230 protein-coding genes, 4 tRNA genes and 2 pseudogenes (2 of these 236 cut by a window edge) are annotated in these 222353 nt (G+C 67.9%); 161 read left to right on the forward strand and 75 right to left on the reverse strand.

Going from position 1 to position 222353, the window contains the following annotated elements:
- On the forward strand, positions 1 to 1293 hold the 3' portion of the coding sequence (locus ACFWUU_RS19140; protein WP_380177117.1) for an MFS transporter. Its footprint begins 270 nt before the window's first position; the window shows 1293 of its 1563 coding nt (coding positions 271–1563); its start codon lies off the left edge, out of view; the stop codon is at positions 1291 to 1293.
- A gap of 62 nt (positions 1294 to 1355) precedes the next feature.
- Here ACFWUU_RS19140 and ACFWUU_RS19145 read toward each other — a convergent pair whose 3' ends face one another.
- The 3 genes from ACFWUU_RS19145 to ACFWUU_RS19155 are packed head-to-tail and all read right to left on the reverse strand — an operon-like array spanning position 1356 to position 3238.
- The gene (locus ACFWUU_RS19145; RefSeq protein ID WP_380177118.1) at positions 1356 to 1832 is read right to left on the reverse strand and encodes a GNAT family N-acetyltransferase; all 477 of its coding nucleotides are present in this window, start codon (positions 1830 to 1832) and stop codon (positions 1356 to 1358) included.
- 37 nt (positions 1833 to 1869) lie between these two features.
- On the reverse strand, positions 1870 to 2889 hold the full coding sequence (locus ACFWUU_RS19150) for a M48 family metallopeptidase (protein ID WP_137256586.1): 1020 nt from the start codon (positions 2887 to 2889) through the stop codon (positions 1870 to 1872).
- 37 nt (positions 2890 to 2926) lie between these two features.
- A complete protein-coding gene (locus ACFWUU_RS19155) occupies positions 2927 to 3238 on the reverse strand; it encodes a hypothetical protein (RefSeq protein ID WP_137256587.1) in 312 nt (103 codons plus the stop codon).
- A gap of 82 nt (positions 3239 to 3320) precedes the next feature.
- Here ACFWUU_RS19155 and ACFWUU_RS19160 point away from each other — a divergent pair, with 82 nt between their 5' ends.
- Positions 3321 to 4439: a PLP-dependent cysteine synthase family protein gene (locus ACFWUU_RS19160; RefSeq protein ID WP_137256588.1), complete on the forward strand. Its 1119-nt coding sequence runs from the start codon at positions 3321 to 3323 to the stop codon at positions 4437 to 4439.
- Positions 4440 to 4601: 162 nt separating this feature from the next.
- Here the strand turns inward: ACFWUU_RS19160 and ACFWUU_RS19165 are convergent, their stop codons facing one another.
- The gene (locus ACFWUU_RS19165; protein WP_380177119.1) at positions 4602 to 5474 is read right to left on the reverse strand and encodes a 1,4-dihydroxy-2-naphthoate polyprenyltransferase; all 873 of its coding nucleotides are present in this window, start codon (positions 5472 to 5474) and stop codon (positions 4602 to 4604) included.
- Between the two features lie 108 nt (positions 5475 to 5582).
- Here ACFWUU_RS19165 and ACFWUU_RS19170 point away from each other — a divergent pair, with 108 nt between their 5' ends.
- Genes ACFWUU_RS19170 through menD form a run of 3 tightly spaced genes read left to right on the forward strand, consistent with a single transcriptional unit; the run spans position 5583 to position 9240 of the window.
- The gene (locus ACFWUU_RS19170) at positions 5583 to 6680 is read left to right on the forward strand and encodes an AMP-binding protein (protein WP_380177120.1); all 1098 of its coding nucleotides are present in this window, start codon (positions 5583 to 5585) and stop codon (positions 6678 to 6680) included.
- On the forward strand, positions 6677 to 7603 hold the full coding sequence (locus ACFWUU_RS19175) for an o-succinylbenzoate synthase (RefSeq protein WP_380177121.1): 927 nt from the start codon (positions 6677 to 6679) through the stop codon (positions 7601 to 7603). The genes ACFWUU_RS19170 and ACFWUU_RS19175 overlap by 4 nt, the downstream gene beginning before the upstream one ends.
- Complete coding sequence (gene menD, locus ACFWUU_RS19180) at positions 7600 to 9240, forward strand: 2-succinyl-5-enolpyruvyl-6-hydroxy-3-cyclohexene-1-carboxylic-acid synthase (RefSeq protein WP_380177122.1); 1641 nt, start codon at positions 7600 to 7602, stop codon at positions 9238 to 9240. The genes ACFWUU_RS19175 and menD overlap by 4 nt, the downstream gene beginning before the upstream one ends.
- Here the strand turns inward: menD and mptB are convergent.
- The 4 genes from mptB to ACFWUU_RS19200 all read right to left on the reverse strand — a co-directional run bounded on the left by mptB (position 9227) and on the right by ACFWUU_RS19200 (position 13150).
- A complete protein-coding gene (gene mptB / locus ACFWUU_RS19185; RefSeq protein ID WP_380177123.1) occupies positions 9227 to 10651 on the reverse strand; it encodes a polyprenol phosphomannose-dependent alpha 1,6 mannosyltransferase MptB in 1425 nt (474 codons plus the stop codon). The two genes, menD and mptB, sit on opposite strands and share 14 nt — an antisense overlap.
- A gap of 51 nt (positions 10652 to 10702) precedes the next feature.
- Entirely contained in the window at positions 10703 to 11467 is a 765-nt protein-coding gene (locus tag ACFWUU_RS19190; RefSeq protein ID WP_380177124.1) for an ABC transporter permease, read from the reverse strand.
- Positions 11464 to 12456 (reverse strand): ATP-binding cassette domain-containing protein, encoded by a 993-nt coding sequence (locus ACFWUU_RS19195; protein WP_380177125.1) that lies wholly within the window; start codon positions 12454 to 12456, stop codon positions 11464 to 11466. Before ACFWUU_RS19195 ends, ACFWUU_RS19190 begins: the two co-directional genes overlap by 4 nt.
- A gap of 64 nt (positions 12457 to 12520) precedes the next feature.
- Positions 12521 to 13150, reverse strand: a complete 630-nt coding sequence (locus ACFWUU_RS19200; RefSeq protein ID WP_137256595.1) for a PadR family transcriptional regulator — start codon at positions 13148 to 13150, stop codon at positions 12521 to 12523.
- Positions 13151 to 13206: 56 nt separating this feature from the next.
- Here ACFWUU_RS19200 and ACFWUU_RS19205 point away from each other — a divergent pair, with 56 nt between their 5' ends.
- From ACFWUU_RS19205 to ACFWUU_RS19220, 4 genes are read left to right on the forward strand one after another with little or no spacing between them, the layout of a single operon-like run.
- Positions 13207 to 14034, forward strand: coding sequence for a GNAT family N-acetyltransferase (locus ACFWUU_RS19205; protein ID WP_380177126.1), 828 nt, complete (start codon positions 13207 to 13209; stop codon positions 14032 to 14034).
- Positions 14031 to 14855, forward strand: a complete 825-nt coding sequence (locus tag ACFWUU_RS19210; RefSeq protein WP_380177127.1) for a GNAT family N-acetyltransferase — start codon at positions 14031 to 14033, stop codon at positions 14853 to 14855. Before ACFWUU_RS19205 ends, ACFWUU_RS19210 begins: the two co-directional genes overlap by 4 nt.
- The gene (locus ACFWUU_RS19215) at positions 14852 to 15688 is read left to right on the forward strand and encodes a GNAT family N-acetyltransferase (protein WP_380177128.1); all 837 of its coding nucleotides are present in this window, start codon (positions 14852 to 14854) and stop codon (positions 15686 to 15688) included. Before ACFWUU_RS19210 ends, ACFWUU_RS19215 begins: the two co-directional genes overlap by 4 nt.
- The gene (locus ACFWUU_RS19220; RefSeq protein ID WP_380177129.1) at positions 15675 to 16493 is read left to right on the forward strand and encodes a GNAT family N-acetyltransferase; all 819 of its coding nucleotides are present in this window, start codon (positions 15675 to 15677) and stop codon (positions 16491 to 16493) included. The genes ACFWUU_RS19215 and ACFWUU_RS19220 overlap by 14 nt, the downstream gene beginning before the upstream one ends.
- Here the strand turns inward: ACFWUU_RS19220 and ACFWUU_RS19225 are convergent.
- Both ACFWUU_RS19225 and ACFWUU_RS19230 read right to left on the reverse strand, forming a co-directional pair.
- Entirely contained in the window at positions 16451 to 17068 is a 618-nt protein-coding gene (locus ACFWUU_RS19225) for an MBL fold metallo-hydrolase (protein ID WP_380177130.1), read from the reverse strand. The two genes, ACFWUU_RS19220 and ACFWUU_RS19225, sit on opposite strands and share 43 nt — an antisense overlap.
- An 825-nt stretch (positions 17069 to 17893) precedes the next feature.
- Positions 17894 to 19156, reverse strand: a complete 1263-nt coding sequence (locus ACFWUU_RS19230; protein ID WP_380177131.1) for an isochorismate synthase MenF — start codon at positions 19154 to 19156, stop codon at positions 17894 to 17896.
- Between the two features lie 129 nt (positions 19157 to 19285).
- Between ACFWUU_RS19230 and ACFWUU_RS19235 the strand changes: the two genes are divergently transcribed.
- The 17 genes from ACFWUU_RS19235 (at position 19286) to ACFWUU_RS19315 (ending at position 37943) form a co-directional block, all read left to right on the forward strand.
- A complete protein-coding gene (locus ACFWUU_RS19235) occupies positions 19286 to 19984 on the forward strand; it encodes a demethylmenaquinone methyltransferase (RefSeq protein WP_380177132.1) in 699 nt (232 codons plus the stop codon).
- 153 nt (positions 19985 to 20137) lie between these two features.
- A complete protein-coding gene (locus ACFWUU_RS19240) occupies positions 20138 to 21451 on the forward strand; it encodes a geranylgeranyl reductase family protein (protein WP_380177133.1) in 1314 nt (437 codons plus the stop codon).
- 109 nt (positions 21452 to 21560) lie between these two features.
- A complete protein-coding gene (locus ACFWUU_RS19245) occupies positions 21561 to 21920 on the forward strand; it encodes an NADH-quinone oxidoreductase subunit A (protein WP_137256603.1) in 360 nt (119 codons plus the stop codon).
- A 1-nt stretch (position 21921) separates the two neighbouring features.
- Complete coding sequence (locus tag ACFWUU_RS19250) at positions 21922 to 22476, forward strand: NADH-quinone oxidoreductase subunit B family protein (RefSeq protein ID WP_137256604.1); 555 nt, start codon at positions 21922 to 21924, stop codon at positions 22474 to 22476.
- Positions 22473 to 23180, forward strand: coding sequence for an NADH-quinone oxidoreductase subunit C (locus ACFWUU_RS19255; RefSeq protein WP_380177134.1), 708 nt, complete (start codon positions 22473 to 22475; stop codon positions 23178 to 23180). The genes ACFWUU_RS19250 and ACFWUU_RS19255 overlap by 4 nt, the downstream gene beginning before the upstream one ends.
- Complete coding sequence (locus ACFWUU_RS19260) at positions 23180 to 24517, forward strand: NADH-quinone oxidoreductase subunit D (RefSeq protein ID WP_371405336.1); 1338 nt, start codon at positions 23180 to 23182, stop codon at positions 24515 to 24517. Before ACFWUU_RS19255 ends, ACFWUU_RS19260 begins: the two co-directional genes overlap by 1 nt.
- Positions 24518 to 25246 carry an NADH-quinone oxidoreductase subunit NuoE gene (gene nuoE, locus ACFWUU_RS19265; protein ID WP_137256607.1) on the forward strand — a complete coding sequence of 243 codons (729 nt, stop codon included), beginning with the start codon at positions 24518 to 24520 and terminating at the stop codon, positions 25244 to 25246.
- A 2-nt stretch (positions 25247 to 25248) separates the two neighbouring features.
- The gene (gene nuoF / locus ACFWUU_RS19270) at positions 25249 to 26559 is read left to right on the forward strand and encodes an NADH-quinone oxidoreductase subunit NuoF (protein ID WP_137256608.1); all 1311 of its coding nucleotides are present in this window, start codon (positions 25249 to 25251) and stop codon (positions 26557 to 26559) included.
- Entirely contained in the window at positions 26556 to 28994 is a 2439-nt protein-coding gene (locus ACFWUU_RS19275; protein WP_380177135.1) for an NADH-quinone oxidoreductase subunit G, read from the forward strand. Before nuoF ends, ACFWUU_RS19275 begins: the two co-directional genes overlap by 4 nt.
- Positions 28991 to 30304: an NADH-quinone oxidoreductase subunit NuoH gene (gene nuoH / locus ACFWUU_RS19280; protein ID WP_380177136.1), complete on the forward strand. Its 1314-nt coding sequence runs from the start codon at positions 28991 to 28993 to the stop codon at positions 30302 to 30304. Before ACFWUU_RS19275 ends, nuoH begins: the two co-directional genes overlap by 4 nt.
- A complete protein-coding gene (gene nuoI / locus ACFWUU_RS19285; protein WP_137256611.1) occupies positions 30297 to 30845 on the forward strand; it encodes an NADH-quinone oxidoreductase subunit NuoI in 549 nt (182 codons plus the stop codon). The genes nuoH and nuoI overlap by 8 nt, the downstream gene beginning before the upstream one ends.
- The gene (locus ACFWUU_RS19290) at positions 30842 to 31642 is read left to right on the forward strand and encodes an NADH-quinone oxidoreductase subunit J (RefSeq protein WP_137256612.1); all 801 of its coding nucleotides are present in this window, start codon (positions 30842 to 30844) and stop codon (positions 31640 to 31642) included. The genes nuoI and ACFWUU_RS19290 overlap by 4 nt, the downstream gene beginning before the upstream one ends.
- Complete coding sequence (gene nuoK, locus ACFWUU_RS19295; protein ID WP_130441814.1) at positions 31639 to 31938, forward strand: NADH-quinone oxidoreductase subunit NuoK; 300 nt, start codon at positions 31639 to 31641, stop codon at positions 31936 to 31938. Before ACFWUU_RS19290 ends, nuoK (ACFWUU_RS19295) begins: the two co-directional genes overlap by 4 nt.
- 11 nt (positions 31939 to 31949) lie before the next feature.
- Entirely contained in the window at positions 31950 to 33818 is a 1869-nt protein-coding gene (nuoL, locus tag ACFWUU_RS19300) for an NADH-quinone oxidoreductase subunit L (protein ID WP_380177137.1), read from the forward strand.
- Positions 33815 to 35338 (forward strand): NADH-quinone oxidoreductase subunit M, encoded by a 1524-nt coding sequence (locus tag ACFWUU_RS19305; protein WP_137256614.1) that lies wholly within the window; start codon positions 33815 to 33817, stop codon positions 35336 to 35338. The genes nuoL and ACFWUU_RS19305 overlap by 4 nt, the downstream gene beginning before the upstream one ends.
- A gap of 5 nt (positions 35339 to 35343) precedes the next feature.
- Positions 35344 to 36924 (forward strand): NADH-quinone oxidoreductase subunit NuoN, encoded by a 1581-nt coding sequence (nuoN, locus tag ACFWUU_RS19310; protein ID WP_380179033.1) that lies wholly within the window; start codon positions 35344 to 35346, stop codon positions 36922 to 36924.
- Complete coding sequence (locus ACFWUU_RS19315) at positions 36921 to 37943, forward strand: polyprenyl synthetase family protein (RefSeq protein ID WP_380177138.1); 1023 nt, start codon at positions 36921 to 36923, stop codon at positions 37941 to 37943. Before nuoN ends, ACFWUU_RS19315 begins: the two co-directional genes overlap by 4 nt.
- A gap of 6 nt (positions 37944 to 37949) precedes the next feature.
- Here the strand turns inward: ACFWUU_RS19315 and ACFWUU_RS19320 are convergent, their stop codons facing one another.
- The 5 genes from ACFWUU_RS19320 to rarD form a co-directional block, all read right to left on the reverse strand.
- Positions 37950 to 39311, reverse strand: a complete 1362-nt coding sequence (locus ACFWUU_RS19320) for a cytochrome bc complex cytochrome b subunit (RefSeq protein WP_380177139.1) — start codon at positions 39309 to 39311, stop codon at positions 37950 to 37952.
- Positions 39312 to 39385: 74 nt separating this feature from the next.
- The gene (locus ACFWUU_RS19325; protein WP_380177140.1) at positions 39386 to 40900 is read right to left on the reverse strand and encodes a phosphatidylserine/phosphatidylglycerophosphate/cardiolipin synthase family protein; all 1515 of its coding nucleotides are present in this window, start codon (positions 40898 to 40900) and stop codon (positions 39386 to 39388) included.
- A gap of 24 nt (positions 40901 to 40924) precedes the next feature.
- Positions 40925 to 41389 (reverse strand): cupin domain-containing protein, encoded by a 465-nt coding sequence (locus ACFWUU_RS19330; RefSeq protein WP_380177141.1) that lies wholly within the window; start codon positions 41387 to 41389, stop codon positions 40925 to 40927.
- A gap of 54 nt (positions 41390 to 41443) precedes the next feature.
- Positions 41444 to 41926 carry an RrF2 family transcriptional regulator gene (locus ACFWUU_RS19335; RefSeq protein WP_380177142.1) on the reverse strand — a complete coding sequence of 161 codons (483 nt, stop codon included), beginning with the start codon at positions 41924 to 41926 and terminating at the stop codon, positions 41444 to 41446.
- Positions 41927 to 41981: 55 nt separating this feature from the next.
- Positions 41982 to 42899 (reverse strand): EamA family transporter RarD, encoded by a 918-nt coding sequence (gene rarD / locus ACFWUU_RS19340; protein WP_380177143.1) that lies wholly within the window; start codon positions 42897 to 42899, stop codon positions 41982 to 41984.
- A gap of 111 nt (positions 42900 to 43010) precedes the next feature.
- On the opposite strand from rarD, the gene ACFWUU_RS19345 reads away from it, so the two are divergent.
- A complete protein-coding gene (locus ACFWUU_RS19345; protein ID WP_380177144.1) occupies positions 43011 to 43565 on the forward strand; it encodes a hypothetical protein in 555 nt (184 codons plus the stop codon).
- 63 nt (positions 43566 to 43628) lie between these two features.
- Positions 43629 to 44381: a sugar phosphate isomerase/epimerase gene (locus ACFWUU_RS19350; RefSeq protein WP_137256622.1), complete on the forward strand. Its 753-nt coding sequence runs from the start codon at positions 43629 to 43631 to the stop codon at positions 44379 to 44381.
- Here ACFWUU_RS19350 and ACFWUU_RS19355 read toward each other — a convergent pair.
- Complete coding sequence (locus ACFWUU_RS19355) at positions 44378 to 46180, reverse strand: HAD family hydrolase (RefSeq protein ID WP_380177145.1); 1803 nt, start codon at positions 46178 to 46180, stop codon at positions 44378 to 44380. The genes ACFWUU_RS19350 and ACFWUU_RS19355 overlap by 4 nt on opposite strands.
- 5 nt (positions 46181 to 46185) lie before the next feature.
- A complete protein-coding gene (locus tag ACFWUU_RS19360; RefSeq protein ID WP_380177146.1) occupies positions 46186 to 46830 on the reverse strand; it encodes a hypothetical protein in 645 nt (214 codons plus the stop codon).
- Positions 46831 to 47003: 173 nt separating this feature from the next.
- Here ACFWUU_RS19360 and ACFWUU_RS19365 point away from each other — a divergent pair, with 173 nt between their 5' ends.
- Positions 47004 to 47744 carry a D-Ala-D-Ala carboxypeptidase family metallohydrolase gene (locus ACFWUU_RS19365; RefSeq protein ID WP_137256625.1) on the forward strand — a complete coding sequence of 247 codons (741 nt, stop codon included), beginning with the start codon at positions 47004 to 47006 and terminating at the stop codon, positions 47742 to 47744.
- 3 nt (positions 47745 to 47747) lie between these two features.
- On the opposite strand, the gene ACFWUU_RS19370 is transcribed toward ACFWUU_RS19365, so the two are convergent.
- Genes ACFWUU_RS19370 through ACFWUU_RS19380 form a run of 3 tightly spaced genes read right to left on the reverse strand, consistent with a single transcriptional unit; the run spans position 47748 to position 51203 of the window.
- On the reverse strand, positions 47748 to 48995 hold the full coding sequence (locus ACFWUU_RS19370) for a DUF445 domain-containing protein (protein WP_137256626.1): 1248 nt from the start codon (positions 48993 to 48995) through the stop codon (positions 47748 to 47750).
- Between the two features lie 35 nt (positions 48996 to 49030).
- The gene (locus ACFWUU_RS19375) at positions 49031 to 50227 is read right to left on the reverse strand and encodes an MFS transporter (protein ID WP_380177147.1); all 1197 of its coding nucleotides are present in this window, start codon (positions 50225 to 50227) and stop codon (positions 49031 to 49033) included.
- Positions 50217 to 51203: a hypothetical protein gene (locus tag ACFWUU_RS19380; RefSeq protein ID WP_380177148.1), complete on the reverse strand. Its 987-nt coding sequence runs from the start codon at positions 51201 to 51203 to the stop codon at positions 50217 to 50219. Before ACFWUU_RS19380 ends, ACFWUU_RS19375 begins: the two co-directional genes overlap by 11 nt.
- A 140-nt stretch (positions 51204 to 51343) precedes the next feature.
- Between ACFWUU_RS19380 and ACFWUU_RS19385 the strand changes: the two genes are divergently transcribed.
- Genes ACFWUU_RS19385 through ACFWUU_RS19410 form a run of 6 tightly spaced genes read left to right on the forward strand, consistent with a single transcriptional unit; the run spans position 51344 to position 57090 of the window.
- Entirely contained in the window at positions 51344 to 51928 is a 585-nt protein-coding gene (locus tag ACFWUU_RS19385; protein ID WP_380177149.1) for a TetR/AcrR family transcriptional regulator, read from the forward strand.
- Positions 51912 to 53543 (forward strand): nitrilase-related carbon-nitrogen hydrolase, encoded by a 1632-nt coding sequence (locus tag ACFWUU_RS19390; RefSeq protein WP_380177150.1) that lies wholly within the window; start codon positions 51912 to 51914, stop codon positions 53541 to 53543. Before ACFWUU_RS19385 ends, ACFWUU_RS19390 begins: the two co-directional genes overlap by 17 nt.
- The gene (locus tag ACFWUU_RS19395; RefSeq protein WP_380177151.1) at positions 53431 to 54453 is read left to right on the forward strand and encodes an alpha-hydroxy-acid oxidizing protein; all 1023 of its coding nucleotides are present in this window, start codon (positions 53431 to 53433) and stop codon (positions 54451 to 54453) included. Before ACFWUU_RS19390 ends, ACFWUU_RS19395 begins: the two co-directional genes overlap by 113 nt.
- Positions 54450 to 55103, forward strand: coding sequence for an HAD family hydrolase (locus tag ACFWUU_RS19400; protein ID WP_380177152.1), 654 nt, complete (start codon positions 54450 to 54452; stop codon positions 55101 to 55103). Before ACFWUU_RS19395 ends, ACFWUU_RS19400 begins: the two co-directional genes overlap by 4 nt.
- A 51-nt stretch (positions 55104 to 55154) precedes the next feature.
- Positions 55155 to 56303, forward strand: coding sequence for a serine hydrolase domain-containing protein (locus ACFWUU_RS19405; protein ID WP_380177153.1), 1149 nt, complete (start codon positions 55155 to 55157; stop codon positions 56301 to 56303).
- Between the two features lie 4 nt (positions 56304 to 56307).
- A complete protein-coding gene (locus tag ACFWUU_RS19410; RefSeq protein WP_380177154.1) occupies positions 56308 to 57090 on the forward strand; it encodes an alpha/beta fold hydrolase in 783 nt (260 codons plus the stop codon).
- Here the strand turns inward: ACFWUU_RS19410 and ACFWUU_RS19415 are convergent.
- Both ACFWUU_RS19415 and ACFWUU_RS19420 read right to left on the reverse strand, forming a co-directional pair.
- Complete coding sequence (locus tag ACFWUU_RS19415) at positions 57083 to 58162, reverse strand: 2-oxoacid:ferredoxin oxidoreductase subunit beta (RefSeq protein ID WP_137256635.1); 1080 nt, start codon at positions 58160 to 58162, stop codon at positions 57083 to 57085. The two genes, ACFWUU_RS19410 and ACFWUU_RS19415, sit on opposite strands and share 8 nt — an antisense overlap.
- The gene (locus ACFWUU_RS19420; RefSeq protein WP_380177155.1) at positions 58159 to 60183 is read right to left on the reverse strand and encodes a 2-oxoacid:acceptor oxidoreductase subunit alpha; all 2025 of its coding nucleotides are present in this window, start codon (positions 60181 to 60183) and stop codon (positions 58159 to 58161) included. The genes ACFWUU_RS19415 and ACFWUU_RS19420 overlap by 4 nt, the downstream gene beginning before the upstream one ends.
- A gap of 268 nt (positions 60184 to 60451) precedes the next feature.
- Between ACFWUU_RS19420 and ACFWUU_RS19425 the strand changes: the two genes are divergently transcribed.
- Both ACFWUU_RS19425 and ACFWUU_RS19430 read left to right on the forward strand, forming a co-directional pair.
- Positions 60452 to 61246: a hypothetical protein gene (locus ACFWUU_RS19425; RefSeq protein ID WP_380177156.1), complete on the forward strand. Its 795-nt coding sequence runs from the start codon at positions 60452 to 60454 to the stop codon at positions 61244 to 61246.
- Between the two features lie 10 nt (positions 61247 to 61256).
- Positions 61257 to 61613, forward strand: a complete 357-nt coding sequence (locus tag ACFWUU_RS19430; RefSeq protein WP_380177157.1) for an NADH-quinone oxidoreductase subunit A — start codon at positions 61257 to 61259, stop codon at positions 61611 to 61613.
- Between the two features lie 5 nt (positions 61614 to 61618).
- Here the strand turns inward: ACFWUU_RS19430 and ACFWUU_RS19435 are convergent, their stop codons facing one another.
- Positions 61619 to 62518, reverse strand: coding sequence for an ornithine cyclodeaminase family protein (locus tag ACFWUU_RS19435; RefSeq protein ID WP_380177158.1), 900 nt, complete (start codon positions 62516 to 62518; stop codon positions 61619 to 61621).
- Positions 62519 to 62540: 22 nt separating this feature from the next.
- Between ACFWUU_RS19435 and ACFWUU_RS19440 the strand changes: the two genes are divergently transcribed.
- Together ACFWUU_RS19440 and ACFWUU_RS19445 are read left to right on the forward strand one after the other, a co-directional pair.
- Positions 62541 to 63563, forward strand: coding sequence for a dipeptidase (locus tag ACFWUU_RS19440; RefSeq protein ID WP_380177159.1), 1023 nt, complete (start codon positions 62541 to 62543; stop codon positions 63561 to 63563).
- Positions 63564 to 63731: 168 nt separating this feature from the next.
- On the forward strand, positions 63732 to 63947 hold the full coding sequence (locus ACFWUU_RS19445; protein WP_137256640.1) for a hypothetical protein: 216 nt from the start codon (positions 63732 to 63734) through the stop codon (positions 63945 to 63947).
- Here the strand turns inward: ACFWUU_RS19445 and ACFWUU_RS19450 are convergent.
- The 7 genes from ACFWUU_RS19450 to ACFWUU_RS19480 form a co-directional block, all read right to left on the reverse strand.
- Positions 63944 to 66883, reverse strand: coding sequence for an AAA family ATPase (locus tag ACFWUU_RS19450; RefSeq protein ID WP_380177160.1), 2940 nt, complete (start codon positions 66881 to 66883; stop codon positions 63944 to 63946). The genes ACFWUU_RS19445 and ACFWUU_RS19450 overlap by 4 nt on opposite strands.
- A 110-nt stretch (positions 66884 to 66993) precedes the next feature.
- Positions 66994 to 67164 (reverse strand): hypothetical protein, encoded by a 171-nt coding sequence (locus ACFWUU_RS19455; protein WP_380177161.1) that lies wholly within the window; start codon positions 67162 to 67164, stop codon positions 66994 to 66996.
- 13 nt (positions 67165 to 67177) lie between these two features.
- Positions 67178 to 67306, reverse strand: coding sequence for a hypothetical protein (locus tag ACFWUU_RS19460; RefSeq protein ID WP_267901761.1), 129 nt, complete (start codon positions 67304 to 67306; stop codon positions 67178 to 67180).
- A gap of 274 nt (positions 67307 to 67580) precedes the next feature.
- The gene (locus tag ACFWUU_RS19465; RefSeq protein ID WP_380177162.1) at positions 67581 to 67733 is read right to left on the reverse strand and encodes a hypothetical protein; all 153 of its coding nucleotides are present in this window, start codon (positions 67731 to 67733) and stop codon (positions 67581 to 67583) included.
- Between the two features lie 912 nt (positions 67734 to 68645).
- The gene (locus ACFWUU_RS19470; RefSeq protein ID WP_380177163.1) at positions 68646 to 69353 is read right to left on the reverse strand and encodes a GntR family transcriptional regulator; all 708 of its coding nucleotides are present in this window, start codon (positions 69351 to 69353) and stop codon (positions 68646 to 68648) included.
- On the reverse strand, positions 69353 to 69868 hold the full coding sequence (locus ACFWUU_RS19475; protein ID WP_380177164.1) for a cysteine hydrolase family protein: 516 nt from the start codon (positions 69866 to 69868) through the stop codon (positions 69353 to 69355). Before ACFWUU_RS19475 ends, ACFWUU_RS19470 begins: the two co-directional genes overlap by 1 nt.
- On the reverse strand, positions 69868 to 71325 hold the full coding sequence (locus tag ACFWUU_RS19480) for a purine-cytosine permease family protein (protein ID WP_380177165.1): 1458 nt from the start codon (positions 71323 to 71325) through the stop codon (positions 69868 to 69870). The genes ACFWUU_RS19475 and ACFWUU_RS19480 overlap by 1 nt, the downstream gene beginning before the upstream one ends.
- 82 nt (positions 71326 to 71407) lie before the next feature.
- Between ACFWUU_RS19480 and ACFWUU_RS19485 the strand changes: the two genes are divergently transcribed.
- The 4 genes from ACFWUU_RS19485 to ACFWUU_RS19500 are packed head-to-tail and all read left to right on the forward strand — an operon-like array spanning position 71408 to position 74544.
- On the forward strand, positions 71408 to 72256 hold the full coding sequence (locus tag ACFWUU_RS19485) for an alpha/beta fold hydrolase (protein ID WP_380177166.1): 849 nt from the start codon (positions 71408 to 71410) through the stop codon (positions 72254 to 72256).
- A gap of 4 nt (positions 72257 to 72260) precedes the next feature.
- Positions 72261 to 72812, forward strand: coding sequence for an NADH-quinone oxidoreductase subunit B (locus ACFWUU_RS19490; RefSeq protein ID WP_137256644.1), 552 nt, complete (start codon positions 72261 to 72263; stop codon positions 72810 to 72812).
- On the forward strand, positions 72809 to 73615 hold the full coding sequence (locus ACFWUU_RS19495) for an NADH-quinone oxidoreductase subunit C (RefSeq protein WP_380177167.1): 807 nt from the start codon (positions 72809 to 72811) through the stop codon (positions 73613 to 73615). Before ACFWUU_RS19490 ends, ACFWUU_RS19495 begins: the two co-directional genes overlap by 4 nt.
- Positions 73612 to 74544, forward strand: a complete 933-nt coding sequence (locus ACFWUU_RS19500) for a GNAT family N-acetyltransferase (RefSeq protein WP_380177168.1) — start codon at positions 73612 to 73614, stop codon at positions 74542 to 74544. Before ACFWUU_RS19495 ends, ACFWUU_RS19500 begins: the two co-directional genes overlap by 4 nt.
- Here the strand turns inward: ACFWUU_RS19500 and ACFWUU_RS19505 are convergent.
- The 3 genes from ACFWUU_RS19505 to ACFWUU_RS19515 are packed head-to-tail and all read right to left on the reverse strand — an operon-like array spanning position 74535 to position 76388.
- Positions 74535 to 74960, reverse strand: coding sequence for a PIN domain nuclease (locus tag ACFWUU_RS19505; RefSeq protein WP_380177169.1), 426 nt, complete (start codon positions 74958 to 74960; stop codon positions 74535 to 74537). The genes ACFWUU_RS19500 and ACFWUU_RS19505 overlap by 10 nt on opposite strands.
- Positions 74957 to 75178: a ribbon-helix-helix protein, CopG family gene (locus tag ACFWUU_RS19510; RefSeq protein WP_380177170.1), complete on the reverse strand. Its 222-nt coding sequence runs from the start codon at positions 75176 to 75178 to the stop codon at positions 74957 to 74959. The genes ACFWUU_RS19505 and ACFWUU_RS19510 overlap by 4 nt, the downstream gene beginning before the upstream one ends.
- A 31-nt stretch (positions 75179 to 75209) precedes the next feature.
- Positions 75210 to 76388 carry an NAD(P)H-binding protein gene (locus ACFWUU_RS19515; protein ID WP_380177171.1) on the reverse strand — a complete coding sequence of 393 codons (1179 nt, stop codon included), beginning with the start codon at positions 76386 to 76388 and terminating at the stop codon, positions 75210 to 75212.
- A gap of 62 nt (positions 76389 to 76450) precedes the next feature.
- Here ACFWUU_RS19515 and ACFWUU_RS19520 point away from each other — a divergent pair, with 62 nt between their 5' ends.
- Entirely contained in the window at positions 76451 to 77398 is a 948-nt protein-coding gene (locus ACFWUU_RS19520; protein WP_380177172.1) for an NADH-quinone oxidoreductase subunit H, read from the forward strand.
- On the opposite strand, the gene ACFWUU_RS19525 is transcribed toward ACFWUU_RS19520, so the two are convergent.
- From ACFWUU_RS19525 to ACFWUU_RS19540, 4 genes are read right to left on the reverse strand one after another with little or no spacing between them, the layout of a single operon-like run.
- On the reverse strand, positions 77385 to 78584 hold the full coding sequence (locus ACFWUU_RS19525) for an ABC transporter permease (RefSeq protein ID WP_380177173.1): 1200 nt from the start codon (positions 78582 to 78584) through the stop codon (positions 77385 to 77387). The genes ACFWUU_RS19520 and ACFWUU_RS19525 overlap by 14 nt on opposite strands.
- On the reverse strand, positions 78581 to 79246 hold the full coding sequence (locus ACFWUU_RS19530) for an ABC transporter ATP-binding protein (protein ID WP_380177174.1): 666 nt from the start codon (positions 79244 to 79246) through the stop codon (positions 78581 to 78583). The genes ACFWUU_RS19525 and ACFWUU_RS19530 overlap by 4 nt, the downstream gene beginning before the upstream one ends.
- Positions 79243 to 80295 (reverse strand): peptidoglycan-binding protein, encoded by a 1053-nt coding sequence (locus ACFWUU_RS19535; protein ID WP_380177175.1) that lies wholly within the window; start codon positions 80293 to 80295, stop codon positions 79243 to 79245. The genes ACFWUU_RS19530 and ACFWUU_RS19535 overlap by 4 nt, the downstream gene beginning before the upstream one ends.
- Positions 80295 to 80804 carry a hypothetical protein gene (locus ACFWUU_RS19540; RefSeq protein WP_380177176.1) on the reverse strand — a complete coding sequence of 170 codons (510 nt, stop codon included), beginning with the start codon at positions 80802 to 80804 and terminating at the stop codon, positions 80295 to 80297. Before ACFWUU_RS19540 ends, ACFWUU_RS19535 begins: the two co-directional genes overlap by 1 nt.
- Positions 80805 to 80909: 105 nt before the next feature.
- Between ACFWUU_RS19540 and ACFWUU_RS19545 the strand changes: the two genes are divergently transcribed.
- From ACFWUU_RS19545 to ACFWUU_RS19600, 12 genes and pseudogenes are all read left to right on the forward strand, one after another.
- Positions 80910 to 81566 (forward strand): response regulator transcription factor, encoded by a 657-nt coding sequence (locus ACFWUU_RS19545; RefSeq protein WP_137256654.1) that lies wholly within the window; start codon positions 80910 to 80912, stop codon positions 81564 to 81566.
- Positions 81563 to 82765 (forward strand): sensor histidine kinase, encoded by a 1203-nt coding sequence (locus tag ACFWUU_RS19550; protein WP_380177177.1) that lies wholly within the window; start codon positions 81563 to 81565, stop codon positions 82763 to 82765. Before ACFWUU_RS19545 ends, ACFWUU_RS19550 begins: the two co-directional genes overlap by 4 nt.
- 41 nt (positions 82766 to 82806) lie before the next feature.
- Positions 82807 to 83151 (forward strand): YciI family protein, encoded by a 345-nt coding sequence (locus tag ACFWUU_RS19555; protein WP_380177178.1) that lies wholly within the window; start codon positions 82807 to 82809, stop codon positions 83149 to 83151.
- Entirely contained in the window at positions 83148 to 84344 is a 1197-nt protein-coding gene (locus ACFWUU_RS19560; protein ID WP_380177179.1) for an RNA polymerase sigma factor, read from the forward strand. Before ACFWUU_RS19555 ends, ACFWUU_RS19560 begins: the two co-directional genes overlap by 4 nt.
- 116 nt (positions 84345 to 84460) lie before the next feature.
- A complete protein-coding gene (locus tag ACFWUU_RS19565; RefSeq protein ID WP_380177180.1) occupies positions 84461 to 85138 on the forward strand; it encodes a methylenetetrahydrofolate reductase in 678 nt (225 codons plus the stop codon).
- A gap of 182 nt (positions 85139 to 85320) precedes the next feature.
- Positions 85321 to 85536: pseudogene (locus ACFWUU_RS19570) on the forward strand (4Fe-4S binding protein); the annotation flags it as partial.
- A gap of 128 nt (positions 85537 to 85664) precedes the next feature.
- Positions 85665 to 86159 (forward strand): NADH-quinone oxidoreductase subunit J, encoded by a 495-nt coding sequence (locus ACFWUU_RS19575; RefSeq protein ID WP_380177181.1) that lies wholly within the window; start codon positions 85665 to 85667, stop codon positions 86157 to 86159.
- Position 86160: 1 nt separating this feature from the next.
- Positions 86161 to 86490, forward strand: a complete 330-nt coding sequence (gene nuoK / locus ACFWUU_RS19580) for an NADH-quinone oxidoreductase subunit NuoK (protein WP_137256661.1) — start codon at positions 86161 to 86163, stop codon at positions 86488 to 86490.
- Entirely contained in the window at positions 86487 to 88253 is a 1767-nt protein-coding gene (locus ACFWUU_RS19585) for an NADH-quinone oxidoreductase subunit L (protein WP_380177182.1), read from the forward strand. The genes nuoK (ACFWUU_RS19580) and ACFWUU_RS19585 overlap by 4 nt, the downstream gene beginning before the upstream one ends.
- Positions 88250 to 89803, forward strand: coding sequence for a NuoM family protein (locus ACFWUU_RS19590; protein WP_380177183.1), 1554 nt, complete (start codon positions 88250 to 88252; stop codon positions 89801 to 89803). Before ACFWUU_RS19585 ends, ACFWUU_RS19590 begins: the two co-directional genes overlap by 4 nt.
- On the forward strand, positions 89800 to 91251 hold the full coding sequence (locus ACFWUU_RS19595) for an NADH-quinone oxidoreductase subunit N (RefSeq protein ID WP_137256664.1): 1452 nt from the start codon (positions 89800 to 89802) through the stop codon (positions 91249 to 91251). The genes ACFWUU_RS19590 and ACFWUU_RS19595 overlap by 4 nt, the downstream gene beginning before the upstream one ends.
- 90 nt (positions 91252 to 91341) lie before the next feature.
- Positions 91342 to 92076 (forward strand): hypothetical protein, encoded by a 735-nt coding sequence (locus ACFWUU_RS19600; protein ID WP_380177184.1) that lies wholly within the window; start codon positions 91342 to 91344, stop codon positions 92074 to 92076.
- Here ACFWUU_RS19600 and ACFWUU_RS19605 read toward each other — a convergent pair.
- Positions 92063 to 92914, reverse strand: coding sequence for an arylamine N-acetyltransferase (locus ACFWUU_RS19605; RefSeq protein ID WP_380177185.1), 852 nt, complete (start codon positions 92912 to 92914; stop codon positions 92063 to 92065). The genes ACFWUU_RS19600 and ACFWUU_RS19605 overlap by 14 nt on opposite strands.
- A 19-nt stretch (positions 92915 to 92933) precedes the next feature.
- On the opposite strand from ACFWUU_RS19605, the gene ACFWUU_RS19610 reads away from it, so the two are divergent.
- Positions 92934 to 93452, forward strand: coding sequence for a GNAT family N-acetyltransferase (locus ACFWUU_RS19610; RefSeq protein ID WP_380177186.1), 519 nt, complete (start codon positions 92934 to 92936; stop codon positions 93450 to 93452).
- Positions 93453 to 93481: 29 nt separating this feature from the next.
- Positions 93482 to 94495, forward strand: coding sequence for a lactonase family protein (locus ACFWUU_RS19615; protein ID WP_380177187.1), 1014 nt, complete (start codon positions 93482 to 93484; stop codon positions 94493 to 94495).
- Positions 94496 to 94503: 8 nt separating this feature from the next.
- Here the strand turns inward: ACFWUU_RS19615 and ACFWUU_RS19620 are convergent, their stop codons facing one another.
- Complete coding sequence (locus ACFWUU_RS19620; RefSeq protein ID WP_202877811.1) at positions 94504 to 94800, reverse strand: hypothetical protein; 297 nt, start codon at positions 94798 to 94800, stop codon at positions 94504 to 94506.
- Entirely contained in the window at positions 94797 to 95663 is an 867-nt protein-coding gene (locus ACFWUU_RS19625; RefSeq protein WP_380177188.1) for a phytanoyl-CoA dioxygenase family protein, read from the reverse strand. Before ACFWUU_RS19625 ends, ACFWUU_RS19620 begins: the two co-directional genes overlap by 4 nt.
- Before the next feature lie 100 nt (positions 95664 to 95763).
- Here ACFWUU_RS19625 and ACFWUU_RS19630 point away from each other — a divergent pair, with 100 nt between their 5' ends.
- The gene (locus ACFWUU_RS19630; RefSeq protein ID WP_380177189.1) at positions 95764 to 96543 is read left to right on the forward strand and encodes a helix-turn-helix domain-containing protein; all 780 of its coding nucleotides are present in this window, start codon (positions 95764 to 95766) and stop codon (positions 96541 to 96543) included.
- A gap of 10 nt (positions 96544 to 96553) precedes the next feature.
- Positions 96554 to 97285 (forward strand): hypothetical protein, encoded by a 732-nt coding sequence (locus ACFWUU_RS19635; protein ID WP_380177190.1) that lies wholly within the window; start codon positions 96554 to 96556, stop codon positions 97283 to 97285.
- On the opposite strand, the gene ACFWUU_RS19640 is transcribed toward ACFWUU_RS19635, so the two are convergent.
- Positions 97282 to 98031, reverse strand: coding sequence for a response regulator transcription factor (locus tag ACFWUU_RS19640; RefSeq protein ID WP_380177191.1), 750 nt, complete (start codon positions 98029 to 98031; stop codon positions 97282 to 97284). The two genes, ACFWUU_RS19635 and ACFWUU_RS19640, sit on opposite strands and share 4 nt — an antisense overlap.
- A 141-nt stretch (positions 98032 to 98172) precedes the next feature.
- Between ACFWUU_RS19640 and ACFWUU_RS19645 the strand changes: the two genes are divergently transcribed.
- Positions 98173 to 99408 (forward strand): vanadium-dependent haloperoxidase, encoded by a 1236-nt coding sequence (locus ACFWUU_RS19645; protein ID WP_380177192.1) that lies wholly within the window; start codon positions 98173 to 98175, stop codon positions 99406 to 99408.
- Here ACFWUU_RS19645 and ACFWUU_RS19650 read toward each other — a convergent pair.
- Together ACFWUU_RS19650 and ACFWUU_RS19655 are read right to left on the reverse strand one after the other, a co-directional pair.
- The gene (locus ACFWUU_RS19650; RefSeq protein WP_380177193.1) at positions 99392 to 100330 is read right to left on the reverse strand and encodes a phosphotransferase enzyme family protein; all 939 of its coding nucleotides are present in this window, start codon (positions 100328 to 100330) and stop codon (positions 99392 to 99394) included. The genes ACFWUU_RS19645 and ACFWUU_RS19650 overlap by 17 nt on opposite strands.
- Positions 100331 to 100387: 57 nt before the next feature.
- Positions 100388 to 100879 carry a YajQ family cyclic di-GMP-binding protein gene (locus ACFWUU_RS19655; RefSeq protein WP_137256674.1) on the reverse strand — a complete coding sequence of 164 codons (492 nt, stop codon included), beginning with the start codon at positions 100877 to 100879 and terminating at the stop codon, positions 100388 to 100390.
- 82 nt (positions 100880 to 100961) lie between these two features.
- Here ACFWUU_RS19655 and ACFWUU_RS19660 point away from each other — a divergent pair.
- The 4 genes from ACFWUU_RS19660 to ACFWUU_RS19675 all read left to right on the forward strand — a co-directional run bounded on the left by ACFWUU_RS19660 (position 100962) and on the right by ACFWUU_RS19675 (position 102904).
- A tRNA-Tyr gene (locus ACFWUU_RS19660) sits at positions 100962 to 101044 on the forward strand.
- Positions 101045 to 101158: 114 nt separating this feature from the next.
- Positions 101159 to 102100, forward strand: a complete 942-nt coding sequence (locus ACFWUU_RS19665) for an aminoglycoside phosphotransferase family protein (protein WP_380177194.1) — start codon at positions 101159 to 101161, stop codon at positions 102098 to 102100.
- An 82-nt stretch (positions 102101 to 102182) separates the two neighbouring features.
- Positions 102183 to 102458: a YggT family protein gene (locus tag ACFWUU_RS19670; protein ID WP_380177195.1), complete on the forward strand. Its 276-nt coding sequence runs from the start codon at positions 102183 to 102185 to the stop codon at positions 102456 to 102458.
- A 104-nt stretch (positions 102459 to 102562) separates the two neighbouring features.
- Entirely contained in the window at positions 102563 to 102904 is a 342-nt protein-coding gene (locus ACFWUU_RS19675; protein WP_137258559.1) for a YciI family protein, read from the forward strand.
- Positions 102905 to 102911: 7 nt separating this feature from the next.
- On the opposite strand, the gene ACFWUU_RS19680 is transcribed toward ACFWUU_RS19675, so the two are convergent.
- The gene (locus ACFWUU_RS19680; protein ID WP_380177196.1) at positions 102912 to 103400 is read right to left on the reverse strand and encodes an SRPBCC family protein; all 489 of its coding nucleotides are present in this window, start codon (positions 103398 to 103400) and stop codon (positions 102912 to 102914) included.
- Positions 103401 to 103606: 206 nt separating this feature from the next.
- Here ACFWUU_RS19680 and ACFWUU_RS19685 point away from each other — a divergent pair, with 206 nt between their 5' ends.
- The 4 genes from ACFWUU_RS19685 (at position 103607) to ACFWUU_RS19700 (ending at position 110389) form a co-directional block, all read left to right on the forward strand.
- Positions 103607 to 107017, forward strand: coding sequence for a phosphodiester glycosidase family protein (locus ACFWUU_RS19685; protein WP_380177197.1), 3411 nt, complete (start codon positions 103607 to 103609; stop codon positions 107015 to 107017).
- A gap of 133 nt (positions 107018 to 107150) precedes the next feature.
- Positions 107151 to 108239: a hypothetical protein gene (locus ACFWUU_RS19690; protein WP_137258562.1), complete on the forward strand. Its 1089-nt coding sequence runs from the start codon at positions 107151 to 107153 to the stop codon at positions 108237 to 108239.
- Positions 108236 to 108754 carry a YciI family protein gene (locus tag ACFWUU_RS19695; RefSeq protein ID WP_380177198.1) on the forward strand — a complete coding sequence of 173 codons (519 nt, stop codon included), beginning with the start codon at positions 108236 to 108238 and terminating at the stop codon, positions 108752 to 108754. The genes ACFWUU_RS19690 and ACFWUU_RS19695 overlap by 4 nt, the downstream gene beginning before the upstream one ends.
- A gap of 42 nt (positions 108755 to 108796) precedes the next feature.
- Positions 108797 to 110389, forward strand: coding sequence for a purple acid phosphatase family protein (locus tag ACFWUU_RS19700; protein WP_380177199.1), 1593 nt, complete (start codon positions 108797 to 108799; stop codon positions 110387 to 110389).
- On the opposite strand, the gene ACFWUU_RS19705 is transcribed toward ACFWUU_RS19700, so the two are convergent.
- Positions 110361 to 111056 carry an alpha/beta fold hydrolase gene (locus tag ACFWUU_RS19705; protein ID WP_137258565.1) on the reverse strand — a complete coding sequence of 232 codons (696 nt, stop codon included), beginning with the start codon at positions 111054 to 111056 and terminating at the stop codon, positions 110361 to 110363. The genes ACFWUU_RS19700 and ACFWUU_RS19705 overlap by 29 nt on opposite strands.
- A complete protein-coding gene (locus ACFWUU_RS19710; protein WP_380177200.1) occupies positions 111053 to 111475 on the reverse strand; it encodes a MarR family winged helix-turn-helix transcriptional regulator in 423 nt (140 codons plus the stop codon). The genes ACFWUU_RS19705 and ACFWUU_RS19710 overlap by 4 nt, the downstream gene beginning before the upstream one ends.
- 95 nt (positions 111476 to 111570) lie before the next feature.
- Between ACFWUU_RS19710 and ACFWUU_RS19715 the strand changes: the two genes are divergently transcribed.
- Complete coding sequence (locus ACFWUU_RS19715) at positions 111571 to 112458, forward strand: LLM class flavin-dependent oxidoreductase (protein WP_380177201.1); 888 nt, start codon at positions 111571 to 111573, stop codon at positions 112456 to 112458.
- On the opposite strand, the gene ACFWUU_RS19720 is transcribed toward ACFWUU_RS19715, so the two are convergent.
- From ACFWUU_RS19720 to ACFWUU_RS19730, 3 genes are read right to left on the reverse strand one after another with little or no spacing between them, the layout of a single operon-like run.
- Positions 112459 to 113331 (reverse strand): aldo/keto reductase, encoded by an 873-nt coding sequence (locus ACFWUU_RS19720; protein ID WP_380177202.1) that lies wholly within the window; start codon positions 113329 to 113331, stop codon positions 112459 to 112461.
- Positions 113328 to 114011 carry an RraA family protein gene (locus ACFWUU_RS19725; protein WP_380177203.1) on the reverse strand — a complete coding sequence of 228 codons (684 nt, stop codon included), beginning with the start codon at positions 114009 to 114011 and terminating at the stop codon, positions 113328 to 113330. The genes ACFWUU_RS19720 and ACFWUU_RS19725 overlap by 4 nt, the downstream gene beginning before the upstream one ends.
- Before the next feature lie 33 nt (positions 114012 to 114044).
- Entirely contained in the window at positions 114045 to 114554 is a 510-nt protein-coding gene (locus ACFWUU_RS19730; protein WP_380177204.1) for an AAA family ATPase, read from the reverse strand.
- Between the two features lie 111 nt (positions 114555 to 114665).
- On the opposite strand from ACFWUU_RS19730, the gene ACFWUU_RS19735 reads away from it, so the two are divergent.
- Positions 114666 to 115922, forward strand: coding sequence for an AlkA N-terminal domain-containing protein (locus ACFWUU_RS19735; protein WP_380177205.1), 1257 nt, complete (start codon positions 114666 to 114668; stop codon positions 115920 to 115922).
- On the opposite strand, the gene ACFWUU_RS19740 is transcribed toward ACFWUU_RS19735, so the two are convergent.
- Both ACFWUU_RS19740 and ACFWUU_RS19745 read right to left on the reverse strand, forming a co-directional pair.
- A complete protein-coding gene (locus tag ACFWUU_RS19740; RefSeq protein ID WP_380177206.1) occupies positions 115901 to 116650 on the reverse strand; it encodes an isocitrate lyase/phosphoenolpyruvate mutase family protein in 750 nt (249 codons plus the stop codon). The two genes, ACFWUU_RS19735 and ACFWUU_RS19740, sit on opposite strands and share 22 nt — an antisense overlap.
- The gene (locus ACFWUU_RS19745; RefSeq protein WP_170989984.1) at positions 116647 to 116949 is read right to left on the reverse strand and encodes a putative quinol monooxygenase; all 303 of its coding nucleotides are present in this window, start codon (positions 116947 to 116949) and stop codon (positions 116647 to 116649) included. The genes ACFWUU_RS19740 and ACFWUU_RS19745 overlap by 4 nt, the downstream gene beginning before the upstream one ends.
- 159 nt (positions 116950 to 117108) lie before the next feature.
- Here ACFWUU_RS19745 and ACFWUU_RS19750 point away from each other — a divergent pair, with 159 nt between their 5' ends.
- Positions 117109 to 117903: a class I SAM-dependent methyltransferase gene (locus ACFWUU_RS19750; protein ID WP_380177207.1), complete on the forward strand. Its 795-nt coding sequence runs from the start codon at positions 117109 to 117111 to the stop codon at positions 117901 to 117903.
- Here the strand turns inward: ACFWUU_RS19750 and ACFWUU_RS19755 are convergent.
- From ACFWUU_RS19755 to ACFWUU_RS19765, 3 genes are all read right to left on the reverse strand, one after another.
- Entirely contained in the window at positions 117886 to 118692 is an 807-nt protein-coding gene (locus ACFWUU_RS19755; RefSeq protein ID WP_380177208.1) for a TrmH family RNA methyltransferase, read from the reverse strand. The genes ACFWUU_RS19750 and ACFWUU_RS19755 overlap by 18 nt on opposite strands.
- Before the next feature lie 9 nt (positions 118693 to 118701).
- Positions 118702 to 119880, reverse strand: a complete 1179-nt coding sequence (locus ACFWUU_RS19760) for a hypothetical protein (RefSeq protein ID WP_380177209.1) — start codon at positions 119878 to 119880, stop codon at positions 118702 to 118704.
- 66 nt (positions 119881 to 119946) lie between these two features.
- Positions 119947 to 120945, reverse strand: a complete 999-nt coding sequence (locus ACFWUU_RS19765; RefSeq protein WP_137258576.1) for a LacI family DNA-binding transcriptional regulator — start codon at positions 120943 to 120945, stop codon at positions 119947 to 119949.
- A 124-nt stretch (positions 120946 to 121069) separates the two neighbouring features.
- Between ACFWUU_RS19765 and ACFWUU_RS19770 the strand changes: the two genes are divergently transcribed.
- The 4 genes from ACFWUU_RS19770 to ACFWUU_RS19785 are packed head-to-tail and all read left to right on the forward strand — an operon-like array spanning position 121070 to position 125917.
- Positions 121070 to 122896 carry a glycoside hydrolase family 127 protein gene (locus ACFWUU_RS19770; protein ID WP_380177210.1) on the forward strand — a complete coding sequence of 609 codons (1827 nt, stop codon included), beginning with the start codon at positions 121070 to 121072 and terminating at the stop codon, positions 122894 to 122896.
- Between the two features lie 2 nt (positions 122897 to 122898).
- Positions 122899 to 124209, forward strand: a complete 1311-nt coding sequence (locus ACFWUU_RS19775) for an extracellular solute-binding protein (RefSeq protein ID WP_380177211.1) — start codon at positions 122899 to 122901, stop codon at positions 124207 to 124209.
- Positions 124206 to 125087 (forward strand): carbohydrate ABC transporter permease, encoded by an 882-nt coding sequence (locus ACFWUU_RS19780; RefSeq protein WP_380177212.1) that lies wholly within the window; start codon positions 124206 to 124208, stop codon positions 125085 to 125087. Before ACFWUU_RS19775 ends, ACFWUU_RS19780 begins: the two co-directional genes overlap by 4 nt.
- Complete coding sequence (locus tag ACFWUU_RS19785; protein WP_137258579.1) at positions 125087 to 125917, forward strand: carbohydrate ABC transporter permease; 831 nt, start codon at positions 125087 to 125089, stop codon at positions 125915 to 125917. The genes ACFWUU_RS19780 and ACFWUU_RS19785 overlap by 1 nt, the downstream gene beginning before the upstream one ends.
- Here the strand turns inward: ACFWUU_RS19785 and ACFWUU_RS19790 are convergent.
- Entirely contained in the window at positions 125907 to 127115 is a 1209-nt protein-coding gene (locus ACFWUU_RS19790; protein WP_380177213.1) for a TerC family protein, read from the reverse strand. The two genes, ACFWUU_RS19785 and ACFWUU_RS19790, sit on opposite strands and share 11 nt — an antisense overlap.
- A 101-nt stretch (positions 127116 to 127216) precedes the next feature.
- Here ACFWUU_RS19790 and ACFWUU_RS19795 point away from each other — a divergent pair, with 101 nt between their 5' ends.
- Together ACFWUU_RS19795 and ACFWUU_RS19800 are read left to right on the forward strand one after the other, a co-directional pair.
- Positions 127217 to 127825: a TetR family transcriptional regulator gene (locus tag ACFWUU_RS19795; RefSeq protein WP_380177214.1), complete on the forward strand. Its 609-nt coding sequence runs from the start codon at positions 127217 to 127219 to the stop codon at positions 127823 to 127825.
- A 65-nt stretch (positions 127826 to 127890) separates the two neighbouring features.
- A complete protein-coding gene (locus ACFWUU_RS19800) occupies positions 127891 to 129549 on the forward strand; it encodes an FAD-dependent monooxygenase (protein WP_380177215.1) in 1659 nt (552 codons plus the stop codon).
- On the opposite strand, the gene ACFWUU_RS19805 is transcribed toward ACFWUU_RS19800, so the two are convergent.
- Complete coding sequence (locus ACFWUU_RS19805; RefSeq protein ID WP_380177216.1) at positions 129516 to 130079, reverse strand: helix-turn-helix domain-containing protein; 564 nt, start codon at positions 130077 to 130079, stop codon at positions 129516 to 129518. The two genes, ACFWUU_RS19800 and ACFWUU_RS19805, sit on opposite strands and share 34 nt — an antisense overlap.
- 38 nt (positions 130080 to 130117) lie before the next feature.
- Between ACFWUU_RS19805 and ACFWUU_RS19810 the strand changes: the two genes are divergently transcribed.
- The gene (locus ACFWUU_RS19810; protein WP_380177217.1) at positions 130118 to 130639 is read left to right on the forward strand and encodes a GNAT family N-acetyltransferase; all 522 of its coding nucleotides are present in this window, start codon (positions 130118 to 130120) and stop codon (positions 130637 to 130639) included.
- Positions 130640 to 130929: 290 nt separating this feature from the next.
- Here the strand turns inward: ACFWUU_RS19810 and ACFWUU_RS19815 are convergent, their stop codons facing one another.
- Positions 130930 to 131166: a hypothetical protein gene (locus tag ACFWUU_RS19815; RefSeq protein WP_380177218.1), complete on the reverse strand. Its 237-nt coding sequence runs from the start codon at positions 131164 to 131166 to the stop codon at positions 130930 to 130932.
- Positions 131167 to 131426: 260 nt separating this feature from the next.
- Between ACFWUU_RS19815 and ACFWUU_RS19820 the strand changes: the two genes are divergently transcribed.
- The gene (locus tag ACFWUU_RS19820; RefSeq protein ID WP_380177219.1) at positions 131427 to 132782 is read left to right on the forward strand and encodes a hypothetical protein; all 1356 of its coding nucleotides are present in this window, start codon (positions 131427 to 131429) and stop codon (positions 132780 to 132782) included.
- Position 132783: 1 nt separating this feature from the next.
- Here ACFWUU_RS19820 and ACFWUU_RS19825 read toward each other — a convergent pair whose 3' ends face one another.
- Both ACFWUU_RS19825 and ACFWUU_RS19830 read right to left on the reverse strand, forming a co-directional pair.
- Positions 132784 to 133677, reverse strand: coding sequence for a phosphotransferase family protein (locus ACFWUU_RS19825; protein ID WP_380177220.1), 894 nt, complete (start codon positions 133675 to 133677; stop codon positions 132784 to 132786).
- Positions 133678 to 133702: 25 nt separating this feature from the next.
- Positions 133703 to 134251: a M15 family metallopeptidase gene (locus ACFWUU_RS19830; protein ID WP_380177221.1), complete on the reverse strand. Its 549-nt coding sequence runs from the start codon at positions 134249 to 134251 to the stop codon at positions 133703 to 133705.
- An 87-nt stretch (positions 134252 to 134338) separates the two neighbouring features.
- Here ACFWUU_RS19830 and ACFWUU_RS19835 point away from each other — a divergent pair, with 87 nt between their 5' ends.
- Genes ACFWUU_RS19835 through ACFWUU_RS19845 form a run of 3 tightly spaced genes read left to right on the forward strand, consistent with a single transcriptional unit; the run spans position 134339 to position 136626 of the window.
- A complete protein-coding gene (locus tag ACFWUU_RS19835) occupies positions 134339 to 135001 on the forward strand; it encodes a response regulator transcription factor (RefSeq protein WP_380177222.1) in 663 nt (220 codons plus the stop codon).
- Positions 134998 to 136074, forward strand: a complete 1077-nt coding sequence (locus ACFWUU_RS19840; protein ID WP_380177223.1) for a sensor histidine kinase — start codon at positions 134998 to 135000, stop codon at positions 136072 to 136074. The genes ACFWUU_RS19835 and ACFWUU_RS19840 overlap by 4 nt, the downstream gene beginning before the upstream one ends.
- A 42-nt stretch (positions 136075 to 136116) precedes the next feature.
- Positions 136117 to 136626: a GNAT family N-acetyltransferase gene (locus ACFWUU_RS19845; protein WP_380177224.1), complete on the forward strand. Its 510-nt coding sequence runs from the start codon at positions 136117 to 136119 to the stop codon at positions 136624 to 136626.
- Here ACFWUU_RS19845 and ACFWUU_RS19850 read toward each other — a convergent pair.
- Together ACFWUU_RS19850 and ACFWUU_RS19855 are read right to left on the reverse strand one after the other, a co-directional pair.
- Positions 136623 to 137315: a hypothetical protein gene (locus ACFWUU_RS19850; RefSeq protein ID WP_380177225.1), complete on the reverse strand. Its 693-nt coding sequence runs from the start codon at positions 137313 to 137315 to the stop codon at positions 136623 to 136625. The two genes, ACFWUU_RS19845 and ACFWUU_RS19850, sit on opposite strands and share 4 nt — an antisense overlap.
- A 42-nt stretch (positions 137316 to 137357) precedes the next feature.
- Positions 137358 to 138275: a M23 family metallopeptidase gene (locus ACFWUU_RS19855; protein WP_380177226.1), complete on the reverse strand. Its 918-nt coding sequence runs from the start codon at positions 138273 to 138275 to the stop codon at positions 137358 to 137360.
- A gap of 341 nt (positions 138276 to 138616) precedes the next feature.
- On the opposite strand from ACFWUU_RS19855, the gene ACFWUU_RS19860 reads away from it, so the two are divergent.
- From ACFWUU_RS19860 to ACFWUU_RS19915, 12 genes are all read left to right on the forward strand, one after another.
- Positions 138617 to 138691, forward strand: a complete 75-nt coding sequence (locus ACFWUU_RS19860; protein ID WP_355483003.1) for a putative leader peptide — start codon at positions 138617 to 138619, stop codon at positions 138689 to 138691.
- A gap of 78 nt (positions 138692 to 138769) precedes the next feature.
- Positions 138770 to 139663 carry an amino acid ABC transporter permease gene (locus tag ACFWUU_RS19865; RefSeq protein ID WP_380177227.1) on the forward strand — a complete coding sequence of 298 codons (894 nt, stop codon included), beginning with the start codon at positions 138770 to 138772 and terminating at the stop codon, positions 139661 to 139663.
- A complete protein-coding gene (locus ACFWUU_RS19870; RefSeq protein ID WP_380177228.1) occupies positions 139660 to 140412 on the forward strand; it encodes an amino acid ABC transporter ATP-binding protein in 753 nt (250 codons plus the stop codon). The genes ACFWUU_RS19865 and ACFWUU_RS19870 overlap by 4 nt, the downstream gene beginning before the upstream one ends.
- Positions 140412 to 141365, forward strand: a complete 954-nt coding sequence (locus ACFWUU_RS19875) for an ABC transporter substrate-binding protein (RefSeq protein WP_380177229.1) — start codon at positions 140412 to 140414, stop codon at positions 141363 to 141365. The genes ACFWUU_RS19870 and ACFWUU_RS19875 overlap by 1 nt, the downstream gene beginning before the upstream one ends.
- A gap of 9 nt (positions 141366 to 141374) precedes the next feature.
- A complete protein-coding gene (locus ACFWUU_RS19880) occupies positions 141375 to 142409 on the forward strand; it encodes an ABC transporter substrate-binding protein (RefSeq protein ID WP_380177230.1) in 1035 nt (344 codons plus the stop codon).
- A 9-nt stretch (positions 142410 to 142418) separates the two neighbouring features.
- Complete coding sequence (gene ssuE, locus ACFWUU_RS19885; protein ID WP_380177231.1) at positions 142419 to 143474, forward strand: NADPH-dependent FMN reductase; 1056 nt, start codon at positions 142419 to 142421, stop codon at positions 143472 to 143474.
- Positions 143471 to 144445 (forward strand): LLM class flavin-dependent oxidoreductase, encoded by a 975-nt coding sequence (locus tag ACFWUU_RS19890; RefSeq protein WP_380177232.1) that lies wholly within the window; start codon positions 143471 to 143473, stop codon positions 144443 to 144445. The genes ssuE and ACFWUU_RS19890 overlap by 4 nt, the downstream gene beginning before the upstream one ends.
- Complete coding sequence (locus ACFWUU_RS19895) at positions 144442 to 145758, forward strand: NtaA/DmoA family FMN-dependent monooxygenase (protein WP_380177233.1); 1317 nt, start codon at positions 144442 to 144444, stop codon at positions 145756 to 145758. The genes ACFWUU_RS19890 and ACFWUU_RS19895 overlap by 4 nt, the downstream gene beginning before the upstream one ends.
- Complete coding sequence (locus ACFWUU_RS19900; RefSeq protein WP_380177234.1) at positions 145755 to 147632, forward strand: FAD/NAD(P)-binding protein; 1878 nt, start codon at positions 145755 to 145757, stop codon at positions 147630 to 147632. The genes ACFWUU_RS19895 and ACFWUU_RS19900 overlap by 4 nt, the downstream gene beginning before the upstream one ends.
- Entirely contained in the window at positions 147622 to 148707 is a 1086-nt protein-coding gene (locus ACFWUU_RS19905) for an LLM class flavin-dependent oxidoreductase (RefSeq protein ID WP_380177235.1), read from the forward strand. Before ACFWUU_RS19900 ends, ACFWUU_RS19905 begins: the two co-directional genes overlap by 11 nt.
- Entirely contained in the window at positions 148704 to 149483 is a 780-nt protein-coding gene (locus tag ACFWUU_RS19910; RefSeq protein ID WP_380177236.1) for a DUF1684 domain-containing protein, read from the forward strand. The genes ACFWUU_RS19905 and ACFWUU_RS19910 overlap by 4 nt, the downstream gene beginning before the upstream one ends.
- On the forward strand, positions 149480 to 150523 hold the full coding sequence (locus tag ACFWUU_RS19915; RefSeq protein WP_380177237.1) for an LLM class flavin-dependent oxidoreductase: 1044 nt from the start codon (positions 149480 to 149482) through the stop codon (positions 150521 to 150523). The genes ACFWUU_RS19910 and ACFWUU_RS19915 overlap by 4 nt, the downstream gene beginning before the upstream one ends.
- Here ACFWUU_RS19915 and ACFWUU_RS19920 read toward each other — a convergent pair.
- Positions 150520 to 151143, reverse strand: coding sequence for a DUF899 family protein (locus ACFWUU_RS19920; protein ID WP_380177238.1), 624 nt, complete (start codon positions 151141 to 151143; stop codon positions 150520 to 150522). The two genes, ACFWUU_RS19915 and ACFWUU_RS19920, sit on opposite strands and share 4 nt — an antisense overlap.
- A gap of 199 nt (positions 151144 to 151342) precedes the next feature.
- Here ACFWUU_RS19920 and ACFWUU_RS19925 point away from each other — a divergent pair.
- The 3 genes from ACFWUU_RS19925 to rpmG all read left to right on the forward strand — a co-directional run bounded on the left by ACFWUU_RS19925 (position 151343) and on the right by rpmG (position 151766).
- Positions 151343 to 151415, forward strand: a tRNA-Thr gene (locus tag ACFWUU_RS19925).
- Between the two features lie 45 nt (positions 151416 to 151460).
- Positions 151461 to 151534: transfer RNA gene (locus tag ACFWUU_RS19930), tRNA-Met, on the forward strand.
- A gap of 64 nt (positions 151535 to 151598) precedes the next feature.
- Positions 151599 to 151766 (forward strand): 50S ribosomal protein L33, encoded by a 168-nt coding sequence (rpmG, locus tag ACFWUU_RS19935; protein WP_130384703.1) that lies wholly within the window; start codon positions 151599 to 151601, stop codon positions 151764 to 151766.
- Between the two features lie 57 nt (positions 151767 to 151823).
- Here the strand turns inward: rpmG and ACFWUU_RS19940 are convergent, their stop codons facing one another.
- Positions 151824 to 152570, reverse strand: coding sequence for a hypothetical protein (locus tag ACFWUU_RS19940; protein ID WP_380177239.1), 747 nt, complete (start codon positions 152568 to 152570; stop codon positions 151824 to 151826).
- A 70-nt stretch (positions 152571 to 152640) separates the two neighbouring features.
- Here ACFWUU_RS19940 and ACFWUU_RS19945 point away from each other — a divergent pair, with 70 nt between their 5' ends.
- The 9 genes from ACFWUU_RS19945 to ACFWUU_RS19985 all read left to right on the forward strand — a co-directional run bounded on the left by ACFWUU_RS19945 (position 152641) and on the right by ACFWUU_RS19985 (position 162468).
- The gene (locus ACFWUU_RS19945) at positions 152641 to 153063 is read left to right on the forward strand and encodes a MaoC family dehydratase N-terminal domain-containing protein (protein WP_137258601.1); all 423 of its coding nucleotides are present in this window, start codon (positions 152641 to 152643) and stop codon (positions 153061 to 153063) included.
- Entirely contained in the window at positions 153057 to 153461 is a 405-nt protein-coding gene (locus ACFWUU_RS19950; protein ID WP_380179035.1) for a MaoC/PaaZ C-terminal domain-containing protein, read from the forward strand. The genes ACFWUU_RS19945 and ACFWUU_RS19950 overlap by 7 nt, the downstream gene beginning before the upstream one ends.
- A complete protein-coding gene (locus ACFWUU_RS19955; RefSeq protein ID WP_380177240.1) occupies positions 153458 to 154483 on the forward strand; it encodes a UDP-N-acetylmuramate dehydrogenase in 1026 nt (341 codons plus the stop codon). The genes ACFWUU_RS19950 and ACFWUU_RS19955 overlap by 4 nt, the downstream gene beginning before the upstream one ends.
- Before the next feature lie 480 nt (positions 154484 to 154963).
- The gene (locus ACFWUU_RS19960) at positions 154964 to 156229 is read left to right on the forward strand and encodes an ABC transporter substrate-binding protein (RefSeq protein ID WP_380177241.1); all 1266 of its coding nucleotides are present in this window, start codon (positions 154964 to 154966) and stop codon (positions 156227 to 156229) included.
- On the forward strand, positions 156229 to 157158 hold the full coding sequence (locus ACFWUU_RS19965; RefSeq protein WP_380177242.1) for a carbohydrate ABC transporter permease: 930 nt from the start codon (positions 156229 to 156231) through the stop codon (positions 157156 to 157158). Before ACFWUU_RS19960 ends, ACFWUU_RS19965 begins: the two co-directional genes overlap by 1 nt.
- The gene (locus ACFWUU_RS19970) at positions 157151 to 157969 is read left to right on the forward strand and encodes a carbohydrate ABC transporter permease (protein ID WP_137258604.1); all 819 of its coding nucleotides are present in this window, start codon (positions 157151 to 157153) and stop codon (positions 157967 to 157969) included. Before ACFWUU_RS19965 ends, ACFWUU_RS19970 begins: the two co-directional genes overlap by 8 nt.
- On the forward strand, positions 157966 to 159342 hold the full coding sequence (locus tag ACFWUU_RS19975; protein WP_380177243.1) for a hypothetical protein: 1377 nt from the start codon (positions 157966 to 157968) through the stop codon (positions 159340 to 159342). The genes ACFWUU_RS19970 and ACFWUU_RS19975 overlap by 4 nt, the downstream gene beginning before the upstream one ends.
- 19 nt (positions 159343 to 159361) lie before the next feature.
- Positions 159362 to 160237, forward strand: coding sequence for a MurR/RpiR family transcriptional regulator (locus ACFWUU_RS19980; RefSeq protein ID WP_380177244.1), 876 nt, complete (start codon positions 159362 to 159364; stop codon positions 160235 to 160237).
- Positions 160238 to 160248: 11 nt separating this feature from the next.
- Positions 160249 to 162468: an FAD-dependent oxidoreductase gene (locus tag ACFWUU_RS19985; RefSeq protein ID WP_380177245.1), complete on the forward strand. Its 2220-nt coding sequence runs from the start codon at positions 160249 to 160251 to the stop codon at positions 162466 to 162468.
- Here ACFWUU_RS19985 and ACFWUU_RS19990 read toward each other — a convergent pair.
- The 3 genes from ACFWUU_RS19990 to ACFWUU_RS20000 are packed head-to-tail and all read right to left on the reverse strand — an operon-like array spanning position 162462 to position 165048.
- A complete protein-coding gene (locus ACFWUU_RS19990) occupies positions 162462 to 163100 on the reverse strand; it encodes a MarR family transcriptional regulator (RefSeq protein WP_380177246.1) in 639 nt (212 codons plus the stop codon). The two genes, ACFWUU_RS19985 and ACFWUU_RS19990, sit on opposite strands and share 7 nt — an antisense overlap.
- Positions 163097 to 163741 (reverse strand): 2'-5' RNA ligase family protein, encoded by a 645-nt coding sequence (locus ACFWUU_RS19995; RefSeq protein ID WP_380177247.1) that lies wholly within the window; start codon positions 163739 to 163741, stop codon positions 163097 to 163099. The genes ACFWUU_RS19990 and ACFWUU_RS19995 overlap by 4 nt, the downstream gene beginning before the upstream one ends.
- On the reverse strand, positions 163738 to 165048 hold the full coding sequence (locus ACFWUU_RS20000) for a hypothetical protein (RefSeq protein ID WP_233715127.1): 1311 nt from the start codon (positions 165046 to 165048) through the stop codon (positions 163738 to 163740). Before ACFWUU_RS20000 ends, ACFWUU_RS19995 begins: the two co-directional genes overlap by 4 nt.
- A 278-nt stretch (positions 165049 to 165326) precedes the next feature.
- Between ACFWUU_RS20000 and ACFWUU_RS20005 the strand changes: the two genes are divergently transcribed.
- On the forward strand, positions 165327 to 165830 hold the full coding sequence (locus tag ACFWUU_RS20005; RefSeq protein ID WP_380177248.1) for a hypothetical protein: 504 nt from the start codon (positions 165327 to 165329) through the stop codon (positions 165828 to 165830).
- On the opposite strand, the gene ACFWUU_RS20010 is transcribed toward ACFWUU_RS20005, so the two are convergent.
- The 3 genes from ACFWUU_RS20010 to ACFWUU_RS20020 all read right to left on the reverse strand — a co-directional run bounded on the left by ACFWUU_RS20010 (position 165827) and on the right by ACFWUU_RS20020 (position 169542).
- Positions 165827 to 167197: a TrpB-like pyridoxal phosphate-dependent enzyme gene (locus ACFWUU_RS20010; RefSeq protein WP_380177249.1), complete on the reverse strand. Its 1371-nt coding sequence runs from the start codon at positions 167195 to 167197 to the stop codon at positions 165827 to 165829. The two genes, ACFWUU_RS20005 and ACFWUU_RS20010, sit on opposite strands and share 4 nt — an antisense overlap.
- 74 nt (positions 167198 to 167271) lie before the next feature.
- Entirely contained in the window at positions 167272 to 168306 is a 1035-nt protein-coding gene (locus ACFWUU_RS20015) for an adenosine deaminase (protein WP_137258612.1), read from the reverse strand.
- A 42-nt stretch (positions 168307 to 168348) separates the two neighbouring features.
- Positions 168349 to 169542, reverse strand: coding sequence for a pyridoxal phosphate-dependent aminotransferase (locus tag ACFWUU_RS20020; protein WP_170989985.1), 1194 nt, complete (start codon positions 169540 to 169542; stop codon positions 168349 to 168351).
- A 268-nt stretch (positions 169543 to 169810) separates the two neighbouring features.
- Between ACFWUU_RS20020 and ACFWUU_RS20025 the strand changes: the two genes are divergently transcribed.
- The 5 genes from ACFWUU_RS20025 (at position 169811) to rplA (ending at position 172659) form a co-directional block, all read left to right on the forward strand.
- Positions 169811 to 169883, forward strand: a tRNA-Trp gene (locus ACFWUU_RS20025).
- Between the two features lie 55 nt (positions 169884 to 169938).
- Positions 169939 to 170181 carry a preprotein translocase subunit SecE gene (gene secE / locus ACFWUU_RS20030; protein ID WP_134107100.1) on the forward strand — a complete coding sequence of 81 codons (243 nt, stop codon included), beginning with the start codon at positions 169939 to 169941 and terminating at the stop codon, positions 170179 to 170181.
- Positions 170182 to 170533: 352 nt separating this feature from the next.
- The gene (nusG, locus tag ACFWUU_RS20035) at positions 170534 to 171415 is read left to right on the forward strand and encodes a transcription termination/antitermination protein NusG (protein ID WP_380179037.1); all 882 of its coding nucleotides are present in this window, start codon (positions 170534 to 170536) and stop codon (positions 171413 to 171415) included.
- A 12-nt stretch (positions 171416 to 171427) separates the two neighbouring features.
- Complete coding sequence (gene rplK, locus ACFWUU_RS20040; RefSeq protein ID WP_137258615.1) at positions 171428 to 171859, forward strand: 50S ribosomal protein L11; 432 nt, start codon at positions 171428 to 171430, stop codon at positions 171857 to 171859.
- Between the two features lie 77 nt (positions 171860 to 171936).
- Positions 171937 to 172659, forward strand: a complete 723-nt coding sequence (rplA, locus tag ACFWUU_RS20045; RefSeq protein ID WP_137258616.1) for a 50S ribosomal protein L1 — start codon at positions 171937 to 171939, stop codon at positions 172657 to 172659.
- A gap of 54 nt (positions 172660 to 172713) precedes the next feature.
- On the opposite strand, the gene ACFWUU_RS20050 is transcribed toward rplA, so the two are convergent.
- On the reverse strand, positions 172714 to 173553 hold the full coding sequence (locus tag ACFWUU_RS20050) for a methionyl-tRNA formyltransferase (protein WP_380177250.1): 840 nt from the start codon (positions 173551 to 173553) through the stop codon (positions 172714 to 172716).
- On the reverse strand, positions 173550 to 174587 hold the full coding sequence (locus ACFWUU_RS20055; protein ID WP_380177251.1) for an alpha-hydroxy acid oxidase: 1038 nt from the start codon (positions 174585 to 174587) through the stop codon (positions 173550 to 173552). The genes ACFWUU_RS20050 and ACFWUU_RS20055 overlap by 4 nt, the downstream gene beginning before the upstream one ends.
- A 226-nt stretch (positions 174588 to 174813) precedes the next feature.
- Between ACFWUU_RS20055 and ACFWUU_RS20060 the strand changes: the two genes are divergently transcribed.
- The gene (locus tag ACFWUU_RS20060; protein ID WP_380177252.1) at positions 174814 to 175935 is read left to right on the forward strand and encodes a hypothetical protein; all 1122 of its coding nucleotides are present in this window, start codon (positions 174814 to 174816) and stop codon (positions 175933 to 175935) included.
- Here ACFWUU_RS20060 and ACFWUU_RS20065 read toward each other — a convergent pair.
- Complete coding sequence (locus ACFWUU_RS20065) at positions 175922 to 176431, reverse strand: hypothetical protein (RefSeq protein ID WP_137258620.1); 510 nt, start codon at positions 176429 to 176431, stop codon at positions 175922 to 175924. The genes ACFWUU_RS20060 and ACFWUU_RS20065 overlap by 14 nt on opposite strands.
- 165 nt (positions 176432 to 176596) lie before the next feature.
- Between ACFWUU_RS20065 and ACFWUU_RS20070 the strand changes: the two genes are divergently transcribed.
- The 3 genes from ACFWUU_RS20070 to ACFWUU_RS20080 are packed head-to-tail and all read left to right on the forward strand — an operon-like array spanning position 176597 to position 179212.
- Positions 176597 to 177874 (forward strand): sensor histidine kinase, encoded by a 1278-nt coding sequence (locus ACFWUU_RS20070; RefSeq protein WP_380177253.1) that lies wholly within the window; start codon positions 176597 to 176599, stop codon positions 177872 to 177874.
- Positions 177867 to 178520: a response regulator gene (locus ACFWUU_RS20075; protein ID WP_380177254.1), complete on the forward strand. Its 654-nt coding sequence runs from the start codon at positions 177867 to 177869 to the stop codon at positions 178518 to 178520. The genes ACFWUU_RS20070 and ACFWUU_RS20075 overlap by 8 nt, the downstream gene beginning before the upstream one ends.
- Positions 178520 to 179212 (forward strand): DUF4097 family beta strand repeat-containing protein, encoded by a 693-nt coding sequence (locus ACFWUU_RS20080; RefSeq protein WP_380177255.1) that lies wholly within the window; start codon positions 178520 to 178522, stop codon positions 179210 to 179212. Before ACFWUU_RS20075 ends, ACFWUU_RS20080 begins: the two co-directional genes overlap by 1 nt.
- On the opposite strand, the gene ACFWUU_RS20085 is transcribed toward ACFWUU_RS20080, so the two are convergent.
- Genes ACFWUU_RS20085 through ACFWUU_RS20095 form a run of 3 tightly spaced genes read right to left on the reverse strand, consistent with a single transcriptional unit; the run spans position 179213 to position 182753 of the window.
- The gene (locus ACFWUU_RS20085; protein WP_380177256.1) at positions 179213 to 179845 is read right to left on the reverse strand and encodes a bifunctional 4-hydroxy-2-oxoglutarate aldolase/2-dehydro-3-deoxy-phosphogluconate aldolase; all 633 of its coding nucleotides are present in this window, start codon (positions 179843 to 179845) and stop codon (positions 179213 to 179215) included.
- Positions 179846 to 179857: 12 nt separating this feature from the next.
- Positions 179858 to 181447, reverse strand: coding sequence for an amidohydrolase family protein (locus tag ACFWUU_RS20090; RefSeq protein ID WP_380177257.1), 1590 nt, complete (start codon positions 181445 to 181447; stop codon positions 179858 to 179860).
- Between the two features lies 1 nt (position 181448).
- Positions 181449 to 182753, reverse strand: a complete 1305-nt coding sequence (locus ACFWUU_RS20095) for an amino acid deaminase (protein WP_380177258.1) — start codon at positions 182751 to 182753, stop codon at positions 181449 to 181451.
- Positions 182754 to 182882: 129 nt separating this feature from the next.
- On the opposite strand from ACFWUU_RS20095, the gene ACFWUU_RS20100 reads away from it, so the two are divergent.
- The 44 genes and pseudogenes from ACFWUU_RS20100 to rpsE form a co-directional block, all read left to right on the forward strand.
- Positions 182883 to 183857 carry a sugar kinase gene (locus ACFWUU_RS20100; RefSeq protein WP_380177259.1) on the forward strand — a complete coding sequence of 325 codons (975 nt, stop codon included), beginning with the start codon at positions 182883 to 182885 and terminating at the stop codon, positions 183855 to 183857.
- A complete protein-coding gene (locus ACFWUU_RS20105; protein ID WP_380177260.1) occupies positions 183854 to 184588 on the forward strand; it encodes an IclR family transcriptional regulator in 735 nt (244 codons plus the stop codon). The genes ACFWUU_RS20100 and ACFWUU_RS20105 overlap by 4 nt, the downstream gene beginning before the upstream one ends.
- A 13-nt stretch (positions 184589 to 184601) precedes the next feature.
- On the forward strand, positions 184602 to 185006 hold the full coding sequence (locus tag ACFWUU_RS20110; protein WP_380177261.1) for a RidA family protein: 405 nt from the start codon (positions 184602 to 184604) through the stop codon (positions 185004 to 185006).
- Between the two features lie 81 nt (positions 185007 to 185087).
- Entirely contained in the window at positions 185088 to 185897 is an 810-nt protein-coding gene (locus ACFWUU_RS20115) for an IclR family transcriptional regulator (RefSeq protein WP_202878004.1), read from the forward strand.
- A complete protein-coding gene (locus tag ACFWUU_RS20120; RefSeq protein ID WP_137258630.1) occupies positions 185897 to 187075 on the forward strand; it encodes an MFS transporter in 1179 nt (392 codons plus the stop codon). Before ACFWUU_RS20115 ends, ACFWUU_RS20120 begins: the two co-directional genes overlap by 1 nt.
- Before the next feature lie 208 nt (positions 187076 to 187283).
- Positions 187284 to 187904, forward strand: coding sequence for a 50S ribosomal protein L10 (gene rplJ / locus ACFWUU_RS20125; RefSeq protein ID WP_137258631.1), 621 nt, complete (start codon positions 187284 to 187286; stop codon positions 187902 to 187904).
- A 67-nt stretch (positions 187905 to 187971) separates the two neighbouring features.
- On the forward strand, positions 187972 to 188361 hold the full coding sequence (gene rplL / locus ACFWUU_RS20130) for a 50S ribosomal protein L7/L12 (protein ID WP_137258632.1): 390 nt from the start codon (positions 187972 to 187974) through the stop codon (positions 188359 to 188361).
- 222 nt (positions 188362 to 188583) lie between these two features.
- Positions 188584 to 189531 carry an ABC transporter ATP-binding protein gene (locus tag ACFWUU_RS20135; protein ID WP_137258633.1) on the forward strand — a complete coding sequence of 316 codons (948 nt, stop codon included), beginning with the start codon at positions 188584 to 188586 and terminating at the stop codon, positions 189529 to 189531.
- Positions 189528 to 190301, forward strand: coding sequence for an ABC transporter permease (locus ACFWUU_RS20140; RefSeq protein WP_137258634.1), 774 nt, complete (start codon positions 189528 to 189530; stop codon positions 190299 to 190301). The genes ACFWUU_RS20135 and ACFWUU_RS20140 overlap by 4 nt, the downstream gene beginning before the upstream one ends.
- 13 nt (positions 190302 to 190314) lie before the next feature.
- Positions 190315 to 191133 (forward strand): MlaE family ABC transporter permease, encoded by an 819-nt coding sequence (locus tag ACFWUU_RS20145; protein WP_380179039.1) that lies wholly within the window; start codon positions 190315 to 190317, stop codon positions 191131 to 191133.
- Positions 191130 to 192458 carry an MCE family protein gene (locus ACFWUU_RS20150; RefSeq protein WP_380177262.1) on the forward strand — a complete coding sequence of 443 codons (1329 nt, stop codon included), beginning with the start codon at positions 191130 to 191132 and terminating at the stop codon, positions 192456 to 192458. The genes ACFWUU_RS20145 and ACFWUU_RS20150 overlap by 4 nt, the downstream gene beginning before the upstream one ends.
- Before the next feature lie 160 nt (positions 192459 to 192618).
- Positions 192619 to 193650 (forward strand): MCE family protein, encoded by a 1032-nt coding sequence (locus ACFWUU_RS20155; RefSeq protein WP_380177263.1) that lies wholly within the window; start codon positions 192619 to 192621, stop codon positions 193648 to 193650.
- The gene (locus ACFWUU_RS20160; RefSeq protein WP_380177264.1) at positions 193647 to 194660 is read left to right on the forward strand and encodes an MCE family protein; all 1014 of its coding nucleotides are present in this window, start codon (positions 193647 to 193649) and stop codon (positions 194658 to 194660) included. Before ACFWUU_RS20155 ends, ACFWUU_RS20160 begins: the two co-directional genes overlap by 4 nt.
- Entirely contained in the window at positions 194660 to 195850 is a 1191-nt protein-coding gene (locus ACFWUU_RS20165) for an MCE family protein (protein ID WP_380177265.1), read from the forward strand. Before ACFWUU_RS20160 ends, ACFWUU_RS20165 begins: the two co-directional genes overlap by 1 nt.
- Positions 195847 to 197076: an MCE family protein gene (locus ACFWUU_RS20170; protein WP_380177266.1), complete on the forward strand. Its 1230-nt coding sequence runs from the start codon at positions 195847 to 195849 to the stop codon at positions 197074 to 197076. Before ACFWUU_RS20165 ends, ACFWUU_RS20170 begins: the two co-directional genes overlap by 4 nt.
- Positions 197073 to 198362: an MCE family protein gene (locus tag ACFWUU_RS20175; RefSeq protein WP_380177267.1), complete on the forward strand. Its 1290-nt coding sequence runs from the start codon at positions 197073 to 197075 to the stop codon at positions 198360 to 198362. The genes ACFWUU_RS20170 and ACFWUU_RS20175 overlap by 4 nt, the downstream gene beginning before the upstream one ends.
- Entirely contained in the window at positions 198362 to 198850 is a 489-nt protein-coding gene (locus ACFWUU_RS20180; RefSeq protein ID WP_137258640.1) for a hypothetical protein, read from the forward strand. Before ACFWUU_RS20175 ends, ACFWUU_RS20180 begins: the two co-directional genes overlap by 1 nt.
- Positions 198850 to 199533: a hypothetical protein gene (locus ACFWUU_RS20185; RefSeq protein ID WP_380177268.1), complete on the forward strand. Its 684-nt coding sequence runs from the start codon at positions 198850 to 198852 to the stop codon at positions 199531 to 199533. The genes ACFWUU_RS20180 and ACFWUU_RS20185 overlap by 1 nt, the downstream gene beginning before the upstream one ends.
- Positions 199534 to 199795: 262 nt before the next feature.
- Complete coding sequence (rpoB, locus tag ACFWUU_RS20190; protein ID WP_130441516.1) at positions 199796 to 203278, forward strand: DNA-directed RNA polymerase subunit beta; 3483 nt, start codon at positions 199796 to 199798, stop codon at positions 203276 to 203278.
- Positions 203279 to 203346: 68 nt separating this feature from the next.
- Complete coding sequence (locus ACFWUU_RS20195; protein ID WP_137258641.1) at positions 203347 to 207207, forward strand: DNA-directed RNA polymerase subunit beta'; 3861 nt, start codon at positions 203347 to 203349, stop codon at positions 207205 to 207207.
- Between the two features lie 312 nt (positions 207208 to 207519).
- Entirely contained in the window at positions 207520 to 208626 is a 1107-nt protein-coding gene (locus ACFWUU_RS20200) for a nuclear transport factor 2 family protein (RefSeq protein WP_380177269.1), read from the forward strand.
- Between the two features lie 328 nt (positions 208627 to 208954).
- Positions 208955 to 209329, forward strand: coding sequence for a 30S ribosomal protein S12 (gene rpsL, locus ACFWUU_RS20205; RefSeq protein WP_130384649.1), 375 nt, complete (start codon positions 208955 to 208957; stop codon positions 209327 to 209329).
- Positions 209329 to 209799 carry a 30S ribosomal protein S7 gene (rpsG, locus tag ACFWUU_RS20210; RefSeq protein ID WP_130384648.1) on the forward strand — a complete coding sequence of 157 codons (471 nt, stop codon included), beginning with the start codon at positions 209329 to 209331 and terminating at the stop codon, positions 209797 to 209799. The genes rpsL and rpsG overlap by 1 nt, the downstream gene beginning before the upstream one ends.
- 122 nt (positions 209800 to 209921) lie before the next feature.
- The gene (gene fusA / locus ACFWUU_RS20215) at positions 209922 to 211982 is read left to right on the forward strand and encodes an elongation factor G (protein WP_233715182.1); all 2061 of its coding nucleotides are present in this window, start codon (positions 209922 to 209924) and stop codon (positions 211980 to 211982) included.
- Positions 211983 to 212056: 74 nt separating this feature from the next.
- Complete coding sequence (tuf, locus tag ACFWUU_RS20220) at positions 212057 to 213250, forward strand: elongation factor Tu (RefSeq protein ID WP_137258644.1); 1194 nt, start codon at positions 212057 to 212059, stop codon at positions 213248 to 213250.
- A gap of 373 nt (positions 213251 to 213623) precedes the next feature.
- The gene (rpsJ, locus tag ACFWUU_RS20225) at positions 213624 to 213932 is read left to right on the forward strand and encodes a 30S ribosomal protein S10 (RefSeq protein WP_012923688.1); all 309 of its coding nucleotides are present in this window, start codon (positions 213624 to 213626) and stop codon (positions 213930 to 213932) included.
- A 16-nt stretch (positions 213933 to 213948) separates the two neighbouring features.
- Positions 213949 to 214605: a 50S ribosomal protein L3 gene (gene rplC / locus ACFWUU_RS20230; protein ID WP_137258645.1), complete on the forward strand. Its 657-nt coding sequence runs from the start codon at positions 213949 to 213951 to the stop codon at positions 214603 to 214605.
- Positions 214602 to 215294, forward strand: coding sequence for a 50S ribosomal protein L4 (gene rplD, locus ACFWUU_RS20235; protein WP_137258646.1), 693 nt, complete (start codon positions 214602 to 214604; stop codon positions 215292 to 215294). The genes rplC and rplD overlap by 4 nt, the downstream gene beginning before the upstream one ends.
- On the forward strand, positions 215291 to 215596 hold the full coding sequence (gene rplW / locus ACFWUU_RS20240) for a 50S ribosomal protein L23 (protein WP_137258647.1): 306 nt from the start codon (positions 215291 to 215293) through the stop codon (positions 215594 to 215596). The genes rplD and rplW overlap by 4 nt, the downstream gene beginning before the upstream one ends.
- Positions 215596 to 216429 carry a 50S ribosomal protein L2 gene (rplB, locus tag ACFWUU_RS20245; RefSeq protein WP_137258648.1) on the forward strand — a complete coding sequence of 278 codons (834 nt, stop codon included), beginning with the start codon at positions 215596 to 215598 and terminating at the stop codon, positions 216427 to 216429. The genes rplW and rplB overlap by 1 nt, the downstream gene beginning before the upstream one ends.
- Positions 216430 to 216444: 15 nt before the next feature.
- The gene (rpsS, locus tag ACFWUU_RS20250) at positions 216445 to 216726 is read left to right on the forward strand and encodes a 30S ribosomal protein S19 (protein ID WP_130441496.1); all 282 of its coding nucleotides are present in this window, start codon (positions 216445 to 216447) and stop codon (positions 216724 to 216726) included.
- A gap of 52 nt (positions 216727 to 216778) precedes the next feature.
- Positions 216779 to 217219: pseudogene (rplV, locus tag ACFWUU_RS20255) on the forward strand (50S ribosomal protein L22); the annotation flags it as partial.
- Between the two features lie 160 nt (positions 217220 to 217379).
- Positions 217380 to 218243, forward strand: a complete 864-nt coding sequence (gene rpsC, locus ACFWUU_RS20260) for a 30S ribosomal protein S3 (RefSeq protein ID WP_134107176.1) — start codon at positions 217380 to 217382, stop codon at positions 218241 to 218243.
- 3 nt (positions 218244 to 218246) lie between these two features.
- Complete coding sequence (gene rplP, locus ACFWUU_RS20265) at positions 218247 to 218666, forward strand: 50S ribosomal protein L16 (protein ID WP_137258650.1); 420 nt, start codon at positions 218247 to 218249, stop codon at positions 218664 to 218666.
- A complete protein-coding gene (gene rpmC, locus ACFWUU_RS20270) occupies positions 218666 to 218950 on the forward strand; it encodes a 50S ribosomal protein L29 (protein ID WP_380177270.1) in 285 nt (94 codons plus the stop codon). The genes rplP and rpmC overlap by 1 nt, the downstream gene beginning before the upstream one ends.
- Positions 218947 to 219243, forward strand: coding sequence for a 30S ribosomal protein S17 (gene rpsQ / locus ACFWUU_RS20275; RefSeq protein ID WP_133789407.1), 297 nt, complete (start codon positions 218947 to 218949; stop codon positions 219241 to 219243). The genes rpmC and rpsQ overlap by 4 nt, the downstream gene beginning before the upstream one ends.
- 92 nt (positions 219244 to 219335) lie before the next feature.
- Positions 219336 to 219704 carry a 50S ribosomal protein L14 gene (rplN, locus tag ACFWUU_RS20280; protein WP_012923677.1) on the forward strand — a complete coding sequence of 123 codons (369 nt, stop codon included), beginning with the start codon at positions 219336 to 219338 and terminating at the stop codon, positions 219702 to 219704.
- 1 nt (position 219705) lies between these two features.
- Positions 219706 to 220095 (forward strand): 50S ribosomal protein L24, encoded by a 390-nt coding sequence (gene rplX, locus ACFWUU_RS20285; RefSeq protein ID WP_137258652.1) that lies wholly within the window; start codon positions 219706 to 219708, stop codon positions 220093 to 220095.
- The gene (rplE, locus tag ACFWUU_RS20290) at positions 220095 to 220667 is read left to right on the forward strand and encodes a 50S ribosomal protein L5 (protein ID WP_137258653.1); all 573 of its coding nucleotides are present in this window, start codon (positions 220095 to 220097) and stop codon (positions 220665 to 220667) included. Before rplX ends, rplE begins: the two co-directional genes overlap by 1 nt.
- Before the next feature lies 1 nt (position 220668).
- Positions 220669 to 220854, forward strand: a complete 186-nt coding sequence (locus ACFWUU_RS20295) for a type Z 30S ribosomal protein S14 (RefSeq protein WP_012923674.1) — start codon at positions 220669 to 220671, stop codon at positions 220852 to 220854.
- A 91-nt stretch (positions 220855 to 220945) separates the two neighbouring features.
- Positions 220946 to 221353, forward strand: a complete 408-nt coding sequence (gene rpsH / locus ACFWUU_RS20300) for a 30S ribosomal protein S8 (RefSeq protein ID WP_134107189.1) — start codon at positions 220946 to 220948, stop codon at positions 221351 to 221353.
- Positions 221354 to 221380: 27 nt separating this feature from the next.
- On the forward strand, positions 221381 to 221923 hold the full coding sequence (gene rplF / locus ACFWUU_RS20305) for a 50S ribosomal protein L6 (RefSeq protein ID WP_137258654.1): 543 nt from the start codon (positions 221381 to 221383) through the stop codon (positions 221921 to 221923).
- Between the two features lie 3 nt (positions 221924 to 221926).
- A complete protein-coding gene (gene rplR, locus ACFWUU_RS20310) occupies positions 221927 to 222310 on the forward strand; it encodes a 50S ribosomal protein L18 (protein WP_130441476.1) in 384 nt (127 codons plus the stop codon).
- 33 nt (positions 222311 to 222343) lie between these two features.
- Positions 222344 to 222353: the beginning of a 30S ribosomal protein S5 gene (gene rpsE, locus ACFWUU_RS20315; protein WP_137258655.1), read on the forward strand. Its footprint extends 590 nt past the window's final position; 10 of the gene's 600 nt are visible here — the first part of the coding sequence; the start codon lies at positions 222344 to 222346; its stop codon lies beyond the right edge, outside the window.

The raw sequence follows: 222353 nt of genomic DNA on the forward strand, positions 1-222353 counted from the left end.
GGTGACATCCTCGGTCGCCGCAAGGTCTTCGTGTTCGGTGTCGTCCTGTTCGGTCTGGCGTCGTTCGTCGGCGGTATCGCGCAGAGCGAGACCGTGCTGCTGGTCAGCCGGATCCTGCAGGGTCTCGCGGCCGCGGCGGCCTCGCCGAACGCGCTCGCGCTGATCACCACGACGTTCCCGGCCGGCAAGGAGCGCAACCGGGCGATGGGCGTGTACGCCGCGATGTCCGGGGCCGGCGCCGCCGTCGGTCTGATCCTGGGTGGCGCGCTGACCGAGGCGTCCTGGCGCTGGACGTTCTTCATCAACACGCCGATCGGCCTGCTGGTCGCCGTACTGGCCTTCCGGTTCCTCGGTGAGTCCGAGCGGCAGACCGGCAAGTTCGACCTGCCCGGTGCGATCACCGGCACGCTGGGTCTGACCTCGCTGGTCTACGGCCTGACGCACGCGGCGACCAACGGCTGGGGCGACGCGCTCACGCTGACGTACATCTTCGGCGGCCTGGCGCTGATCGGGATCTTCCTCGTGATCGAGTCCCGGTCGAAGCACGCGCTGATGCCGTTCCGGATCCTCGCGAACCGGACCCGTGGAGTCAGCTTCTTCGTGATGCTGATCGTCGGTGCGGCGATGTTCTCGATGTTCTACTTCCTGGGCATCTTCGTGCAGAGCATCATGGGCTACAGCGCGCTGAAGACCGGTATCTCGTTCCTGCCGTTCAGTGTCGGCATCGTGCTCGCGGCCCAGGTCGCGTCGACGCTGGTGGCACGGATCGACCCGCGGTGGATCGCGGGTACCGGTGGCGTGTTCGTCGCGGCCGGCATGTTCGGGTTCAGCCGGCTCCAGGTCGACTCGACGTACTGGACGCACCTGCTGCCGTACATCCTGGTGCTCTCGTTCGGTATGGGCCTGATCTTCGTACCGCTCACGCTGACCGCGGTCAGCGGGGTCGCCGCGGAGGACTCGGGGGTCGGATCGGCGGTGCTGAACACGGTCCAGCAGATCGGTGGTGCGGTCGGCCTGGCGCTGCTGGGCACGATCTCCACCAGCGCGATCAAGGACAAGTTCGCCGAGCTGGCCCCGGGCCTGCAGAAGGCGGCCGAGTCCGGGCAGTCGCCGGCCCAGATCAAGCAGTTGCAGGGTCAGTTCACTGCACTGGCTACGACGCACGGGTTCACCCGCGCGTTCGTGTGGTCCGCGTTCCTGGCGCTGGGCGCCGCGCTGATCACGCTGGTCGGCCTGTCGATCAAGCACAAGGACCTGGCCAACGACGGCCAGAGCCCGGTCCACATGGGCTGAGTGCTGTTGATGCTCGAAGGGCCTGCTTCCCGGGAGGGGGGAAGCAGGCCCTTCGTCTTGTTCTACAGGTGTTTCTGCATCACGAGTTCGCGGGTCACGCCGTCCGCCATCAGATCGCCGGGCTCGTCGGTGTCGACGTACCCGTGGCGGAGGTAGAGGTTGTGCGCGGGATCGTTGCCGGGGACAACTGACAGCTTGAGGACGGTGGCGCCGATGCCGCGGGCCCAGTCCTCGACCGCGGTCATCAGCGCGTTCCCGACGCCTTTGCCGCGACCGGCCGGGGCGACCCACATCGATACCAGCTCGGCATGGTCATCGTCGGGGAATCCGCCGGCCATGCCCGCTGGCGTACCGTCGATCGTCGCGATCACCTGGTAGGCGCCGGGCGCGCTGAGGCGCTCGCGCCAGCGTTCCTCGGGGGCGTCCACCCAGTCCGCGAGCTGCGAACCGAAGGCGAACGGCGCCTCCTCGAGCGCGGCGAGCCGGAGCTCGCTCCAGGACTTCCAGTCGTCCGGGCCGATGGCCTGTATGTCGATCACGCGGACAGGATCGCAGTCGGCCCGGAGCGGAGACCAGTCAGTTTCGGGGTGGGAACCTCGAGGAGACCCAGTCGCGGACGCCGCCGAGGCCGTCGCCGAGGTCGCGGAGCAGCTTGGCCAGCGGGTCCTGCGAGCGGTTGAACGCGTCGGTGTACGACTTCGCGGCGTTCTTCGCCTCCTGCGAGATCGACGCGTTCGCATCGTCCTGGCGCTTCGGGTAGTCGCCGGACACGATCGTCGTGTACTCGCCCTCGTCGACCCAGCGGCGCAGCTCGTGCGCGCGGATCACAGCCATCGGGTGCGACTGCGCCTCGAGCAGCAGCAGCTTCAGCACGCTGTCGCGCAGGTCGCCGGCACTCTCGTACTCCGTACCCTGCGCAAGGAACGTCGTCGTGTCGAGTTCACCGAGCTGACCGCCGCTGGCGAGCTTCATCTGGACGCGCAGCGCGACCGCCGGGTCCTGGGCCGCGAGCAGACCGGCGCGGTCACCCGACAGCTCGGCCTTGCGGGACCACTCGTGCAGGGCGGCGACGATCGCGCGAAGACCGAGAGCGCCGATCGGCATCCAGTTCAACGCGCCGGTGAGACGCATCAGCCAGAGCAGGAGCGACTGGTAGAGAGCGTGGCCGCTCTGCGCGTGACCGAGCTCGTGACCGAGGACGAACCGCAGTTCCTCCTCGTCCATGCCTTGGATCAGCGCGCTGTTCACGACGATGAACGGCTTGTCCATGCCGATCGTCATCGCGTTCCAGATCGGGCTGTTGGTGACGTACAGCTCGGGGAGCTGGCGGACGTCCAGGGTGGCGGCGGCCTCGGTGTAGAGCCGGTGCACGGTCGGGAACTGCCGCTCGTCCACCCGGATCGCGCCGCCGAGGAACTGCAGCCGGAACGCGCGCTCGTTGATCATCCCCGACATCTTGCGGAGCAAGTAGTCGAAGCCCTTCAGCTGCCGCAGGGCCACCAGCGCACCGCGGTCCGCCGGGTGCTCCCACGCCCGCGAACTGATATCGGTCAACGTCACCCGCTGCCGCGTCGGCCGATCGCCGTTCTCGCTCATCGCTCCCCCTGCTTCCCGGTCGTCATGGACCCCCAACTTAGCTCGCCCGTGGGTCTGATCGAGGTTTGAGCGCCAGCGCCAGCAGCAGGGTCGGGAGCCAGCCGAGGGGTACCGACCACCAGCCGAGGCCCTGGCCCGCTGCGAGTGCGGTCGTGGCGAGGCAGATCGCCGTACCTGTCAGCCAATATGTGAAGGCTGCCCAGCCGGGGTGATCCTTGGCCCGGCGGTGGCCGACCCAGGCGAAGGTGAGGGTTGCGGGGAGGGCGAGGGCGGTGGCGCCGAGCGTGAGTACCGCGAGGATCAGGGCGACGTCGCCGGGGGAGAACTCGACCGCTCCGAGGGGGATCATGTGCTTGATCCTGTCGCGTTCAGGCGCCGGTCACCGAGCGTAGGAATACTCAAATCGCTCCGTAGGTCCTAGCCTGGCCCGCATGAGTGAGGCTGACAGGGTGTGCCGCGAGGTCGACCGGCGGGACGACAAGGCACGCGCCTGGGTGTCCGAGGCGATCCGGATCGTGGACGCCGACGCGAACCGCAGCGCGGACACCCATCTGCACGTGTTCCCGATGCCGGAAGGTACCGGCGTAGACCTGTACCTCAAGGACGAGTCCGTACATCCCACCGGCTCGCTCAAGCACCGGCTCGCCCGGTCCCTGTTCCTGTATGCCCTCTGCAACGGCTGGATCCACGAAGGCACCACGGTCATCGAGGCGTCCAGCGGCTCCACGGCGGTCAGCGAGGCGTACTTCGCGCGGCTGCTCGGGCTGCCGTTCGTCGCGGTGATGCCGCGCTCGACCAGCCCCGAGAAGGTCGAGCTGATCGAGTTCTACGGCGGCCGCTGCCACTTCGTCGAACGCTCCGGCCAGATCTACGGCGAGGCCAAGCGCCTGGCCGAGGAGACCGGCGGGCACTACATGGACCAGTTCACGTACGCCGAGCGTGCGACCGACTGGCGCGGCAACAACAACATCGCCGAGTCGATCTTCGGGCAGCTGTCCCTCGAACAACACCCGATCCCGACCTGGGTCGTGGTCGGCGCCGGGACCGGCGGTACTTCGGCGACCATCGGCCGGTACGTGCGCTACCAGCGGTACGACACGTCGGTAGCGGTGGTCGACCCGGAGAACTCCGCGTTCTTCCCCGCCTTCGAAGCCGGCGACCACGAGTTCTCCACCGGCCGCCCGTCCCGCATCGAGGGCATCGGCCGACCGCGGGTCGAACCGTCGTTCGTACTGGGCGTCGTCGACCGGATGATTTCGGTGCCGGACGCGGCGTCGATTGCTGCGATGCGGTTCTGTTCCCGGGTCACTGGTCGACTCGTTGGCGGGTCTACTGGGACGAACCTGTGGGGATCGTTGCGGTTGGCCGCCGAGATGCGTCGTACGGGGGCGCGCGGCAGCATCGTCACGCTCCTGTGCGACAGCGGCGAACGCTACGGCAACACGTACTACGACGACGCCTGGCTACGCACCAGCGGAATCGACATCACGCCATACACCACCACCCTGGAAACCTTCGCCCGAACCGGCAACTGGACCGAACCGGAGTAACTGGGGTTCTTGGGGGAGTGTGGTGATGGGGGAGTGTGGTGATGGGGGAGTGTGGTGATGGGGGAGCGTGGTGATGGGGGAGTGTGGTCAGCCCCCGGCTGCGTAGCACGCGTGGGCTGGTCGCAGTCAGCCGTCAGCACAGTTCGTGCGTGGGATGGAGTCTTATCCGCCGAGCGCGAGGCCGACGGCTAGGCCTACGGCGTACAGGAGTTCGGTTTGGCCGGTGCCCTTGAGGACTGGGATGAGGGCGGGGCCGACCGCGTCGCTCAGGACGACCCGGATCGACTTGAATGCGAGGGGTGCGGCGATGAAGGCGAGGAGGGTCCAGGGGGTGGCGATGACGGAGACGGCGGCTAGGACGAAGGCCAGGATTACGAGGGCGGCGTACAGCTGGCGGGAGCGCGGTGCGCCCAGGACGACCGCAAGCGTGCGTTTGCCGGTGACGGAGTCGGTGGGGATGTCGCGGAGGTTGTTGGCTACCAGGAGGGCGCACGCGATCGAGCCGACCGAGACGGCGCCTGCGACGGCGGGCCAGGTGATGGTTTCGGCTTGGGCGTACGTCGTACCGAGGACGGCGACCAGGCCGAAGAAGAGGAACACGCTGACCTCGCCGAGCGCGCGGTAGCCGTACGGGCGTTTGCCGCCGGTGTAGAACCACGCGCCGAGGAGAGAGGCGGCGCCGGCGACCAGGAGCCACCACGTGGTGGTCGCGGCGAGGACGATGCCGAGTGCGGCGCCGATGCCGAAGCAGGTGAAGGCGGCGGTCTTGACCTGGCCGGGGGAGGCGACCTTCGAGCCGACCAGCCGCAGCGGGCCGACGCGGTTCTCGTCGGTGCCGCGAATGCCGTCGCTGTAGTCGTTGGCGTAGTTGACACCGATCTGCAGTGCCAGCGCGACGCCGAGGGCCAGCAGCGCCTTCCACCAGACGAAGCCGTCCAGGTACGCGGCCGCGCCGGTTCCGACGAGGACAGGGGAGATCGCGGCGGGCAGGGTGCGGGGGCGGGCGCCTTCGATCCACTGGGCAGGGGTGGCCATGACCATCGATTCTGTCAGCCGCGAGTCCGAACGCGGGAAGCGGGCCGGTCGGCGGATGGCCGAGCCGTGAGCGGACGTCCGGGCGGCGGGCCGTACGCTCGGGTTGTTATGGCTAGGTTGCGGCTGGTTCCGGGGACGCCGGATGAGGTGTTGGCGGCGCTTGCCGGTGTGCTGGACGGCAGCGGTACGCCGTTCGCGCCGCTGCCGAACGATGCGGCCGGGGCGGCCCGGGTCGAGCAGGCTGCGGCGCCGGAGCGGCCGCTGGAGGACGGATGCGCTGTGGTGCTGACCACATCGGGTTCCTCCGGTGAGCCGAAGGGAGTGCTGCTGTCCCGGGAAGCGCTGATCGCGTCCGCGCACGCGACCCACGATCGGCTCGGCGGCCCGGGACAGTGGCTGCTGCCGATGAAGCCGTACTTCGTGGGCGGGTTGCAGATCCTCACACGATCGCTGGTCGCGGGTACGACGCCGGTGATGCTCGGCGAGAGCTTCACCGACAGCGCTGCGGCGATGACGGGCACGCGCCGGTACACGGCGATGGTGCCGACGCAGTTGGCGCGGTACCTGGAGACGGACGCGGATGCGCTGCGGTCGTTCGACGCGATCATCATCGGCGGGGCGTCGACCCCGGAGCCGTTGAAGCTGAAGGCGGCGGAGGCGGGGGTCACGGCGATTCCGGCGTACGGGATGACCGAGACCGGGAGCGGTTGTGTGTACGCCGGGGTGCCGCTGGACGGGACGTCGATCTCGCTCGATGGCGATCAGCGGATCCTGATCAAGGGGAGCACGCTGTTCTCCGGGTATCGCCTGCGGCCGGAGTTGACGGCTGAGGTGCTGAAGGACGGCTGGTTCCGGACGCAGGACCGGGGCGAGCTGATGGACGGCCGGTTAAGGGTCGTCGGCCGGGTCGACGACGTGGTGATCTCCGGTGGGGTGAACGTCACGCTGACCACGGTGCAAGCACGCCTGCTCGAACATCCGTCGGTGAAGGACGCCGTGGTCCTCGGAGTTCCGGACGCGGAGTGGGGGACGCGCGTGGTCGCCTTCGTAGTCGGTTCAGACGTCGGGCGCGACGAGTTGCGGAACTGGGTGAGCGGGACGTTGCCTCGGGCATGGGCTCCGCAGGACGTGATCAGGCTGGACGCGTTGCCGATGCTTGCCTCGGGCAAGGTTGATCGGCAGGGGTTGCTGGAGGGCGTGCGGTGATCACGTACTCGATCGGGCTGAAGAACAAGTTCCGCGGCATCACGGTCCGCGAGGGCATGGTGTTCGAAGGGCCGGCCGGCTGGGCGGAGTGGAGTCCGTTCCTCGACTACGACGACGCGACCTGCGTGTCCTGGTTACGCGCGGCCCATGAGGCCGCCGAGCTGGGCTGGCCGGCGCCGGTGCGCGACCGCGTCCCCGTCAACTGCACCGTGCCCGCGATCGGCCCCGAGAAGGCCGCGGAGATCGTGCGAGCAAGCGGCTGCAGTACGGCGAAGGTGAAGGTCGCCGAGCCCGGCGAGACACTGGCCGACGACATCGCTCGCGTAGAAGCAGTACGGGACGCGATCGGCACAGGACGCGTGCGGATCGACGCGAACGGCGCATGGTCCGTCGACGAGGCGGTGCGGAGCCTCAAGGAGTTGCGGCGGTTCGACTTGGAGTACGTCGAGCAGCCGTCCGCGACCGTGGAGGAGCTGGCCGAGGTACGGCGGCGTACCGACGTACCCGTGGCGGCAGACGAGTCGATCCGGCGCGCTGAGGATCCCCTGCTGGTGAAGAAGCTCGACGCCGCGGACATCGCCGTACTGAAGGTGCAGCCGATCGGTGGCGTCCGGGCGTGCCTGGAGATCGCCGAGCAGATCGGACTGCCGGTAGTGGTGTCGTCGGCGTTGGAGACCTCGGTCGGGATCGCCGCGGGTGTGGCGTTGGCGGCGGCGTTGCCTGAGCTTCCTTACGCGTGTGGTCTGGCGACGGTCTCGATGTTCACATCCGAACTAGTTACCGAGCCACTAGTTGCGGTGGACGGATTCCTTCCGGTGAAGCGAGTTGTGCCGGATGCACACCTGCTGGATGCGGCCCGCGCCGACGCGGAGCGGACGAAAGTGTGGGAAGAACGCCTGATGCGAGTGAGGAGTGCGGGATGAACCCGTCCACGGCTTTTGCGACTGTGGTGGTCGATGAGCTGATCCGCAACGGCGTACGGGAAGCGGTGGTCTCACCAGGGTCCCGGAGCGCGCCACTGGCGTTGGCGTTCGCGGAGGCGGATCGCAGCGGGCGGCTCAGGCTGCACGTGCGGATCGACGAGCGTACGGCGGGCTTCCTCGCCATCGGCCTCATGCGCGGCAGCGGTCTGCCTGTGCCGGTGGTCACCACGTCCGGTACGGCGGTGGCGAACCTGCATCCCGCAGTACTGGAGGCATCGCACAGCGGGCTCCCGCTGATCGTCCTGAGCGCGGACCGCCCACCTGCGCTCCGAGGTAGCGGTGCGAACCAGACGACCGACCAGATCAAGGTGTTCGGCTCTGCGGTCCGGCTGTTCCACGAGATGGGTACGCCGGTCCGTGAGATCGGGCAGGTGGCGTACTGGCGGTCCCAGGTCGCACGTGCAGTAGCCAACGCGACAGGCGCCCGCTCCGCTGACCCAGGGCCAGTGCAGCTCAACTGCCCGCTCTCAGAGCCCCTCGTGCCCACCGACGGACCTGAGTGGCCGGAGGCGTTGAGCGGGCGCAGCACTGGACCGTGGACTGCTGTGCATGCGGCGAGTGGTCGTCCGGCTGCCGTGTCTCCGGGGCCTCGGACGGTAGTGGTTGCAGGTGATGGGGCTTCACAGGCGGCCCGGCTGGCTGCTGAGGCTGGGCGATGGCCCTTGTTCGCAGAGCCTTCGAGCCGGGCACGGACCGGGTCGGCGGTGATCTCCGCGTACCGGTTGTTGCTACAGGCAAGCTCTCTGGGCGCGGAGATCGAGCGCGTGCTGGTCTTCGGCCACCCGACGTTGTCGCGGCCGATCTCGAAGCTGCTGGCCAGGCCGGAGGTCGAGATGATCGTGGTCTCGCCGACCGGCCTCTGGCCGGACCCGGCCCGGCGCGCAAGGTCCGTGGTCACGGGACTCGAGGTCACCGGCGCCGACACGACCGACTGGCTCGAGCGGTGGCAGCACGCTGACGAGTTGGCGCGCCCGGAGATCGACAAGGTACTGGCGGACGGCCTGAGCGGGCCACGCGTCGCAGCGCTCGTCGGCGAGGCCGTTGGTGCCGACGGAATGCTCGTCGTCGCGTCCTCGAACCCGATCCGCGACCTCGATCTCGCCCCGGTCGTTCCGATCCGCACGATCGCCAACCGCGGTCTCGCCGGTATCGACGGCACGATCTCGACTGCCGTCGGCGCCGCGCTGGCGAACGCGGGCCCGACGTACGCGCTGATCGGCGACCTCGCGTTCCTGCACGACAGCAACGGGCTTGTCATCGGCCCGGACGAGGCCCGCCCCGACCTGCGGATCGTGGTCGTCAACGACAACGGCGGCGGGATCTTCTCGACGCTGGAGCAGGGCGATCCGACGCACGCCACGCACTTCGAGCGCGTCTTCGGCACTCCGCACAACGTGGACCTGGGCGCATTGTGCGCCGCGACGGGTACGCCGTACGTGAGCGTCGAGACGGTCGACCAACTGCGTACTGCGCTCGCGCCGACCGTCGCCGGCATGGACGTCGTCGAGGTGAAGGTCTCGCGCGACGACCACCGTCCGCTGGGTGAGGCGATGGTGGCCGCGATCAAGCGGCTGTAACAGGCACCTTCGCCGGCGTCCGCTCCGGATGCAGCGTGCGGAGGTGATTGAGCAGCGTCAACGCTACGGCGACCACCAGCGCCGTCGTGGTCAGGATCGGGATCGTCGCGCCGCGCAGTGACGAGTTCAGCGGCGCTGCGATCGTGAAGATCAGGCTGATCGCCGTGATGATCGTCGTCAGCTTCCGGCCGGGCCGCGCCACGGCCAGGAACGGCAGGCACCACAGGAAGTACCAGTCGTGCGCACTAGGCCCCAGCACGACCACTGCGAGCAGTGCGATGCCAACAGCCCGCGCCGCGTAGTGGATCGACGACCGAAGACTCAGTACTGCGATCAGCCCGAGCGCAGCGACCATTCCGACGAGTCGGACGATCTGCAGCGCCTGTGCGGCCGCAGTGTCCTCACCCAGCCAGCCGAGTACGCCGGACGCCGCCATACCGATCAGATTGGCGATGGAGAACGGCGACCGGACCAGTCCGGGCACATCCAGCGCACCGAACCACCCAGAGCCCACACCGGTCAGCGCACCGATCGTGAACAGCGTCAGCACCGACACAGCCCCGGCAATCACCAGACTGGCGAACCGGAGCAGCCGTCCGGCCAGCGGGCTCATCACTGCGGCGATGGCGATCACAACGAGACCACCTGGCAGTTTCACCGCTGCCGCTGCACCCGCTATGACAGCCGCCGTACCCCACCTGCCAGTCAGCGCCACTGCGAACGCGCTGCAGGCCAGTCCGATCATCAGTACGTCGTTGTGGGCCGCACCGATGCCGTGGGTGATCAGCATCGGGTTCAGCACGACCAGCCAGGTCGCGAAAGCCGGGTCGACACGGCAGGCGCTCGCCAGACGCGGTACGGCCCAGGCGATGAGCACTATGCCCAGTACGGCGAGGAGGCGGTGGGCCAGCATCAGCGTGTACGGGTTCATGGTGACGTGGGCGACCAGTCCGCCGTACGCGAGCGGCAGCGGACCGTACGGCGCAGGTGTCTGCATCCACATCGGGTCGACCGCTTCGATGATGTGGCCGGACAGTACGCCGGGACCCACGTCGTACGGGTTGTAGCCCTTGGCGACCAGCGCGCCCTGGGCCGCGTAGCTCCAGGCGTCGCGGCTGAACAGCGGCGGGGTCAGCAGGAGCGGTGCGCTCCAGTACGCCGTCATGCGGAGCAGCTGGAACCGTTCGCCGGCCATGACCCGGCGGCCCACGGTCAGCCAGGCCCAGGCCATCAGCCCGAGCCCGGCGACCATGAACGTGAGGCCGATCATCCGGCCGATCAGCGAGTGACGAAGATCGCCGGTGATCGGCAGACTGGCGACCCACGAGGACTGGGGCACCACCGAGGTCACCAGACTGGCCAGAGCAACGACGACAGAGCCGACCAGCCCACGGACCATCGGCGAACGCATACGCGAAACGCTAGTAGGTCTGAGCGACCTCTACATGAACAGCGCCTAGCGTCAGGCGGACTCCTTACGGAAAGTGCGCGCTCCGACGGTCAGGCCGATCACTGTGAGCAGTACGACCCAGAACAGGCCCCACAGCGACGCCGAGCTGCTGATGTCGCCACGGAACAGGGCGCGGACGCCGTTGACGACGTGCTTGAGCGGACTGACGTCGGACAGTCGCTGCAGCCAGGTCGGACCGATCTGCATCGGCAGCAGGATGCCGGACAGCAGCAGCAACGGCATGGCGATGCCGTTGAGCAGCGGGGCCAGCGCGTCCTCGCTCTTGGTGATGAGTGCGACGGAGTACGACAGAGAGGCAAACGTCGCGCCGAGGAGGGCGACGATCACGAGGGAGAGCAGTACGCCGCCCCAGGGCGCGCGCAGGCCGAGTGGGAGCGCGGCGAGGAGCAGGAGGACGGACTGGACGACGAGTACGACGACATCGCGCAGTACGCGGCCTGCCATCAGGGCCATCCGGGATGCCGGGGTGACGCGGTCGGCCTCGATCACGCCGGCGCGGTACTCCGCGATCAGGCCGAAGCCGACGAACATCGCGCCGAACATGCCGAGCTGGACGATCAGACCGGGGATGAACACCTGGTAGGCGTTCGTGGCCTGGCCCTGACTGATCTGCGCGGTGAGCGGCTTGAGCAGGGGGCCGAACAGGAACAGGTACATCAGCGGCTGGCTGAGCATCAGGATCGACCACATCGGGTTGCGCAGCGACAGCCGCATCTGCCGGTGGAACACGATCCAGGTCTCACGCAGGACAGTCATGCGACGGCTTCTTCCTTCTCGTCGGTGGGGGCGGGGGTGTGCTCGTCGCGGAGCGAGCGGCCGGTCATGGTCAGGAACACGTCGTCGAGGGTCGGGCGGTGTACCTCGACCCCGTGCAACTCGATGCCCTGGGCATCGATCGAGCGGAGCAGGCCGGGGAGCACCGAACCGCCGCGCTGGATGCGGAAACCGACCACGTCGGCGTCGGTCTCGACCTCGACCGCGCCGTCGAGCTCGCGGACGATCTTCATCACGGTCGGCGCCTGGGTCGTGTCGGCGAGACTCAGCCGGACCGCGTCGCCGGAGACCTGCTGCTTGAGGTTCTCCGGAGTGCCGGAGGCAACGATCTTGCCGTGGTCGATGACGAGGATCCGGTCGCAGAGGGCGTCGGCCTCGTCGAGGTAGTGCGTGGTGAGGAAGATCGTCGCGCCGCGGTCGCGGAGGCCTCGGATGTGTTCCCAGAGGTTGGCGCGTGCCTGCGGGTCGAGGCCGGTCGTCGGCTCGTCGAGGAAGATCAGCTTAGGGTCGTGGATCAGGCCCATCACGATGTCCAGCCGCCTGCGCTGGCCGCCGGAGAGCGTCTTGCACTGCCGGCGCCAGAGGCCGGGCAGATCGAACTCCTCGAACAGCCGCTGGCCGTCGGCGGACGCCTTCGCCTTCGGTACGCCGTACAGCCGCGCGTGATCGACGACCTCGTCACCGGCGATCGCCTCGGGGAGGGTGGACCCGCTCTGCGGGACGTAGCCGATACCGCGCCGTACGCCGACCGGGTCCTTCGCGAGATCGCAGCCGGCCACGGTCGCGCTCCCGCTGGTCGGCTTGATCAGGGTCGCCAGCATCCGCATCGTGGTCGTCTTCCCGGCCCCGTTCGGGCCGAGAAACCCGACGATCTCCCCGTCGGCCACATCCAGGTCAACACCTTGCACGGCTTGCACAGGACCCCGCTTGGTCTTGAAGGTCCGCACCAGCCCACGAGCTTCGATCATCATGCGGACAGTGTGACTAATCAACTTTGACTAGTCAATGTTGATTAGCTGAGGACAGTCGGGCGATTCACGTGGTGGGTGGGTCGGGGATTTCGCCCCAGTGGGTGATCATGCCGGGGGTGGGGGCCCAGTCGGCGGGTTCGCCGGCGAAGGCGTAGGCGCCGGATTTTATTCGGGTGTGGAACTGGCGGGTCCAGTCGAGTTCGCCGTTGTCGCGGGCGGTGGTGATGCGGAACATCTCGACGACGTGGTTGGGGGTGCCGGGGTCCTCGAGGATCTGGCGTTCGGAGAAGGGTTGGGACTTGAGCCAGGCTTCGAGCTGGGTGATTCGCGCCTCGAGGGCGACCAGGACCTCGTCGCGACGCAGGGACCACAGGAAGGCCAGCGCGGCCTGCATCTTGTCGGGGTGGAAGCCGTCGACGGTCCACAGCATGCCGCGGAGGAGCGAGAAGTACTCCGTTTCGCCGTCCGACGTCAGCTTGTACGACGTACGGCCGGGCCGATGCGCCCCGTCCTGCTCCAGCTCGAGCAGGTAGCCGTGCTTGGCGAGCGTCCGCAGGCCGGTGTAGATCGAGCCGGGATTGATGTTCGCCCACGCCTGCACATTCCATGTCATCAGCTCGCGCCGCAGCTGGTACCCGTACGCCGGCTGGAAGATCCGCACGACCCCGAGCAGCAACAACCGCGTGGTGGACATGTTCGCAGTGTAAATCCGGACGACCCGCAAGTGTCTCCAGGCGTACGATCCGGCCCATGGATGTCCGGGTGACGAGTGATCCGCAGGCGTTCGAGCAGACCGTGTTTCCTTTCCTGCAACAGGATCCGGTGCTGCACACGATCATCATGAGCAACGTCCACGAGCGCGCGAACGGTACGGCGCGCGCCGAGTCGGAGCCGTCGTACTTCGTCTCCGTGCACGACCCGGACGTGATCGGCGTGGCGATGCGTACGCCGGGCCGCGGTGTGTACCTCGGCGCCCTCCAGCAGGACCTCGCCGAGCCGATCGCCGATGCGTACGCCGACGTCCTCGCCGAACTCCCCGGCGTCGCGGGCGACAAGCCGGCCGCGCGCCGGTTCGCGGAGCGCTGGGTCGAGCGGCGCGGCGGAAGCCTGACGGAGACGCGCGGCACCCGGCTGCACAAGCTCATCGACTTCACGCCGCTCTCGGCCGACGGAGGTACGCCGCGCCCGATGCGCCCCGACGACATCGACCTGGTCGCCGCCTGGGGCAAGGACGGTTTCGCGGAAGAGCTGTCGACCGGCCACCACGAGTGGGCCGTCGCTCGCCTGGCGGAGGGGACGATGTGGATGTGGGAGGTCGACGGCGAGGCGGTGAGCATGGTCGGCTACCACCTCCCGCTCTTCGGCGTCTGCCGCGTCGGTCCGGTCTACACGCCGCCGGGGCGCCGACGCCACGGGTACGCCGGTGGGCTCACCAGCCATGTCTCCGCGCTAATCCTTGCCGACGGCAACCAGGCCTGCCTGTACACGGACCTGGCCAACCCGACCTCCAACAAGATCTACCACGAGGCCGGCTACCGACCCGTGGCCGACTTCATCGATGTCGAGTTCAGTACGTGAGAGCGCAGCTCACGTCGGACGCTTCGGCGTACAGGGATCTCGCATTCCCTTTCCTGCAAGGTGATCCGGTCCGGCACCTGATCATCCTGACCAGCGTGCAGGAACACGCCGACAGTCCACGATCCGAGCCGGCGTACTTCGTGTCGGTGCACGACGGACCGGAAGACGCAGTGGTAGGCGCTGCGATGCGAGCGCCGGGCCGTCTGGTGTACCTCGGTGCGCTGCGGCCGGAGTACGCCGAGATCGTCGCGGACGCCTTGCTCGAAGTGCTGCCGGATGTGCCAGGGGTGGCGGGCGATCGTGTTGTCGCCGCCCGCTTCGCCGATCGGTGGTGTGCGCGGCTCGGCTGCAGGGCGACCGAGGTCAGGGGTGCGCGTCTGCACAAGCTCGACAGGTTGACGCCGCTGCCGGCGGACGGTCTGCCACGCCTGATGACTGCGGATGACGTCGAGTTGGTGGCCGCGTGGGGAGCGGACGGGTTCGCGCAGGAGATCGGGGGGAACTACCTGGACTGGTCCAGGCTGCACCTGCGTGAACGGCGGCTGTGGCTCTGGACGGCCGACGAGGAACCGGTGAGCATGGTCGCTCATCACCTGCCGGTCTTCGGCGTCTGCCGCGTCGGGCCGGTGTACACGCCGCCCGAGCACCGGCGGCACGGGTACGCCGGCGCTCTGACGAGCCACGTGTCCGCCGAGATCCTTTCCGCCGGCAATCAGGCCTGCCTGTACACGAACCTCGCCGATCCGACGTCCAACTCGATCTATCACCACGCGGGATACCGCCCGGTCGCCGACTTCGTCGAAATGGAGTTCTCAGCATGATCGTCCGCACCACCAGCGATCCGGTCGCGTTCAAGGAGCTTGTTTTCCCTTTTCTGCAAGGTGATCCGGTCCGCAACTCGACGATCCTGACCAATATCGTGGACCGCGTTCACGGCATCATGGACGACCCCGAGCCGCCCGTGTTCGTCTCGGTGCACGACGGCGACGAGGTGGTCGGCGTGGTGCTGAGTACGACGTTGCGCGGTATCAACCTTGCTGATCTCCCGGTGGAGCTCGTACCGGTCGTAGTCGACGTACTGGCTGAGGCCTCGCCGCGGGCGATCGGGGTGGTCGGGCCGGAGGACTCGGCGCGGTTGTTCGCGGAGGAGTACGCCGTACGCACCGGGCGAACGTTCCGTGAGACGGAGCGGGCTCGGCTGCATCAGCTCGGTGAGTTCGTCGAGCAGAAGGCGGATGGTGCGCCGCGTCTCGCGACGGTGGACGATCTGGATGTGGTCGGGCTGATGTTCTCGGGTTTCCGCGCCGAGTCCGGGCATGCGAGTGAGGGCGAGGCGGCGGATCGGCGCTGGATCGGGCAGCGGATCGAGCGGGATCGCGTGTGGGTGTGGGAGGACGGCGGGCGGGTCGTCAGTGTCGTTGGTCATCAGGAGCCGGTGTTCGGTGCGGCGCGAATCGGTCCGGTGTACACGCCACCGGAGTACCGCGGTCGGGGGTATGCGAGTGCGCTGACGGCGGAGGTGAGTCGGCGGTTGCGCGGTGCCGGTGATGAGGTGTGTTTGTTCACGGACCTCGCGAATCCGACGTCGAACCGGATCTATGCGGCCATTGGGTTCCGGGGTGTGCGGGACCTGGTTGGTTATGCATTCGATTGAGCCGGTCCGGCACGTCGTACTGCTGGAGGAGCTGGACGCCGGGGGTGTGCTGGTCGAGGCGGCGGATGGCGGGTTCGCGGTGGCGCGGGAGCCGCGGGGGATTCGGCTCGGTGCGGTCGTCGGGGTGGGGGAGTTGGTTGCGCGGTTGCTTGAGGTGGCGCCGGAGTCGTCGGCGGTCGAGGGGGAAGGTGAAGTTGCCGGGGGCTTTGCCGATGCATGGGCTGTTGCTGTGGGCAAGCAGGTTGTGGAGCGGGGCGGCGTACGGCTGTATCGGCTGGGCGAATTGAAGGTGCCGGTGAGCTCGGGGCGGGCGCGGCTCGCCGGGTCCAACGAGGTCGAGCTGTGCGCGGAGTGGTTGGACGCGATGATCGCTGAAGAGGACCAGCTCCGCGGTTGGACGATGCCGCGTCCGTTGGTAGGTCCCACGATCGACGGGGTGAGTGCGGCCGCAGCCCGTCGATTCGCGGTCAGGGCTCAGGTGCGGCGGTTGATCGACGGCGCGCGATTGTGGGTGCTCGAGGACGGCGGGGTTGTGGTGGCGATGGCGGGGCATCGGCCGGTGCGGGGTGGGGTTGTGCGGTTGGGGCCGATCTACACGCCGCCGGAGTACAGGCGGCGGGGGTACGGGAGTGCGTTGACCGGGCAGCTTGCGGACAACCTGCGGGCGGCCGAGGTCTGTTTGCGGACAGACCTCGGCAATCCGCATTCACATCGCGTGTACCAGCAGCTCGGGTTCGAGACTGTGGTGGACCTGCGGAGGTTTCAGCTGAGCTCGGTGGATTCGCCCGGGGCGAGGCCGAGGTAGGGGCGGTCGTCGGCGTTCAGGAAGCGCGAGAACATGCTCTGGCCGATCGGGCTGAGCAGCGCGTCGTGGATGCCGATGGTCTGCTGGGCCTTGATCGACCGCGCGTACTCGACGGCCGGCGGCAGCGCGAACCACGGGCCGGAGATCGGCACGAGGTTGGTGTGTACGGCGCGGTCGGGCTGCGTGAACGAGTCACCCGGGTGGTACACGGCGTCGTCCACGAGGAAGCCGATGTTCTCGCAGGGCACGCCCCACTCGGGCAGGATCACCGCGTGGTCCTTGCCGTAGGCACTCACCGAGAAACCGGCGGCCTCGAACGACTGTCCGCCCTCGACCACGTGCACGCGCTCGCCTAATGCGGTGAGCTGCGCGGCGACGCCGGCGTTGGTGTAGACGGGCACGTCGAGCGCGGCGACCCGGTCGACGTCGAGGTGGTCCTGATGCTCATGCGTGACGAGGATTGCGTCAGCCTTCTCGAACGCCGCATCCTCACTGAACGATCCGGGATCGATCAGCAGAACCTTCCCGTCCTTCTCCAACCGAACACAAGCATGCGCGAACTTCGTCAACTTCACTTGTCAGTCTCCCAATGCGTCGTTCACCGGAACCACTAAGGCGCTCGCCCCAGCCAGCTTAGTTCGCCCCCGAATACGTTCTCAGCCGACCGTGCAACTACTCCCACGGCCCGCTGGTGCGGTCGGTTCAAGCCACCTCGATCGCAGGTTGGCTGAAGCCGGCGCAGCCTCTTGTACTCCGTCAGCCGTCAGCCGCAAGCCGTCAGCCGCAAGTCGTCCGCGTACGCCGGGCGACGCTCCGCGAGCACGCTGTTCGCCCCGGCTTGCGCTTCTGCGTCCACGAGCACCTCTCAACCCGCTCGCCGCATCCCACAACGCCGACCAAGTAGTCACCCGCAGGCGGCAGCCGCAACATCCGGCGACAGTCGGAAGCCTCGGCGGTAGCCGGCAAGTGCGGCGGTAGCCACACGACCGGCGGCAGCCGGAAGATCCCGGCGATAGCCGGCACACGCGGCGGCAGCCGGAAGCCTCGGCGATAGCCGGCAAGCGCGGCGAGAGCGGCAAACCCAGGCGGCAGCCGGAAGATCCCGGCGGTAGCCAGCGCAGGCGACGGCAGTCGCGAACCCCGGCGGTAGCCGGCACGCGCGACGGCAGCCGCAAACCCCGGCGGTAGCCGAATGATCCCGGCGGTAGCCGGCACACGCGGCGGTAGCCGCAAACCCCGGCGATAGCCGGAAAGGATGCTCCGGGCGATAAGCCCGGGGGTGGGTGGGGTGCGGGCGTAGTGGTCGCGCCGAGGAGCGGAGCGAGGAGAGGCGGCCGCGGAGCGCGCGGGGCTGATCAGTCGCGCGCCGGGGCGGGGCGGTTGTCCGCCGGGGGCGTGCTTCAGTCGCCTAGGGCGTCTCGCATGGGGACTAGTTTGGCGTTGGTTTCGGCTAGTTCGGCGTTGGGGTTGGAGCCGGCGACTATGCCGGCGCCGGCGAACAGGCGCATGCGGCGGGGGTTTTCGGGGTCTGCCTGGCCGCAGCGGAGGGCTATGCACCATTCGCCGTCGCCGGATGCGTCCATCCAGCCGACCGGGCCGCTGAAGCGGCCGCGTTGCATGCCCTCGATCTCGCCGATCAGGTCGCGCGCGACGGGCGTCGGCGTACCGCAGATCGCGGCCGACGGGTGGAGTGCAGCCGCCAGGCCGAGAGCGGACGCGCCGTTGTTCGCGACGCCGGCGACGTCGGTCGCGAGGTGCATCACGTTCGGCAGGTGGAGGACGAACGGCGTCTCCGGCACGTTCATCGACTTGCAATGCGGTTCGAGTGCCTCGGCGACGGAGCGTACGGCGTACTCGTGCTCCTCGAGGTCCTTCGACGACCGCGCCAGCGACGCGGCCAACGCCAGGTCGTGCGCGTCGTCACCAGTACGGCGAATCGTCCCCGCCAGCACGCGCGACGTGATCAGCCCCTTCTCCCGCCGCACCAGCAGCTCCGGAGTCGCGCCGATCAGACCATCTACGGAGAACGTCCAGCAGTTCGGGTACGACGTCGCGAGCCGGTGCAGCGGCCAGCGCAGATCGATCGGCTGCTCCGCGATCGCGATCAGGTCGCGCGCGAGCACCACCTTGTCCAGCTCGCCGGCGGTGATCCGGCGTACCGCCTCGGCAACGATGCTCGACCACGCGGTCCCGGTACGGGCGCCGTCCGCGAACGTCACGTCGTACACCGGCGACGGCTCGTGCTTGACCAGCTCAGGTGGCGCGGGCAACGAGCTGGCCGGCGACACCGTCGTCACCCAGGTCGTCCCGGCGCGACGGCCGACGATGACCTCGGGGACGACCAGAACACTCGGGTCCTGGTCGGTGAAGCCGAACGATCCGAAGCAGACCAGTCCCGACCCTGGTACGCCGACATCGTCGCGCACCACTGCCGCCGCCGTGACCTCCTGCCACCAGCGCATCGCGTCCTGGAAGCGGTTGCCACCGGCAACGTCGAGCCGGGCGGCGACGCCCCAGCCGACCTGGCCGTCGCCCCGCCGGACCCAGGCGAGTCCCCCTTCGGCGGGCAGATGGTCCAGCAGCTGCGCGGACACGTCGTCGACCACCTGGCTGCGGATCACCAGGCGCGGAGCCTGGTCGCGAACCGGCTCAGACAAACTCACGGGACCACTCCTCGCGCGTGCTGCGGCCCCGGGTTGCGGCGGCCGGACGGCTCCCAAGAGATGTACTCACGAGATGCAAGCGTATGCCTGCCGGACAGCGCACCGCCTCACCCGTGATGAACTAGACAGGTGACGCGCGCAGACCTGAGCAAAGAACCGCATGCCGTGGCGGCCATGTTCGACAACGTGGCCGAGGGGTACGACCGGACCAACGCGGTCGCGACGATGGGTCTGGAGAAGCACTACTGGCGACCGGAGACGTTCAAGGAGATCGCGCCGCGGAAGGGGATGAAGATCCTCGACCTGGCGGCCGGGACCGGTGCGTCCAGCATCAAACTGCGCGAGGCCGGCGCCGAGGTGGTCTCGTGCGACTTCTCGGTCGGCATGCTCCGGGTCGGCAAGCGCCGCCACCCTGAGCTCGACCTGATCGCCGGGGACGCGCTCCGGCTCCCGTTCGCCGACGACACCTTCGACGTGGTGACGATCTCCTGGGCGCTACGGAACGTGAACGACGTTTCGGTCGCGCTGAAGGAGATGCTCCGGGTGACTCGCCCCGGCGGGCGCCTCGTCGTACTCGAGCAGTCGCATCCGACCTGGAAGCCGTTCCGGGTCGTGTACCTGGAGTACATGATGCGCGCCGTACCGGCGGTCGCGAAGGTGGTCTCGAGCAACCCCGAGGCCTATGAGTACCTGGCCGAGTCGACCCGCGCGTGGCTCCCGCAGGAGCCGCTGGCCAAGACCATCCAGGAGGCGGGCTGGACCCACGTCCAGTGGCGCAACCTGACCGGCGGCCTGGTCGCCATCCACCGAGGAGTGAAGCCTGTTTAATTACGCAACGGAAATTATGCGTAATTTGCTTGCCAGCAAGGGGGTTGGGGCGAGTTTCGTGTCCGCGTCAGGCAGTCCTAGACTGTCAAGTGACGAGTGCTCGTGAAGCGATTCACGAGCGCACCAGCCCCCTCAGCCAGGCCAGGAATCGAGATGAGCCAGAGCGTGCCGAGCGCGCAGCAGGTGGAGACCGCCGATGTGATCGTCGTCGGTGCCGGGCCCGCCGGATCAGCGGCGGCGTACCACCTGGCGAACGCCGGACTCGACGTGCTGCTGCTGGAGAAGACCGCGTTCCCGCGCGAGAAGGTGTGCGGTGACGGGCTGACCCCGCGCGGCACCAAGCAGCTGATCAACATGGGCATTGACATCTCCGAAGAGGCCGGCTGGATCCGCAACTACGGTCTGCGGATCCAGGGCGCCGGGCACCAGCTGCAGCTCGACTGGCCGGATCTGGCCAGCCACCCGAACTACGGCCTGACCCGCAACCGGATGGACTTCGACGACATGCTCGCCCGTCAGGCCGTGAAGGCCGGGGCGCGGCTGCGCGAGCGGACCAACGTCAGCGGCCCGATCCTCGACGACCGCGGCTTCATCGTCGGCGTCACCGCGAAGCCGGTCGACGACAACGGCCGCCGGGCCGGCGCCGACGTCGAGTTCCGGGCGCCACTGGTGATGGCGGCCGACGGCAACTCCTCCCGGCTGAGCATCTCGATGGGCATCCACAAGCGTGACGACCGGCCGATGGGGGTCGCGGTCCGGACGTACTTCACCAGCCCGCGGACCAACGACGACTACCTCGAGTCCTGGCTGGAACTGTGGGCCGACGACCCGAAGCAGCCCGGCGGGAAGGTGCTGCTGCCCGGGTACGGCTGGATCTTCGGGATGGGCGACGGCACGGTCAACGTCGGCCTCGGCATCCTGAACACCTCGGACGCGTTCGGCAAGGTCGACTACGCCGACCTGCTGAAGGCGTGGCTGAAGAACACGCCCGAGGAGTGGCAGTTCCGCGACGAGTTCCAGACCATCCCGATCCGCGGCGCGGCCCTGCCGATGGGCTTCAACCGGCAGCCGCACTACACCCGCGGCCTGATGCTGCTCGGCGACGCCGGCGGCATGGTCAACCCGTTCAACGGCGAGGGCATCCCGTACGCGATGGAGTCCGGGGCGTTCGCCGCCGAGGTCGCCGCCCAGGCACTGCGCCGGCAGCCGAACCAGCGGGAGCGCGCGTTGACGGCGTACCCGAAGGCGCTGAAGCAGGAGTACGGCGGCTACTACACGCTCGGCCGGATCTTCGTGAAGCTGATCGGAAATCCGGAGGTGATGCGGCTGTGCACCAAGTACGGTCTGCCGCGCACCACGCTGATGAAGTTCACCTTGAAGTTGCTCGCGAACCTCACCGACCCGCGGGACGGGGACGTGATGGACAAGATCATCAACGGTCTCACGAAGCTCGCACCGGCCGCGTAACCGGCGGGGCGAGTGAGCTGAGCCACTGCGCTACTGATAACACAGTCCTGGTAATCCCGGGCTGACCCGATCGACAGAATCAACCGGCTGAAGGAGGGAGCACCCAGCGATGCACCCCTACACACCGATTCTCGCTCTTGGTGTGCTCGCGGCGCTCTTCGTCGCAGGCAGCATCACCGTGAGCGCGCTGGTCGGCCCGAAGCGCTACAACCGGGCCAAGCTGGACTCCTACGAGTGCGGCATCGAGCCGACCCCACAGCCGGTCGGTGGTGGGCGCTTCCCGGTGAAGTACTACATCACCGCGATGCTGTTCATCGTGTTCGACATCGAGATCGTCTTCCTCTACCCGTGGGCGGTGGCCTTCGACCAGATGGCACTGTTCGGGCTGGTCGAGATGGTCATTTTCATCGTCACCGTCTTCATCGCGTACTCGTACGTGTGGCGTCGTGGCGGACTGGAGTGGGACTGACATGGGTCTTGAAGAACAGCTTCCGGCCGGCGTACTGCTGAGCACGGTCGAGGGCCTGCTGGGTTATATGCGTAAGGCGTCGTTGTGGCCGGCAACCTTCGGGCTGGCCTGCTGCGCGATCGAGATGATGACGACCGGCGCGCCGCGGTACGACGCGGCCCGGTTCGGCATGGAGGTCTTCCGGGCGTCGCCGCGGCAGGCCGACCTGATGATCGTGGCCGGCCGGGTGAGCCAGAAGATGGCTCCGGTACTGCGCCAGATCTACGACCAGATGCCCGGCCCGAAGTGGGTGCTGGCGATGGGCGTGTGCGCGTCGTCGGGCGGCATGTTCAACAACTACGCGGTCGTCCAGGGCGTCGACCACGTCGTACCGGTCGACATGTACCTGCCCGGCTGCCCGCCGCGGCCGGAGATGCTGCTGGACGCGTTCCTGAAGATCCACGACCAGATCCAGCACATGAAGCTCGGCGCGCACAAGAAGGCGCTGCAGTCCGAGCAGGAGGCCGCGGCCCTGGTCGCCGCGCCGACGATCGAGATGAAGGGGCTGCTTCGGTGAGCGACACCCAACCGGAGAACCTGCCGGCGACGTCGGCCGCCAGTGATGCGCAGACGCCGCAGGCCGAGGTCATCGAGCAGCGCGAGGGCATGTTCGGTGTCCGAGGTACCGGTGACACCTCCGGCTTCGGCCGGCTCAAGCGCCAGATCGCGTTGCCCGGCAGTACGCCGAAGCCGTACGGCTCCTGGTTCGACGGCGCCGTCGACCGCCTCGAAGGGCTGGTCGGTGACGGTGCGATCGAGAAGGTCGTCGTCGACCGCAACGAGCTGACGCTGCACATCAAGCGTGAGCACCTGGTCGACGTCTGCCAGCACCTGCGCGACGACGAGGCGCTGCGGTTCGAGTTCTGCTCCGGTGTCAGCGGGGTGCACTACCCCGAGGAGACCGGCCGCGAGCTGCACGCCGTCTACCACTTCCTGTCGATCACGCACAACCGCCGGATCCGGCTGGAGGTGTCGGCGCCCGACGCGGACCCGCACGTTCCGTCGATCGTCTCGGTCTACCCGGCCAACGACTGGCACGAGCGCGAGACCTGGGACTTCTTCGGCATCGTCTTCGACGGACACCCGGCGCTGACCCGGATCCAGATGCCCGACGACTGGCCGGGCCACCCGCAGCGCAAGGACTACCCGCTCGGCGGTATCGACGTCGAGTACAAGGGCGCTGTCATCCCACCGCCCGACACGCGGAGGTCGTACAACTAATGACCACAACAGATCCGTACGCGACGACCCGGGACACCACCGAGGGCAAGGTCTTCACCGTCACCGGTCAGGACTGGGACTCGGTCGTCTCCGGTCTCGGTGACGAGCCGGAAGAGCACGTCGTCGTCAACATGGGCCCGCAGCACCCGTCCACGCACGGTGTGCTCCGGCTGATCCTCGAGCTCGAGGGCGAGTCGGTGACCGAGGCCCGCTGCGGCATCGGCTACCTGCACACCGGTATCGAGAAGAACATGGAGTTCCGCTCCTGGGTGCAGGGCGTCACGTTCGTCACCCGGATGGACTACCTGTCGCCGTTCTACAACGAGGCGGCGTACTGCCTCGCGGTCGAGAAGCTGCTCGGGATCGAGGACGAGATCCCGGACAAGGCCAACGTGATGCGGGTGCTCCTGATGGAGCTCAACCGGATCAGCAGCCACCTGGTCTGTATCGCCACCGGCGGTATGGAGATCGGCGCGCTGACCGTAATGACGATCGGCTTCCGCGAGCGCGAGAAGACCCTCGACCTGTTCGAGCTGATCACCGGCCTGCGGATGAACCACGCGTTCATCCGCCCGGGCGGTGTCGCGCAGGACCTGCCGCCGGGTGCGCTGGACAAGATCCGCGAGTACATCACCTGGATGAACAAGCACCTCAAGGAGTACGCCGAGCTCTGCAACGCCAACCCGATCTTCAAGGCGCGGCTGCAGAACGTCGGCTACCTGGACCTGGCCGGCTGCATGGCACTCGGCATCTCCGGCCCGACGGTGCGTTCGACCGGTTACGCGCTGGACCTGCGCAAGACCCAGCCGTACTGCGGTTACGAGACGTACGACTTCGACGTACCGACCTGGGACAGCTCGGACTCGTACGGACGGTTCCGGGTCCGGCTGCAGGAGATGCACGAGTCGCTGAAGATCGTCGAGCAGTGCGCCGACCGGCTGGAGAAGATGGAAGGCCAGCCGGTGATGGTGGCCGACAAGAAGATCGGCTGGCCGAGCCAGCTGGCCGTCGGCGCCGACGGGATGGGCAACTCGCTCGACCACATCAAGCACATCATGGGCGAGTCGATGGAAGCGCTGATCCATCACTTCAAGCTGGTCACCGAGGGCTTCCGGGTGCCGGCCGGCCAGGCCTACGTGGCGATCGAGTCGCCGCGCGGTGAGCTCGGCGCACACGTCGTCTCCGACGGCGGCACCAAGCCGTACCGGGTGCACTTCCGTGACCCGTCCTTCGCAAACCTGCAGGCGATGCCGATCATGTGCGAGGGCGGCCAGGTCGCCGACGTGATCGTCGCCGTCGCCAGCCTTGACCCGGTGATGGGTGGAGTGGACCGCTAAATGGCCGAGAACCACGCGACTGCTACCGACAAGCCGGTGCCGTACAGCACCGGTGACTCGAAGATCACCGACGCCACGATCGCGGAGATGCGCGAGATCATGGCGCGGTACCCGCAGGCCCAGTCGGCGCTGCTGCCGATGCTGCACCTGGTGCAGTCGGTCGAGGGCCGGGTCACCCCGGAAGGCATCGAGATCTGCGCCGACCTGCTCGGGCTGACCGGTGCCGAGGTGTCGGCGGTGGCGACCTTCTACACGATGTACAAGCGCCGCCCGGTCGGCGACTACCACGTCGGCGTCTGCACGAACACGCTGTGCGCGGTGATGGGCGGCGACCTGATCTTCGACCGGCTCAAGCAGCACCTCGACGTCGGCAACGACGAGACCACCGAGGACGGCAAGATCACCCTCGAGCACATCGAGTGCAACGCCGCCTGCGACTATGCGCCGGTGATGACGGTGAACTGGGAGTTCTTCGACGACATGACGCCGGAGACCGCTACCCAGTTGGTCGACGACCTGCGCGAGGGCAACGAGGTCAAGTCGCCGCGTGGCGCCACGATCTGCACCTGGCGCGAGGCTGAGCGCGTGCTGGCCGGCTTCTCCGACGGTCGCGCCGACGAGGGCCCGACCGGCGGTAAGGCGTCGCTGGCCGGTCTCCGGCTGGCCCGCGAACGCAACTGGACCGCCCCCGGCGGCTCCGCCAACGCCGACACCCAGAAGGAGGGCTGACCATGACTGACACGCTGACCCCGGTGCTGTCCGACAACTGGGACCAGATCAGGTCCTGGCAGCTGTCGTCGTACCAGCGCTCCGGCGGGTACGACGCCCTCCGTACGGCGCTCGGGATGCAGCCGGCCGATGTCGTCACCGCCGTCAAGGACTCCGGTCTGCGCGGCCGTGGTGGCGCGGGCTTCCCGACCGGGATGAAGTGGTCGTTCATCCCGCAGGACAACCCGAAGCCGAAGTACCTGGTCGTGAACGCGGACGAGTCCGAGCCGGGCACCTGCAAGGACATCCCGCTGATGATGGCCTCGCCGCACACGCTGGTCGAGGGCGTCATCATCGCGTCGTACGCGATCCGCGCGTCGGTCGCGTTCATCTACGTGCGCGGCGAGGTTCTGCACGTGATCCGCCGGCTGCAGCAGGCCGTGCAGGAGGCCAAGGACGCGGGCTTCATCGGCCAGAACATCCTCGGCACCGGCTACGACCTCGACGTGGTCGTGCACGCCGGCGCCGGCGCCTACATCTGCGGCGAGGAGACGGCGCTGCTGGACTCGCTCGAAGGACGTCGCGGTCAACCTCGTCTGCGCCCTCCGTTCCCCGCGGTCGCGGGCCTGTACGGCTGCCCCACTGTTATCAACAACGTCGAGTCGATCGCGTCGGTTCCCGCCATCATCAAGAACGGCGCGGACTGGTTCGGCTCGATGGGCACCGAGAAGTCCAAGGGCATGACGCTGTACTCGCTGTCCGGGCACGTCGTCCGCCCGGGCCAGTACGAAGCCCCGATGGGGATCACGCTGCGCGAGCTGATCGACCTCGCCGGCGGCGTCCGCGAGGGCCACACGCTGAAGTTCTGGACCCCGGGTGGTTCGTCCACGCCGCTGCTGACGGCCGAGCACCTCGACGTGCCGCTGGACTACGAGGGCGTCGGGTCGGTCGGGTCGATGCTGGGCACCAAGGCCCTGCAGATCTTCGACGACTCGGTCTGCGCGGTCCGCGCCGTACTGCGGTGGACCGAGTTCTACAAGCACGAGTCCTGCGGCAAGTGCACGCCCTGCCGTGAGGGCACGTGGTGGCTGGTGCAGATCCTCGAGCGCCTCGAAGCAGGTAACGGCACCGAGGAAGACCTGGTCACGCTGCTCGATCTGTGCGAGAACATCACCGGCCGCTCGTTCTGCGCGCTGGCCGACGGTGCGACCGCGCCGATCACCAGCTCGATCCAGCACTTCAAGGACGAGTACCTGGCGCACTTCGAGAACGGCGGCTGCCCGTTCGACCCGATGGCAAGCACTGTCTTCGCGACCGCTGGAGCTAGCGCATGACGATCCAAGCGAACCCGCCGGCCGGGTCGGAGGTGGAGCGGACCGACCTGGTCACCGTGACCATCGACGACATCGAGGTCAAGGTTCCGAAGAACAGCCTGGCGATCCGGGCCGCCGAGCAGATCGGCATCCAGATCCCGCGGTTCTGCGACCACCCGCTGCTCGACCCGGTCGGTGCCTGCCGGCAGTGTCTGGTCGAGGTCACCGACGCGGGTAACGGCCGCGGTATGCCGAAGCCGCAGGCGTCCTGCACGCTGACGGTTGCCGACGGCATGGTGATCCGCACCCAGGTGAGCTCGCCGGTGGCCGACAAGGCACAGCACGGGAACATGGAGTTCCTGCTGATCAACCACCCGCTGGACTGCCCGGTCTGCGACAAGGGCGGCGAGTGCCCGCTGCAGAACCAGGCGATGTCCAACGGCGGCGGCGAATCCCGGTTCCACGAGTCGCACGGGATCAAGCGGACCTACCCGAAGCCGATCAACATCTCGGCCGAGGTGCTGCTGGACCGCGAGCGCTGCATCCTCTGCGCGCGCTGCACCCGGTTCTCCGAGCAGATCGCCGGTGACCCGTTCATCGCGCTGATCGAGCGCGGCGCGCTGCAGCAGGTCGGTATCTACGAGAAGGAGCCCTTCGAGAGCTACTTCTCCGGCAACACGATCCAGATCTGTCCGGTCGGTGCGCTGACGAGTGCGGCGTACCGGTTCCGCTCGCGGCCGTTCGACCTGGTGTCGGTGCCGTCGGTGGCCGAGCACGACGCGTCCGGTGCGGCGATCCGGATCGACTACCGGCGCGGCAAGGTGATGCGCCGGCTGGCCGGCGACGACCCGCAGGTCAACGAGGAGTGGATCTCCGACAAGGACCGGTTCGCATTCCAGTACGCGACCACCGGCGACCGGCTGACCCACCCGATGATCCGCGAGGACGGCGAGCTGCGGCCGGCGTCCTGGCCGGAGGCGCTGAGCTTCGCGGCCGGCAAGCTGAACGCGGCCCGCGGCAACGCGGCGGTGCTGACCGGCGGCCGGCTGACCCTCGAGGACGCCTACGCGTACTCGAAGTTCGCGCGGGTCGCCCTGGGCAGCAACGACATCGACTTCCGGGCCCGGCCGCACTCCGCGGAAGAGGCGGACTTCCTCGCCGCCGCGGTGGCCGGCACGGGTCTGGGTACGACGTTCACCGACCTGGAGAACGCCGGCACCGTGCTGTTCGCCGGGTTCGAGCCCGAGGAAGAGGCAGCGTCGGTCTTCCTCCGGGTCCGTAAGGGCGTCCGGACGCACGGGACCAAGGTGTTCACGGTCGCGGCGCACCGCTCGCGCGGGATCGAGAAGCTGGACGGCGTCGCCGTACTGACGTCGCCCGGTACCGAGGCCGCCGTACTCGGGGATCTCGGTAACGCCGGTGAGGCCGGGGCAGCTGCCCGGGCCGCGCTCGGTACGGACTCGATCATCGTCGTCGGCGAGCGGCTGGCGAGCGTCCCGGGCGGGTACTCGGCCGCGCTGCGGCTGGCGCTCGACACGGGTGCGCAGCTGGCCTGGATCCCGCGCCGTGCGGGTGACCGGAGCGCGCTCGAGGCCGGCTGCCTGCCGGGTCTGCTGCCCGGTGGCCGGCTCGTGACCGATCCGCAGGCGCGGGTCGACCTGCAGGCCGCGTGGGACGTGGAGCACCTGCCGGCCGAGACCGGCAAGGACCTGACCGAGATCCTCGCCAACTCCGGATCGCTGCAGGCGCTGGTCGTCGCGGGTGTCGAGATCGACGACCTGCCCGACCCGGCCGCGGCGCTGGCCGCGCTCGAGACGGCGCCGTTCGTGGTCAGCTTCGAGGTCCGCAACTCCCAGGTGACCGAGTACGCCGACGTGGTCTTCCCGGTCGTACCGCCGGTGGAGAAGTCCGGCACCTTCGTGAACTGGGAGGGCCGCGAGCGGTCGTTCCCGGTCGTGCTCAAGGTGCCGACCGCGATGCCGGACGTCCGCGCGCTGGCCGCGCTGTCGCAGGAGATGGGCCGCTCGATCGGGTTCAGTACGCCGGACGGCGCGAAGCGCGAGTTCGACGAGCTCGGCCGCTGGGACGGCGACCGTGCGCAGGAGCCGACGTACCAGGCCGCTCCGGCGCTCGGCGCGTTCGACTCCACCCGGCTCGCGACCTGGCGGATGCTGATCGACGACAGCCGGGCCTGCGACGGTGAGCCGCACCTGACCGCGACCGCGCGGACGCCGGTCGCCCGGATCTCGCTCACCACCGCACGCCGGGTAGGTGTCGCCGACGGGGACGAGCTGGTGGTGAGCACCGACGCCGGGTCGATCCGGCTGCCGGTCGTGATCACCCCGATGACCGACAACGTGGTCTGGCTGCCGACCAACTCGGCCGACTCCCACGTCCGCCGGTCACTGCACGCAGACCATGGCTCGATCGTGACGATCGCCGGAGGGAACGCATGACCATCCCACTCGCCGTGCCGGATGCGGGGGTCGGTCACGACCCCTGGTGGGTGATCCTGATCAAGGTCCTCTTCATCTTCGTCTTCCTGGTGGTGTTGACGCTGTTCAACATCTGGTGGGAGCGCCGGGTCGTGGCCCGGATGCAGCAGCGGATCGGCCCGAACGTGCACGGCCCGCAGGGTTTGCTGCAGTCGCTGGCCGACGGCGTCAAGCTGATGCTGAAGGAAGACCTGATGCCGAAGGGCGTCGACCGGTTCGTCTTCGTGCTCGCGCCGGCGATCGTCGCCGTACCGGCCTTCCTCACCTTCGCGGTGATCCCGTTCGGTCCGACGGTGCGGATTCCCTGGACCGACACCTACACCCGGCTGCAGCTGACCGACCTGCCGGTCTCGGTGCTGTACGTGATGGCGGTCGCCTCGATCGGCATCTACGGCATCGTGCTCGGCGGCTGGTCGTCGAACTCGACGTACTCGCTGCTCGGCGGTCTGCGCTCGAGCGCGCAGATGATCTCGTACGAGGTCGGCATGGGGCTGGCCCTGGTGACCGTGTTCCTGTTCGCCGGTTCGATGTCCACCTCGGAGATCGTGGCCGCGCAGTCGCACCAGACCGTGCACTGGTTCGGGACGGCGATCCCGCTGCCCGGGTGGTACGCGTTCCTGTTGTTCCCGTCGTTCGTGATCTACGTGATCTCGATGGTCGGCGAGACGAACCGGGCGCCGTTCGACCTGCCCGAGGCCGAGGGCGAGCTGGTGGCCGGCTTCCTGACCGAGTACTCCTCGATCAAGTACGCGATGTTCTTCCTGGCGGAGTACATCAACATGGCGACCGTGTCGGCGCTGGCCACCACGCTGTTCCTGGGCGGCTGGCGGGCACCGTGGCCGATCTCGATCTGGGACGGCGCGAACTCCGGCTACTGGCCGGTGCTGTGGTTCATGGGCAAGCTGATGGCGTTCATCTTCTTCTACATCTGGCTGCGCGGAACGCTGCCGCGGCTGCGCTACGACCAGTTCATGAAGCTCGGCTGGAAGATCCTGATCCCGATCTCGCTGGCCTGGATCCTGCTGGTGGCCACCGTCCGCGCGGTCGGCCGGGAGACCAACTTCAGCCGGACGACGCTGCTGGTCGCGGCCGCCGTGGTGCTGGTGATCGCGGTCATCAGCATGTTCGTCCCGCAGAAGCCGAAGGACGACGACAAGCCTGAGGTTGCCGACGGCAAGGAATTCGACGCCTTCGCCGGTGGCTTCCCGGTCCCACCACCGATCACCACTCAACAGTCCGAGACGAAATCGGGGGCAGCCTCCCGTGGCTAGTGTCAAAGAGTCCCTCTGGGACCCGGTAGCCGGGTTCGGCGTCACCTTCCGGACGATGTTCCGGAAGGTGTTCACCGAGGAGTACCCGTTCGAGAAGAAGCCGACCGCACCACGCTTCCACGGCCGGCACCAGCTGAACCGCTGGCCGGACGGGCTGGAGAAGTGCATCGGCTGTGAGCTGTGCGCGTGGGCCTGCCCCGCGGACGCGATCTACGTCGAGGGTGCCGACAACACCGAGGGCGGCCGGATGTCGCCGGGTGAGCGGTACGGGCGCGTCTACCAGATCAACTACCTGCGCTGCATCCTCTGCGGTCTGTGCATCGAGGCCTGCCCGACCCGGGCGCTCACGATGACCAACGAGTACGAGCTGGCCGACACCAGCCGCGAGTCCCTCATCTACGAGAAGAAGGACCTGCTGGCGCCGCTGCTGCCGGGTATGCAGGAGCCGCCGCACGAGATGCAGCTCGGCGCGACCGAGAAGGACTACTACCTCGGTCTGACCGGTGCCGCCGTACCGGCCGAGGGGAGTGACGCGAAGTGATCACCCTGGTGACCGGCCCGCAGGTCGCGTTCTGGCTGCTGGCCCCGGTGATGATCCTGGCCGCGATCGGCATGGTGCTGGTCCGCAAGGCGGTGCACTCGGCGCTACTGCTGGCGACCGTGATGATCTGCCTCGCGGTGCAGTACGCCGCCCAGGACGCGCCGTTCCTGTTCGCAGTACAGATCATCGTCTACACCGGCGCGATCCTGATGCTGTTCCTGTTCGTGCTGATGCTGGTCGGCGTCGACGCCTCGGACTCGCTGGTGGAGACGATCCGCGGTCAGCGGCTGCTGGCCGGGATCGCGTTCATCGCGTTCGGCGTACTGCTGGTCGCCGCCGTCGGCAACGCGACGTTCGGGCACCCGACCGGGCTGGCCGACGCGCAGCCGGACGGGAACCCGAAGGCGATCGCGGCGCTGCTGTTCGGCAAGTACGTCTGGGCGTTCGAGGTCACCTCGGCGCTGCTGATCACCGCGGCGATGGGCGCCATGATGCTGGCCCACCGCGAGCGGCTGACCAAGAAGCGCACCCAGCGTGACCACGCCGAGGAGCGGATCCGCAAGTACGCCGAGCAGGGCATCCACCCGGGTCCGCTGCCGACCCCCGGCGTACTGGCCCGGCACAACGCCGTCGACACGCCGGCGCTGCTGCCCGACGGGTCGATCGCACCGACCTCGGTTTCGCGCGTGCTCCAGGCACGTGGCACCGTGTTCCCCGAAACCGAGGAGCGCGAAGAGATCGAGACGGTCCGGGAAATCAGCGAAGGCGAGTACCCGGCAGAGGAGGACGACAAGTGAGCACCGAGCCTTACATCGTGCTTGCGGCGATCCTGTTCAGTATCGGCGCGTTGGGCGTGCTGGTACGCCGGAACGCGATCGTCGTCTTCATGTGCGTCGAACTGATGCTGAACGCGACCAACCTCGCGTTCGTCAGCTTCGCCCGCCAGCACGGCAACCTCGACGGTCAGATCGCCGCCTTCTTCGTGATGGTGGTGGCCGCGGCCGAGGTCGTGATCGGGCTGGCGATCATCATGGCCATCTTCCGCACCCGTCGCTCGGCCTCGGTCGACGACGCCAACCTGCTCAAGTACTGAGGTAAGCACCGATGAGTCATGAGCTGACGTGGCTGCTGGTCGCGGTACCGGCGGTGTCCGCGGCGATCCTGTTGCTCGGTGGCAAGGCCACCAACGCATGGGGTCACCTGCTGGGCACGCTGGCGCCGCTGATCTCCTTCGCCTTCGGCGTCGTGCTGTTCTTCCAGATGCGCGGCAAGGCCGACGGCGAGCGGTCCGAGACGGTCAAGCTGTTCGAGTGGTTCTCGGTCGGCCACATCACGGTCGACTTCACCCTGCTGATCGACCCGCTGTCGATCCTGTTCGTGCTGCTGATCACCGGTGTGGGTTCGCTGATCCACATCTACTCGATCGGCTACATGGAGCACGACGAGCGCCGGCGGCGGTTCTTCGGGTACCTGAACCTGTTCATCGCCTCGATGCTGCTGCTGGTGCTGGCCGCCGACTACCTGCTGGTCTTCGTCGGCTGGGAGGGCGTCGGCCTGGCGTCGTACCTGCTGATCGGCTTCTGGCAGTACAAGACGACGGCAGCGGTCGCCGCGAAGAAGGCGTTCGTGGTGAACCGGGTCGGTGACATCGGCCTCTCGCTCGCGGTGATGAGCATGTGGGCGCTGTTCGGCTCCTCGGCCTTCGGCACCGTGAACGCCGGCGCCGAGCACCTGTCGAAGACCTGGGCCACGCTGCTCGGCCTGATGCTGCTGCTGGCCGCCTGCGGCAAGTCCGCGCAGGTGCCGCTGCAGTCCTGGCTGCTGGACGCGATGGAAGGCCCGACCCCGGTGTCGGCGCTGATCCACGCGGCGACCATGGTCACCGCGGGCGTCTACCTGGTGGTCCGCTCGCACGCGATCTTCGAGCAGTCCGACGCCGCCTCCACCGCGGTGGTGATCGTCGGTACGGTCACCGCGCTCGCCGGTGCGATCATCGGTTGCGCCAAGGACGACATCAAGAAGGCGCTGGCCGGTTCGACGATGAGCCAGATCGGCTACATGATGCTGGCCGCCGGCCTCGGCCCGGCCGGGTACGTGTTCGCGATCTTCCACCTGCTCACCCACGGCTTCTTCAAGGCCAACATGTTCCTCGGCGCCGGATCGGTCATGCACGGCATGAACGACGACGTGAACATGCGCCACTACGGAGCCCTGCGGACGGCGATGAAGGTCACCTTCGTGACGTTCGGCTTCGGCTACCTGGCGATCCTCGGCATCCCGCCGTTCGCCGGCTTCTTCAGCAAGGACAAGATCATCGAGGCCGCGTTCGCGGACAACATCGTGATCGGGCTCTGCGCGCTGCTCGGCGCCGGTATCACCGCGTTCTACATGACGCGGGTGATGATGATGACGTTCTTCGGCAAGAAGCGCTGGGACGACGAGGTGCACCCGCACGAGTCGCCCAAGGTGATGACGTGGCCGCTGATCATCCTGGCCGCGCTCTCCCTCGGCGGCGGTGCGCTGTACTTCGCCGGCCACTGGATCGTCGACTGGCTGACCCCGATCGTCGGTCACGAGGAGGAGCACGCTCGGCTGAGTGCGACCGTGATGACGATCATCACGCTCGTGGTCGTTGCCGTCGGCATCGCGATCTCGGTGCTGATGTACCGCCGGGACATCCCGCGCGAGGCGCCGGCCGGCTCGCCGATCACCACGTTCGCGCGCCGTGACCTGTACGGCGACGCGCTGAACGAGGCTCTCTTCATGCGCCCGGGCCAGTACCTGACCCGGACCCTGGTCTGGCTCGACAACCGGGGCGTCGACGGCCTGGTCAACGGCCTGGCCGCACTCTTCGGCGGACTGTCCGGCCGGCTCCGCCGGTTCCAGACGGGCTTCGTCCGTTCGTACGCACTCAGCATGGTCTTCGGCGCCGCATTCGTGGTCGTCGCCCTCCTCGCGGTGAGGTTGTCGTGAACATCGGTTGGCTGACCCTGTTACTGCTCCTGCCATTCGTCGGGGCCGTCGCGACGATGCTGGTGCCCAAGGCGAAAGGCCTGCTGGCCAAGCAGATCGCGCTCGGGTTCTCGCTCGTCACGCTGGTGCTGACCGTGATCGTTGCGATCGGCTACCACCGCAACGGCGCCGACGACTACGCCGAGACGTACACCTGGATCAAGGCCTTCGGCGCGCACTACGCGCTCGGCCTCGACGGTGTCGGCGTGGTGCTGGTGGTGCTGACCGCGCTGCTGTCGCCGATCGTGATCATCGCGTCCTGGAACGACGCCCAGAACGGCCGCTGGTCGGAGAAGTCCTTCTTCGCCTGGATCCTCGGCCTGGAGGCACTGTCGATCGGCGTGTTCGCCGCGACCGACGTGTTCCTCTTCTACGTGCTGTTCGAGGCCACGCTGATCCCGATGTACTTCCTGATCGGCGGCTTCGGCGGCCCGCAGCGTTCGTACGCCGCGGTGAAGTTCCTGCTGTACTCGCTGCTCGGCGGTCTGCTCATGCTGGCCTCGGTCGTCGGCCTGTACGTCGTCTCGGCCAAGCACGGCGCGCCGTCGTACCTGCTGTCCGACATGGTGAAGCTGGACATGAGCCAGAACACCGAGCGCTGGCTGTTCCTCGGGTTCATGTTCGCGTTCGCGGTGAAGGCGCCGATGGTGCCGTTCCACACCTGGCTGCCGGACGCGGCCGGTGAGGCGACGCCGGGTACGTCGGTGCTGCTGGTCGGCATCCTGGACAAGATCGGCACCTTCGGGATGATCCGGTTCTGCCTGGGCCTGTTCCCGAACGCGTCCCAGTGGGCCACCCCGGTCGTGCTGGTGCTCGCGCTGATCTCGGTGCTGTACGGCGCGCTGCTGGCGATCGGGCAGACCGATATCAAGCGGCTGATCGCGTACACCTCGATCTCGCACTTCGGCTTCATCGTGATGGGTATCTTCGCGCTGACGTCGCAGGGCCTGACCGGGTCGACGCTGTACATGTTCAACCACGGTCTCTCCACCGCGGCGCTGTTCCTCGTCGCCGGATACCTGATCTCCCGGCGCGGGTCCGCGCGGATCGCCGACTACGGCGGGGTCGAGAAGGTGGCACCGGTGCTGGCCGGCACGTTCCTCTTCGCCGGCCTGTCCAGCCTCGCACTGCCCGGTCTGTCGCCGTTCATCTCCGAGTTCATGGTGCTGGCCGGGACGTTCAGCCGGCACAAGGTGATCGCGGTGATCGCCGTACTCGGTATCGTGCTGGCCGCGCTGTACATCCTGCTGATGTACCAACGCACGATGACCGGTCCGGTCCGCGACGGGATCGAGAAACTGAAAGACCTGAACCCGCGTGAGGTGCTCGCGATCGCGCCGCTCGTGATCCTGATCATCGGCTTCGGTATCTATCCCAAGCCCGTGGTCGACATCATCAAGCCCGCGGTCGAATCGACCATGCAGCGGGTCGGCGTGACCGACAAGGCACCGCAGATCCCCGTGACGGAGGGACAGAAGTGAGCGCGATGTTGCTGCCGCTGGCGGACTTCACGGCGCCGAAGATCGAGTACAACGAGCTGGCTCCGCTGCTCGTCGTCTTCGGTGCGGCGTGCGTCGGCGTCCTGGTCGAGGCGTTCCTGCCCCGGTCCTTGCGGCACCTGGTGCAGCTGTCGATCACGGTGGTCGCCGTGGTCGTGTCGGGGGTCCTGACCGGCATCCTGATGAACGACAAGAAGGAACTGATCGCCGCGCAGGGTGCGATCTCGGTGGACGGCCCCGCGCTGTTCACCTGGCTGATCCTGCTGGCCCTGACGCTGATCAGCGTGCTGCTGTTCGCCGAGCGGTCGATCGACGGCGGCCTGTCCGCGTTCGCCGGCCAGGCGGCCGCCGTACCGGGCTCCGAGGCCGAGCGGGAGGGTACGGCGGCCCGGATCGAGCACACCGAGATCTTCCCGCTGACCCTGTTCGCGGTCGGCGGCATGATGCTGTTCGCCGCGTCGAACGACCTGCTGGTGCTGTTCGTCGCGCTCGAGGTCTTCTCGCTGCCGCTGTACCTGCTCTGCGGCCTGGCGCGTCGTCGCCGGCTGATCTCGCAGGAAGCCGCGATGAAGTACTTCCTGCTCGGTGCGTTCTCGTCGGCGTTCCTGCTGTTCGGCATCGCGCTGCTCTACGGGTACGCCGGCACCATGTCGCTCGGCGGGATCGCGGACGCGCTGTCCACCCAGACCGGCGGCGACACGATCCTGCTGGCCGGGACCGGCCTGGTGGGTGTCGGCCTGCTGTTCAAGGTCGGCGGCGTACCGTTCCACTCCTGGACCCCGGACGTGTACCAGGGCGCCCCGACGCCGGTCACCGGCTTCATGGCGGCCTGCACCAAGATCGCCGCGTTCGTCGGTCTGATGCGGGTCTTCTACGTCGCCCTCGGCGGCACGCGCTGGGACTGGGCGCCGATGATGTGGATCGTCGCGATCCTCACCATGGTGGTCGGTTCGATCGTCGCGATCACCCAGACCGACGTGAAGCGAATGCTGGCGTACTCGTCGATCGCGCATGCGGGCTTCCTGCTGACCGCGTTCGTCGGCCTCGCGCAGGCGGGCAGCGGCGTACACAACGGGATCACCTCGACCCAGGCGGTGCTGTTCTACCTGGTCTCGTACGGCTTCCCGACCATCGGCGCGTTCGCCGTCGTCACGCTGGTCCGCGACGCCGGCGGCGAGGCGACCCACCTGTCCCGCTGGGCCGGGCTGGGCAAGAAGTCGCCCCTGCTGGCCGGCATCTTCGCGTTCTTCCTGCTGTCCTTCGCCGGTATCCCGCTGACCGCGGGCTTCACCGGCAAGTGGGCCGTCTTCAGCGCGGCCTGGACGGGTGGCGCGTGGCCGCTGGTCGTCGTCGCCGTCCTGTCGAGCCTGGTGGCCGCGTTCTTCTACGTCCGCGTGATCGTGCTGATGTTCTTCTCCGACCTGCCGGCCGACGCGCCGGACGTGGCGCTGCCCGGCTGGCAGACCACTTCGGCCGTTGCGCTGGGTCTCGCCGCCACGGTGGTTCTCGGTCTGGTTCCCGGACCGGTGCTCGACCTGGCGGCCCGAGCTGGTGAGTTCATCCGTTGAGTCCGACCCCGCTGCCGGCCGAGAGCCTGGGATTCGAGTTCGCCGATGCGGCGCTCGAGTCCCGGGTTCGTGCTGGGCTGGAACGGGTCGAGCAGGCCTTGCTCGACGCGACCCAGTCCGAGGCGCCGTTCGTCACCGCGGCCGCCCAGCACGTGATGGTTGCCGGCGGCAAGCGGTTCCGGCCGCTGCTGGTGCTGCTCGGCGCCGAGTTCGGCGCTGACGTCACCTCCGACGAGGTGGTGAAGGCGGCGGTCGTCGTCGAGCTCACGCACGTGGCGACGCTGCACCACGACGACGTGATGGACGAGGCGGCGCTGCGCCGCGGCTCGTCCACCGCGAACGCGCGCTGGGACAACTCGGTCGCGATCCTGTCCGGCGACTGGTTGTTCGCCCGGGCGTCGGACCTGGTCGCGGACCTCGGGCCGGAAGCGGTCCGGATCCAGGCCCGCACCTTCGGCCGACTGGTGGAGGGGCAGATCCGCGAGACGATGGGTGTCGGCGAAGGCCAGGACCCGTTGAAGCACTACCTGTCGGTGGTCGCCGACAAGACCGGTTCGCTGATCGCGACGTCCGCCCTCTTCGGCGCCCGGTACGCCGGTGCCTCGGAGGAAGTGCAGGAGTCGCTGCGGGCGTTCGGCGAGGAGATCGGCGTCGCCTTCCAGCTCGCCGACGACCTGCTCGACATCGCCTCCGAGTTCGACCAGTCCGGCAAGACGCCCGGCACGGATCTCCGTGAAGGCGTGCCGACGCTCCCTGTCCTGATCTTCCGCGCCCAGGCGGATCCCACGGATCCGACGGACGCCCGGCTGCTGGATCTGCTGGACTCCGACCTCTCCGACGACGAGCGGTTGTCCGAGACGCTGGACCTGCTCCGCTCCCACCCGTCCTTCCAGCAGGCCGAGGACGACGTCCGCCGCCGTGCCGCCGACGCCCGCAAGCTCCTCAGCACGCTCCCCGAAGGCCCCGGCCGGGAAGCCCTCGACACCCTCTGCGACCTGGTAGCCACCCGCTCCGTCTGACGCTGGTCACCTTCGGGTGAGGTGGAAGCGCCGGTAGACGGTGATCGGGCGGTGTTTCTCGACGTACCCGCCGTCCGGGGTGCGGGTGATCTGGCCGGTCTCGATGCCGTGTTCGAGGATCTCCGCGTCGCGCAGCTGCAGGCTTAGGCAGAGGCGGCGGGTGATCGAGAACGCGACCGGCGGGCCCAGGATCAGCAACGCCTGGAACAGGTGGATCAGGGCGTTCACCGACAGGTGGAACTGGACGGCCATCGTGTCGGCGCCGGCCGCGGCCCAGAGGACGCCGTAGAAGACGACCCCGGCCACACCGATGCCGGTGCGGATCGGGTTGCTGCGGGGGCGTTCGAGCAGGTTGTGCTCCCGCCGGTCGCGGGTCACTCGCTCCTCGATGAACGGGTAGATCCCGACGAGCGCGAGGAACAGCGTGCAGATCGCAACCGGGAGCAGGATGGCGAAGCTGATGGTCCTGCCCCACCACACGACCTCCCATCCCGGTGCCAGCCGCAGCGCTCCGTCGAGGAAGGCCAGGTACCACGCGGGACCGACTCCGGCCGAGGTGTTCGCCGGATCGGCCGGACCGAACAGCCACACCGGGTTGATGGTGGCGAGCGCGGCCATCAGGGCCACCACTCCGGTCACGAAGCAGAACAGGCCCGCGCCCTTGACCACGGCGACAGCCGCCGGACTTCCCACCACGTTGTCCTCGGTTCGCCCGGGGCCGGCGAACTGCGCCGGCTTGTTCCTCAGCGCGAGTACCCCGCTGACGATGAAGAGCACAACAAGCAGTGCGGGTAGGACGATGACGTGCAGCGGGTAGAACCGCGCGATCACGTCGCCCGGGAAGTCTCCTCCGAACAGCAGCGCGGACAGCTGAGTACCCACGAACGGAGTCGCCTGCAGTACGCCGTCGAGTACGGCGAGGCTCGTGCCCGACGCCATGTCGTCCGGGAGCGACGTACCGGTGAGGCAGGCGCCCAGCGTGATGATCAGCAGCCCGAAGACGACCACCCAGTTCAGTCGCCGCGGCCGGCGGAACCCGGCGGTGAAGAACAGCCGCAACAGGTGCAGCAGGATCGCCGCCACCATGATCAGCGCGCCCCAGTGGTGCATCTGCCGGATCAGCAGGCCACCGCGCATCTCGAAGCTGATCGACATCGTCGAATCGAGGGCCTGCGACATTTGTACGCCGTGCAGTGGTGTGTACGGGCCGTCGTACACAACGTGCTGGACCGACGGTTCGTACGGCACCATCAGAACGAGGCCGGTGAGCGTCACCACAACGAAGCTGTAGAAGGCGATCTGGCCGAACAGCAGCGACCAGTGATCAGGAAATACTCGCGCTCGCAGATTGCTCCAGGGACCATGCATGATTCGGCCCTCCTCATACATACGACCCCGCAGCACCCGAGACTGTGACGCCTCGTGTCACACCTCACAGACTCCTAGAAGGAGTTCTGCCGGCGTGCGGCCCGTGGGCGGGCGTCGGGGTCGTAGAGGTGGCGGGCCAGCCAGGGGGCCCAGAGCGACTGGGTGCGGGTCAGAGGCTGTGGGTGGTGGGCTCGGATGCGGCCTGGAGGGCGCGGGCCTTGCTGGTTGCCGGCGTACCACTGGTCAAGATCGGCGGCGATGGACTTCCACTGCGCGAAGCCGGTGTGCGGATCGAGGTCGGGGGACTCGGTGCAGAGGTGCTCGGACCAGAGCTCAAGGCGCAGGGAGCGGGCGAGTTCGGGGGAGTCGATTGCGCAGGTCAGTTCGCTGTCGTTGGTCCAGGAGCGGCGGTTGAAGTTGTCGGAGCCGCAGGTCATCCACGTGTCGTCGACGATGCAGACCTTGGCGTGGACGTAGATCGGTACGCCGTTCTCGTTCTCGAGGTCGTAGATGGCGACCCGATCGGAGTCGAGCCGGCGGAGTGCGTCCAGTTGGGCGTGCCGCGCGGGTGGTCCGCTGACCCGGCCGTCCTGGTCCGGGTACCGCGGTACGACGGCGATGATGCGCAGGTCCGGCGACCGCTGCAGGGCCGCGTGCAGTCCTTCGGTCACCGCGTCCGACCAGAGGTACTGGTCCTCGACATAGATCAGTCTCTGCGCGCGGCCGAACGCCTTCAGATAGGCGCGCGCGATGCTGCGCTCGCCATCCGGCGCGAAGGGGAATCCGGGGTGCTTGTGTGCGTAGGTCCGCAGTACCTGGACGGCATGCGGCCCGGCCGGCGGCGGATCCGGGAACGCCTCCGGCAGGTTGCCCGGATGCCGCGGCATCCGGGCCAGCCGCTGCACCAGCATCCGGTACGGCGTACGCCGGTCCAGCGGGTGTGGATCGTCCCACCGTTCCACGAAGCACCTGAGCAGATCGCCAACCACCGGTCCGCGGACCTCGAGCGTCAGGTCGTGCCATGGCGCGCGGTCGCCGTACCGCGGATCCATCGGCGCGGTCTGCGGATCGCCCTGGTGGCGTTTGTCGTCGCGGCGGCCGTGGCACAGGTCGATGCCGCCGACGAACGCGACATCGGCGGCCGGATCGTCGTGGTGCCTGATGACGAAGAGCTTCTGGTGGTGCGAGGCGAGCCGGCGTACGCGTTGGTCGAGCAGGACCTCACCGCCGGCCTCGTTCAACTCGGTGCCGAGGTGCTGGTTCTGCTGGGCGTTGAAGCTGAGGCGATCGGAATGCGAGCGCCACAACAGCGCGCGGACCTCCACCCCGGACCGGGCCAGGTCGCAGAGCACCTCGCCGATGGACGGGCCGCCGTCGTACAGGACCTCGTCCGGATCGCCGCGCCAGTCGGTGAAGTAGACGCGATCACCCGGCCGCAGGGCGCACAGTTCGTCGTACAGATGCTGGAAGTACGTCGCGCCGTGCACCAGCGGCCGGACGAGATTCCCCTCGGTCCAGGCTCCGTCGGCATCGATGTCGGTGGCCGGATTGCCCCGCTCACCCGGCGTCAGGAACCACTCGTGCGTCATCTGCCCCAGGTGCCCCTACCCGGCTCAGTCCATGAGCCGACCCTGCCAGGTGGGGCTTTCGACGTAGTGGTTGTCGTACAGGTCGCTGGTCTTCGCGACCTCGGCCCAGTCGGTGTCGCCGCGGTACGCGCCTTCGAGCAGGCGGTAGTAGCCGAAGCGGGGCTTGGCCTGGGTGAGGACGAACAGGACCTCGGCGGGCTCGTCGCCGGCGGCCTCGAAGGCGTGCGGGGTGTTCGGCGGGACGAGCAGGAAGTCGCCTTGCTCGAGCGTGGCGAGTTCCTCGCCGATGAGCACGCGGAGCGATCCCTTCAGTACGAAGAACAGTTCCGCAGCCTCGCGGTGCAGGTGCGGGGGAGCGCCTTCCTTGCCGGCCTGGAAAACCGAGCGATGGCTGGTCAGGTGCCCCTCGGTCTCGGTCACGTCGGCCAGCAGCGTGACACCGCTCGCAGCAAGTACTTCGGCTTCGTTGGCGCGGATCAGAACGGTCATGACGGGATCTCCTTGGTATTCGAGATGTTTGATGTCCAGAATTAGGTCCTGGGTTCAGGACCTGAGGTTGGCGAAGCGATTTCGGGTGTTGTCCGGAGCGGTCGGGTTGAGGCGGACGACCTCGGCCGCGATATCGGCGATCGATTTGCCGGCCAGCTCGCGGCGGTACGTCAGCTCGGCGCCGTGCATCGCCTGTGAGATCACGCAGATCTTCGTGTAGTCGGCCCGCGCGTCGGCGCCCGGACCCTCCTTGAGGATCTCCATGCAGCGGAACGCGTCGTCCGGCCCGTCGATCGCGACGACGATGTCGAGCAGGCTGATGTTGCGCGGGTCGCGGGCCAGCTGGAAGCCGCCCTTCGGTCCGGAGACCGAGGTGAGGATGCCGGCCCGGGTGAGTGCCTGGAGTTGCTTGTTCAGGTACGCCGTCGGCAGGTTGTAGAAGGCTGCGAGCCGCTTGGCGGTGACCGCCTCGCCCGACGCCCAGCTGAGATTCACGCAGCTGTGCATCGCCCACTCGACGCCCTCGTTCATCTTCATAACCTGGATACTAAATGTCCTGAATAGCCGTCGTCAAGCACGTTGGCGGCAGGCGTCAGATTGCGGAAGCGGTGACCGCGGCGCGTTCGAGGGCGAGAGTGCGGCGCCGGCTGTGCATGCTGTCGAAGGTGAACAGAGCCAGCGCGACCCAGACCAGGCCGAAGCCGGCCCAGCGCATCGGGGTCATCTGCTCGTGGAAGATCAGCAGGCCGCAGACGAACTGCATGATCGGCGCGATGTAGTTCAGCAGCCCCAGAGTCGTCATCGAGATTCGGGTGGCCGCGGCCCCGAAGAGCAGCAGCGGTACGGCGGTGATCGGGCCGGTCAGCAAGACCAGCACGAGGTACGCCGTCCCGTGGTGCGTGACCGTCGCGTGGCCCTGCAGTCCGAGTACGGCGATCGCTATCAGCGCGAGCGGAGCAACGGTGCCGGACTCGACAGCCATGCCCTCGATTGCGCCGGCGCCGGCCTGCTTCTTCGCCAGGCCGTAGCACCCGAACGAGAACGTCAGGATGATCGCGACCCACGGCGGCTTGCCGTTCTCGATCGCCAGGCCGAGGACGGCCACGAAGGCGATCCCCAGCGCGGTCCACTGCATCGGCCGGAGCTGTTCCTTCAGTACGAAGACGCCGAGCAGGACGGTGAACAGCGGCGTGATGAAGTACCCGAGCGAGGTCTCCACGACGTGGCCGTGGCCGACGGCCCAGATGTACGTGCCCCAGTTCGCCGAGATCAGGAACGCCGCCGCGATCAACGGCCAGCGCCGGCGCGGCTCCGCGAGTAGTGCCTTCACTCCGCCGAGCTTCCGCAGTACGGCGACCAGGATCGCGATCGTGACCAGCGACCAGAGGATGCGGTGGGCGAGCAGTTCGATCGCGCCGGAGTGGTCGAGAAGTTTCCAGTACAGCGGGAAGAGGCCCCAGATCAGGTAGGCGGTGAACCCGTAGGTGAATCCTCTTCGCTGTTCCGGCACGGCGTCAGCGTAAGCCCGCGCGACAGTCGCATCCAACTACTTTGCTCATGACGTGAGACGGAGGGCCGTTAGTCTGTCCGGCGACCTGCCACAACCACAGGAGGTAACCCGATGTCGCCCCGACAGGAACTGCTCGACGCGCTGGTCGACGACGCGACCCGAACGGCGCTCGGGGCGACCGAGCTGAGCCCGGAGGATCGCGTCCTGGCCCGGCTGCGGGTGCAGGACGCGATCGAGCGGACGGCTACGCGAGCGCATGGCGATGTCATCGCTCTGGCCCACGGCGACGGCCACGGTCCGGAGGCGGAGCGGTTCGTGGCACATCTGGACACCAGGTACCAGGAGCAGGGCGGGCCGGATCCGGCGCTGCGGGACACGGCGGCCGGGAGACTGGCGGCTGAGCTGGTGGCCTCCGACGACAGGACGAAGGGTTTCCACCCGTTGCTGAAGGGGCGGGCGGAGGACTACATCGCGCATTCGGTCACCGTCGCAGCGCAGGAGGCGGCGCAGAAGTTGCCCCATGGGCCGTCCCAGGCGCGTGCCGCCGCAGGGGCTGCCGCCGCGGCTGGTGCCGATGTGGTGGCTGCTCCGATCGACATCGCCACCAGCCGTCTGAACGATCTCCGAGCCCACGACGCGAAGCGAGGCGGACCGTCGATCGGGTGATGTGGGGCGTGAGTCCGTTGGTGTGATGGGGTTGGATGGAGGGGTGAACACCAGGAGGCACGCGTGGGTGTGAGGACCGGTCTGGTCTCGGTGACGTTTCGGCAGTTGCCGGTCGACCAGGTGGTGGAGGTCGCGGCGAAGTCCGGGCTTGCGGCGATCGAGTGGGGCGGTGACGTGCATGTCCCGCTCGGCAATCTCGTCAACGCCAAACGAGTGCGGAACCTGACCGAGGTGCACGGCCTGCAGGTCGCGGCGTACGGCTCGTATCTTCGGGCCGGCAACGTCGACCGGGAGGAGATGCGCTCCGCGGTCGCCACCGCCGAGGCGCTCGGCGCACCCCGGATCCGGGTCTGGGCCGGCAACGTCGGTACGGCGGAAGCCGGCGTCGGCGACCGGATGGCGGTGACTCGCGGACTGGGCGAGCTGGCCGATATGGCTGCCGGTGCTGGGATCGAGATCGCGATGGAGTTCCACCGCAACACGCTCACCGACGAGGTCGACTCGACGATCACGCTGCTGCTCGACGTCGGCGCGCCGAACCTCAAGACGTACTGGCAGCCGCCGGTCGACCTGGACGACGCGCAGTGCCTTCAGCAGCTCGAGGCGTTGATGCCGTGGCTGAGCACGGTGCACGTGTTCTCGTGGTGGCCGTCCAACAACCGGTTGCCGCTCGCGGCCCGCGAGTCCTTGTGGCGCCCGGTCCTCGACCGCCTCGCCGTCGAGCCTCGCGAGATCAACGCGCTGTTGGAGTTCGTCGCCGACGACTCACCGGAGCAGTTCACCAAGGACGCCGCCGACCTGCACAGTTGGGTCTAACTGACGCGCTCCGAACCGCTCCGGCGCGCTCTGGCCGCGGTGTTGAGGCGGTCCGGGAGTGGCAGGTGAGCGACCCGGTTGAGGTAGCCCATGTCGCGGAGGATCGTGTGTGAGGCCGCGGCCGCCGCAGCTCCTGGCTGGTAGCCGGCCGCGAAGCCGACGGCTTCGAACATGTCGACGTCGTTGCTGCCGTCACCGATCGCGACCGTGCGTTCGCGTGGGATCCCGAGCTCCTCGTTCCACCGGCGGATCGCGGTGACCTTGCCGGGTCCGTCGACGAGCCCGCTGACCTCACCCGTCAGTACGCCGTCCTCGATCCCGAGCGTGCCCGCGGCGTACCTCTCGACGCCGAGACGTTCCGCCAGCGGTCCGACGATCGCGTCGAACCCGCCGCTCGCGATCGCGACCTCGTGGCCCGCCGCCTTCAGATCGCGGATCAGCTCCTCGACGCCTTCGTTCAGCTCGACCGTGTCCGCGACCTGACGGACCAGCGTCGCGTCGACACCACGCAGTACGGCGATCTTCGCGCGGATCGACGTCTCGTAATCCGGGGCGTGTACTGCGTTCACCTCGGGCAACCGCCCGGCGAGCTCGGCCAGCGTGGCGAGGGTGTCGTGCTTGCTGATCGTCTGGTCGACGTCGAACACGAACAGGTGCTTCTGCATCGGAACGATGGGTTCCTTGTCAGCAGTGACCGGGCTGAGCGCGTGACTCATCGCCGAGGAGACCTCGCTCCGGACCGACGGTCGCCACTGTCCGCGGGCCGGATCCCAGACGCCGTTCGACTGATCCGCGGCGCCGTCCAAGAACGTGGTGATCGTGCCGACCATCTCGCCGAACTCCGGGTAGTCCTTGAGCTGCGCGACCCGCGACCGCAGCTGCTCGAACCCCTGGTGCCAAAGGATTTCGGTCTCGCCGTCCTGCGCCGGCGCCTGCCCGTAGAACCGATACGGGTACGGCGGTCCGCTGTGACCGGCCTCGCGCCAATGCCAGTTCTCCGCCAACGCGTTCCGGAGTTTGTCGCCGTCCACCGGGCAGGTCTGCGCGATGTAGTACAGGTCAGCGATGTCCTTGAAGCGGGGAGCGAGGATGCCGTCGCCGACGCCGGGCTGGCAGGCGAGCGCCGCCATCTTGTCGGCGGCGAGATCCGCGACCGGCCGCAGCAGCGGCGTGATCGGTTGCAGACCAGGGAGTTGTACGCCGACGAGCGACCGCCGTGCGCGCTCGGACTCGCTCGTCCGCTGGATCATCGTCGGCAGCTTCACGTCGATCTCGATCGAGAAGCTGTCCCCGTCACGCCGTACGCCGAGCGGGCCGCGGGTGTCGTCGACCGGGTGGACGTCGACGGTGAAGACGGCGTGACCGCTGCCCGCGACCTTCACGTCCCGGGTCGTGTAGCGGACCAGGCCGCCGAGGCCGACGCCGCCGTCGAGGGGCGCCCGGCCTTCCGGGGCGACGGCGAGGATGGCCTCGCGGACCTTGTCGACGTAGTCGTCGGCGTCGAAGGCGCTGTTGTAGATGTCGAGATCGTTCGCCGTCCGCGCCATCTCGTACACCGGATCGATGTCGCCGCCGGCCGTCGCGGGCCAGCTTTCGGCGTACGCCGGGAGCGGGTTCGAACCGGTCGCCTCCCAGGTGTCGCCGTCCTGGTTCAGCAGGCTGATGAGGTCACCGGCGATCAGTTGGCGCTTGGCCCGGTCGGCCGAGAATCGCGGCGTACTGATGTCGTCGAGGTGCTTGGTGAGCGCGGCCCAGGTACGGAAGGCGCCACGGAACTCGGGCGCATCGAGGTGGCGCATCCCGGTCAGCCTTTCGCGGCGGCGTCGAGCGCGGCCTCGAGCCAGGCAGGCCCGTCGTACGCCTGATCGGCGAACTGTTCGGTGAGCTCGGTGCCGAGGCGGTCGGACGTCGTCCAGCCTTGGCTGATGAGGGATCGGGCCAGCCGGCCGAGGTCGGAAAGGTCGAGGCCCTGTCCGTCGGCGAGGTCGGCCAGCGTGCGCGCCGGGCCGGTGACCGGGAGGCCTTCGATCACAGTGCATTCGTCCTCACGGACCGAGCGTGGATGCACCGTGACGCCGCTGGGTAGGTCCTTCCGGGCTCGGCCGGAGAACTCGATCCCGTCTGCGCTGACGCTGCCGGCGCCGTACAGCTCGGCGGCGGATCGGTGCGACACGACCAGGGTGGTCAGGGGTCGTTCCCAGCCAGGGGTGGCGTCGGATAGGAGCCAGGTTGCGTACAGCGTTTGATGCGCATGGCTCGCGCCGGCCCGGACCCGGATCACGCCGTCGATGACGGGTTCGACGATCTCGGCGTCCTGCCATTGGGCGAGGACCTGGTCGGTCACCTGGTCGTGCAGTTGGGCGATCGCGACGAGACCGTGCTGACCCTCGGCCAGTGCGCAGAGCCGCGCGAACGCGTCCAGGTTCTTCGGCCGTGCGAAGCCCTTCATCGTCAACCCCGTAGCCGTATCGGTGGACAGTTGCCGCGATCATCATCCAGCCCTTGTGGTTCAGGAAGATGAACAGCTGGTGGTCGGAAAGTTTCGCTGAGTACTGGCCAACCGACGGATTATCCCGGAATGCTGGGGTGCGACAGGTTCCTTCCCCGCCCCGGAGGTGTCCGATGTCCATCACGTTCCCGCGACTGTTCGCCGTACTGCTGCTGTTTGCCGCAACCCTCACCGCATCGCAGGTCGTGGCCACGACGGTCGCGCACGCGGACGGTTGCTACACCTGGGGCCGCACGCTCAGCCAGGGGATGAACGGCGAGGACGTGCGGCAGCTGCAGATCCGGGTCGCCGGCTATCCCGGGTACGGCGGTCATCTCGCGACCGACGGTGATTTCGGGCCGGCCACGAAGGCGGCGGTGCAGCGGTTCCAGTCGGCGTACGGGCTGGGGGCCGACGGGGTCGCCGGGCCGGCCACGTTCAGCAAGATCTACGCGCTGCAGGACGATGACTGCACGCCGATCCACTTCACGTACGCCGAGTTGGATGACGGCTGTGGCGGGTCCGGGTACGACGGCGGGCCATTGTCGGAGGCGGCGACCAAGGCGAACGCGCTGCAGACGATGTGGCAGCTCGAGGCGCTTCGTCACGCACTCGGCGATCAGGCCCTCAACATCTCCAGCGGCTTCCGCAGCATCCCGTGCAACAACTCCGTCGGCGGCGCGAGCAACAGCCAGCACCTGTACGGCCGTTCCGCCGACCTCACCGGCGTCCACTCCTTCTGCACAATGGCAAAGGAAGCCCGCAACCACGGCTTCGGCGGCATCTTCGGCCCGGGCTACCCCGACCACAACGACCACACCCACGTAGACATCCGCACAACAAACTCCTGGAGCGCCCCCAACTGCGGCATCTAGCCGTCAGAGGAGCTGGCTCACCGTATGGATGATGAGCCCGACGAGGGCGCCGACGACGGTGCCGTTGATGCGGATGAACTGGAGATCTCGGCCGACGTGGAGCTCGATGCGGGCCGACGCCTCGCGGCCGTCCCAGCGTTCGATGGTGTCGGAGATGACGGAGACGATCTCGGTGCCGTATGTGCGTACGACGTACCCGACGGCCTCGGATGCGCGGGTGTCGACCCGCGTGCGAAGCCCTTCGTCGTTCTGGAGCCGGTGGCCGAGGTCTTGCAGCGCCTTCACCGCGCGGGCCCGCAGCGTGCTGTCCGGGTCGTTGATCGAGTCGATCAGCGCGGTCCGCATCGCGTCCCAGACCGCGGTCAGGCTAGAGCCCATGTCGGGATGCGTGAGCATCCGCGCCTTCCACGCCTCGAACCGTTCCATCGTCTCGGGATCGTGCTGCAGATCGTCGGCCAGTTGCGCGAGCAGCCGGTCGACAGCCCGTCGCGCCGGGTGCGCCTGGTTGTCGCGTACGTCGGCCAGCCACGCCAGCGCCTCGCGATGGATCCGGTCGATCACCAGCCGGTCCACCCACTGCGGCGACCAGCGCGGCGCCCGCGGACCGACCACGTCCGCGAGCAGTTCGCGGTTGTTCGCCAGCCAGTCGTACGCCTCGACCATCAGCAGGTCGAACAGCGCGTGATGCGCGCCGTCCTCGACCACCGACTGCACGAAGTGCCCCGCGATCGGGCTCAACGGCTCCTTCACGAACCGCGGCAGCAACGACCCTCGCACGAACGCGGCCACATCCTCGTCGCCGAGCCTCGGCAGCGCCGCCCCGATCGTCCGCGCGCCTTCCGCCACGATCCGCTCGGCGTGGTTGCCGTCCGCGAGCCACTCACCGGCCCGCCGGCTCACCTCCGCCGTACGCATCTTCTCCCCGACGACTTCCTCGGACAGGAAGTTCTCGGTGACGAACTGCTCCAGGCTCTCGGCCAGGCTGTCCTTCCGGGTCGGCACGATCGCGGTGTGCGGGATCGGCAGCCCGAGCGGGTGCCGGAACAGCGCCGTCACCGCGAACCAGTCCGCCAGCGCACCCACCATCGCCGCCTCGGACGCCGCGTTCAGGTACGCCCAGCCGCCGCCGTGGTGCAGCGTCGCCACGTAGATCACCGCGGCGAGCACCAGCAGCGCCAACGCCACCGACCGCATCTGCCGCAGCCCACGCCGCCGTACCTGATCGGCCGCGCTCAGGGTCATCGTCGCCATACCCCGATTCAACCAAGTGGGCGGTGAACAGCAGGTCAGGCAAGCACCTGATTTGTCCCTCGACGTTCCATCAGACCGGAAATCAGCGCGAGGAACAGGCCGGCGACGGCGAGTCCTGCACCCAGCCGGCTCGGCCATTCGTAGCCGTAGCCGGCCGCGAGTACGACGCCGCCGAGCCAGGCGCCCAGTGCGTTGGCGATGTTCAGCGTCGAGTGGTTGAGCGACGCGGCCAGCGACTGGCCCTCGTGCGCGACGTCCATCAAGCGGGTCTGCAGCGCCGGCACCAGGATGCTCGCCGAGCACCCCATCGCGAACACCGCGACCAGCGCCCCGGTCCGCGTCTGCGCGAGCCAGCCGAACGCCCCCAGTACGACGGCTACCGCGACCAATCCGCCGTACACGCTGCCCATCAGCGACCTGTCGGCGAGCCGCCCGCCGACGACGGTCCCGACGGTCATGCCCACGCCGTACACGGCCAGCACGATCGTCACCGCGGACTCCGAGAAGCCGGCCAGTTCCGTCATCGTCGGCGTGATGTAGGAGTACGTCGCGAACATCCCGCCGAAGCCGACCATCCCGACCAGCAGGGCCATCCACACCTGCGGCCGCGCCAGCGCGCTCAGCTCGCTCCGGATGTTCACGTCGCTGCCGACCGGCTGCGGCGCTACCCAGAACCACACCGCGACCAGCGTCAGCAGGCCCAACGCTCCGACCGCCAGGAACGGCACCTGCCACCCGAGCCGTTGTCCCAGCAAAGTCGTCAGCGGTACGCCGATGATGTTCGCGATCGGCAAGCCGACCATCGTCATCGACACCGCCCGCGCACGTCGCTCGGGCGCCACCATCGACGCGCCGACGACAGCGCCGATCCCGAAGAACGCGCCGTGCGGCAGCCCGGACAGGAACCGCGCGGCCATCAGGAACTCGTAGCTCGAGGCAACAGCCGACAGCACGTTGCCGACCACGAACACCGCCATCAGGCCGAGCAGCAACCGCTTCCGACCGGTCCGCGCGCCGAGCGCTGCGATCACCGGAGCGCCGACCACGACACCCAGCGCGTACGCCGAGATGACGTGGCCGGCCGTCGGGATCGACACGTGCACGCCGTCCGCGATCTGCGGCAGCAGCCCCATCGTGACGAACTCGGTGGTCCCGATCGCGAAACCACCGGTCGCCAGCGCGAACAACGCCAGGCTGACATGCCGCGCAGTACCGCGTGTGTCAGGAGTCACCGAACTTGTCACACCTGATTGTCGCAGAGATCAGCAGGGCCACCGCGAGGAGGGCGAAGACCGCGTTGCCGATCAGATCGGCTGTGCGCGGGGCGTCGAAGATCGGGGTCTCCGGGAAGGCGTGCCACGCGTAGGTGAGCAGCGCGCCGCCCGCCACCGCCAGCGTGTGCATCCGGGTCCAGCCGGTCCGGCGCGAGCAGTACACCAGCACGGTCGCAGCCACGGCGTCGATGACGAGCATGACGACCGCGGCCAACCAGGCGTTCTTCACCAGGTCGCTCGTCACCATCCAGGCCGAGCTCAGCGCCAGCGCCGCGATCGCGAACACCCAGGCCGGTGGCACTGTGCCGGTCGTACGACGCTGGGGCCGCCGGCCGACCCGGGCCGCGACGAAGACCAGGACGACGATCGCGATCACGACGCCGGCGAACTGGGCCGGGGATGCGACGAAGGAGTCCGTGCCGAGCTGGATGGCGGTCGTGGCGATGATGCCGACGACGAACAATGCGGCGTACACGCTGAAGCCGACCTTGCCGAGCCACGGTTCGCGGCGTCGTCGTGACGTCGACTCGACCAGCACGATCGGCACGGTGATGCTCCAGATCGTGTGTAGTCCGAGCACGAACACCGTCCACGGCGCACCCATCCCGAGGAAGCCGATGTGGCCGGGGTCGAGGAGTCGCTGGCCGGCGTAGTTCGGGTTGAACAACGACTGGGTGGTGATGCCTTCCTCGAGAACGCCGTACGCGAGGGCGAGGATCACCACGCTCGGATATCCCCAGCCGCGTCGCCGCACGACCTCCCGGATCAGGACGGCGCCGCCGCCGTACAGCGGGGCGAGGCCGACCAGAGCGAACAGCGCGGTGATCGGGATGTTCCCGAGCAGGAACTCCGCGACCAGGGGCGACAGGAAGAACAGGCCAAGGGCGGGCAGGGCTCGCTTCACACTCGTTTGCTGGGGCGCGGTAATCGTCATGCTCATCACTCTGCGGTGCGCGGGGCGGTCGTGCGGATGCGATCCGTCCGGTTCCGGCGCTGACGGATGTCATGGCTCAGGGTTCGACCAGGGTCATTCTGCCTATACGGCGTATAGGGAATGTGTATTTAATGGTCGCTATGAACGACGTGACGACCAAGGACCGGATCACCGCCGCGGCGACGTACCTGCTGACCGAGCACGGCGCGGCCGGGGTGTCGATGCGGAAGGTGGCGGCCGCGGTCGGGATCACACCGATGGCGATCTACCAGTACTTCCCGGACCGGGAGACGCTTCTGAACGCGATCGCGGACGCGGCGTTCGTCGAGCTGGTACGCCGGTGGGAGTCGGCACAGCGTCCTACTGCTGCGGATCAACTGCTGCGGGAGATGCTGATCGATCACGTCGACTTCGCGCTCGAGCATCCCCGGCTCTACGACTACATGTTCACCGAGCGGCGTGACCAGGCGCGGAAGTTCCCCGCGGACTTCCGGGCCCGCAAGTCACCCACGCTCAACCTCGTCGCCGACGCGATCACCGCCGGCGTCGACCAGCAATTGTTCCGCGCCGACACAGACATCTGGGAAACCAGCCTGATGTTCGCCGCCCTGCTCCATGGCCTGATCCAACTCCACCACGGCGACCGCATCGGCATGCCGGAGCAATCCTTCCGCGCCCTCTGCCTCCGCCTGGGCGAAAGGATGATCGATGAACTACGTATCTAGATGGGTCGCGGTGGCCGCGGCCCTCGCGACGGGTGTGCTGCTGTACTTCGGGTCCGGCCTGCACACCGTGCCTGCGCTTACCTGGCTCGCTCCCGTTCCCGTGTTCCTGGTCGCTCCCCGCCTTCGACCCGGAGCGGCGTGGCTGACTGCGTTTGCAGCGTGGCTTCTGGGGCTGTCCAACCTGGCGCGGTATTTGCTGGGTGACCTTGAGTTGCCGGTGGTTGTGCTGGGGTTTCTCCTGGGATTGGCGGCTGTGTTTGCGCTGACTGTGTTGTTTTTCAGGGGACTTGTGGTGCGCGGGCATCCGGTGGTCGCGGCGTTTGCGGCTCCGGCTTTGTGGGCGGGACTTGATTATCTGATTGCGAGCGTCTCGCCCCACGGAGCGTTCACGAGTCTCGCGTACACGCAGGTGGAGGTTGCTCCGGTCAACCAGATCGTCTCGTTGACCGGGCCCTGGGGGCTCAGTTTCCTTCTGCTGTTGCCGGCCACGGTGATTGCCGCGCGCAAGCTTCTGCTGATCGGCGTGCTCGCGATCGTTGCCGCTAGCACCTGTGTGTACGGCGTTGTGCGGCTGCATGGCACGCCGCAGAGCGAGCCTGTCAAGATCGCCGTGCTGTCAGCGCAAGGAGCCGACGACGCGGGTTGGCCCGACGCTGCAGGGCCGGCGGTCATCGAGCGCTACCGTCCGATGATCGGCGCGGCCGCCCGAGCCGACGCGAAGATCGTGTTGTTGCCGGAGAAGATCGTCGACGTCCGGACGACCGATCTCCCGCAGCTCTCGCAGCAGTTCCAGACGATTGCCGCAAGCAACAAGATCGAGCTCGTCGTCGGGCTCACGGTGCTCGGTGACGGGGACCACAACCGCGCCCTGATGTTCCACCCCGACGGCGCCGCGCCGACGTCGTACGACAAGCACCACCTGATCCCGGGCATCGAGCCCTACACGCCCGGCGACCGGTTGGCGACGTACAACACCTGGGGCCTGATGATCTGCAAGGACCTGGACTTCCCGGCCCTGGCTCGGCGGTACGGCGAACTCGACACCTCGCTCCTGCTCGTCCCCGCGCTCGACTTCGTCGACGACGGCTGGCTGCACAGCCGGATGGCGTTGCTCCGCGGTATCGAGAACGGCACCCCGATCGCCCGTGACGGCAGCCAGGGCCGCCTGACCCTGACCGACGCCAACGGCCGCATCGTCGCCGAAACCACCGCCCCCGCAATCGGCCCGGCCGTCCTGATCGGCGAGCTCCGACCGGGGATCGATCACACGCTCTACACCGCCTGGGGCGACTGGTTCGCCTGGCTGTGCGGGCTCCTCGCACTGGTTGGGATGGTGTTGTTGAGGTCCCCCGGTGGGCGTGAAAGCATCCGGCATGGCCAACTTCGGGGACTACCAGTTGCAGATCTACCTGCAGGGGATGTTGCAAGGGACGAAGCCGGAGATCACGACCGACCTGGCCCGGCTGGAGTCGCAGGCGGCCGGGAAGCTCCCGCTGGAGGCGATGGGGTACATCGTGCCGAGCGCGGGCGGCGGCGCGACCGCGCGGGCCAACCAGGCGGCGTTCGACCGCTGGCGCCTGGCACCGCGGATGCTCCGCGGCAGCACCGAACGTGACCTGTCCTGCACCATCCTCGGTACGGCGATGCCCGCGCCGGTCCTGGTCGCACCGATCGGTGTCCAGACCCTCGCGCACCCCGACGGCGAACTGGCCACCGCTCGGGCCGCCGACACCCTCGGCCTGACCTACACGCACTCGACCCAGGCGAGTCACGCGATCGAGCAGATCGAGGCCGCCAACAGGTGGTTCCAGCTGTACTACCCGACCGACCGCGAGGTCTGCCTCAGCTTCCTCCAGCGCGCCAAGGCGGCCGGGTACGGCGTACTCGTCGTCACGCTCGACACCGGGACGATCGGGTGGCGGCCGGCCGATCTGGATCGCGGGTTCCTCCCGTTCCTGAAGGGGGAGGGGCTCGCGAACTACTTCAGCGACCCGGTTTTCCGGTCGAAGCTGGCCAAACCGATCGAGGAGGATCCCGGCGCGGCGGTGATGCTCTGGGCGCAGATCTTCCCGAACGTCGGGCTGGCCTGGGACGACCTGTCGTTCCTGCGCGACAACTGGGACGGCCCGATCGTCCTCAAGGGCATCACCGCTGTCGAGGACGCCAAGCTCGCGGCCGAACACGGCGTCGACGGCATCGTCGTCTCGAACCACGGCGGCCGCCAGGTCGACGGCGCCGTCGCGTCGCTGGACGCGCTGCCCGCGATCGCGGACGCCGTCGGCGAACAACTCACAGTCCTGTTCGACTCCGGCGTACGCACCGGCTCCGACGCCGCGAAGGCGCTCGCCCTGGGCGCCAAGGCAGTCCTGCTAGGCCGCCCCCTCCTCTATGGCCTCGCCCTGGCCGGCCAGGCCGGCGTGGAACACGTACTCCGCTGCTTCCTCGCCGAACTGGACCTGACCCTCGCCCTCTCCGGCTACGCCAACCATCGCGAACTCAACCGCGACTCGGTGGTCCGGGCATGAAGGCGGTGATCTTCGACCTCGACGACACGCTGTTCGATCACACGGGGTCCGCTCAACAGGCCGTTCGCGGTTGGGTGACGGGGCTCGGGATCGCGCCGACGGACGAGTTGGTCGCGCGGTGGTTCGTGATCGAGGACGGGGTGTACCCGCGATATCTGGCGGGTGAGCTGACCCACCACGAACAGCGTCGCGAGCGGCTGCGTGCGTTCCTGCCGGTCCTCGGGCTGTCTGTGCCGGTGACGGATGCGGAGCTGGACCAGGTGTTCGACGGGTATCTGACCCAGTACGGGAGCAGCTGGACGGCGTTCCCGGATGCGCGGCCCGCGCTGGAAGTTGCTCGGGGCAAGGGTTTGCGGATCGGTGTGCTGACCAACGGGAACGCGGTGCAGCAGAACGCGAAGTTGGCGGCGATCGGCCTCGCGGACCTGATCGACGTGGTGCGCACGTCCGAAGAGCTCGGGGTCAGCAAGCCGGATCCCCTGACCTATCTGTCCACGTGTGAGGCGTTGGGAGTCGAGCCGGGGGAGACGTTGATGATCGGCGACAACCTCGAGGTGGATGTGCTCGGCGCGCGGGCCGCCGGGTTGGCAGCGCGGCATCTGGATCGGTCCGTGGGACAGAGTCTGCCGGAGTTGCTCGACCTGTTGTAGTCTTTGCGACAGAGATTGAATTCTCTGAAGCGATCATTACAGGAGGTCGCGGTGCGGAACGTGACGGCGCTGGTCCGGCGGTACGTCGACGACGGCCGGTTCCCCGGCACGGTCACGGTGGTCGCCCATCGCGACGAGGTCGTGTTGTTCGACGTGTACGGGCGTCGCAACGTCGAGCGCGACCGTCCGATGACCGCGGACACGATCTTCCGGATCTACTCGATGACCAAGCCGATCGTGAGCCTCGGGCTGATGCAGCTCTACGAGGAGGGCCGCTTCCAGCTCGACGACCCGGTGGTGAAGTACCTGCCGGAGCTCGGCCGGCCGAAGGTGTACACGGACGGCTCGGTTCGCGAATCGATCCGCGACATGACCGTGCGGGACCTGCTCATGCACACCTCCGGCCTCGCCGCCTCGAACGGGAGCCATCCGGTCAGCCTGCTGTACCAGGACGCCGGACTGACCAGGACCTCGGACCTGACGATCGCCGAGCTGCCGGCCCTACTGGCCGAGCTGCCGCTGCGGGCCGATCCCGGCACCCGCTGGATCTACGGGATCTCCACCGATCTCGTCGGCCGGCTGTGCGAGGTGCTCGGCGGCTTGCCGCTCGATCAGTATCTGAAGACCCGGATCTTCGACCCGCTCGGCATGACGGACACCGGCTTCTCGGTGCCCGAGGCCAGCCTGTCCCGGTTCGCCGCGGCCTACGGGTACGACGACGGCGGCTTCACGCTGCTCGACGATCCACAGACCAGCGCCTACACCCAGCAACGGACTTACCTGTCCGGGGTCGCCGGTCTGGTGTCCACCGCGGGTGACTACCTGCGCTTCGCCCGGATGCTCGCGGGTGGTGGTTCGCTCGACGGGACACGGATCATCGGGTCGCGGACGCTGCGGTTCATGACGATGAACCACCTGCCTGGGGGTCAGGATCTCGCCGCGTTCGCAGACTTCGGCGGTGAGACGAAGCGGGCTGGGCAGGGCTTCGGGCTCGGCTTCGGGGTGTTGCTCGATCCGACCGTCGCGCAGACCATCGGGACCCCTGGTGAGTTCTTCTGGGGTGGCAAGGCCTCGACCGCGTTCTTCGTCTCCCCGGCCGACGAACTCGTCGTCCTCTTCCTCACCCAACTGCGCCCCTCCGCCAGCTACCCGATCCGCCGCGAACTCAGAGCCGCCATCTACGCGTCCCTCGACGACTGACGCCATGCCGCATCTGACGACCGACGACGCCATGCCGCAGCTGATGACCGACGACGGCTGTCGCCTGTGGACCGAGGTCACCGGCCAAGGTCCGCGCGTCGTTCTGGTGCATGGCGGTCCGGGGTGGTGGGACGTGTTCCACCACCTGTCGCTGCCCGGGTTCACCTTGCAGAGGTGGGACCAACGAGGATGCGGCCGATCCGACCGCCGCGGCCCGTACACCCTCGACCGGTACGTCGCTGACCTGGCCGCAGTCGCCGGCCCCGACCCGTGCATCGTCATCGGACATTCCTGGGGAGCCGCGCTCGCCTTGGAATATGCCCAAGCGCATCCGCACGCCGTCGAGCGGTTGGTGCTGGTGTCGTCGGTCGGCCTCGACGGTCCACCGGCCGACTACCGCGCACGGGTTGCTGCGTTGCTGGCCGAGACTCCCGAGGACGATCCGTGGATCGCCCAGATCTCTGTCAACATCGCCGATCGGGAGACGGCCGTCGACTGGTCGAGGAAGTTGAACACGCCCTGGTTCGAGCCGAATCCGGTGTGTGCAGAGGCGTTGCGGGCGGAGCTGAAAGCGCTGCCGGATCGGGCCGCGGCCTGCGCGCGGGCCGTCGTACCGACGCTCCTGGTGCACGGCGCTGAAGACCTGCGGCCGCCGTACGTGACCGACAGCCTGCTGGACGCGCTGCCCAACGCGGAACGGGTAGTGCTCGACGGTGTCGGGCACTACCCGTGGATCGAGGACCCGGACGGCTTCCAGAAAGTCGTCCGGGAGTTCCTCGCTAGCTGATCGTCCAGGTGTCGGCGCCGGTGACGAGGGCCTGCAGGTCGCCGGTGCCCTGTGCCTCCTGGGCGGTGGCGATCTGCTGACGGACCAGGTCGTCGTACGCCGGACGCTCGACCGAGCGGAACACGCCGATCGGGGCCTGGTGCAGCACGCCCGCGTCGGTCAGCCGCGACAGCGCGAACGCGTACGCCGGGTCGTCCGTGTGGGCGTCGTGGATGACGAGATCCGCCTCGCCGCCGGGCAGGTCCGCAACCTCGCGTACGGCGAGAGACGCGAACCCGTCACGGACCACCCCGAGATGCCCGTCCTTGCCGAAGCGGATCGGCTCGCCGTGGACCAGCGGGATGATCGCGTCGTCCCGGGTCTCCGGGTCCTTGAACGCCTCGAACGCGTTGTCGTTGAAGATCGGGCAGTTCTGGTAGATCTCGACGAACGCCGTACCGCGGTGCTCGGCGGCGGCGCGCAGTACCGAGGTGAGGTGCTTGCGGTCGGAGTCGACCGTCCGGGCCACGAACGTCGCCTCCGCGCCGAGCGCCAGCGAGACCGGGTTGAACGGGTTGTCGACCGAGCCCATCGGCGTCGACTTCGTCACCTTGCCCGGCTCCGACGTCGGCGAGTACTGGCCCTTGGTCAGGCCGTAGATCCGGTTGTTGAACAGCAGGATCTTCATGTTCACGTTGCGGCGCAGTGTGTGGATCAGGTGGTTGCCGCCGATCGACAGCGCGTCGCCGTCACCGGTGACGACCCACACGCTGAGGTCCGGACGCGACACCGCCAGCCCGGTCGCGATCGCCGGCGCGCGCCCGTGGATCGAGTGCATGCCGTACGTCGACAGGTAGTACGGGAACCGTGAGGAACAACCGATCCCGGACACCATCGCGACGTTCTCGCGCTTGATCCCGAGCTCGGGCAGGAACCCCTGGAAGGCCGCGAGTACGGCGTAGTCGCCGCAACCCGGGCACCAGCGGACCTCCTGGTCCGACACGTATTCCTTGCGGTTCTGCGGCTCGGTCGCGGCCGGTACGCCGCGCAGGCCACCGGGCAGACTCGGCAGGCCGAGATCGACCGTGCTCATCGTGCTCCCTCCGACTCGTGCAGTTGGCCGTTGGACTGACCGTTGGGCTGACCGTTGGTACGGCCGTTCGGCTCGGTGCGCAGCGCCTCGCCGTGCGTCAGGCCGGCGGCGGCCGAACCGAGGTGACGGGCGTCGTCGTCGATGCCGGCGGTCTCCTCGACCAGGTTGCCGATCACCTCGGCCAGCTCCGCGGCGCCCAGCGGCATACCGCGAACCTGCGCGTAGGAGACGACGTCGACCAGGTACTTCGCCCGCAGCAGCATCGCCAGCTGGCCGAGGTTCATCTCGGGGACCAGGACCTTGTCGTAGCTGCGGATCAGATCGCCCAGGTTCGACGGGAACGGGTTCAGGTGCCGCAGGTGCGCCTGCGCGATCTTTCCGCCGACCGCGCGGACCCGGCGGACGCCGGCGCCGATCGGGCCGTACGTCGAACCCCATCCGAGCACCAGGACCTTCGCCGTACCGTCGGGGTCGTCGACCTCGATCGGCGGGATCGACCGGGCGACTGCGTCCACCTTGGCCTGGCGGGTGCGGATCATCAGGTCGTGGTTGGCCGGGTCGTAGGAGATGTTGCCGGTCTTGTCCTCCTTCTCCAGACCACCGATCCGGTGGTCCAGGCCCGCCGTACCCGGGACGGCCCAGGCACGGGCCAGGGTCTCCGGGTCGCGCAGGTAGGGGAGGTAGGTCGGCTCGCCCTTGTCGTTGGTCGCGTTCGGCTCGAGGGTGAAGTTCGGCTCGATCGTCGGAAGGTCGGCGACAGCCGGGATCTTCCACGGCTCGGAACCGTTCGCCAGGTAGCCGTCGGACAGCACGATCACCGGCGTGCGGTAGGTGATCGCGATCCGGGCCGCCTCGACCGCGATCGCGAAGCAGTCCGCGGGGGACTGGGCCGCGAGGACGGGCAGCGGTGCCTCACCGTTGCGGCCGAACATCACCTGCAACAGGTCGGCCTGCTCGGTCTTGGTCGGCATACCGGTCGAGGGACCGGCGCGCTGGATGTCGCAGACGACCAGCGGCAGCTCGAGCATCACGCCGAGGCCGATCGTCTCGGACTTCAGGCTGATCCCCGGACCGGACGACGTGGTCACGCCGAGCGCGCCGCCGAACGACGCACCGAGCGCCGCGCCGACACCGGCGATCTCGTCCTCGGCCTGGATCGTGGTGACGTTGAACCGCTTGAGCTTGGACAGCTCGTGCAGTACGTCGGACGCCGGGGTGATCGGGTACGCGCCGAGGACCAGCGGCAGGCCGGCGCGCTGGGCGCCCGCCACCAGGCCGTACGCCAGCGCGAGGTTGCCGGAGATGTTTCGGTAGGTGCCGGCGGCCATGCTGGCCGGCTTCACCTCGTACCGGACCGAGAACTCCTCGGCGGTCTCGCCGAAGTTGTAGCCCGCGCGGAAGGCGGCGATGTTCGCGTCCCGGATGTCCGGTTTGCCCGCGAACTTGGTCTGGAGGAACGTGATCGTCGACTCGACCGGCCGCTGGAACAGCCAGGACACCAGGCCGAGGGCGTACATGTTCTTCGCCCGGGACGCGTCCTTGCGGGTCAGGCCGAACTCCTTGACCGACTCCACCGTCATGCCGGTCAGGTTGAGCGGGACCACGTGGTACGCGTCGAGCTCGCCGGTCTCCAGCGGGTTCTCGTCGTACCCGATCCGCTTCAGGTTGCGGGCGGTGAAGTCCGCGGTGTCGACGATCAGCGTCGCGCCGCGAGGGACGTCCTTGAGGTTCGCCTTCAGGGCCGCCGGGTTCATCGCGATCAGCACGTCGGGCGCGTCGCCCGGCGTGAGGATGTCGTGGTCGGCGAAGTGGAGCTGGAAGGACGACACTCCCGGCAGGGTTCCGGCTGGTGCCCGGATCTCGGCTGGGAAGTTGGGCAACGTCGACAGGTCATTGCCGAACGAAGCTGTTTCTGCGGTGAACCTGTCCCCCGTGAGCTGCATCCCGTCACCGGAATCGCCGGCGAAGCGGATCACCACGCGGTCGAGCTGCTTGACCTCGATGGTCACTGTTCTTTTCATCTCCAAGTCGAAGCTTGGGTCGTCCGGCCGCCTTGTGGGCAACAGGCCGATCCCCCCGTCAGGGCGATAACCCCAATATTAGTTCGCCCTTAGAACAGAACCATGCGGAAGCCCCGGTGGTCCACAGCCTGGGACGCGGTGTTAACGGGTCGTTGGGTCAGGTAGGGACGAAACCTTCCAGTGTCACACTCCGCAGCGACTCGCTTGCGATCCGAAGTGAGAACCGGCAGGGTGTCGTCATCAAGCTGTGACTTCGAGGAGCTGTTTCATGCGTCGTGTGCTGGTCGGACTGCTGACGTTGCTGCTGGCCGGTTGCGCGGCCCCGATCGCCCCGGCGGACAGCGCACTGAGTCTCGGCAGTACGGCGTCCGCGGCCGTCGCGGCGCAGGTCCGGACCGCGAAGATCGCGAGCATCCGGACCACGGACGCGACCAAGGGCGTGATCACCGTGGTCGGGACGCTGACGCCGGCGCCCGTGGCCGGGACGCGGATCCCGCTGCATCAATGGATCCCGTCGTTGAAGCGGTGGCAGGAGGTCGCGCACGGGTACGCGTCCGGCAGCAGCGTGACGATCACCACGGTCCAGCCCGGCTCGATCCGGACGTACCGGATCGCGGTCGGTGCACAGGCGCCGTACGCCGCGGTGGTGTCGCCGATGATCAGCTTCAAGCACTACGTGTGGCGCGGGATGTTCAAGAAAGGGCTGGTCGCCGCGGGCGGAGCGGGGCAGCCGCAGTTCACCGTCGTACCGCCGAACGAAGGGCCGCGGCGGGCCGAGGCGGATCTGCTGGCGAACCAGGGCGGGTATGTCTGGGGCGAGGTCGACTCGACGGGCTGCCGGTACGTGCGGAACTGGCTGGGCAATCTGACCGATGGTCTCGTGCGGGTGTCGCTGCACAACGGGACGACGGCGATCACGTCGATCCGGATGCAGCAGGAGACCGAGACGTGGCTGAACTACGACATCTCAGGCGTGGCTCGGCTGCGGCTGCAGGTCGCGGACATCCGGTCCGGGTATGGCCCGTACGTTTCGATCGACTCGCTACTGCTCTGCACGAACTAAGCTGCTGCCTGTGTCGGACAGCTATGGCGTCATCGCCGCGGTGGTCGCGCTCGGCCTGGTTGGGCTGCTCGGCGCGTTCGCGCTGAACAAGGCGCTGACGGTCACCTACCCGACCGAAGGCAAACTCAAGACCTACGAGTCCGGCGTAGACCCGGTCGGCGAGGGCTGGGCCCAGGTCCACATCCGCTACTACCTGTTCGCCTACCTCTACGTGATTTTCGCCGTAGACGCGATCTACCTCTTCCCCTGGGCCACCATCTTCACGACCCTCGGCTACGCCACCCTGATCGAGATGTTCATCTTCCTCGCCTTCGTAGCAGTAGGCCTCCTCTACGCCTACCGCAAGGGCGTCATCCGCTGGACCTAGTCGGTCTAGCTGTTCGCGAGGGCGGCGGCGATTGCCCAGTCCTGGGGGCCTACGCCGACGGACTTGAAGACTGTGCGGCCTTGTGGGGTTGGTGGGTTGGAGAGGGCGGGGCCCAGTTCGACCAGGTCTGCTTCGGTGAGGGTGCCGGAGGTGATGGCGTCGATGATCTCGCCGGACTCCTCGAGGGCGGCTTCGCGTTGGTCGACTACGACTGTGGATGCGGTGGTGAGGAGGTTGCGGGGGAGTTCTCGCATGGTGGGGCGGAAGGCGCCGATGGCGTTGACGTGGACGGTGGTGGGGAGGGCGTCGGCGTTGAAGAGTGGGGTGGTGGAGGACGTCGCGCAGCAGATGATGTCGGTGTCGGCGATTGACTCGTCGATGCTGGTGCTGGGGGTGAACTTCGCCTCGGGGAACTCGGTCGCCAGTTGGTCGGCGAGGGCGGTCGCGCGGTCCGCAGATCGGCCGGTGATGGTGATCTGACTGATGGGCCGTACGGCGAGAACTGCCCGGACCTGGTCTGCGGCTTGGGCGCCGGTGCCGATCAGGGTGAGGCGGGTCGCGTCGGCTTGAGCCAGTAGGTCGGTTGCGACGCCGACGACTGCGCCGGTGCGCAAGGTGGTGATCGAACTGCCGTCGGCGACCAGCTGTTCGCCGTTGCCGGTCCAGATCACGGTCGCGCGGATCGCCGGGACCTGGTCGAGCGCGATCCCGATCTTCTTCACGACCGCGGTCCCGGTCGGCGTGTGGTACGCCGACATCACGAGCACCGTCCCGTCGCCGAAGATCTGCCGCGGGGGCAGCACGAAGTTCCCGGCCGCCAGCTCGCGGAACGCGTCCCGCACCGCGTCGACCGCCGTACTCATCGCAACCAGGCGACGTACATCCTCAGCAGAAAGCACCTTCACCCGCCGAGCATATTCTGGCGCGATGGATCTGCACCGTGACGCAATCGTGGCCGATGGGCACAACGACCTCTTGATGCTGGTGGCACGACGGCCCAAGGACGTCTGGTCGACGTACTTCCGGGAGCGCTGGATCCCGCAACTGCGCGACGGCGGGATCGACGTACAGGTGCTGCCGGTGTTCATCGACTCGGAGTTCCTGCCCGAGGGCGCGCTCCGCGAGACGCTGCGGATGATCGAGGCCGCGCACCGGATCGCGGCGGCCAACTCCGACGAGGTCGCGTTGTGTACGGCGCCCGGCGACATCGAGGCCGCGACCTCCGCGGGCAAGATCGCGCTGGTACTCGCGCTCGAAGGCTGCCCGCAGATCGACACCGACGTCGAACTCCTGCAGACGCTGCACCGGCTCGGCGTACGGATGGTCTCGTTCACGCATTTCGGTCGCAGCGCACTCGGCGACGGCTCCGGCGAGGACGCGACCGGCGGCCGGTTGACGCACGCCGGCGTCGAGGCGGTGGGGTTGCTCGAGGAGCTCGGCGTACTGATCGACGTCTCGCACGTCGGCCGCGCCGGGGTCGAGCACATTCTCGAGTTGGCGACCAAGCCGGTGGTCGCATCGCACTCAAGCGCATTCGCTCTGCGCGACCACCACCGCAACCTGACCGACGAGCAGCTCCGCGGGATCGCCGCGACCGGCGGCGTGGTCTGCGTGAACTTCTTCGCCGGCTTCCTCACCACCGAGGAGAAGCCGACGGTCGACCACCTCGCCGACCACATCGTCCACATCCTCGACGTCGCCGGCGAGGATCATGTCGGCCTGGGCAGCGACTTCGTCGCCGAGGTCTTCGGCGAGAAGATCCCCGCCTGCGACCGGCCCGTCGTCATCCAGGGCCTGGACGCCGAGCTCTACGTTCCCGGCCTAGAAGGGCCGGCCGGCATGCCCCTGGTCACCGACGCGCTGGTCCGCCGGGGTTTGCCGGAAGCAACGATTCGGAAAACCCTGGGCCAGAATCTGACCCGGATTCTGACTACTCACAGTAATCTCTGACCAGACGTCAAGCCTAGTTGCCTGGTCACCGTTTGTGATTGCGCTGGGCAACAAACATGAGTTTCAAATGCGCGTCTTAACGGTATGCGTACGGACTGTCGCCAAGTGGTCAGTTCAGGGCTATCGTGATTACACGGGGGAACGGGGCGAATACCGGACGGTGAGGCTATGTCGTGGCAACTGTGGGTAGTGATTGCACTCGCTGCTGCAGGTCTGGTGCTGGTGGCGGCGGCGCGAATGCGGCACGCCCGTAAAGTCTTCGACGACATCACCGATCTCAACCGCCCGATCCGCATGACTCCGCCGGTCACGGCCGACGACCTGGCCCGGGCTCGTGCACGGCACGCCCACCCCGAGCCAAATCGCCGCCGCCAGCACGGCTAATCGGCGCCGAGCAGTCCGTCCCGGCGCGCGACGGCCGCGGCCTCGGTCCGCGAGCGGACGCCGAGCTTCGCGAGGATGTTCGAGACGTGCACGCTGACCGTCTTCTCGCTGATGTACAGCTCACGCGCCAGCTGCCGGTTGGTGCGTCCCTCCGCAAGCAACCGCAGTACTTCGGTCTCCCGCGACGTCAGCGCACTGGCGCCGGCCGTCTCGCCGCCACCGGTCTCGTCGAGCAGCGGCTTCGACTGCAGCTCACGTCCGACCTCGGCGGCCATCGCCGTTTGCTCGTTCGCCTCGGCGACCCGGCCCGCGGCCCGAAGTGCTGCGGACAAGCGGACCCGCGACCACGCCTGCTCGAAGACATACCCGTACCCGAAGGCGTCCGTCGTCCGCTCCCAGGCGGCGACATGCTCCTCCGGCGTCGGCGCGTCGACCCCGGCCAGCCACCGCAGCCGATCCCACTCCGACTCCAGCCGCGCAAGCCAGGCGAGTCCTTCGACGCCCATCAACCGTCCCGGCGGCATGCCCTTCTCAGCCGTCGCCTGCCCGGCCGCGACCAGCTCCGCGCCGCGCGAGACCAGCTCCGCGGCCGCCGACGGCTCACCGACGGCGCGGTGGCACAGCAGCTGCAGCCCGAGCGTCGCGAACCGGATCCGCCCCAGGAACCACTCGGTCTGGAACACATCGGCGCACAGCGCTGACACGTCGGTGATCAGCTTCTCCGCCTCGGCAGGCTGATCCAGCTGCCGGTACGCGTCGACAGCCGGCTGCAGCCCGATGATCGGCAGCATGATGTCGAGGTCCCACCACTTCCGGGACATCTCGAACTCCTCGGCGACCGCGGTATCGCCCCGCCCGCTCCGCACCGAGAACTCCACCGCACGCAACGCCGCCGCAGCCGCCGCTGGCGTCATCGAATCGGTCTGCGCCGTCGCGGCCGCCTCGTCCCACTCGCCGAGCATGAACTGGGTCAACGCCAGCATCCGCCGCGCGTCGAACCCGTACACCGCCCACTGGCGACCGAGCTCTCCCGCCCGCTTCGCCGCGAACGACAACGCAGCCTTCGCGTTCAGCAGGTCGCCCTGCTCGTAATGCGTCGACCCGAGCAAGAACCGGCTCCGCACCTCGGCAGCGGGATCGCCCGTGAGCTGCGCCCGTACGGCGGCCTCCTCCAACTGCTTGGCCGCCGTCTCCGGATCGCCGGCCCGGCGGCGGAGCTGAGCGAGCGTGATCCCGGCGTCGCTGGCTGCCGACTCCTGACCCGCCTCGCGGGCGATCTCTAGTGCGCGATGAGCCCAGCGCTCCGCCTCCATCGGCCGGCCGAGCGCGTCGGACACCCGGGCGTAGAGCGACGCGACCTGCGCCTTGAACGCACTGGACGGATCGTCGTGGACCAGCTTGAGTGCCTGCGAGATCGCCTCGCTGGCCTCCTTGTCCTGGTCGATGATCAGCGCGATATCGGCCAGCGGCAGGAGCAGCTCGGCCCGCTGCAGCTTCGGTGCGTCCGGCGGCAGATCGGCCAGCGCCTTCCGGAGCAGCTTGAGCGCGCGCAGGTGCTGCGAGGACAGCGTCGCCGCCATCGCGGTGTCGACGATCAGCCAGGTCTTGTCGACCGTGCTCGTCGGCGCTGCGTTCGGGAACAACTCGAGCGCCATCTCGTAGTGCTTCAACGCCTCCTGCGGCGCCGCGACCGACAGTGCTTCCTGCCCGGCCCGGACGCGAGCCTCGAACGCAGTCGCCAGGTCGTGCGACCGCGTGGCATGCCCGGCCAGCTCAGCCGCCGTACCCGCGACTGTCTTGTCTTCCAGTGCTTGCACGTACGCCGCGTGCTCGCGGACACGCTCGCCCGGCAGCAGATCGTCGTACACGGCCTCGGCCAGCAGGGCGTGGCGGAAGTAGTACCGATCGTTGGTCGGTACGTCGATGATGTGCGCGTCGATCAGCTCGCGCAGCGCGTCGTCGAGCTCGCGATCCGGCAGCTTTGCGACCGCCGTGAGGAGATCGTGCGGGACGCGGCGGCCGGCGACCGCGATCACGCGGGCGACCTGGCGCGCGTCGTCCGACAGCGGGTCGAGGCGGACCAGGAGCAGGTCGGCGAGATCGGGCGGCACGGTGTCGCCGTCACCCATCGAGGCCGCGGCGGCCAGCTCCTCGGTGAAGAACGCGTTGCCGCCGGCGCGCTCGAGGATGCGACGCTCCTCGACGGCGGACAGCGGCTCGGCGAGCAGTGAGTGGAGTAGCGTGCGGGACTCGTCGGCGTCGAGCGGGAGCAGGTTCACCCGGCGTACGCGAGGGTTGCGGGACCACTCGGCGATCGGCCGGCGGAGCGGGTGGCGACGGTGCAGGTCGTCGCTGCGGTACGACACGACCAAGGCCAGGCGCTGCGAAGTTAGCCGGGTGATGAGGAAACCGATCAGGTCTCGGGTCGAGTCGTCGGCCCAGTGGGCGTCCTCGATGATCACCAGGATCGGCTCGCTGGTGGCGAGCGCGGTGAACGCGCCGAGCACGGCATCGAACAGCGCCGCGCGGTCGAGCTGACCCTCCTGCGGCACGGGTTGCGCGCTGAGCAGGCGGTGCGCGGGGAGCAGCCGGCTGATCGCCGGGAAGTTGGCCAGCACGCTCTCGACGAGGTCGGGACGGTCGCCCGCGAGGCGGCCGAAGATCTCGGAGAACGGCTGGTACGGCAGGCCGGCGTCGCCGAAGTCGGTGCAGTGCCCGACGAGTACGCCGAAGCCGCGCTCGTGCGCACCGGTCGCCACCTCGTCCAGCATCCGGGTCTTGCCGACGCCGGCATCACCGGACAGCAGTACGGCGCCGGCGCGACGTGTTTTCGCGTCGTCCACGGCGCTCAGCAGGGCAGCCATCTCGGTCGAGCGGCCGACGAGAGGTGTCGAGTTCCAGGGCACGTCGTCCATCTTCGCCCCTGGAGCCGACACAAATCGACGGTATCCCGTCCGCGGAGCCCCGGTTCTGCTGTCAGCGTGAGACTTTGCGGGTAAAAGAGCGCCGTCCCTGATCGTGTGATCAGGGACGGCGGCTGGGGCGGTCATCGGGCCGTGGTGGGTCGGAGGGCCCGGCGCGAGTGCCGCGGCTCGGGCTGCGAACCCTTCGCCGGACGCTGCTTGCGGGTCACGGACCCGAAGTCACGCTTGGTCCGCTCGAGGCGGTACGCGGTCTCCGCCTTGATCGTGTCCTGGCTCAGAGGAGTGTTGAACATGGTTTCCCTCCCTTCAGGCTTTCCGGCCGAACAGCTGGCTGATGGTCCGGCGGGCCCCGGTGTTCCGGTGCTGCCGGAAGTCACGGCTGAGACGCTCCCTGCGGTACGCGACCTCTGCCTTGACCGATTCGTTCGTGTACATGTCTTCCTCCGTCTTTCGGTGCCAGCTCCTTGCTGACAGGTACCAATCTGCTCGTCTGAGGTAGGCCCGCACATCGGAACTCCTCCCTATCCCCGGGGGCGGCTCTGCCTTAGGTGTTCTTAGGGGGTCCTAGGAGGTGCCTAAGGCGCTCGAAATCGGCGGGGTCCGCGGGCCGGCGGGCTGTTGGGAGATGCCCTGGAATGACGGCGGCGCGACCGGCTCCGGAGAGCCGGCCGCGCCTGTGGGGAGGGGGCCTGGGGCGGTGACCTCGCGGTCACATCGCCGGACGGGCACGCAGCTCGGGCGCACAGGGCGCGGGCGGCTGCTGCTTAGGCTTGCGCTGGAACCAGAACGGACGCTGGAAGTCGTGCCGGATGCGTTCCTGCCGGTACTTGATCTCGGCCCGCACCGCGTCGGTCGAGTACATGAACATGATCTCCTCCGAGCTCCTGTCGATGAGAAGACAGTGCGCCCCTGAGGAGGCGGCCCACATCCGCACAACTCCCTATGCCGGAGGCAACTAACGCCTTAGGTACGCCGGGACCGCCTACCCCGCGTGCTACGCGGGTGCTTTCTTCGTCGCGCTGCTCCTCAGCGCACCCGCTCCACACGCACCCGCCCACCCCCGGCTCAGCGCCGTGCATCCCTTTCCGGCTGTCGCCGGACGTGCCGGCTTATCGCCGGGTGGAAGCCCCCCGCGTGCTGCGCGGGTGCTTTCTTCGTCGCGCTGCTCCTCAGCGCACCCGCTTCGCGCGCACCCGCCCACCCTGGCTTGGCGCCGTGCATTCCCTTCCGGCTATCGCCGGACGTGCCGGCTGTCGCCGGAGTTTCCGGCTTATCGCCGGGCGTGCGGCTTATCGCCGAGTTGCCGGCTGCCGCCGGAGTTCCTCGCTGCCGCTCGGAGCGACCGCACCGTGGCGCGGCGTGCTCGTCGTCGGGGAAGTGGACCCACAGCGGCGGCCCTCAACCCGGGCGCGTCGCCCTGCCGGAGTACATCGACGCAGGTGGCCGAGACCGGTCGCGCGCAGGCCAACGGGTCCACAAGTCGCTCGACCGTCTACGGTCAGGCCGCACCCCGAGGCGGTCAACGCGCGACAGCGCGCACGGGTGCGGGCGGTAGCCCGCAAGTCCGGCGATAAGCCGGACACTCCGGCGGCAGCCGGCACTCCCGGCGATAAGCCGGCAACACCCGGCTGCAGCCGGCACGGTCCGGCGATAGCCGGAAGGGATGCACGGCGCTAAGCCGGGGGTGGGTGGGGTGCGTGTGGAGTGGGTGCGCTGAGGAGCGGAGCGACGAAGAGAGCACCCGCGTAGCACGCGGGGGAACACACGCGGGTGGTCAGCTGCGGTAGGACAGGCTCAGTTCGTAGTGCTCGGGGTCGAGGAGTTCGTCGGCGTGTTCGGCGAAGCGGTCGTCTGCCGTCCAGCTGGTGCGAGTTGTGTGGAGGAACCAGGTGCCGTCCGGCCGGTCGAGATGGCCGGCTTCGATCGCGGTCAACGGGCGGCCCCGTAGCCGTTGTTCGCAGTGGTCGAGATACAGCCCGGCGCGGTTCAGCGTGACGCTGATCGAGCTGTTGTCGAGACCGCGTTCCGGCAGGTCACGCAACGCGTCGAGCGCAGGGATCCGGCTTCGCTCGAAGGAGATCGCAGTACCGTCCGTCAACTGTCGGACCCGCTCGATCACCACCACCTCCGCCGACTCCAGGCCGAGCCGGGCGGCCAGAGCAGGATCGTCCTCGCGTTCGATCCGCACGGTCCGCATCCGCGTCTCCACGCCCTGTTCAGACAAGGCATGCGTCCACCCCAACCGCCCGTCCAGCGGTCGCCCGTCGAACAGCACGTACGAACCCTTGCCGGTGTGCGTCGCGATCAGCTCGTCCTCCGCGAGCACCGCGAGCGCGGCCCGGACAGTGTTCCGGCTGACCGAGAACCTCCGAGCCAGTTCCACCTCGCCGGGCAGTTGCGCGCCTCGTCGTACGACGCCGGACCTGATCTCCCGCGCGAGCACTCGCGCGACCCGCTCGTGTTTCAGGGAGATCCGGCGCATCACCGCAACTGCTCCACGCTCACGATCTCGATCATCGGTGCATAGAGACGCATGATGTCGAGCGCCTTGCGGTGGTTCTCGTCGGACGATCCGGCGCACGCTTCCTCGACCACCTGGACCTGTATGCCGGCGTCGACCGCGGCCAGCGCCGTACTGATCACGCAGCAGTCCGTCGTCACCCCACCGAGCACCAGCTGCCCATCCGCCCGAGCCGCGAGCGCAGGACCCCAGGCACCAAAGGTCGTCTTGTCCAGAGTTGGAGCGCCCTTGAACTCGTCGACGAGCTGATAGTCGTCAGCATCCGGCGGCTGCAACGCAAACGGGAACTCCTCGTAGTACGGCACCCACGCACCGGTCGGTTTCTCCGGCGCCACGAACCGCGTGAAGACGACATCATCCCCGAAGATCGAGATCAGCTGCTTCGTCGGCTCGATCACCCGCTCGAACCCCGGCGTCGCCCAGCCAGACTTCGGATCCGCGAAGATCCGCTGCAAATCGATCAGTGCCAACACCATCAGGCAGCCGCCTCCTGCCGGTGTACGGCGGCCCCGCGGCCGAACCACTGCACGAGGAACCCGATCACCAGCGCCACCAGTACGCCGAGGTTCGCGTACGCCCACGCGCCTTCCTTGCCGCCGAGACCGAACGGCCCGAGCAGGTAGCCCTGCCAGGTCAGCCACGACGCCAGCGTGTTCGTGACGAGGCCCCAGCCGATGCCGGTGGCAACGAGCATCGTGGCCACGGGCAACCACTGCACGTCGCCGTACCGCCCGTTCGTTCGGTACAGGTCGTCCTCGGCGTAGTTCCGCTGCCGGGCCGCGATGTCGGCGAGCATGATCCCGCACCAGGCCGCGATCGGTACGCCGAGCGTGATCAGGAACCCCTGGAACTGCCCGAGGAAATCGCCGCCGTAGAAGACGACGTAGATCGTCCCGCCGATCATCACGACACCATCGATGAACGCCGCGACGTACCGCTTGACCGGCAGGCCGAGCGACAGCAGCGCGAGCCCGGACGAGTAGATGTCGAGTACGGCGCCGCCGACCAGACCGAGCACCGCGACGATCACGAACGGCACCAGGAACCACGTCGGCAGCGCCTCCGCCAGCGCGCCGATCGGGTCGGCGCCGATCGCCTTGCTCAGGTCCGGGGACGAACCCGCGAGCAGCAGACCGAAGATCAGCAGTACGACGGGAGCCACCGAACCGCCGAACGTCGTCCAGCCGACCACACCGCGACTCGACGCCCGGCGGGGGAGGTACCGCGAGTAGTCCGCGGCCGCGTTCACCCAGCCGAGCCCGAAGCCCGTCATCAGGAACACCAGCGCGCCGATCACCGCCTGCGAAGAACCGCTCGGCAGCGCGGACACCGTGCTCCAGTGGATCTGGTCGGCGACCAGGATCATGTAAACGACGGTGAGTACGCCGGTGACAATCGTGATGACCGTCTGCGCGCGCATGATCAGGTCGAACCCGAGTACGCCGCAAGCGACCGTCAGCAGACCGACGACGACCAGCGCGATCACCTTGGTGACATTGCCGCCGCCCCAGCCGAGCCGCTCGAACACGGTCGCCGTCGCGAGCGTCGCGAGGATCGTCAGCACGGTCTCCCAGCCGACGGTCAGCAACCACGACACGAGTGACGGAAGCTTGTTGCCCCGGACACCGAAGGCGGCGCGGCTGAGCACCATCGTCGGCGCCGATCCGCGCTTGCCGGCCAGTGCGATCAACCCGCAGAGCAGGAACGAGAACACCACCCCGATCACGCCTGCGATCACCGCCTGCCAGAACGAGATCCCGAACCCGAGCGCGAACGCGCCGTAGCTCAGCCCCAGTACGGAGACGTTCGCCCCGAACCATGGCCAGAACAACTGGCTGGGACGGCCCTTCCGGTCCGCGTCGGCGATCACGTTCAGCCCGTTGCTCTCCACCGAGAGCGCCCGGGTCTGCTGCACCTCGAGCTGATCAGCCATGGTGTCTCCCCACCGGAGTGGACCTGTTCAGTCCTGTTCAATCACGGTAAGCCCGGCCGGTCGGGTGGTCAACAATGAATCCATGGAGCTCAGCGCAGAGGTCGACGGGTTCAGGCTGGCGTACGAACGGGAGGGTGAAGGGCCCGCGGTCGTGCTGCTGCACGGTTGGCCCGGGGACCACACCGACTACAGACGGCTCAGGCCGTTGCTGGTCGAGCGCGGTGCTGAGGTCGTCGTACCGGATCTGCGCGGGTTCGGTGAGTCGGACGCGACCGACACCGACCCGGCGCAGTACGCAGCCGCCGCGCAGGGGCGGAGCGTGCTGGCGCTGGTCGAGGAGCTCGGGCTGGATCGGCCGGTGCTCGTCGGGTACGACATCGGCAGCCGGATCGCACAGGCGATCGCGCGTTCGCAGCCCGAGCTGATCGAGGGCCTGGTGATCGCGCCGCCGCTGCCGGGGATCGGGAAGCGGGTGTTCTCCGAGCATGCTCAGGCCGAGTTCTGGTACCAGTCGTTCCATCGGCTGCCGGTGATCGAGGAGCTGATCGACGGGAAGCCGGACGCGGTCCGCTCGTACCTGAACCACTTCTGGACGCACTGGTCCGGGCCGGGGTTCGAGCCGGAGCTGGACCACCTGGTGGAGGCGTATTCGCAGCCGGGTGCCTTCACGGCGTCGATCCAGTGGTACCGGGCGGGTGCTGGTTCGGTCGCGGTGTCTGCGGCTGAGACGGCGCCGCCGTTGTACGACCGGATCGCCGTACCGACGGTGGTGCTGTGGCCCGAGTTCGACCCGTTGTTCCCGCGGGCGTGGTCGGATCGGGTGGACGACTTCTTCAGCGACGTCCGGGTGCGGTACGTCGACGGCGTCGGCCACTACGCGCCGCTCGAATACCCGGAGGTCCTCGCGGAGGAGATTGTCGGACTAGGCTGAGCGCATGACCGAGCTGGGGATGCCGACGGTGCGACCGGCAGTCGGCGCGCTGGCGAGGCTCGCGCCGGAGCCGGTCCGGTACCTGCTGAACTGGGGGCGTAAGTACTCGCTCTGGGTGTTCAACTTCGGGCTGGCCTGCTGCGCGATCGAGTTCATCGCCGCGTCGATGGGCCGGCACGACTTCATCCGGCTCGGCGTGATCCCGTTCGCGCCCGGTCCGCGGCAGGCCGACCTGATGGTCGTGTCGGGGACCGTCACGGACAAGATGGCGCCGGCGATCAAGCGGCTGTACGACCAGATGCCGGAACCGAAGTACGTGATCTCGTTCGGCTCCTGCTCGAACTCGGGCGGGCCGTACTGGGATTCGTACTGCGTGACCAAGGGCGTCGACCAGATCATCCCGGTCGACGTGTACGTGCCCGGGTGTCCGCCGCGGCCGGAGGCGTTGCTGCAGGGGATCCTCAAACTGCAGGAGAAGATCGCGGGCGAGGCGCTTGCCGATCGGTACGACGAGCCGTCCGCCGCCGCGCTGACCCGCGGATTGGTGCAGCCTTGAGCGCCGACGCACTGGAGGCGCTGACGAGTGCCGGCATCGCGGCGACGTCGACGGACAGCTTCGGCCCGACGGCGATCGACGTACCGGCGGAGTCGTGGGTGGCGGCGCATGAGGTACTGCGGGATGCCGTCGGGCTCACGTTCTTCGATTTCCTGAGTGCTGCGGATGAGCTCACGGACGGGTTCCGGGTGGTGTCGCATCTCGCGGACTTCTGGGGCGGGTCGCATGTCGACCACGTGCTGGTCCGGACGCTGGTGCCGCGGGACAAGGCGGCGCTGCCGACGCTGTCCGAGGTGTACGCCGGGGCGAACTGGCATGAGCGGGAAACGTTCGAGATGTTCGGGATCAGCTTCGAGGGGCATCCGAACCTGATCACGCTGCTACTGCCGGACGAGTTCGAGGGCCACCCGCTGCGCAAGGAGTTCGTGCTGGCGTCCCGGGTAGCCAAGCCCTGGCCCGGAGCCAAAGAACCAGGCGAGTCCGACCACGCGCCGGCAGGCGCCCCCAGCCGCCGCCGCACCCTCCCACCCGGCGTCCCCGACGCGGAAACCTGGGGCCCCCGCCCACCAGGCTCCCCCGACCCAGACCCACTGGCAGCAGCCCAAGCCGCCGCCACCCCCGCCCGCCCCCGCCGCGCGGGCGGGGCAGCAGGTGCAGGCGGAGGCGCAGGAGCCGAACGCCGCACCCGCCGCCAACCCGCAACACCACCCAACGCACCCGCCCCTGCACCTGCCGCGGACCCAGCCCCCGGCGAGGAGGCTGGTGGTCGGTCGGGGGATGAGTCGTCGGGCGAGTCGTCGTGATTCCTTCGGCTGAGGTGTTGGCTCGGTACACGCTCGAGCGGCAGCATCCGTTGACCCGCACGTGGGTTGACGACGCTCGCCGCCTGGCCATCCTCACCGAAGAGCATGCGGCGCTGGACATTCTGCTGGCCGAGGATCTGCAGGTCGCCACCTACCGCGCGAAGCGCCTCGCCCCGGGCAAGTCACCTGAGCAGATGCTCAACCGTTGGGTTGCCGTAGGCAACGACCTTGAAGTGATGTTCAGCATCCGCTTCGAGAACATGAACCTCGCGAAACCGTTCGTCGACGCCACCCCGATGAGCCGCTCACCCGAACCGCGCGACCTCCAAGCGCTAGCCGCCGCAGCGCTCGAGTACTACGGCGTCCACAACCCGCTCTACCTCCGCCTCTGGAGCGCAGACGCCGGCGTCGACGGCACCGTGCCCGACCGCCGTTTCCTCGGCGCACCGATCAGCGAGCTGCAACCACACGACGTACCGCCCGGTCTCGCGCTCCGCCCGGCGAAGAGCGTCGAACACTACGACGAGGCGCGCCGCGCGTACGACGACGTCGACACCGACCACCCGCACCACACCGAAGAAGCCGCCATCCAGGACCTGGATGATCTCCAGGAGTCCGCCGACGACGGTCTGCTCTTCGACATCACAGTGAACGACGACTGGGCCGGGTACGCCGCCGCCATCATCAAGCCCGACGACGCTCTCGGCCTCCCCGCGTACGTCGTCCGCGAACTGATCCTCGCCAAGAAGTACCGCGGACACAGCTACGGCCCCCACCTGAGCACCCTCCTCGCCCAGGCCCTCCCCGACCCGACGCGCATCTTCATCGGCACCATCCACTCCGCCAATCAAGGCGCCCGCACCGCAGCCCTGACCGCCGGCCGCCACGACGTAGGCGGCTGGCTTCAACTCCCGCTACCTCAGGCCTGAGCGAGTCGCTCTGTCGGCTGCCCGGTGAGGTCGGCGATGAGCTCGAAGTCCTTGTCCAGATGGAGAAGGACGAGTCCGGTCTGCTCTGCAGTGGCCGCGATCAGCAGGTCCGCCACCGAGGGGGCTCGATGCTGCCCGGCGGATGCGAGCTGCGACTGTATGACGACGGCGCGACGCTCAATCGCGGGGGTAGCGTTCTCCAGTGGCATGGCGGCGATGGATGGCTGATGCAAGAACAATCGATGCTCGTCCGCGGACCGCGCCGAGAAACCGAGTTCGAGCAAGGTGACGGTGGTGATGTGTACCAGTCCCCGGTTGATGCGGTTGGCCCATTCCTCCCTGTCAGGAGTCGTGTTCAGCCGCACCACGGCCGACTTGTCGATCAGCCAGCGCCGGGAGTCGACGGACGGCGTCATGACCAGGCCTGCTCCATGACGTCAGGATCCTCGACGTCGCGGGTCAGTTCCGCCAACCGCTCCAGGTCGGCGACAGTCACGACCACCTGTGAGCGCGCAGCCTCCTGGCTGAGTTGCCGGCGCAGATACTCACTCCTGGACAGTCCTAGACCTGCTGCTCGCTTGTCGATCACGGCGAGTACGTCGTCGGGTACGTCGCGAATGAGGACATCAGTCATGGCGTCACCTCCCAATCGGTATCACATGATATCAGGACGGCGCGGGCGTGTAGTAGAAGACCTCCTCGCGGGTGATCTGGCCGGACTCAACTGTGCAGAGGGAGAGTTTGGTGGTTTGGGAACGGGCGCCGGTTTGGGTGTTGCGTTGGGTGAAGGTGAAGCGGATGGCGAAGTGGTTGTCGTGGAGGAGGGGGCCCAGCGTTTCGACGGCGAGGTATTCGACATCTGCGTTGAGGCGGCGGGTGTTTTCGAGGATGGCTGCGACGCCTTTGAGTTCGGTGGCCGATTCGAGTGGGGCCGCGCGGACGACATCCGGGGCGAGGAAGGCCAGGGCGGCGTCGAGGCGGCCGGACGACAGTGCGTCGGCGTACCTGTGGGCGACTTCGGTGGTGGAGAGGATGCGGAATTCGTCGGCGTGTTCGTGGGCCCATTCGGCGAAGGTGAGGGCGGGGCGGCCGGTTAGTTCGGTGACGGTGGTGGTGACTGGTTCGGGGTTGTCGACGAGTGAGGCCCAGTAGCTGACCGCGCTCGCGGCGAGGGCCGGGTCGGCGCCTTGGTCGAGCATGGCCTGGCGGGCGGCGTCCTCGGTCAGGGGTACGACGTGCAGGTCCTTGCCGACTGCACGGCCGATCGTGGCCACCTGCTCGGCCTGCGTCAGCGCCTCGGGGCCGGTGAGCTCGTAGATCTGGCCGACGTGCCCGGGGTTGACGAAGCTGAGTACGGCGACCGCCGCGATGTCGCGCTCGTGGATCATCGACCGCGACGCCTCCGGGTACGGAAGCGGGAGCGTATCACCCGAACGGAAGTCCTCGGCCCACGACTGCGCGTTGACCGCGAACCCGCTCGGCCGCAGGAACGTCCACGCCTTGCCCGCATCACGCAGCAGCCGCTCGACATCACCCCAGACCCCACCCTCGGCGGCATTGAGCGACGACAGATACACCACCCGCGAAGGCAACGCCGGGACGATCTCCCCGGCCCCGTCCGCGCTGAACGACGGCCACAGCAAGAACGCGGCATCCACGTCGGCCGAGGCCCGGCGTACGGCGTCTGCGTCGGTGATATCGCCCCGGATCAGCTCGACCTCGGGCGGGAACCCGGCGAGGTCCGGCGTACGGACGAGGGCTCGGACGGTGACGCCGGCAGCGCGCAGACCGTCGACGACGTGGCGGCCTACGCGGCCCGTGGCTCCGGTGACAAGGATTCTCATGTGACCCACCCTTCGACCTCAACGTTGGTTGAGGTCAAGCCGGAACCACTAGGCTGACGGTCATGCTGGAGTTCGTGGTGCGGGTGGTGGGCGTCCTGGTCGCCTTCCTGGTGGCGCCGTTGCTGGTCGGTCAGGCCGAGCACAAGGTGATGGCGCACATGCAGTCACGGCTCGGCCCGATGTACGCCGGTGGGTTCCACGGCTGGGCGCAGCTGGTCGCGGACGGGGTGAAGTTCGTCCAGAAGGAGAGCGTCGTCCCGGCGGCCGCGGACAAGCGCGTCTTCGAATGGGCCCCGATCGTCGCGATCCTGCCGTACCTCGCCGCACTCGCCGCGATCCCGCTGGCGCCGGGCATCGTCGGTGCCGATCTCGACTCCGGCCTGTTCTTCGTGCTCGCGGTGATGAGCATCGGCGTCCTCGGCTCGCTGATGGCGGGCTGGGGCAGCGGCAACAAGTACAGCCTCCTCGGCGGACTGCGGGTCGCGGCGCAGCTGATGAGCTACGAGCTGCCGTTCGTGCTGTCCGCGGCGAGTGTCGCGGTCGCCGCCGGTTCGCTCAGCCTGACCGAGATCGGGCATGCCTGGAACCCGTGGTGGCTGCTCTGGCAGCTGCCCGGCATGGTCGTGTTCTTCATCGCCGGCCTGGCCGAGCTGCAGCGGCCTCCGTTCGACATGCCCGTCGCGGATTCCGAGGTGATCTTCGGCCCGTACACGGAGTACACCGGTCTGCGGTTCGCGATGTTCCTGCTCGCCGAGTACGCCGGGATCGTCGTACTCGCGGGGCTCACAACGGTGCTGTTCCTCGGCGGCTGGAGTGGACCCGGGCCGGAATCGATCGGCTGGATCTGGACGCTGCTGAAGGTCGGCGTCGTCTCGGTCGTGGTGATCTGGGTGCGCGTGTCGTTCCCGCGCATGCGCGCCGACCAACTGCAGAAGCTCGCGTGGCAGGGCCTGGTGCCGGTGGCCCTGTTCCAGCTCGCGCTCACCGGCATCGGCGTCATCCTGTTCTGAGTGCTTCCGTCGGTGAGAGTCGGGCGGCCCGGATAGCCGGGTAGAGACCGGCGAGCCCACCGATCACCAGTGTGGCGACGACTCCGCCGGCGAGTGCCCAGACCGGGATCACCGTCAGCCAGCTCTGGTACGACGCGTACGCCGCCGTGACTGCGGATCCGAGAATCGCGCCACCGATTCCGCCGAGCGCGGAGAGCAGCAGCGACTCCGTGAGGAACTGCGTGCGGATCTGACCGCGGGTCGCGCCGAGCGACCGGCGGAGGCCGATCTCCGCACGGCGTTCGAGCACCGAGATCACCATGATGTTGGCTACGCCGACGCCGCCGACCAGGAGTGCCACCGCGCCGAGTCCGAGCAGCAGACCGGTGAACGCCTGCCCGGCGGCCTGTTTCGCGGCGAGCGCGTCGGACGGCCGCGAGACCTCGACCTCGTTCGGCGCCTCCGGGTTGGCCGTTGCCCCGAGCACCGATCGGACCGCCGGCACCTGCGCGTCGTCCGATCGCGTGTAGATCGTGGTCGGGTGTCCGTCGAACGACAGCCTGGTCGCCGCCGGCCAACCCATCAGGGCGGCGCTGTCCAGCTCGGGCGCGAGCGCAGCCGGTTCGAGGATGCCGAGGACGGTGAACCAGACGTTGCCGATCAGGACTTGCGTGTCCGGTCCGGCCTTCGTGATCCCGAGCCGGTCGGCGGCGCTCGCGCCGAGCACGGTCGCCGGGTACGAGCCGGTTGCCGCGTCGATCCATTTGCCGCTGCGGACGGTCGCGCCGATGGTGTCGAGCAGGTTGGTGCGGGCCGCGTACGCGATGATGCCGTTGGTCTCGACGTCCGGGATCTTGTTGGTCCGGTAGACGGAGGTGTCGTCGACCTTCCCGACTGCGGACTCGGCGCGAACCGGGGCGATCCGGCGGACCATGGCTTCGGCGGTCAGCGGGAGTTGCGCCTGCTCGCCGGTGAGTCGGGTGCCCGGGGCAACCGTCAGAAGGTTGGTGCCCAGGGCATCGAGTTGCCCGTCGAGCTCGGCCCGCGAGGACGACGAGATCCCGACGACGGACACCATCGCAGCGATGCCGATCGCAATCCCCAAGGCCGACAGGAACGCGCGAGTCGGTCGGGTGCGTAGACCAACTGCACCGACTCGGACAACATCTCTGAGTTTCAAGGATGCTGGTTTGAGTTCGCCTCTCATGACCGCACCTCCTCGACGATCACGCCGTCCCGCATGCGGACCTGGCGGGGCAGCGAGGCTGCGATGTCCCGGTCGTGGGTGATGACGACGACAGTCGTGCCTGCGGCGTGCAGGTCCCGGAGCAACTGCATGACTCCAGCGCCCGACGCCGAGTCGAGTGCCCCGGTCGGCTCGTCGGCCAGCAGTACGGCGGGTTCGCCCGCGACTGCTCGCGCAACCGCAACCCGCTGGCGTTCACCACCCGACAGCTCCTGCGGCTCGTGCTCCAAGCGATGCCCCAACCCCACACGTTCCAGTGCTATCGCCGCGCGCTTCCGTCGTACCGACAGTCGCAGACCGGAGTACAGCAATCCATCGGCCACGTTGTCCAAGGCACGCACACCCGCGGACAGATGGAACTGCTGGAACACGAATCCGATCCGCGTCGCCCGCAACGCCGACAGCCCCGCGTCGGACAACCGCGCCACGTCATAAGAATCGATCCGCACAGTCCCCGAGGTCGGCCGGTCGAGCGTTCCCAACACGTTGAGCATCGTCGACTTGCCGGAGCCCGACGGCCCGACGATCGCCACGAGCTCGCCGGCCTCGATCCGCAAGCTGACGCCGCCGAGCGCGTTGACGCCGCCTGGGTACACCTTGGTCACCTCGCTCAGCTCGATCACTTCGGGATCCCGACTGTCGTGCCGGCCTTGATCCCGGTGCCGCTGACCTCGACCTGACCACTCGCGAACAGCCCGGTCTTCACCTGCACGTACCGCGACGTCGTACCGTCCGTGACCTCGACGCCGAACCCGCCTTCGCGCAGTGCGACCAGCGCCGCGACCGGGACGGTCAGTACGTTCTTCCGTTCCGAGGCAGTGAAGGTGACATCAGTTGCCGCCGACGACCAACTGGCCACGGCCTTCTGGTTGGCGATGGCAACGATCACCTCGACCTTCGTCTCCGGGTCCTTGTCCGGGCTCTCCGCCGGGATGATCACCGTCGACACCTTCTCGATCCGGCCGGGCACGGTCTTGCCGTCCGGAAGCGCCACCGTCACGGCCGCGTTGAGCGTCGCGAGCCGCTGGTCCGCCGCATCGAGCTGGACCGTGACGGTCCGAGTCGTGCCGGTGTAATTGAGCACCGGCTGGTTCGGACCTAGCGGCGTACCCTCCTGACCCTGCACGCTGTCCACCCGGATATGACCGGGCGCGAACAGCACACTGCCGAGCTCGACCACCCCGGTCTCATGGAGCCCCAGATCGTCCTGCCACTCCTCCGCCGCTGCGGCAGTGGCGTCGGTGTACTCGTCGTCCACGGTGAAACCCGTGTACCCCATCGCCTTCAGGTTCTGTTCGAGCTGCAGTACGTCGTTGCCCTCGGCCCCGATCGACAACCTGCGGTACGCCGGGAGTGCGCCGTACAGCAAGATCGTCGGCTTGTTGTCGATGCTGTAGACGGTGTTCCCGCGAACCAGCTCACGCCCGCTGTCCGGTACGGCGGTCACGGTGCCGGCGACCCGGCTGACCGCGGAAGACGTCGTACCGAAGCCGAGTTGGCCGTCCTGGGTCTCGGTGTCCTTCAAGGTCTGCTGCGTGACCTTGGTGGTGTTGACCGGCAAAGCCTGCGCGGAGGGGTTCGTAGCCTGGCTGGTGTCGCCCCGGCTCACCAGGAACGCGCTCGCGGCGCCCCCGGCGGCCAGGACGACCACAGCCGTCAGTGCTTTGCGCATCAGCGTGCCGCCAGGATGCTCTGGCAGGCGCCCTGTGCCTTCTGGAAGTCGGGGTCGTCGGCGACGCCCGGGCCGATCATGATGCCGGGCTGGTCCGGCTTCGGGTCCGGGAACTTCTCGACACCGTTCTTCCGCATGCACTCGGCGTACTTGCGGCCGTTCTCCGCCTGCTGCGGGTTCGCGCTGCCCTGCGCCTGCGGGTTGTACTGGCTGCACGCCTCCATCGCCTGCTGGACCTGCTCCTGGGTGACGCCGGAGTTCTTGTCGAACCTGAGCATCGGCCCCTTGCCCGGCTCCGGGTCCGGGACGTTCAGGCCGTTCTCGCGCAGGCACTGGGTGAACTTGACCGCCATCTCGTCCTGACTGAGGCTGGCCGGCGCGCTGCTCGGTGCAGTCGCCCCGGCGCTCCCGGAGCCGGACGCGACCTGGGTGTCGGGCTTGTTGGCGCCACAACCGGTGATGAGAACGGCGGCCGCCAGCGCGGTGGCGGCCAGGATGGTCTTGCGCATCGGTGCGCTCCTCTCGTTTCCCGAAGCCTTCGCCGTACGCCGTTTCCCCGCGGTTTCCGAGTCCGCTAACGCGGGGGAAACACAGGCGTCGGGGATCATGGGTGCGTGCGCGTTCTGGTGGTTGAGGACGAACCGTTGCTGGCGGCAGCGATCGCGGAGTGGCTGCGTGACGAGTCACACGCGGTCGACGTGGCCGGTGACGGCGGCGCTGCGCTCGAACGGCTGTCGGTGAACGCGTACGACGTACTCGTGCTCGATCGCGACATCCCGGTCGTGCACGGCGACGAGGTGTGCCGGCAGCTGGTGCAGTCCGGGTCGGACACCCGGGTGCTGATGCTGACGGCCGCCGCTGCGGTCACTGACCGGGTCGAAGGGCTGGGGCTCGGTGCGGACGACTACCTGACCAAGCCGTTCGCGTTCGCTGAGCTGGCTGCTCGGGTGCTCGCGCTGGGTCGGCGGAGTCGTCCGGCGGATCCGCCCGTACTGCGACGTGCCGGGGTGACGCTGGATCCGGCGCGGCACGAGGTGTTCCGCGACGGCCGGTACGTGCCGGTGTCGAAGAAGGAGTTCGCCGTACTCGCGGAGCTGCTGCGGGCCGACGGCGCGACCGTGTCGGCCGAACAACTGCTGGAGAAAGCATGGGACGAGCACGTGGACCCGTTCACCGGGGCGGTGCGGCTGACGATCCTCAAGCTGCGCCGCAAGCTGGGCGAGCCGGGGCTGGTCGAGACCGTCACCGGCGTCGGGTACCGCATCCCATGAGGCGGCTGACGCTGCGGGGCCGGCTGACCTTGCTGTACGGCGGTCTGTTCATGGTCGCCGGAGTGGTGCTGCTGGGGGTGACGTATGCGCTGTTCACGGCGAACCTCGGGCAGAAATACCAGGTGATCGTGAAGGGGACTTATCTGAGTCCGACTGGGACTGCTAGCAAGCCGCCGCCTCCTGACCAGGCCTATGTGCTGAACAAGGACGGTGCGCTGCTGACGGGCTCAGACGCCGAGCGTGTGATGAACGAGCAGCGTGAGCAGGTGCGGCAGGCGGCGATCAAGTCGTTGCTGATCCAGGGGAGCGTTGCGCTGGTCGTTGTCGGTGGGTTGGCGGCTGGGTTCGGGTGGCTGGTGGCCGGGCGGGTGCTGGCGCCGCTGCATCGGGTCACCGACACGGCACGGCGGATCTCGGCTTCACCTGCGGCTCTGCATGAGCGGATCGCGCTGCAGGGGCCCGATGACGAGGTGAAGAACCTGGCTGATGCGTTCGACACGATGGTCGAGCGGCTGGACCATTCGTTCGACGGTCAGCGGCGGTTCGTCGCCAACGCGTCGCACGAGTTGCGTACGCCGTTGACGCTGGGCCGGGCGCTGGTCGAGGTCGCGATGCATCGGCGTACTGCGTCTGCCGATGTGAAGGAACTGGGCGAGAGCCTGCTCACGATCAACGCCCGGCATGAGCAGCTGATTGAGGGGCTGCTGATCCTGGCGGACTCGGAGAAGCAGCTTACGACCGTGTATCCGGTGAACCTCGCTGACGTTGTGACCCACGTCTGTAGTCAGTTGGCGGGTGAGGCCTCGGCGGCTGGGGTGGAGGTTGAGCGCGGGCCGGGAGAGGCACCGACCCGCGGGGACGCGCTTCTGCTCGAGCGGCTGGTCCACAACCTCGTCGAGAACGGCATCCGCCACAACACGCCCGACGGCTGGGTTCGCGTGATCAGCAAGACGGTCGGGGACGAGGTGCAGGTTGTCGTGACGAACACCGGGCCGGAGATCCCGCCGTACGAGGTCGAGAGCCTCTTCAAGCCGTTCTACCGCCTGGGCGCCGAACGGCTGGTCAGCGGTCGAGGTGCCGGCCTGGGGTTGTCCATCGTCCGCTCGGTAGCGGAGGCGCACGCGGGCACCGTCACCGCCGTACCGCGCCTCGGCGGTGGTCTGGAAATCACTGTGGTGCTGCCTGTCGATCTGGGGTGATGGGGTTCGTGTAGGTGGTACAGAGTGACTAGGAGGTTGTGATGAACCAGTACCTGCTCAGCATCTACCAGCCCGACGGCGTGATCCCCGAGCCTGAGGTGCTGGATCCGATCCTGCGTGACCTCCAGGCGCTGAACGAGGAGATGCAGTCGGCCGGGGTCTGGGTGTTCGCCGCGGGGCTGCACCCGCCGGAGACCGCGACCGTGCTGAAGGCCCAGGGTGACGAGGTGCTGATCACGGACGGGCCGTTCACCGAGGGCAAGGAGCATCTGGGCGGCTTCACGGTCATCCAGGTCGAAGACCTCGACGCCGCTCTGCACTGGGCTCGTCGCCTCGCCAAGGTGTTGCGCAATCTGTCCGTAGAAGTCAGACCGTTTCAGTCGTGACGCCTGACCTTGCGGCAATCTTCCGCGCTGAGCACGGCCGGGCGGTTGCTGTGTTGGCGCGGGTGTTCGGGGATCTGGAGATTGCCGAGGACGCCGTGCAGGACGCGTTTGCGACGGCGGTGGAGAAGTGGCCGGAGAATGGCGTACCGCCGAGTCCTGCGGGGTGGATCATCACGACTGCGCGGAACCGGGCGATCGATCGGCTGCGCCGTGAGTCGGCGCGGGCGGACAAGCAGGCCGAGGCGGCGTTGCTGCATGCCGAGGGTGAGCCGGAGGAGGTGGGCGCTGTGTACGACGACCGGCTCCGGCTGATCTTCACCTGCTGCCACCCGGCGCTGGCGCTCAACGTCCGCGTAGCGCTCACGCTCCGCATGCTCGGCGGCCTGACCACGACCGAGATCGCCCACGCGTTCCTGGTTCCTGAGCCGACGATGGCGCAACGCCTGGTCCGCGCGAAGGCGAAGATCCGCGCGGCGGGGATCCCGTACCGCGTCCCGTACGAAGCCGATCTCCCCGAGCGGGTTCGCGGCGTACTCGCCGTCGTCTATCTGATCTTCAACGAGGGGTACGCCGCGTCGTCCGGCGAGTCGCTCGTCCGCGACGAGCTCGCACTCGAGGCGATCCGCCTCGGTCGCCTCCTCGTCGAACTCATGCCCGACGAACCCGAGGCCGTCGGGCTACTCGCCCTGATGCTCCTCCAACACTCCCGCCGCCCCGCGCGGGTCGGTGCAGACGGCGCCCTGATCCGCCTACCCGACCAGAACCGGGCCCTGTGGGACCGCGAGCTGATCACCGAGGGCCAGACCCTGGTCCGCCAATGCCTCCGCCGCAACCACCCCGGCCCCTACCAACTCCAAGCAGCCATCAACGCCGTCCACGCCGACGCCCCCACAACCGCCTCCACCGACTGGCGCCAGATAATCCACCTCTACGACCACCTGCTGACCGTGGAGCCGTCCCCCGTGATCGCCCTCAACCGCGCAGTAGCCGTATCCGAGGTCGAAGGCCCAGCCGCCGCACTAACCCTGGTAGACGCCCTCTCCCTCAACACGTACTACCTCTTCCACGCCATCCGCGCCGACCTCCTCACCCAACTCGCCCGCACCTCCGAGGCCCAGGCGGCGTACAAACGCGCCCTCGCCTTGACCCCCAACGAAGCCGAACGGAATTTCCTCCGCACACGCCTGCTGTAGCTCCGCGCACCTTCGGCGTTCTGTAGGGTCCTGGCGTGCGGGGATTTGAGTTGGTTTGTGAGGTGGAGCCGCCTACTCGGCCTGATCTGAAGCGGGTTCGGCATCAGATTGGGGTGATGAGTCCGATTGCGGACGGGTTCTTGATCCCGGACAACCACATCGGGCGGGCGACTGTGTCCAGCGTCGCCGTAGCCAACGAGGTGCAGTTGATGGGGGCTCGGGGCATCGCCTGCCTCAACTCCCGCGACCGGAATTTGCTCGGCTTCCGGCGGGACCTGCTGACAGCGGCGGCGTACGGCGTGGAGCAGTTCCTCTTTGTCCACGGTGACGAGCCAAAAGAAGGTTCGCGCACCAGCCAGCTGACGGTACGCCGGATGATCGAGCAGGCGCGCGAGACGTCGTACCCGGGCTGCAACCCGTTCCAGGTCGGCGCGGCGACCCGCCTGGCGAAGGTGCCGAGCTGGAAGGCCGAGGCTGACTTCCTGTACGTGCAGGTCAGCTACGACCTCGACGAACTGCTCCGCTGGCGCGAGTCGGTCGAGCTCGACATCCCGGTGTACGCCGGCGTGATGGTGCTCGCCTCCGCGAAGATGGCCCACAACCTGGCCGCGCTTCCCCAGCTCACCATCCCGGACGAACTGATCGAGGCAGTGGAGCGGGACCGCGACGCCGGCGTCGACCACGCCTGCGAGCAAATCCTCAAGATCCGTGACTCAGGCGCCTTCGACGGCGTTCACCTGATACCTGTCAGCCGCTACCGCCAGGTGGCCGCCCGCCTCGAACGCGAGCTGTAAAGGCGGCAGATCAGCTAATGTCCTGCTAAGGAGACGGGAGGTGGAGCGTGGGGGTACCTGGTAAGGGGCTCGTCGAAGGGCTGAAGGTCACCGCGAAGACGCTGGCCCGTCGGTCCGTCACCGAGCAATATCCGGATGTGCTGCCGGAGCTACCGCCGCGCAGCCGCGGTGTGATCGCGTTGATGGAGGAGAACTGCACCTCCTGCATGCTGTGCGCCCGCGAGTGCCCGAGCTGGTGCATCTACATCGACTCGCACACCGAGACCGCGCCGTCGGTCGGTGAGCAGGCGCGCGAGCGCAGCCGGAACGTGCTGGACCGGTTCGCGATCGACTTCAGCCTCTGCATGTACTGCGGGATCTGCATCGAGGCCTGCCCGTTCGACGCGTTGTTCTGGTCGCCGGAGTTCGAGTACGCCGAGACCGACCTGCGCAACCTGACCCACGAGAAGGACCGCCTCCGCGACTGGATGTGGACCGTCCCCGCACCACAACCCATCGACCCCGGCCCGGCGACCGAGGACGAGGCGTGACGACATTCCTCTTCAGCGTTGCGGGCGCGGTGGCCCTCATCGCCTCCGTCCTGGTCGTGACGTCCCAGCGGATCGTGCACGCTGCGCTCTGGCTGGTCGTCGCCCTCGGCGCGATCGCCGGCTGCTTCGGCGTACTGCATGCCGAGTTCGTCGCGCTGGTGCAGATCCTGGTGTACGTCGGCGCGATCGTCGTACTCGTGCTGTTCGCCCTCATGCTGACCAAAGCGCCGACCAACCCGCTGCCCAGCCTGACCACCGGCCGCAGCCCGTTCGCCGCCGTTGTCGCCGGTGTGCTCGCGGTACTCCTCGGCACCGGCGTGGTTCTTGCCTTTGGCAACGAGAAGATCAAGCCGGTCGCGGACGGATCCGCACAGGCCGTGGGTACCCAGGTCTTCAAGACCTGGGTGCTGCCGTTCGAAGTTCTCTCGGTTCTCCTGCTGGCCGCGCTGATCGGCGCGATCGCCCTGTCCCAGCGGAAGAAGGAGGACTGACGTGCCGTTGATCCTCCCGCTGCTGCTGGCCGTCGCGCTGTTCTGCATCGGGGTGTACGGCGTTCTCGCGCGCCGCAACCTGATCACCCTGCTGATGTCGTTCGAGCTGATGCTGAACGCGGTCAACCTCAACCTGGTCGCGTTCGACGCGTGGCGGATCAACGAGGCCACCGGTCAGACCCTGGCGGTCTTCGTGATCACGCTGGCCGCGGCCGAGATCGGTCTGGGGCTGGCGATCGTGCTGCTGCTGTTCCGCGGCCAGGGCCACGTCGACGCAGATGCCGCCCGTGACCTGGCAGAACAAGTGGTGGAAGAGGAGCGGGCCACGTGATCGCGACCGCCTGGCGGGTGGTCGGCGTCGGCTTCTCGCTCCTCGTCGTGCTGGCCGCAGCTCTCCTGTACGGCGTCGACCCGCAGCAGACCATGGCCGGCGGAGCCATGATCGGCGAGGACTTCTGGTTCTCGTACGAGTTCCGCACCGACGGCCTCACCGTCCTGATGCTCGCCGTCGTCGGGGTCGTGTCCGCCTGCGTCCAGATCTATTCGATCGGGTACGTCCGCGAGCGCATCGCGTCGTACACGGCTCTTGTCACGCTGTTCACCGCGGCGATGGTGACGGTGGTGATCTCGGACAACCTGTTCCTCCTGCTGATCGGCTGGGAGGTGATGGGCGCCTGCTCGTACCTGCTGATCGGGCACTACTGGGAGCGGCGCGACGCGCGGGCCGGTGCGATGAAGGCGTTCCTGATGACCCGGCTCGGCGACGTCGGGTTCCTGTTCGGGATCTTCGTGCTGGGCGTCGGGTACCACAGCTTCCGGATCTCCGAGCTCGGCACCAGCCCGATCGAGCCGCACACGTTGACGATCGGCACGATCCTGCTGCTGGTCGGCGTCATCGGCAAGTCCGCGCAGGTCCCGCTGCAGACCTGGCTCCCCGACGCGATGCCCGGCCCGAGCCCGGTCAGTGCTCTGATCCACGCGGCGACGATGGTTGCCGCCGGTGTCTTCCTGATCGCCCGCCTGTACAACGTGTTCGTCGAGGCCCAGACCACGCTGACCGTGCTGGCCGTCGTTGCCTGCGTGACGATGCTGTTCGCGGCGTCCTGCGCGATGGCGGCGGTGGAAGTGAAGCGGGTGCTCGCCTGGTCGACCGTAAGCCAGTTGGCGATCATGTTCGCCGGGCTGTCACTAGGTACGCACGACGGTCGCCGCGCGGCGCTCTTCCACCTGCTGACGCACGCGGCGTTCAAGGGTCTGCTCTTCCTCTGCGCCGGCGTGCTCCTGCATCAGGTCGGCAGCGCGGCGTTCGTCGTACTGCGCCGTTACACCCGGCGTGGCGCTTCGCGGAAGCAGTTGCGGGTGACGTTCGTGACGATGACGATCGGGCTCGCCGCGCTGGCCGGCGTACCTGGGTTCGCAGGCTTCTTCTCGAAGGACTCGGTGGTCGAAGCCGCCTGGGAGCAGGCCCGGGACGGTTCGACGGTGGGCTGGATCGTGCTCGTGTCGGTCTGCCTGACCGCGGCGATGACCGCGTTCTACTGCGTCCGCCTGTGGTTGTGGGTGTTCTTCCGTACTCCGGCCCTCGCGGGCGCGGTCGGCGCGTTCGAAGGCGATGACCCGATGGCGGATCTCGACGAGCCGGACGCGAACAAGTTGCGCGACGGTTCCTGGGTGATGCTCGCGCCGATGGTGCTGCTGGCCGTCGGGGCGATCGGGCTTGGCTACACCGACGGCGTGGACCTCAACTGGGCGATCGCCGCCATCACGACCGTGCTCGCATTGCTCGGCGGCCTCGCGGCGTACTCGCTCTGGCATCGGGGCGCTGATCCGCGACCGGTCGTGCTGGAGCGCGAGTACGGCGTGGATCCGGCGTACCAGCGGCTGTTCGTCGTACCGGTGGAGTGGCTGGCGAAGCTCGCGGTCGGCAACGATCGGGATGTGATCGGCGGATATGTACGGGCGACCGGACGCGCCGGCGTGCTGGCTTCGCAGGGGTTCCGGAAGCTGCAGACGGGGAACGTGCAGACGTACCTGACCGCGGCCGTGATCGGTGCGGTCGCGCTCGCGATCCTGGCGGGGGTGATCGGCTCGTGAGCGAATCGTTGCTGATCGCCCTCATCGCGGTGCCGACGCTGACCGCTGTGGTGCTGTGGGCGCTGCCCGTGGTGACTGCCGATCGGATCGCGGCGCTCGTCGGGACGATCGTGTCCGGGGTTCTGCTGGTCGCGTCGATCGTCCTGTGGTGGGACATGCGGCGGCCGCACTGCCCGTGCACTTACACGCTGGGGCTCAGCGCCGGACCGCAGCCGCGGACCTTGCCCGGCAAACTCCTGCCGTATGTCGACATCAACGTCCCGTGGATCCCGTCGCTCGATGTGCGATTCCACCTCGCTGTCGACACCATCTCGATCCCGCTGATCGCGCTGACCACGCTGCTCGTCTTCCTCTGCTGCGTCTACTCGCTCAAGATCACCCCACGCATCGGCCGCACCCGCTCGCTGATCGCACTCCTGCTCGTGATCGAGACCGGCGTGATCGGCACCTTCTCGGCCTCCGACCTCGTGCTGTTCTTCGTCTTCTTCGAGATCGTGCTGATCCCGATGTGGCTAGTGATCGACATCTGGGGCGACGACCACGACCGCGCCGGGCGTCGACGTGCCGCGACCACCTTCATCCTGATGACGGTGTTCGGCTCGGCGCTGATGCTGTTGGGCTTCCTGCTCATCCACAGGCACGCCGGGACGTTCGACCTGGTGTTCCTCGGGCAGCATCCGGTCAAGGGCGGGCACGGTGTTCCGCTGGCTGCCGCGATCCTGATCGCCGTCGGGCTCGCGGTGAAGATGCCGCTCTGGCCGCTGCACATCTGGTTGCCCGACGCCCATGCCAAGGCGCCGACGGTCGGCTCGGTGCTGCTGGCCGGCGTACTGCTGAAGCTGGGCAGTTACGGGATGATCCGGATCCTGCTGCCGGTCCTGCCTGACGCGACGGCCACCATCGCGCCGTACCTGGCCGGGTTCTCGGTTGTCGCGATCATCGCCGGATCGTTGGCCTGCCTGGCGCAGACCGATGTGAAGCGGCTGATCGCGTACTCGAGCGTCGGGCACATGGGCTTCATCGGGCTCGGCATCGCGACGATGTCGCCCGAGGGTCTGAACGGCGCGCTGTACGCGAACCTTGCCCACGGCATCATCACCGGCCTGCTGTTCTTCCTGGCCGGGGCGATCAAGGACCGGCACGACACCAGCGACCTGCGCGCGATCGGCCGGGCGCTGTACGCGCGCTTGCCGCGGATCAGCGGGCTGCTCACCTACGCCTGCCTCGCGTCGCTCGGGTTGCCCGGGCTGGCTGGGTTCTGGGGCGAGATGCTGGTCCTGCTCGGTGCGTATCACCCGGCCGATTGGTTGCCGCGGGCTACTTTCATCGTGCTGATGGTGATCGCCGGGCTGGGCGCCGTACTGACCGCCGCGTACTTCCTCCGGCTGATCCGCGAGCTGTGCCAGGGTGATCCCGCCGAGAATCCGCCGGCCGCCTTCGCCGTCGACCTGAGCCGGATCGACCTCGTGACGTTCGCGCCGTTGGTCGTGCTCACGGTGTTCCTCGGTCTGTGGCCCTTCACGCTGCTCAACCAGTGGACGTTCCTATGACGCTGACCTGGACCGATTGGCAGGCGATCGCCGTACCGCTGGTGCTGGCGATCGGTGCGGTTGCGGTGCTGCTGATCGACAGCTTCTGGAAGAGTGCGTCGGCTGAGCTGCGGCATACCGTCGTCACGCTGCTGACGAGTGCGGTGCTGCTCTTCGGGCTCGTGTTCGTGTGGGCGCAGCGGGGCGGGTTCAAGCCAGCGTTCTGTCGGCCGGCGGTCGAGGGGCCGGCGGAGTGCAGCTTCGTGTTCGAGCCGTTGACGGCTGGGTTGTGGGCGGTGCTGCTGGTCGGCGGGCTCGGTGTGGTGGGCTTGTCGACGTACCGACTGTTGGCCTCGGATGTTCCGATCGGGGAGTACCACTTCCTGCTGCTGAGCGCGCTGACCGGCGCGACGGTGCTGGCCGGCGCGCGGGATCTCGCGACGCTGGTGATCGCGCTCGAGGTGGTGTCGCTGCCGAGCTTCGCGATGGTCGGACTGCGGCGGGACCGGCGCGGCTCCGAGGGCGCGATGAAGGCGTTCCTGGTGTCGGTGCTGTCGACTGCAGTGATGCTCTTCGGAGTGTCTTATCTGTACGGCGTGACCGGCTCGCTGTACCTGACCACGATCGCGAACCGGCTGACCGGTCTCGACCCTGACCTCGGGCGGGTGGCGTTCGCGGCCGGGCTGTTCGTGATCGTCGGGTTCGCGTTCAAGATCGCGGCGGTGCCGTTCCACGCCTGGTTGCCGGACACGTACGTCGGGGCGCCGATCGAGGTCACCACGTTCCTCGCCGTCGTCTCGAAGTCGGCCGGCGTCGCCGGGCTGCTCGTGCTGGTGACGGCCGGGATCGCGCCGGACGGCTCGCATCTGCGGACGGTGATCGCGATCCTCGCGGCGCTGACGATGACGGTCGGCAACCTCGCCGCGCTGCGTCAGGTCGAGGCGGTCCGGCTGCTCGCGTGGTCGTCGATCGGCCAGGTCGGCTTCCTGCTCGCGCCGTTGGCGGTCGGCGATGCGCAGGCGGTCGTCGGGTACTTGGCGGCGTACGTCGTGGTCACGCTCGGCGCCTTCGGGGCGGTCGCCGTCGTACAGCGTCACCGCCCCGGCGGGCTGCTGACCGACTACCGCGGCATGGTCCGCTCCGAGCCCGGTCTCGCCGCGGCGCTGATCTTCTTCCTGGTCGTCCTGGCCGGTCTGCCGCCGGGTCTCGCGGGCCTGTTCACGAAGTTCGCCGCCTTCCAGGCTGTCATCGACGCGCACCTCGGCTGGCTGGCGATCGTGATGGCCCTCAACGTGATGATCGGCCTGGCCGTCTACCTCCGCTGGATCGCCGAACTCTTCCGCCTCCCCGCCGACGACCCGTTCTCGGTAGACATCGAAACCCCCGCCGTCGCCATGATCTCCCTCTTCGCCGCCCTCACCGCCGTAGTCTCAGTCCTCCCCAGCATCCTGTTCGCCCTGGCCACCTGACCAGCTAACCTTCGGCGGGTGAGCGCGCGACTTCTGGTAGTTCTGTTGGCGCTGGGGGCCCTGGCGGGATGCGGAAGTTCGAACACGTCCGTGAGCCGTCCGACACCAGTGCAGGTCGAGTCCGTTCCGGCGACGCCGGTGGCGCGGACCTCGACCCCGGCGATTGCTCCTGCGGCGAAGGACGGGCAGAACTACAAGGCCTGTGCCGACGGCAACTGCGAGGTGCTGATCCGCGGCTCCGCCGTGATCGCCGTCTACGGCGTGCTGTTCACCTTCACCGTCGCCGAAGGCTCCTTCGACGAACGCGGTGGCGGCGGCTTCCTGCACGTGTCAGGTATCGGCGGTCCCGCCCCTCTGGGCGGCTTCACAGGTGCCGAGCCCGCTCTCGAGGTGACGTTCCACGAAGGTGACACAGCTGTCGTGGCGATCCGCACGATCGGCACTCCAACACCCACGCGATTCCGTACGCCGATCGCGATCGCGACCGCGTCGCCCCGGCGCACGACCCCGCCGCCCACCAAGCTGCCGATCTATCAACCGGCCGACGGTACGAACTACGAGGCCTGCCGCGACGGCCACTGCGAGGTCCTGCTGCACCGGTCCGCGAAGATCACCATCGGCAACCTGCCCTTCGACTTCACCGTCACGAACGGTGCTGTGCACATGCTGTCGTGCAGGCAGGACAACCCGCTCGACTGCTACGACTTCCACCTTGACGGCTCGGGCGGAGCAGGCTGGTCGGACGAGCCCGGCGGCGTGATGTACGACGCGAACCTGAAGGCCTACGACGGTGAGGATGCGGTGTTGTCCGTCACGACGGAGTAGTCCGTGCGAGGAAGTCTTCGTACTGGGACCACACTCGGCGCCAGAGTTGGGCGCGGTCGGATTGTGTGTAGTGGGGGAGGGGGAGGTGGAAGACGTCGGCGAGGGCGGTGAAGTAGTCGGCCGGCGTTTCGAGGAGGGTGTTGTCTACTCGGTCGGCGGAGGTTTCGGAGAGGCCGATGGAGCGGAGTACGACGACGGACTTCGGCGTACGGCGGAACGCCGAGGCGAGGCGGACGAACGGGGACGTGGGATCCGTCGACAGACGGGCGTGCTGGGCGGTGAACGCGTCGAGGCTGACGGGTGCCGACTCGAAGTCCATGCCGATGAGGTTCGCGCGGGGATCGTGGTCGAGGCGCCAGCCGTTCGTCAGGTCCGATGGGCGTAGGCGCAAGGTGAACGGGTGCTGGTGAACCTCGCCGGCCTCGAGTGGCATCGGGTGGCGTAGGCCGTCGCCGAGGCCCACGTCGACCAGCCAGACGCGGTCCGGATCCTCGAGCAGCCCGGTGACGGTGAGAACCATGTGGCTGGCGTCGACGCCGCCCGGGCGGTTGGCCGTCTGTACGCCGCCGCGGTGCATCTGCACGCGATAACCGAGCTCGGTAAGCAGCAGCGCGAACGACCCGTTCATCTGGAAGCAGTACCCGCCGGCCTCCCGCGCGATCATCCGCTTCGCCACGTCTTCCGGCTCCAGCGGGCCGCCCGGCGTCAGCTGGTACTGGATCGACTCGTACGGCACCTGGTCGACGAACGCCTCGTGCAGTCGAGTCAACGCCTCCAGCCGCGGCGGCCCGTCGTACTCGCCGACCCCGATCCGCTGCAGGAACGCCGTGGTATCCATGCGCCTTAGGCTAGGCGAGGTGATCGACACCCTCGACCGAGATGCAGCGCTTGCCATCGGCCCGGAGCTCGGTGAGATCTTCGTCGCGGCCTTCGGAGCGTACGGCGAGGAGCCCGCGGACGCCGACCGGTTCGTGACCGAGCAGCTCCCGACCCACGCGGACCGCGAGGACTTCAGACTGGTCGCCGCGCGGGTGGACGATCGCGTGGTGGGATTCGCCTACGGGTTCACCGGGCGGCGCGGGCAGTGGTGGCCGGACCGGATCGCCGAAGCTGTGTCTGCTGAGCTGGCCGACGAGTGGATCGGCGGGCACTTCGAGGTGGTTGAGCTCGCCGTCCACCCCGATGCCCAGCGCAACGGTCTCGGCACCGCGCTGATGACGGCATTGATGTCGGGTCTGCCGCATGAGAAGGCGTTGCTGACGACGTACTCCGATGACCGTCCGGCACCGCGGCTGTACCGACGGTTGGGATGGCAGGTGCTGGTTCCCGACCTCGGCTGGGGTTCAGCTCTCTACGGTCTGGACAGGGGATGCTGATCGCCCGATGACCTGGCAGGGTAGGGCTCATGACTTCTGAGCGGATCTATGTCGGGAGCTACACCACTCAGGCCGGCGGTGGGGACGGGATCGCGTTCGGCCCGCTGGACGGGATCGCGACGGTGGCGACCATCGCCGATCCGTCGTTCCTGGTCAGGTCCGCGGACGGGCGGTTCCTCTACTCGACCGACGAGGAGGACAACGGCCGGATCGCGGCGTTCGCCGTCCAGCCGGACGGCGGGCTCGAGCTGCTCAACCAGCAGCCGACCGGCGGCGTACACCCGTGTCACGTGGACATCGACCCGTCCGGCCGGTTCGTGCTGTCGGCCAACTACACGTCGGGCTCGGTCGCCGTACACCCGATCAACGAGGACGGCTCGCTCGGCGAGACGGCGTACTTCATCCAGCGCTCCGGCACCGGACCGAACGCCGACCGCCAGGAAGGGCCGCACGCACACCAGATCGCGTTCGACCCGGCCGGTGCGTACGTGTTCGACATCGATCTCGGGTCCGACACGGTCTACACGTCCACACTGACCGAGGACGGGCAGTTGGAGGAGGTCGACCGGCTGCACATCCACCCCGGCGCCGGGCCGCGGCACATGGTGTTCCACCCGACGGTAGGCGCGGCGTACGTGATCAACGAGCTCGACTCGACGCTGACCGTCTGCAGCTACGCCGACGGGAAGCTGCAGACCGTGCAGACCGTCTCGACCCGGCCGGCCGACTCGCCGGGGGAGAACTACCCGGCCGAGCTGCTGATCTCCGCCGACGGCCGGTTCCTCTACGGCTCGAACCGCGGCGACAACACGATCGCAGTGTTCGCGACGGCGGCCGATGGTCTGTCCGTCGAGCTGGTACAGACCATCGGCTCCGGCGGCGACTGGCCGCGACACCTTGCCTTCAGCAACGACGGACAGACGCTGTACGCCGCGAACGAGCGCTCGGACCAGATCGCGACGTTCGGCATCGACGACGGCAAGCTGACCGCTGCGGGTGAGCCGGTCAGCTGGCCGAAGCCGGTGTGCATCCTGCCCGTCTAGACCTAGACCTAGACGAGCTTCTCGAAGAAGAACTCGTGCTTGAGGAACGACACGTCGTACTCGTGACCCGGGTACGGCGGGTTCAGCTGCGACGCCTGGAACAGCCGCCAGCCGTCCTTGAGCGCGTCCAGTCCGGTCGTGTACGGCGGCTCGTCGCTGTCACCCGTGGTGGGGTGCGTCTCGCCCGTGCCGTCGTACGTCGACCAGCCGACCACGCGCGCGTCGAGCGCGGAGGAGGCCAGGTAGAGGACCAGCACCTGCTGGCGCAGACCAGTCTGGACCGGGGTCTCTGCTGTGGCGGTCATACCATCTCCCTCTTGACCTTGGCGTGCGGGTTGTTGGCGCGGTCGGTCACGACACGCTGCGGCCGGTTCGAGACCCGGGTGACCCAGTAGTTCGGGTCGTACGTGTCGTCTCCGCTGATCGCGCGCCACAGCATGATGCGGTTGTACCGCTCCAGCCGCCCGGTCGCGTTCTCGTACCACGGGAAGTTCTGCTCGAGCTCGGCCGCGACGGCGTCGTCGTACAGGTCGTCGGTGTTCCAGAGCCGGACCTGCCGGACGGTCGGGTTGAACCGGATCTTGAACATGTAGCGGTCCAGGTCGCTGTCGTTCTTGCGGCCGCCGTGCCAGATGCCGTGGTGCAGGAACTGGACGGTGCCGGCCGGGCAGACCAGACGGGTCTGGCCGAGCAGGTTCTGGTAGCGGCCGGTGTCGGACTCGTTGGTCCGGCGCAGGTGGCTGCCGGGAACGCTGAGCGTGCCGCCCATCTCGAGCGTCACGTCCTGCGGGTAGTACATGAGTTGTACGTCGAACGCGTCGGTGCGGACGTCGATGATCGCGTCACCGTGCAGGTTCTGCGCCTCGCCCTCGTGCGCCTTGCGGATGTGGACGGCGTGGTGGTCGACGGTCGGCTCGGGACCGACCAGGCTGTGGATGGCGCCGGCGACCTCCGGCAACTGCACCAGTCGCTCGACGAACTCGCTGTCCGCGAACGCCTCCGACAGCGGGGTGCCGTACGGAACCCCCGGGATGCCGTTCTTCAGGACCTCGATCGCCTGCTGGTTCATGTCGTCCGGTACGACGGCATCCATCCGGAGCGCGCCGGTGGCCACGAACTGCGCCATCTGTACCGAGGTGAGCAGGTGCTTGCGATGCGGATGGGGCATCAAGACTCCCTGGTGGATAGTGGTTACTACTCCTCCAGCGTAAGTTTGGACAGCGCTGTCTCGCGTGGGCTGTGATCACCACTAGTGGTAATTTCTCACCATGATCGAGCTGCAGCTGGCAACTCCGCCCGAGGTGCTGAACGTCGGTGCGGGGATCCACGGCGTGCGCAAGCGCCGGGACGTCTTCCGCCTGCCGGACCTCTGGCAGCTGCACCTGTACAACTACACAGCCGAGCTCACGCTGGACGGGACCGCCTACACCGTGGCTCCTGGCTATGTCTCGATCACACCTGCCGGTGCCTCGGTGCAGTTCGACTACCTGGGCCGTTCGGAACACCTCTACGCACACTTCCGGCCGCGTGCGTCCGGCTCGCCGTCACACGTCCCCGCCGTGCAGGACGCCACCACGATCGCGCCTTTGCTCTCCACGCTGCTGCGGTCCGCCATCGAGTCCTCCCCGTCCGGCTCCGGCCGTACCACTGCCGAGGTCTGGACCGCTCTCTGGCGCATCGCCGAACTCACGCCGGCCACAACCGAGACCGGACACCCGGCTGTCGCCGCAGCCATCGCCTACATCGAGGCGAACCTCGCCCAACCCCTGACCGTGCCCGCGCTGGCCCGGCTGGCCCGCGTCTCGCACAACCACCTCACCCGCCTCTTCCAGCACGAGACCGGTCAGACGGTGATCGCCTACATTCGCACCCGCCGGATGAACCGAGCTCGCCACCTCCTGGTCTCGTCCACGCTGTCCATCCCCGCGGTGGCCGCCTCGGTCGGAGTCCCCGACCTGCAGGCGTTCAACAAGACCTGTCGCCGGGAGCTCGGCGCATCGCCGCGCGGGGTGCGTAATGCGGTAGCCGGGGTCGGAGCAGCGGGCTAGCGTTCCGAGCATGTACGAACTGATCCCGGCCGCCGACGGCCCGCAGTACGACGAAGAGGCCGAGCGGCGCTTCGTCGAGGAGTGGCCGGAGTTCATCTTCCACGACGAAGGCGTCACGCCGTACCGGGATCGGCGGGTGCAGTACTTCCCGGACTGGGAGTTCTACCTGGTGTCGGACGAGCGGCTGATCGGGGGCTGCTGGGGTGTTCCGATCGCGTGGGACGGAACGGTCGGCGATCTGCCCGGTGGGTTCACGGACTCGCTGGCGCGGTCGGTGACGTCGTACGAGCAGGGCGTCGTACCGAACACGTTCGTGCTGATGGCGGCCGCCGTGCGCTCCGACGAACAGGGCCAGGGCCACGCGGGCCGTGTCATCACCGCCGTCCGCGAGCGGGCGATCGCCCGCGGCCTCGGCCAGGTGATCGCGCCCGTCCGCCCTACCCTGAAGTCGAGCTATCCGCTCACCCCGATCGAGACCTTCATGCACTGGACTCGTGACGACGGCCTGCCGCTGGACCCGTGGCTTCGCACGCACGTCCGCCTGGGCGCCACCTTGCTGGCACCGGCCACCGCGTCCCAGACGATGACGGGCACTGTCGCCGACTGGGAGAAGTGGACCAAGATGCTGTTCCCGTCGACCGGCATCTACACGATTCCGGCGGGCCTGACGACTTTGACCATCGACCGCGAGGCCGACCTCGGCACGTACGTCGAACCGAACGTGTGGATGCGGCACGCCTAGGCCGAGACGGCGACCGGGAACGCTGTAGCGACGGCAGCGGTTCGGCTGTTCACGCCGAGGCGCTCGTAGATGTTCTCCAGGTGCTTGCGAACGGTGCCTTCGGCAACGAACAGCCGGCGGGCGATCTGCGTGTTGGTGTGCCCGGCGGCGACCAGGCGTAGCAACTCCCACTGGCGGCTGGTCAGCTCAGGGATACCGGCGCGGCGGCGCTCCAGGTCGCGACGGATCTCGACCAGGTGCGGCCGGAGCAGCTGAAGCATCAACCGCTCACGCTCGGAGAAACCTGGCCCGGTGGTCCGGAACAGGAGCATCCGGCGGTCCTCGCCGTCGTGCTCCGGGAGCGGCACCACGATCTCGCTGCGTACTCCGTTCATCCGGTCCCACAGGCCGGCCTCGCTGTTCACCAGTTGACGCATGGACAGGTAGTCGGACGTCATCCAGACGCTTTCGTGGTCACCGGTCCGCTGCGGCCGGCTGCACGTCTTGTGCCGCCAGAACAACCGCCAGAACAGCTCGTCGCAGTCGTCGTCCAGACCCGGAGGCACGCTGGTCAGCTCCTCCAGACCGATGAAGACGCGATCGTGCGGCCGGCTCACCTGGAACGTGACGTCGTCGGCGGGGATCAGCTCGTGGAGCGCGCGAAGTACGTCCCGCGGAAACTCCTGGCCGGCGCTGTCCCATCGCTGGTGATCGACGACGTCGAGCATGCGGCGTAGATCGCGTTCGGTGACGGTCAATTGCTCCATGACTGCCCTCCCCCTGAATTCAGCCTAGGCCCGATCCGCTACCGGGCAATACGTCGAACTGCGTATGGCACGCGCGGACCCGGCGCGGCGACGGTGGATGAGGGGCGGCATCGCGCCGCCCGTTCTCGGGAAGGAACGACCGTGAAACTGCTGACTCGCCGGCTTGCGTTGCTGCTGACTGGATCGTTGGTTCTGACCGGGGTCGGTCTGTCGCCGCCGCCGAGTTCGGCGGGTGTGAGCGATGCTGCGCCGGTGCTTGATTGGAGTCGGTACGCGACGCAGGCGATCGTGGCCGGGCGGCCGCCGGCCAGCTCGGAGGTGTTGCTCGGGATCGTGCACGTTGCGATCGCGGATACCGTGGCTGGGCTCGGATACGGTCGGCCGTTCAAGTTCGCCGTACGGACGGATCGTCGGGCGTCTCCGGCGGCGGCGGTTGCTACGGCGGCGTACGACGTACTGCGGGCTCGCGTGCCTAATGCGGCTGGGCTGGACTCGACGTACGCCGACTATCTGGCGCGGGTGCCGTCTGGGGCGGCGAAGGAGCGCGGTGTGGTTCTGGGGCGGTCGGTGGCGGCCGCCGTACTGGCGTGGCGTGCGGGGGATGGGCTGGGCAACACCGTGCCCTACGTGCAGCGGACGCCGGGGCCGGGGGTGTGGGAGCCGACGCTGCCTACTCCGCCGGTGGACATTGTGCTGACGCAGGTCCGGCCGCTGGCGCTGCGGTATCGGGCGCAGTTCCGTCCGGACGGGCCGGATGCGCTGACGAGCAAGCGGTACGCACGGGACGTCGCTGAGGTCGCATCGCTCGGCCGGGCGGACAGTACTACCCGTACGGCGAAGCAGACCGAGACGGCGATGTTCTGGTCGGAGCAGACCGCACAGCAGTGGAGTCGGGCGCTGCTGCAGCTGGCGGCTGACCGGCACCTCTCAATGGCTGCGGCTGCGCGGATGCTCGCCCTGGTGCATGTGTCGGCCGGTGACTCGGTGATCGCGTGCTGGGACGCCAAGTTCCACTACCTGTCGTGGCGGCCGGTCCACGCGATCCAGCGCGCCAACACGGACGGCAACCCGCGTACGCACGCCGATCCGAGCTGGCAGTCGCTGCTGAACGTCAACCACCCGGAGTACCCCTCCGGCCATGCCTGCTTCACCGCTGGAGTGGCAGGTGCGTTGCAGGCGTTCTTCCACACCTCACACGTGCGCCTGTCGATGTCCAGCCTGGTCACCGGCACCACGCGCGTCTATCCGAACCTGTCCGCGGTGAGGGCCGACGTACGAGAAGCTCGGATCGTCTCAGGGCTGCACTTCCGTCACTCGATGGTGGACGGCGATGCACTGGGCACGCAGGTCGCCGGCTGGATCAGCGCTCGGCACTGACCGCCAACGCAGCCAGGCCGTGGTCGAGGATGCCCTTGGTCACGGCCAGCGCGTAGGACTCGTCCGGGCCGGTGATGGCTTGGTGGGACCAGCTGATGACGTCCTCGAAGGCTCTGACGTGGCGGTAGTAATGGATGGCGTCGTGGTCGAGGGAGTGGGGACCGTAGCCGGCTAGGAAGGCGTCGCGCTGGGTGGAGGTGGTGGGGCCGACGTCGCCCATGCCGCCGAGCATGAACATCAGGTCCTGCTCGCGGGGCGCGAAGATGACGTCGTCCCAGTCGATGAGGTGGAGGTGCTCGTCGACCAGGACGTTGCCGAGGTGCGGGTCTCCATGGCAGATCACCCGCGGGCCGGACGGCGCCGGCGGGCGGTTGGTGCGCAGGTCGGCGATGACGTCGTCGTACTGCTTCCACACCGCCGCCAGCTCCTCCTCGACCTCCCCCTCGGGTGTCTCGAGGCGCTTGTCGACCTCTTGCGCGATGGCCGGCATCCGAACGTCGATGTGGCTGTGCTTCGGCAACGCGTCCCGCAGCCGGTGCGGGGGCTCCGAATCATGCACCCGCCGGATGAGTACGCCGTACTCCGACCACTGCTCGTCCGTCAGCCCGCTCTGCGCCGCACGGACCCCGTCGATCCACGGCGTGATCGTCAGCCGCTTCTTCGCGTGGACGGACCACAGCCCGCCCTCCGTGGTCCGGATCAGCTCCGGTACGCCGGGCAGGCCGCTGTCCGCGAGGAACGCCGCCACCTGATGGCCGGTATTGGTCCCGGCGGCGCTCCACTTCACGGCGTACGTGTTGGTCGTGGTACCGGCCTTCCACACCTGCGCGGCGACGTCAGCGCCGTACGCCACCGGTGTGAGCTCGACCACCTCGAGCCCGAAGTCCGCCAGCAACCACTTCCGCAGCAACGTCTCACCCACGCCCGCCAGCATGCCCGGCAACCGCCCCGGGAGCGAGCCGATTACCGGGCGTGCTGGTCAGCGGTAGTTGACGAACTGGACCGCGAAGTCGAGCTCCTGGCCCTTGATCAGGGCCTGCACCGCCTGGAGGTCGTCGCGGCTCTTGCTGGAGACGCGGAGCTCCTCGCCCTGGATCTGCGCCTTCACGCCCTTCGGGCCCTCGTCGCGGATCAGCTTCGAGAGCTTCTTCGCGTTCTCCTGGGTGATGCCGGCGTCGATCGTCGCGGTGATCTTGTAGATCTTCCCGGACAGCTTCGGCTCGTCCGCGTCCAGCCCCTTGAGCGAGATCTGCCGCTTGACCAGCTTGTCCTTGAACACATCCAGTACGGCGCTCACCCGCTCCTCGGTGTTCGCCTGCATGTCGATCGCCTCGCCGGACCACTTGATCCCGGCGTCGACGTTCTTGAAGTCGAACCGCTGGCTGATCTCCTTCGCCGCCTGGTTCACGGCGTTGTCCACCTCCTGACGGTCCACCTTGTTCACGATGTCGAAGGAGGACTCCGAAGCCATGGGCACATCCTTTCCGATTTGCTGTCAGGGCCACTACCTGTTGTATCGTCTCCCACGCCGGTTCACGAACCGGCAGCACCCTGGCGGGTTGCCCGAGCGGCCAAAGGGAGCAGACTGTAAATCTGTCGGCGTATGCCTACGCAGGTTCGAACCCTGCACCCGCCACAAGTGTGAGAGTGTGCGGTAAAGAGGCCCGTGACCTGCGGAAACGCAGATCACGGGCCATCGTTTTGTGCCAAAGTTTCAGGGGAAGCCACTGCTGCGTCATAGCGTAATGAAATGGCAAGAGCAGACACAGGCAAGATGCCGAATGACCAGGTTCTGCGCTGGGCGGCCGAGGCGGTTGGCGGGACGAGTGTCGTTTCGTCCGAGGGCCTGACCCGCGGCGAGCACCGCCCTTCGGGCACGTTCCGGCTGGGGATCGAAGGACCGGCGGCCCGGACCAGGGACGTGATCTTGAAGGTCCCTGTCCGGGGATGGATCGCCGCCGCGTGGGTGATCACGAACGCACGCGCGCTTCAGCTGGCCGAGGCTCATGGCCTGGCCGCGCCGCGGCTGATCGCTGCGGATCTCGACGGGAAGGCGAGCGGAACCGTCGCCACCCTGGAGACCTTCCTGCCCGGCAGCGCCGGTCTCTCGCCGACGGTTTCGGTCGCCCGGCTCCGCGAAGCGGGAGCGGCCCTTGCCAGGGTCCACGCCTTCAGGCTGGTTCCGCAGGCCCACCTGCCGTACCGGCCCCGGCCGTGCGCCGTCGACGACCGCGCCGATGAACGCCGGCGGGGCCTGATGCCGACCACACCTTTGTTGCAGCAGGCCGACGAGCGGGTCAGGTCGCACGGGATGCCGGCAGTCGCGTCGGTGTTCGTGCATGGTGACGCCTGGGGCGGCAACATGCTGTGGGAGGGTGACCGTTGCGTTGCGCTGATCGACTGGAATACAGCCGGGGCTGGTGATCCGGGCGTCGATCTCGGTAGCCTGCGGATGCAGGTGACCCTTCAGTACGGCCAGGACGCGCCGTCCCATGTGTTGGAGGGCTGGGAGCGGCAGGCGGGCCGGGAGGCAGTCGGCGTGCCCTACTGGGATGCCGTCGCCGCGCTGAACACGCCGACAGTGATGGACGGTTGGGCGGGATTCGCCGACGACGGTAGCCTCCTGGGCGCCGCTGCCGTCACCGAAAGGCGCGACGCTTTCCTTCGCACCGCTCTCAGTCAGTGGTCATAAAGGTCGCTCGCTCACCTGTGGTGGTTGGGGTGGTGGGGATACTGGTGATGCGGCTGGATTGGTCGTGTTGGAGGAGTTGGTTATGAGCCTCATCGGTGACCTTGTTGGGTATGTCTTGTCGGCGTTCATCCTCTTGTTGATTGTGCGGATGGTGTTGGACTGGACGGGGGTGTTGGCGAATGGGCCGCAGTGGGCTGGGCGGTTGCGGGCGGTTACGCATGCTTGGACTGAGCCGGTGATTGCGCCGGTGCGGCGGCGGTTGCGGCCGGTGCGGGCCGGGGGGTTTGCGCTTGATCTGGCGTTTACGGCGGTGTTCTTCGCGGCGTTGATCCTGCGGTCGATCGCGTTCAGCTTGTAGGAGCGGCTTTGGAGAAACTTTTGCTGGTTGTGTCGGAATCGGGTCGTGGTGTTCGTAGCGTGGGTGGAGGCGGGCGTGGGGTCCGCCCTAGCTAAGGAGCAGGCATGCCTGAGTACCTCATGTACTTCAACCAGCAGTGGGTGGGTGACCACACCGAGGAGTGGTTCCGCGGGCGCGGGCCGCTCGCCAAGGCGGTTGTGGAGGACATGAAGACGGCCGGGGTGTACGTGTTCGCCGGGGGACTGGAAGAGGAGGACGGCCCGATCTACGCGGCCGACCCGACCAGTGGCGAGGTGCTGATCACGGACGGGCCGTACGTCGAGTCCAAGGAGTTCCTGGGCGGGTTCGCCGTGGTCGACGTGCCCGACGACGAGACCGCCAAGATGTGGGCGGGCAAGGTCGCGGAGGCCTGCGGCTGGCCCCACGAAGTACGCCGCTTCAAGTAGCCCGAGGCTATCGACCGTCGATCGGGACGGCTTCGTACGCCGGGATGAGTTCGCTCATGCGGGCGTCGGAGTCGCACCGGCCGCCGCCGGCGAGGTGGGAGGCCAGGTCCTCTAGGTGGATCTGGAGACCGGCGGCGAACGCGGCGATCCAGTCCAGGCGGAGGCCGCGTTGCTCGAGCACGAGGATGGTGTCGTCCCCGTCGGCGGTCAATACAGCATCGACGACCTGCTCGTTCGAGGCCTGCGCGCCCTTGTTCGCCACCGTGAAGTGGCGCGGTGGCTCGCAGGCCTCGACCCGGCCGGTGATGTCCGCGCCGCTGGAGAAGAAGTGCGCCCGGTAGCTGCCGCCAAGCTCGAGGTCACCCTCGAAGTCGCCCAGCCACTGCGCCAGCCGGCTGGGATCGGTGAAGGCCGACCACAGATCGTCGATGCCGGCGCGGAACCGGTTCTCGATGTGCACGATTCCCTGACCGTCCGCTGAACGCAGACTCCCCAAAACCTCAGTATTGGCCACCGGTACAGACTGCCGACTTCGCGGCCACGGCGGAAGTACCAGCGCGTGGTCGAGCGGTAACTGGCCTACATGTTGACCTGATGGTGTCGTCAACGGTTAACCGAACCGTTGTCGAGCAGGTGAAGAGTGGCAGCTCCTGCCATCGCGCCTTCAGAAAGCACAGGTCAACGGTGAAATCTCGTCATCGCTTGGCGACAGGGATGGTGGCCGCCGCGGCCGCAGCATCCCTGTGGTCCCTCCCGGCTCTCGGGTACGCCGCCGACGCGCCGGCCGGGGGTCTCGCCCTGGTCAACACGACCGAACTCGTCGGGCCCGGCATCGCGCTCAATCACGTGAAGAGCGTCGACCAGCGCGGCTGGATCGACGCGCAGTACCTCAGCATCGATCTCGCTGACAAAGCCGTCAGCACCGACCTCCTCACTTCCGGTCCGGTCGCTTCGGGCGGCCCGCTGAGCGTTTCCGCCAACAAGGCCGGAGCGGTCGCGGGCGTCAACGGCGAGTTCTTCGACATCGGCAACAGCAACGCTGCACTCGGTGGCGAGGTCCAGAACGGTCAGCTGATCAAGTCCGCCGACGCCGGCGGCCGTCAGCACGTCGGGGTCAGCAAGGACGGCATCGCGCAGCTGGTCGATCTGGCGGTCGACGCGACCGCGACGTTCGCCGGCACCGACCACAAGGTCCTGACCCTCAACGCGGCCAACGGTGGCGGAGTACCTGCGAACGGCCTGGTCGCCTACACCCCGGCCTGGGGTGAGTACAGCCGCGGCCGCGGTTTCACCGGCGTCACCGACCTCGCCGAGGTACTCGTCCAGAACGGCAAGGTCGTGAGCGTCAGCCCGACGGCCGGCTCCGGCCCGATCCCGGCGGATGGCTTCTACCTCGTCGGCCGCGACGCAGCCGCGACCGCACTACGCGCGTTGCAGCCGGGCGATGCGCTGACGCTGCACTACGCACTCGCCAACGACGTTGCCAAGACGATGAAGTTCGCCCTCGGCCAGGGCGGCACGATCGTGAATAAAGGCCAGGTCGTCCCCGGCCTCGACACCTCCATCGCCCCGCGTACGGCGCTCGGCTTCAAGAACGGCGGCCGTACCCTCATGCTCGCCACCTGGGACGGCCCGGGCGGCACCGGCAAGGGCGGTATCGGCATCGACCGCGAGGCCCAGGAACTCGCGGCCCGCGGCGTGGAGACCGCCGTCAACCTCGACGGCGGCGGCTCGACCACGATGGTCGCCCGCGCTCTCGGCGAGGACGGCGTCTCGGTCCGCAACAACCCGTCGGACGGCCAGGAGCGCAATGACCCCAACGGCGTCGGCGTCTTCGTCAGCCGCGGTGACGGCAAGGTCGACCAGCTCCTGCTGAAGCCCGGCGCAGGTCAGGCCGCGGCCGACGGCGGCATCAAGGTCTTCCCGGGGATGCACCGCCGGCTCGCCGTGAAGGCGGTCGACAACCACCTGACCCCGGTCACGCCGGACCCGAAGAAGCTGGTGTGGAAGGCGAAGGGCGGCAGCATCAAGGACGGCTCGCTCACCGCCGGATCACGTGGTCCGATCACGGTCAGTACGACGTACGGCAAAACCCACGCCGCACAGCAGGTCGACGTACTCGGGCCGCTGAAGAGCCTGGAGCCGTCGACCGCCAAGCTGTCGATCGCCGACGCGACCGCGGCCGATGCCGTGAGCGTCGCTGTCACCGGCCGCGACGACCAGGGCTACACGGCGCCGGTCGACCCGCGGGACCTGAAGCTGGACTACGACCACAGCGTCGTCGACGTGCAGTCCGTCGACGGCAAGCTGAGGATCACGCCGCTCACCAACGCCGGCACGATCCTCACGATCTCGGCCGCGGGCCAGTCGGTGAAGCTGCCGATCACGGTCGGCGTGCAGACCAAAGTCCTGTACGAGTTCGACGACGACGTCCTCGCGCGATGGAACAACAACAGCACCGCGGCCACGACCCGCTCGGTCGACCCGGACGGACTGCGCATCGACTTCCCCGCGATGCGGAACGTCGGCATCTCGGCCAACGGCGCCGCCAACCGGATCCAGGTCCCCGGCCAGCCGTTGCGGCTCCGGCTGCGGATCAAGTCGAGCATCGACGTACCGAGCGGGCTCGACTACGTCGGTCTCATCGACGGGAACGGCAAGTCCCTCGGTGTCTACGGCACCGGACTCAAGGCAGGCCCGGACTACCAGAACGTCACCTGGACCCTGCCGGCGAACACGGTGTACCCGATCTCGATCTCGTCTTTCCAGGGGATCAACACCGCGGTCGCGCAGCAGAAGGCCGGCACGTTCGTGCTCGACCGCTTCGAGGCCGACGTACCGACGTCGGTCGACCTCCCGGCCCAGCCCGACCTGGTCGCCGACCCGCTCGTTTCGACCGACGGCAGTCTGGCCGGCGGTCATGACACCTGGAAGTTCGCGACGCTGTCGGACGTCCAGTTCACCGCCGACAACCCGGCCCTGTCGCAGGTCGCGACGGCGGCGCTCGCCCGGATCCGCAAGACCCATCCGGACCTGGTCGTGCTGAACGGCGACATCACCGACCGCGGTCTGCCGGAGGACCTGACGCTCGCGCGCAAGGTGCTCACCGATGCGGGCTGCGACCTGATCCCGGTCGGCCACGAGCCGCCGCCGAACAGCACGCCGAACCCGAAGGGCTCGACCGTCCCGTGCTACTACGTGCCGGGTAACCACGAGTCGTACGGGCTCAACAACGTCCAGCAGGACCTGACCAACTTCACCAAGGAGTTCGGCCAGCCGTACCGGACGTTCGACCACAAGGGCACCCGCTTCATCCTGCTCGCCAGCTCGCTCGGCAGCCTTCGTGCGTCGGACTGGGACCAGCTCCCGATGCTGAAGACGGCGCTCGACAGCGCCGCGCACGACCGGTCGATCCACAACGTCATGGTCTTCGCGCACCACCCGGTCGACGACCCGGAGGAGACCAAGTCCAGCCAGCTCGGTGACCGCGACGAGGTCGCGCTGATCGAGAAGATGCTGACCGACTTCCGCGGCAAGACCGACAAAGGCGCGGCGATGGTCGGCTCGCACGCACAGGTCGCCAACGTGCACCGGGTCGAGGGCGTGCCGTACACGGTGCTCCCGTCCTCCGGCAAGGACCCGTACGGTACGCCGGACCGCGGCGGCTTCACCGGATGGGTCGACTGGTCGATAGACGCACACAAGCCGGCCGACCAGCAGTGGCTCGAGGCCGACGTACGGGCGTTCGCGCAGTCGATCACGCTCACCGCGCCGACCTCGCTGAAGGCCGGTACGACCACCCAGCTCAGCGGCAGCATCGTCCAGCCGGAAGGCGTCGGCGCCGGGACCCGCGTCGTACCGCTGCGCTACCCGATGTCGGTGCACTGGAGCGGCTCGTCCGGTCTGGCCATCGGGTCCGGTTCCGACGCGATCAAGAAGGCGCGGTACGCCGGGAAGGTCGCCGTACTGGATCCGGCAACCCGCACTCTGACCGCTCTGCGTCCGGGCACCGTCACGGTGTCGGTCACGAACGACTCGATGCGCCCGTACACCGACGACGCATCGCTGGCGCCGGTCACGACCTCGGCGACCATCACGGTCGGTCGCGGCTGATCCACGCGGTTCGTCGAGGCCCGGCCGGGAACGCCCCCGGCCGGGCCTCGGCCTGTGCGCCACGCCGGTGGGGAATAGGGTCTGCTTGGGCGGGAGTTGTCGGTTATGACGGAGTGTCCGAGCGAGGAGAGCAATGAAACCCACTGAGTTCGTCAAGGTGAACGCACAGTTCTGGGGGGAGCACCTGAAGGAGGCGGCCGGGCACCTGCCGGTGAGCCACCGGGGTGAGCTGGCCGGGCCGATGCTGTTCCCGCGGATGATGGTGCTGACCGAGACGCCGGACTGGAACATCCTCGAACTGGTCGGACTGAGCCGCGAGTACCGCAGCCCCGAAGTACGGCGGCAGAAGCGCGCGAGCGTCGAGGAGTACTTCGGAGTCGGCGAAGGCACCGTGGTCGCGAACCTCGAAGGGCAGAACTGGTTCAAGGACGCGACGATCGCGACCGAGCAGGGCCGGCAGTCGCTGGACAAGCGGTTCCCGACCGCCGCGAACATGCTCGGCACCGAGGTAGTCGGCCCCGCGGACGAGCTGCTGCGGTTCGCGCCGGGCAACTACTCGACCTTCGACCGGACGCTGCTCGTGCACGGCACCGGCGACTCGCTGCGCGCGCACTGGGTGTTCTTCGCGCTGGCGATCCACCGCTCGGAGCCGGTCGACAAGTACCTGGACTTCCTGCGCAACTACTCCAACTCCCAGCCGCACCTCGACCCGATCGGCACCATCAGCCTGCCGGTCGACCCGGCCGAGCTGAAGGCGGACGCGTTCGACAGCACGTACCTCGCGCACGGTCTGCAGGACGCGACCGTCGACGAGTTCCTCGAGAAGCATGAGAGCATCCTGCTGTCGACGTTCGGCGCGACCCGGTTGCTCCGGCAGCCGTCGCTCGACGACGACCTGCAGCCCGACTTCATCCTCGAGCGCGCCGACGGCCGTCACATCGTCGGTCGCCTCGAGCTCCCGGTCGTCGATGTCGTCAACGGCAAGAAGCGTCGTCGCTCGTTCCGTACGCCGATCCTGGAGAGCGCCGCCGAGCTCGAGCAGTACGCGGAGTACTTCGGCACCGCGGACAACCGTTCCCAGGTGAAGTCGAAGTACGACGTCGAGGTGACTGACCCGCGGCAGCTGCTGATCGTCCCGAGCCAGGAGACGGTGGTGCCCGCGGTCGGGGTGGAGATCGTCGACTACGACACGATCCTGCGTCTGCACCTGGCCGGCCAGTGACGCAGTACTTCGTCCACGGCCGCGATCGGGCCGGCACCGGCGAACTGAAGGGCCGGCTGACCGAGGGGCACTGGGCCTTCATGGACCGGTACGCCGAGGAGCTGATCGCCCGCGGCCCGACCCTCACCGAGGACCGGGAGGAGTCGACCGGCAGCCTGCACATCGTCGACCTCCCGGACGACGAGGCCCTGAAGACCTTCGCGTACGACGAGCCGTACTACCTCGGCGGCGCGTTCGACACGGTCGAGCTGTACCGCTTCCACAACCACACCGGCCGCACGATGTGGGAGTTCACGACCGCGGTCGACGGCCTCGGCCGCTACCTCGTCCTCACCAAGGACGGCCCGCGACCGCTGACGTCGGACCACCTGATCGTGTACGGCGACCTGCTCGACGGCGACGTACACGTGGGGCGAGCGGGCCTTGTCGAAGCACCCGACGCGGCAGCTGCCGCCGAGTTGCTGCAGGCCGCGGACGCCGAGGTACATCCCTGGGAGTTCGGCGGCAGGCGGTAGTGAATTGGCCCCGGATTCATCTGGGGCGCTCAGCGTGACAGTGTGATCGATGACGAAGAGCTGTTCGAGTCGCACTTCTCACGGCGTGGAATTCTCGCGTCTGCCGCGGTCGTCACCGGCGGAGCGCTGCTGACAACTGCAGCGCCCGCCCAGGCCGCTCCGGTCCTGCAGTCCGCGCCTGCCGCCGACCCGGTCACCACGCCCCGGGTCGGCGGCCTGCACCTGCAGTTCGGCGCCGACGCGGCGTCCGAGGTCGTCGTCTCCTGGCACAGTCGCCAGCCGGTACGACGGCCGCGGGTCCTGCTCGGTGGTCCGGACGGGGACTTCGAGCGGACCGTGACCGCGGTCAGCACCAGCTACACCGACGCCAAGTCCGGGCAGAACGTGTACGTCCACCACGCTCGGATCAGCCGGCTGCGCGCGAACAACGAGTACGTGTACGCCGCCGTACACGAAGGGGCCGAGGCCGAGTTCGGGACGTTGCACACCGCGCCGAAGGTCCGGGCCAAGTTTACCTTCACCAGTTTCGGTGACCAGGGCACGCCGACCCTGGGCAAGCGGTACGTACCGCCGCCCGGTGTGACGATCCCGAACCCGCCGTTCGTGAACGACAACCTCGGCTCGCCGGCCGCGGGCGACGTCACTGCCGGGGTCGAGCGGGTCCGTCCGCTGTTCCACCTGTTCAACGGCGATCTCTGCTACGCGAATCTGGCCGACGATCGCGTGCGGACCTGGAACGACTTCTGGGAGAACAACACCCGCAGCGCACGCAACCGCCCGTGGATGCCGTCGGCCGGCAACCACGAGAACGAGCTCGGCAACGGCCCGATCGGCTACGAGGCGTACCAGACGTACTTCTCGCTGCCGCGCCAGACCGGCCAGACAGATGTGACGCGCGGTCTTTGGTACGCGTTCACGGTCGGCTCGGTGCGCGTGATCAGCCTGGCGAACGACGACGTCTGCTACCAGGACGGCGGCAACAGCTACGTCCGCGGGTACTCCGGCGGCGCGCAGAAGGCCTGGCTGGAAAAGGAGCTCAAGGCAACGAATGCGAACCGCGACATCGACTGGATCGTGGTGTGCATGCACCAGGTCGTGGTCAGCAGCGCCGACCAGGCCAACGGCGCCGACCTCGGCATCCGGCAGGAATGGGTGCCGCTGTTCGACAAGTACGGCGTCGATCTCGTGGTCTGCGGGCACGAACACCACTACGAGCGCTCGCACCCGATCCGCGGCCAGCAGCCCAACCAGACACTGACCCCGATCCCGACCGCAACGCGGACCGATGTCGTCGACACGTCGAAGGGCACCGTCCACATGGTCATCGGTGGCGGCGGTACGTCGGTGGGCTCGAACGGCGTGCTGTTCAACCCGCCGGCCTGCCGCGTCATCACCTCGGTCGGCGCACCGGATCCGACCACCGGCAAGCGTCCGCCGGTCTACGTCACGGAGCCAGCGCCCTGGTCCGCCTCGCGCAACGCCGCCCACCCCTACGGCTTTGCAGCGTTCACGGTCGACCCCGGTCACCCCGGCGGTCAGACCACGATGGCGGTCACGTACTACGACGTACTCGGGCCTGGCGGTGAGCTGTCGGAGTTCGAGTCGTTCACTCTGAAGCGACCGCGCCGCGGCTGATCAGGCAGTCCACGACGGCCTGGGCGACGCGCCGACCATCGGCCGACGCGTCGCCCAACCCGCAGGTGGAATGGGTCAGGCCCGCGAACTCGAGGTACGTGAAGCCAATGCCTTCCAGGACGGGCTTGAGTCTGCGAAAGCGCCGGATCGCTGGGTCCTCGGTGCCGAGGTACGCGATCTTCGCGCCCGGGTAGAGCCGGAGCTCGTGGTGCCAGTCGTACGAGCGATAGCTCCGCCAGAACTCCAGCGCGGGTCGGGGGAGCCGTGGCTCGCGTTCCATCCGGCGCATTTCTCCGTCGGCCGGAAAGCCGATCGGCGGGACACCGCCCATGACGAGCGCAGTCGCGCGATCCGTCGATCGGGCGGCGATCGCGGACATGCAGGCCGGTTGGGAGAAACCCCAGACGGCGAACTGATCGATGCCTTCGCGGTCCAGCACTTTGAGGACCTGGTCGCCGATATTGCCGAAGTCGTAGGCGTTCGGGCGGTCGCTGGCGCCGAAGCCGACCGGGTGGATCTGCAGGACCCGGAATCGTTGGGCGAGCCAATCGGCGATCGGGAAGTCGGACGGTCGGCGGTTGTTCTTGATCAGTACGACGGCCGGGCCGGAACCGCTTGCTCGGTAGGCGATGCGGGCGCCGGCGTGGTCGGCGAACTGGTAGGTCACTGGGTGAGGATCGACTTCAGGGCCGTGGTGAGGGTTGTGCGGGTGGCGACGGGGAGGTCTGCCGTCAAGGTCGCGATGCGGTCGACGACCGCGTCGTGACATTGGTGGGCCAGGTCCTTGCCGGCGGGCGTGAGCTCGATGCGGCAGGCGCGGCGGTCGGCGGGGTTGGCGACGCGGGCGACGAGGTCGCGGCGTTCGAGGCGGTCGACCATGCTGGTCAGGCTCGAGCGCTCGATGCTCAGGATGCGGCTGAGCTCGGTCATGCCGAGCGGACCGGTGATCAGGACGCAGAGCAGATGCGCCTGCTGCGGCGTCAGGCCGAGCGGCCGGCTGGTCTCGGCGTGCAGGTCCTGCAGCCGGTGCATCGTCTGGACCAGCGCACTCGCGAGGTCCGAATCCCGAGCCGTCGTCGTCACCATGCCCCCATGGTAGTCCGGTGGCCGGATAGTTCGTAGGCACGATAGTTCGTGGTGCTACTGTTTAGGTGTTCGAACTATCTGAGAGAGGCGACGACATGACTGTGCGTTTCGGTTACGGCTCACCCGACCACCTGCGCGATGTGGATGCGATCCTGCGGCTGGCCGCGCAGGCGGACCGCGACGGCCTCGACCACGTCAGCCTGTCGGACCATCCGTACGTCCCCGACCTGCTCGAGGGGTACGCCGCGATCGCGTTCATCCTCGGCCGGACCGAGCGACTGTCCGCGTTCGTCAACGTGACCAACCTGCCGCTGCGTCCCGCGCCGGTTCTTGCTCGTACTGCGACGTCGCTGTCAGCCCTGTCCGGCGGGCGATTCGTGCTGGGTCTCGGCGCCGGCGGCGCGTGGGACCGGATCACCACGATGGGCGTGCCGGAGCTGCGTCCCGCCGAGGCGGTCGAAGCGTTCGAGGAGGCGATGCAGTTGGTGCATTCGATGTCCGACGGCGGGCGCCCGGAGCCGACCAAGCACTACCCGATCGGCGCGCTCCGGCCGGCCGCCGTACCCGCGCCCTTGATCTGGACCGGCTCCAAAGGCCGCAAGTCGCTCGCCGCGACCGGTCGGCACGCCGACGGGTGGATCCCCGGCCACGCTGCGGACTGGCTGAGCGACGGCTACCTCCAGGCCCGCCCGGTCATTGACGAGGCCGCACTCGCGGTCGGCCGCAAACCGTCCGACATCGCGACCGTCTACAACTTCCCCGGCGCGATCACCGCTACCCCACTCCCTCGAACCCGAGACGAAGAGGGTCGCTGGATCGGCGGCTCCCCGGCGCAGTGGATCGAAGAGCTCACCGACGCCATCCTCAACCACAATGCCGCCGGCTTCACCCTCTTCCCCCGAGGCACCGACCCGTACGACGTCCAGCTGACCCGCTGGTCGCAGGAGATCGTCCCCGCCGTCCGCGCCGCAGCCTCGGTCTGATCAGCCCAGGGTCGCGAGCTCCTCGGCGCTGAACTCCAGGCCGCCCGCCGCGATGTTCTGCTCCAGGTGGGCGGGGTTGCCGGTGCCGGGGATGGCGAGGATGTTCGGGGAGTGGTGGAGGGTCCAGGCGAGGCGGACCTGTTGCGGGGTGACGTTGTGCGTGGCGGCGATCTTCTCGATGGCTGCGGAGTGGTCGGCGGTCGCGCCACCCTCGCGTGACGAGCCGGCGATGGCGAAGAACGGGACGTAGGCGATGTCGCGGTCCGCGCAGAAGCGGATCAGTTCGTCCTCGTCGCCGCGTAGATCGACGGAGTAGCTGTTCTGTACGCAGACCACCGGCGCGATCGCGAGCGCTTCCTCGACATGATCGAGCCGGACGTTCGACACGCCGAGCTGCCGGATCAGGCCTTCGTCGCGGAGGGCGGCGAGCCAGCCGAAGCGTTCGGTGATCGAGTCCTCGCCGGGCTTCTTCATGATCCGCAGGTTGACCACGTCGAGGGTGTCGACGCCGAGCTGCCGCAGGTTCGTCTCCACCTGCTCCCGCAGTTCGGCGGCCGTCGTCGCGTTGTAGAACCCGCGTTCGGCATCCTCACCCGGTCCGACCTTGGTCGTGATGACCAGCCCGTCCGGGTACGGCGCCAACGCCTCGCGGATCAGCTCGTTCGCGAACCGCTTCTCGCCCTCGCCCACCCGCAGCGTCCCACCCGGCGACGCGTAGAACGCGGCTGTGTCGATGTGGTTCACACCGAGCTCGACCGCGCGACGCAGTACGGCGATCGCCACCGAACGGTCCGGGTTCGCCGTGATCCGCATGGCGCCGAAGCCCATCCGGTTGACGGTCACGTCGCCCAACTGCCAGGTTCCTGCGCTCATTCCTCGATCGCTCCTCTCACCGCACGAAGATGTTGCCGGAACGTCAACGACGGATCGGCCGCCCGCGCGGTCAGGAACTCCGCGAACCGCACCTGCTCCCGCAACGACCGCCCGGCCCGGATCTCGTCCGCCTGCCGATGCTCGGTGTCCCGGATCGACTCCGCCAGCCCGAACAGCTCCTCCACCCGATCCGCGGGGACGAAGATCGCGCCGTCCTCATCCGCGAGTACGACGTCGTCGCGGGTCACCGTCCACTCGCCGATCGTTGCCTTGGACAACGCATCGTCGGGCTGCGGGTCGAGCCGCAACGGGCCGGTCGGCAATGCACCCAGGCTGAACACCGGCATCCCGATCGCGGTGATGTCGACCGTGTCCCGGTGCAGTCCCCAGATCAGGATCCCCGCGATCCCGGCAGCCGCGGCCTCCAACGCGACCAGATCGCCGACACAGGCCTCGTCCTGTCGGCCGCCGTTGTCGACGACGAGTACGTCGCCCGCCGCCGCGGACTCGAACGCCTCCAGGAACACGTCCACGCTGCCCACATGCTGAGCCGGCAACACCCGCCCCGCGACCCGCTCGCCGACGACCGCCGTCAGCGACACCGTCCGCACCGGCACGCCCGCCCGCACACACGCATCGGCGACATGCGCCGTCGTCAATCCCGCAAACCGCTCCAGCATCCCCAGCCCCTCTCGATCGATCCGGGACCGACCTTAGGACAGGAAGGCAAGGATCTCGTCGAGAGATGGCTCACGGGTGGTGTCGACGGTGATGGACGGGACCGGCAGATCGACCGGCTGGAAGGAGTTGTGCGTCCGCAGCCGGGCGTCCGGGCTGATCTGCGCGTCCTCGTGCGCCGAGCGGCGCGGATCCGAGGTGGTACGGGCGTTGATCCGCGCCAATGCGACCTCGGCCGGCACCTCGCAGTGCACGATCCGGATGTCCGCGCGACCGAGCAGCGGCGTCAGCCCGGGGTTCCACAGCCGGTCCTGGAAGGCCGCCTCCGCGACCACCGTCGTACCGCGGCCGATCAGCAGACCGATCACGTCGAAGAAGGTCGAGAGTGTCCGCATCGTGAGCGGGTCACCGGGACCAGGGACGAATCCCGGTGTCGCGTGCGCCATGCCTTCCTTGATCTCGTCGCGGCAGATCGCCGGGCAGCCGATCGCAGTCGCGATCCGGTGCGCCAGAGTCGTCTTCCCGGTTCCGGGCGGACCACTCACCACGACAAGCATAGGTTTGGAATGCACTCGCCGTACCTTATCGGTGACGGTCGGCGCGCGGTGTAAAACCGAGGTCAGGAACTGTCGGTGGGCGTGATTAGCGTTGGATCCGTGACGACGTACTCCGCTGTTCGGACGACCGGCATCTACTGCCGGCCCGGTTGTGGGGCCAAGCCGCTCGCGGAGAACGTGAGCACCTTCGAGCTGCCCGCCGCCGCGGAGGCCGCCGGGTATCGCGCCTGCCTGCGCTGCCGTCCGTACCGGGTGGCCGGGACGGTTGCCGACGAGACGCCCGAGCTGGTCTGTCGCGCGGTGCAGTTGATCATCACCGGTCTGCTGGACGAGTCCGGGGAGGAGGCGCTGGGGGCGCGGCTCGGGGTGTCCGCGCGGCATCTGCGGCGGATGTTCAACGAGCACCTCGGCGTCACGCCGGACCAGTTCGCGCGCTCGCGGCGGGCGCATTTCGCGCGGCGGTTGCTGGACGACAGCGATCTCAGCATCGCGGACATCGCGTTCGCGTCGGGCTTCGGCAGCCTGCGGCAGTTCAACCGGGCGATGCGGGAGATCTTCCGGGCGTCACCGCGCGAGCTCCGCGACCGGCGACGTCGCGGTGATCGGCTGGCGGCGGATGGGGGATTGGTGCTGCGGTTGCCGTTCACGCCGCCGTACGACTGGGAGGCGATGTGTGCGTTCCTGGGGTCGCGGGCGATCCCGGGTGTCGAGTCGGTCGAGGGCGGGGTTTATCGGCGGACGATCTCACTCGACGGTGAGCCCGGGGTGCTGGAGGTGGGTCCGGGTGGCGATGATCATCTGATCCTGCGAGCGCACCTTCCGTACTGGGAAGGCGTCATGCATGTCGTGGACCGGGCCGCGTGTTTGGTCGGTCTGGACTGTGAGCCGGTGCGTGCTCGTGAGCACCTGGCGGCGGATCCGGAGTTCGGGCCGTTGGTTGCGGCTCGGCCGGGGGTTCGGGTGCCCGGTGCGTGGGGGCCGTTCGAGGTTGCTGTTTCAGCGGTTGTCCGGGATCAGTTGCCGCCGGAAGACGCGACCGATGCACTTCACAAGCTCGTCGAGGTGTACGGCGTACCTGTGCCGGGGCTCGCTCACGGGCTGACGCACGCGTTCCCCGGACCGGCGGCCCTGGCCGACGCGGAGCTGGTCGGGCCGCTCGCGCGAGAGGTTGCTGACGGCAACATTGTTCTCGATGGTGAGGTGAAGCCGTTGGCGCGAGTGATGAGCAAGCGTGCGGCGGAAGAGGTCGCGCTCCGCCTCGGTGCCCGTGACGCCTGGCCGCTGCCGGGCGAGAGCGAGCGCCTCCGCCCATGGCGCTCGCTCGCCGCCGTCTATCAACTGGTCAACGAGTTGTAGGTGCCGGCGTTCAAGAGTTCCTTCGCCGCAGCCGTGGCCAGCGCGTAGGCCGCACCCGTGATCGCCGGGCCGACGCTGATCCGGGCGACGCCGAGTTTCGTGAGTTCACCGACCGACGGTGCGCCCGGGCCGACCATCACGTTGAGCGGCAGCGGGGACCCCTCGACCAGTTCCGCGATCGTTGCCGCGTCCACCACACCGGGTACGAACAGGACGTCGGCGCCCGCATCGGCGTACATCTTCGCGCGTTCGAGTGTCCCGGTCTTGTCGCCGAACAGGTACGTGTCGGTCCGCGCGTTGATCACCAACTCGATGCCCGCGGCAACAGCCGCCGCCCGCGCCGCCTTGATCCGCTCTATGTGCACCAGCGGATCATCAACCACCCGCCCAGTACTGTCCTCGAGGTTCACGCCGACCACCCCGGCCTCGAGTACGCCGCTCACCGTGCCCGCGACATCGCCGTACCCGGCCTCGATATCCGCCGTCACCGGCACCGAGACCGCCGCACAGATCAACCGCAGCGCCACGACCGCGGACGATTGATCGAGACCGCCCGCGTCATCGACACCACGCGCCCAGGCGACACCCGCGCTCGTCGTCGCGATCGCCCTCGCACCCGCGGCCTCGATCGCCCGTGCCGAACCCGCGTCCCACGCGTTCGGCAGCACCAGCGGCGGCTGCTCGTGCAACGAACGCAACTGCCGCGCCAACTCGTTCTGCGTGCTCACAGGCTGACCAGCAGCTCGTGGTCGATCTCGACGAACTCGACGATCAGGTCGGCGAACCGGCCCGCGATCAGTTCCTTGTACGCCGACGACCCGGTGTGCGCGTCGTACGCCGCCTGGTCCGCGAAGTGCTCGACGAACAACAGGTAGTCCGGCTTCGCCGGGTCGCGGTACACGCGGAACGACAGCGTGCCCTCCTCCGTGCCCGGCCCCTTCGGCCCGAACTCCTGCACGATCGCCTCGGCCGCGGCCTGGTTGCCGTCCTTCAGCTTGATCGGAAACACCTTTGCCAACATCTGCATCCTCCTGAGGGTTTGTTCCTCAAGGTTCGCCCGTCGGCCGGCCGTCGGTCTGGCCATATTCGGTCAGGTACGTCGTCTCGTATCTCAAGACGATATGTCTCATAAATCAAGATTGTGGATTAGCGTGGAGACTGTTGAGAGAGGGCAAAGGAGCCTGGGATGAACAACGTGTACACACACGGACATCACGAGTCGGTCCTGCGATCGCACACCTGGCGCACCGCCGAGAATTCGGCCGGCTATCTGCTGGCGCACCTGCGGCCGGGGATGTCGTTGCTCGACGTCGGCGCCGGTCCCGGCACGATCACCGCCGACCTCGCCCGCCTGGTCGAGCCCGGCCGGACCACCGCGCTGGAAGCCAACGACGCCGCTCTCGACATCACCAAGGCGACGTTCGCCGACGTGGACCTCGACCTGGACTTCGTCGTCGGGGACGTGCACGCGCTGGACCTGCCGGACGACACGTACGACGTCGTCCACGCGCACCAGGTCCTGCAGCATGTCGCAGATCCCGTGCAGGCGTTGCGCGAGATGCGCCGGGTCTGCAAGCCGGGCGGGATCGTCGCCGTACGCGACTCGGACTACCACGGCTTCGTCTGGTACCCGGAGCTGCCCGAGCTGGACGAGTGGATGGCGCTCTACCAGCGGATGGCCCGTGCCAACGGCGGCGAACCGGATGCCGGTCGGCGTCTTCTGTCCTGGGCTCTCGCTGCCGGTTTCGAGAACGTCGATGCGACCACGTCGACCTGGGCGTTCACCAACCCCGAAGATCGTGCGTTCTGGGGCGGCATGTGGGCGGACCGCATCCTCAAGTCCGCGCTCGCGGATCAGGCCCGCGCAGCCGGCGTACCGGAGCAGCAGCTAGAGGCGATCTCGCAAGCCTGGCGGACCTGGACGGCCACGCCGGACGCGACGATCTCGATCCTGCACGCCGAGCTACTGTGCCGCGCGTGAACGCTGGCGCGAGATCTCGTACAGCACTGCGGTTGCGGCGTTGGCCGCGTTGAGCGAGCTGGCTGAGCCGGTGATGGGGATGCGGACCAGGTGGTCGGCTGCTTCTCTCCACGCCGTGCTCAGACCGGCCGTCTCGTTGCCGATCAGCAGCAGGACGGGCTGCGTGAAGTCGAAGTCGTAGACGTCGGTCGGCCCGTGCTCATCGGTGCCGACGACAACGATCGGCACGGATGAACGTCGTACCCAGTCGAGAACCTCGCGATGGGAAGGCGCGCGTACGGCGGGAACCGCGAACAGCGAGCCCGTCGTCGCGCGGACCGCCTTCGGGTCGTACACATCGGCCGCATGCCCGGTGACGATCAGGCCGTCGGCGCCGAACGCGTCCGCGGACCGGATGATCGACCCGATGTTCCCCGGCCCGGTCGGTCGGTCGAACACGACGCCGAGGAAGTCCGACCCGACCGGGATCCGATCGAGATCGTCGGCGGGCAGCTCGAGTACGGCGATCAGCTCGGGATCGTCCTTCTCGCCGAGCTCCGCCAGCAGCTCGGGCGCCATCGCGACCCGCTCGACATCAGGCAGACGCTGCAGCAACTCGGACGCCCATTTCGACAGCGGCCGGGAGGCGTCGGTGATCACCGTCCGCACCGGCCAACCGTTGTCTACGGCAACAGAAATCGGCCGGACGCCCTGGACCAGGAACTCGCCGGCGCGCTGCCGCTTGGTCCGATTGGTCAGCGACGCCTGCCACACCTGGAACCTGGCGTTCCGCGACGAGATCCGTTGCACAGAACCACCTTAGTGTGCACGCCTCCGTCGTCGGCCGCGGTGCCTGAGCCGGAGCGCGCCCCACAGGATCAACGCCGGCAACCAGAGCACGACCAACCACGGAAGCCGCCACCAGCCCGAGCCGCCGTCGAGCCTCGGCTGCTCGGGTGCGACCAACGGCCGGGCGGAGGTCGACCAGGCCAGGAACGCATCCCCGATCGGCACCGCGCCGAACACGTACCGCTTGGTCTTCAGCCCGCTGAACGGCAGTCCGATCAGCTCACCTTCACGCGAGAGCCGGTCGCCGAGCGGATCGTTGTGCACCCGCGCCGCACCCATCGCGACCACCGTCGCCGACAGACTCATCCCGAGCACCAGCGGCCCGGAGTCGACATCGCCCTTACCGCCGGTGCCCTTCGGGTACTCGCGGACGCCGGCCCCGGTCACGAACTTGTCCTTGAAGATCTCGTACTGCGTACGCGCGAACGTCGGGTCGATGTCGACCAGGAACCGCTGGATCATCGCCTGCGACGAACCACGCGCGCCGACCACCTGCGGCGCCACCTGGTGTGGAAGCAAACCGGTCGCCGGGTCCAGCTTGGTCTTCGCCATCGTCACCCAGTTCCGCGCGATCTGCCCGAACCGCGGCGCGATCAACGCGTCGTACTGGCGCAGCGAGGCGATAGCGACAGCGGAGTCGACCGGCCAGGCCTGACCCGGGTACGCCGCGAGGAACGGCGTCTTCGCGGTCCGGAACGCGGTGGCGAGCTCGACCGACTCGCTGGTGAACGTGTCGAGGTCGGCCGCGTCGGAATGGCCGAGCGCGATCAGACCGCCACGCAGCCAGTTCGTCCAGCCCGCGTAGAAGACGCCGTACTGCGGTTGCAGCGACGCGTCGAACGGCGCCGTACCGTCGGCGGAGGCGAGTCGGTCGAGGGACCAGCGGACCTCGGCGGTCGCATCGGCGGACCGTACTGGATCGTCGAGGCCGACCTGGACCCAGCTGAGACCGTAGAGCGCGTTCAGAAAGAAATAGCCTTCCGGAAACTGTTTCTGCGCGGCCCGATCGGCTCCGCCCGAGATCTCGGCGCGCAGGAACGCCAGCTGTTTCACTACGCCACCGGTGGGATCAAGAACCAGGCGTGCGGTGCCCACCCCCGCCACCAGAGTGGCGATCACCGCTACGCCGATCACGAGCTTGCGCAGCACCCGCACCAATCTAGGGGGCGTTCGGCGACTACTGGGAGTCGCCGAGGTGACGTTCAGGTGCCCAGGTCAGGTGCCCAGCGTCGATTCGCGGGTGATCAGGCGGGTGGGGAGTTCCATCGGGCCGGGATGGGCCGAGCCGGCGATCGCGTCGAGGAGGAGGTTCGCCGTACGGCGGCCGAGCTCCTCGAGCTCCATGTCGACGGTGGTCAGCGGCGGCCGGCTGGCGAGCGCCATCACCGACCAGTTGTCGTAGCCGGTGACCGCGATGTCGTCCGGGACCGAGCGGCTCAGCTCGCGCAGACGGTCGCAGACCCCGCGAGCGATCTGGTCGCTTCCGCAGGCGATCGCGTCGACGGCGGGTTGCGCGCGCAGCAGTACGTCGACCGCGTGCCGGCCCCAGCGTTCGCTCCACTCGCCGTGCAGCGGCTCGCCGGCGAACGCGTCGCCCGCGGCCTCGATGGTGGCGGCGGCGCGGACCCGCGCGCTGTGGTGGGAGTCCGGCCCGGTGACGTACGCGATCTTCGAGCGGCCGAGTGACAACAGGTGGCGCACGGCCGAGCCGGCGCCGCCGTGGTCGTCGACGATCACCGACGTGTCGTCCGGATCGGTCGACGGGCTGAACGCGTAGATCACCGGGATCGGTACGTCGATCGGCGCCCGCGGCTCGGTCCGCCGACCCGTGACGATGATGCCGTCGACCCGGCGGGACACCAACGACTTCAGGTAGTGCTGCTCGCGGAGCGGGTCGTCGCGGGTGTCGCACAGGACGAGCGCCATCTCGCCGGCGCTCAGTGCGTCCTCGGCGCCGAGCATGATCGGGATGCTGAAGCGGCCGGAGCTGTCGGTGGTGATCAGCCCGACCGTGAAGCTCCGCCCGGACGACAACGCCCGGCCGCGGCTGTCCGGCGTGAATCCGAGCTGCTCGGCGGCCCGGCGTACGCGCTCGCGGGTCTCCTCGCGGAGCTGGCCGGTGTCGTTGAGCGCCTTCGACGCCGTGCTCGTGGAGACACCCGCCAACGCGGCCACATCGGTGATCCGAGGCTGCGAGCGCAGTGATGACGCCATCCGGCAACTCCTTTCCGGGGTTTCCGGAAGTCTAGCCCCAAGGGTTGACGTTGTGCTGCAGCGGCTCTACCTTCGTGCAGGAAAACGTGTTCCGGATTTTCCTAAACTTCAGGAGACACGCGATATGAGCGCAGCCCCCCGCAGCCCGGCCGCCAGCACCAAGGGGCGCCGCCGCCCGCTCGGACTCGGCCAGGCCACGATCACCGGTGGCTTCTGGGCGCCACGGCAGACCCGCAACGGTCTGGACGCGATCCCCAGCGGCCAGGACCAGCTCGAGAAGGCCGGCAACCTGCAGAACCTCCGCCTCGCCGCGGGGATCGGCGAGGGCGAGGCGATCGGCCCGATCTTCGCCGACTCCGACGTCTACAAGTGGCTCGAGGCCGCCGCCTGGGAGTACGGGCGCAACCCCGACGAAGACCTGCTCAAGCGCATCCGCGACCTGACCGCGGTGGTCGCGGCCGCGCAGCGCGAGGACGGGTACCTCGACTCGGTCGTCCAGCTCCGGTACGGCGACGAGGGTCGCTACCAGCAACTCGTCTGGAGCCACGAGCACTACTGCGCCGGCCACCTGATCCAGGCCGCGGTCGCGCAGGTCCGCTGCACCGGCGATACCGCGCTGCTCGACGTCGCCACCAAGCTTGCGGATCATCTGGTCGCGACGTTCGGCGACGGCAAGACCGTTGACGTCGACGGTCACCCGGTCATCGAAATGGCCCTGGTCGAGCTTTATCGAGAAACGGGTACGGCGGCGTACCTCGACCTGGCCAAGTGGTTCGTCGAGGCGCGCGGTCACGGGATCATCGAGCACCACGGCCACTCGCCGACGTACTTCTCCGACCGCGTCCCGGTCCGCGAGGCGACGACAGTCGAGGGGCACTCGGTCCGCGCGGTCTACCTGGCCGCGGGTGCGACCGACGTCGCGCTGGAGACCGACGACGCGGAGCTGCTCGAGGCGCTGAAGCGGCAGTTCGACCACATGTGGTCGACGAAGACGTACGTCACCGGCGGTCTCGGTGCGCGCTGGGAGGGCGAGGCGTTCGGCGACGAGTACGAGCTGCCGACGGACCGTGCGTACGCCGAGACGTGTGCGGCGATCGGCGGGATCCAGTGGGCGTGGCGGATGCTGCTCGCGACGGGCGAGGCGTCGTACGCGGACGCGATCGAGCGGATGCTCTACAACGGCTTCCTCGCGGGTGTGTCGTTGTCGGGTACGGAGTACTTCTATGTGAACCCGCTGCAGTTGCGCGGGGCAGCGCACCCGGACAACGGGCGGAGTCCGGCGCTCGGACGACGCGGCTGGTTCGACTGCGCCTGCTGCCCGCCGAACATCATGCGCACGCTGTCGAGTCTCGACGGCTACCTGGCAACGACCACTGACGACGCCATTCAGATCCACCAGTACGCGACCGGTGTGATCGGCGACCTGCAGGTGGAGACCGCCTACCCGTGGGACGGCACAGTCCGCATCACGGCTCCGAAACCGACCGTTGTCGAGCTGCGCATTCCTGCGTGGGCAGAAGGTGCCACCGTCAACGGCGAGCCGGCTCAGCCCGGCACGTACGCCCGCGTGACCGGCACCGACATCAACCTCCAGCTACCGCTGCAGTCCAGGGTGGTCGGAGCAGATCCCCGGATCGACGCGGTTCGCGGCTGTGTTGCTCTCGAGCGTGGTCCGCTCGTGTACGCCGTCGAGCAGGCGGACAACTCCGCGAACGTGGACGACGTACATCTGTTGCCCGAGGCACCTACTGCCGAGACGTCGGAGCTTCTGGATGGCGTGACTGTGCTGAGAGCCCAGGGGCGTGTTGGGGTTGGGCATCAACCCGGCTGGTCCTTCCGGCCTGGGGTCGAGGACGCCACCGGTGACGAGGTTGAGGTCGTAGCGGTGCCGTACTACGCGTGGGCGAACCGGGAGATCGGTGCCATGCGTGTCTGGCTGCCCAGGGGCTGATCGTGGTCACGCGTCGGCAGTTCCTCGGCCTCGCGGCCGGAGCGACCACGGCCGGTCTGCTTCCGGGCTGTAGCTCGGTCCTGCCCGAACCCGACGTCCAGGCGGCGGGATTCGGGCAGGAGGCCACCGGCACCGTGCAGGTGTGGTGCCGGGCGGCGACCCAGACCGGTCTGACCGACCTGGTGAAGAAGTTCAACGCGTCCCAGGACCGGCTTACCGTCGAGCTGACGCCGGTCCTGGACGCGCAGTACGTGACCAAACTGGCGACCGCGATCCGCGGCCGGAGTGTGCCGGACCTGGTCGACATCGACGACATCAACTCGATGCTGTTCATCTACCGCGACGCGTTCACCGACCTCACCGAACCGCTGGCTGTGCTCGACTTCCGGGACAAGCTCAGCCCGGGCCACCTGCGGCTGGCGACGAAGGACGAGCGTGTGTACGGCGTTCCGTACCTCGCCGACAACTCGATGTTCTGGTTCAACACCGAGCTGTGCGACCGCGCCGACGTCGATCCGGACGAGGCGGTGAAGTCGTTCGACAACCTGCTCGACGCGGCCCGGAAGCTCCGCAAGCTCGGCGACGACATCTACGCGTGGAGCTTCCCGGCGAACAGCCCGGGCGCGCTCGGTTTCGTCGTACAGCCGATGATCTGGGCCGCGGACACCGACCTGATCCAAGGTACGATCGGCAGCCAGTCCGGGCACATCGTCGGGAACGACGTGGTGCAGCGGATGCTCGAGCTGCACCGGCAGTTGTGGGTCGACGGATTGGTGCCGAGGGCAAACTTTTCCGACGACGCGTCCCGGTGGGGCAGCGACTTCCGGGCCGGCAAGGTCGGCATCTTCCCGTCGAACTACAGCGTGGTCGTGTCGGCGTCCGACGACGCGTTCCACAAGAAGGTCACGCCGCGGCTGTTGTCCGGGCCGGACGGCGGTGCGGCGTTCTTCGACGGCGGCGACAACATGTGTATCCCACGCGGCGCTCGCAATGCATCGGGGGCGTGGGAGTTCGTGCGGTTCGCGCTGGATCTGCCGCAACAGATCGATCTGCCGGCCGGTGGGTACACGCCGGTACGGTCCGATGCACGGACCGCGGAGTTCGCGAAGAAGTACCCGTTGGCGACGCTGCCGCTGGAGCGCATCCAGGAGGGGTACGCGCCGACGACGCTGTCCTACAACCTCCTCTACAACCAGCCGGACGGGCCGTGGCTGCAGATGTTCCGCCGCGCGGTGTTCGACGGCGAACTGGAGGCCGCGATGAAGGAAGCCCAGCAGAACTACGACCGAATTCTGAAGCAGGGGCAGGCATGAGTACGCCGCGATCGTTGACGCATCCGGGACGAACCGGGTTGTTGTTGGTCACTCCTGCGGTTCTCTTCGTGGGCGTCTTCGTTCTGGTGCCGCTCGGGTTCGCGTTGGTGATCTCGCTGACCAACTGGCCGTTGATCGGCTCGGTGAAGTTCAGCGGCCTGAAGAACTACACCGCGATCGTCTCCGACGCCGCGTTCGCCAAGTCCGTTCTCTACACCTTGCTGTACACGGTCATCGTGACCGGGCCGATCCTGGTGCTCGGCTACGCGCTAGCAGTCCTGGTACGTCGTAAGCGCCGCGGCTCCACGCTGTTGCGTACGGTCTTCTTCCTGCCGTTCGTCGTCGGGCTGTCGACGCTCAGCTTCGTCACGGTCCTCGAGGCGCAGCCGGAGAGCGGCGTGATCAACATCGTGCTGAAGAAGCTCGGCATCACCGACGGTACGACGGCCTGGCTTGTGGACGGCCCGCTCGCCACCGGACTGATCTGCGTGCTGGTGATCTGGACAGTCAGCGGGCTGACGATGATGCTGCTGATGGCCGGCATGCAGGCAATCCCGCGGGAGTACTACGAGTCCGCCGAGTTGGACGGCGCCGGCTGGTGGAAGACCGAGCGGGAGATCACGATCCCGATCCTGCGACGGACGATCGCGATGGCCGTGATCATCTCGGTGATCGGCTCGCTGCTCGCGTTCTCGCAGTTCTACATCCTGACCCGCGGCGGCCCGGGTACCGACACCACGACGGTGGTCCAGTACATCTACAACCGCGCCTTCGTCCAGCTGCAGCTCGGTGCCGCGACCGCGCTGTCGATCGTGCTCGTCATCGTGGTCGGCCTTGTCACCGCCGCCCAGTTCCGGCTGCTTCGGGAGAAGGACTGATGAGACTCAAGAACACCTTCTACGTCATCGGCGGTAGCGGCGCGTTCCTGGTCTTCGCCGTACCGTTGCTGTGGGCACTCTTCCGCTCGGTGCAGCCGAACGACGTGATCGTCGCGGCGCCGAACGCGTCGACGTTCTTCCATCTGACCTGGGGCAACTTCCGGACGTTGATCGAGGGACCGGGCAACCTGATCCGGGCCGTCGGCAACAGCTTGATCGTTGCCCTGAGCACCGCGATCCTGACGGCCTTGCTGGCGACGTTTGCCGGCTACGGGTTCGCGCGGTTCCGGTTCCGCAGTGCACCGGTGTTGTTCGCGCTCGTGGTGGTGTCGATGATGATCCCGTTCCAGGCGATCCTGACGCCGCTCTACCTGGAGATGAACACCCTCCGGCTCACCGACAGCCTCTTCGGCCTCGTGCTGTTCTACACCACGGTCAACCTGCCCTTCGGCGTCTTCGTGATGCGGAACTCGTTCGCCTCGGTCCCGGTCGAGCTCGAGGACTCCGCCCACGTCGACGGCTGCGGAACGTTCCGGATGCTCGGCTCGGTCCTCCGGCCACTCATCATGCCCGGCGCCGCCACCGTCGCCCTCTACGCTTTCCTGGCCGCCTGGACCGAGTTCCTGGGCGCGCTCACTTTCCTGACCAAGGACGAGCTGTACACGTTGCCGGTCGCGTTGGTGAACGTCCAGGCAGGCGCCTACGGCGAGATCAACTTCGGATCGCTCGTCGCGGGGGCCGTGATCGCGATGATTCCGTGCGTGGTGCTGTACGTCGGGCTGCAGCGGTTCTATGTGAGTGGACTCGCCTCCGGCGCTGTCAAAGGCTAGGGCGGATCTCGTGGTCGGCGTGGGCGGCGGCGTGGGCCTCGCCGACCTCGCGGCAGAGGGCCATCAGGTCGGCTTCGTTGAGGACGTGTTGTTTGGCTTTGGGGCCCAGTTCGGTGATGTGGTCGCGGGCGCGGAGGAGGCGTTGGAAGACGCGTTCGCGCTCGTCCGGGTCGTCGGTGTATTCGGGGTCGAGGTACGCGTTCGCGTCGCGGCGGATGTGGGCTATCGCGGTCTGCGTCCGGCCGCGGGTGCTGAACAGTGAGGCGAAGATCGTGATCAGCAGGACGACCAGGATCACGGCGAGCGAGAGGCCGGTGCTGATCTCGACCACCTCGACGGGCTCGCCGCCGTTGACGAACGGCAGGTTGTTCTCGTGCAGCGCGTGCAGGATCAGCTTGGCGCCGATGAACATCAGGATGGCGGCCAGCCCGAACGACAGGTAGATCAGCCGGTCCAGCAGGCCGTCGAGCAGGAAGAACAGTTGCCGTAGGCCGAGCAGGCTGAACGCGGTCGCGGTGAACACGACGTACACGTTCTGGGTCAGGCCGAAGATCGCCGGGATCGAGTCGAGCGCGAACAGCAGGTCGGTGGCGCCGATCGCGACCATCACCAGCAGCGTCGGCGTCAGCATCCGGCGTCCGTCGACCACCGTGGTCAGCCGGTCCCCGTCGTACTCCTCGCTGGTCCGGAAGAGCCGGCGGGCCAGCCGTACGACGATGTTCTGCGCCTGGTGCGACTCCTCGGTCTCCGGCTTGAGCATGTTGCCGGCGGTCAGCAGCAGCGCGACCCCGAACAGGTAGAACACCCAGGAGAACGTGTTCAGCAGCGCGGAGCCGGCGAAGATGAACGCGGCCCGGGCGATCAGGCTGACCACGATCCCGACCAGCAGCACCTTCTGCTGGTTCTCCCGCGGCACCCGGAAGCCGGTCATGATGATCAGGAACACGAACAGGTTGTCGACCGAGAGCGCCTTCTCCGTGACGTACCCGGCGAAGTACTCCGAACCCATCTCGGTGCCGCCGATGACCAGCGTGCCGAGACCGAACAGCACCGCGATCCCGACGTACAGCGCGGACCAGACCGCTGCCTCGCGCAGCGTCGGTACGTGCGCCGACCGGACGTGGAAGAAGTAGTCGAACAGCAGCAGGCCGACGATCGCGACCAACGTCAGCACCCAGACCAGCGGGGACACCGTCATGTCGTAACCCAACCATGGCCGGCTGGTGGGATTCCCGGGTTGGGATGAAATTGCCTAAAAGGCATCTTTGCTCTTTCGGCAACTTCTGCTACGGTCGTGTCATGGCCGAAGGGTTGCGGGAGCGGAAGAAGCAGGAGACGCGGATCGCGTTGAGCTGGGCGGCGGTCCGGCTCGCCGTCGAGCGCGGGTACGGCGCGGTCCGGATCGAGGACATCGCCGCCGAGGCCGGGGTCTCGCTGCGGACGTTCCGCAACTACTTCGACAGCAAGGCGGACGCGATCGCCGCGCGCGAGGTGGATCGCAGCCTGAAGATCGCCGAGGAGCTCCGGGCGCGGCCCGCCGACGAGCCGCTGTGGGTGGCGATCCGGGCCGCGATCGAGGCCCATTTCGCGCTCGGCGAGGAGGGGCACGGCGGGCGGCGACCGCCGGACGAGCAGTGGCTCAAGGGCATCCGGTTGATGATGACCGAGCCTGCGCTGCAGGGTGCGATCGTGGTCGCCTACGCACGGGTCGGCGAGGAGATGGCGGCCGCCATCTCCGAGCGGACCGGGATCACGGGGATGTATCCGCGGCTCGTCGCCGATGTGATCGGCGCGGCCCGAGGGGTCGTGATGGCCGAGTGGATGCGGGCCGATCCGCCCCGCTCGATCGCCGACCTGCTGACCGAGGCGCTCGACCAGATCGAGGCCGGCCTGCCAGTGCCTGAATAAACCAACTTCTTGATTCCCCCGGTCAGTCGCCGGGGTGGTCAGTCATGCCCAAATGGAGGAACGTCATGGATGCTGAAGTCATCATTGCCGGGGCCGGACCGAACGGCCTCATGCTCGCCATCGAACTGCGGCTGGCCGGGGTCCAGCCGCTGGTGCTGGAGCGGTTGCCTGAGCCCAACTCGACGCCTCGGGCCAACGGTTTGGTTGGCCAGGTGGTGCGGATGCTGGACCGGCGGGGGTTGTATGAGCGTCTCGCTGGTACGCCGGGGCCGCCGCAGCCGCAACCGGCGTACATCTTCGGGGCCATGGAGCTGCCGCTCGAGGCGATCGAGGACAACCCGGTGTACATGCTGCCGGTGCCTCAGGTGCGGGTCGAGGCCGTTCTGCGGGAGCGTGCGCTGGAGCTTGGCGCCGAGATTCGTCAGGGGCACGAGCTGTCTGGTTTGTCGCAGGATGCGGACTCGGTGACGGTCGAGGTTACTGGTCCTTCTGGGGTGTACGAGCTGCGGACGCGCTATCTCGTCGGCGCGGATGGTGGCCATAGCCTTACTCGCAAGCTGGCGGGCATCGACTTCCCGGGCGTGACGAATGACCGGATGGTCTCCCGTACGGCGAGCGCTCTGGTGCCGGCGGAGCTGATCGATCCGGAGACGGGTGCGTTGGTGGTTCCGGGGTACGGCGTGATTCCGCCGTTCATGCATCATCGGACGGAGCGGGGGATGTTCGTGTTCGCCCCGTTCCCTGGTCGTCAAGCTGTGAGCACGGGGGAGTGGGACGATCCGGGTGATGCTGGTGAGATGACATTCGAGGAGCTGCAGGCGAGCGCGGATCGCGTGCTCGGTGTGCACGTTCCGCTGACGCCGCCGGAGGGTGACGGGCCGCGGTTGCTGCGGCGGCTCGTCGGCGGGAACAGCCGGCTGGCCGACCGCTACCGCGAAGGCCGGGTGCTGTTGGTCGGCGATGCCGCCCACGTTCACTCGGCGATGGGCGGGCCTGGGTTGAACCTCGGCCTACAAGACGCGATCAACCTCGGCTGGAAACTGGCCGCCGAGGTGAAGGGCACGGCACCCGCGGGCTTGCTGGACACCTACGAGTCCGAGCGACGCCCGGTAGGCGAGCGGGTCGTCATGCAAACCCAGGCCCAAACCGCACTAATTGCCCCCGGCAACGAGGTCACCGCCTTGCGGCAACTCTTCGCCGAACTCCTCACCGAGCCCCGAAACGTCCAACGAATCGCCGACCTGATCACCGGCGCCGACATCCGCTACCACCCGGGCGCCCACCCGCTCGTCGGCCGATGGGCCCCAGACCTCACGGTGGAGGGCGCGACGTCGGCCTCCTCGTCCGTAGCGTCGGCGCGAGCGCTCTCCTCTCCCGCGACGGCGCTCGGGCCTTCCTCTCCCGCGACGACCCCAGCCCCCGCCTCTTCCGCCACGGCGGCAGCGCACTCCTCTCCCGTGCGTGTGCGCTTGGCCGAGTTGATGCGTGCAGGCCGTCCGCTCCTCCTGGATCTCACCCCGGTCGGCGCCTTCGCGGCGACAGCTGTGCCTGACCAGGTCGACGTGATCACCGGCCGCAGCGATCGTCAGATCGCTTTGCTGATCAGGCCTGACGGCTATGTCGCCTGGGCTGCGGAGCAGGATGGGATCGCCGAGCAGGACGGTCTACGCGATGCGCTCGCGACGTGGTTTCAGGCGCGGCCTTTGACGAGTGCTACGAGATAGCGGCACGGCGTCGTACCTGGGTTGTGGAAGGTTGTTGCCGAGGGCGGCCCGAGCTGGAGGCAGTCGCCAGTGCGCAGTTCGTGGACCTGCGGCCCTTCGTGGAAGCGAAGATGTCCGTCGAGGATCCACAGCTGCTGGTACTTGAAGATGTACGCGTCGGCCGGATACGAGACCGACGCGCCGGCCGGCAGCTCGACTTCGACCAGCTCCAACGATGATTCGGTCACCGGGGACACCGCACGCCGGTGGTACCCGGTGACCGGGTCTGTCCAGACCGGCTGATCCTCCGCCCGCCGCAGCAGCTCGCCGGTGTTCTCCGCGCGGGCGACCAGCTCGGACAACGTCATACCGAGCGCACCCGACAACTTCCCCAGCAGTACGGCGGTGGGCTGCGCCTCGCCCCGCTCGATCTTCCCGATCATCGCCCGCGACACCCCCGACCGCTCCGCGAGCGCGTTGACGGACAGGTCCAGCGCCGTACGCGCCTGCTGCACGGTCGAGGCCAAAGATCGAGACAGATCGTCAATCACGTTGCCACTATAGCGGCAGTTGTGGCTACTATCGTGACATGGTTCAGGTTAGAGACGCCTCGGCCGCCGACGCCGAGGCCTGCGCGGCGATCTACGCCCCTTACGTCACCGACTCCGCCATCACCTTCGAGATCGACCCGCCCAGCCCCGCGGAGATGGCCGAGCGGATCGCTCAGGCCCAGTCGACCCACGCCTGGCTGGTCGCCGAAGACGAGGACCGCGTCATCGGCTACGCGTACGGCGGCCCGATGAAACCACGCGCGGCGTACCGCTGGTCCTGCGAAGTCAGCGTCTACCTGGAACCAGGCCGCCGCCGCACCGGCACCGGCCGCGCCCTCTACGAAGCCCTCTTCACCCGCCTCACCACCCGCGGGTACCGCACCGCCGTAGCCGGCATGACCCTCCCCAACCCAGCCAGCGAAGGCCTCCACAAGTCCCTAGGCTTCGAACCGATCGGCACCTACCGAAACATCGGCTGGAAACTCAACAACTGGCACGACGTCACCTGGGTCCAACGCCCCCTAGCAATCCTCCCCGACCCACCCGCCGAACCCAGCTAGCCGACAACCCCCGCGTGCTACGCAGCCGCTACTTCGTCGCTCCGCTCCTCAACGCGACCGCTCCACACGCTGCCCACCCACCCCCGGGCTTATCGCCCGGAGCATCCCTTCCGGCTATCGCCGGGACCTTCCGGCTATCGCCGGACTTGCCGGCTGCCGCCGGCGACTTGCGGGCTACCGCCCGCGGTTCGCTCGCTCCGCTCGCGGTGACTGCCCGGCGATCATTCGGCGTGAAGCGACTGTCGTGGCGGGGACCGTGCGCGGCGGATCGGCACCGTCGAGCAACACCGTCATCCGAGATCGAGGTCTGGAACCACCAGCTCCAGGTAGCGGGAAATCGCGGGTGTGTGGTGGCTCAGATGTTCGTCGGGGTTGTCCCAGGTGATGAAGATCCACAACGGCCCGGACTCGTGCGCCGTCCCGACCCCGTAGTCGAAGTGGCGAACGCGGTCGCCTTTCTTCAGATCGGACCAGTGCAGTTCGGGGTTCACCGGTCCCGCACCGACGGACTCAGGTGGCATCTTCATCCCCCGTGGAATATTGCTGGATGGTGGACGGGGCCGACGCCGGTCGCAGGGAATTCACAACGCCGGCCCCGCCGATCGAGGAGAACGTGTCTATTCCAGCGACCCGGTCGCTGTGCCGGGAGATGCAAATAGCGTGCACTCGGCAACGACCTGTGCAGAACCTGTGCACTGACGGATGAAACGCGAACTGGAACTCCTGTTCGCGGTGCCATCCACCGGCTACCGTGGGTCATTCAGATCCGTACCTCTGAAGAGGCCGCATGAGTTCGCCCAACGAGTTGCTCGCCGCACTGCTCGATGAAGCAGATTGCTCGCGAAGCGCTCTGGCACGCGACATCCGCGAGCTCGCGGCGCGCAGAGGAATGGACGATGTCAGGTGCGACCACGTCGATGTCGGCCGCTGGCTGAAGGGGATGGTGCCTCGTGGCGCCAAACCGGTTCTGATCGCTGAGGCCCTCGGGCGTCGGCTCGGGCGCGTCGTGTCCCTGAGCGATCTGGGCTTCGCCGCCGGGCCGCCGCTAACGCTCGGCCTGTCGTTCTCGGAGTCCCGCGATACGACGATTCGATCCTCGCGCAGCCTTTGGACAGAAGACTTGAGACGCTCGGACTTCCTCCGCATGGCCGTCACGGCCGGCTCGCTGACGACACCGATGGCCCGGTGGCTGGTTTCCCCTCCGGCCGATCCGCCGTACGGCGTGCATGGTCATCGCGTCGGCGCCGACGATGTGGCAGCCATCGGTGCGACCTTGCAGATGTTCGAGCGCCTCGATCATCAGTTCGGTGGAGGGCACGCGCGAACAGCCGCGGTCCAGTACCTCAACGACTCCGTAGCGCCGATGCTGCACGCGAGGTACAGCGATGTGGTGGGCCGCGAGTTGTTCTCGGTCGCGGCGCAGTTCACCTACAAGACCGGCGCGATGGCGTACGACGTCGGATTGCACGGGCTGGCCCGACGCTACTTCGTACAGGCTCTGAGCCTGGCTCATGCTTCCGGTGATCGTCCGCTGGGCGGCAAGGTTCTGGCTCTGATGAGCCACCAAGCCAACTATCTCGGGGATTTTCGGGAGGCCGTCGACCTGGCTAGAGCGGCTGCGCTCGGCGCAGGTGGGGCTGCTAGCGCGCGAGTTCGGTCGATGTATGCCGCGATGGAGGCACGCGGTCTGGCGAGCATGGGCGACAAACGTGCCTGTATCCGGCTGATGAGGCAGGCCGAGACAGCATTCGAGCAAAGTGCTGACGGCGATGAACCGCCTTGGATCGCGTACTTCGATCGAGCCGAGCTGCACGATGAACTGGCGCATTGCTTCACCGCGCTCCGGTCGCCCCGAGAGGCAGAAAGAAATGCCCACGTCGCGCTCGGATATGCCGCCGATGAACATCCGCGTAGCCGTACGTTCTGCCGAATCTCGCTGGCCATGTCGTACCTTGACGCGGGCGACGTACCCCATGCGTGCAGCACAGCCGGAGACGCGCTGGCAGCCGCGGGCAGGATCAAGTCCGCACGAGTCCGTCAGTATGTGCGGGTGTTCGACAACGCGTTGAATGCTGTTGGACACCATCGCTCGATCTCGGAGTTCCGGGCACAGGCACGGGAGATTCTGAGCGTCGCTTCCTGAATCAGGTGCCCGGCGTCCAGGACCGTGGACCTTCCGGATCGCGCAGGGTGGCGATGCGGCGGGCGGCCTCGTCGGAGAGGCGGGGTTCTCGGGGGAGTCGGCTAAGGAGCCAGGCTGTCATTCGGAACTCGCGCAGGGCGGCGAAGGTGGGGAATCCGGCCCAGGTTCGGATATCCCAGCCGTAGGCGTCAACGAAGGCGTCGTACTCGGAGTCGGAGTACCAGCCGAGTCTTTGGTAGACCGCTGGTACGACGAGGTCCCACTCGCGGGGACCGATGCTGAGTCGCTCGAGATCGAGCAGGACGGCGACTCCGTCGCTACCTCGGATCGCGTTCTTTCTGTTGGCGTCGCCGTGGATGATGCAGGTCCGGAGGCCGTCGCTCGCTCGGGCGTGGTCTTGCATGAGCTGGGCCAGGCGTTCGTCCAGGAAGCGGCGATCAGTAGGAGCGAGAGCCGGAGCGGCCTCGGCGAGGTGTTCCTCCAGGCGGACGAACGGGTCAAGTGGCGGGATCTCGACGTCGGACGGGACCGGCAAGGTGTGCAGCTGCCGGAGCAAACCGGCGAGTTCCGTCGTACTGGCCATCGACGCCTCAAGGACTTCGTGCCAGACGGTGACGACGTGTCCGTCAACCGACCAGGGCAGATCGGCTGCGTCCAACGGAGTCACGATCGGCAGGCCATGGGCAGCCAGCCAGCGGCTCGTGCGGACCTCGTGCAAGGCCCGTTCATAGGTCGAGGCTGCGGATATTCGCGCCACCACTCGACCGGGGAGCCGGAAGACCGCGTTGTCCGCGATCGGTCCGAGTAACTCGATGTCCGTCCGGTCAGGCCCGAGCGTCGCGGCCACCTCCCGGGCTACGGCGAACGCCGTCGTACGGTCGATCGTGGCTGCCACCAGAGCAGTCTCTCACCCTGGCCGGCTAGTTCTTGGCGGGATCTGTCATCGGTGGGCAGTCGTCGCCCGGTTGAGTGACCAGTTCGAAGTGCCAGATTTCGTTGGAGAGGGTTTGGCAGAGGCCGTAGCGGTTGCCGTGGCGGGTTAGCCAGTCGTCGGCGTTGGTGGGGCCTATGTCTACGGCGTGGCCGGTTACGTGGTGGGAGGCGTCGGGTTCGGCGACGTATTCCAACGCCTTTTTCTTAGTGCCGTATTTGCGGATTGCTTTGTCCAGGAGTTCTTGCTGGTACTTCTTGCTGCGCCAACCCGTCGTGACCTGCATCTTGATGCCGTCGTTTTTCATGGCGGTTTCGGCTTGCTGGACAGCTTTGCGGAGGGCGGGGTCCAGCTTGGCGATGCCGGGGAGGTCGGTGTCGTAGGCCGAGGTGTGGTCGGGGAGGACGCCGTCCGCCGCGCGGGGCGGCCCACTCGGGGTTGCGTCGTCCTGGGCGGAGGCCGCTGTGCACGAGGTCAGCCCCAGACAGGTGACTGTGGCAACAATCGCTACGACGGTGGTGCGGTGATCGGTCAGCATGCTGACAGTTCATCCAAGGCGATGTTGCGAGAGCGTCTCCAAATCCGGATACGTTTTCGATACGCCCAGCCTGGTTCAATGGTTGCTATGAGGGTGCTGGTCGTCGAGGACGAGGTCTATCTCGCCGAGGCGATCCAGGCGGGGCTGCGGCTGGAGGCGATCGCGGCCGATCTGGCGTTCGACGGCAACGCCGCGCTGGAATCCGTGACGGTCAACGCGTACGACGTGGTCGTCCTCGACCGCGATCTACCCGGCATCAGCGGCGACGAGGTCTGCCGGCGGATTGTTGCGCAGGGCATCGGATCCCGCGTGCTGATGCTGACCGCAGCGGGCGATCTCGACGACAAGGTCGCCGGGTTCGAGCTCGGCGCCGACGACTACCTGACCAAACCGTTCGACCTGCGCGAGCTCGTCGTACGCCTCAGAGCTCTGGTACGCCGACCCGCCGCCGCCACGCCCACGGTCATCGAGTACGCCGGAGTCCGCCTCGACCCGTACCGCCGCGAGGTCTACCGCTCCGGCCGATACGTGAAGCTCGCGCGCAAGCAGTTCGCCGTACTCGAGGTGCTGATGGCGGCCCGCGGCGGCGTCATCAGCGCGGAAACGCTACTGGAGAAGGCCTGGGACGAGAACGCGGACCCGTTCAGCAACGCAGTACGACTCACGATCTCGGCGTTGCGGAAGCGGCTGGGGGATCCGTGGGTGATCCACACCGTGCCCGGCGTCGGGTACCGGATCGGTGAGCCGTGAGCGACGAACGACTGATGACGTGGCGGCCGCGGCTGACGGTTCGGCTGCGGTTGACGCTGAGCTACGCCGGTCTGCTGGTCGTCGCCGGCGCCGTGGTCGCGTGCATCATCTGGCTCGTCTTCCGAATCGTGCCGAACTACCCGCTCACCGCCGCCAACCCGCGTGACCAACAGCCCGCGCCGACCCGCGGCGAGATCCTCCACCTGGTGGTGACGCTGTCCGGATGGGCGCTGGGATTCCTCGCCGTCATCGGGCTCGTCGGCGGCTGGTTCCTCGCGGGCCGGATGCTCAAACCGCTGCAGGACATCACCGCCGCGGCGCGGAAGGCGGCGAGCGGGTCGCTCGATCATCGGATCGGGCTGACCGGGATCCGGGACGAGTTCACCGATCTGTCGGACACGTTCGACGAGATGCTGGAGCGGTTGCAGCAGTCGTTCGAGCAGTACCGGCGGTTCGCGGCCAACGCCTCGCACGAGTTGCGGACCCCGCACGCGGTGATGAAGACGATGCTCGACGTGGCGCAGGCGGATCCGGAGCATCAGGACGTGCCGCAGCTGGTGAAGCGGCTGGCGGAGACGAATCAGCGCGGGATCAACATCGTCGAGACGCTGCTCAGTCTGACGGCGCTGAGCAACCGCGAGGTGGAACTGGATCCGGTCGATCTTGCCGCGGTACTGCGGTCCGCGTGGCCGGCGCTCTCGGCGGAGGCGGCCGAGGCCGGGGCGACGCTGTCGTCCGACATCCAAGAGTCCGTTGTGGAAGGCAACGACGTGCTGATGCATCAGCTGGTGACAAACCTGGTGCAGAACGCGATCCGTCACGGCGGCGGCGCCGTTGAGGTCACGGTCGGGCGCGGGAGGCTCGTCGTACGGAACGACGGGGCGGTGCTCGAGCCGGCCGCGGTACGGACGTTCGTGGAACCGTTCGCGAAGAGCCGGTACGGCGCCGGGCACGGGTTGGGGCTCGCGCTGGTGGATCGCATCGTCGAGGTCCATCACGGGCGGTTGGAGCTGGTCGCGAACGTCGACGGCGGGCTGACCGCGAGCGTCGTACTGCCCGAGGCGGATGCCTGACCCGGCAAGTGGTTGGCCCGGTCTGCGGGGGAGGATGGTGCGGTGAGTGACGAACGACCTTCAGCCGACCGCCAGGTGACCGTACGACGTGCTGTCGAGGAGGACGATGCCGCGCTGCTCGCGATCGAGCAGGTCTCGTGGGACGCGTCGTCGGGGTTCCCGTCGTACCAGGACACCCTGACCGACACGTTCTTCGCGCGGAGTGGTCCGGACGCGCATCTGGTGGCGGAGTACGACGGGGAGGTCGTCGGGTATCTGCGGCTGCAGGACAAGTACCCGTTCCCGGAGGGCGCCGGCGTACTGACGATCAACGGCCTCGCGACGGCGCCGACCGCACGCCGGTTGGGGGTGGCGTCGGCACTCCTGGACGCCGCCGCGGCCGAGGGCGTACTGCGCGGAGCCCGCAAGATCAGCCTCCACGTCCACAGCACCAACGCCCCGGCCCGCCGCCTCTACGAACGCCACGGCTACGTCGTCGAAGGCACCCACCCCAACGAATTCCTCATCGAGGGCGACCTGATAGCCGCCCTCGACATGGCAAAGATGCTTTAGCGGCTGATGGTCGGCGAGAAGATGTTCCAGATGCTGCTCGTCCCCGGCACGTAGACGCGGTAACGGCGGGTCCGGTTCGGGTAGTAGTTGTAGGTCACCTGGCCAACGCTGTTGGTGGTGACGTACGCGAGGCCCTTCCACGTCGACGTGCCGATGTCCTGGTACTGGATCAGGACCTGCTTGTTGGCCCACCGGATGTAGCGGCTGTTGTTCGGCCGCCAGTACGACACGGTCGTGGCCAACGCCGTACGGCTGCCTTTGCGGCCTCCGGTGAGCGCGACGGCTGACGCGCACCGTGAGGTCGTGGTCGCGGAGGTCAGATCCGCGACCTTGGTGCCGTCGAAGGCGGTCGCACCGCCGGCCGGCTTGAAGGTGACGGTGCCGATCGGCGGGACCTCACCGAGGATCGTGAAGCTGACGTCGCGAGCGCCGTACAGGAACTGAAGTCGTCCCTCCGGGTACATGGTTGCCACCGGAGTGCTCTTCCAGACCGCTGTGTAGACACTGCCGGGGCAGTTCGTCCCCAGCTTGGCCACGAAGTTGTTGTTCGCCGCACCGATGCTCAGCCGCGACGGAACCACGAGCGAGCAGGTCGCCGTGGCCCGTTGCGGAGCAGCTTGGGCGGGTTGGGTCGCGATCAGGCCCGATGCCAGGAGGGCGAGGACCATCGCGGACTTGTAGAGCTTCAAGAGTTCCCCCTCTTGGAAGTGTGTGGGGGAACGCTAGCTGATCTACGGGTTGAGGCCGTGGTCGCGGAGCCAGGGTTCGGGGTCGATGGGGGCGCCGCCGTGGGGGAGGACCTCGAAGTGGACGTGGGGGCCGGTGGTGTTGCCGGTCATGCCGATGCGGCCGACCATGCTGCCGGCCTGGACCGAGTCGCCGACGGAGACGTCGAACTCTTCCATGTGGCTGTACGACGTGACCGTGCCGTCGGAGTGACGGACCTTGACCTGGCGGCCGTACGCGCCTTCGAAGTCGGCCTGGATGACCTCGCCGGCCATCACCGAACGGACCGGCGTGCCCATCGGTGCCGCGAAGTCGAGACCGGTGTGGTTGTGGGCCCAGCGGCCGCCGGCCTGGTTGAAGCGGGCGGTCAGGTGGTACCCGGTCGTCGGCAGGACGATCTTCGGCGCGGCCTTCGCGATGGCGGCCGCCTTCGCGATCGCCGCCTTCTTCGCCGCGGCGAGCGCCTTGGCCGAGTCGGCCGCCTTCTTGGCCGACGCCGCCTTCGCGGCGGCCAGGGCGAGTGCCCGGCGCTGGGTCAGCGTCGCGTTCGCGGCCAGCTTCGCGGCGCGCTGCTTGGCGGCCTTGTCGGCCGCCGCCTTCTGAGCCGTGGCCAGCGACAGGTCGATCCGGGACGCGTCCCGGGACCCGAGGTCGCGGCGGTCGATCCGGGCGGAGGTCAGAGCGCCGGCCTGTGAGGGGTTCAGGCCGGTGCCCGCGTTCGGGGCGGCCGGACCGGCCGCGGACGAGCTGAGCCCGACGGCGGTGGTCCCGGCGGCGGCAGCCAGAGCGGCGGTCAGACCGATCAGCTGGGTACGGCGGGTTGCGAGTCGACTGATGGAGCGGTGCTTGGCCACCCGGCGCGGCGCAGCCGGACGACTTGACGTCGGCCGATCTGTTTCCGGCACGTCTTGGTGAGTAGGCACGAAAAAACCTTCCAGGGAGGGACGTTCGCCGTCGAGGGGGTACGGCGACCTCAACGACCATAACGAGGGCGTCTCAAGCGCCTCAAACACAGGTTGCGATCAGATCAACGAAATCGAACACGCTCAGTGAGGCCGTCCTGCCGCCTTGTACGCGCTCAGGCGTGAACCTGCCGAGTGAAGACTCAACTATCGGCGTGACGCGGATCACCGGCCGATTGGCGCCGCGCGGGCCCTCCGGACCGGTACAAGCCGTCCATATATTGAGAGCTTTGTCGACCCACTTACTAAACTTTCACTGGCGTTCCATACTGAAATGACACGAGCGACGAGAGGAGACGGAGATGACGCGCAAGCCGCCGTACTACCGCCTCCACATCGACCTTCTCCGGGTCTCCAGCGCGCTCTGTCTGCGCTGAGCTGAACCCCTTCTCGTACCGCTGAGACGTCCCGTTCCGGACGTCCGCGAAGCCTGCCCACCGCCAGGGAGTCTCATCGTGTCCACTACTTCAGTCACGTCTGTGTCCGGCGCGTCCGGCCCGCCGACGTCCGCAGTACCGCTTGACGCCGACCTGCCCGTTGTCGCCCGCCGGCACCCGTGGCGCTGGGTCGGGGTCGCCGTTGTCCTTGTCCTGCTGGCGATGTTCGTGCACGGTCTGGCCACGAACCCGGGCTGGGACTGGCCGACGTTCTTCCAGTTCTTCGCCACCAGGACGATCTTCTCCGCGCTCTGGGTAACCGTGCAGCTGACCGTGTACGGCACGGTGCTCGGGTTCGTGCTCGGCGCCGTACTCGCCTCGATGCGCCTGTCCAGCAGCCCTTTCCTGCAAGTAGTTGCCTGGGGCTACATCTGGGCGTTCCGGTCGATCCCGTTGATCGTGCAGCTGCTGTTCTGGTTCAACATCGCCTATCTGTACAAGGAGTTGAGCCTCGGCGTCCCGTTCGGGCCGGAGTTCGTGCACTTCAGTACGAACAACCTGTTCGGTCCGCTCGGCGCCGCCGTCCTCGGGCTCGCGTTGCACCAGGCCGCGTACGCGGCGGAGATCATCCGCGGCGGGATCATCTCGGTCGACGCCGGCCAGCTGGAAGCCGCGGCCGCGTTGGGGATCCCGCGGATCCGGCAGTTCTTCCGGATCGTGCTGCCGCAGGCGATGCGGTCGATCCTGCCGAACGGCGCGAACGAGGTGATCAGCCTGTTCAAGGGCACGTCGATCGTCTCGGTGATGGCGATCCCCGAGCTCTTCTACCAGGTGCAGGTGATCTACGGCCGGAACAGTCGCGTCGTACCGCTGCTGATGGTCGCGACGGTCTGGTACATCGTGCTGACCACGCTGCTGTCGATCGTGCAGTACTACGTGGAGCGCCGCTTCGCCCGCGGGACGTCACGATGATCGACGTCAAGGGTGTGCACAAGAGCTTCGGCGAGCTCGAAGTCCTGAAGGGCATCGATCTCGACGTACCGGCGGGTGCGGTCACCGTGATACTCGGGCCGTCGGGATCGGGCAAGTCGACGTTGCTGCGGTCGATCAACCATCTGGAGAAGGTGGATCGCGGGCTGATCAAGATCGACGGTGAGCTGATCGGGTACAAGCGGCGCGGCAACAAACTGCACGAGTTGCGCGAGCGGGAGATCCTGCGGCAGCGGTCGCAGGTCGGGTTCGTGTTCCAGACCTTCAACTTGTTCGGGCATCTGACCGTGCTACAGAACGTGGTCGAGGCGCCGGTGTCGGCGCAACGCCGCAAGCGCAGCGAGGTCGAGCCGTACGCGCGGGAGTTGCTGGAGCGGGTCGGTGTCGGTGACAAGGCTGCTGTGTATCCGCGGCAGCTGTCCGGTGGTCAGCAGCAGCGGGTCGCGATCGCTCGTGCGCTGGCGCTGAAACCGAAGGTGCTGCTGTTCGACGAGCCCACCAGCGCGCTCGATCCCGAGCTGGTCGGCGAGGTCCTCGACGTGATCAAGGAGCTCGCCCGCGACGGCGCCACGATGGTCGTCGTCACCCACGAGATCGGCTTCGCCCGGGAGATCGCCGACACGGTGGTCTTCATCGACGGCGGCCGGATCGTCGAATCGGGTCCGCCGCGCGAGGTCCTCGACAACCCTGTCCACGAGCGCACCCGCGCCTTCATCTCGAAGGTTCTCTGATGAAACGTTCTCTGTACGCCGTTCTCGGCGGAGCCGCAGCACTCACGCTGGCGCTGGCGGGATGCGCCGGCGATCCCCAGGCCGTCGCCGCCTCCGACACCGGTGTGAATACCTCGGCCGATCAGAACCGCATCACCACCAGCAAGAACGATGCCGCCGCCGCGTTGGTCCCGGCGAAGGTCCGCGACCGCGGCACCTTGATCGTCGGCGGTGGGTTCGGGTCGGGCAGTGTGCCGCTCGGGTTCTACGCCGATGACAACAAGACCCCGATCGGGCTCGAGGTCGACATCGCGTACCTCGTCGCCCAGGCGCTCGGGCTGAAACCGGAGATCGAGGTGACGAGCTGGGAGAACCTGTTCGTCGGGCTCGACTCCGGAAAGTACGACGTCGGGTTCTCGAACATCACGGTGACGGAGAAGCGGAAGCAGAAGTACGACTTCGCGACGTACCGGAAGGACGACATCGCGTTCGAGGCGAAGAAGGGCGGGACCTGGCGGGTCAGCGGCGGGAAGGACATCGCCGGGAAGACGATCGCGGTCGGGTCCGGGACGAACCAGGAGAAGATCCTGGTCGACTGGAACGAGGCGAACGTCGAGGCTGGGTTGCCAGCGGCAACGATCAAGTACTTCCAGAAGAACACGGACACGTACCTGGCGTTGAGTTCCGGGCGGATCGATGCGTACCTCGGCCCGAACCCGTCGATCGCGTACCACGTGAAGACCTCCGGCGAGACCGAGACCATTGGCAAGTTCTCCGGCGCGGGACCGACGCTGCAGGGCCTGATCGCCGCGACGACGAAGAAGGACGACGGCCTGGTCAAGGCCTATCAAGCGGCCCTCAACGCGGTCATCGCAGACGGCAGCTACGCCAAGGTCCTCGCCCGCTGGAACGTCTCCAGCGAAGCCGTCGCCACCTCCGAAATCAACCCACCCGGCCTCCCACTCACGAGCTGAGGAATGACGATGACTGAACGACAGAAGACCCCCGCCGCCCCTTCGGGGCGCCGGGCGGGGGAGAGGCGCGCGGCCGGAGGCCGCGGGGTGGCGGCGCGGGTAAGTGCGGGGCTCGTGGCGGTGCTGCTGGTGCTGGCCGGCTGTGCCGATCCGCAGACCAGCCCGGCACCGAAGGACGGCGACGCGTCCCAGGTTGCATTCGACACGTCTGCGAAGCAGACGCACATCACCTCGTCGAAGGTGGATGCGATTGTGGCTGAGTTGCCGGCTGAGGTGCGGGACAGCGGGAAGCTTGTGGTGGGGAACGGGTCGGCGGGTGGAGGTTTGCCGCCGCTCGGGTTTACCGCGGATGACAACAAGACGCCGATCGGGGTCGAGATCGACATCGCGTACCTGGTCGCGAGTGTGCTCGGGCTGCAGCCCGAGATCGACACGACCAGCTGGGAGAACCTGTTCCTCGGGCTCGACTCCGGCAAGTACCAGGTCGGGATCTCCAACATCGGCGTGTCCGAACTGCGCAAGGAGAAGTACGACTTCGCGACGTACCGGCTCGGCCTGCACGCCTTCGAAGCAAAGAAGGGCTCGGGGCTGAAGATCACCGGTCCAGCCGACATCTCCGGCAAGACCGTCGCGGTCAGCTCCGGCACGCTCCAGGAGGCGATCCTCGTCGACTGGAACAAGCAGAACGCCGCCGCCGGCCGCAAACCCGCCAACCTCAAGTACTACCAGCAGGCCGCGGACACCTACCTCGCCCTGCAGTCCGGCCGCATCGACCTGTACCTCGGCCCGAACCCGAACGCGTCGTACCACGTCGCGACGCAGCACCAGACCGAGATCGTCGGCACGGTCTCGTCCAGCTACCCCGTGCAGGGGCTCGTCGGGATCACCACCAAGAAGGACGACGGCCTGGTCAAGCCGCTCGCCGACGCGCTGAACGCGGCGATCGCCGACGGCAGCTACGCCAAGGTCCTGGCCAAGTGGGGCCTGCAGGCCGAGGCCGTCCCGAAGTCGTTGATCAACCCGCCCGGTCTGCCGAAGAAATAGGAGAACTCGATGGCGACCATTGCAACCCTCTCGAGCAGTCCGTCGGTACCGTCCCGCACGGATGCCGTTCTCGAATATGTCACCAAGCGCCTGATCAGCCACGGCCATACCGTCACGCCGATCGTGTTGCGCGACCTTCCGGCCGAGCCGTTGGTGCGAGGTCAGGCCGATCATCCGGCGATCGCCGCGGCGGCCGCGATCCTCGAGGCTGCCGACGCGGTGGTCGTCACGACGCCGGTCTACAAGGCGGCGTACTCCGGTCTGTTGAAGGTGTTCCTCGACCTGCTCCCGCAGTACGCGTTGAAGGGCAAGACAGTGTTGCCGCTGGCAACGGGTGGTACGCCGGCGCATGTGCTGGTGATCGACTACGCGCTGCGCCCGGTGCTGACGAGTCTCGGCGCCGGGGCGATCGGCCAGGGCTGGTTCGTGTTGTCGTCGCACATCCACCTGTACGACGGAGGCGGGGTCCTGCTCGATCAGGCGGCGTCGGTGCCGCTGTATCAAGTGACGGAGGCGTTTCTCGCCGCCGTCGAGGGCGAGCAGGTCGTCGAGAGCGGGCCGGTGCAGCTCGCTGCGGTGGAGGCGGTCCGGGTGCGGCCCGAGGACCCCGAGGCGGCGCCGCTGCTTGCGGATCTCGTGGTCGAGTACAGCAGCCGGTACGGGCGGACCAACGCGAACACGCAGCTGACCGAAGTACCGGCGTCCGACTTCCACGTCGAGAGCGGCGGGGCGTTCGTGCTGCTGCGGTACGGCGGTCAGACGGTGGCCGGCGGCGCGATCCGTCGGTACGACGACGAGACCGCTGAGGTGAAGCGGATGTGGACCTCGCATCTGCATCGGCGGCAAGGGCTCGGCCGTCGCGTGCTGGCCGAGTTGGAGGCGGCCGCTGCGGATCTCGGGTATCGGCGGCTGTACCTGACGACGGGACCGCGTCAACCGGAAGCGGCTGCGTTGTATCTCGCGGCCGGTTTCGAGCCGCAGTTCGACACGTCGGTCGATCCCGAGTCGATCGGTCCGCTGCCCTTCACGAAGGAGATCCCGGTGGCATTGAAGGTGGCGTCATGATCGTTGGTCTCGAGATCGATGGTGCGGGTACGGATCCGGCCGCGTGGCGTGGAGCTGAGGTTGATCCGCGGGCGATTCTTACCGGTGAGCTGGCTCTGCGGGCGGTGCAGCGGGCGGAGGCGGCCGGGGTCGACTTCGTCACGTTCGTCGACGCGTTGGAGGCGCCGTACGACGTACCCGATCGGGTGAGTGTGCGGCTGGATGCGCTGGGGCTGGCCGCGCGGATCGCGCCGTTGACCGAGCGGATCGGGCTGTTGCCGACGATCACTGTCACGCACACCGAGCCGTTCCATGTGCAGGCTTCGGTGGCGACGCTCGATCATGTCTCGGGCGGACGCGGTGGGTGGGTGGCGGACGTGTCGTCGTCGGCCGCCGCGGCCGCGGTCATTGGCCGCCGTCAGCCTGCCCCTGCCGCGGAGACGTGGCGAGAGGCGCGGTACGTCGTCGACGTGAGCCGCCGCTTGTGGGATTCCTGGGAGGACGACGCGATCGTCCGCGACGCCTCCACCGGGCGGTACGTCGACCGCGAGAAACTGCACTACGTCGAGTTCGAGTCGCCGTCGTTCGACATCAAGGGTCCGTCGATCGTTCCTCGTCCGCCGCAGGGGCATCCCATCACGGCGATCCGCGTGAGCAGCCCCGAGGCTCTCGAAGCAGCGGCCGATGCCGACCTTGTACTGGTCGACGAAGTACCCACGCAGCTGAACGCGCTGGTGGTCGTGTCGGTGGAGGTGCGGCCTCATCTCGACGGGGTGGATGGGCTTGTCGAGCTGATTGAGGGATTGGCCGGGGCTGACGGCGTACATCTGAGGCCCGCGTCGGTGGAGCTGGATGTGCCGGTGATTGCGGACGAGCTGTTGCCGCGGTTGCGGGAGCGCGGGTTGGTGGGGCCGGCGGAGCGCGGTGGGAGTTTGCGAGGGCGGCTCGGTCTGGGGCGGCCGGCGAACAGGTACGTGGGGAGCGAGCGATGAGCAAGCAGATCCATCTGGCCGCGCACTTCCCGGGCGTCAACAACACGACCGTCTGGTCGGATCCGCAGGCGGGCTCGCAGATCGACTTCAGTTCGTTCCGGCACTTGGCGGAGACGGCCGAGCGAGGCACGTTCGACTTCTTCTTCCTGGCCGAAGGGCTGCGGCTGCGTGAGGTGAAGGGGAAGATCCACGACCTCGACGTGGTCGGGCGGCCCGAGTCGTTGACCGTGCTCAGCGCACTGGCCGCCGTCACCACGCACCTCGGCCTGGCGGCGACGGTGAACTCGACGTTCAACGAGCCGTACGAACTGGCGAAGCGGCTGTCCACGCTCGACCACCTGTCCGGTGGCCGCGCGGCGTGGAATGTCGTGACGTCGTGGGATGCGTTCACCGGCGAGAACTTCCGCCGCGGCGGGTATCTCGACAAGGCGGATCGGTACGTCCGCGCCCAGGAATCGCTGCGGATCGTACGCAAACTCTGGGACTCCTGGAGCGAGGACCAACTGGTCCTCGACCAGGCGACGGGCGCGTTCGCCCGCGAGGGCGCTGGGGCCTTCGCGGACGAAGGCGCGCACTTCGACATCCGCGGCCGGTTCGGGCTGCCGCCGTCACCGCAAGGCCGGCCGGTGATCATCCAGGCGGGTGACAGCGACCAGGGGCGGGAGTTCGCGGCGTCCGACGCGGATGTGATCTTCAGCCGGCACGGGACGTTCGAGGCCGGGAAGACCTTTTACAAGGACGTGAAGTCGCGGCTGTCGAAGTACGGGCGGACCGAGGACTCGCTGAAGATCATGCCCGCGGTGACGGTCGTGGTCGCTGATACGGACGACGATGCTGTCGACAAGGCGGCGTACATCCGGGAACAGCAGGTCTCCGGTCCGACCGCGCTTGTCCTCGCGGAACTGCTGTGGGGACGCGATCTGTCGGCGTACGACCCGGACGGTCCGCTGCCGGCCGAAGACCCGGTGGTGGGTTCGTCGGTGACGCAGGGGCGGGTCGGGTACAACGATCCGTTCCCGATCGTCGCGGAGTGGCGGGCGCAGGCGGAGGCGCACGGCTGGTCGCTGCGGCAGACCGTGATCAACCAGCAGAACCGGCAGACGTTCATCGGTTCGCCGGCCACGGTCGCCGAGGCCATCAACCACCACGTCCAGGAGGACGCCGCGGACGGGTTCGTCCTCGTCCCGCATCTCACTCCTTCCGGCCTCGACGACTTCGTCGACCGGGTGGTGCCACTCCTGCGTGAGCGCGGCGTCTTCCGCGAGGAGTACGCCGGTACGACGCTGCGCTCGAACCTCGGGCTGCAGGTATGAGCGTGGCCGAGCTGCATCCCTGGAAGGAGCCGCCGGCAACGATCGTGTTCGTCGGCGGCGGGCCGCGGACGGTCGGGCTGCTCGAGCGGTTCGCGGCCAGCGCGCCGGACCTGCTCGACGGGCGCGACGTGGAGATCCATGTGGTGGATCCGTACCCGGTCGGTGGTGGGCGGATCTGGCGGCGGGAGCAGTCGCGGCTGCTGTGGATGAACTCGATGACGTCGGACGTCACGATCTTCACCGACGAATCGGTCGAGTGCGACGGGCCGATCGTCCCAGGCCCTGACCTCGCGACCTGGGTCGCCGGTGAGGGTGCGGTGATCCTGGAGAAGGCCGGGATCGAGCAGCCGGGGCCGATGGACTTCCCACCGCGGCTGGTGCAGGCGGAGTACCTGGCGTGGGTGTGGGAGCGCGTCGTCCGCGATCTCCCCGCGACCGTGACCACCCATCGCGAGCGGGCGGTCGAGCTCACCGCGGACCAGCGGGTGGTTCTCGAGTCAGGCCGGGAGATCGCGGCCGCCGCGGTAATCCTTGCCCTCGGCTACCTGGATCGGTTGCCCACGGCATCCGAATCCGCCTGGGCCGCGCAAGCTGCCGACGCGGGGTTGACCTATATCCCGCCCGGTTACACCGCGGACGTCGATCTCGACGGGCTGTGGCCGAAGTCGCCGGTGATCGTGCGCGGGTTCGGGCAGGCCTTCATCGACCTGATGGTCCTGCTCACCGAAGGACGTGGCGGCTGGTACGACGAGTGCGGCGGACTGCTCACCTATCACCCGTCCGGCGACGAGCCGGTTCTGTACGTCGGCTCGCGGCGCGGCGTGCCGTATCACGCGAAACTCGGCTACACCGTCGCCGGCACGAAGCCCGTGCCTACGCGGTATCTGACTGCCGAGGCTCTTGGCGACGGCCTGCTCGACTTCGATCGCGATGTTGCGCCGTTGATCGACAAGGAACTGGCGTACGCCCATTACAAGCAGCTGTTCACCGCCCACCCCGAACGAGTGGTCGGCTCGTGGACGGAGTTCGAGAACGCGCTGGACGAGTGGACGCCGGGATTCGAGGCCGTAGCCGCTTCGGCGGTGCCGGATCCGGCGGACCGGTTCGTTCGCTCGGAGATCGACCGGCCGCTGGCCGGGAGGTCGTTCGAGGACGGCGCGGGCTTCGAGCGGTTCATGACCGGGCTGATCGAAGGCGATCTGGTCCGCCGGGCGGATCCGGCGTACTCGGCGGATCTGGCGGTGTTCAACGCCTTGCTGAGTATTTACAGCGTGTTGTCGCGGGCGATCACCGAAGGGCAGTTGTCGGACGAGGACCGGGTGCGCAAGGTCGAGACCGAGTGGCACGGGTTCTTCTCGTTCGTGGCCAGTGGGCCGCCGCCGCGGCGGTTGGAGGAACTGCTCGCACTGCACCGGGCCGGAATCGTGCGGTTCGCCGGGCCTGACCTGGACGTTGCTATCGACAACGACCATTTCGTTGCCAAGAGCCCCGGAGTTGCTAGGGAGATCCAGGCCCGGGCGTTTGTCGAAGCGCGGTTGCCGCGGCCCGACGTACTCGCGACGACCGATCCGCTGTTGCGCGGTCTGCTCGACTCCGGCGCGCTCGCGGCCGATGAACTGTTCGCGGCCGACGGGACAAGTCTCGGCGGCGGTCAACTCAAGGCCGACTCGCGGTCTCGCGCGATCCGGGCCGACGGCTCCACGCACGAAGCGCTGTTCCTGCTCGGGCCGTCCGTGTCGGGCTCGGCAGGCTCGTCCGGGTTCTCCCGGCCGCATTTCAACGGTCCCGGCTTCCGGCAGAACGACGCCGTCGCCCGGGACCTGCTCAAGCTGCTCGCACCTACCGTACGGAAGGAAGAACGCCATGCCAGTTGAGTTCCTGGGCATCGCCGGGACCAACCCGGCCAGCGAGGTCACACCGCGAACCGGCGGCCCGCTGGACCTCGAGTACACGTCCAAACTCGCCCGCGCCCACGAGGACAACGGCTGGGACCGGATCCTGTTCGCCTATCACTCGGGCTCGCCCGATCCCGCTCAGGTCGCGGCGTACGTCGCCGGCCGTACCGATCACATCAACCTGGTCGTCGCGCATCGGCCGAACGTCGCCTACCCGACGCTGACCGCGAAGACGTTCGCGACGCTGGACCACCTCAGCGGCGGCCGGTTCGAAGTACATGTGATCACCGGCGGCTCGACCGCGGACCAAGCCGCCGAGGGCGACTTCCTCGCGAAGGACGACCGCTACGGGCGGACCCGCGAGTTCATCCAGATCCTCAAGCAGGCCTGGACCTCGGACGAGCGCTTCGACTTCAACGGCGAGCATTACCGCTTCGAGCAGTTCCTGGCCGACATCAAACCGCTCCAGCAACCGCGGCCGCGGATCTCGTTCGGCGGCTCGTCGGCTGCGGCGTACGCCGTCGGTGCCGCCGAGGCGGACATCTTCGCGCTGTGGGGCGAACCGCTCGCCGGGACCCGCGAGCAGCTGGCCACCATCGACGCCGAGGCCGCTCGCGCGGGACGGGCGGATCGTCCGACCATCCAGATCGCGTTCCGGCCGATCATCGCGCCGACCGAGGAACTCGCCTGGGAGAAGGCGGAGAGCATCCTCGGCCGGATCAAGAACGGACCGGCTCCGACCCGACTCCGTTCGAAGACGCCGGAGAACGCCGGCTCCCAGCGACTGCTCAAGGCCGTCGCGGAAGGCGAGCGGCACGACCGCGCGCTGTGGACCGCGCCGACCGGCGTGACCGGTGGCGGCGGCAACTCGACAGCCCTCGTCGGTACGCCGGACACCGTCGCGGCCGCGCTGCTCGACTACTACGACCTCGGCATCCGGATCTTCTCCGCCCGCGGCTACGACATCTACGACGACGCGATCGACTTCGGCCGGTACGTCATCCCGCTGGTCCGCTCCGAGGTAGCCCATCGCGAACAGAGGAAGGCCTCATGACCGTCGTCTCCGATCTCGAGCAGGACTGGCACACCTGGCACGCGGCCCGCGAACGCGACCTGGACACCGACTACGGCTGGCTGTCCGTCGTCGCCTTCGACTGGCTGCCCACCTCACCGGTCGCACTGCGCGGCCTGCCAGGCATCTGGTGGTCCGACGAGCAGCGTGCCCACGTGACGGCCGACGGACAGCTGACGCTCAGCGGCGAGCCCGTGAACGGCACTGTGTCCGCCAGCGTCGCCGAAGCCGGTTCGCTCAGCTGGCTGCTGTACGGCGACCGCCTGGTCGAGCTGGTGCTCCGCGGCGGGCGGTACGCCGTACGGCAGCGTGATCCACGTGCTGCGACACGGCAGGAGTTCAGCGGCGTACCGACGTACCCGCTGGATGACCGGTGGGTCGTGACCGGGTACTTCACGCCGATCGCGAAGCCGCAGCGGGTGGAGGTGTCGACCGCGCGGGAGGATCTGCGGCAGTACGTGACCGTGGTCGGCGCGGTGCACGTCGCGCTGGGCGGTACGGCGTACGAACTGGTCGCGACTGCTGCGGGGGACGGGCGGCTGAACCTGGCCTTCCACGACAAGACGAACGGCGAGGAGACCGCACCCTGGCGGACCGTGACGACCGGACCGGTCGGGCGGGACGGGTCGGTGGTCATCGACTTCAACCGGACGATCAACCTGCCGTTCGCGTTCACGGCGTACGGCACGTGCCCTGCGCCGGTCGCCGGCAACCGGCTCGGGCTTCCGGTGACTGCGGGCGAGAAGAAGCTCCGATGAAGTTCTGTACCTACACGCTGATCGACAACTCGCCCGATCCGATCAGCGGGGTGCAGTTGACGCCGGCGGAGCGGTTCCAGCACGTCGTACGGCAGGCGCAGTGGGCAGAGGAGCTGGGTTTCGACGGGTACGGCGTTGGCGAGCGGCACGCGCAGCGCTTCATCTCGTCGTCCCCGCCGGTCGTGCTGTCCTATATCGCTGCCGTGACGTCGCGGATCCGCCTGCTCACCACGGTGACTGTTTTGTCGCTGCTGGATCCGGTGCGGGTCGCAGAGGACTACGCGACGCTCGACCAGCTGTCGGGTGGTCGGCTGGACATCATCATCGGCAAGGGCAACGACCCGGACCAGAACGCGCTGTTCGGGTACGAGCTGGACGGGCAGTGGGATCGCAACCGGGAGAAGTACGAGCTGCTCCGGCGGCTGCTACGGGAGACCGGGGTGTCGTGGTCGGGTGAGTACCGCCCTGCGTTGACGGACGCGACCACGCAGCCCCGGCCGTACCGAGCAGACGGCATCCCGCTCTGGCACGGGTCGGCGTCGTCGACGGAGTCGACCGAGCTGGCGGCCAAGTGGGGAGACCCGCTGTTCTCGGCGAACGGGTTCCACCCGCTGGAGAAGTACGCCGGGTTGATCCGGCACTACCGGGAGCGCTGGGAGGCGTACGGGCGCGATCCCGCGGACGCTGTCGTCGGAGCGGGGTTCAACGGGCTCTACGTGCGGGAGAGCTCGCAGGAGGCGGTCGAGGGGTACCGGCCGATCTTCGACGCGTTCATGGACTCACCGGGAGCACGGCACAACCAGCTGCCGTTCCGGACGCTGGAGGAGTTCCTCGAGGGCGGATCGGTGCTGGTCGGGTCGCCGGAGCAGGTGATCGACAAGTTCGGCCGGTACCAGGAGGCGTTCGGCCACGAGCTGTCCGGCATCTCGCTGGAGGTCGCCGGACTCCCGGAGGACGAGAACCGGGAGTCCGTCGAGACCTTCGTCACTGAGGTCATGCCAGTACTGCGCTCGTCGTACCCGAGCCGCGTCTGGTCCTAGCCGTACGTCGGCTCCTGCGGCCAGCCTTCGGGGGAGTCCTCCCAGTCCTCCTGGCGGCCGTACGGCGCGTGGTCGAGGAGGTGGTTCACGAACAGCAGACGGTCGACGCCGCGCGAGCCGGTCGAGTAGGTGCGGTACACGGTGTCGCCGTCGCGCAGGAACATGTTGAGCAGGAACCCGCCGCCCGCGCCGCAGTCCGCGGAGAACGTCGTACCTGCAGATGAGGCGAACGGGACGTTCCAGCCCATCTTGGTCCAGTAGCCGGCCATCTGGTCGATCGGCATGTCGGAGACGGTCGCCCAGGCCAGACCGCTCCGTTCCAGCAGGTCGAGGTTGCTGACGTGCTTGGTGAAGTGCGTGCAGCCCGGGCAGAAGTGGTCCGGGCCGGAGTGCATGAACTGGTAGAGCGCGAGCTGCTGCTGGTCGCCGAACAGCTCCCGCAGCGTCACCGGCCCGTCCGGCCCGGTGAACGTGTACTCCCCGAACTCGACCATCGGCAGCCGCCGGCGCTGCGCGGCGAGCCGGTCCTGCTCCCGGGTGGCCGCCTTCTCCGCGACCAGCAGCTCCGCCCGAGCCTTCTCCCACTCCTCGGCCGAGACAACTGTCGGCATTGCAGTCATAGCTGTCCTTCCTTCTTCTGGGTCCTACTGGTACGACGGAGCCGCCCGGGCCCTCTCGACATCCGGATCCGGGTGAAAATCTGGTCAGAAGCACTCCGCGGAACCGGTATGCTTTCCGGGACGGACTGAGGGGCACGCAAGGTCGGCCGGCTCGATTTCACATCGGGGTGGCGGACCGTGTAATCTCTCTCCTCGGCCCGCCCCTTTAGCTCAGTCGGCAGAGCGTCTCCATGGTAAGGAGAAGGTCTACGGTTCGATTCCGTAAAGGGGCTCGGAGAACGGCATCCCACCTTCGGGTGGGATCGCTCACCTCACCCGGCGGGGTAGCTCAGGTGGTTAGAGCACACGGCTCATAATCGTGGTGTCGCGGGTTCGACTCCCGCCCCCGCTACCGAATCAGTTCCTTCGAGAGTGCGATCACCCAAGTTGCGTACTCATTACATGAAGAGGTAGCAGTGGCCAAGTCGACCGACATCCGCCCGAAGATCACGCTGGCATGCACGGTGTGCAAGGAGCGGAACTACATCACCAAGAAGAACCGGCGCAACGACCCGGACCGTCTTGAGCTGAAGAAGTACTGCCACCGGTGCAACGACCACACCGACCACCGCGAGACCCGCTGACCTCAGCATCTTCGCGAGGGCCGCTTCGGATTGCCGAAGCGGCCCTTTGTTGTGCCGTCAGACGGTCAGGATCGGGCGGCCGCCCTCGTACGCGGTGAGACGCTCGTCACGGGGAGTGAGGCAGCAGGAGCCGCAGAGCGTGCCCTTGCCGACCTCGCTCGTGTAGTAGAGGCAGCAGGTGTTCCGCAGGTAGACGAGCTTCCCGGCGGCGATCTCCACCTCTCCGAGTCTCGCGAGTCCGCCAGGCGCCTTGGTGGAGAAGGTGCGCCAACGGTCGAGCAGGTACTCCGGTCGCACGGTCGCCTCCTCGCGGGTCGCCGCGCAGAAACCCATCGCGCATCCGGCCGCCACTCCGCCGTGGAGTTGGCGCAGCCCGGCTCGCGTCCGCTGGTGCAGCTCCTCGGACAGCGGGAGCAGGTGCTGGCGCAGTACGACGTCGTACAGCGTCTCCAGCCCGCCGGGGAGGAACGTGGCGGAGCGTACGGCGACCGCTGCGATGCCGTGACCCTCGTGTGGGCGGACCCACAGGTTCTGCGGGCGGATGTCGAGGACGCGGCCCTCCAGCGCCCAGAGCAGAAGCGCGGTCGCCGGTGCGCGGCCGGCGTAGAACGACAGCATGCTGAGCGCGTTCGCGTGGGCGGTGCGGTGGTTGCTGGCCTCGTCGTCCCGCTTGAGCAGCTCGGTGAGCTCGGGGCTGCCCGGCTCCAGAATCCGGTCCACCCGCAGCCATTCGTCGCCCTCTGGCGCACCGACCTCGAGCTGGTACCGCGGGGCGTATTTCGCGAGCGCCGCCACTGCCGTCACCTGATCAAACCCTTCTGGCATCGTGGGCGGCGGAAACCCGGGGCCCAGTCTGCCAGTAGGCTTCGGGGATATGACGATCGACGCCACGATGGTCGGCCGGAGCTACGCGGCCGCCGAGTCCTACCAGGTCGGCCGGGAGAAGATCCGCGAGTTCGCCGATGCGATCGGCGACCCCAACCCGGCGTACCGCGGTGATGACGCGGTGGCGCCGCCGACGTTCGCGTTCATGCTCGGCAGCCGCGCGCTGGAGCAGCTGCTGAACGACGAGGAGCTCGGCCTGCGGCTGGACCGGATCGTGCACGGCGCGCAGAAGTTCAGCTACACCCGCCCGATCAAGGCCGGCGACGACATCGCCGCGACCGCGACCATCACCACCGTCCGCAAGGCCGGTGACGTCGAGGTGATCATGTACGAGACCGCCCTGACCACCGTCGACGGCGACCCGATCGCCACGTCGACGTCGACGATCTCGCACAACCGGGGTGAATCGTGATCGAGGTAGGTACTGAGCTTCCGCCGCTGACCGTCACGTTCCGGCGCGACGACCTGGTCCGGTACGCCGGGGCGAGCGGCGACTTCAACCCGATCCACTGGAGCGATCGGATGGCCGGCGCGCTCGGGCTGCCCGGCGTGATCGCGCACGGCATGCTGACGATGGCGTCCGCAGTACGCGTCGTCACGGACTGGATCCCGGATCCGGCCGACCTGATCGAGTACGGCGTACGGTTCACCAAGCCCGTCGTCGTACCGGATGACGACAAGGGTGTGAACGTGACGTTCTCCGCAAAGGTGGACAAGGTTGCGGACGGGCGGGCCGAGATCGACATCACGGCGGTTGCCGGCGAGGAGAAGGTGCTCGGCCGGGCCAGGGCGGTCGTGCGCGTCCAGTGAGAACGCATGTGTCGCTGGCCGACTACACCACGCTGCGGATCGGCGGGTTGGCCGACAAGTTCGTCGAGGTCAGTACCGAGGACGACCTGATCACCGCGGTCCGCGACGCGGACGCCGCCGAGGAGCCGGTGCTGCTGCTGTCGGGTGGCAGCAACGTGGTGATCGGCGACGACGGGTTCCGCGGGACCGTCATCAAGATCGCGACGTCGGGGATCCGGGTCGATTCGGATATGTGCTCCGGCGCGATGGTGCACATCGCCGCCGGCGAGGACTGGGACGGCGTCGTACAGCGCGCGATCGCGGAGGAGTGGAGCGGGCTCGAGTCGATGTCGGGGATCCCTGGGTTGACCGGGTCGACGCCCGTGCAGAACGTCGGGGCTTATGGGCACGAAGTTGCGGAGACGATCGCGTCGGTGCGGGTATTTGACCGGGTGGCCGGCGAGGTGCGCACGGTGTTTGCCGCCGACTGCGGCTTCAGCTACCGCAACTCGCGCTTCAAGGCTGACCCGTCGCGGTATGTGGTCCTCGAGGTCACCTTCCAGCTGACGCTGGGCGACCTGTCCGCGGAGGTCGGCTACGCCGAACTGGCCCGCGTCCTCGACGTCGAACCAGGCTCCCGGGCGCCGATGACGGAGGTCCGCGAGGCCGTCCTCGGCCTACGCCGCAGCAAAGGCATGGTCCTGGACCCGCTCGACCACGACACCTGGAGCGCCGGCTCCTTCTTCACCAACCCCATCCTCGACACCCCCGCCGAGGTCCCCGCCGGCGCCCCCCAATGGCCTCAGCCAGACGGCCGGGTAAAAACCAGCGCCGCCTGGCTGATAGAACACGCCGGCGTCTCCAAGGGCTACACCATCGGCGCCGCCGCAGTCTCCACCAAACACACCCTCGCCCTAACCAACCAAGGCGGAGCCACCACCAAAGAACTCCTCACCTTGGCCACCCACGTCCGAACCCAGGTCCAACAGGCCTTCGCCATCACCCTGGTCAACGAGCCTGTGCTGGTGAACTGCTCGCTGTAAGTCGGTGAGCTTGTTGGGTCGGCCTGTGCCGCGCCGGCTTGTGCAACCCAGCTCCGGGGCCTGCTTCCGTCCGTGACCGCGGTCAGTTGATGCCGACCGCGGTCACGTCTGGCCCACCCCATCGCGTGCGACCACAGGCTCCGGGGGTGAGGTCCTCGACTGCCCCGGTCCTCCGGCGATGGAAGTCATCCGGGGATCGCAGTCACACCGGACCCGCAGTCGCGCGACGAGAGTCACCCGCGGCGCCGGTTCCCGCACGGCGGCGCCGGCCTAGTTGTCGCACGCGGGCGGCAGCCCGCAACTCGCGGCGGCAGCCGCACACCCCGGGCTGCGTAGCCCGCCGGGGTCGACGTACCTGGTTGAAAAAGTTTTGCAGAGGGGGTTCACAGGGGTGGGTTGGGTGGCTAATCTTTTGCAGAAATTGGTGGGAGGTGGAGTGTGAGGCGTAAAAGATTTTCTCGGCGGGAGGTTCTTGCCGGGGTGGGTGCGGGGCTGGCGGCTGCTGTGGTGCCGGGGTGTGCGGCGGGCGGCGGTGGTGGCGGGCGGTCGGGGGCTTTGCAGGTTTGGGGTGGGGTGCCGGCGGCTTCGGGGCCGGGGGATGTGGTGAAGGCGTTTCGGGAGAAGTTTCCGCAGTACGACGTGAACTACACGCGGTTCGTGAACGACGATCGCGGCAACCTGAAGCTCGATACCGCGCTGCAGGGTGGCGTCGACATCGACGTGTACTTCACCTATTCGCAGGGCGCGATGGCGCTCAGGGCCGGGTCCGGACTGGCGGCGGACCTGACCGATCGCGTGACCAACGATCCGGACCTGAAGGTGTTCCTCGACACCGAGCAGCCGCGGTCGTACATCGACAACGGCAAGGTGAAAGCCCTCGCCACCGCCCGCGAGCCGTTCTTCGTCCTGTTCAACGAGAAGCTCCGGCAACAGGCCGGAGTCGATCTCCCAGACGCATGGACGATCGACGAGTTCCGCAGTACGGCAAAGCGACTGACCACCGGCAAGACCGTCGGTGCCTACACGGTCCCGGACATCGCCCGGATCGCCCTCGGACCCAACTACTGGTACGACGGCAACCGCAGCAACTTCGGCGACCCGCACTTCGAGCAGGGCTTCAGGCTCGGCCGCGAGATGATCGCCGACGGTACGGCGTTCCCGTGGACCGAGGTCCTCGCCCGCCACCTCGACGCGTACCAGCAGAACTCGTTCCTGACCGAGGAGTTCCACCTCTGGTCGACCGCGCCGTTCAACCTGCGCTACCTGTACGACGCGAAGAAGTACCCGCACGACTTCAAGGTCGCATTCGCCCCGTCGCCGACGGTCGACGGCAAGGACTGGAACGGCGGCTCGTACAGCAACTTCATCATGATCAACCCGAAGTCGCCGAAGTTCGAGGCGGCCTGGGCGTTCGTGAAGTTCTGGCTGACCGAGGGCGCGACGCCGATGCTCAAGGGCGGCAAGCTGCCCGCGCTCGGCGGCGTCACCGACGACCAGGTGATCACCGGCATGCTCGGCAAGGAGCCGGAGAAGTACTTCGACATGGACTCGTTCCGCCGCGTCGTACTCGAGGCGGATCCCAAGCTCGCGACCGACACCCGGCTGACCGGGTTCCCCGAGATCACGCTCGCCGTGAAGCAGCAGCGCGACCTGTGCTGGCTGGGCGAGAAGGACCCGGGCGTCGCGATCCGTGAGGTACGGCGGCTCGCCGACGCCGCGATCGCCCGTAACGAGAGGAGGCCCTGATGGCCACCGCAACCGTCGCGGCCGCCCCGGCCGTCCGGACCGAGAAGGCGCCCGGGATCAAGCCGCGCGGCTGGATCGGGTTCCTGTTCATCGCGCCGAACCTGCTCGGCGTGGTCGCGTTCACGCTGATCCCGCTGATCAGCGTCGTCGTACTCGCGTTCACCGACTGGAACCTGGTGTCCGGTCTCGGCGGCATCACCTTCAACGGCATCGACAACTTCGTCGCGATCGCCCGCGACCCCGGGTTCTGGCACGCGATCGGGCTGACGCTGGTGTACGTCGTGGTGTCCGTACCGCTCACCGTCGTCGGAGGACTCGCGCTCGGCATCGCGCTCAACCGCCCGCTCCCCGGCCGCGCCGTACTGCGGGCGATCTTCTTCCTCCCGTACATCGTCAACGTGGTCGCGATCGGCATGACCTGGCTGATGCTGATGAACCCGAAGGCCGGCCTGGTCAACCAGGTACTCGATGCCTTCGGCATCCAACCGGGCTGGTTCGCCTCGTCGCACTGGGCGCTGCCCGCGCTGATCGTGATGGCGATCTGGGGCGGTGTCGGGTACTGCTCGCTGATCTACCTGTCCGCTCTGCAGGACGCGCCGCGGCAGCTGTACGAAGCGGCCGACATCGACGGCGCCTCGGTCTGGGCGAAGTTCCGCGTGATCACCTGGCCGTCGTTGCTGCCGACAACGATCTTCCTGCTGGTCACCCTGATCATCGGGGCGTCGCAGGGATTCGGTCTGATTGCACTGATCACGGCCGGCGGTCCCGGCGACTCGACCACGACGATCTCGTACTACATGTACCAAACAGGCTTCCAGTTCTACCGGTTCGGCTACGCGTCGGCGATCGGCCTGGTGACGTTCGTCGGCGTACTCGTCCTGACTCTGCTCACGTGGCGGGCGCAGCGAGGGAGGGCCCTCAATGACTAAGTCCAAGTGGTTGTGGGGGATCCCGTTGTGGATCCTGGCGATCGCGTTCCTCGCGCCGTTCGCGTGGATGATCTCGACCGCGCTGAAGCCGGACGTGGACGCGTACAAGATCCCGATGCAGTGGATCCCGAACCCGTTCCAATGGGACAACTTCACCACGGTGCTGTCCGGAGCGACCTCGGTACTCCCGGCGTTCGGGCGCTCGATCTTCGTCGCCGTACTCCGGGTCGCGGGCGAGCTGATCACCGCGACGATGGCCGGTTACGCCTTCGCGCGGATGTCGTTCAAGGGCCGCGACAAGTTGTTCCTGCTCTATCTCGCGACCGCGATCATCCCGGCGCAGCTGCTGCTGGTGCCGCGGTTCATCTACTTCCAGAAGCTCGGGCTGTACGACACGCTCTGGGCGCTGATCCTGCCCGGCATGTTCACCGTGCTCGGCACGTTCCTGATGCGGCAGTTCTTCATCAGCCAGCCGGCCGAGTTCGCCGAAGCCGCGCGGATGGACGGCGCGAACGAATGGCGCGTTTTCACCCGGATCTACTTGCCGTTGGCAACACCGGTGATGAGCGCGCTCGGCATCCTCGCGTTCGTCTGGTCATGGAACGACTACGAGACGCCGCTGGTGCTGATCAGCAACCCCGACCGCTACACGCTGCCGCTCAGCCTGACCAACTTCGTCGACGAACAGGGCCAGATCGCACCCGGCCTGACGATGGCCGCCTCGGTGATCTCGATCGTGCCGGTGCTGATCGTGTTCGTCGTCCTGCAGCGGCGGTTCATCGCCGCCATGACTCACACAGGGATCAAATGAACAACGTCTCAGGTGTCTTCCCGCAGCTTGCCCAGATCGGTGACTTCGGTCCGCCGCGCAGCGAGCTCGGCGTCGGTTCGCTGATGCCGTGGAACGGGAAGCTCTATGTCCAGAACTACAACTCGCACAAGGCCCCGTCCGGCGCGGGCGTCAGTCTCCGCCGGATCGACGCCGACTTCTCGATGGAGATCGTCGCCGAGACGCTCGGGGTGGACGGCACGTACACCAACCGGTTCGTGCACTTCCCGACCTCCAAGCTCGTGCTCGGGCCGCACGTGATCTCCGCCGATCACAAGATCGTCACCATCCCCGAGCTCCAGCCGTTGCGCGTCTGCGGTACGTCGAGGCACCTGACCAAGCCGGACACCCACGTGTACGTGCTCGCGATGGAGGGGGAACTGCTCGAGCTTGACCTCACGACGTACGAGTGCACGCAGCTCTTCGACCTCAACGACGAGCTCGGCACCGACGGCGAGATGAAGGTGCACTACAAGGACTGCTACACGTCGTTCGGCCGGCTCGTGGTGTGCTCCAACGAGTACGCCGAGCCTGAGTGGGCCGGCACGCGGTCGCGCGGGCGGCTGGCGGAGTACGACGGTCGGACGTGGAAGGTACTGCGGGAGGATCCGTTCACCGCGATCGGCGGGCGGCACGAGTTCGGCGGGACGATCTTCGCGACCGGATGGGACCGGGCGTCGGCGATTCTCGAGGTGTTCACCGAGGCGGATCAGAAGTGGACGCGGTACCGGCTGCCGAAGGCCTCACACTGCTTCGATCACAAGTGGCAGACGGAGTGGCCGCGGATCCGGGAGGTCGAGCATGAGCGGCTGCTGATGGATCACCACGGGATGTTCTACGAGCTGTCGCCGTGGGCCTACGGCGGGCGGATCTGGGGCGTGCGGCCGATCTCGACGCATTTGTGGGTGCTCGGGGACTTCTGCTCGTGGCGCGGAATGCTGGTGGCTGGGGCGGACAACGCGTCTCCCAGTCATGGGTTGAACCCGACGACGGCCGAGCCACAGTCGGGGTTGTGGTTCGGGAAGACCGACGATCTGTGGAGCTTCGGGAAGCCGGCCGGGTGGGGCGGGCCGTGGTGGGAGACGCCGGTCGAGGCTGGGGTCCCCTCGGATCCGTATCTGATGACGGGCTTCGACGGGAAGTGTCTGCATCTGGAGAACTTCGGCTCTGAGGCTTTGCAGATCACGGTCGAGATCGACTTCCACGGGCACGGGCGGTTCGGCGCGGTGGAGACGCTGACGGTCGAGCCGGGGCAGATCCGGACGCATGTGTTCCCGCCCGGATTCAGCGCGCACTGGGTGCGGGTGGTGAGCGACACCGACGGTGTGGCGAGTGCCCAGTTCGTCTATACGTGACGATGGCGGGATGGCAGACATGGAGAGAGCCGAGAGCCCGAGCCCGTTGCAGCAGGTCAAGCGGGCCCTGCCCGAGCTGAACGGTGCGATGCAGCGGGTCGCCGAGCACATCCTGGCGAACCCGGACGAGGTCGCGCGCGGATCGATCACCAAGCTGGCCGAGGTCGCCCAGACGTCGGCCGCGACGGTGACGCGCCTGTCGACGCACCTCGGGTACGCCGGTTATCCCGCGCTGCGAGCCGCCCTGGCGATGGAGGTCGGCCGCGGTCTCGAGGCCGGGTGGGCGAGCGACATCGGCATGGCGATCGGTCCCGCCGATCCGCCCGAGCAGGTGCTGAATGTGCTCGCCTCGACGCAGGCGAATGCGTTGCGGAACGCTTTGGCGGCAATCGATCTCAACGCGGCGACCCGGGTCGCGGATGCCATCGCGGGCGCACGCCGTACTCATATCTACGGCGAGTGGGGCGACGCGATCCCGGCTCGCGAGCTCTACATCCGGCTGCTGAGGATCGGGATCCCCGTGTGGTTCTTCGACGGGCCGCAGTCGTCGCAGATCGGCGCCGGTCTGCTCGGCGCCGGGGACGTGGCCCTGACCGTCACCCGCTCCGGGACTGACCCGACCACGCTGGAGTTCGTACGCCGGGCGCACGACGAGGGCGCGCTGACGGTCGCGATCACCGGGATGGTCGACTCGCCGATCGCGCGGCTGGCCGACGTCACCTTCGACACCGGTACGCCGAACGGCGCCAACTGGACCGAGTTCTTCGCCGGCCGCGCGAGCGACGTACTGACGGCCGGGCTGTTGTTCGTGCTGGTCGCGCAGCGGGTGCCCGATCACCTCACCGCCAATCACCCGAACGGGCCGGGGCAGCCCGTCGTACATCCGGACACGTGAAAGGTTTCTGAATGCAGCAGCTCGAGGTCCAGACCGATCTGACCGTTGTCGGCGGCGGGCTCGCCGGGATCTGCGCGGCGATCGGCGCCGCGCGGCAGGGGAGCAGCGTGGCGCTGGTGCAGAACCGGCCGGTGCTCGGCGGCAACTCCTCCAGCGAGGTGCGGGTGTGGGTGTGCGGGGCGACCGCGCACGGCGTGCAGAGTTTCGCCCGCGAGACCGGCATCATGGGTGAGCTGTTCGTCGAGAACCAGTACCGGAACCCGCTGGGGAACCCGTACTACTGGGATCTCGTGCTGCTGGAAGCGGTCCGCGCCGAGCCGCTGATCACGCTGTACCTCAACACGGATGTGCGGTCGCTGTCGGTTGCCGATGGCGTGATCGAGTCGGTGACCGGGTGGCAGATGGGGTCGGAGAAGGAGATCCGGTTCGTCAGTCCGGCGTACGTCGACTGCTCGGGCGACGGGCTGGTCGGGTTGCTGGCGGGCGCTGACTTCCGCACGGGGCGCGAGCCGCGATCGGAGTACGACGAATCGTGGGCGCCGCTGGTCCCGGACTCGAACACGCTGGGCAGCACGATCCTCTTCTACACGAAGGACGCGGGGGAGCCGGTGCGGTTCGTGCCGCCGTCGTTCGCGCGGGACGTCAACGAGACCGCGATCCCGGACCGCCGGGTGATCCGGACCGACATGAACGGGTGCGCGTTCTGGTGGATCGAGTGGGGTGGCTCGCTCGACGTCGTGGACGACAACGAGGCGATCCGGGACGAGTTGCAGGCTGTCGTTTACGGGATCTGGGACTACATCAAGAACTCGGGGCGCTTCGACGCGGACAACCTGACGCTCGAGTGGATCGGGTCGGTGCCGGGGAAGCGGGAGTACCGGCGGTTCCTGGGGGACCATGTACTCACGCAGCAGGATGTTCTGGAGCAGACGGTCTTTGAGGACCGGGTGGCTTTTGGTGGGTGGTCGATCGATCTGCATCCGCCTGGCGGGGTTTATGCGGCCGAGCGCGGGTCGAAGCATTGGCATCCGGACGGGAACTACCACATCCCGTTGCGGTCACTGTATTCGCGGAACGTGCGGAACCTGTGGATGGCCGGGCGCAACATCAGCGCGAGTCACGTAGCGTTCGGTACGACGCGGGTGATGGCGACGTGTGCACTGCTGGGCGAGGCGGCCGGGGTCGGCGCTTCTGTTGCCCTGCGCAACGGATTGTCGCCGCGGGAGTTGGTGGTGTCTCGGTTCGACCTGGTGCGGCGCGCGTTGACGCGGGCGGACTCGTCGGTCCTCGGCGTGGTTGACGACGATCCTGCGAACCTTGCGTTGTCCGCGTCGGTGAGCGCGTCGTCGACTCTGACCCGGCCGGTGGTCGAGGTGTCGTCGGGGACTCTGCCGTTGACGAGCGATATCGGCATGGTCATCCCTGTCGACCCGTCGTTGGACGGCTTCGAGTTGCTCGTCGACTCCGCCGGCGGGTCCTTGACCGTCGAGCTGCATGATCCGGTCAAGCCGCAGAACTACCTGCCGGCCGAGTTGGTCGGCTCCTGCACGATCGACGTACCCGCGGGTGAGAAGCGGTGGATCCGGGTGCCGCTGTCGTGGAACCCGTCCGCGCCGACGAACGCTTTCGTCGTACTGCGTCAGACGTCTGAGATCTCGGTCCACACCGCGTCGACCGCGCTCCCGGGGACTGTGCACTTCGTCCACCGCGACCCGGCGCCCGACGAGGAGTGGACCGAACAGTTCCGCGCCTGGAAGCACATCCTGCCGCGCGGCGGGTTGTGCGTCCGCCTGGGCGAGACGGCGGCGTACTCACCGTCGAAGGTGATCGGCGGCTACTCCCGCCCGTACGGCGGCCCCAACCTGTGGTCCTCCGAAGACCTCGCGTGGGACCCCAACCCCTGGCTGCAACTCACCTGGCCCGAGCCGGTCGAACTCGCCGAGGTCGTAGTCATCCTCGACGCCGACGTCCAAGAAGACCTGATCAACCTCCACCACCACCGCACCCCCTTCGACTCCCTCCCCACCCTCCTCTCCAACTACACCCTCGAATCCCGCAACGGCGACGACGCCCCTTGGCACCCCATCGCCACCGTCACCAACAACCACCACCGAACCCAACACCACCACCTCCCCACCCCCACCCCAACCACCCACCTCCGCCTAACCACCCAAACCACCAACGGCTCCCGCCGATCCCACGTCGTCTCAATCCGCGCCTACGGTCAGTAGCGCCACTCGAGCGGGTGGTCCAGCATCCATTCGGTTAGGGGGTTGGCGGTGCGGCGGGAGGGGGTGGCGCCGGTTAGAAGGTCGGCTAGGACTTGGCTGGGGGCGGCTAGACGGAGGCCGGTGGGGGTTTTGCGGGTGCGGGTGTAGACGACGTCGAGCGTGGGCTCGGCGAGGATGATCGACTTGGTTTTTGACGGTATGAGTTCCCAGACGGTGGCTGCTGCTTGGGCGTCTGGGGTGTAGATGACTGTGCGGCCGGTGGGGGTTTCTGGGGTCCAGTGTTGGGCGGCGGTGGTGCCGGTGAGGGCGTGGCGGATTTGGGTGGTGGGGATTCGGTCCAGGAGGGGTGGGGTGCCGGGTTTGGTGCGCCAGTAGGTGAGCTGGGTGGTGCGGGTGAAGGGGGAGTCTTCGTTCCAGCGGCGTAGTAGGGCGAGCCAGTTCGGGACGGTGACTACCCCGGGAGCGTGGCGTTCGACGAGGTCGTCTTGCTCGAGGCGGTCGACGATTCGGCGTACGTCTTGGGCCGGGACGCCGGTGGTGCTGACCAGGTCGTGGGTTGTCCAGAGGCTGCGGAAGTCGAGGAGGGCTCGGATGACCAGGGCGGCGTTGTCTCCGGCGTAGGTGGCGGTCATCCGCCTGATCCGTCGCGCGATACCTGGATGCCCAGCGGCACGGTCGCGTACGTCGTCCACTCGTACCGGTTGTGGTCGCGGGTGAGCTCGATCAGCGTGATGTCGGTCAGCTCGGTCGTGGCGACACCGCCGCCCAGCGCCTTCACGCGCTGCTCGAGCGGCTCAGCCGGAGCGACCTGGTTCCAGTAGCCGAGCGAGATGTGTGGATCGAGCTCGGGCAGCGCGGGCACGGAGTCGCGGCCCCACACGTCGGTGATCGCCGCGCGCAGCTGGGCGCGGAGCCGGCGCATCCGGTCGACGGGCTCCACCGGAAGCTGCAGGCTCTCGACATCGACAACCGCCGAGCCGAGCTTGATCTCGAACGGCCGGAAGTGCTCGAGCCGCCGACGCGTCGCCTCGATGATCTGGTCGAGATCCGGCCGCGGGACCTTGTCCGTGAACCCGACTCCTTGCACCGTGAGATGCAGCCACTGCGACGGCACCGGCGTGATCCCGGGAAGCGAGTCGACCAGGTGCTGGTATGCCGCGTGCACCTCAGTCACGACGGAGTCCTCCGGGAAGACGACGTGCCAGGTGTAGAACGATCGCCCGGGCCGCCAGTTGGGGCGCCAGTACCAGTGATCGCGGACGTCCTTGATCATGTCTGGTCCTCTTTCCTCCGTGCCGGGAGCTGGATGAACTCGGCGATGCGCGCGCGGAGCATGCGCGCCTTCGGCGTGTGGGCGTACGGCGAGGTGAGCGCCGCGACCTCCGCGAGGCGATGAATCAGCGGGCGGACGCGATACTCCAGCGGAAGGTCCAGCACCGGCTCGACGGCCTCGATCGCACCGTCGAGCTGACCGAGGAGCAGCCGCGCCTTCGCTTGCTGCAGGCGGGCCATGCGCTCGGACCCTGGATTCCGGAGCACGTACGGCGCTGCCTCGAACAGCGCGACGCTGTGATCAGCGTGGTTCGAGGTGTGTTCGGGCTGGCCGAAGGCGAGGTAGGTATCCGCCCACAACCCCTCGGCGCGTTCCGGCGTACAGAGCAGGAGGCCGCCCGGCTCGGAGTCGGCCTGGCGTACGGACAGCTGTTGGGCCAGGTCGAGCATGTCGCGGGCTTTGTCGGGTTGGCCGGCGCGGGCGTTGTCGACCGACGCTGCGCTGGCCAGGAACAGTCTCGACGTACCGGCGGAGTACCGCAGTCCGTCTTCGGCGTACGCCGCCGCGCGGACGAAGTCCTCCTGCCAGAAGGCGGCGGTGTGCTGGGTGGCGCGGATCCAGCCGCGCAGTACGTCGTGGTCCGCGGCCTCGGCGCAGGCCCAGGCGGTGCGGGTGTGGCTTTCGGCGATGTCCGGGCGGCCGAGGTCGACGGACATCCACGCGAGCATGGTGATGGCGAAGCCGGCCGCGGAGTACAGGTCGCGGGATTGGCGGGGGGATTGGTTGCCGGCGAGCAGCGCGAAGGCTCGGTCGCGGATCGCTCGGCTCTTGGCGAACAACGGTCGGGTCGGCGTACGGAGATAGGACTGGGCGATGCGCTCGATGTCTGCCTGCAACTGCTCGACTGTGAGCTCGCCGACGTTGGACTCCTCGGCGAACGACAGCAGCGCGATCGACTCGTCGCTCGCGTGGATCAGGTCGTCGTCGTGACCGACCATCGAGGGCGGTGTCGGCTCCGGCTCGGCCACGGCGATGCCGGACGGCGGGAAGAACCCGAGTTCGTTGTCGGCGGCAACATCGAGGACGTGCCGCAGACCGGAACGGTAGGCGGCGCCGGGCCAGCGGACGGCACCGCGTTCCAGCTTGGCGATGTAGTGGCCGTCGAGCTCGTACTTGATCTCGGTCGTGTCCCACAGCCAGGCACAGATCGCGTCGGCGAGCTCGGCCCGGGACATGTGTTCGCCCGGCGCGCGGCGCGACGGGGTGCGCTCTCGCGCGCCGCGCAACATCTCGTTGGGCTCTGACATGGCGGTAACTGTAAGACGCCGAACACCCTCTGCGACCACGAAATCGGGCCTTGTGGATGATCTGCCCCACGATGCCCCGAACTGCCCCGAAAACACTGCTGGGAAAGGGATTTGGCCGCAATCGTGAACCGCTTCGTGGCCGTAAATCGGTCGTTCTTCGCGGCTGCGGCCTCGCCGTCGCGCTTGCTGAGCGTGATCACGCCGGGGCATCGTGGGGCAACCCGGGGCAGATAGGGGCAGCCCCTCCATCTGGGGCAGACAGCGCTTAGGGTTGTCGGGTGGTCGAGGAAGCCGTTACTACCTTGCGTGCCGAGTTGGAGCTGTTCGGGCGGGCCGAGGAAGGGTTCGCGCTGCTCGAGGTGTTTCTCGAGGTGGCTCGGCCGCGGTTGGGCGCCGTCGTGCTGGATCCGGTCGGGCTGCGGTTGCCGGAGGAGATGACCGACGACCGCGCCGTCGTACAGAAGCTGATCGACGAGATCGATCAGGAACCTCGGGGCACGGCACGGGTGCCCGAGCGCGGGTTCGACATGGACGACGAGCAGGCGCGCTGGGACTACGTGCGGCTCGCGTACAGCTCCAGTCAGGCGACGGTGTGGAGCCGGCGCCACCGTACGACGTACTTCGAGGCGTCCGGGCAGCGCAGAGCGACGTACTGGCTGCCGGACAGCCTGAAGACGGACTACTTCGCGGCGCTGAGTTCGCGCGGTTGGGCCATCCCGCCGGATTGGCTCACCGCGGTCGCCAAGCGCCCGAAGCCGTGGTGGAAACGCGGCGGACGCTAGCCAAGGGCGGGCAGACGGGTCAGGGCGTCGGCGACGGCTGATTGGATCTCGGCGTCGTCCCAGCTGCGGTCGGTCATCGTGTTGGAGAGGTAGGCGTCGTACGCCGCCAGGTCCAGGTGGCCGTGGCCGCAGAGGGCGGTGAGGATGACCTTCTCCTCGCCGGACTCCTTGCAGCGTTGGGCTTCCTCGATGGCCGCGGCCAGGGCGTGGGTCGGCTCGGGGGCCGGGACGATGCCTTCGGTGCGGGCGAACTGGATCCCTGCGGCGAAGCATTCGGACTGGGGTTTGGCGATGGCCTCGATCTCGCCGGACTCGTACAGGTGGCTGATCAGCGGGCTCATCCCGTGGTACCGCAGGCCGCCGGCGTGGATCGGGTCGGGGATGAAGTCGTGGCCGAGCGTGTGCATCTTCATCAGCGGTGTCATGCCGAGGGTGTCGCCGAAGTCGTACGCATACGTGCCCTGGGTGAGCGACGGGCAGGCGGCCGGCTCGACCGCGCGGACGACCGGTGACATCCGGCCGGCCCACTTCTCCCGCAGGAACGGGAACGCCAGGCCGCCGAAGTTCGACCCGCCGCCGGTGCAGCCGACGAGCAGATCGGGGGTCTCACCAACCATTGCGAGCTGGATCAGGGCCTCTTCGCCGATGATCGTCTGGTGCAGCAGCACGTGGTTGAGGACCGAGCCGAGGGCGTAGTGCACCTCAGGATCCTGGACCGCGGCTTCGACTGCCTCGCTGATCGCGATCCCGAGCGAACCCGTGGAATCGGGGTGCTCGGCAAGGATCTTCCGCCCGGCCGCGGTCAGGTCCGACGGGCTGGGGTGCACGGTCGCGCCGAAGACCTGCATCATCGTCCGCCGGTACGGCTTCTGGTCGTACGACGCCCGCACCTGCCAGACCTCGCACTCCAGGTCGTACTGCGCGCAGGCGAACGCGAGCGCAGTACCCCACTGACCTGCGCCGGTCTCGGTGGTGAGCTTCCGGACGCCGGATTTCGCGTTGTAGTACGCCTGTGGGACGGCGGTGTTGGGCTTGTGCGATCCCGCGGGGGAGACGCCTTCGTACTTGTAGTAGATGCGGGCCGGTGTATCGAGCGCCTTCTCCAACCGATGCGCCCGGTACAGCGGACTGGGTCGCCACAGCCGGTAGACGTCGAGCACCTCGCCCGGGATATCGACGTACTGCTCCTGCGAAACCTCTTGCATGATGAGGTCCATCGGGAACAACGGCGCCAGATCCTCCGGCCCGATCGGTTGCCCCGTCCCCGGATGCAACACCGGCGGCGGTGGCGTCGGCAGATCGTGAAGCACGTTGTACCACCGCGTGGGCATCTCATCTTCCGGCAGCAAGATCTTCGTCGGCGTCATGCCAGCAAAGTTAGGCCCGCCCCCACCCCCAGGCAACGACCTGAACCGGAACTCACCCGGCACTTATTTTGCTGTCAGGCGGGAACGGTCGCCGGGGTTCCCAGCCATTGGTCTATTTCGGTGAGGAGGGATTTCTGGACTTCGGGTGGGGCGGTGGAGGCTAGGACTGAGGAGCGGGCCAGGTCGGCGAGCTCGGGATCGGTGAAGGCGTGGACGGTGCGGGCGGTTTCGTACTGTTCGGCCAGGCGGGAGCCGAAGAGTAGGGGGTCGTCGGCGCCTAGGGCGATGCGCGCGCCGGCTTCGTAGAGGTGGCGGAGGGGGACGTCTTCGGGGCGGCGGTAGACGCCTAGGGAGACGTTGGAGGCGGGGCAGACCTCCAGGGCGATCTGGGCGTCGACCACGCGCTTCAACAGATCCGGGTCCTCTACGGAACGTACGCCGTGGCCGATGCGGCCGGCGCCTAGCTCGTCCAGGCAGGTGCGGACGGTGGCGGGGCCGCACAGTTCGCCGCCGTGGGGTGCGGCTAGGAGGCCGGCGTGGCGCGCGATCCGGAAGGCGGGGGCGAACTCGGACGTCGTACCGCGGCGCTCGTCGTTGGACAGGCCGAACCCGACCACCCCGCGGCCGACGTACTGCGATGCCAGCCGCGCCAGCGTCCGTGCGTCCAGCGGGTGACGGGTGCGGTTGGCGGCGATGATCACCTGCACGGAGATGCCCGTCGACTCTGACGCGTCCCGCGCGGCATCGAGCACCAGGTCGGTGAACTCCGTGATCCCGTGGAACCGGTTCGCGTACCCGGACGGGTCGACCTGGATCTCCAGCCAGCGTGACCCGTCGGCGCGGTCGTCCTCGGCGGCCTCACGGACCAGACGGCGTACGTCGTCCTCCGTCCGCAGCACCGAGCGGGCGATGTCGTACAACCGCTGGAACCGGAACCAGCCGCGCTCGTCCGCCGCCGACAACTCCGGCGGCCAGTCCGTCCGCAATGCGTCCGGAAGCCGGACCCCGTGCTTATCCGCCAGCTCGACCAGCGTCAGATGCCGCATCGACCCGGAGAAGTGCAGATGCAGGTGTGTTTTCGGCAGCACCCGCAGATCCCGCTGCGTCATTACCGAAGGTTACCGAGGCCCTACCCGCACGGCGAAATCCAGTCAGCCCAGAAGCTTGGCGATCCGGCTCAGCCCCTCGACCAGGTCGTCGTCCCCGAGCGCGTACGACAGCCGCAGGTACCCCGGCGCGCCGAACGCCTCACCCGGCACAACCGCCACCTCGACCTCGTCCAGGATCAGGTCGGCCAGCTCAGCCGAAGAACCAGCCGTCCGCCCGTTGATCTCCTTGCCGAGCACGCCCTTGACCGATGGATACGCGTAGAACGCACCGGTCGGCTCCGGGCACTCGACGCCGGGGATCTCGTTGAGCATCCGGACCATGGTCCGTCGACGGCGATCAAACGCCTTCTTCATCTCGTCGACCGCGCTCAGGTCGCCGGACACCGCCGCAAGAGCGGCCCGCTGGGCAACGTTGCAGACGTTCGAGGTCTGGTGCGACTGCAGGTTGGTCGCCGCCTTGATCACGTCCTTCGGGCCGATCATCCAGCCGACGCGCCAGCCCGTCATCGCATACGTCTTGGCGACACCGTTGAGTACGACGGTCTTGTCGGCCAGCTCCGGCACCACGACCGGGATCGAGGTCGAGCGCGCATCGCCGTACGTCAGGTGCTCGTAGATCTCGTCGGTGATCACCCACAGGTCGTGCTCGAGCGCCCAGCGGCCGATCGCCTCGATCGTCTCCGGGCTGTCGACCGCGCCGGTCGGGTTCGACGGCGAGCAGAACAGCAGAGCCTTGGTCCGCGGGGTCCGGGCCGCCTCGAGCTGCTCGACAGTGACGGAGTAGTTCTGCGACTCGTCCGCGAACACCTCCACCGGCACACCGCCCGCCAGCCGGATGGTCTCCGGGTACGTCGTCCAGTACGGCGCGGGCAGCAGCACCTCGTCACCCGGGTCGAGCAGCGTCGCGAACGCGTTGTACACCGCGTGCTTGCCGCCGTTCGTGACCAGGACCTGGGCCGCCTCGATCTCGTAGCCGGAGTCCCGCTTGGTCTTCACCGCGATCGCCTGCTTCAGCTCCGGCAGGCCGCCGGCCGGGCTGTACCGGTGGTTCTTCGGATCCCGCGCCGCTTCGACCGCCGCTTCCACGATGTAGTCCGGCGTCGGGAAGTCCGGCTCGCCCGCGCCGAACCCGATGACCGGGCGTCCGGCCGCCTTGAGTGCCTTCGCCTTGGCGTCGACCGCCAGCGTCGCTGATTCACTGATGGCGCCGATCCGCGCCGAGATCCTGGAACCCATGGCCTCCATCCTGGCACCACGGCGTCCGGCGGTGCCCGCCGATTTCACTGGACGGTCCCGGGAACACGCCAGGGGTGTGGTCCGTTGGGACCGGGTAGAGGCTGTATGGTTCTGACCGCGGTGCGGCGCCCGGCAGGGGGTCGTGCGGGCAAGGGCCTCAGTTCGACCAGGTGGCTCAGACCCCGTACACTCTTCTAGTCCGGGCGTTGGTGGCCCTGATCCGGCATGCCTGAGATCAGGTCCGACGCGGCGTCCGGATGGATTGCAGAGGGCACTAGCTCAACTGGCAGAGCATCGGTCTCCAAAACCGAAGGTTGGGGGTTCAAGTCCCTCGTGCCCTGCAAATCCTGACCGGCGCAGGGCCGGTCAGGCCGCCGCTAGCGAAAGAGGTAGGTCGTGACGGAGACGCGCACCCCGGCACCGTCCGGCGCCGGCAAGCCTGCGGAAGGCAAGCAGCGCCGTGGACTGGTGCGCTTCTACCGCGAGGTGGTCGCCGAGCTCCGCAAGGTCGTCTGGCCGACGCGCAAGCAGCTCTCCACCTACTTCGTGGTCGTGCTGACCTTCGTGGTGTTCGTCATCGCGATCGTCTCGGTCCTCGACCTCGCCTTCGGCTGGGCGATGTTCAAGATCTTCGGCTGAGGTTCGCCGAACGACCTACCGCAGGCCCCGGGCCCCGGCCCGACCGGAAGCAGACAAGACCCCGAACCAGATGACGGAGTACGACGTGTCCGAGCGCGACGACGAGGTCCTCGAGTACGAGGACGAGTTCGACGTATCCGACTCCGACGAACTCGAGCTGGACTTCGACGAGAACGCCACCGATGACGACCTGTTCGGTGACGACGATGATGATGCCGACGACCCGTTCGCGGACCTCGACGCTGACGACGATGACGAGGACGTGGATGTGGAAGAAGACGAGTACTCCGCCGATGACGAGGCGGAGGTGCCCCCGGCGGACGCCGACACCTCCGACGACGAGCCGGTAGTCGTGGTTGCGGCCGCCGATGAGGCCGAGGACGCCGAGGTGGTGACCGAGGAGGACGTCGAGGACGCCGCCGAGGAACTGGCCGAGGAGACCGCCGAGACCGCCCCGGAGACCACTGTCGAGCAGCCTGCTGCGCCCGACGAGGTGGTCTTCTCCAGCGGTGAGGACGAGGCCGACGACGACGCCGACACCGACGCGCTGGCGGCAGCCGCCGCCGCTGCGGACGACGACGAGGCCGAGGAAGAGGCCGAGCCGGAGGAGCCGGGCGACCCGCTCGAGGAGCTGCGCAGCCGGCTCCGCTCCCAGATCGGCGACTGGTACGTCGTGCACACGTACTCAGGGATGGAGAACCGGGTCAAGGGCAACCTGGAGAACCGGATCAACTCCCTGAACATGGAGGACTACATCTTCGAGATCATCGTGCCGACCGAAGAGGTCGCCGAGATCAAGAACGGTCAGCGCCGGATGGTCAAGCGCACCGTCCTCCCCGGCTACGTGCTGGTCCGGATGGACCTGACCGACGAGTCCTGGTCGACCGTGCGGCACACGCCGTCGGTGACCGGCTTCGTCGGGAACAGCCAGAAGCCGGTCCCGCTCAGCCTCGAAGAGGTTGAGAAGATGCTCGCTCCGGCCGTCGTGGCGGCGGCCGAGGCGGCGGCAGCCGAAGCCGGTGCCGCACCCGCCAAGACCGCGGCGAAGAAGAAGGTCGAGGTTGCCGACTTCGGTGTCGGTGACTCGGTCATGGTGGTCGACGGGCCGTTCGCGACCCTGCACGCCACAGTCACGGAGATCAATGCCGAGGCCCAGCGGATCAAGGCCCTGGTGGAGATCTTCGGCCGGGAGACCCCGGTGGAACTCAGCTTCAACCAGATCCAGAAAGTCTAAGGACCCGACAGAATGCCTCCGAAGAAGAAGATTGCCGCACTCGTCAAGGTGCAGCTCCAGGCCGGTGCTGCGACGCCGGCGCCGCCGGTCGGTACCGCGCTCGGTCCGCACGGCGTCAACATCATGGAGTTCTGCAAGGCGTACAACGCCCAGACGGAGTCCATGCGCGGAAACGTCGTACCGGTCGAGATCACGATCTACGAAGACCGATCCTTCACGTTCATCACCAAGACGCCGCCGGCGCCTGAGATGATCAAGAAGGCCGCCGGGCTGCAGAAGGGCTCCGCCGTTCCGCAGCGCGACAAGGTCGGCAAGATCACCAAGGACCAGGTCCGCGAGATCGCGACCACCAAGATGCCGGACCTCAACGCCCGCGACATCGACGCTGCCATGAAGATCATCGAGGGTACGGCGCGCTCCATGGGCGTCACCATCGACGGCTGACCGGCACCAACTTTCAGTACGCAGTAGTGGCAGGGCGAAGCGCCGCCCGGAGACCACACCCCAGAGAGGAACAGTAAATGGCACAGCGCAGCAAGGCTTACCGCGCCGCCGCGGAGAAGATCGACTTCGATCACCTGTACACGCCGCTCGAGGCGATCCGGCTGGCCAAGGAGGCCGCCGGCAGCAAGAAGTTCAACTCGACCGTGGACGTCGCGATGCGTCTCGGGGTCGACCCTCGCAAGGCCGACCAGATGGTGCGCGGCACCGTCAACCTTCCGCACGGTACTGGCAAGACGGCACGGGTCCTCGTCTTCGCCACCGGTGAGAAGGCCGAGCAGGCGAAGGCCGCCGGCGCCGACTTCGTCGGCGACGACGACATGATCAAGAAGGTGACCGACGGCTGGCTCGACTTCGACGCCGTCGTCGCGACCCCTGACCTGATGGGCAAGGTCGGCCGGCTCGGCCGGGTCCTCGGCCCGCGTGGTCTGATGCCGAACCCGAAGACCGGCACGGTCACTCCGGACGTGGTGAAGGCCGTGAACGACATCAAGGGCGGCAAGATCGAGTTCCGGGTCGACCGGCACGCGAACCTGCACTTCATCATCGGCAAGGCGTCGTTCGACGAGGCCCAGCTGGTGGAGAACTACAGCGCCGCGCTCGACGAGATCCTCCGGCTCAAGCCGGCCAGCTCGAAGGGTCGCTACATCAAGAAGACGGTCTTCTCGACCACGATGGGTCCGGGCGTCCAGGTTGACCCCAACCTGTCCCGCAACCTGGCCGAGGAGTCGGTCGAGGCCTGAGCCTCACCTCTTCACACTGATTGCCCCCGGGTTCTCCCGGGGGCTTTCTGTTTGTCAGCCCCGGGTCAGTCGGAGGGCGTGGTCGGCCGTCTGCACGGTCCAGCCGTCGTCGTGGCGCTCGACCACCGTGCCCGGGGCGGCATCCGTCGCCGCAGAGGACAAGTCGGTGCGAGTGATCAGGTGCGTGGCGCCGTCCAGGTCGGCCTGGGCGCTGGCAGACGTGACGTTGAGGGCCGCGCATTTGCGCCGGATGACTCGGGACGGCTCGGTCAGGTCCAGGAGCCGTTCGGCGTCGGTGAAGAACGGCGCCTCGGAGGCCAGAGCAGGGTCTTGCGGCTCACCAGGATCGCCGGCCACCAGACGCGGGACGGCCTCGGCGAGGCATTCGCGCAGTAGCGTGCCCCACGACTGCATCAGTCCGGTGCCGTTCAGATCCTCGGGCAGCGGTGCGATCCGCTGGGCGAGGATCGCGCCGGTGTCGAACTCCGATGCGGTCCGATGCACCGTCGCCCCGACCCGCTCGTCACCTTCGTAGATCAGTCGCTGCGGGGTCGGCCCACGCCCCGCGGGCAGCGGCGACGGGTGGCAGTTGATCGCGCCGTACTTCGGGATCTCGAGGATCTCGTCCGGGATCAGCCGGGGGAACGCGGCGGAGATGACGACGTCGGGCTGGAGTGCGGCGATCACCGGGGCGGCGACGGCGCGGAGCTTGCGGGTGATCAGGACGTTCGTGTCGTCCGGCAGACCGGCGACCATCGGGTCGGCCGCGCCGTACCTGCCGGTCTCGGGCAGCGTCACCACCAGGACGAGTTCGTGCCCGTTCTGTTCGGCGAAATCGTGCACGAGCCGGAAGCCGGGCAGGAACGCGTTCAGGCCAACGATCCGCAACGTCATCTCCTGAGGGTGACAAGGTCGGGGGTCAGCGATGACGGCGTCGGTTGGCCGACCAGGCGCAGGGTGTGGTCGAGCTCTTCGCTCAGCTCGGTGATCAGTCGCGTCACACCGGCCGAGGAGTCGACGGTCAGAGCCCAGAGCGCGGGCCGGCCGACGAAGACTGCTCGGGCGCCGAGGGCCAAGGCAGCGAGGATGTGTTCGCCGCGACGGATCCCGCCGTCGACGTACAGCTCGACTCCGGTGCCGGCGACGGCTTCGGCGACCTCGGGCAGGGCCTGGGCGGTCGGGATCGAGGCGTCCAACTGACGGCCGCCGTGGTTCGAGACGATGATTCCGGCAGCGCCCGCGTCCGCGCAGCGTTTCGCGTCGTCGCCGCGGAGTACGCCCTTCACCACCACGGGCAGGCCGGTTCGCTCGGCCAGCCAGCCGATCACGTCGGGGTTCAGGTCGTCGGCCTTGTCGAGGTCGTCGTCGGTCCACTCGCCGTCGGGCAGGTTGGCCAGGAACTGGCCGGGTTTTGCCAGGTCCCAGACCGTCTCGCCGTCGTCTTCCTTCCGGCCGACCACGGGCGTGTCGACGGTGAGTACGACGGCTCGCGCGCCGGCTTCGACCGCGGCGTCGAGCATCCGGCGGGTGATCTCGCGGTTCCGCAGGATGTAGATCTGCAGCCACCACGGCACCCCGGTTGCCCCGAGCTCGGCGAACGTCGTACCTGCGTTGCTGGAGACCCCGAGCAGCGACCTCGCCGCGCCGACGCCGCGCGCCATCGCGAGCTCGCCGTCCGGGTCGGCCATCCGGTGCATCGTGGACGGCGAGACCAGGATCGGTGCGTCGACGGGTACGCCGAGGATCGTCGTACTGAGTTCGATCGCGGACACGTCGTTCAGCACGTGCGGGCGGAAGCGGTATGCCGACCACGCCGCGGTCGCCTCGCCGACGCTGACGCCGCCCGCGGAGCCTTGCCGGAAGTAGCGGTGCACGGCCTCGGGCAGCTTCTCGGCGGCGGCAGCTTCCAGGGTGTCGATCCATCGCATGCGGCCCATCGTCGCACTCGTACCGATCGGGATCAGATGAATATCGCGGGCACGGCTGGTGTGCGGGCGGTACAGTTGACGGCATGACGCAGTACGGGCAGCGGTTTCTGCGCCCCGGCCGGCACGACGGTGCCGACGGGGTGAGCTGCTGCTGCGCTCTCTCCTGAGGTGACCGCGGCCGACCGGGGTGGACCCCCGTCGAGACCGTCATCCTGGAGAGAAACTCATGTCTGTCCTCACCGTTGAAGAACTGCACGCTGCCCTCGCGCTCCGCGACCTCACCGATCCTGCGCAGGGACCACACGCCGTCCAGCTGATCGTCGACTCGATCCGTACGTCGCTGGGCGCCGCCTGGCCGTACACCGAGATCTGGACCCGGCGCGACCATCCCGTCGTGCCGCTGGCCGACAACTACGACAACCTCGGCTACGCGACCGACGCGGTCACCCGTGAGGCCCGCTACACGCGCTACGTCTCGGACACCGAGGTACTGCGAAGTCACACGTCCGCGATGATCCCGCCCGCGCTGCGTGAGCTGGCGAAATCCGACGCATCCGATGTGCTGATGATCTGTGCGGGCATCTGCTACCGCCGGGACTCGGTCGACTGGCAGCACACCGGGACCCCGCACCAGCTCGACCTGTGGCGGATCAGCCGCAACGTCACGCTGGGGGAGCCGGAGCTGGAGGAAATGATCGCCCGCCTGGTCGACACGATCCTCCCCGGCCAGACCTACCGCACTGTGCCGGCCGTACACCCGTACACGATCCACGGCCGTCAGATCGACGTCCTGCTGGACGATCAGTGGATCGAGATCGGTGAGTGCGGGGTCGCGGCGCCGCACGTACTGCGGATGGCCGGTCTGGACGAGAGCTGGACCGGCCTCGCGATGGGGCCTGGCCTCGACCGGCTGTTGATGCTCCGCAAGGGCATCCGCGACATTCGCCTGCTCAGGTCGACGGAGCCGCGGGTGGCGAGTCAGATGCTGGATCTCTTGCCGTACAAGCCGGTCTCGTCCATGCCGCCGGTGCGACGAGACCTGTCCGTCGTGGTCGGTGCGTCAGCGGATGTGTCGGCGGAGGTGCTCGGCGACAAGGTCCGCGCCGCGCTGGGCCCGGATGCCGATGCAGCGGAGTCGCTGGAGGTGCTGGGCGAAACGTCGTACGACGACTTGCCGACGGCTGCCCGCGAACGCCTCCAGCTCACGCCAGGTCAGCGGAATCTGCTGGTCAGGCTCGTCCTCCGACCGGTCGACCGCACACTGACCGACGCTGAGGCCAACTCCCTGCGGGACAAGGTGTATCGGGCGCTGCACGAGGGGCCGGTGATGGAGCTCATCGCGTCTTGAGCTCGCGGGCCGCGACCACGAACGCGCACACGGCCAGGGGCAGCTCCAGCAGCAGTGCCTCGGTCAGCGAGAGGGTACGGTCGAAGCCGGCGGACGCAGTACTCACGTCGAACCACGCGTCGGCCGTCAGCAGGGTCCCGGCAGCCATCGCGGTCAGAGCGGCGTACCTGTTGCGTTTGTGCAGCAGGTACGCCGTGAGCCCCGCGGCGATCGCGGTGCCGCAGTCGAGCCCGATCCAGGTGAGCTTCCAATGGCCCGCCTGGTAGGTGCTCGGCAGCGTGGCCGCGAGGATCAGGCACCACGGTAGGAGTACCGCGGCGACGCCGGCGGCAACCAGCACGGCCAGACCTTGGGGGGACCGGCGTGGGCGGATCCGGCCGTCCAGCCGGCCCTCGGCGATGTAGTCCTCGAGAGCATCCGCGACTCGGTCGTCGATCGCGTCGCCGAGCCTGCCGTCCAGGGCGTCAGAAGGCTTCGTGTCCAGTGTCGTCGTCATGGCTTCGAGCATCCCGTCGGCGGTCGTCGCGCACAGTCCGGTCAGCCCACGAACCGGGGTGGGGATAACCCCCGGTCAGGTTCGTGGGCTGTCCTCATGCCGGCCGCCCGCCCCGACGACGTAAGTTGTGACGGCAAGCAGGCGCTGAGACGGGGAGGTGTTCCGGTGACGGTTGCTGCGAACCCGGTTCCCTGGGCTCCGTGGCGGCTCTGGCGTTCGCCGTACTTGTGGTTGGCAACGATCCATCTGCTCGGCGACGCGGTGGTCGTGCTCACCTCCGGCCTGCTGGTCCTGCTGACGGTCGCGGCCGCCTTGCTGGCCTGGCCGCTCGCGTACGTCGGGATCCCGTTGACGGTCGGCGCGAACCGGTTCGTGTACGTGGTGGCCGGCTGGGAGCGGGCGCGGGCCCGGATCACCCGCGGGCAGACGATCCCGCCGCTGATCCCGCCGCCGGCGGCCGGATCGCGGATCGCCGACGCGAGGCTCGCGGTGACCGACCAGGGGATGTGGCGGCAGTTCCTGTACTACGTGCTGCTGTTGCCGCTGGCAATCGTCTGGTTCGTGCTGATCGTGCTCGTCTGGTCGGTGCCGCCGGTGCTGATCGCGTTGCCGGCGTACTACAACAAGTTCGCCGCGTCGCAGGCGCAGCTCGGGCCGTTCGTGATCGACTCGGTCAAGTCCGCCACTGTGGTGGCGATCGTGGCGGCGTTGTTCCTGCTGGTGGCTTCGCCGTTGCTGATGCGGGCGGCATCGACCCTGGACGCCGAGCTCGCGCGGGTCCTGCTCGGCCGGTCCGAGACCGGTGCGTTGTCGGAGCGCGTCACGCAGCTGGTGACGAGCCGGCAGCAGGTGGTCGACTCGGTCGAGGCGGAGCGGCGACGGATGGAGCGCGACCTGCACGACGGCGCCCAGCAGCGGCTCGTCTCGCTGGCGATGACCCTCGGGCGCGCGAAGAACCGCCTCGGGGACAAGGAGCCGGCCGTACGGACGTTGATCGAGGAGGCGCACTCGGAGGCGATGCAGGCGATCGCCGAGATCCGCGATCTGACCCGAGGACTGCACCCGCCGGTGCTGAGCGATCGCGGTCTGGACGCGGCATTGTCCGCGGTCGCGGCCCGTTCGCCGGTGCCTGTCCGGCTGAGTGTCGACGTACAGCCACGGCCGTCGCTGACGATCGAGTCGATCGCGTACTTCGTGGTGACGGAGGCGCTCGCCAACGTGGCCAAGCATGCAGAGGCGGCACAGGCGGAGGTGCAGGTGACACGGGTCGGCGACGTACTGCGGGTGGAGGTGCGCGACGACGGACAAGGTGGCGCCGATCCGGCCGGCGGCAGCGGATTGCGCGGGCTGACGGACCGGGTGGCCGGCGTGGACGGACGACTCACGGTGGACAGCCCGCCCGGTGGCGGGACCACGCTGATCGCGGAGGTGCCCTGTGGCTGAGCTACGGGTGGTGATCGCTGAGGACTCGGTGCTGCTGCGTGAGGGCATCGTGCGGCTGCTGGAGGAGCAGGACTGCACGGTGGTCGCGGCGGTCGGGGACGGCGACGCATTGCTGAAGGCTGTCGAGGCGCATCGGCCGGACGTGTGCGTGGTCGACGTACGGATGCCGCCGACGTTCACCGACGAAGGCCTGCGCGCGGCGTTGGTGATCCGCGAGCAGTACGCGGACGTTGGCGTACTGGTGCTCTCGCAGTACGTCGAGGAGCGGTACGCGAGCGAGCTGATCGGTGGGAACCCAGGTGGCGTCGGGTACTTGCTGAAGGACCGGGTCGCCGATGTGGATCAGTTCATCGACGGACTGCGCCGGGTCGCCGGCGGTGGCGCGGCGCTGGACCCGGAGGTGATCTCGCAGCTGCTGGTGCGTTCGCGGCGGGTCGATCCGCTGGCAGTGCTGAGCCCACGGGAACAGGACGTTCTCCGCGCGATGGCGGAGGGTAAGTCGAACGGCGGGATCGCACAGGCGCTGGTCGTGGGTGAAGGCGCCGTCGAGAAGCACATCAGCAACATCTTCCTGAAGCTCAACCTCACGCCGACCGACGGCGAGCATCGCCGCGTGCTGGCTGTCCTCAAGTTCCTGGACACCTGATGACGAGCGCGCAGCGGAAGATGCTGATCATCGGACTGGTTCCGGTGCTGGTGCTCGTGATCACCGGGGCCGCCCTGACGGTGTCGATGATCCGCGGCAAGTTGCCGTACAGCTACTCGGCTGCGTTCGCGCCGGGACCCGCCGGGGTACGGATCACCGCCGGGGTGTCGACACAGGTACTGAACAGCGTCGACGGCAAGGTGCACGTGAACGTCGACGGGAACTATGCCATCGCCAAGCCGGACGTGAAGGTCTCCACCGTCGGCGGTCAGTTGGTCGTCGAGAGCCGGTGCCCGGATACGCACTGCTCGGTGGACCTGACGGTGGAGGTGCCGGCGGCTGCGGCAGTCCAGGCGAAGGTCGAGGGATCGTCCGTCAACGTGGTGGGGGTGTCGTCGCCGCTGAACCTGGCCGTCTCCGACGGGTCGGCGGACCTGGTGCGGGTCCGGAGTTCGCGGGTGTCGGTGGATGTCCAGCGGGGGTCGGCCACGCTGAGCTTCGACAACCCGCCCGACCAGGTGTCGGCGACCACGAGCGATGGTTCGCTCACGGTGCAGGTGCCGCCCGGTGCGGCGTACGCGATCGACGCGGTCGCCGCCCAAGGCTCCACTGATCTGCAGGTCCCGACCGATCCCGCTGCCAACCGCCACCTCTACCTGCGGTCCAGCTACGGCAGCATCACCGTGCAGTAGCTAGAGGGCGGCGCAGAACGTCTTGGCCTTGGTGGTGATCGAGGACCAGTTGGCGGCGGCCACGTCGGCAGGGGAGACCACGTCGGTGCCGGCGCTGACGGCGAGGGCGCCGCCGGCGAGGAAGTCGTGTGCGTTGGTGGCGTTGACGCCGCCGGACGGGATCAGCGGTACGCCGGGGAACGGGCCGTTGAGGTCCTTGAAGTACTTCGGGCCGAGGTGATGCGCGGGGAAGATCTTCACCGCGGTCGAGCCGAGCGCCAGCGCGGTCATCACCTCGGACGGCGTGAACGCGCCCAGTACGACGGGGATCCCCGCGGCGCGCGCTGCGTCGGCGATCGCGGCGGCCTCGAGACCTTGGCCGGGTGTGACGAGGAACTGGGCGCCGGCGTTGATCGCCTGAGTCGCCTGGTCAGCGGTCTGCACGGTGCCCGCGCCGACGACCGCTCCGGTCTCCGCAGCGGTGGACGCGGCGCGTTCCAGGTGCCGGGGGAGGTCGGGGGTGGTGTAGGTGAGCTCGACGACATGGATGCCGCCGGCAACCAGTGCGGCGCAGAGGTCGCGGGCGTCGGAGATCTCCGGGGCGCGGACGACGGTCAGCACCCGGTCGGCTCGAAGCAGCTCCAAGGTGTTCACGACAGGTTCCTCTCAGCTGGTGGTACGGCGAATGGCGTGGCCGGGACGGGTGGTCGTTCGGTGCGAGTCGTCGATGACGGCGGTGCCGTTGACGAAGACGTACGGGATGCCCTCGGCCTGCTGGCGGGGCTCGGGGAACGTGGCCGCGTCCCGGATCTTGTCCGGGTCGAACAGGACCAGGTCCGCGGCGTACCCCTCGCGGACCAGCCCTCGATCGGGCAGGCGGAGCCGACGGGCGGGACGGCCGGTGAGGTGGTGGATGCAGTCGGCGAGTTCGAGGACGCCGAGCTCACGGACGTAATGGGCGAGGTAGCGGGGGAACGTGCCCCACGAGCGCGGGTGAGGTTTGCCACCGACCAGGATCCCGTCAGAACCGCCCGTGTGCGACGGGTGCTGCATGATCGCGCGGACGTTCTCCTCGTGACCGACGTGCTGCAGGATCGACGTGGCGAGGTCGTCGCCGATCAGGAGGTCGAAGAAGATGTCGGCAGCGGGAGTGCCGGACCGCGCCGAAAGCTCGGCGATCGTGCTCCCGACGGCATCGGACAGCAGCGGGTTGCGGACGCCGCCGATCTCGATCGTGTCCCACTCGACGACGCAGCCGTGGCAGCCGTCCGAGCCGACCTGCTCGAGCTCGTAGGTGATCCGTGCGCGCGCCTCCGGATCGCGGAGCCGGCCCAGCAACGCGTCCAGCCCGCCCTCGGCCGTCCAGCTGGGCAGGATGGCCGCCAGGGTGGTTGCCCCAGGCAAGTATGGATAGGTGTCGGTGGTGAGGTCGACCCCGGTCGCGAGTGCCTCGTCGATCATCGCGACGAGTTCGACCCCGCGGCCGGCGTTCGGCGCGAAGTTCATCACCGCATGGGTGAGGTGCAGCGCGCAGCCGGAACGGCGTGCCACGTCGACCATCTCGGCGTACGCCTCGAGGGCGCCCTTGCCGTACGAGCGCTGGTGCGGGGCGTAGTACCCGCCGTACTGCGCGATGACCTCGCAGAGCGCGACGAGCTCGTCGGTGTCGGCGAACATGCCGGGTGTGTACGTCAGCCCGCTGCTCATCCCGACCGCGCCGTCGCGCAATCCGTCGGCGAGCAGCCGCTTCATCTCTTCGAGCTCGGCCGACGTCGCCGGACGGTTGGAGGTGCCAACGACCATCATCCGCAGCGTGCCCTGCGGGACCAGGTAGGCCGCGTTGCAGGCGACGCCCTGGTCGAGGCGATCGAGGTACCCGGCGACGGTCGACCAGCTGAAGTCGAAGTCGTCCGGCTCACCGTTCCAGCCGGCGATCTGACGACGTACGACGGCCCGCGTCGGATCGTCGATCGGGGCGAACGAGAGCCCGTCCTGGCCGAGCACCTCCAGCGTGACACCCTGACTGACCTTCGCGGTGTGGTCGGGGTTCACCAGGATCTGCAGATCGGAATGCGAATGCATGTCGATGAACCCGGGCGACAGCACGAGCCCGTCGGCATCGATCCTCCGATCCGCGCCCGGCAGGTCGTTGCCGATGGCCACGATCTTCCCGGCGTCGACCGCGACGTCGGCGTGATACCCGGGGGAGCCGGAGCCGTCGATGACCAGCGCCCCCGTGATGAGCAGGTCCGTCATGTCAGAAGAACGTCCGGACCAGGTCGACGATGACGGGATCGGCGGCGTCCGGGTCGTCGATGACCGGGATCAGGCCCCACTTGTCGAACGCCGTACACGGGTGGGAGAGGCCGACGCGGAGTTCGTCCCCGATCACCACGTCCTGCTCGTCGCCGAAGTGCAGGAAGCCGTGCTGGTCGTTCAGGTTGGTGACCGTCATCCCGGTGGCCGGCAGGATCGGCGAACCCTCGGACCGCGGCCGGATCAGCTGCGGCTCGGGCCAGTCCTGGTCGAACGGGAAGTCGCGCCGCCCGCCGTCGAAGATCGCCAGCCCCGGCTCGGGCTGGGAGGTGATCCGCATCCAGCCGTGCATCGCCGAGACGAGCTGCTCGCCATCCGTCCGCGGGTGCTCGCCGAGCGGAGAGACCCGGCGGTACAGCCCGTCGTCGTGGGTGATGTACGCGCCGGACCGCAGTACGACCCGGGCGCCGTCGCCGGCCTCGGAGGCGAGAACCTTCGCGACCTGCTCGAAGTACTGGCTCCCGCCTGCGCTGACGATGGGGACGACGTCCGCGTCGTATACACCCTTGAGTCGGTGGTGGACCGTGGCCAGGTCACGCAGGTAGGCGCGGACCTCCTCGAGGTTGGCCTCGTCGACGCCATGCCCGATCGCACCTTCGTACCCGGCCACACCCACGAGCCGCAGCGTCGAGGCGTCGGCGATCGCGTGACCGACAGCAAGAGCGGTCTCGGCGTCGCGGGCACCGGTCCGGCCGCCGATGCCGCCGACCTCGACCATCACGTCGAGCGGGCGCGCGTCGGGACCGACGTACGCCGATCGCGCTGCCTCCATGATCTCGACCGTGCGGATCGAGTCCGCCCACACCATCACCTCGAACGACGGGTCGGCCGCGAGCTCGTCCGCGATCCAGCGGAGCTGCAGCGGGGAGATCACCGCGTTCGCGATCAGCACCCGCTGTACGCCGAACGCGCGGGCGACGCCGAGCTGGAAGCCGTTGGCGAGCGTGATCGCCCAGGCGCCGGAGTCCAGCTGCATCGCCCAGAGCGCGGGCGCCATCGTGGTCTTGCCATGCGGCGCGAGCTCGACGCCGTGGCGCTTGCACCAAGTGTCGAGCGTGTCCACGTTGTGCCGCAGGCCGGGCGCGGACAACGTCATCAGCGGGGTGGGCAGCTGGGAGAGCGGTGGCCGGTCGGCGACGATCTCGGCAACGGTCCGGCCCCAGAAGGCGGGCGGGAGGGCCTTGTCCTGCCAGCTGACCTGCTGGTCAGCAAGAGCGGCGACGGCGGCGGCATCGTAAGCAGGCATCTGATCCCCTGGGGTCGAAGTTGCAGAATACGCAACGTTCATTGCGTATTCTGACTCGTCGGTTGTAGCATCGCGGCCAAAGTTGCGTCAACGCACCCCATCCCATCACCCCGCCGCCAAGGAGTGCCGATGCCCGAACCGCTCCCTGAGACGGCCGCCGTCTGCATCGGCGAGGCGATGATCATGCTCGCCGGCGGACCGGGGCCGCTCGCGGACGTCGAGGTGTTCCGGCGGTCGGTCGGCGGAGCGGAGTGCAACGTGGCCGGCGGGCTTGCCGCGCTCGGTGTTCCGACGGCGTGGATCTCGCGCCTGGGGGATGACGGGTTCGGTCAGCACGTACTGCGGGACCTGGAGAAGCGGGGCGTCGACGTCGGGGGTGTGGAGGTCGATGCGGTCCGGCCGACAGCCTTGTACGTGAAGGAGTCGGAGGACGGTCGGTCGCGGATGCACTACTACCGCACCGGCTCGGCGGCTGCTGCTATGGACCCGGCGTTTCTGGACCGGCCCGCGGTGCGCGACAGGCTCGGGCAGGCGCGGCTGGTGCACACCACCGGTATCACTGCGGCGATCTCTGAGAGCAGTGCGCAGATGCTGGAGCGGCTGGCGACGGAGCCGCGGTCGTTCCAGCTGAGCGTGGACCTGAACTGGCGGCCGGTGCTGTGGCGGGACAAGGATCCGGCGCCGCTGTGGCGGTTGCTGAAGGCGGCTGACATCGTGCTGATCGGGGCGGATGAGGCAGAGGTCTTCGCCGGGACTGCCAACCCGGACGAACTCTATGAGCGCCTGGGCGCACGCACTCTGGTCCTGAAGGACGATGCGCACACTGCGATGGTGCTCGAGCCGGACGGCCGCACCGAGGTCCCAGCGCTGTCAGTAGACGTCGTGGAGACAGTGGGAGCGGGGGATGCGTTTGCGGCCGGATTCCTCACTGGCACGTTGCAAGGGCTTCCGATGGTGCAGCGGTTGCGGCTGGGTCATTTGACTGCGGCCGCTGTGCTGACGGCGCCCGAGGACCACGCGCCGCCGCCGGCGCCAGAGGTGCGCGAGCGGTTGCTGAACTGCACCGACGAGGAGTGGGCCGCCACGAAGATCGGTCCGGCATGAGTCAGAGCCTCGGTCGGGCGCTGCAGATCCTCACCAGTCTCGGCGAGGGTGAGCGGTCGCTGGATCAGCTCGCCGCCGAGCTATGTGTTCACAAGACCACGGTCCTGCGACTGCTGCGCACCATGGAGGCCGACCGGTTCGTACGCCGGGACGCCGCGCACCGCTACCGGCTGGGGTCGCGGCTGTTCGCTCTCGCGGACGTGGCGCGCGAGCAACACGTCGTACGGGAAGTTGCTGCGCCTCATCTGCGTGCGTTGAACCAGAAGACCGGCCAGACCGTCCATCTGGCTGCATGGGAGAACGGCGAGGTCATCTACGTCGACAAGCTCGACAGTGTGCGCTCGGTGCGCATGTACTCGCAGATCGGCGTACCGGCGGCGCTGCACTGCACAGCGGTCGGGAAGGTCCTGCTCGCCGCGCAGCCGAAGCGGCGGCGGGAGGCGTTGATCGAGTCGCTGGAGTATCACGAGTACACGCCGAACACGATCACTGACCCGGACCGGCTCCGGAACGAGCTGGACACGGTCAGCGAGCGTGGCTGGGCGCAGGACAAGGCGGAGCACGAGGCGTTCATCAACTGCATCGGTGCGCCGCTGAAGGACAGCACGGGCCGCGTTGTGGGGGCCGTGTCGCTGTCGGTTCCCGACGTACTGCTGAACTATGAGCAGGTGCTCGAACTGCTACCCGAGCTGCTCGCCACCGCCAACGCGATCAGTGCCGACTACAACTGAGAGGTCAGACCTGATGTCCGACAAGACCGTCGTCTCCACCACCGACGCGCCGCCGCCGATGCCCGTGTTCTCCCAGGGCGTCCGCAAGGGCAACATCCTGCAGGTGTCCGGCCAGGGCTCGGTCGACCCGGCCAGCGGCGAGTTCGTGTTCCACGGCGACGTGAAGGCACAGACCACCCGCGTGCTGCAGAACATCGAAGCGATCCTGAAGGCCGGCGGGGGGAGTATCGACGACGTGGTGATGCTGCGCGTCTACCTCACCGAGCGCGACAACTTCGCCGCGATGAACGAGGCGTACGCCGACTTCGTCTCGACCCGCACCCCGAGCGGCGTCCTGCCGTCCCGCACCACAGTCTTCACCGGCCTGCCGCTCCCCGACATGCTCGTCGAGATCGACGCCCTCGCCGTTCTCAGCTGACTCATCTCCGAAGCCCGGGCCGAGTGGTCCGGGCTTTGGAATGCCCGCGCGCTTTCCCGTATGGCGGGATATAGTTTCGCAATGCAGGAAACCCGGGGTTCGGTGCAGTCGATCGATCGGGCTGTGGCGATCCTACGGTGTTTCGACGCGCGTACTCCGGAGCTCGGGATCAGTGATCTGGCCCGGGCGACCGGCCTGTCGACGAGCACGGTGCATCGGCTGTTGCTGGCGATGCAGGAGAACGGGCTCGTCCGGCAGACGGCACACCGGCGGTACGCGATCGGTCCGCTGGTCGTGCAGCTCGCGCACAGCGGTGGGATTCCGGCCGGCCTGCGGGACGCTGCGATGCCAGTGCTCCGTGCACTCCGCGATGACACAGGGGAGACCGCGGCTGTGCACGAGCTGCTGCCGTCCGGGCAGCGCGTCGTACTGGACCAGGTCGAGAGTCACCACCAGCTGCGCCGTACCTACACGGAATTCGGGCTGCCGGTCGCGTTACCGCTCGGTGCGCCGGGGAAGTCGTTGCTCGCGTTCCTGCCGTTCGAGCAGCAGCAGGAGGTCCTGAAGGGCCCGCTCGAACGGGTGCAGCCGGCGACGATCACGGACCCCGACGTACTCGCCGAGCAGTTCGCGGACATCCGCCGGCGCGGGTACGCGATGTCGAGGACCGAGCGGACGGCAGGGATCTGCAGTGTGGCGGCGCCGGTGTTCGGCTACTCCGGGCAGGTCGCGGGTTGTCTGAGTGTGTCCGGCCCCGAGATGCGGATGCCGGTGGATCGGATGGAGGAGTTCGGGATGAGGGTCGTCGCGGGTGCCTGGTCGGTGTCGGAGTTGCTGGGTGCCACCCCGGCCGCACGGGACCGCAGTACGGCGCTGGCCGGCGGCCGGTGATGTCCCAAGCCAGGAGCCTCCTCAAGATCGCCCCCGCGGTCTATCTGCCTGCACTGCTGTACGGAATCGGTCAGGGTGCGATCGCGCCGGTCGTAGCGCTCTCGGCCACCCACCTGGGCGCCTCGGTAGCCGTTGCCGGACTGGTCGTCGCGGCAGCCGGACTGGGCCAGGTGATCGGCGACATCCCAGCCGGTGCTCTGACGAACCGCATCGGCGAACGCAGAGCGATGCTGGGTGCCACTGTCCTCGTCGCACTCGCACTAGCCGCCTGTCTGGTCGTGCAGAACGTCTGGGGACTGGCCATTGCTATCGGCTGCACCGGACTGGCCGGTGCGGTCTGGGGCCTTGCCAGGCAGGCATATCTCAGCGAGGCCGTGCCGATCGAGCTCCGCGCTCGCGCACTGTCCACGCTCGGCGGCGTACAGCGCATCGGCTCCTTCATCGGCCCGTTCCTCGGTGCTGGTGCGATGAAGTTCCTGGGGACGGACGGCGCGTACTGGGTGCACCTGATCGCCGCGTTGCTGGCGTGTGGAGTCCTGCTGAGCCTGCCCGACATCGAAGGCCGCACCCGCGGGAGCCGTCCGGTCGCCGCACAGTCGACCTGGGTCGTCATCCGCGACCACTTCCCGGTACTGCGGACTCTCGGCGTCGGCGCGCTACTCGTAGGCGCCGTTCGCGCGTCCCGCCAGGTGGTGATCCCGCTGTGGGCACTCCACATCGGACTGGATGCCCAGACGACCAGCATCATCTTCGGACTGTCCGGTGCGGTGGACATGCTGCTGTTCTATCCCGCCGGCTCGGTGATGGACCGGCTCGGCCGCAAGTGGGTCGCCGTACCGTCGATGTTCGTGCTGGGGTTCGCGCACCTCTTACTACCGCTCACGCACACCGCCGTCACGCTGACTCTGGTCGCGTTGCTGATGGGGATCGGGAACGGGCTGGGCGCCGGCGTGATCATGACGCTGGGTGCGGACGCGTCACCACCGGTCGGACGAGCCCAGTTCCTCGGGGCGTTCAGACTCTTCGCGGACACCGGGAACGGAGCCGGGCCGTTGCTGCTGGCGGGGGCGACGGCCGTGCTCGGGCTGGGGCCGGCGATCGTCATCATGGCGCTGACCGGCTGGGCCGCGGCGACCGCGATGCACCGCTGGATCCCGCCGCATCCACAACCGATTTGATAAACGGTGTGTGCAGCAGGCACACTGTCTACTGCCGAAGACCGCTGGTCGTTGCCCGCAAGGGTGACTGAAGGTCCCACTCAGGTGGGCGGCCCGCGCAGGTGACTTGGATAGTGAAGCATGTATGTTCACGCCCCTTGCGCCTGCGCAGGGGCGTTTCTCTTTGTTCAGGGGTCCTAGGCGTGGAAGCCGATAGAAGGAGACCCCCATGGCGAGGCCGGACAAGGCAGCCGCTGTCGCGGAGCTGACGGACGAGTTCCGTAGCTCCAACGGCGCCGTGCTGACCGAGTACCGCGGTCTCACCGTTGCGCAGCTCAAGCAATTGCGAGTCGCGCTCGGTGACGACGTGAACTACGCCGTGGTGAAGAACACGCTGACCAAGATCGCGGCCAAGGACGCAGGTGTCGACTCGTTCGACTCGCTGCTCGAAGGCCCCTCCGCGATCGCCTTTATCAAGGGCGACCCGGTGGTTGCGGCCAAGGGACTGCGTGACTTCGCCAAGGCGAACCCCCTGCTCGTCATCAAGGGTGGAGTGCTGGAAGGCAAGGCACTCGGCTCTGACGAGATCAGCAAGCTCGCTGACCTGGAGTCGCGTGAGGTCCTCCTCGCGAAGCTCGCAGGTGCGATGAAGGCGGCCCCGCAGCAAGCGGTGTCGCTGTTCGCTGCTCCGCTGTCGCAGGCCGCGCGCCTGTTCGCGGCGCTGCAGGACAAGCTGCCGGCCGAAGCCGCCCCTGTGCAGGACGCAGTGGCGGACGAGGCACCCGTGCAGGACACGGTCGAGGCACCTGCCGAGGCGAGCACCGAGGAGACCGCTTCAGCCGAAAGCTGAAGCAGATCTCATCCGCAACACCCCATCAGTGATCACCAAGCAACATTTGTCAGGAAGGACCGCCATCATGGCGAAGCTCAGCACCGAAGAGCTCCTCGGCCAGTTCAAGGAACTGACCCTGCTGGAGCTGTCGGAGTTCGTTAAGGCATTCGAGGAGGAGTTCGGCGTCACCGCCGCCGCCCCGGTTGCCGTTGCCGCCCCGGGTGCCCCGGCTGCCGGCGCGCCGGCCGAAGAGGCCGCCGAGCAGGACGAGTTCGACGTCGTTCTCGAGAGCGCCGGCGACAAGAAGATCCAGGTCATCAAGGAGGTGCGCGGTCTCACCAGCCTTGGGCTGAAGGAGGCCAAGGACCTCGTCGAGTCGGCCCCCAAGGCCGTCCTCGAGAAGGTCGACAAGGCTGCCGCGGAGAAGGCCAAGGAAGCCCTCGAGGGCGCCGGCGCCACCGTCACCCTGAAGTGACCTCAGTTACGTTCCGTCAAGGAGCGTAACGAATGTGTAGAGAAGGGCGGTCCCCGCAAGGGGGCCGCCCTTCTGCCATTACGTGATGGTTAGTATCGCAACCGCTTGACAGCTAGGGGTTACGAAAAAACGTACTCGTGCGTAACCTAGGCCACTGCTCCGTCGTTGGAACCGCGTACTCGTCGGTTCGGGGCAGCCAGAACATTCCCGTGAGGAGGGCCGGTGGGCGTAGAAGTCCGCGTCGAAGGTCTCACCAAGTCCTTCGGTAGCCAGCTGATCTGGGGCGACGTGTCCCTGACCCTGCCGGCCGGTGAGATCTGCGTGATGCTCGGCCCGTCCGGCACCGGTAAGTCGGTGTTCCTGAAGACGCTGATCGGGCTGCTCAAGCCCGACAAGGGGCATGTCTGGATCGAGGGCACCGACATCGCCACCTGCAGCGAGCGCGAGCTGTACGACATCCGGCGGCTGTTCGGCGTGCTCTTCCAGGACGGCGCGATGTTCGGCTCGATGAACCTGTACGACAACGTCGCGTTCCCGCTGCGCGAGCACACCAAGAAGTCCGAGTCCGACATCCGGTCCATCGTGATGGAGAAGATGGAGATGGTCGGCCTGGTCGGCGCCGAGCGGAAGCTGCCCGGCGAGATCTCCGGCGGGATGCGCAAGCGGGCCGGCCTGGCCCGCGCGCTGGTCCTCGACCCCGAGATCCTGCTCGTCGACGAGCCCGACTCCGGCCTCGACCCGGTGCGTACGTCGTTCCTGAACCAGGTGATGATCGATCTGAACGAGGCGTTCAGCCCGACGTTCCTGATCGTCACCCACGACGTGAACACCGCGCGGACCGTCCCGGACAACATCGGCATGCTGTACCACCGGCACCTGGCCATGTTCGGCCCGCGGGAGATGCTGCTGTCCAGCGAGGAGCCGGTGGTCCGCCAGTTCCTGAACGCGCAGATGGTCGGCCCGATCGGCATGTCCGAGGAGAAGGACGCCGAGGAGCTGGCCGCGGAGGCCGGCCAGGAGCTGCCGCCGCTGCCGCCGATCCCGATCCAGCAGCTGCCCAGCAGCGGCATGCTCCGCCCGACCCAGCGCGAGCCGGGTGAGTGGTGCCGCGAGAACGGCGTCACCCCGCCGCCAGGATCGTTCGAATCGAATGTGGTGGGCGCCAGGTGACTGTGAGCGCTACCGCCCCCCTGAAGCACGCAGGTTCGCTGTTCGCCTTCGCACTCGATACCGGCCGGGCCACGTTCCGCCGGCCGTTCCAGGTGAAGGAGTTCCTGCAGCAGGCCTGGTTCGTCGCGAGTGTGACGATCATCCCGACCGCGTTGGTCGCGATCCCGTTCGGCGCGGTGATCGCGCTCCAGGTCGGCGGATTGATCAAGCAGTTCGGCGCGCAGGCGTTCACCGGATCGGCCGCGGTGCTTGCCGTCGTACGGGAGGCGTCGCCGATCGCGACCGCGCTGCTGATCGCCGGGGCTGGTGGCTCGGCGATCTGTGCGGACCTCGGCTCGCGGAAGATCCGTGAAGAGCTCGACGCGATGATGGTGCTCGGCATCGACCCGATCCAGCGTCTCGTCGTACCGCGGGTGCTGGCGACGATGCTGGTCGCCTTCTTCCTGAACGGGTTCGTCAGTGTGGTCGGCGTGATGGGCGGTTACGTCTTCAACGTGGTCCTGCAGGACGGCACACCCGGTAGCTACATCGCCAGCTTCACCGCGCTCGCGCATCTGCCCGACCTGTGGCAGGGGCAGGCGAAGGCGCTGGTGTTCGGGTTCATCGCCGCGGTCGTCGCGGCGTACAAGGGTGTGAACGCGGGCGGCGGACCGAAGGGTGTCGGCGACGCGGTGAACCAGTCCGTCGTGATCACGTTCATGCTGCTGTTCGTCGCGAACTTCTCGATGACCGCGATCTACTTCCAGCTCGTCCCGCCGAAGGGGGCGTGACGTGTCGGCCCTGATGGACAACCTGGTCAAGAAGCCGCTGAACTCGCTCGACCACCTCGGTGAGCAGCTCGCGTTCTACATCAAGGCGCTCGCCTGGTCCGGCAAGTCCGTCACGCGGTACCGCAAGGAGATCCTCCGGCTGCTGGCCGAGGTGACGCTGGGCACCGGCGCGCTCGCGGTCATCGGCGGCACGGTCGGCGTGATCACGTTCCTGGCCTTCTTCACCGGCACCGAGGTCGGCCTGCAGGGCTACTCGGCGCTGAACCAGATCGGTACGTCGGCGTTCGCCGGCTTCGTCTCGGCGTACATCAACACCCGCGAGATCGGCCCGCTGATCGCCGGTATCGCCCTCGCCGCGACGGTCGGCTGTGGTTTCACAGCGCAGCTCGGCGCGATGCGGATCAGCGAGGAGATCGACGCCCTCGAGGTGATGGCGATCCCGTCGCTGCCGTTCCTGGTGACGACTCGGATCATCGCGGGACTCGTCGCCGTCATCCCGCTGTACGTCGTCGGACTGCTGTCGTCGTACTTCGCGACCCGGCTCACTGTGACGACGTTCTACGGGCAGAGCACGGGTACGTACGACCACTACTTCCATCTGTTCCTGCCACCCGGAGACGTGCTCTGGTCGTTCGGCAAGGTGCTGGTGTTCTCGGTGCTGGTCATCCTGGTGCACTGCTACCACGGCTACCACGCGACCGGCGGCCCGGCCGGTGTGGGCGTCGCCGTCGGTCGCGCCGTACGGACCTCCATCGTCGTCATCAACGTCGTCGACCTGCTGCTGTCGATGGCCATCTGGGGTACGACGACCACCGTGAGGCTGGCCGGATGACCAGACTCATTTCGCACAAGGTCCTCGGCGTCGCCTTCATCGGCGTGCTGTGTTTCCTGCTCTGGTTGACGTACGCGTTCTACGCGAAGGTCTTCACCAAGACCGTGGACATCGAGCTGAAGACCAGCCACATCGGTCTGCAGCTGAACGACCACGCCGACGTGAAGCTGCGCGGGATCATCGTCGGCGAGGTCCGCGGGGTCTCGACCGACGGCGACGAGGCGACCGTCCGGCTGTCGCTGAAGCCCGACCAGGTCGACGAGATCTCCAGCGCGGTCAGCGCCCGGATCCTGCCGAAGACCCTGTTCGGCGAGAAGTACGTCGCTCTCGTGCCGCCGAGCGGCCCCGAAGGTCGGCACATCAAGGCCGGCGACGTGATCAGCCGGGACAAGACCGCGGTCGGCATCGAGATCGAGAAGGTGCTGAACGACGCGCTGCCGCTGCTGCAGGCCGTCGACCCGGCCGACCTGAACGCCACGCTGAACACGCTGGCGACCGCGCTCGAGGGCCGCGGCACCGAGATCGCCGGCACGCTGACCCAGCTCGACGGCTACCTGAAGAAGCTGAACCCGAGCATCCCGAAGCTGATGGACGCCCTGGTCAAGCTCACCCAGGTCTCCGATCTGTACGGCGACGTCACGCCCGACCTGGTCCGTGCCCTGCGCAACCTGACCATCACCGGCAACACCGTGGTGGAGAAGGAACAGCAGCTGCAGCAGTTCTTCGGCAACGTGCAGAACCTGTCGACGACCGGCAACGCGTTCCTCAAGGAGAACGAGGACCGCGTGATCCGGCTCGGCCAGGTCAGCCGCCCGGTGCTCGACCTGCTGGAGAAGTACTCGCCCGAGGTGCCGTGCTTCCTCCAGGTGATGGCCGACACCGCGCCGGTCCTCAACGACACGTTCCGCGACGGCCGGCTGAACATCAACCTCGAACTGATCACCAACCAGCCCACGCCGTACGAGCCGAACGAGCTCCCGGCGTACAAGGACCACCGAGGCCCGACCTGCGTCGGCCGGAACTACAGCGTCCCGGGGGAGAAGCCCGGCCCGTACAACCAGGAGAACCCGGCGCCGTACGTGACCGGTGACGACGGTGTGATCGGCGACCACAACAAGAACCAGCGCTTCCCGCTCAACGTCCAGCTGAACCGCGCGATGCCGGGGTTCGCGATGGACACCCAGGGCGTCGGTACGCCGGCCGAGCAGAAGGTCGTCGATTCGGTCGTCGGCCCCGAGATGGGTCTCGCCCCGAGCGACGTACCGGACCTGACCACGCTGATGGTCGGCCCGCTGCTCCGCGGAGGCCAGGTGAATCTAAGGTGACCCCCCTCGACTGTTCGGCACGCATCTCCGGCGCCCAGGCGGGCACCTCGCTGCGTTGTCGTCGGCGCACGATGAAACCCGCATCGTGCGCCTCCTCCGCCTTGCGATGCACCCGCCTGGACACCGGAGCTGCGCACCAACAGCCGAGGGGGGTCACCCGGTGAGCTTCTTCGACAAGAAGACGACGTTCGATACCGTCCGGCTCGGGATCTTCGTGGTGATCACCACGATCGCGACCGCGCTGCTCGCGGTGACGATCGGCAACATCACCTTCAACTCGACGACGAAGTACCGGGCCGTGTTCACCGACGCGGTCGGGCTGAACCAGGGTGACGACATCCGGATCGCCGGTGTGAAGGTCGGTCAGGTCGACAAGATCCAGCTGTACCAGAACACGCTGGCGATGGTGACGTTCAGCGTCGACTCCGATCAGGTCGTCGACACCTCGACGCATGCCACGCTGCGGTACCGGAACCTCGTCGGCAACCGGTACGTCGCGCTGACCGACGGCGTCGGTGGCGGCGAGCGGCTGAAGAAGAACGGGATCATCCCGAAGGAGCACACGACCCCCGCGCTGGATCTGTCGGTGCTCTTCAACGGCTTCAAGCCGCTGTTCACCGCATTGACGCCCGCGGACGTGAACCAGTTCGCCTTCGAGGTGATCAAGGTGCTGCAGGGCGAGGGCGGCACGATCGAGTCGCTGCTCGCGAAGACCGCGTCGCTGACGACCACGCTGGCCGACGCGGACCAGGTGATCGGCGACCTGATCACGAACCTGACCTCGACGCTGCAGATCGTCTCGCAGCGGCAGCAGAACTTCTCCCAGTTGCTGGTCAACCTGCAGCAGTTCATCACCGGCCTGAGCCAGGACGTCACCCCGATCCTGAACTCGCTCGGCTCGATCAACTCGCTGAACACCAAGACCGCCGGCCTGCTGCAGCAGACCCGGGTGCCGATCAAGGCCGACCTGGACAAGCTGCGGATCACCGCGTCGACGCTCGACGACACCCAGGCGATCTGGGTGAAGACCTTGCAGTTCATGCCGCAGAAGCTGAACACGATGACCCGCACCGCGTCGTACGGCTCCTGGTTCAACTTCTACCTGTGCAACTTCGACGGCAACGTCACGCTGCCGACAGGGACTCGCATTCCGGTCGCCTACGACCTCAACTCGGCGAGGTGCAAGAAGTGAAGCCCTTCCGCGAGCAGAACCAGGTGACGATCGGCGTCATCGGGCTGACCGTGATCGGCCTGATCATGCTGGCCGCGTTCAAGGCACAGGACCTGCCGCTGATCGGCGGCGGGACGAAGTACTCCGCGCAGTTCTCCGAGGCCGGCGGCCTGAAGCCGAACGACGAGATCCGGGTGGCCGGCGTCCGCGTCGGCAAGGTCCGCAAGGTCGAGCTCGAGGGCACCCACGTCCGGGTCGACTTCGTCGTCGACAAGGGCGTGAAGCTCGGCGACCAGACCGGCGCCGAGATGAAGATCAAGACCCTGCTCGGCCAGAAGTACCTGAAGCTCGACCCGGCCGGCCAGGGCCAGCTCAAGGCCGGCTCGGAGATCCCGCTGGCGCGCACGGTCTCGGCGTACGACGTCGTGGACGCGTTCACCGATCTGGCCAACACCACCGAGCGGATCAACACCGCGCAGCTGGCCAGGGCCTTGGACACGTTGTCGGCGACGTTCAAGAACACCCCCGAAGAGGTCAAGGCCTCGCTGACCGGGCTGTCGCGGCTGTCGCGCAACGTCGCCGCCCGGGACGAGCAGCTGAAGTTGTTGCTCCAGCATTCGAACGTGGTCACCAAGGTTCTTGCCGACCGCAACCAGCAGCTGATCAAGCTGATGAAGGACGGCAACACCGTCTTCCAGGCCGTGCAGGCGCGGCGGGCGCTGATCCACCAGTTGCTGGTGTCGACGCAGCAGCTGGCCTCACAGATCACCGCGCTGGTCCGGGAGAACCGCAAGGACCTCGCCCCGACGCTGCAGAAGGTCAACGCGGTCCTCGCCGTACTGCTGCAGAACCAGAACTCCCTGGACGCGAGCATCAAGGGCCTCGCGCCGTTCGTCCGGGTCTTCACCAACACGCTCGGCACCGGGCCGTGGTTCGACACCTACCTGCAGAACCTCGCGCCGGTGCCGGAGATCCCGCTGCCGAAGGTGCCGATTCCCGGCCTGCCGGCGATCCTGGGAGGTGGCGGCTGATGAAGGTCAACGCCCTGTCCCGGCTGATCGCGATCGGCGTGGTCGTGGTGATCCTCGCGGTCAGCGCCGTGACGTTGTGGCCGAAGCCCGCGCGGGTGACGGCGACGGCGTACTTCCCGCGCGCAGTCTCGGTGTACCCGGGGTCCGACGTACGGATCCTCGGGATCAAGGTCGGCGAGGTGGAGAGCATCACCCCGGCCGGGCGGACCGTTCGGGTCAAGTTCTGGTGGGACGCGAAGCACAAGGTGCCGGCGACCGCGAAGGCGGTCATTGCCTCGCCGTCGATCGTCGCGGACCGGTACATCCAGCTCACCCCGGCGTACTCCAAGGGTGACGTGATGGCCGACGGCGCACAGATCCCGATCGAGCGGACCGCCGTACCGCTGGAGCTCGACCAGATCTACCAGAGCCTGAACGACCTGTCCGTGGCGCTCGGCCCGAAGGGCGCGAACGACCAGGGCGCGCTCGCCCGGCTGCTGGACGTCTCGGCGAAGAACCTGAACGGCCAGGGCGCCAAGCTGAACCAGACCATCACCGACGTCTCGAAGCTGACCAGCACGCTGTCGGGCAATTCCTCGGCGCTGTTCAACACGATCCGGCAGCTGCAGACCTTCGTGTCTGCGCTGGCCGCGAACGACCAGCTGGTCCGCCAGTTCAACTCGAACTTCGCCTCGGTCTCGACCACCCTGGCCGGCGAGCGGAAGGACCTCGGCGCCGCACTGTCGCTGCTGGCCACCGCGCTCGGCGAGGTCGCGACGTTCGTGAAGGACAACAGGGGACTGGTGAAGTCGACGGTCAGCCAAGCCACTCAGCTGTCGCAGATCCTGGTGAAGGAGAAGGCCGCGATCGCCGAGGTGCTCGACACCGCGCCGCTCGGTCTCGGCAACCTGGCCCGGATCTACAACCCGCAGTTCGGCACCCTGGACCAGCGCATCAACCCGGCGCAGCTCGACGACCCGGCGACCTTCGTCTGCTCGCTGTTGCTGCAGGTGAACCAGCCGTTGTCGAGCTGCTCGGCGCTGAAGCCGGTCCTCGACGCGCTGGCCAAGTTGCCGCTGATCACCCAGCTGACCGGCGCCAACGCGCCCGTGAGCGGCGGCCCGGCCGGCACGCCGTGGGCTCCGACCCCGAAGGCCCCGCTGAACAGCCCTGATCCCGTGGATCCGACGCTCGGGGGGTTGGTCAAGTGAAGCGCCGTACGTCGATCGTTGCCGGCGTGATCGCCCTGGCGACCTTGCTGACCGGATGCGATTTCAGCGTGTACTCGCTGCCGTTGCCGGGTGGCGCGAAGATCAAGGGGCCGTCGTACACGGTCACCGTCGAGTTCGCCGACGTCCTGGACCTGGTGCCGAAGTCGACGGTGAAGGTGGACGACGTCACCGTCGGCACGGTCGAGAAGGTCTGGCTGGACGGGTACATCGCGAAGGTGCGGATCAAGCTGCCGAAGAGCCTCGCGCTGCCGGACAACACGCACGCCACGATCCGGCAGACCAGCCTGCTCGGCGAGAAGTTCGTGTCGTTGTCGCGGCCGACCGGATCCGAGCAGCCCCGCGGCAAGCTCGAGAACGGCGAGCTGATCCCGCTGTCGCGGACGACCAGCAACGTCGAGGTCGAGGAAGTCCTGTCCGCGCTCTCGCTGCTGCTGAACGGCGGCGGTGTGGCCCAGCTGCAGATCATCACCCAGGAGCTGAACAAGGCGCTGACCGGCAACGAGCCCGCTATCCGGGACGTGCTGACCCAGCTGAACACCTTCGTCGGCACCCTGGACCAGAACAAGGCGCGGATCGTCACCGCGATCACCGCGGTCGATGCGCTGGCCAAGAAACTCAACGCGCAGAAGGCGACGCTGGCGACCGCGATCGACTCGCTGCCGAAGTCGATCGCGACCCTGGACAAGCAGCGGGCCGCGCTGGTGAAGACGCTGCAGGCGCTGGCGACCCTGGGCAACACCGCGACCCGGGTGATCACCTCGGCGCAGAAGGACCTGGTGGCCAACCTGCAGTCGCTGTACCCGATCCTGACCAAGCTGGCCGAGGCCGGGGCGAACCTGCCGAAGTCGCTGGAGCTGCTGTTCACCTACCCGTTCCCGGACCAGGCCGCGAACGCCGCCAAGGGTGACTTCACCAACCTCGGGATCACGCTCGACGTGAACACGCAGAAGGCACTCAAGGGCCTGCTCGGCATCACTCTGCCGACGATCGGCCCGACGGCGCTGCCGACCGGCCGGATCAGTCTCCCGGTGCATCTGCCGACCAGCCCGGGCAAGAGCGGCATCCTGCCGACACTCCCGGTCCCGACCGGTACGGCGACGACCTGCATCACCCTGCTCGGGCTGCCGGTTTGCACACCGCAGCTGAAGCGGTCCGGGTTCGATCCCGACCTTGCCCGTGCGCTGATGCCGGGGGCGGTCAAATGATCACCAGAGCGGTCCGGATCCAGCTGATGGTGTTCCTGCTGATCACCGTCGTCGGCGTCGCGTTCGTCGGCGCGAAGTACGCCCAGGTCGACAAGCTGATCGTCGACACCGACTACACCGTCAGCGCCAGCTTCGCCGAGTCCGGCGGCATCTTCTCCGGCGCCGAGGTGACGTACCGCGGCCAGCCGGTCGGCCGCGTCGGTCAGCTGAAGCTGCTGTCCGACGGCGTCGACGTGAACCTCGTGATCGAGAAGAAGTTCAAGATCCCCAACGACCTGATGGCCGTGGTCGCGAACCGGTCCGCGATCGGCGAGCAGTACGTCGACCTGCAGCCGCGCCGCGACGGAGCGCCGTACCTGCAGAACAACTCGAAGATCGCGCGCCAGGACACCGCCGTACCGATCGACACCACCGAACTGCTGCTGAACCTCGACCAGCTGGTGAACTCGGTCGACAAGAACAGCCTGAAGACGACCGTCCGCGAGCTCGGCGAGGCCCTGAAAGGCAAGGGCACCGACCTGCAGAAGATCATCGACAGCTCCGGCCAGCTGATCGACACCGCGGACGCGAACGTGCTGCAGACGATCAAGCTGATCAACGACGGCGACACCGTTCTCGCCACCCAGGTGGCCAGCGGTGACGCGATCAAGACCTGGGCGAAGAACCTCGCGCTGCTGTCCGACACCCTGGTCAGCTCGGACGCGAACCTGCGCAAGGTGATCGACCAGGGCTCGCTCGCGTCCACCCAGCTGACCGGCCTGATCCAGGACAACCGCGCGGACATCGCGGTGCTGCTGGGTAACCTGCTGACGGTGAGCGAACTGACCGCGGTCCGGCTGGATGCCGTCGAGCAGCTGTTCGTCGTCTACCCGGCGGTGGCGATGGGCGGGTACGTCGTACCGGCCAAGGACCCGGGCACCGGGCACTACGACGCCCATTTCGGGCTGGTCGTCGGCCTCACCCCGCCGGCCTGCCGGCCCGGGTACGGCGGCACCGCCAAGCGGGTCCCGCAGAACACCGCGAACACCCCGGCCAACACCAAGGCCGGCTGTACGGCGAGCCCGTCGAGCGGGATCAATGTCCGCGGCTCGCAGAACAAGCCGAGCCCGTCGTCGCGCGACCTTAACCGGACCGGCTACGGGGTCGGGTACGACCCGGTGACCGGTGAGGCCGGCGGGTCCGGCGGGATGCCGGCGATGACGCTCGGCTCGACCGGCGGTCAGGAGGAGCTGCTCGGCAGCGACTCCTGGAAGGCCCTGATTCTCGGACCGGTGACGAGCAAGTGATGGCACGGAACGGCCGGATGATTCTGGCGTGGGCGCTCAGCGTCCTGCTCCTGGTGGCACTCGCGGGGCTGACGCTGTCGGTGGTCGGCCTGAGCAAGCAGCGCGCCGCCGACTCGCAGCGCGACGGCGCGATGAAGGCCGCGCGGCAGCTGGCGCTGGACTTCACGACGTACGACTACCAGACCTGGGACGCGGACTCGAAGCGGGTGCTGGACGACTCGACCGGGCAGTTCAAACAGGAGTTCCAGTCCGGGATCGACGCCGTGAAGACCGATGTGGTGACCAACAAGGCGACCTCCAAGGGGGACGTGAAGGAGGCCGCCGTGGTCTCGAACGACAAGGACTCCGCCCAGGTGCTGGTGATCGTGAACGCAGTGGTGACGAACACGGCCTCGACCGACGGGGTCGAACGCCGGTACCGGATCAAGCTCGACCTGGTCCGGGAGAAGAACCAGTGGCTGACCGCTGACCTCCAGGTGGTGGGCTGATGGCAGACAATCGCAACCGCCGCCCCCGGATCGCCGGCCAACGCCGCCCGAAGCCGAGCATCCAGGATGTCGCCGAGGGCGACCTGAAGATCACCGAGAGTCCTGACGAGACCCCGGTCGAGGATGTGACACCAGCCACACCACAGCCCGCGAAGCCTTCGAAACCGAAGCCAGAAGCTCCGGCTGTCACTCAGCGTGAGCGCCGGCAGAGCGACGTACTGCTGGCCGGACTCGGCCTGGTCGTGGTCGTCACGCTCGTCGTGGCGGCTGTGCTCGGGGTGAAGGCGTGGCACGGGAAGCAGGCCGAGGACGCCCGCGACCAGGCGGCCGCCGCGGGCCGGAAGGCGGCCGAGACCGCACTCAGCTATGACTACCGTGACCTGGACAAAAGCTTCGCCGCGGCCCGCGCGACGATGACCCCGGACTTCGCCCAGAAGTTCGACCAGACCGCCAAGGTGGCCGGCGAACTGGCGACCAAGACCAAGGCCACGGTGAAGGCCGATGTCCGCGAGGTCGGGGTCCGCGACGGCGACGCCGACCGGGTCACGCTGATCATCTTCGTCAACCAGACGACCACCAGCACGATCACGAAGGGTAGTCCCCGGGTGGATCTGAACCGGACCCGCTTCACAATGGTCCGAAACGGCGATCGATGGCTGGTCCAGGAGATCGCCGGACTGTAATCTCTAGGTGACTCCGCACCAAGAGGACGCTGGGTGGCTCGTGGGTGATCTACCCGCTGGAGACCCCGGGTCGGTCCTTGACGGAGAGGGTGGTCCAACGGCAAACTATTGGACCCCATTGGACAGGCTTGCCTGGATCATGTAGCCTATTGCTTTGCGCTGCCTTTTTCCTCGCCTCGGCTCGGGTCTCGACTTGACTGGGGCGGCTTGGCGTGCGCTCCCAGCACCGATGTGATTTTGCGAGCCCGTGGAAGGACGCCCCTTGGTCGCCTCGCGCAACCCCCAGTCCGACAGCATTTCCAACGTCACCGGCCCCCGCCGCATCTCCTTCGCAAAGATCTCCGAGCCTCTTCAGGTTCCGGATCTGCTTGCGCTTCAGGTGGATAGTTTCGACTGGCTGGTCGGTAACGAAACGTGGCAGGCCCGCGTGGCCGCCGCCGAGGCCGAGGGGCGGTCGGACCTGTCCGGCCCCAGCGGCCTGGAAGAGATTTTCGAGGAGATCTCCCCGATCGAGGACTTCAGCGGCACCATGTCGCTGTCGTTCCGCGACCACCGCTTCGAGCCTCCGAAGAACACGGTGGACGAGTGCAAGGAGCGGGATGTCACCTATTCCGCGCCGCTGTTCGTCACCGCCGAGTTCATGAACAACGAAACCGGTGAGATCAAGAGCCAGACCGTCTTCATGGGCGACTTCCCGCTGATGACGCGCAAGGGCACCTTCGTCATCAACGGCACCGAGCGGGTCGTCGTCTCCCAGCTCGTCCGCTCGCCCGGTGTGTACTTCGAGCGCACCCCGGACAAGACGTCCGACAAGGACATCTTCACCGCCAAGATCATCCCGTCGCGCGGCGCGTGGCTGGAGTTCGAGGTGGACAAGCGCGACATGGTCGGCGTCCGCCTCGACCGCAAGCGCAAGCAGAACGTCACCGTCCTGCTCAAGGCGCTCGGCTGGACCGACGCACAGATCCTGGAAGAGTTCGGCGAGTACGAGTCGATCCGGCTGACCCTGGAGAAGGACCACACCTCCGGGCAGGACGACGCGCTGCTGGACATCTACCGCAAGCTGCGTCCGGGTGAGCCGCCGACCCGCGAGGCCGCGCAGGCGCTGCTGGAGAACTACTACTTCAACGGCAAGCGCTACGACCTGGCCAAGGTCGGCCGGTACAAGATCAACAAGAAGCTCGGCCGTGACGAGGCGCACGACATGGCGGTGCTGACCGTCGACGACATCGTCGCCACGATCAAGTACCTGGTCGCGCTGCACGAAGGCAAGACCGAGCTGCCGGCCCCGAAGGGCGAGATCGTCGTCGAGGAAGACGACATCGACCACTTCGGCAACCGCCGTCTGCGCACGGTCGGCGAGCTGATCCAGAACCAGCTCCGCACCGGCCTGGCCCGGATGGAGCGGGTGGTCCGCGAGCGGATGACGACCCAGGACGTCGAGGCGATCACGCCGCAGACCCTGATCAACATCCGTCCGGTGGTGGCGGCGCTGAAGGAGTTCTTCGGCACCTCCCAGCTGTCCCAGTTCATGGACCAGACGAACCCGGTCGCGGGTCTGACCCACAAGCGCCGGCTGAACGCGCTCGGCCCGGGTGGTCTGAGCCGTGAGCGGGCCGGCTTCGAGGTCCGCGACGTGCACCCCTCCCACTACGGCCGGATGTGCCCGATCGAGACCCCGGAAGGCCCGAACATCGGCCTGATCGGCTCGCTCGCGTCGTACGGCCGGGTGAACGCGTTCGGCTTCGTCGAGACGCCGTACCGCAAGGTCGTCGAGGGCCAGGTCACCGACCAGGTCGACTACCTGACCGCCGACGAGGAGGACCGGTTCGTCATCGCGCAGGCCAACGCCGCGCTGAACGACGAGAACCGGTTCGCCGAGGAGCGCGTGCTGGTCCGTCGCCGTCACGGTGAGGTCGAGCTCGTCCCGGTCGACGACGTCGACTACATGGACGTCTCGCCGCGCCAGATGGTGTCGGTGGCGACCGCGCTGATCCCGTTCCTCGAGCACGACGACGCCAACCGCGCGCTGATGGGTTCGAACATGCAGCGCCAGGCGGTGCCGCTGATCACCTCGGACGCGCCGCTGGTCGGCACCGGGATGGAGTTCCGCGGTGCGGTCGACGCCGGCGACGTGGTCGTGTCCGACAAGGCCGGTGTGGTCAAGGAGGTCTCGGCCGATCTGATCGAGATCGCCGCCGACGACGGCACGTACCAGACCTACCGGATGGCGAAGTTCCGCCGCTCGAACCAGGGCACCTGCATCAACCAGCGCCCGCTGGTCGACGCCGGGCAGCGGGTCGAGATCGGTACGCCGCTGGCCGACGGTCCGTGCACCGACGAGGGCGAGATGGCTCTCGGCCGGAACATGCTGGTCGCGTTCATGACCTGGGAGGGTTACAACTACGAGGACGCGATCATTCTCAGCCAGCGCGTCGTCCAGCAGGACCTGCTGACCTCGATCCACATCGAGGAGCACGAGGTCGACGCTCGCGACACCAAGCTGGGGCCGGAGGAGATCACCCGGGACATCCCGAACGTCTCCGACGAGATGCTGTCCGACCTGGACGAGCGCGGCATCATCCGGATCGGCGCCGAGGTCACCACCGGTGACATCCTGGTCGGCAAGGTCACGCCGAAGGGCGAGACCGAGCTCACCCCGGAGGAGCGGCTGCTGCGCGCGATCTTCGGTGAGAAGGCGCGCGAGGTCCGCGACACGTCGCTGAAGGTGCCGCACGGCGAGGAGGGCACCGTCATCGGTGTCCGGGTCTTCGACCGCGACAACGGCGACGAACTGCCGCCGGGCGTCAACCAGCTGGTCCGCGTGTACGTGGCCCAGAAGCGGAAGATCTCGGTCGGCGACAAGCTGGCCGGCCGGCACGGCAACAAGGGCGTCATCTCCAAGATCCTTCCGGTCGAGGACATGCCGTTCCTCGAGGACGGCACCCACGTCGACGTGATCCTCAACCCGCTGGGCGTGCCCGGCCGGATGAACGTCGGCCAGGTGCTGGAGACCCACCTCGGCTGGATCGCCTCCCGCGGCTGGGAGGTCGACCCGGAGAACGAGGAGGAGTGGGCGCAGCGGCTGATCAAGATCGGCGCCGGCGCGGCCGAGCCGATGACGAACGTCGCCACCCCGGTCTTCGACGGCGCGACCGAGGACGAGGTCACCGGCCTGCTGTCCTCCACGCTGCCGAACCGCGACGGTGTCCGGATGGTCAACGGGCAGGGCAAGGCACGCCTGTTCGACGGCCGTTCGGGTGAGCCGTTCCCGGACCCGATCGGTGTCGGCTACATGTACATCCTGAAGCTGCACCACCTGGTCGACGACAAGATCCACGCGCGGTCGACCGGTCCGTACTCGATGATCACCCAGCAGCCGCTGGGCGGTAAGGCCCAGTTCGGTGGCCAGCGGTTCGGCGAGATGGAGGTGTGGGCCCTCGAGGCCTACGGTGCCGCCTTCGCGCTGCAGGAACTGCTGACGATCAAGTCCGACGATGTCGTCGGCCGGGTCAAGGTGTACGAAGCGATCGTCAAGGGCGAGAACATTCCGGAGCCGGGTATCCCGGAGTCGTTCAAGGTTCTGGTCAAGGAAATGCAGTCCCTCTGCCTCAATGTCGAGGTGCTCTCGTCCGACGGAAGCCGGGTCGAGATGCGCGACAGCGAGGAGGACGTCTTCCGGGCGGCAGAGGAACTGGGCATCGACCTGTCCCGGCGCGAGCCGAACAGTGTCGAGGAGGTCTGAGCGGGTTGCCGCTTGACATCAACAACCAACTCACTCAGACCACTTTTAGCAACGGGAGATAACACATCGTGCTCGACGTGAACTTCTTCGACGAGCTTCGGATCGGCCTGGCGACCGCGGATGAGATCCGCCAGTGGTCGCACGGCGAGGTCAAGAAGCCGGAGACGATCAACTACCGGACGCTCAAGCCCGAGCGTGACGGCCTCTTCTGCGAGAAGATCTTCGGTCCCACCCGGGACTGGGAGTGCTACTGCGGCAAGTACAAGCGCGTTCGCTTCAAGGGCATCATCTGCGAGCGGTGTGGCGTAGAGGTCACCCGCTCCAAGGTGCGCCGCGAGCGGATGGGCCACATCGAGCTGGCCGCGCCGGTCACCCACATCTGGTACTTCAAGGGTGTCCCGTCGCGGCTCGGCTACCTGCTCGACCTCGCCCCGAAGGACCTGGAGAAGGTCATCTACTTCGCGGCGTACATGATCACCGACGTCGACGACGAGGCCAGGCACCGCGACCTGTCCTCGCTCGAGGGCCGGGTGGACGTGGAGCGCAAGCAGCTCGAGAACCGTCGTGACAACGACATCGAGCAGCGGATGAAGAAGCTCGAGGAGGACCTGGCGCAGCTCGAGGCCGAGGGCGCCAAGGCCGACGTACGCCGCAAGGTGAAGGAAGGCGCCGAGCGTGAGGTCAAGCAGCTGCGCGACCGTGCGCAGCGCGAGATCGACCGCCTCGACGAGGTCTGGACCCGGTTCAAGAACCTCAAGGTCCAGGATCTGGAGGGCGACGAGATCCTCTACCGCGCCATGAAGGAGCGGTTCGGCAAGTACTTCGAGGGCGCCATGGGTGCCGCCGCGATCCAGCGCCGGCTGGAGACCTTCGACCTGAAGGCCGAGGCGGACAACCTGCGCGAGACGATCAAGACCGGTAAGGGCCAGCGCAAGACGCGTGCCCTGAAGCGGCTCAAGGTCGTCACGGCGTTCCTGGCCACCAACAACAGCCCGATGGGCATGGTGCTCGACTGCGTCCCGGTGATCCCGCCGGACCTGCGGCCGATGGTTCAGCTCGACGGTGGCCGGTTCGCCACCTCGGACCTGAACGACCTGTACCGCCGGGTGATCAACCGGAACAACCGGCTCAAGCGGCTGCTCGACCTGGGCGCGCCGGAGATCATCGTCAACAACGAGAAGCGGATGCTGCAGGAGGCCGTCGACGCGCTGTTCGACAACGGCCGCCGCGGTCGTCCGGTCACCGGCCCGGGCAACCGGCCGCTGAAGTCGCTGTCCGACATGCTCAAGGGCAAGCAGGGTCGTTTCCGTCAGAACCTGCTGGGCAAGCGCGTCGACTACTCGGGCCGTTCGGTCATCGTGGTCGGCCCGCAGCTGAAGCTGCACCAGTGCGGCCTGCCGAAGGCGATGGCGCTGGAGCTGTTCAAGCCGTTCGTGATGAAGCGGCTGGTCGACCTCAACCACGCGCAGAACATCAAGTCCGCCAAGCGGATGGTCGAGCGTCAGCGCGCCCAGGTCTGGGACGTGCTGGAAGAGGTCATCACCGAGCACCCGGTTCTGCTCAACCGTGCACCAACCCTGCACCGGCTGGGTATCCAGGCGTTCGAGCCGCAGCTGATCGAAGGCAAGGCGATCCAGATCCACCCGCTCGTCTGCTCCGCGTTCAACGCGGACTTCGACGGTGACCAGATGGCGGTGCACCTGCCGCTGTCGGCCGAGGCGCAGGCCGAGGCCCGGATCCTGATGCTGTCGACCAACAACATCCTGAAGCCGGCCGACGGCCGTCCGGTCACGATGCCGACGCAGGACATGATCATCGGCATCTACTTCCTGACGATGCTGAAGGACGGCGCCAAGGGCGAGGGCCGGGCGTTCAGCTCGGTGGCCGAGGCGATCATGGCCTTCGACCGCCACGAGCTGGCGCTGCAGGCCAAGATCTCGCTGCGGCTGAACGGTTCCGCGGCTCCGGCCGACGCGATCGAGCTGGCCGACGGTGGCTTCGGACTGGAGACCACCCTGGGTCGCGCGCTGTTCAACGAGGCGCTGCCGGCGGACTACCCGTTCGTCGACACCGAGGTGGGCAAGAAGCAGCTCGGTGGGATCGTCAACGACCTCGCGGAGCGGTACACCAAGGTCGAGGTCGCACACGCCCTCGACGCGCTGAAGGACCTCGGTTACTACTGGTCCACCCGTTCCGGGGTGACCGTGTCGATCGACGACTTCAGCACGCCGCCGTCCAAGCCGGAGATCATGGCTCGGTACGAGGCCCAGGCCGAGAAGGTCCAGAAGCAGTTCGAGCGGGGTCTGATCACCTCGTCCGAGCGGCGTCAGGAGCTGATCGAGATCTGGACCGGCGCCAACGCCGAGGTCGGTAAGGCGATGGAGGAGAACTTCGCCAAGGACAACCCGATCTGGATGATGGTGCACTCCGGTGCCCGAGGCAACATGATGCAGATCCGGCAGATCTCCGGTATGCGTGGTCTGGTGGCCAACCCGAAGGGCGAGATCATCGCCCGGCCGATCAAGTCCAACTTCCGCGAGGGCCTGTCGGTGGTCGAGTACTTCATCGCCACCCACGGTGCGCGGAAGGGTCTGGCCGACACCGCGCTGCGGACCGCCGACTCGGGTTACCTGACCCGTCGTCTGGTGGACGTGTCGCAGGACGTGATCATCCGCGAGGAGGACTGCGGTACCGAGCGGGGCCTGCCGAAGCAGATCGGCGAGAAGGACCCGAGCGGCAAGGTCGTCCACGCCGAGAACGTCGAGACCAGCGCGTACGCGCGGACCCTGGCCACCGACGCCCTGGACGCCGACGGCAACGTCGTGCTCGCCGGCGGCGCCGACCTGGGCGACGTGTCGATCGCGAAGCTGGTCGCGGCCGGGATCGAGGAGGTCAAGGTCCGGTCGGTGCTCACCTGTGACGCCAAGACCGGTACCTGCGCGAAGTGCTACGGCCGTTCGCTGGCGACCGGCAAGCCGGTCGACATCGGCGAGGCGGTCGGCATCATCGCGGCGCAGTCCATCGGTGAGCCGGGTACGCAGCTGACGATGCGTACCTTCCACACCGGTGGTGTCGCGGGTGATGACATCACCCACGGTCTGCCGCGTGTCGTCGAGCTGTTCGAGGCCCGCCAGCCCAAGGGCAAGGCGCCGATCTCGGAGGCCGCCGGCCGGATCTCGATCGAGGACACCGACAAGACCCGGAAGCTGGTGCTCACCCCGGACGACGGTTCCGAGGAGGTCGCCTACCCGGTGTCGAAGCGTGGCCGCCTGCTGATCGAAGAGGGTCAGCACGTCGAGGTCGGTCAGCAGCTGACGCAGGGTACGCCGGACCCGCAGGAGGTTCTGCGGATCCTGGGTGTCCGCAAGGCGCAGGAGCACCTGGTGGACGAGGTCCAAGAGGTGTACCGGTCGCAGGGTGTGGCCATCCACGACAAGCACATCGAGATCATCGTCCGGCAGATGCTGCGCCGGGTCACGGTGATCGAGTCGGGCGACGCCCAGCTGCTGCCGGGTGAGCTCGCGGACCGGATCATGTTCGAGGCGGAGAACCGCCGCGTCGTAGCCGAGGGCGGTACGCCGGCCTCGGGTCGTCCGGTGCTGATGGGTATCACCAAGGCCTCGCTGGCGACCGAGTCGTGGCTGTCGGCCGCCTCCTTCCAGGAGACGACCCGCGTCCTCACCGAGGCCGCGATCCACGGCAAGTCCGACTCGCTGGTCGGTCTGAAGGAGAACGTCATCATCGGCAAGCTGATCCCGGCCGGTACGGGCATGGACCGTTACCGCAACATCCGGGTGGAGCCCACCGAGGAGGCGAAGGCCGCGATGTACTCGATGGTCGGCTACGAGTCGTACGACTACGACTTCGGCCCGTCCTCGGGCCAGTCGGTCCCGCTCGACGACTTCGACCTCGGTTCGTACCAGAACTGATCCGAGTCACACCGCCCGAGGGCGGCATCCCCATCCCGGGGGTGCCGCCCTCGCGGCATTTACGCGCCGGTACGGCCAGGCTTGGAGAAGACACTCGGGGTGGCGGCTGAAAGTGTGGGCGGGATAGGCCAAGATTGGTGCATGACGGATCTGCCGGCCTACCTGCGGCCTTTCGTCTTGGGGGTTCTGGATGGTCCTGATGTACGTGTCGATCGCTTGGGGGAGATCGACCTGTACCGCCCGCCCGGGACCGCCCGAGGCGGTGCAATTCTCTTTGTGCACGGGGGTCCTGGACCCGCCGGTCTCGAGGTCATGCCTCGGGAGTGGCCGGTCTACAAGGGCTATGCGACCGCGGCCGCCAGGCGAGGCCTGGTAGCAGCGGTCGTCGACCACAGCCTGATCCACGGTCTCGACCGACTGGTCGCGGCCGCGGACGAGGTGGAGGCCGCGGTCGGCGTACTGCGTTCTGATCCGCGGGTGGACCCTGATCGGGTCGGTCTGTGGTTCTTCTCCGGCGCGGGCCTGCTGGCCGGGGAGTGGCTGGACAGCCGCCCCGACTGGTTGCGGTTCGTCGCCCTGACCTACCCCCTGCTCGCCACCCCGCCCGGTGTCGACGATTTGGTTACCGCCGCCGAAGTGATCGGCAAACACAAGGACCTGCCGGTGCTGCTGACGAGAGCTGGACTCGAGCGTGAGGAGCTCGCCGGTCCGGTCGCGGAGTTCGTTTCCGCGGGTGGCGCCGCGCTGGACATCATCGACGTACCGAAAGGGCACCACGGGTTCGACATGCTCGACCACACCGAAGAATCACGCGCCGCCGTCACCAAGGCTCTCGACTGGGCCATCGCCCACCTCGGCGAGGAGCCCGGTGACGACGGCAAGCTCCTCGTCCCACCCCCAGCCGCCAAGAAGACGACCTCGACCCGGCGGACGCCGTCCGCCGCCAAACCGGCCACAGCGGTCAAGGAGGCCCCTGCCGGCCCCGCTACCCGGCAGACCCCGCCCCCCGCCCCCAAGGCCACTCCAGCTCCCGCAGCGCCGGTTCAGGCCCCGCTGGCCGACCTGGGGATGGCGACGGTCGCGGCCGTCACCGCCGATACCCCGGCCGCCCGGGTGATCAGCCGCGAGCACGCCGCCTTCGACGCGCACGACCTCGAGGCCTTCCTGGCGATGTACTCGCCGACCGCGCGGATCCAGCTCGCCGACGGCACCGAGCTGAAGGGCCGGCGGTTCCTGCGCGAGCACTACAGCCCGCGCTTCAACGCCGGCCAGTGCAAGACCGAAGTGGTCCAGCGACTGATGCTGGGGGAGTGGGTCGTCGAGCACGTCGTGTCGTACGACGACGGCGGGAGCACCCCGCAGCTCGGTCTCTACCGTGTCGTCGACGGTCTGATCACCGACGTCGAGTTCCGCGCCTGACCCGCTCCGAGCAGGGCCCCTGGAAGCGTTTGCCAAGGCTCACCCCGGGGGCCCTGTACACTAGAAAAGCGGAAGCTCCTCGACCGCGGTTGATTACTCATTTTGACCGTGCTTGAGGCACCCGCTAGTCTTAACGATCGTGCCCGGGGTCTTCCTTGGGCCGTCATGCGTGCCCCTCGTCCAACGGGTCGGGCCGCGTGGCACGGGACTTCCTGCCGACAGTCTTGAGATTAAGGCCCCGGTACGCCCGTGCGCACGCGACACACCCGACCGCGGGGGTCAGGTAAGAGCAACAAACCCAGCCGGACGACAGAAAGAGACCCACGCGGTGCCCACCATTAACCAGCTGGTCCGCAAGGGCCGCCAGGACAAGGTGTCCAAGAACAAGACGCCGGCCCTGAAGGGTTCCCCTCAGCGTCGTGGTGTGTGCACGCGCGTCTACACGACCACGCCGAAGAAGCCGAACTCGGCGCTTCGTAAGGTTGCGCGTGTCCGCCTGACCAGCGGTATCGAGGTCACCGCCTACATTCCCGGCGTCGGCCACAACCTGCAGGAGCACTCGATCGTGCTCGTCCGCGGCGGCCGCGTGAAGGACCTCCCCGGTGTCCGGTACAAGATCATCCGCGGTTCGCTCGACACCCAGGGTGTGAAGAACCGGAAGCAGGCTCGCAGCCTCTACGGCGCGAAGAAGGAGAAGAGCTAATGCCGCGCAAGGGTCCCGCCCCGAAGCGCCCGGTCATCATCGACCCGGTCTACAGTTCGCCGCTCGTCACCCAGTTGATCTCGAAGATCCTGGTCGACGGCAAGAAGCAGATCGCGCAGAGCATCGTCTACAACGCCCTCGAGGGCACCCGGACGAAGACCGGCACCGACCCGGTGATCACGCTGAAGCGTGCGCTGGACAACGTGAAGCCGAGCATCGAGGTGAAGAGCCGCCGCGTCGGTGGTGCCACCTACCAGGTGCCGATCGAGGTCAAGCCGGGTCGTTCGACCACGCTGGCCCTGCGCTGGCTCACGTCGTACTCGCGGGCCCGTCGGGAGAAGACCATGTCCGAGCGGCTGATGAACGAGATCCTGGACGCGTCCAACGGTCTCGGTGCGTCGGTGAAGCGCCGCGAGGACACGCACAAGATGGCCGAAGCCAACAAGGCTTTCGCCCACTACCGCTGGTGATCCGGGGTCCGATCCGGACCCCAGCGTTCACCCCTTTGACGCAAGACAGAATCGAGAGGTAGACCACCGAGGTGGCCGTACAAATCACCACCGACCTGGCCAAGGTCCGCAACATCGGGATCATGGCCCACATCGACGCCGGCAAGACGACGACGACCGAGCGGATCCTCTTCTACACCGGTATCACCTACAAGATCGGTGAGGTCCACGACGGCGCCGCCACGATGGACTGGATGGAGCAGGAGCAGGAGCGCGGCATCACGATCACGTCCGCCGCGACGACCTGCACCTGGAAAGACCACACCATCAACATCATCGACACCCCGGGGCACGTCGACTTCACCGTCGAGGTGGAGCGCTCGCTGCGCGTCCTCGACGGCGCTGTCGCGGTGTTCGACGGTGTCGCCGGCGTCGAGCCGCAGTCCGAGACCGTGTGGCGCCAGGCGGACCGGTACGGCGTGCCGCGGATCTGCTTCGTCAACAAGCTGGACCGGACCGGCGCGGAGTTCATGCGCTGTGTCGACATGATCGTCGACCGGCTGGCCGCGGTGCCGCTGGTGCTGCAGCTGCCGATCGGTTCCGAGGCCGACTTCATCGGTGTCGTGGACCTGGTCGGGATGCGTGCGCTGACGTGGCGTGGCGAGACCACGATGGGTGAGGACTACACCGTCGAGGAGATCCCGGCCACCCACACCGAGATCGCCGCCGAGTGGCGCGACAAGCTGATCGAGACGCTGGCCGAGGCCGACGACGAGATCATGGAGATGTACCTGGAGGGCGACGAGCCCACCCAGGAGCAGATCGTCGCGGGTATCCGGCGGGCGACCATCGCCAGCAAGCTGACCCCGGTGCTGACCGGCACGGCGTTCAAGAACAAGGGCGTCCAGCCGCTGCTCGACGCGATCAACGCGTACCTGCCGAGCCCGCTCGACGTCCCGGCCATCGAGGGCCACGACGTCAAGGACCCGGAGCAGGTCGTACTGCGCAAGCCGGCCGACGACGAGCCGTTCTCGGCGCTGGCGTTCAAGATCGCGGCCGACCCGCACCTGGGCAAGCTGACCTTCATCCGGGTGTACTCGGGCAAGCTCGAGACCGGCACTCAGGTGATGAACCCGACCAAGGGCCGCAAGGAGCGGATCGGCAAGATCTACCGCATGCACGCGAACAAGCGTGAGGAGATCGCGTCGATCGGCGCCGGCCACATCGTCGCGGTGATGGGTCTGAAGGACACCACCACCGGTGAGACGCTGTGCGACCCGGCCAAGCAGGTCGTGCTGGAGTCGATGCAGTTCCCGGCCCCGGTCATCTCGGTCGCCATCGAGCCCAAGTCGAAGGCCGACCAGGAGAAGCTGGGCGTCGCGATCCAGCGGCTCGCCGAGGAGGACCCGACCTTCCAGGTCCGGACCGACGAGGACACCGGCCAGACCATCATCGCCGGTATGGGCGAGCTGCACCTCGAGGTGCTGGTCGACCGGATGAAGCGCGAGTTCCGGGTCGAGGCGAACGTCGGTAAGCCGCAGGTCGCCTACCGCGAGACCATCAAGAAGAAGGTCGAGAAGGTCGACTACACGCACAAGAAGCAGACCGGTGGTTCGGGTCAGTTCGCGCGCGTGATCATCGACATCGAGCCGACTTCGGTCGAGGCCGGTGGCGAGGGTGGCTACGAGTTCGTCAACGCCGTCACCGGTGGCCGCATCCCCCGGGAGTACATCCCGTCGGTGGACGAGGGCGCCCAGGAGGCGATGGAGTTCGGCGTACTGGCCGGCTACCCGATGGTGGACGTCAAGGTGACACTGCAGGACGGCGCCTACCACGACGTCGACTCCTCCGAGCTTGCCTTCAAGATCGCCGGTTCGATGGCCTTCAAGGATGCTGCCCGCCGGGCGAATCCGGTCATCCTCGAGCCGATGTTCGCGGTCGAGGTGATCACCCCCGAGGACTACATGGGTGAAGTGATCGGCGACCTCAACTCCCGTCGTGGCCAGATCCAGTCGATGGACGAGGGCCCCGGTGGCAGCCGGGCCGTGAAGGCTCTGGTGCCGTTGTCCGAGATGTTCGGGTATGTCGGTGACCTGCGGTCCAAGACCCAGGGCCGCGCGTCCTACTCGATGCAGTTCGATTCCTACGCCGAGGTTCCGAAGAACGTGGCGGAAGAGATCATCAAGAAGGCCCGGGGCGAGTAATCTCTCGCTCCTGACCACCACACCCCAAGCGCGTCGGCGTACGGCGTAGTCAACATTTATCTAGGAGGGCCCCAGTGGCGAAGGCGAAGTTCGAGCGGACTAAGCCGCACGTCAACATCGGCACCATCGGTCACATCGACCACGGTAAGACCACGCTTACCGCGGCGATCACCAAGGTGCTGCACGACAAGTACCCGAACCTCAACGAGGCGTCGGCCTTCGATCAGATCGACAAGGCGCCCGAAGAGCGTCAGCGCGGTATCACCATCTCCATCGCGCACGTCGAGTACCAGACCGAGGCCCGGCACTACGCCCACGTCGACTGCCCGGGTCACGCGGACTACATCAAGAACATGATCACCGGTGCGGCCCAGATGGACGGTGCGATCCTGGTCGTCGCCGCCACCGACGGCCCGATGCCGCAGACGCGTGAGCACGTGCTGCTCGCCCGTCAGGTCGGCGTGCCGGCGATGGTCGTCGCGCTGAACAAGTGCGACATGGTCGACGACGAGGAGATCCTGGAGCTCGTCGAGCTCGAGGTTCGCGAGCTGCTCTCGGAGCAGGAGTTCGACGGCGACAACGCGCCGATCGTGCGGGTTGCCGCACACCCGGCGCTGCAGGGCGACGCCAAGTGGGGCGAGTCGATCATCGAGCTGATGGACGCGGTCGACTCCTACATCCCGCAGCCGGAGCGCGAGGTCGACAAGCCGTTCCTGATGCCGGTGGAGGACGTCTTCACCATCACCGGTCGCGGCACGGTCATCACCGGCCGGATCGAGCGTGGTGTGGTCAAGATCAACGAGACGGTCGACATCGTCGGTATCCGTCCGGAGAAGCAGACCACCACGGTCACCGGTATCGAGATGTTCCGCAAGCTCCTCGACGAGGGCCAGGCCGGTGAGAACGTCGGTCTGCTGCTCCGTGGTACGAAGCGCGAGGACGTCGAGCGCGGCATGGTTGTCATCAAGCCGGGCACCACGACCCCGCACACCAACTTCGAGGCCTCGGTCTACATCCTCTCGAAGGAGGAGGGCGGCCGGCACACGCCGTTCTTCCAGAACTACCGCCCGCAGTTCTACTTCCGCACCACGGACGTCACCGGCGTCGTCACGCTGCCCGAGGGCACCGAGATGGTCATGCCGGGCGACAACACCGACATGTCGGTCGAGCTGATTCAGCCGATCGCCATGGAAGAGGGCCTGAAGTTCGCGATCCGTGAAGGTGGCCGCACCGTCGGCGCCGGCCGGGTCACCAAGATCCTCAAGTGATCACACGAGGTCCGCGAGGGCTCGCACCACTGAGCCTCCGCGGACCTCTGCTTTGCGCCTGATCCGGCGCTCAGGTGGTACCGGATCAGGCGGAAAGCCACCCGATTGGCGTTTCGGCGCCGATCTCTGGCACAATATTCAGGTTGCTCAGGCGAGGCCGCCGGGGCGCGCCCCAGACTGTCGTCTGGCTGGTGCGCCGGACCGGAGACCATGCCGAGGTTCGGTCCGAGACCGGGCCCCGATCACCATCCCAGGTCGAAGAAGCGGTGGGTCACGCGCGTGCCGCGCAGTATTGCACCGGTTTGGCGACACACCCGACCGCGGGGGTCGGAGCAACGCACCGAAAGACGATAGAGAAGGACGAAGCGAAGCGATGGCGGGACAAAAGATCCGCATCCGGCTGAAGGCCTACGACCACGAGGTCATCGACAGCTCGGCACGCAAGATTGTCGACACGGTGACGCGTACTGGTGCGAAGGTTGCTGGCCCGGTGCCGTTGCCGACGGAAAAGAACGTGTTCTGCGTCATCCGCTCGCCGCACAAGTACAAGGACAGCCGCGAGCACTTCGAGATGCGCACCCACAAGCGGCTCATCGACATCATCGACCCCACGCCGAAGACCGTCGACTCGCTGATGCGTCTCGACCTGCCGGCCGGTGTCGACATCGAGATCAAGCTCTGAGGGACGCGAACAGCCAATGAGCACTGTCAAGAACACGCGCGGTCTGCTGGGCACCAAGCTCGGCATGACCCAGACCTGGGACGAGAACAACCGTGTCGTCCCCGTCACCGTGATCCAGGCCGGACCATGTGTCGTCACCGGTGTCCGCACGGCGGACCGGGACGGCTACGACGGCGTCCAGATCGCCTTCGGCGACATCGACCCCCGCAAGGTGACCAAGCCCCTGCGCGGCCACTTCGACAAGGCCGGCGTGACGCCGCGGCGCCACCTGCTGGAGCTGCGCACCGCCGACGCCAGCGAGTACACGCTGGGCCAGGAGATCAAGGCCGAGGCCTTCGAGGCCGGTGAGCGGGTCGACGTTTCCGCGACCAGCAAGGGCAAGGGTTTCGCCGGTGTGATGAAGCGCCACGGCTTCCACGGCCTGCGCGCCACCCACGGTGTGCACAAGAAGCACCGTTCGCCGGGTTCCATCGGCGGCTGCGCCACCCCGGGCCGGGTCTTCAAGGGCCTGCGGATGGCCGGCCGGATGGGCGCCGAGCAGATCACCACGCAGAACATCAGCGTCCACGCGATCGACACCGAGCGCGGTCTGATCCTGCTCAAGGGCGCCGTACCCGGCCCCAAGGGCGGTCTGGTGCTGATCCGCAACGCCGCGAAGGGAGCTGCGAAGTGAGCACCGTCGACGTCGTCGTCGTGAAGGGCGACAAGGTCAGCAAGAAGGGTTCCGCCGAGCTTCCGGCCGAGCTGTTCGACGTCCAGGTCAACGTGCCGCTGATCCACCAGGTCGTGGTGGCCCAGCTGGCCGCGGCCCGTCAGGGTACGGCCAAGGCGAAGAGCCGGGGCGAGGTGTCCGGTGGTGGCGCCAAGCCGTACCGCCAGAAGGGCACCGGTCGCGCCCGCCAGGGTTCGACCCGCGCGCCGCAGTTCACCGGTGGTGGCGTCGTCCACGGCCCGGTGCCGCGCGACTACAGCCAGCGGACCCCGAAGAAGATGATCGCCGCCGCGCTCCGCGGCTCGCTGTCGGACCGGGCCCGTGACGGCCGCGTGTTCGTCGTCGAGAGCTTCGTGGACGGCGACCAGCCTTCCACCAAGTCGGCGCTGAGTGTGCTGTCCCAGGTCACCGACCCGGGCAAGGCGCTGGTCGTGGTCGACCGCGCCGACGAGCTGACCTGGCTGAGCCTGCGCAACGTGCAGCACGTGCACCTGATCGCGGCCGACCAGCTCAACGCGTACGACGTGCTGTGCAGCGACGCGGTCGTGTTCACCAAGAGCGCGCTCGACTCGTTCGTCGCCGGCGCGCCCAAGGGCAAGTCCGTCAAGGCCGTCGCGACGTCGACCGAGGCCGAGGAGGCAGAGGCATGAGCCACGGAGTCAACAAGGACCCGCGTGACGTGCTGCGCCGGCCGGTCGTGAGCGAGAAGAGCTACGGCCTGCTGGACGAGCAGAAGTACACGTTCGAGGTCGACCCGACCGCCAACAAGACCGAGATCAAGCTCGCGGTCGAGAAGGTCTTCAAGGTCAAGGTCAGCGACGTCAACACCATCAACCGCAAGGGCAAGCGCCGCCGGACCCGGTCCGGTTTCGGCAAGCGCCCCGACACCAAGCGGGCGATCGTGACCCTCAAGGGTGACGACCGCATCGACATCTTCGGAGGCCAGTCGTAATGGGGATCCGCAAGTACAAGCCGACGACGCCGGGCCGCCGTGGCTCGAGTGTGGCCGACTTCGTCGAGCTCACCCGTTCGACCCCCGAGAAGTCGCTGCTGCGCCCGCTGCCGAAGAAGGGCGGCCGGAACAACTCCGGCAAGATCACCACCCGGCACCACGGTGGCGGTCACAAGCGGGCGTACCGGCTGATCGACTTCAAGCGGTACGACAAGGACGGCGTGCCGGCGAAGGTCGCGCACATCGAGTACGACCCGAACCGCACCGCGCGGATCGCGCTGCTGCACTACGTGGACGGCGAGAAGCGCTACATCCTCGCCCCGTCGAACCTGCAGCAGGGCACGGTCGTCGAGAACGGCCCGGCCGCCGACATCAAGATCGGCAACAACCTGCCGCTGCGCAACATCCCGGTCGGTTCCACCATCCACGCGGTCGAGCTGCGGCCGGGCGGTGGCGCCAAGATGGGCCGCTCCGCCGGTGCCAGCATCCAGCTGGTCGCGAAGGAAGGCCGGATGGCCACCCTGCGGATGCCGTCCGGCGAGGTCCGGATGGTCGACGTACGCTGCCGCGCCACCCTCGGTGAGGTCGGCAACGGCGAGCAGTCGAACATCAACTGGGGCAAGGCGGGCCGGATGCGCTGGAAGGGCAAGCGCCCGACCGTCCGCGGTGTCGCGATGAACCCGGTCGACCACCCGCACGGTGGTGGTGAGGGTAAGACCTCGGGTGGTCGCCACCCGGTGTCCCCGTGGGGTCAGCCTGAGGGCCGTACCCGCACCCGCAAGGAAAGCGACCGCATGATCGTCCGGCGCCGCAAGGCCGGCAAGAAGCGCTGATAGGAGCCGGCCAGAATGCCACGCAGCCTGAAGAAGGGCCCGTTCGTCGACCACCACCTCGCGAAGAAGGTGGAGGTGCAGAACGAGAAGGGCACCAAGAACGTCATCAAGACCTGGTCCCGCCGATCGATGATCGTGCCGGACATGATCGGCCACACGATTGCGGTGCACGACGGCCGCAAGCACGTGCCGGTGTTCGTGACGGACGCGATGGTCGGGCACAAGCTCGGCGAGTTCGCACCGACCCGGACGTTCAAGGGTCACGAGAAGGACGACCGGAAGTCACGGCGTCGCTGATCCTCAGGGACAGTGACGAAGCGAAAGCAACCTACGGAGAGATTCGAACATCATGAGCGTTCAAGAGCGTAGGGCGATCAGCGCCCGTCGCGAGAGCCTGCTGGGCGACGAGCCCGGGGCCTTCGCGGTCGCGCGCTTCGTCCGCGTGACGCCGATGAAGGCGCGCCGCGTGGGTGATCTGGTGCGCGGTCTGGGCGTCGACGACGCACTCGCCACTCTGAAGTTCGCCCCGCAGGCCGCTGCCGCGACCGTGTACAAGGTCGTCGACAGCGCCGCGGCGAACGCCGAGGGCACCGAGCACCTGAGCCGGGCCGACCTGGTCGTGGCCAAGGTCCTCGTGGACGAGGGACCGACGCTGAAGCGTCACCGCCCGCGTGCGCAGGGCCGGGCCACCCGGATCGACAAGCGGACCAGCCACATCACCATCGTGGTCACCCCGCGGGTCACCGATGAGCCGGTCGAGAAGGCCCCGGCCAAGAAGACGGCCGCCAAGAAGTCCGCGGACACCGCGGACACGGCGAAGAAGGCACCTGCCAAGAAGACGGCCAAGAAGGCCGCCGACAAGGCAGAGGCCGCCGAGAAGCCGGCCAAGAAGGCGACCGCCAAGAAGTCGGCCGCGAAGAAGGCCACCGCTGAGAAGAAGGAGTCCTGACGTGGGACAGAAGGTTAACCCGCACGGGTTCCGTCTCGGCATCAGCACCGACCACAAGAGCCGTTGGTACGCCGACAAGCTGTACAAGGACTACGTGGGCGAGGACGTCAAGATCCGTCGCCTGCTGAGCAAGGGCATGGAGCGCGCCGGAATCTCCCGCGTGGAGATCGAGCGCACCCGTGACCGGGTCCGGGTCGACATCCACACCGCCCGTCCGGGCATCGTGATCGGCCGCCGTGGCGCCGAGGCGGACCGCATCCGCGGATCGCTGGAGGAGCTCACCGGCAAGCAGGTGCAGCTGAACATCCTCGAGGTGAAGAACTCCGAGGTGGACGCGCAGCTGGTCGCACAGGGTGTGGCCGAGCAGCTGTCCGGTCGTGTGGCGTTCCGCCGCGCGATGCGCAAGGCGATGCAGACCACCATGCGTGGCGGCGCCCTGGGCATCCGGATCCAGTGCTCCGGCCGGCTCGGTGGCGCGGAGATGTCGCGGTCGGAATTCTACCGCGAAGGCCGCGTCCCGCTGCACACGCTGCGGGCCGACATCGACTACGGCTTCTACGAGGCCCGGACGACCTTCGGCCGGATCGGCGTGAAGGTCTGGATCTACAAGGGCGACGTCGCCGGTACCCGCGCCGAGCGGGAGGCGCAGGCTGCTGCCCGCGCCGCCACCCAGCAGCGTGGCCGTCCGGCCCGTCGTGACGGTGGCGACCGCGGCGACCGTGGTGGTCGCGGTGGAGACCGTGGCGGCCGTGGTGGCCGTGGCGACGACCGTCGGGACAACGCGCGCAACACCAACGCGGCTCCGGCCGCCGAGGCTGCGCCGGCTGCCGACAAGGCCGCCGAGACGACCGGAACGGAGAGCTGACCGATGCTCATCCCCCGCAGGGTCAAGCACCGCAAGCAGCACCACCCCAAGCGCACCGGCGCTGCCAAGGGTGGTACGACGCTGGCCTTCGGTGACTTCGGCATCCAGGCGCTGGAGAGCCACTACGTCACCAACCGGCAGATCGAGGCCGCGCGTATCGCGATGACCCGGCACATCAAGCGTGGCGGCAAGGTGTGGATCAACATCTACCCGGACCGTCCGCTGACCAAGAAGCCCGCCGAGACCCGGATGGGTTCCGGTAAGGGTTCGCCGGAGTGGTGGATCGCCAACGTCAAGGCCGGTCGCGTGCTGTTCGAGCTCTCCGGCGTACCGGAGGACATCGCTCGCGAGGCCATGCGCCGCGCGATCCACAAGTTGCCGATGAAGTGCCGCTTCATCTCCCGAGAGGCAGGTGAGAACTGATGGCTACCCTGACCGCCGCTGAACTGCGGAACCTCGGACGGGACGAGCTGATGACCAAGCTCGGTGAAGCCAAGGAGGAGCTGTTCAACCTCCGGTTCCAGGCTGCCACGGGCCAGCTGGAGTCCCACGGCCGGCTGCGCGCCGTCCGCAAGGACATCGCCCGCATCTACACGGTGCTGTCCGAGCGTGCGCTCGGGATCACCGAGGAGGTCGACGCCCCGGTTGCCGAGGCCGAGGCCGGGGCCGACGAGCCTGCGGACGACAGTGAGAAGGCCAACGCATGACCGAGAACGCGAAGGACGAGACCGTGAGCACGACCACCGAGGCGCGAGGCCGCCGGAAGACCCGTGAGGGTCTGGTGCTGAGCGACAAGATGGACAAGACCGTCACCGTCGAGGTCGAGGACCGGGTCAAGCACAAGCTGTACGGCAAGGTCATCCGGCGGACGAGCAAGCTCAAGGCGCACGACGAGCAGAACGCCGCCGGCATCGGCGACCGTGTCCTCCTGATGGAGACCCGGCCGCTGTCGGCGACCAAGCGCTGGCGCGTCGTCGAGATTCTCGAGAAGGCCAAGTAGTTCCGGTCGTTGCGATCGGCAACCAATCGAAATTATTCGTTCCGCAAGGCTCACGTGAGTGAGAACCAGCGAGACAACCAGGAGATCAACAGATGATCCAGCAGGAGTCGCGACTGAAGGTCGCCGACAACACGGGTGCCAAGGAGATCTTGTGCATCCGCGTTCTCGGTGGCTCCGGTCGGCGCTACGCCGGTGTCGGTGACACGATCGTCGCCACCGTCAAGGACGCGATCCCCGGCGGCGGTGTGAAGAAGGGTGACGTCGTGAAGGCGGTCGTCGTGCGGACCGTGAAGGAGCGCCGGCGTCCGGACGGCTCCTACATCCGCTTCGACGAGAACGCCGCGGTGATCCTGAAGGCCGACGGCGAGCCGCGCGGCACCCGTATCTTCGGGCCGGTCGGCCGGGAGCTGCGGGAGAAGCGCTTCATGAAGATCATCTCGCTCGCGCCGGAGGTGCTCTGAGATGGCCCAGCAGAAGAAGCTGCACGTGAAGAAGGGCGATCAGGTCCGTGTGATCGCCGGTAAGTCCAAGGGCCTCGAGGGCAAGATCATCCAGGTCTTCCCCGACGACGAGAAGGTCATCGTCGAGGGCGTCAACCGGGTGAAGAAGCACACCAAGGTGCAGCAGGCCCAGCGCGGCGGCACCACCGGTGGCATCGTCACCCAGGAGGCCCCGATCCACGTCTCGAACGTGGCGCTTCTGGTCGAGGTCGAGAAGGACGGCAAGAAGCAGAAGGTGACCACGCGCGTCGGCTACAACCGTGTCGAGGTGCAGAAGCGCCGTCCGGACGGTTCGACGTACACCGGTTTCCGGAGCGTCCGGATCGCCCGGCGTACCGGCGAGGAGATCTGATGAGCACCGCAGTAACCGAGACCAAGGTCCTGCCGCGGCTGAAGACGAAGTACCGCGAGGAGATCGTCGGAAAGCTGCAGGACGAATTCAAGTACGCCAACGTCATGCAGGTGCCCGGGCTCACCAAGATCGTGGTGAACATGGGCGTCGGCGAGGCGGCGCGTGACTCCAAGCTGATCGAGGGCGCGGTGAAGGACCTGGCCGCGATCACCGGCCAGAAGGCCCAGGTCACCAAGGCCCGCAAGTCGATCGCGCAGTTCAAGCTGCGCGAGGGGATGCCGATCGGCGCCCACGTGACGCTGCGCGGCGACCGGATGTGGGAGTTCCTGGACCGGCTGCTGGCGCTCGCGCTGCCCCGGATCCGCGACTTCCGCGGCCTGTCCCCGAAGCAGTTCGACGGCACCGGGAACTACACCTTCGGTCTGACCGAGCAGGTGATGTTCCACGAGATCAACCAGGACCGCATCGACCGGGTCCGGGGTATGGACATCACCGTGGTGACCACCGCGAAGAACGACGACGAGGGTCGGGCCCTGCTGCGGGCGCTCGGCTTCCCGTTCAAGGAGAACTGACGTGGCGAAGACAGCACTCAAGGTCAAGCAGGCCCGGAAGCCGAAGTTCGCGGTGCGTGGCTACACGCGCTGCCAGCGCTGCGGCCGGCCGAAGGCGGTCTTCCGCAAGTTCGGCCTGTGCCGGATCTGCCTGCGGGAGATGGCGCACCGGGGCGAGCTGCCCGGTGTGACCAAGTCCAGCTGGTGACCGTCTCCACCCCCGAACTTCTCCCTACTCACCATCTAGTCACCGTAGGTCGCCGAACGGCGAAACCACGGCGGGAAAGAGGCCCCAGGCCATGACGATGACCGACCCGATCGCAGACATGTTGACGCGTCTGCGGAACGCCAACCAGGCGTACCACGAGTCGACCGCGATGCCGTACAGCAAGATCAAGCAGGGTATCGCCGACATTCTCCAGCAGGAGGGCTACATCGCCTCCTACAAGGTGGAGGAGCCCAAGGAGGGTGCCGTCGGCAAGACCCTCATCGTGGACCTCAAGTTCGGCCCGAGCCGGGAGCGCTCCATTGCGGGCGTCCGCCGGATCAGCAAGCCGGGCCTGCGGGTCTACGCGAAGTCGACCAGCCTGCCCAAGGTCCTCGGTGGCCTGGGCGTCGCGATCATCTCGACGTCCCAGGGACTGCTGACCGACCGTCAGGCAAAGAACAAGGGCGTCGGCGGGGAAGTCCTCGCCTACGTCTGGTGACGAAGAACCGGAAGGAGGACCACTGAAATGTCTCGCATCGGTAAGCTCCCGGTCACGGTCCCGTCCGGCGTCGACGTCACGATCGACGGCCAGACGGTCACTGTGAAGGGTCCGAAGGGTCAGCTGTCGCACGTCGTCGCTGAGCCGATCGCGGTCAACCGCGAGGAGGACGGCGCGATCGCCGTCACCCGCCCGGACGACCAGCGCAAGAGCAAGGAACTGCACGGCCTGTCCCGCACCCTGATCGCCAACCTGGTCACGGGCGTCACGGACGGCTACGAGAAGAAGCTCGAGATCGTCGGCGTCGGGTACCGCGTCCTGTCCAAGGGACCGACCCAGCTGGAGTTCTCGCTCGGGTACAGCCACACCATCACGGTGGACGCGCCGGAAGGCATCACGTTCAACGTCGAGGCCCCGACCCGGTTCTCGGTGATCGGCATCGACAAGCAGTCCGTCGGTGAGGTCGCCGCCAACATCCGCAAGCTGCGTAAGCCCGAGCCGTACAAGGGCAAGGGTGTGCGGTACGCCGGCGAGCAGGTGCGCCGCAAGGTCGGAAAGGCTGGTAAGTAACCCATGGCGATCGGACTGCGTCCGCACAAGCACTCCGCCAAGAAGACGGCCTCCCGGCTGCGTCGGCAGATCCGGGTCCGGAAGAAGATCAACGGCACGGCCGAGCGGCCGCGACTGGTGGTCACCAAGTCCTCGAGGCACCTGTTCGTTCAGGTCATCGACGACGTGGCCGGCAAGACGCTGGTCTCCGCCTCCACCATGGAGGCCGACCTGCGCGGCGCCGAGGCCAACAAGACCGACAAGGCCAAGACCGTCGGCGGCCTGATCGCCGACCGGGCCAAGGCTGCCGGGATCGACTCGGTCGTGTTCGACCGGGCCGGGAACAAGTACCAGGGCCGCATCGCAGCCCTGGCCGATGCCGCCCGCGAGGGCGGGCTCGGGTTCTGACATGGCGACGTACAAGGAAGAAGGTAGTTCGAAATGAGCGGAG

Origin of the sequence: Kribbella sp. NPDC058693, from assembly GCF_042715335.1 — a bacterium.
Classification (GTDB): domain Bacteria; phylum Actinomycetota; class Actinomycetes; order Propionibacteriales; family Kribbellaceae; genus Kribbella; species Kribbella jiaozuonensis.

Coding starts and splice junctions, on each gene's coding strand:
- ACFWUU_RS20165 (WP_380177265.1), top strand. CDS start 194,660: ATGAAGGTCAACGCCCTGTCCCGGCTGATCGCGATCGGCGTGGTCGTG.
- ACFWUU_RS19890 (WP_380177232.1), top strand. CDS start 143,471: ATGATCGTTGGTCTCGAGATCGATGGTGCGGGTACGGATCCGGCCGCG.
- ACFWUU_RS19565 (WP_380177180.1), top strand. CDS start 84,461: ATGAGTCCGATTGCGGACGGGTTCTTGATCCCGGACAACCACATCGGG.
- ACFWUU_RS19200 (WP_137256595.1), bottom strand. CDS start 13,150: ATGTCCACCACGCGGTTGTTGCTGCTCGGGGTCGTGCGGATCTTCCAG.
- rplL (WP_137258632.1), top strand. CDS start 187,972: ATGGCGAAGCTCAGCACCGAAGAGCTCCTCGGCCAGTTCAAGGAACTG.
- ACFWUU_RS19535 (WP_380177175.1), bottom strand. CDS start 80,295: ATGCGCAAAGCACTGACGGCTGTGGTCGTCCTGGCCGCCGGGGGCGCC.
- ACFWUU_RS19830 (WP_380177221.1), bottom strand. CDS start 134,251: ATGCTGACCGATCACCGCACCACCGTCGTAGCGATTGTTGCCACAGTC.
- ACFWUU_RS19665 (WP_380177194.1), top strand. CDS start 101,159: ATGGCAAGAGCAGACACAGGCAAGATGCCGAATGACCAGGTTCTGCGC.
- ACFWUU_RS20015 (WP_137258612.1), bottom strand. CDS start 168,306: ATGACGCAGCGGGATCTGCGGGTGCTGCCGAAAACACACCTGCATCTG.
- ACFWUU_RS19410 (WP_380177154.1), top strand. CDS start 56,308: ATGCCGCATCTGACGACCGACGACGCCATGCCGCAGCTGATGACCGAC.
- ACFWUU_RS19625 (WP_380177188.1), bottom strand. CDS start 95,663: ATGCCCCATCCGCATCGCAAGCACCTGCTCACCTCGGTACAGATGGCG.
- nuoH (WP_380177136.1), top strand. CDS start 28,991: ATGACCATCCCACTCGCCGTGCCGGATGCGGGGGTCGGTCACGACCCC.
- ACFWUU_RS20080 (WP_380177255.1), top strand. CDS start 178,520: ATGACGAGCGCGCAGCGGAAGATGCTGATCATCGGACTGGTTCCGGTG.
- ACFWUU_RS19920 (WP_380177238.1), bottom strand. CDS start 151,143: ATGACTGCAATGCCGACAGTTGTCTCGGCCGAGGAGTGGGAGAAGGCT.
- ACFWUU_RS19870 (WP_380177228.1), top strand. CDS start 139,660: ATGATCGACGTCAAGGGTGTGCACAAGAGCTTCGGCGAGCTCGAAGTC.
- ACFWUU_RS19320 (WP_380177139.1), bottom strand. CDS start 39,311: ATGCATGGTCCCTGGAGCAATCTGCGAGCGCGAGTATTTCCTGATCAC.
- ACFWUU_RS19355 (WP_380177145.1), bottom strand. CDS start 46,180: ATGCGCCACCTCGATGCGCCCGAGTTCCGTGGCGCCTTCCGTACCTGG.
- ACFWUU_RS19970 (WP_137258604.1), top strand. CDS start 157,151: ATGACTAAGTCCAAGTGGTTGTGGGGGATCCCGTTGTGGATCCTGGCG.
- ACFWUU_RS19980 (WP_380177244.1), top strand. CDS start 159,362: ATGGAGAGAGCCGAGAGCCCGAGCCCGTTGCAGCAGGTCAAGCGGGCC.
- ACFWUU_RS19415 (WP_137256635.1), bottom strand. CDS start 58,162: ATGAGCACGGTCGATCTCGGCCTGCCGAGTCTGCCCGGTGGCCTGCGC.
- rplB (WP_137258648.1), top strand. CDS start 215,596: ATGGGGATCCGCAAGTACAAGCCGACGACGCCGGGCCGCCGTGGCTCG.
- rplP (WP_137258650.1), top strand. CDS start 218,247: ATGCTCATCCCCCGCAGGGTCAAGCACCGCAAGCAGCACCACCCCAAG.
- ACFWUU_RS20145 (WP_380179039.1), top strand. CDS start 190,315: ATGGACAACCTGGTCAAGAAGCCGCTGAACTCGCTCGACCACCTCGGT.
- ACFWUU_RS20050 (WP_380177250.1), bottom strand. CDS start 173,553: ATGACGTTGCGGATCGTTGGCCTGAACGCGTTCCTGCCCGGCTTCCGG.
- ACFWUU_RS19720 (WP_380177202.1), bottom strand. CDS start 113,331: ATGAGCGCAGGAACCTGGCAGTTGGGCGACGTGACCGTCAACCGGATG.
- rplA (WP_137258616.1), top strand. CDS start 171,937: ATGGCACAGCGCAGCAAGGCTTACCGCGCCGCCGCGGAGAAGATCGAC.
- ACFWUU_RS19605 (WP_380177185.1), bottom strand. CDS start 92,914: ATGGATACCACGGCGTTCCTGCAGCGGATCGGGGTCGGCGAGTACGAC.
- ACFWUU_RS19195 (WP_380177125.1), bottom strand. CDS start 12,456: ATGATGATCGAAGCTCGTGGGCTGGTGCGGACCTTCAAGACCAAGCGG.
- ACFWUU_RS19715 (WP_380177201.1), top strand. CDS start 111,571: ATGACTGTGCGTTTCGGTTACGGCTCACCCGACCACCTGCGCGATGTG.
- ACFWUU_RS19395 (WP_380177151.1), top strand. CDS start 53,431: ATGGGGTACATCGTGCCGAGCGCGGGCGGCGGCGCGACCGCGCGGGCC.
- nuoL (WP_380177137.1), top strand. CDS start 31,950: ATGAGTCATGAGCTGACGTGGCTGCTGGTCGCGGTACCGGCGGTGTCC.
- ACFWUU_RS19815 (WP_380177218.1), bottom strand. CDS start 131,166: ATGAAGATGCCACCTGAGTCCGTCGGTGCGGGACCGGTGAACCCCGAA.
- ACFWUU_RS20110 (WP_380177261.1), top strand. CDS start 184,602: ATGTCCGACAAGACCGTCGTCTCCACCACCGACGCGCCGCCGCCGATG.
- ACFWUU_RS19205 (WP_380177126.1), top strand. CDS start 13,207: ATGGATGTCCGGGTGACGAGTGATCCGCAGGCGTTCGAGCAGACCGTG.
- ACFWUU_RS19220 (WP_380177129.1), top strand. CDS start 15,675: ATGCATTCGATTGAGCCGGTCCGGCACGTCGTACTGCTGGAGGAGCTG.
- ACFWUU_RS20180 (WP_137258640.1), top strand. CDS start 198,362: ATGGCACGGAACGGCCGGATGATTCTGGCGTGGGCGCTCAGCGTCCTG.
- ACFWUU_RS19390 (WP_380177150.1), top strand. CDS start 51,912: ATGAACTACGTATCTAGATGGGTCGCGGTGGCCGCGGCCCTCGCGACG.
- ACFWUU_RS19160 (WP_137256588.1), top strand. CDS start 3,321: ATGAGTGAGGCTGACAGGGTGTGCCGCGAGGTCGACCGGCGGGACGAC.
- ACFWUU_RS20150 (WP_380177262.1), top strand. CDS start 191,130: ATGACCAGACTCATTTCGCACAAGGTCCTCGGCGTCGCCTTCATCGGC.
- ACFWUU_RS19385 (WP_380177149.1), top strand. CDS start 51,344: ATGAACGACGTGACGACCAAGGACCGGATCACCGCCGCGGCGACGTAC.
- ACFWUU_RS19965 (WP_380177242.1), top strand. CDS start 156,229: ATGGCCACCGCAACCGTCGCGGCCGCCCCGGCCGTCCGGACCGAGAAG.
- rplJ (WP_137258631.1), top strand. CDS start 187,284: ATGGCGAGGCCGGACAAGGCAGCCGCTGTCGCGGAGCTGACGGACGAG.
- ACFWUU_RS19725 (WP_380177203.1), bottom strand. CDS start 114,011: ATGCTGGAGCGGTTTGCGGGATTGACGACGGCGCATGTCGCCGATGCG.
- ACFWUU_RS20185 (WP_380177268.1), top strand. CDS start 198,850: ATGGCAGACAATCGCAACCGCCGCCCCCGGATCGCCGGCCAACGCCGC.
- ACFWUU_RS19690 (WP_137258562.1), top strand. CDS start 107,151: ATGAAACCCACTGAGTTCGTCAAGGTGAACGCACAGTTCTGGGGGGAG.
- nuoN (WP_380179033.1), top strand. CDS start 35,344: ATGTTGCTGCCGCTGGCGGACTTCACGGCGCCGAAGATCGAGTACAAC.
- rplC (WP_137258645.1), top strand. CDS start 213,949: ATGAGCACTGTCAAGAACACGCGCGGTCTGCTGGGCACCAAGCTCGGC.
- ACFWUU_RS19880 (WP_380177230.1), top strand. CDS start 141,375: ATGACTGAACGACAGAAGACCCCCGCCGCCCCTTCGGGGCGCCGGGCG.
- ACFWUU_RS19915 (WP_380177237.1), top strand. CDS start 149,480: ATGAAGTTCTGTACCTACACGCTGATCGACAACTCGCCCGATCCGATC.
- ACFWUU_RS19620 (WP_202877811.1), bottom strand. CDS start 94,800: ATGACCGCCACAGCAGAGACCCCGGTCCAGACTGGTCTGCGCCAGCAG.
- ACFWUU_RS20175 (WP_380177267.1), top strand. CDS start 197,073: ATGATCACCAGAGCGGTCCGGATCCAGCTGATGGTGTTCCTGCTGATC.
- ACFWUU_RS20200 (WP_380177269.1), top strand. CDS start 207,520: ATGCCTCGGGAGTGGCCGGTCTACAAGGGCTATGCGACCGCGGCCGCC.
- ACFWUU_RS19675 (WP_137258559.1), top strand. CDS start 102,563: ATGCCTGAGTACCTCATGTACTTCAACCAGCAGTGGGTGGGTGACCAC.
- ACFWUU_RS19240 (WP_380177133.1), top strand. CDS start 20,138: ATGAGCCAGAGCGTGCCGAGCGCGCAGCAGGTGGAGACCGCCGATGTG.
- ACFWUU_RS19360 (WP_380177146.1), bottom strand. CDS start 46,830: ATGAAGGGCTTCGCACGGCCGAAGAACCTGGACGCGTTCGCGCGGCTC.
- ACFWUU_RS20105 (WP_380177260.1), top strand. CDS start 183,854: ATGAGTCAGAGCCTCGGTCGGGCGCTGCAGATCCTCACCAGTCTCGGC.
- ACFWUU_RS19745 (WP_170989984.1), bottom strand. CDS start 116,949: ATGCAGATGTTGGCAAAGGTGTTTCCGATCAAGCTGAAGGACGGCAAC.
- ACFWUU_RS20095 (WP_380177258.1), bottom strand. CDS start 182,753: ATGCCTGCTTACGATGCCGCCGCCGTCGCCGCTCTTGCTGACCAGCAG.
- ACFWUU_RS19260 (WP_371405336.1), top strand. CDS start 23,180: ATGACCACAACAGATCCGTACGCGACGACCCGGGACACCACCGAGGGC.
- ACFWUU_RS19875 (WP_380177229.1), top strand. CDS start 140,412: ATGAAACGTTCTCTGTACGCCGTTCTCGGCGGAGCCGCAGCACTCACG.
- rplR (WP_130441476.1), top strand. CDS start 221,927: ATGGCGATCGGACTGCGTCCGCACAAGCACTCCGCCAAGAAGACGGCC.
- ssuE (WP_380177231.1), top strand. CDS start 142,419: ATGGCGACCATTGCAACCCTCTCGAGCAGTCCGTCGGTACCGTCCCGC.
- ACFWUU_RS19750 (WP_380177207.1), top strand. CDS start 117,109: ATGAACAACGTGTACACACACGGACATCACGAGTCGGTCCTGCGATCG.
- rplF (WP_137258654.1), top strand. CDS start 221,381: ATGTCTCGCATCGGTAAGCTCCCGGTCACGGTCCCGTCCGGCGTCGAC.
- mptB (WP_380177123.1), bottom strand. CDS start 10,651: ATGCGTTCGCCGATGGTCCGTGGGCTGGTCGGCTCTGTCGTCGTTGCT.
- ACFWUU_RS19330 (WP_380177141.1), bottom strand. CDS start 41,389: ATGACCGTTCTGATCCGCGCCAACGAAGCCGAAGTACTTGCTGCGAGC.
- ACFWUU_RS19670 (WP_380177195.1), top strand. CDS start 102,183: ATGAGCCTCATCGGTGACCTTGTTGGGTATGTCTTGTCGGCGTTCATC.
- ACFWUU_RS19985 (WP_380177245.1), top strand. CDS start 160,249: ATGCAGCAGCTCGAGGTCCAGACCGATCTGACCGTTGTCGGCGGCGGG.
- ACFWUU_RS19800 (WP_380177215.1), top strand. CDS start 127,891: ATGGATGCTGAAGTCATCATTGCCGGGGCCGGACCGAACGGCCTCATG.
- ACFWUU_RS19475 (WP_380177164.1), bottom strand. CDS start 69,868: ATGGTGTTGGCACTGATCGATTTGCAGCGGATCTTCGCGGATCCGAAG.
- ACFWUU_RS19595 (WP_137256664.1), top strand. CDS start 89,800: ATGACGCTGACCTGGACCGATTGGCAGGCGATCGCCGTACCGCTGGTG.
- rplN (WP_012923677.1), top strand. CDS start 219,336: ATGATCCAGCAGGAGTCGCGACTGAAGGTCGCCGACAACACGGGTGCC.
- ACFWUU_RS19810 (WP_380177217.1), top strand. CDS start 130,118: ATGGTTCAGGTTAGAGACGCCTCGGCCGCCGACGCCGAGGCCTGCGCG.
- ACFWUU_RS19780 (WP_380177212.1), top strand. CDS start 124,206: ATGAGTACGCCGCGATCGTTGACGCATCCGGGACGAACCGGGTTGTTG.
- ACFWUU_RS19245 (WP_137256603.1), top strand. CDS start 21,561: ATGCACCCCTACACACCGATTCTCGCTCTTGGTGTGCTCGCGGCGCTC.
- ACFWUU_RS19380 (WP_380177148.1), bottom strand. CDS start 51,203: ATGACGATTACCGCGCCCCAGCAAACGAGTGTGAAGCGAGCCCTGCCC.
- ACFWUU_RS19440 (WP_380177159.1), top strand. CDS start 62,541: ATGGATCTGCACCGTGACGCAATCGTGGCCGATGGGCACAACGACCTC.
- ACFWUU_RS19995 (WP_380177247.1), bottom strand. CDS start 163,741: ATGATCAAGGACGTCCGCGATCACTGGTACTGGCGCCCCAACTGGCGG.
- ACFWUU_RS19520 (WP_380177172.1), top strand. CDS start 76,451: ATGCTGGAGTTCGTGGTGCGGGTGGTGGGCGTCCTGGTCGCCTTCCTG.
- nuoE (WP_137256607.1), top strand. CDS start 24,518: ATGGCCGAGAACCACGCGACTGCTACCGACAAGCCGGTGCCGTACAGC.
- ACFWUU_RS19425 (WP_380177156.1), top strand. CDS start 60,452: ATGCGTCGTGTGCTGGTCGGACTGCTGACGTTGCTGCTGGCCGGTTGC.
- ACFWUU_RS19445 (WP_137256640.1), top strand. CDS start 63,732: ATGTCGTGGCAACTGTGGGTAGTGATTGCACTCGCTGCTGCAGGTCTG.
- ACFWUU_RS19510 (WP_380177170.1), bottom strand. CDS start 75,178: ATGACTGATGTCCTCATTCGCGACGTACCCGACGACGTACTCGCCGTG.
- ACFWUU_RS19550 (WP_380177177.1), top strand. CDS start 81,563: ATGAGGCGGCTGACGCTGCGGGGCCGGCTGACCTTGCTGTACGGCGGT.
- rpsG (WP_130384648.1), top strand. CDS start 209,329: ATGCCGCGCAAGGGTCCCGCCCCGAAGCGCCCGGTCATCATCGACCCG.
- rplK (WP_137258615.1), top strand. CDS start 171,428: ATGCCTCCGAAGAAGAAGATTGCCGCACTCGTCAAGGTGCAGCTCCAG.
- ACFWUU_RS19765 (WP_137258576.1), bottom strand. CDS start 120,945: ATGGCGTCATCACTGCGCTCGCAGCCTCGGATCACCGATGTGGCCGCG.
- ACFWUU_RS20090 (WP_380177257.1), bottom strand. CDS start 181,447: ATGACGGACCTGCTCATCACGGGGGCGCTGGTCATCGACGGCTCCGGC.
- ACFWUU_RS19460 (WP_267901761.1), bottom strand. CDS start 67,306: ATGTACACGAACGAATCGGTCAAGGCAGAGGTCGCGTACCGCAGGGAG.
- rplW (WP_137258647.1), top strand. CDS start 215,291: ATGAGCCACGGAGTCAACAAGGACCCGCGTGACGTGCTGCGCCGGCCG.
- ACFWUU_RS19895 (WP_380177233.1), top strand. CDS start 144,442: ATGAGCAAGCAGATCCATCTGGCCGCGCACTTCCCGGGCGTCAACAAC.
- ACFWUU_RS19155 (WP_137256587.1), bottom strand. CDS start 3,238: ATGATCCCCCTCGGAGCGGTCGAGTTCTCCCCCGGCGACGTCGCCCTG.
- rpsQ (WP_133789407.1), top strand. CDS start 218,947: ATGACCGAGAACGCGAAGGACGAGACCGTGAGCACGACCACCGAGGCG.
- ACFWUU_RS20055 (WP_380177251.1), bottom strand. CDS start 174,587: ATGCGATGGATCGACACCCTGGAAGCTGCCGCCGCCGAGAAGCTGCCC.
- ACFWUU_RS19275 (WP_380177135.1), top strand. CDS start 26,556: ATGACGATCCAAGCGAACCCGCCGGCCGGGTCGGAGGTGGAGCGGACC.
- ACFWUU_RS19615 (WP_380177187.1), top strand. CDS start 93,482: ATGACTTCTGAGCGGATCTATGTCGGGAGCTACACCACTCAGGCCGGC.
- rpmC (WP_380177270.1), top strand. CDS start 218,666: ATGGCTACCCTGACCGCCGCTGAACTGCGGAACCTCGGACGGGACGAG.
- ACFWUU_RS19835 (WP_380177222.1), top strand. CDS start 134,339: ATGAGGGTGCTGGTCGTCGAGGACGAGGTCTATCTCGCCGAGGCGATC.
- ACFWUU_RS19525 (WP_380177173.1), bottom strand. CDS start 78,584: ATGAGAGGCGAACTCAAACCAGCATCCTTGAAACTCAGAGATGTTGTC.
- ACFWUU_RS20060 (WP_380177252.1), top strand. CDS start 174,814: ATGTCTGTCCTCACCGTTGAAGAACTGCACGCTGCCCTCGCGCTCCGC.
- ACFWUU_RS19540 (WP_380177176.1), bottom strand. CDS start 80,804: ATGCGCAAGACCATCCTGGCCGCCACCGCGCTGGCGGCCGCCGTTCTC.
- ACFWUU_RS19655 (WP_137256674.1), bottom strand. CDS start 100,879: ATGGCTTCGGAGTCCTCCTTCGACATCGTGAACAAGGTGGACCGTCAG.
- menD (WP_380177122.1), top strand. CDS start 7,600: ATGAACCCGTCCACGGCTTTTGCGACTGTGGTGGTCGATGAGCTGATC.
- ACFWUU_RS19370 (WP_137256626.1), bottom strand. CDS start 48,995: ATGGCGACGATGACCCTGAGCGCGGCCGATCAGGTACGGCGGCGTGGG.
- ACFWUU_RS19900 (WP_380177234.1), top strand. CDS start 145,755: ATGAGCGTGGCCGAGCTGCATCCCTGGAAGGAGCCGCCGGCAACGATC.
- ACFWUU_RS19910 (WP_380177236.1), top strand. CDS start 148,704: ATGACCGTCGTCTCCGATCTCGAGCAGGACTGGCACACCTGGCACGCG.
- ACFWUU_RS20065 (WP_137258620.1), bottom strand. CDS start 176,431: ATGACGACGACACTGGACACGAAGCCTTCTGACGCCCTGGACGGCAGG.
- ACFWUU_RS19975 (WP_380177243.1), top strand. CDS start 157,966: ATGAACAACGTCTCAGGTGTCTTCCCGCAGCTTGCCCAGATCGGTGAC.
- ACFWUU_RS19325 (WP_380177140.1), bottom strand. CDS start 40,900: ATGACGCACGAGTGGTTCCTGACGCCGGGTGAGCGGGGCAATCCGGCC.
- ACFWUU_RS19905 (WP_380177235.1), top strand. CDS start 147,622: ATGCCAGTTGAGTTCCTGGGCATCGCCGGGACCAACCCGGCCAGCGAG.
- ACFWUU_RS19470 (WP_380177163.1), bottom strand. CDS start 69,353: ATGCGCCGGATCTCCCTGAAACACGAGCGGGTCGCGCGAGTGCTCGCG.
- ACFWUU_RS19400 (WP_380177152.1), top strand. CDS start 54,450: ATGAAGGCGGTGATCTTCGACCTCGACGACACGCTGTTCGATCACACG.
- ACFWUU_RS19640 (WP_380177191.1), bottom strand. CDS start 98,031: ATGGAGCAATTGACCGTCACCGAACGCGATCTACGCCGCATGCTCGAC.
- ACFWUU_RS19710 (WP_380177200.1), bottom strand. CDS start 111,475: ATGGTGACGACGACGGCTCGGGATTCGGACCTCGCGAGTGCGCTGGTC.
- ACFWUU_RS19820 (WP_380177219.1), top strand. CDS start 131,427: ATGAGTTCGCCCAACGAGTTGCTCGCCGCACTGCTCGATGAAGCAGAT.
- nuoF (WP_137256608.1), top strand. CDS start 25,249: ATGACTGACACGCTGACCCCGGTGCTGTCCGACAACTGGGACCAGATC.
- ACFWUU_RS19190 (WP_380177124.1), bottom strand. CDS start 11,467: ATGACTGTCCTGCGTGAGACCTGGATCGTGTTCCACCGGCAGATGCGG.
- fusA (WP_233715182.1), top strand. CDS start 209,922: ATGGCCCACATCGACGCCGGCAAGACGACGACGACCGAGCGGATCCTC.
- ACFWUU_RS19480 (WP_380177165.1), bottom strand. CDS start 71,325: ATGGCTGATCAGCTCGAGGTGCAGCAGACCCGGGCGCTCTCGGTGGAG.
- ACFWUU_RS19785 (WP_137258579.1), top strand. CDS start 125,087: ATGAGACTCAAGAACACCTTCTACGTCATCGGCGGTAGCGGCGCGTTC.
- ACFWUU_RS20020 (WP_170989985.1), bottom strand. CDS start 169,542: ATGGGTTCCAGGATCTCGGCGCGGATCGGCGCCATCAGTGAATCAGCG.
- ACFWUU_RS19485 (WP_380177166.1), top strand. CDS start 71,408: ATGGAGCTCAGCGCAGAGGTCGACGGGTTCAGGCTGGCGTACGAACGG.
- ACFWUU_RS20100 (WP_380177259.1), top strand. CDS start 182,883: ATGCCCGAACCGCTCCCTGAGACGGCCGCCGTCTGCATCGGCGAGGCG.
- rplX (WP_137258652.1), top strand. CDS start 219,706: ATGGCCCAGCAGAAGAAGCTGCACGTGAAGAAGGGCGATCAGGTCCGT.
- ACFWUU_RS20120 (WP_137258630.1), top strand. CDS start 185,897: ATGTCCCAAGCCAGGAGCCTCCTCAAGATCGCCCCCGCGGTCTATCTG.
- ACFWUU_RS19455 (WP_380177161.1), bottom strand. CDS start 67,164: ATGTTCAACACTCCTCTGAGCCAGGACACGATCAAGGCGGAGACCGCG.
- ACFWUU_RS19945 (WP_137258601.1), top strand. CDS start 152,641: ATGACGATCGACGCCACGATGGTCGGCCGGAGCTACGCGGCCGCCGAG.
- ACFWUU_RS19335 (WP_380177142.1), bottom strand. CDS start 41,926: ATGAAGATGAACGAGGGCGTCGAGTGGGCGATGCACAGCTGCGTGAAT.
- ACFWUU_RS19555 (WP_380177178.1), top strand. CDS start 82,807: ATGAACCAGTACCTGCTCAGCATCTACCAGCCCGACGGCGTGATCCCC.
- rpsS (WP_130441496.1), top strand. CDS start 216,445: ATGCCACGCAGCCTGAAGAAGGGCCCGTTCGTCGACCACCACCTCGCG.
- ACFWUU_RS20115 (WP_202878004.1), top strand. CDS start 185,088: ATGCAGGAAACCCGGGGTTCGGTGCAGTCGATCGATCGGGCTGTGGCG.
- ACFWUU_RS19365 (WP_137256625.1), top strand. CDS start 47,004: ATGTCCATCACGTTCCCGCGACTGTTCGCCGTACTGCTGCTGTTTGCC.
- ACFWUU_RS19150 (WP_137256586.1), bottom strand. CDS start 2,889: ATGAGCGAGAACGGCGATCGGCCGACGCGGCAGCGGGTGACGTTGACC.
- ACFWUU_RS20000 (WP_233715127.1), bottom strand. CDS start 165,048: ATGTCAGAGCCCAACGAGATGTTGCGCGGCGCGCGAGAGCGCACCCCG.
- ACFWUU_RS19170 (WP_380177120.1), top strand. CDS start 5,583: ATGGCTAGGTTGCGGCTGGTTCCGGGGACGCCGGATGAGGTGTTGGCG.
- ACFWUU_RS19505 (WP_380177169.1), bottom strand. CDS start 74,960: ATGACGCCGTCCGTCGACTCCCGGCGCTGGCTGATCGACAAGTCGGCC.
- ACFWUU_RS19250 (WP_137256604.1), top strand. CDS start 21,922: ATGGGTCTTGAAGAACAGCTTCCGGCCGGCGTACTGCTGAGCACGGTC.
- ACFWUU_RS19770 (WP_380177210.1), top strand. CDS start 121,070: ATGAGCGCAGCCCCCCGCAGCCCGGCCGCCAGCACCAAGGGGCGCCGC.
- ACFWUU_RS19990 (WP_380177246.1), bottom strand. CDS start 163,100: ATGACCGCCACCTACGCCGGAGACAACGCCGCCCTGGTCATCCGAGCC.
- ACFWUU_RS20010 (WP_380177249.1), bottom strand. CDS start 167,197: ATGACGCCGACGAAGATCTTGCTGCCGGAAGATGAGATGCCCACGCGG.
- ACFWUU_RS19795 (WP_380177214.1), top strand. CDS start 127,217: ATGGCCGAAGGGTTGCGGGAGCGGAAGAAGCAGGAGACGCGGATCGCG.
- ACFWUU_RS19345 (WP_380177144.1), top strand. CDS start 43,011: ATGTCGCCCCGACAGGAACTGCTCGACGCGCTGGTCGACGACGCGACC.
- rplE (WP_137258653.1), top strand. CDS start 220,095: ATGAGCACCGCAGTAACCGAGACCAAGGTCCTGCCGCGGCTGAAGACG.
- rpsH (WP_134107189.1), top strand. CDS start 220,946: ATGACGATGACCGACCCGATCGCAGACATGTTGACGCGTCTGCGGAAC.
- rpsJ (WP_012923688.1), top strand. CDS start 213,624: ATGGCGGGACAAAAGATCCGCATCCGGCTGAAGGCCTACGACCACGAG.
- ACFWUU_RS19635 (WP_380177190.1), top strand. CDS start 96,554: ATGTACGAACTGATCCCGGCCGCCGACGGCCCGCAGTACGACGAAGAG.
- ACFWUU_RS19790 (WP_380177213.1), bottom strand. CDS start 127,115: ATGACGGTGTCCCCGCTGGTCTGGGTGCTGACGTTGGTCGCGATCGTC.
- ACFWUU_RS19420 (WP_380177155.1), bottom strand. CDS start 60,183: ATGAAAAGAACAGTGACCATCGAGGTCAAGCAGCTCGACCGCGTGGTG.
- ACFWUU_RS19490 (WP_137256644.1), top strand. CDS start 72,261: ATGACCGAGCTGGGGATGCCGACGGTGCGACCGGCAGTCGGCGCGCTG.
- ACFWUU_RS19515 (WP_380177171.1), bottom strand. CDS start 76,388: ATGAGAATCCTTGTCACCGGAGCCACGGGCCGCGTAGGCCGCCACGTC.
- ACFWUU_RS19165 (WP_380177119.1), bottom strand. CDS start 5,474: ATGGCCACCCCTGCCCAGTGGATCGAAGGCGCCCGCCCCCGCACCCTG.
- ACFWUU_RS19215 (WP_380177128.1), top strand. CDS start 14,852: ATGATCGTCCGCACCACCAGCGATCCGGTCGCGTTCAAGGAGCTTGTT.
- ACFWUU_RS19630 (WP_380177189.1), top strand. CDS start 95,764: ATGATCGAGCTGCAGCTGGCAACTCCGCCCGAGGTGCTGAACGTCGGT.
- ACFWUU_RS19465 (WP_380177162.1), bottom strand. CDS start 67,733: ATGTACTCGACCGACGCGGTGCGGGCCGAGATCAAGTACCGGCAGGAA.